Source organism: Paracoccus marcusii (assembly GCF_028621715.1).
Lineage (GTDB): Bacteria > Pseudomonadota > Alphaproteobacteria > Rhodobacterales > Rhodobacteraceae > Paracoccus > Paracoccus marcusii.
Genome location: NZ_CP117466.1, coordinates 1 through 225,748, shown reverse-complemented (window position 1 = coordinate 225,748; position 225,748 = coordinate 1). Strand labels below are relative to the sequence as shown.

The following is a 225,748-nucleotide window of genomic DNA, read 5'->3' as shown; positions in this document are numbered from 1 at the left end:
CAAGGCGCTGGCACGCACCCATCGCGTCATCATCGCCAGCTTTTCCGACGGCGCACGCGAACGCCTGTCCGGTCTTTTGACGGACGAGGGGCTGGCCGGGGCCAAGCCCATCGCGGACATCCGCGACCTGCCGGACCAGCCCGGCAGCATCGGCCTGACCGTCTGGCCCCTGGACGAGGGTTTCGTGGCCGACGGCAGCGCCTTGGGGCGGCTGGCGGTGATCTCGGAACAGGATGTGCTGGGCGACCGGCTGATCCGTGGCGCCAAGAAACGGCGCAAGGCCGACAACTTCCTGAAGGATACCCAGACCCTGTCGCCGGGCGATCTGGTCGTGCATGTCGAACACGGCATCGGTCGATATACCGGCATCGAGACGATCATGGCGATGAAGGTGCCGCATGACTGCGTGGCGCTGGAATATGCGGGCGGCGACCGCCTGTTCGTGCCGGTCGAGAACATCGAGCTGCTGTCGCGCTATGGCCACGAGGAAGGTCTGCTGGACCGTCTTGGCGGCGGTGCCTGGCAGGCCCGCAAGGCCAAGCTGAAGGAACGCATCAAGCTGATCGCCGACAAGCTGATGCGCGTCGCCGCCGAACGCCTGCTGCGTCCCGCCCCGGTGCTGGAGCCCGACGATCACGAGTGGCAGGCCTTTGCCGCGCGCTTCCCCTACAGCGAGACCGACGACCAGCTGTCCGCCATCGAGGACGTGGCCGGCGATCTGGCCATCGGCCGCCCGATGGACCGCCTGATCGTGGGCGACGTGGGGTTCGGCAAGACCGAGGTCGCCATGCGCGCTGCCTTCATCGCGGCCAGCCAGGGGATGCAGGTCGCCGTCGTGGCCCCCACGACCCTGCTGGCCCGCCAGCACTACCGCAGCTTCGTCGAACGGTTTCGCGGCACCGCCATCACCGTCCGCCCGCTGTCGCGCTTTGTCAGTGCCAAGGACGCGTCGGCCACCCGCACCGGCCTGTCGGACGGCAGCGTGGACATCGTCGTGGGCACTCATGCAGTGCTGGCCAAGGGCGTGCGGTTCAAGAACCTGGGCCTGCTCATCATCGACGAGGAGCAGCATTTCGGCGTCGGCCACAAGGAGCGGCTCAAGGAGCTGCGCAGCGACATCCACGTGCTGACCCTGACCGCGACGCCCATTCCGCGCACGCTGCAGCTGTCGCTGACGGGGGTGCGCGACCTGTCTGTGATCGGCACGCCGCCGGTCGACCGCCTGGCGATCCGCACCTATGTCAGCGAATTCGACACCGTCACCATCCGCGAGGCGCTGCTGCGCGAGAAGTATCGCGGCGGGCAGTCGTTCTTTGTCGTGCCCCGCCTGACCGACCTGCCCGAGATCGAGCACTGGCTGACCGAGAACATGCCCGAGCTGTGCTATATCGTGGCGCATGGCCAGCTGGCGGCGGGTGACCTGGACAGCCGCATGAACGCCTTCTACGACGGCAGCCACGATGTGCTGCTGGCCACGACCATCGTCGAATCGGGGCTGGATATCCCGACCGCGAACACGATGATCGTCTGGCGCGCCGACATGTTCGGCCTGTCGCAGCTGTACCAGATCCGCGGTCGCGTGGGTCGTTCCAAGGCGCGGGCCTATGCGTACCTGACCACCAAGCCGCGGGCGCCGCTGACGCCGCAGGCCATGCGGCGGCTGAAGTTCCTGGGCAACATCGACGGCCTGGGCGCGGGCTTCAACCTGGCGTCCCAGGACCTTGACCTGCGCGGTGCCGGCAACCTTCTGGGAGAGGAGCAGTCGGGCCACATCAAGGAGGTCGGGTTCGAGCTGTACCAGGCCATGCTGGAGGAGACGATCGCCAAGCTGAAATCCGGAGAGCTGGAGGGCACGCCCGAGGATGAATGGGCGCCGCAGCTGAACCTGGGCGTGCCGGTGACCATTCCCGACAGCTATATCCCCGATCTGGACGTGCGGTTGGGCCTGTATCGTCGCTTGGCCGACCTGACGACCAAGGTCGAGCTGGAGGGCTTTGCGGCCGAGCTGATCGACCGCTTCGGCCCGCTGCCGCGTGAGGTGAACACGCTGCTGCTGGTGATCCGCATCAAGGCGATGGCGAAACGCGCCAACATCGCCAAGCTGGACGTGGGCCCCAAGGGCATCACGGTGCAGTTCCATCAGGACAAGTTCCCCAACCCTGCCGGGCTGGTCGATTTCCTGTCCGACGAACGCGGCACCGCCAAGGTCACCGACAACAAGATCGTGCTGAAACGCGATTTTGCCACCGACGGCGAACGCATCAAGGGCGCCTTTGCCGTGGCCCGCGATCTGGCCGCCAAGATCAAGGAAGGCCGCGCCGCCGCGAAAAAGGCCGCCACGTGACGGGCGGGCAGATCCGGTTCGACACCGGGCCCCTGGGCGATGGTACGCTGTTCCGCGCCCCGCAGGCGATCATCCGGGCGGACAGCGCGGCGGGCGTGGGCCCGGCCCTGGCCGCGATGCAGGCGGCGACCGAGCGGGGTTGCTGGCTGGCGGGGTATCTGTCCTATGAACTGGGTCACGCGCTGATCCCGCGGCTGGCCGGGCTGATGCCTGCGGACCGGCGGATGCCGCTGATCCTGATGGGGGTCTTTGACGGCCCGCACCCGGCGGATCCCCTGCCGTCGCCTGACGGCGTCGCCATCGGCGCGGTGCGCCCCCTTTGGGATCGCGCGCGCTATGACGCGGCCATCGCGACCGTGCACGGGCTGATCGAATCAGGCGACACCTATCAGATCAACCTGACATTCCCGCTGCAGGCCGAGGTCGAGGGTGATCCCCTGGCGATCTATGCTGCGCTGGCCGCCAGACAGCCGGTGGGCGAGGGGGCCTTTGTCGATCTGGGAGGGCCGGTCGTCCTGTCGCGCTCGCCCGAGCTGTTCTTTGCCGTCGATGCTGACAGGCGCATCACCACCCGCCCGATGAAGGGCACGGCCGCCCGCGGCGACACCCCGGCAAATGACGCGCAGGCTGCGCAGGCGCTGCACGGATCGGCCAAGAACCGGGCCGAGAACCTGATGATTGTCGACTTGCTGCGCAACGACATCAGCCGCATCTGCCTGCCCGGCACCGTTCGCGTCCCGCAGCTGTTCCATGTCGAGACCTATGCCACCGTGCATCAGATGGTCTCGACGGTGCAGGGTCAGCTGGCGCCCGACGCGGGGCTGGCACAGATCCTGGCGGCGCTGTTTCCCTGCGGGTCGATCACCGGAGCGCCCAAGGTCCGGTCGATGCAGATCATTGCCGAACTGGAGGGCGCCGCGCGCGAGGTCTATTGCGGGGCCATCGGATGGGTCGATCCGGCGGGGCCTATGCGGTTCAGCGTGGCGATCCGGTCCCCTTGGGTGGAAACGCCGGGAATGTTGCGCCTGAATGTCGGCGGCGGCATCGTGCATGACAGCCAAGCCGGGTCCGAATGGGAGGAAGCATTGTGCAAGGCCGCATTCTTGGGCCGATCCCCGACGGCCTGACCGTCTTCGAGACCATGCGCGCCGAGGCGGACGGCCGTATCCCCCTGTGGCCGCGTCATCTGGCACGTCTGCGCCGCGGCTGCGCGGCGACCGGGATCTCGCTGGACGAAGACAGCGTCACGGCGGCGTTGGCGGGGCTGCCGGGTGGTGCGGTTCTTCGGGCGCGGCTGTCGGTCGATCAGGCAGGGCAGGTCGCCCTGACCCATGCGCCGCTGCCGCCGAACCCGGCGGTCTGGCGGGTGGTCCTGTCGGACATGCGCCTTGAGGCGGGCGACCCATGGTTGCGGATCAAGACATCGCACCGACCGATCTATGACGCCACCCGCGCGGCGCTGCCCCCCGGCATCGACGAAGGGTTGCTGAGGAACGCAGACGGGGAGCTGTGCGAGGGCACCATCTCCAACATCTTCCTGCGCCGCGATGGTCGCCTGCTGACGCCGCCGTCGCGCAGCGGGTTGCTGCCAGGCGTCCTGCGCGAGACGCTGCTGGCCGATGGTCGGGCACAGGAGGCCGTGCTGACGGTGGCGGATCTGCAGCACGGCCAGCTTTACTGCGGCAATGCCTTACGCGGCTTGATCCCGGCACGGCTGATTACACCTTGATCGGGAGCGGGGCGGACCCCCATCGAGGGGGCCCGCCCCGCGCGGGGGGCGTCGCCCCCGCATCCCTTGTCGTGATCGTCGGTTCTGGTTCATGGGCGGCGGCATTCAGGAACGTCGGCCCATGACGAAAAAGGCCCCGCCGTGGTGGCGGGGCCTTTCGCGCTTATTCAGCTGTCAGCAAGGGTGTCTTGGACTTGCCGATCCGTGGGGCATCGGGGCCGGTGATGTCGAAGGCCGGCTTGTCGTCCTCGATCTTGACGCGCACCACGCCACCCTTGGTCAGGCGTCCGAACAGCAATTCCTCGGCCAAGGGCTTCTTGATGCTTTCCTGGATCACGCGGCCCAGGGGGCGGGCGCCCATGCGGTCGTCGTACCCCTTTTCGGCCAGCCAGTTTGCAGCCTCGGGTGTCAGTTCGATATGGACGTTGCGGTCCATCAGCTGCGCTTCCAGTTGCAGGACGAACTTCTCGACGACGTGGACCACGACGTCGCGCGACAGCGGCGCAAAGGAGATGATCGCATCCAGACGGTTGCGGAACTCGGGCGTGAAGGTCCGCTCGATCGCGGCCGTGTCCTCGCCCTCGCGCCGGTCGCGGCCGAAGCCGATCGCGGCCTTGGCCTGATCCGCGGCGCCCGCATTCGAGGTCATGATCAGGATCACGTTGCGGAAATCGACGGTCCGCCCGTTATGGTCGGTCAGGCGACCCGCATCCATGATCTGCAGCAGGATGTTGAACACATCCGGATGCGCCTTCTCGATCTCGTCCAGCAGCAGCACGCAATGCGGGTGCTGATCCACGCCGTCGGTCAGCAGGCCGCCCTGGTCGAAGCCGACATAGCCCGGAGGCGCGCCGATCAGGCGGCTGACGGCATGCTTCTCCATGTACTCCGACATGTCGAAGCGGATCAGCTCGACCCCCAGGCTGGAGGCCAGCTGCTTGGCCACCTCGGTCTTGCCGACACCGGTCGGGCCCGCGAACAGGTAGTTGCCGATGGGCTTCTCGGGCTCGCGCAGGCCCGCACGGGCCAGCTTGATGGCGCTGGACAGCATCTCGATGGCGTTGTCCTGGCCAAACACGACACGCTTCAGACCGGCATCCAGATCGCGCAGGACCTCCGCGTCGTTCTTGCTGACGTTCTTGGGCGGGATGCGGGCGATCTTGGCCACGACGGCCTCGATCTCCTTGGGGCTGATCGTCTTGCGGCGCTTGCTCTCGCTGACCAGATGCTGGGCGGCACCGGCCTCGTCGATGACGTCGATCGCGCTGTCAGGCAGCTTGCGGTCGTTGATGTAGCGTGCCGCCAGTTCCACCGCCGACTTGATCGCGTCATTGGTATAGCGCAGGTCGTGATGCGCCTCGAAATGCGGCTTCAGGCCCATCAGGATCTTGATGGTGTCCGGCACCGAAGGCTCGTTCACGTCGATCTTCTGGAACCGGCGGCTCAGCGCGCGGTCCTTCTCGAAGTGCTGGCGATACTCCTTGTAGGTCGTCGAGCCCATGCAGCGCAGCTTGCCGCCCGCCAACGCGGGTTTCAGCAGGTTCGACGCATCCATCGCCCCGCCAGAGGTCGCGCCCGCTCCAATGACGGTGTGGATCTCGTCGATGAACAGGATGGCGTCGGGATGCGCCTCCAGTTCCTTGACGACGGCCTTCAGCCGCTCCTCGAAGTCGCCGCGATAGCGTGTGCCGGCCAGCAGCGCGCCCATGTCCAGCGAGAAGATCGTCGCCCCGGCCAGGACCTCGGGGGTCTCGCCGCGGGTGATCTTCAGCGCCAGGCCCTCGGCGATGGCGGTCTTGCCCACGCCCGGATCACCCACCAGCAGCGGGTTGTTCTTGCGCCGGCGGCACAGGACCTGAATGGCCCGCTCGACCTCGGATTCGCGTCCGATCAACGGGTCCACGTCGCCCTTCTTGGACTTGACGTTCAGATCGACGCAGTACTTGCCAAGCGCGGTCTCGTCCTTGGGGTCGGGGGCGGCCTCGGCCTTGCTCTGCTCGACCGGCTCCTCCGATCCGACCACCTTGCGGGGCTCGTTGAAGGACGGGTTCTTGGCCACGCCATGGGCGATGAAGTTGACCGCGTCGTAACGGGTCATGTCCATCTCCTGCAGGAAGAAGGCCGCATTCGATTCGCGCTCGGCGAAGATCGCGACCAGCACGTTCGCGCCGGTGACCTCCTGCCGGCCCGAGCTTTGCACGTGGATCGCCGCGCGCTGGATGACGCGCTGGAACGCGGCCGTGGGCACGGCCTCCGAACCTTCGACGTCGGTGATCAGGGTCGACAGGTCATCCTCGATGAAATCGACCAGCGTCTTGCGCAGATCCTCGAGGTCCACGTTGCAGGCGCGCATGACCTTGACCGCATCGGGTTCCTCGGTCAGCGCCAGCAACAGGTGTTCCAGCGTCGCAAGCTCGTGTCGATGTTCGTTCGCCAGCGCAAGCGCCTGGTGAATGGCCTGTTCCAGGGAGGTCGAGAAACTTGGCACGGTCGTCTCCTGTCAGTCGGCTGGCGGTATGGGCTGTTCGCGGCCCACCTGCCCAGACTGTCACGGTAGGGTTAAGATTTGGTGGATTTCGTTCGGCTTCAAGTGATTTTTCAGACAGGTGCCACGATTTTCCCACGCTTGAGGCAGATGTGATGTCGCAAAGCCCGCATTTCAAGCGCGGGGCCGGCACGCCCCCGCGCGCCGATGCCGCAGGCCTCAGAAATCGTCCTTCAGCCGGCGCAGGCGGGCAAAGACCTGCGCGTCGTCAGCCCCCGCCATCCCAATCGCAGGCGCCAGCGCGGCGGGGCGCAGGAAGGGGTTCGTTGCCCGCTCCACCTCCAGCGTGGCGGGGGCGCAAGGGATGCGCGCTTCGGCGATGGCTGACAAGCGGTCCTGCAGCGCCGCGTTGTCGGGATCGACCGACAGGGCAAAGGCGCCGTTGCCCGTGCAATAGTCGTGCCCCGAACAGATCAGCGTGTCGCCGGGCAGGGCGTTCAGCCGCGACAGGCTGTCCCACATCATCGCAGGGTCGCCCTCGAACAGGCGGCCGCAGCCCAGGGCCATCAGGCTGTCGGCCGTGAAGGCCATCGCACTGTCCGGAAAATGAAACGCCACGTGGCCCACGGTATGGCCCGACACGTCGATCACGTGGACGGGTTCGCCCAGAACCTCCAGCGGCTCTCCTGGCGCGACGCTGACGTCCAGCGGCGGCAGGCGATGCGCATCGGCGGCGGCCCCGATGACCCGGGCACCGGTGGCGGCGACGATCTCCGGCACGGCCTGGATGTGGTCGTCGTGGTGATGGGTCAGCAGGATCGCGTCCAGCCCCCAGCCCCGCGCCTCCAGCTCGGTCAGGACCGGCATGGCCTCGGGCGCGTCGATCAGCACGGTGCCCGCGTCGGAATGCAGCAGATAGGCATAGTTGTCCTTGAGACAGCGCAGCGTGACCAGTTCCAGCGGCATTGGCAAATCCTTGACCATGTGTTCACCTGAGCCTGTCAAAACCGGGACCTGCGCGCAATGCACCACGACATCGACCAGCTGCGACGGTTCTATTACCAGCGGGCGTTGGGGCGCGTGGTCCAGCGGATCCTGCGCGACCGGCTGACGGCGCGGTGGGACCCTGCGCGCAGCAGCGGCATGACCGTGGCGGGGTTCGGGTTCGCGGCGCCGATGCTGCGGCCCTATCTGCCGACCGCGCGGCGGGTGACCGCGCTGATGCCCGGCCCGCAGGGGGTGATGGGCTGGCCCGCGGGCATGCCCAACCATGCCGTCCTGTGCGACGAGACCGCATGGCCCATCCAGACCGGCAGCCTGGACCGGTTGGTCATGCTGCACGGCCTGGAGACCAGCGAGCATCCCCGCGAACTGCTGACCGAGGCATGGCGCTGCCTGGGTCCGGGCGGGCGGATGATGCTGATGGTGCCGAACCGGGCGGGCCTGTGGGCCGCATCGGACCGCACGCCCTTCGGCTTTGGCCGGTCCTACACCACCGGTCAGATCGAGGCGCAGATGCGCCGCGCGGGGTTCCAGCCCGATTGGCATGGCAGCGCCATCTACATCCCGCCCTCGGACCGGCGATTCTGGCTGCGCAGCGCCCAGTTCTGGGAACGCACCGGCGCGCGGATCAGCCGGGTGCTGATCGCCGGCGTCATCATGGTCGAACTGTCCAAGCATGCCCGCGCGCCGGTCGGCCCCGGGGTGCGAATCCATGTGCCCAGTCCGCTGGAGATCCTGGACGGGGTGGCCCGACCGCGTCCGCAAGCCGCCCCGACGGCCCGCGAAATCGACTGAAACCGGCCTCTGATGCGACATCCTGCCGCACGGTGCGCGGGCCCGGGATGCGGGGTGTTAGCGCTGTCCCCGTGGGGTTTCGCCGATCCTGCGCCGTTTGTCGCAAAGGCCCGCGTTTCAGGGCCCTGGACGGTTGCCGGGCGTCAAATCACCTGCTAGAGACGCCCCAGATTTGCGCGCGACCTTCCATCAGCCGCGCGACCGCGACCCGCACCCCGCGACAGACCAGGCAGCAGCCCGGCCCGCCAGCGGGGTTTGCGCAAACCGTAAAGGATGACCGTGGCCAACTCTGTTTCCATCTCCCAGAGCATCGCCGGACGCTATGCGCAGGCCGTCTTCGAGATCGCGAAGGAAAGCGGGGGCATGGACGCCCTGGCCACCCAGACCGACGATCTGAACGCCGCCCTGCACGACAGCGCCGAGCTGCGCGACCTGATCGCCAGCCCGATCTATTCCCGCGACCAGCAGGCGGCCGCGATCGGCGCGCTGTCGACCCGCATGGGCCTGTCGCCGGTGCTGGCCAACACGCTGCAGCTGATGGCGAAGAATCGCCGCCTGTTCGTGCTGCCGCAGCTGACCGCCCGCCTGGCGGAGCTGATCGCCACGGAGCGGGGCGAGGTCACCGCCGACGTCACCAGCGCCATCGCGCTGACCGATGCGCAAATGGACCGCCTGAAACAGACCCTGGCCGATAAATCCGGCAAGACGGTCAAGCTGAACACGCGCGTCGATGAGACCCTCATCGGCGGCATGATTGTCAAGTTGGGCTCGCAGATGATCGACAGTTCGGTCCGCTCGAAGCTCGCTTCCCTGCAGAATGTCATGAAAGAGGTCGGATAATGGGAATCCAGGCTGCCGAAATTTCGGCGATCCTCAAGGAGCAGATCAAGAACTTCGGCCAGGACGCCGAAGTTGCCGAAGTTGGTCAGGTCCTGTCCGTCGGTGACGGCATCGCGCGCGTCTATGGTCTGGACAAGGTCCAGGCCGGCGAGATGGTCGAGTTCCCCGGCGGAATCCGCGGCATGGTGCTGAACCTCGAGACCGACAACGTCGGTATCGTGATCTTCGGCGACGACCGCTCGATCAAGGAAGGCGACACCGTCAAGCGCACGCGCTCGATCGTGGACGTTCCGGTCGGCAAGGCCCTGCTGGGTCGCGTCGTGGACGGCCTTGGCAACCCGATCGACGGCAAGGGCCCGATCGAGACGACCGAGCGCCGCATCGCCGACATGAAGGCCCCCGGCATCATGCCGCGCAAGTCGGTGCACGAGCCGATGGCGACCGGCCTGAAATCCGTCGACGCCATGATCCCCGTCGGCCGCGGCCAGCGCGAGCTGATCATCGGCGACCGTCAGACCGGCAAGACCGCGATCGCGCTGGACACGATCCTGAACCAGATGAGCTACAACGGCCGCGAGGCCGAGGGCATGAAGACCCTGCACTGCATCTATGTCGCCGTCGGCCAGAAGCGCTCGACCGTGGCCCAGCTGGTCAAGAAGCTGGAAGAGACCGGCGCCATGGCCTACACCACCGTGGTGGCCGCGACCGCGTCCGACCCGGCGCCGATGCAGTTCCTGGCGCCCTATTCGGGCACCGCGATCGGTGAATACTTCCGCGACAACGGCATGGACGCGCTGATCATCTATGACGATCTGTCCAAGCAGGCCGTGGCCTATCGCCAGATGTCGCTGCTGCTGCGCCGTCCGCCCGGACGCGAAGCCTATCCGGGCGACGTCTTCTATCTGCACTCGCGTCTGCTGGAGCGTTCGGCCAAGCTGAACGAGGCCAACGGCTCGGGCTCGCTGACCGCGCTGCCGATCATCGAGACGCAGGCGGGCGACGTGTCGGCCTATATCCCGACCAACGTGATCTCGATCACCGACGGCCAGATCTTCCTGGAGACCGAACTGTTCTTCCAGGGCGTCCGCCCTGCCGTGAACACCGGTCTGTCGGTCAGCCGCGTGGGTTCGGCCGCCCAGACCAAGGCGATGAAATCCGTCGCGGGTCCGGTCAAGCTGGAACTGGCGCAGTACCGCGAGATGGCCGCCTTCGCCCAGTTCGGTTCGGATCTGGACGCCGCGACGCAGCGCCTGCTGAACCGCGGTTCGCGCCTGACCGAGCTGATGAAGCAGCCGCAGTACCGTCCCCTGACCAACGCCGAGATCGTCATCGTGATCTATGCCGGCACCAAGGGCTATATCGACAACGTGCCTGTGCGCGACGTCGTTGCCTGGGAAGACGGTCTGATCCACTTCCTGCGCGGCCAGAAGTCCGACCTGCTGGACGACATGACCCGCAACGACCGCAAGGTCAGCGGCGAGCTGGAAGCCTCGATCAAGGCGGCGCTGGACGAATACAACCGCACCCGCGCCTGAGGGGGGAATAGATGCCCAGTCTCAAGGATCTCAAGAACCGGATCGGAAGCGTCAAGAACACGCGGAAGATCACCAAGGCGATGCAGATGGTCGCCGCCGCAAAACTGCGCCGGGCGCAGGACGCGGCGGAAGCCGCGCGTCCCTATGCCGACCGCATGGCGGCCGTCATGGCCGGCCTGACCGCGAATGCGGCAGGCCAGTCCGGCGCGCCCCGCCTGCTGGCCGGAACGGGCGACGACAAGCGTCATCTGCTGGTCGTGATGACGGCGGAACGCGGCCTGGCCGGCGGCTTCAACAGCTCGATCGTGCGTCTGGCCCGCCAGCACGCCGACCGGCTGCGCGCCGAGGGCAAGGACGTCGCGATCCTGACCGTCGGCAAGAAGGGCCGCGAGCAGCTCAAGCGCGACTATGGCAGCCTGTTCGTGCACCATGTCGACCTCTCCGAGGTCAAACGCATGGGCTATGACACGGCCCGTGCCATCGCCGACGAGGTGCTGACCCGCTTCGACACCGGCGATTTCGACGTGGCGACGATCTTCTACAACCGGTTCGAATCGGTGATCAGCCAGGTTCCGACCGCGCGCCAGATCATCCCCGCCGAAGTCCCCGAGGGCGCGTCCGAGACGAACGCCCTCTACGACTACGAACCGGGCGAGGAAGAACTGCTGGCCGATCTGCTGCCCCGTTCGGTGGCCACGCAGATCTTTGCGGCGCTTCTGGAGAATGCGGCGTCCGAGCAGGGCGCGCGGATGAGTGCCATGGACAACGCCACGCGCAACGCGGGCGACATGATCGACAGGCTGACGACGCAGTACAACCGCTCGCGTCAGGCTGCGATCACCACGGAGCTGATCGAAATCATTGCGGGCGCCGAGGCGCTCTGACCGTAAAGCAAAGGTGACAACATGGCAGAGGCCACTGGTAAAATCACGCAGGTGATCGGCGCCGTCGTTGACGTGCAGTTCGAGGACCGGCTTCCCGCGATTCTGAACGCGCTGGTAACCCAAAACAACGGCAAGACGCTGGTGCTGGAAGTTGCCCAGCATCTGGGCGAGAACACCGTCCGCACCATCGCCATGGACGCGACCGAAGGTCTGGTCCGCGGCGAGGTCGTGACCGACACCGGCAACCCGATCATGGTGCCCGTGGGCGACGTGACCCTGGGCCGCATCCTGAACGTCGTGGGCGAGCCCGTGGACGAGGGCGAAGCCCTGGCCACCAGCGAGACCCGCGCCATCCACCAGGCCGCCCCCGACTTCGCCGCGCAGGCGACCAGCTCGGAGATCCTGGTGACCGGCATCAAGGTCATCGACCTGCTGGCCCCCTATTCCAAGGGCGGCAAGATCGGCCTGTTCGGCGGCGCCGGTGTGGGCAAGACGGTTCTGATCATGGAACTGATCAACAACATCGCCAAGGTGCACTCGGGCTATTCGGTGTTCGCCGGCGTGGGTGAGCGCACCCGCGAGGGCAACGACCTGTACCACGAGATGGTCGAATCGGGCGTCATCGTTCCCGACAACCTGGTCGATTCGAAAGTGGCCCTGGTCTATGGCCAGATGAACGAGCCGCCGGGCGCCCGTATGCGCGTCGCCCTGACCGGTCTGACCCTGGCGGAGCAGTTCCGCGACGCGTCGGGCACGGACGTGCTGTTCTTCGTGGACAACATCTTCCGCTTTACCCAGGCCGGGTCCGAAGTGTCGGCTCTGCTGGGCCGCATCCCGTCCGCCGTGGGCTATCAGCCGACGCTGGCCACCGACATGGGCGCGATGCAGGAACGCATCACCTCGACCAAGAACGGCTCGATCACCTCGATCCAGGCCGTGTACGTTCCGGCCGACGACCTTACCGACCCGGCGCCCGCCACGACCTTCGCCCACCTGGACGCCACGACGGTTCTGTCGCGCGCGATCTCGGAACTGGGCATCTACCCGGCCGTGGACCCGCTGGACTCCAACAGCCGCATCCTGGACCCCGCCGTCGTCGGCGAGGAGCACTACCAGGTGGCGCGCGATGTGCAGGGCATCCTGCAGAAGTACAAGTCGCTGCAGGACATCATCGCGATCCTGGGCATGGACGAACTGTCCGAAGAGGACAAGCTGACCGTGACCCGTGCGCGCAAGATCCAGCGCTTCCTGTCGCAGCCCTTCGACGTCGCCAAGGTCTTCACCGGTTCCGACGGCGTCCAGGTGCCGCTGGAGAAGACCATCGCCTCGTTCAAGGCGGTCGTCGCGGGTGAGTACGACCACCTGCCGGAATCGGCCTTCTACATGGTCGGCGACATCGACGACGTGAAGGCCAAGGCAGAGCGTCTGGCCGCAGAAGCGGCGTAAGGGGGCAGAATGGCCGATACCATGCAGTTCGACCTCGTGTCGCCGGAACGGAGCCTCGCCTCCGTTCCCGTGCGTGAGGTGCGCCTGCCGGGCAGCGATGGCGATCTGACCGCCATGCCCGGCCATGCGCCCACGATCGTGACCCTGCGTCCGGGCATGGTGATCCTGGTGGGTGCCGACGGCACCACCAGCGAATTCGCCGTCACCGGCGGCTTTGCCGAGATCAACCAGGACAGCGTCAGCCTGCTGGCCGAACGCGGACACCCGCGCGAGGAGATCACGCAGGACGTCTACAACGACATGATGAAGGACGCCCACCGCGCCCATCGCAGCGCCAAGGATCGGCGCGAACATGTCGGCGAAGAGGTCGTGACCGCCGCCGTCAAGCTTCTGGGCGACATGCAGGCGCTTGGCACCCATATCGGGCTGGACCCCAATCAGTCGACGGTTCCGGACTGATCCGTCCGACCATCGACATGTTGAAAGGCCCCGGCACTGCCGGGGCTTTTTTTTCACCCTGGCCGCCGCTAGCATCGCCGCGCGGGTGACGGGAAGGACCGGATGATACGATTTGCAACCCACGAGATCGGGATCGCACGCGGTGCGGTCACGATGGTCTCTGATTTCGACACGCAGGGGCCGATGTGGACCGAGACGGGCGACCGGTCGCACCGCCAGCGTGTCGAGTTCGGCGACCGCTTCGTGGCGCCGCCTGTCGTGCATCTTGGCGTCGGGATGTGGGACTTGGACAGCGATCGCAACCAGCGCGGCGACCTGCAGGTCGAGAACGTGACCCTGACCGGGTTCGACATCCTGTTCCGCACCTGGGGCGACACCCGCATCGCGCGGATGCGGGTGGAGTGGATGGCGATCGGGGCCGTGCCCGACGAACAGGACTTCATCCTCTAGGCGCGGTCCAGGTTGACCCCGATCAGTCCCGCGACCTGTTCCGGATGGGTCAGGGGCGCCATGTGGCCGGCTCCGGGGATCGTGGCGCGCCCGACATCGGGCAACCGGCCCGCCAGCGCGTCGATGATGCCACCGATCACCGCCGGGCTGTCGGCCCCCTGGACCAGCAGCACCGGTGCGTCGACCTGCTCCAACCCGCCCTCGCGCAGGATGCTGGCGCTGTCATGGCGAAGCGCGTCGCCGGTCCCGGCCACCAGCCGGATCTGACGCACCATCTGGGCGCGGGCCTCGGGGGGCAGGCGGTCGGGGTCCTGCGCGCCCCAGACCGACAGGAAGGCCGCCATGGCCTGGTCGTCCTGGCCCTGGTCCAGAAGGTCGGCCATGCGGGCATCCAGCGCGTCCTGGGCCGGGTCCGGGCAGGCGGCGAACAGCACCGGTTCGATCAGGGTCAGGCTGCGCACGGCATCGGGCGCCGCGACCGCGATCCGCAGCGCCACGGTCGCGCCGAAGCTGTGGCCGATCAGGTCCAACGGCCGGTCGATCATCGCCGCGGCCAGACGCGTGACCGCGGTGTGATAGTCGGGGCCGTCGGGCTGGGGCTGCCAGTCGTCACTGCGCCCGTGGCCGGGCATGTCGAAGCCTCGCAGATCGACGCGCCCCTCCAGCAGCCGCGCGATCGGACCCCAGGCCGACCCGCTGCCCATCATGCAATGAAGCGCCAGTGCCGGGCGATCCGGATCGCCCGGCCAGTGCCGCAGGTGCAGTCCGCTCATAGCGCGGCCAGATGGCGGTCCAGAAAGTCCAGCCGGTCCTGGCCCCAGAACCGCTGATCGGTCTCGCGCACGACATAGAAGGGGGCGCCGAAGGCCCCGGCGGCCACCGCCTGTTCCAGGTTGCGGCCATAGGTCTCGGCGCCCACGAACAGGCCCGTGTCGGCCAGTGACGGGTCGAACCCGTTGGCGCCCAGGATGTCGCGGATCACCGCGTCCTCGCTGATGTCGCGTTCCTCGGCCCAGACCGCGCGCAGAAAGCCCTGGACCAGCGCGCCGACATCGCCCCCCGCCGCCTGCGCGGCGATGATGGCATAGGACGACGGCGCCATGTTCACCGGCCAATGCGCGGGCTTGAGGTTCAGGGGCATGTCCAGATGGTGGGCCCACCGGGGCAGTTCCTGGTTGCGGTATTCCATCCGGCTGGCATGGCGCTGCGCCGGGCGCACCCCGCCGGTCCGGTCGAACAGTTGCAGCAGGTCCAGGGGCTTGTAGGTGATCTGCGCGCCGTGCCGGGCGGCGATCTGTTCCAGGCGGTCGCCGGCAAGATAGCACCAGGGGCTGATCGTCCCCAGATAATAGTCGATATGGGCCATGGCCTTGTCCTTTCCGGGTTTGCCCGCAGGCTAGCCCGGTGCTAAGGCAACCGCAATCTGACGCAACCGCCAAAGGCCCGCCCCATGCCCGTCATGACCGAACCCAAGCTGATTTCCGGAAACGCCAACCGACCGCTGGCCCAGTCCATCGCGCGGCGCATGTCCCTGCATCGCGGCATGAGCGTCAACCTGCTGGACGCCCGCGTCGAACGCTTCAACGACCAGGAGATCTTCGTCGAGGTCTACGAGAACGTCCGCGGCGAGGACATGTACATCATCCAGCCCACGTCGAACCCGGCCAACGACAACCTGATGGAGCTGCTGATCATGACCGACGCGCTGCGCCGGTCGTCGGCCGCGCGCATCACGGCGGTGATTCCCTATTTCGGCTATGCCCGCCAGGACCGCCGCGCCAAGGCCCGCACCCCGATCAGCGCCAAGCTGGTCGCGAACCTGCTGACCGAGGCGGGCGTGGACCGCGTCCTGACGCTGGACCTGCACGCGGCCCAGATCCAGGGCTTCTTCGACGTGCCGGTGGACAACCTCTATGCCGCGCCGGTCTTTGCGCTGGACGTGCAGCATCACTTCAAGGGGCGGATGAACGACCTGATGGTCGTGTCGCCCGACGTCGGCGGTGTGGCCCGGGCCCGCGAACTGGCCACCCGGATCGGTGCGCCCCTGTCCATCGTCGACAAGCGCCGCGAGAAGGCCGGAGAGATCGCCGAGATGACCGTGATCGGTGACGTGGCGGGCAAGGCCTGCATCATCGTGGACGACATCTGCGACACCGCCGGCACGCTGGTCAAGGCGGCGCAGGTGCTGACCGACAACGGCGCGACCGAGGTCCATGCCTACATCACCCACGGCGTCCTTTCTGGCCCGGCGGTCGAGCGGGTCACCAATTCGGTGATGAAATCGCTGGTCATCACCGATTCGATCCAGCCCACCGATGCGGTCAGGAACGCGCCCAACATCCGCATCGTGCCTACCGCACCGATGTTCACGCAGGCGATTTTGAATATCTGGAACGGCACCTCGGTCAGCAGCCTGTTCGAGACGGACACCCTTCTGCCGATCTACGAAGGGCTGTATTCGCCGATCTGACCGGATCGTCCCGACGGCGTCCAAGGGCCGGCCCCGTCGCGGGGCCGGCCCTTTGTCATGGGTTCACAGCGCGCGCCAGCCGATGTCGCGGCGGCAGAAGCCCTGCGGCCAGTCGATCGCGTCGACCAGCGCATAGGCGCGCTGATGCGCCTCGGCCAGGGTCGCGCCGCGCCCGGTGCAGGCCAGCACGCGCCCTCCGGTGGCGACAACCGCGCCATCGCGGTCGGCCGTGCCCGCGTGGAAGGTCATCTGAAAGCTGGTTTCGGGCAGGGCCTGCAGGCCGCCGATGACGGTCCCCTTGGCATAGCTGCCGGGATAGCCCTGGGCCGCCATGACCACCGTCAGGGCGTGATCGTCGGCCCAGGTCACGGGGGTTTGGGCCAGCCGCCCTTCGGCGCAGGCCAGCAGCAGGTCCAGCACCTGCCCGCCAAGCCGCATCATCAGCACCTGGCATTCCGGGTCGCCGAAGCGGACGTTGTATTCGACCAGGCGCGCCTGTCCGTCCGCGATCATCAGCCCGGCATAGAGCACCCCCTGAAAGGGCATGCCGCGCCGCGCCATTTCCGCGATGGTCGGGCGCACGATGCGCGCCATCACCTGGTCCTGGATCGCCGGCGTCAGCACCGGGGCGGGGCTGTAGGCGCCCATCCCGCCGGTGTTCGGGCCGGTGTCGCCATCGCCCACGCGCTTGTGGTCCTGGGCGGTGCCGATGGCCAGGCAGTCGGTGCCGTCGGACAGGATGAAGAAGCTGGCCTCCTCTCCGTCCATGAACTCCTCGATGACGACGGACATGTCGCCGAAGGCCCCGTCGAAGATGTCGTCGATGGCGGCATGGGCCTGGTCCACCGTCTCGGCCACGGTGACGCCCTTGCCGGCGGCCAGCCCGTCGGCCTTGACCACGATGGGCGCCCCCTGGGCAGTCACGTAATCGCGCGCCGCGGCGGCATCGGTGAACCGGGCCCAGGCCGCGGTGGGGGCGGCGCAGGCGTCGCAGATCTCCTTGGTGAAGGTCTTGGAGGCCTCCAACTGGGCCGCGGCCTGCGACGGGCCAAAGACCAGGAAGCCCGCATCGCGCAGCGCGTCGGATACGCCCGCGGCCAGGGGCGCCTCGGGGCCGACGATGACGAAGTCGACGGCGTTCTCCTGCGCGAATTCCAGCACTTCGGCCCGCGACAGCACGTCCAGGTCGGCGCATTCGGCCACGCCCGCGATGCCCGCATTGCCGGGTGCCACGATCAGGCGATCGCATTTCGGGTTCTGCCGGATCGCCCAGGCCAGCGCATGTTCGCGCCCGCCGCCGCCCAGGATCAGGATATTCATCTGCCGCCCTTTCGCTTGATCTTGCGGCGTTCTAGTCTGGCCCGGACAAGGGAACAAGACGCATGGACCTGCTGGACGACGACATGGACGATGCCCCGGAACCGGGCAGCAACGCGCATGAATTCACCGTGTCCGAACTGTCCGGCGCGGTCAAACGCAGCATCGAGGATCAGTTCGGCCGCGTCCGCGTGCGCGCCGAGGTCGGGCGCGTGTCCCGTCCCGGATCGGGGCATCTGTATTTCGACCTGAAGGACGACCGCGCCGTGCTGGCCGCCGTCACCTGGAAGGGGCAGGCCGCCCGCCTGATCCAGCGCCCCGAGGAGGGGATGGAGGTCATCGCCACCGGCCGCCTGACGACCTTTCCGGGCCAGTCGAAATACCAGATGATCGTCGATCAGATCGAGCCCGCCGGTGCGGGCGCGCTGATGGCGATGCTGGAGAAGCGCCGCAAGGCGCTGGCGGCCGAGGGTCTGTTCGATCAGGAGCGCAAGCGCGCGCTGCCGTTCCTGCCGCGGGTGATCGGGGTGGTGACATCCCCTTCGGGCGCGGTGATCCGCGACATCCTGCACCGGCTGCGCGACCGCTTTCCGACCCGCGTGATCATCTGGCCGGTGGCCGTGCAGGGGGAGGGTTGCGCGCCGCAGGTGACGGCCGCGATCCGGGGCTTCAACGCGCTGTCGCCGGGCGGGCCGATCCCCCGGCCGGACCTGATCATCGTGGCGCGGGGCGGCGGGTCGCTGGAGGATTTGTGGGGCTTCAACGAGGAATCGGTCGTCCGGGCGGCGGCGGACAGCGCCATCCCCCTGATCTCGGCCGTGGGGCATGAGACGGACACGACGCTGATCGACTTCGCCTCGGACCGGCGCGCGCCGACGCCGACGGCTGCGGCCGAGATGGCCGTCCCGGTCCGCGCCGACCTGGCCGCGCGCCTGGCCGAGACCGGGGCGCGGATGGCGCGCAGCAATGCGCAGGCGATCCAACGCCCGCGTCAGCGTCTGCGCGATCTGGCCCGCGCGCTTGGTCGTCCTGCGGCGCTGACGGAAGGCGCGCGGCAGCGGCTGGACCTGTGGGGCGGGCGGCTGGAGCCCGCGCTGCGGCAGCTGGCGCGGGCGCGACGGCAGCAGCTGGCCTCGCGGCCCATGCCCGCGGCGATGCTGCGCCAGTTCACCCAAGGCAAGCGCGCCGCGATGGACCGCGCGCTGATGCGGCTGGAGGGCGCGCGCGCCCGACGGCTGGAGCGTCCGCGCGACCGTCTGGCGCAGCTGCGCCAACGGCTGGACAATTCACTGGTGCGGGTACTCGCTGACACGCGGCGGGTGACAGCGCAGCAGGGCGCGCGTCTGGCCGATCTGGACCGCCGGCTGGTCGCGGCGATGGCCCGGATCCGCCGTCAGCGGCAGGATGCGCTGGTTCGGCTGGACCGGATGCGGCTGTCCCTGGGGCACGAACAGACGCTGCGGCGCGGCTTCGTGATCCTGCGCGACCCGGAGGGCGGGGTGATCACCACGCCCGAGGTCGCAGCCCGGACCCCACGGATGGAGCTGCAATTCGCGGGCGACCGCCGCGTGGCCGTGCGCCCCGACGCCACGCCCGAGAAGCCCAAGCGCCGCAAGCCCGCGCCGCCCGAGCAGAAGACCCTGATCTGACCTCAGGCGGGGCGGCGGCGCATGACCAGCCAGAGCAGCGCCCCGCCCGCCAGCGCCAGAAACGGCAGCATCGCCAGGTTCACCGCGTTCCAGCCGGCGACGATGGACCCGCCCGAACAGTTCATCAGCCCGCCCGACGACAGCGACGCCAGGAACACGCCGCCGAAGACGACGAAATCGTTCATGCCCTGAACGCGGCCGCGTTCCTCGGGGGCATGGGCGCGGGTCAGCATGGTGGTGGCGCCGATATAGCCGAAATTCCAGCCGATCCCCAGCAGGATCAGGGCGATGAAGAACTGCTCCAATTCCACCCCGGACAGGGCGACGGCGCCCGCGGCGGCCAGGATCGCCAGGCCCAACCCGACGATCCGCTCCGGTCCGAAGCGTGCGATCAGGTGACCGGTGACGAAGCTGGGCGCGAACATGGCCAGCACATGCGCGCTGACGATATTGGCGGCATCCGCCGTGTCATAGCCGCAGCCCACCACGGCCAGGGGCGTCGAGGTCATCACCAGGTTCATCAGCGCATAGGACACCATGCCGCAGACCATCGCCACCGCAATGGCGGGGGTCCGCAGGATCTGCCCCATCGGGCGCCCCGTGGATGCGCCCGCCGCCGGAGCGGGCGGTTTGGGGATGTCCAGGAAGGCGAACAGCAGCGGTCCTGTCAGGTTCAGGCCGATCACCGCCAGATAGGTCGCCAGGAACGGCACGGCGGTCAGGTCGCTGGTCATGCGCACCAGCGCCGGGCCGATGATGGCGGCGGCCAAGCCCCCGGCCATGACCAGGCTGATGGCCTTTGGGGCGTAATCCTCGGGCGCGGTGTCGGTCGCGGCAAAGCGGTAGAAGCCCTGCGCCGACATGTAGATGCCGGTCAGCCCCGACCCGACCATGAACAGCGCAAACGAGCCCAGCCACAGCCCCGCCGCCGCGATCGCCGCGCCCAAGGCCCCCGCCGCCACGGCCAGCAGGAACCCCGCCTGCCGCCCGCGCGCCTGCATGAAGCGCGCCAGCGGCCGTGCCGACAGGGTCGAGCCCAGGATGATCATCGACAGCGGCAGCGTCACCAGGCAGGGATGCGGCGACAGGATCTGTCCCGCAAGCCCCCCCACGATGAAGATGACCGACATCTGCGCGCCCAGGATCGCCTGTGCCAGCACAAGGACCGCGACGTTGCGCCGGGCGCGCGCCAGATCCATCGTGTCAGCCGCGCAGCGCCGCGGCGGTGCGGGCGCGATCCTCGATCGCCCGCCAGTTGCCGGCGGCCATGTCGGCATCGGTCACGATCCAGCTGCCGCCGACGCAGATCACGTTGGGCAGGGACAGATAGCTGCCTGCGTTCTGGGGTGTCACGCCGCCCGTGGGGCAGAAGCTGATGCGGGGCAGGGGGCCCGCCAGTGATTTCAGCGCGGGAGCTCCGCCCACGGCCTCGGCCGGGAAGAACTTGAGCATGTCGAAGCCCGCATCGGCGGCCCGCATCACTTCGGAGGCGGTGACGGCGCCCGGCAGCAGCGGCAGGGCCAGATCCTCGCAGGCGGCGATCAGCCGGTCGGTCAGGCCCGGAGAGACCGCGAAGCTGGCGCCCGCGTCCTTGGCGCGATTGGCGTCGTCCGGGGTCAGCACGGTGCCCGCGCCGACATGGCCGCCCGCGACGCCGCTCATGGCCCGGATCGCGTCCAGCGCGGCGTCCGAGCGCAACGTCACCTCCAGCACTGGCAACCCGCCCGCGACCAGCGCACGGGCCAGCCCCTCGGCATGGGCCACGTCCTTGATGACGATGACCGGGATCACCGGCGCCAGCTGGCACAGGGCTTTCGTCTGCCGGGACTGATCTTGGGGGGTCATGGCGGGCCTATCGCTTATGAATGGAACTGCTGCGAACCTGAACCCAAGCCCCGCCCGATGCAAGGGTGCCGCCATGCCGATGTTACCGCTATCTGCAGGAATGCCACAGCGAATCCGCTTGCCTTTCACCCGTACAGGGGCTATCGCGCGCCTACTTCACAGGCAGGGGAGGGCCTTGCGGGACATATCCGCAACGGTCCACCGGTTGGGGCATCCGCCCTGAGACCCCCTGCCAAGGCGCAAACCGGAAAGGAACTCCTCATGGCGCTTCCCGAATTCTCGCTGCGTCAGCTTCTTGAAGCTGGCGTCCACTACGGTCACCAGACCCAACGCTGGAACCCCCGCATGGGCGAGTTCATCTATGGCGACCGCAACGGCATCCACATCCTGGACCTGACGCAGACCGTGCCGATGCTGGACGCGGCCCTGCAGGTCGTGCGCGACACCGTCGCCAAGGGCGGCCGCGTGCTGTTCGTCGGCACCAAGCGCCAGGCACAGCGTTCCATCGCGGAAGCGGCTGAAAAGTCGGCACAGTTCTACATGAACCACCGTTGGCTGGGCGGTACGCTGACCAACTGGAAGACCGTCAGCCAGTCGATCAACCGCCTGAAGGCGATCGACGAGACGATGGCCGGCGGCGCCGAGGGCCTGACCAAGAAAGAGCGCCTGCAGCTGGAGCGCGAGCAGACCAAACTGCAAGCCTCGCTGGGCGGCATCCGCGACATGGGCGGCCTTCCCGACCTGCTGTTCGTCATCGACGTGAACAAGGAAGACCTGGCCATCCTGGAAGCCAAGAAGCTGGGCATCCCGGTCGTGGCCGTGGTCGACACCAACTGCTCGCCCGACGGCATCGACTACATCATCCCGGGCAACGACGACGCGGCCCGCGCCATCGCGCTGTACTGCGACCTGGTCAGCCGTGCGGCCCTGGACGGCATGACCGCGCACATGGGTGCGTCGGGCGTCGACCTGGGTTCGCTGGCCGAAGCGCCGGAAGAGCTGCTGGACGAGCCGGCGACCGAAGAGGCCGCAGCCGAGGCCTGATCCGCCCCGGAACCACCCATTCATCGGATTGTCGTCAGGCGGGGATATGCCCCGCCTGACGCGTTGAACAGATAGGAGACGGATATGGCAATCACCGCAGCGATGGTGAAGGAACTGCGCGAGACCACCGGCGCAGGCATGATGGACGCCAAGAAGGCCCTGACCGAGAACGACGGCAACATGGAAGCGGCCATCGACTGGCTGCGCACCAAGGGCCTGGCGAAAGCCGCCAAGAAGGCCGATCGCGTCGCCGCCGAAGGTCTGGTGGGCGTGCAGGTCTCGGGTGGCCGCGGCGTCGCCGTCGAGATCAACTCGGAGACCGACTTCGTCGCCAAGAACGCCGATTTCCAGCAGCTGGTCCGTGACATCACCGGCGTCGCGCTGAACGGCGCGGGCGAGATCGAGGCCCTGAAGGCCGCCGATCTGGACGGCAAGCCCGTCTCGGACGTCGTGACCGGCGCCATCGCCCGCATCGGCGAGAACCTGACCCTGCGCCGCGTGCAGGTCCTGGAAGGCGAGACCGTCGTGTCCTACGTGCACAACGCCGCCGCCGACGGCCTGGGCAAGATTGGCGTGCTGGTCGCGCTGTCGGGTCCGGCGGACAAGGCGCAGACCGTGGGCAAGCAGTTCGCGATGCACATCGCGGCGACGAACCCCGTTTCGCTGTCGGAAGCGACCATGGACCCCGCCGCGCTGGAGCGCGAGCTGCAGGTCCAGACCGCCAAGGCGCTTGAAGAGAACGCCTCTTCGGCCAAGCCGAAGCCCGAGGCCGTCATCCAGAACAACATCATCCCGGGCCGGATGAAGAAGTTCGTGGCCGAGAACACGCTGCTGGGGCAGGCCTTCGTGATGAACCCCGACCTGACGGTCGAGCAGGCAGCGGCCGAGGCCGGCGTCCAGATTACCGGCTATGCCCGCGTGATGGTCGGCGAAGGCATCGAGAAGAAGGAAGAGGATTTCGCAGCCGAGGTCGCCAAGACCCTCAGCGGCGCCTGATCCTTTCTTGATCGAACGACACGAATGCCGGCCCCCTGGGCCGGCATTTCGCGTTCCGGACCTTGGTGGCGGCGCCCGGCCAAGGCAACCTTGCCGCACGCCGCCTGTTCCTGACACTTGCGTGTCACCACTCACGGAACGCCGCGATGTGACGCGGTTTCGGGGGCGGGCGAAACGGTGGAAAACCCTACCCCTGGCCCCCCAGCCTCAGCGAGGCGGCGGCAGGCTGGAACAGCTGATGCGTTACATGGGCCTTGAGCACGGCCTGGGGCGTCGTCTCGACCCCCAGGGCCTCGCGGGCCAGGCGCATGTGCTTTTCCACGGTGGCGGCGGTGATGCCCAGGATCACCGCGATCTCTCCGACGGTCTTGCCGGCCGAGCGCCAGCCCAGGACCTCGCGTTGGCGCGGGGTCAGGGTGGCCTTGGGCAGGTTGCGCTGCATCGTCGCGATGCGCATGTGCATCACCCAGGACAGCACCCGGACCTCGCGGCCCGACCGCGCCCAGGACGCCTGCAGGTCCTGCGCATCGGCACCCTGCCGCGGCATTACCACCACCGCGCCCACGCTGTGGAGGACCTTGTCGCGCAGGCTGATGATGCGGGCATGGCCCAGCCCGTGTTCCGCCGCCAGCCCGAAGGACCGCGACGGGCCGAATTGGTCCTGCAACGCGTCGGATGCGATGTCGCCGTCATTGTCGCGCACCCATTCGACCCAGGGGTCCTGATCCAGATCGCGCAGCCGCTGGGCTTGTTCGATCAGATCGGGGGGTAGGTTGCTGAAGACCACGGGGTTGTCGCGCAACAGCGCCCTGGGCACCGTCAGCATGAAACGCGCGGCATAAAGGGCGTGATCGTAGCCAAGCTGGCCGACCGCTTCCAGAAATACGGCGCGGATGTCGGCAATGGTCGGGGCGTCCAGAAGACGTTCGATAAAACCTGATAACATCTATGTCTAAAACTCAATGCGTTCTTAAAGTCCCATAGGACGGCGCAGCGCAGAGATTGCCAAGGGGTAATGTCGTGAAAATATCGCGATGGCCGGTGATCTGAATATTGCGCGTGGCGGTCCGGGGGCGGGGGTGCTGGACGCGTGGCCCCGGGCATGCGAAGGGTGCGGGACAATCCGTTCTCAACGCCAACCGACAGATCGCCTGCCATGCCCTTCATCATCGCCATCGACGGACCGGCCGCATCGGGCAAGGGCACCATCGCCCGCGCGCTGGCCGACCGGTTCGGATTTCACCACCTGGACACGGGTCTGCTGTACCGGGCGACCGGCGCCAAGGGGGGCGATCCGGTCGCGGCGGCCCATTCGCTGAACGCGGAGGATCTGGCCCGCCCGGACCTGCGCAGCGCCGAGGCGGGTCAGGCCGCCAGCCGCATCGCGGCCATTCCCGACGTGCGCGCGGCCCTGGTCGCGTTCCAGCACCGCTTTGCCGCGCAGGACCCCGGCGCCGTGCTGGACGGGCGCGACATCGGCACGGTCATCTGTCCCGATGCGGCGGTCAAGCTGTACGTAGTCGCCTCGGACGAGGTGCGGGCGGCGCGCCGCGCGGCGGAACTGGGCGCCGATCCCCAGGAGATGCTGGCCCAGCTGCGCGAACGCGACCTGCGCGACAGCCAGCGGGCGACGGCGCCGCTGCGCCCGGCCGAGGATGCGGTCGTGCTGGACACCAGCACGCTGAGCATCGACGATGCCGTCGCGCGCGCCGTGGCCGAGGTGTTGCGCGTCCGGGGCGACTGACGGGCCTGGTGCCCGTCCCGCACCGATGCCGGCGGGGTCAGGGGGCGATGATCTCGAATTTCGCGACATCGACCATGCCGCGATCGGTGATCTTCAGCGCGGGAATGACCGGCAGGGCCAGGAAGGCCAGCTGCAGGAACGGCTCCTCCAGCGTCGTGCCCAGGGTCCGGGCCGCCTCCCGCAGGGCGATCAGCGTGTCGCGCACGGTCTCGAACGGCTCAAGGCTCATCAGCCCCGCGACCGGCAGGGGCAGTTCCGCCAGGATACGGCCGTCGCAGGCCACGACGAATCCCCCCTCCAGATCGGTCAGCCGGTTGGCCGCCAGCGCCATGTCGGCGTAATCGACGCCCACCACGGCGATGTTGTGATGATCATGGCACAGGGTCGAGGCGATGGCCCCGTGCGCCAGCCCGAAGCCCTGCACGAAGCCCGTGGCGATGTTGCCGTTCCGCCCATGCCGCTCGATCACCGCGATGCGGGACAGATCGCGCGACGGATCGGGGCGCTTGTCGCCGTCCTGCGGCGGGATGTCATGTGTCAGGTGTTCGGTGATGATCTTGCCTTCCAGGATGCCGATCACCGGCGTCTCCACGCGGTTGCCGGTGCAGCGGAAATCCTGCGGGGTCACCTTGGGCGCCTTGACCGAGCCGAGGCCCACCGGCGCCACCGTCCCGCGCGCGGCGAAGGCCGCGTCATCGACCACCCGCCCGCCGGTCAGGACCAGCTGCGCGTGGCACTCCTCCAGGCTGTCGATGGCCACGATATCGGCGCGCAGGCCCGGCGCGATCAGCCCGCGATCCTTCAGCCCGAAGGCCTCGGCCGCCGAGAGCGACGCCGCGCGATAGGCCGCCAGCGGCGATGTGCCAAGCGCGATCAGCCGGCGGATCATGTAGTCCAGATGCCCATGCTCTCCGATGTCCAGCGGGTTGCGGTCGTCGGTGCACAGGCACAGATAGGCGCTGGTCGTATCCGTCAGGATCGGCTGCAGCGCGTCCAGATCCTTGCTGACGGACCCTTCGCGGATCAGGACGCGCATCCCCTTGCGCAGCTTCTCCAGCGCTTCCTCGGCGGTCGTGGCCTCATGCTCGGTGCGGATGCCGGCGGCGACATAGGCGTTCAGGTCCAGACCCGTCAGCTGCGGGCAATGCCCGTCGATGTGACCACCCGCGAACAGGCGCAGCTTGGCCATGGCGGCCGGGTCGCGATGGATCACGCCGGGATAGTTCATGAACTCTGCCAGCCCGATGGCCGAAGGGTGGCCCATGACCTGCGCCAGATCCCCGGCCTCGATCCGCGCGCCCGATGTCTCCATCTCGGTCGACGGCACGCAGGAGGACAGCTGTACCCGCAGGTCCATCAGCAGATGCTCGGACGCGGCCTGAAAATACCGGATGCCGTCCAGGCCGATGACATTGGCGATCTCGTGCGGGTCGCAGATGGCCGTGGTGACGCCGCGCGGCGTCACGCAGCGGTCGAATTCGAAGGGCGTGACCAGGCTGCTTTCGACATGCAGATGCGTGTCGATGAAGCCCGGCACCAGGATCAGCCCGGTGACGTCGATCACGCGGGTGCCGTCGTATTCGCCGATGCCCGCGATGCGGTCGCCGCAGATCGCCACGTCGCCCGCCATCATCGTGCCGGTGATCAGATCGAAGACCCGGCCGCCGCGCAGGATCAGGTCGGCGGGCTGATCGCCCCTGGCCACGGCGATGCGGCGTTCCAGATCATCCATCACTGTCTCCTGTCCGTTTGCGGCACATGACCGCAAACGAGGCCCAAGGTCCAGTGACCCCTCAGGGGTTCCAGCGCAGGAAGTTGGCGATCAGGCGCAGGCCCACGGCCTGCGATTTCTCGGGGTGGAACTGGGTACCGACGATATTGTCGCGCCCGACCACCGCCGTCACCGGCCCGCCGTAATCGACATGGGCCAGCAGATGCGCGGGGTCGGCCACCTGGAACTGCCAGCTGTGGACGAAATAGGCGTGATCGCCGGTCGCGATCCCCTCCAGCACGGGGTGGGGGCGGTCGATGACCAGATCGTTCCAGCCCATATGCGGCACCTTGAGGCCGGGGGCGGCGATGGCGCGGATCTCCCCGCCGATCCAGTCAAGACCCGGCGTCTCGCGGTATTCATGCCCGGTGGTGGCCAGCATCTGCATGCCGACGCAGATGCCCATGAAGGGCACGCCGCGGGTCAGGACGGCGTCGCGGATGGCCTCGGCCATGCCGTCCACCTCGCCCAGGGCGGTGCGGCAGGCGGGAAAGGCCCCGTCGCCCGGCAGCACGACGCGGTCGGCGCGGGCGGCGACCTCGGGGTCCGAGGTAACAACGACCTCGGCGCCCGCATCGCGGCCCATCAGCTGGAACGCCTTTTCGGCCGAATGCAGGTTGCCGCTGTCGTAATCGACCAGCGCGACCCGCATCACAGCGCCCCCTTGGTCGAGGGCAGCACGCCCGCCATGCGCGGATCGGGCTCGACCGCCTCGCGTAGCGCGCGGGCGACGGCCTTGAAGGCGGCCTCGGCGATGTGGTGGCTGTTCAGCCCGTGCAGGCGGTCCACATGCAGCGTGATGCCGCCATGCGTGGACAGCGCCTGGAAAAATTCGCGCACCAGTTCGGTGTCGAACGTGCCGATCTTTTCCGACGGGAAATCGACGTTCCAGACCAGATAGGGCCGCGCCGACAGGTCCAACGCCGCGCGGACCAGCGAATCGTCCATGGCCAGCAGGAAGCTGCCGTAACGGCGGATGCCCTTCTTGTCGCCCAGTGCCGCGACCAGGGCCTGGCCGATGGCGATGCCCGTATCCTCGACCGTGTGGTGATCGTCGATATGCAGGTCGCCCTTGGCGCGGATGGTCATGTCGATCAGCGAATGGCGCGACAGCTGGTCCAGCATGTGATCGAAGAAGCCCACGCCGGTGCGGTTGTCATAGACCCCGGTGCCGTCGAGGTTCAGCGTCACCTCGATCGAGGTTTCCGAGGTCTTGCGGGTGATGGTCGCCTGGCGCATGGGATGTCCTTCCTGTCAGGGCGCCTTATAGGGGCGGCGGGCGCATCAGCCAAGGTGCACTTGGCCCGCGGGATATCGCACCCGCGGCACCATCCGCGTGGCCAGGAAGAACCCCAGGGTCAGCGGCCCGACCCGGCCCAGGAACATCACCACCATGATGACCGCGCGCCCGAATTCGGACAGTTCCGGCGTATAGGCCCGCGACAGGCCGACCGTGCCGAAGGCCGAAGACACCTCGAACGCGATGTCGACGAAATCGCCGCCCTCGCTGATCAGCAGCAGAAAGATCGCGGTGACGATGACGGCCGAGGCCATCGCCATCAGCGCCATCGCCTTGAGCACGTCGCCAAGGGGGATGGACCGGCCGAACCCCGTCACCTCGGTCCGGCGGCGCAGGAACGCCCAGGTCGCCAGTAGCATCACGAAGACGGTCGTCACCTTGAGCCCGCCGCCCGTCGAGGTGGGGCCGGCGCCGATGATCATCAGGATCATGTACATGAACGAGGTGGATTCCTCCAACCCCGCGATGTCGGTCGAATTGAACCCCGCGGTGCGGGTGGTCACGCCCTGGAACCACGCGACGGTCAGGCGGGCGGTGATGCTGTGATACTGTGCCAGCGTGTTGGGGTTGTCCCATTCCAGGATCGCGGTCATGGCGACGCCGCCCACGATCAGGATGGCGGTGCCGACCATCATCATCCGCGTGTGTAGTGACCAGCCGCGCCAGAACGCGCGCTGATACAGGTCGGCGATGACGACGTATCCGATGCCGCCCGCGATGAACAGGACCGGGATCACCACGTTGACCACCGGGTCCAGCGCGTATCCCGTCAGCCCCGGAGAGAAGGTCGAGAAGCCCGCGTTGTTGAACGCCGAGACGGAATGGAAGATCGCATGCCACAGCCCCGGGCCCAGCCCGTGATGGGGCATGAAGGACAGGCACAGCAGCATCGCGCCCGCGACCTCGGCCATGACGACGATACGCAGGATGGTCCAGACCAGCCGCGTCAGCTTGCCGTACGAGGTCTGGTTCAGATCCTCGCGCAGATAGGTGCCTTGGGTGATGCCCAGGGGGCGGCCCAGGGCCGACCAGATCAGCACCGCGAAGGTCATCAGGCCCAGCCCGCCCAGCTGGATCAGCACCGCGATGACCAGCTGTCCCCAGAACGCATAGACCAGTTCGGTGTCGACCACGTTCAGCCCGGTCACCGTCACCGCCGAGGTCGAGGTGAACAGCGCATCCGACAGCGTGATCGGCGTGTGCGTCATCGGCGGCAGCATCAGCAGCAGGCCGCCCACCGCGATCAGGGTCAGGTACCCCACCGCCAGCACGGCCGGCGGGGGCGTGCGCGCCAGCCAGCGCCGCAGCGCCGAGGGGCGGGGCCGCTTCACAGCCGGTCGCCGAAACCGGTCAGGTCGACCCGCTTGCCCAGCAGCAGCAGGCGATCGTTGGCCTGCAGGACCGGGTCCTCTCCGCGGATGTCGCGATATTCGGTTCCGCGCATCATGCCCAGGATCTCGATCCCCGGGCCGGGGTTCAGCTGCGACAGGGTACGGCCCGACAAGCGGTGCGGGATCATCAGGTTCACCACCGAATAGCCGTTGCCCAGGCTGACATAGTCTTGGACCGCCGGGTTGTTCAGCATCTGCGCGGTGTGGCGGCCCATCTCCAGCCCCGGCATGACCACTCGGTCGGCGCCGATCTTGGACAGGATGCGGTGATGGGTGCGGTTGTCGGCCTTGGCCCAGACCGTGCCCACGCCGACCAGCCGCAGGTTCATCGCGGCGATCACGTTGCTTTCCAGGTTGTTGCCGATGGACACCAGCCCCACGTCATAGCGGTCGACGCCCGCCTCGCGCAGCGCGCCTTCGTCGGTGGCGTCCAGGATCAGCGACGCGGGCAGCTGTTCTGCCAGCGCCGCCACCCGCCGCGGGTCCTTGTCGATGCCCATGACCTGGTTGCCGAAGCGCGCCAGTTCGGCGGCCACGACGCTGCCGAAGGCGCCAAGCCCGATCACGACAAAGCTGCGGTTCACTTTTCCCATCGGGTCCTCGCCACGGCGCAAAACGCGAATGCTTGGTCACGGTCGCCGGCAAAGTCAACGGTCGGGCCGGGCGGGCCGGTGGGAACCAAATGTCCGGCAGTGGCCTTTCTGACCGAAATGTGAGAAGGAGTGAGCCTCCGCGGCGGATTTCCGCCAAGGGTCCAAGGACCTGCCACCCGTTCGAGACCAAATCTGAAAGGGACAGATGTCACAAACACCACCGAAAGGTCCGGGAACGCCGGGCACCCCCCGCGACCGGACGCGCGAACAGGACGCCCTGAGCGGCCGTTACCCGCCCCATGCCCCCAAGGCCCCGCCGCCCAAGGCAGAGCCTGCACCCGCCCCCGATGACGGCATCGAGCCGCTGCCCGAGCCCGAAGGCCCGACAGAGATCATCGAGACCGACTATACCATCGGTCAGGACAACATCGAGCATCAGGGCAAGGTGCCCTTCGACATCCACAACCCGGTCTTCGGCATCTCTGCCGCGGCGGTGGTGCTGTTCACCGTTGCCACGCTGATGTTTCCCGGCCAGCTGGAACCCCTGTTCGGGGGCATCCGCGACGGGCTGACATCGAACCTGGACTGGTTCTTCATGCTGGCCGGCAACGTCTTCGTGCTGTTGTGCCTGGCGCTGATCGTGTCGCCGCTTGGCCGGATCCGTCTTGGCGGACCCGAAGCCACGCCCGATTTCAGCCTGACCGGCTGGTTCGCGATGCTGTTTGCGGCGGGCATGGGCATCGGCCTGATGTTCTATGGGGTCAGCGAACCGCTGGGCCATTTCGAGGCCGCGCTGGGCGGTCCGGTGACCGAGGGGGGCGTGCGCACCGACTGGGCCCCGCTGGGCGGCGCCGTCGACGACCCCGAGGCCGCGCGCCGCATCGGCATGGCCGCGACGATCTTCCACTGGGGTCTGCATCCCTGGGCGATCTATGCGGTGGTGGCGCTGGCACTGGGCCTGTTCGCCTATAACAAGGGGCTGCCGCTGACGCTGCGCTCGGTCTTCTATCCGATCTTCGGCGAACGGATCTGGGGCTGGCCGGGCCACGTCATCGACATCCTGGCGGTGCTGGCCACGATCTTCGGCCTTGCGACCTCGCTGGGTCTGGGCGCGGAACAGGCGATGGCCGGGCTGGCCTATCTGTTCGGGTTCCAGAACACCGGCCTGAACAAGATCCTGCTGATCGTCGGCATCACCTTCGTCGCCGGGGCCTCGGTCGTCCTGGGCGTGGAAAAGGGCGTCAAGCGCCTGTCTGAGCTGAACATGATCCTGGCCATCGTGCTGCTGATCTTTGTCATCGCGGTGGGGCCGACCATGGCCATCCTGGGCGGCTTCTTCAGCAACCTGGGCGCCTATGGTGCGGAGCTGATCCCGCTGTCGAATCCCTTCGGCCGCACGGACGACAACTTCCGCCACGGCTGGACCGCGTTCTATTGGGCATGGTGGATCAGCTGGTCGCCCTTTGTCGGCATGTTCATCGCCCGCGTCAGCCGCGGCCGCACCGTGCGGCAGTTCCTGATCGCGGTGCTGATCGTGCCGTCGCTGATCTCGATCCTGTGGATGACGGCGCTTGGCGGCACGGCCATCGATCTGACCGTCAGCGGTTTCTCGGGCATCCTGGATGCGCCGCTGGAACTGGAGCTGTTCACCATGCTGGGGCAGCTGCCCCTTGCCTCCATCACCTCGCTGGTGGGGATCGTGCTGGTGATCGTGTTCTTCGTGACCTCGTCGGACAGCGGATCGCTGGTCATCGACACGATCGCGGCGGGCGGCAAGATCAACGCCCCCGTCCCGCAGCGCATCTTCTGGGTCGCCATCGAGGGGGCGGTCGCCATCGCCCTGCTGGTGGGCGGCGGCTTGGTCGCGTTGCAGGCGATGGCGGTGTCGACGGGCTTTCCCTTCGCCATCGTGCTGCTGGGCGCGTGCTATGCCTTGGTCAAGGGCCTGATGGCCGAGCATCGAGAGCTGCGCTGACCCCTGGATAATCGAAAGGAACGGGCGGGTTTTCCCGCCCGTTCTTGTCTTACCGGGCCCGCAATGCGAAAACGTCTTTCAGACGCCACCAAAGGACCCGCGCCATGAGCGACATCACTGCCAGCGAACGCAGGCTGCGCGCCGCGCTTGACCGGATGGACAAGATGCTTGACGTGCCCCCACGTCCGGCCGAAGCGGCGGCACCAGCCCCGTCCGCCGCCGCCGATGACGGCGCCCTGGCCGAGCTGCAGGCCCGTCTGGACGCCGCGACGGAACAGGCCGCGGGCCTGTCCGCCGCCAACGAGGAACTGATCACCGCCAACCGCGACCTTCTGGAGGCGCAGGAGACCGGCGGCATCGGGGCCGACGAACAGATGGCCGCCCTGCAGGCCGAACTGTCCGCCCTGCGCGCCGCCCGCGCCGCCGAGATGGCGCAGATGAGCGAGATCATGGCAGAGCTGGAGCGCCTGCTGGCCGACGAACCGCCGATCCTGGACGGCGCCGTGCCGGACGAGGCCGGGGGCGATGCGGGCGGTCTGCCCGAGGATATGCCGCCCAACCACGAGGAGCGCTGACATGGCCGAGGTCGAATTCACCATCGGACACAAGGAATACCGCGTCGGCGCCGCCGATGGCGAGGAACGCCTGCTGCAACGCGCCGCCGCCATCCTGGACGGAGAGGCGCGCCAGATCCTGGAACAGGCTGGTCGCGTCCCCGAGCCGCGCCTGCTGCTGTTGGCCGGGCTGATGCTGGCCGACCGTTTCGCCACGCTGGAGGATCGCGCCGAAAAGGCCGAACGCCACATCAATCGGCTGCAGCAGAACCCGCCCCGCGTCGAGGTTCCGGTGATTCCCTCTGACCTGCGAGAGGCGATGGCCGAACTGGCCGCCCGCGCCGAATCGCTGGCCGACCGGCTGGAGGAGCAGCGGCAGGATTAACCTGCCGTTAACCTTGCCGGGCGATGATGGGGGCATGATGCGCATGACCGCCCGCCTTGTGCTGATGCTGGCCCTGTCGGGCTGCACCACCCCGTCGCCCGGTTTCCTGGTCGCCGCTCGTCAGGACGTGACGGTCGACGGCATGCGCTTTGCCGTCTATCCCCGCGGGACCGAGGCGCAGGTGATCAGGCTGGACCGCCTGCGCCGCGCCGATCGCGGCCGTATGCCCGACCTGATGATGCGCGCGGCCGCCCAAGCCACCGGATGCCGGCCCATCGACAACAGCCTGACGCCGCAGGGCGGCCCCCATTCGGCCGTCGCACTGGTTGATCTGCGCTGCTAGCGGCCGTCGCCCAGAAAACTGACCAGCGTTTCGGCCACGGCCTCGGGCGCGTCGGCATGCAGCCAGTGCCCGGCATCCTTCAGCGTGACGATGCGCACCTGCGGGAAATGGGCGCGCAGGGCGGCCTCTCCGGCATCGGCGACATAATCGGACCGGGCCCCCCGCAGGGCCATGACCTTGCCGGGAAAGCTGCCTTGCGGCAGGTCGCCGGGCCAGCCCACGATCTGCGGCATCGCCGCGCGCAGCGCGGGCAGGTTCAGCTTCCACGCGGGCGGCGTGGCCTTGAGGTCCAGGTTCTGCAGCAGGAACGCCCGCACGCCCGGTTCGGGCACGTCCGCGGCCATCGCCGCATCGGCCTGGCTGCGACGGGTGATCGCGGACAGATCCAGCGCCTCCATCGAGTCGATATAGCGGGTCTGGTCGTGGTCATAGGCGACGGGCGCGATGTCCATGATCACCAGCCGCCGCACCAGGTCGGGCTGCGTCAGCGCCAGCACCATCGCCGCCTTGCCGCCCATCGAATGGCCGACCAGATCGACCCGCCCGCCCAGATCGCCGATCAGTCGGGCCAGATCGCCCGCCAGCGCGGGATAGTCGGCATCCATGTCCTGGGGGCTGTCGCCGTGGTTGCGCAGGTCGACCGTGACCACGCGGCGCGTCTGCGCCAGCCTGCGGGCCTGCGCGCCCAGGTTGCGGCCCTGGCCGTACAGTCCGTGCACCAGCAGGACGGGAAGGGCACCTTCGGGGCCCGCGACGGTGTGATTCAGCTTCATTCGGGCAGCTTACGGCGTCTGGCGCGCGGCTGCCATCCCGTCTATCCTGACCCGATGATGCGCAAGGGTCACAGCTTCGAAGGCATTCCCGTCATGGCCGACGAGATCGCGGTCCTGATCGCGTCCCGGTTCGGCGGCGCCCGGCGCGGTGAACGGCCGCCGCTCTCGGTGATGCTGAACCGCCGCGGGGGGGCGCTGCCGGCGCGCCTGCGCCGTCGTGCGGCCCGCCTGGCCGAGGCCGACCGCCTGTCGGCCCAGCCCAAGGTCGCGCGGCAGCTGCCCGCCGAGCGTCTGGCGCGCGATCACGCGGCGCTGGCCGCGCATCTGCGCCCCTTGGGCGAGATCACCCGCTGGCAGGGCAGGGCGGTCAGCTTTGGCGCCTCGGTCGCGTTCGGGGTGCTGGTGGTGGCCGCGCTGGCGATCTGGGTCGCGGTTCAGCGCGGGCTGCTGTGATGCCTTGCACATGATGCAAGGCTGACCTGTCCGCGCAGGGCTTGCCAAACCCGGCCCAAGCTGGTGTGAGGGCTAACACCCCCGTCCCAGGAACTTCGCATGACCTCTACCCCTGATTTTCGCGCCGCGATCCTGGCGCTGGCGCTTGGCGCGTTCGCCATCGGCACGTCCGAATTCGCGGCCATGGGCCTGCTGCCCTATTTCGCCGCCGACCTGGCCCTGACCGAACCGCAGGCCGGTCACGTCATCAGCGCCTATGCCCTTGGCGTCGTGGTCGGTGCGCCGGTCACCGCGATGCTGGGCGCGCGGCTGCCGCGCAGGCGCTATCTGGCGGCGCTGATGGCCTTTTACGGTGTCGTGAACCTGCTGGCGGCCTTCATGCCGGGGCTGGCGACGCTGGTCGGGGTGCGGTTCCTGGCCGGCCTGCCGCATGGCGGCTTTCTGGGCGTCGCGATGCTTTACGCGGCGGACGCGCTGCCCGTGGGACAGCGGGCCCGGGGCGCGGCACGGGTGCTGCTGGGGCTGACCATCGCCAACATCGTCGGCGTGCCGCTGGCGGGCTGGATGGGGCAAAGCATCGGCTGGCGGTGGGGCTTTGCGCTTCCCGGCGTGATCGCTCTGCTGTCGGCGTGGCTGATCCTGCGCGTGGCGCCGCGCGTCGGCGGCAATCCCGACGCCCGCCCGTGGGACGAACTGGCGGCATTGCGCAACCCGCGCGTCCTGTGGGTGCTGGCCGTGGGGGCCATCGGGTTCGGTGGGCTGTTCGCGGTCTATGCCTTCCTGACGGCGGCGATCCTGGCCACCACCGACGCGCCGGGATACGTGATCCCGCTGACGCTGGCGGCCTTTGGCGTGGGCGGCACCCTGGGCACCTGGGGCGCCGGCCGCCTGACCGAGATCCTGGGCATCGACCGTGCGGCATTCGCCAGCCTGGCCGCGATGGCCGCGACCCAGGGGTTTGCAGCCCTGGTCGTGGGCAGCTGGCCGCTGATGGTGCTGTCGTCCTTCCTGATCGCCGCCGGTGCGGGGCTGGTCATTCCGCTGCAGACGCGGCTGATGGATGTGGCGGGGTCGGCCCAGAACATGGCGGCGGCGATGAATCACGCGGCCTTCAATGCGGCCAACGCGCTTGGACCCTTCCTGGCCGGGCTGGCGCTGGCGGCGGGATGGGGGTGGCGCGCGCCGGGGCTGGTGGGCGTGGCGCTTACGGCCGCGGGGGCGGTGGTGCTGACGATCGCTGTCCGACAGGACCGGAAAGCCCGGCGGACAGCATCGGGGGCGGCAGCGACCGCAGGATGACCTGGCGCGAGGTGGACGCGAATTCGCGCCGCCACGTGACCCACAGCACGATCGCCGTGCCCAGCATCAGCGTCCAGGCGCCGGTCAGCCAGCCAAGCGCGCCAAGCGCGAAATAGACGCTGCGCAGCCCGGCGTTGAAGCTGCGGGCGGCGGTGATGTTCAGGTCGGCCGCCTGCATGGCGCGGTCCATCGTCTCGGGGTGGTCGGCGCGGTTCGGGACCGCCGCCATCATCACCGCGCAATAGCCGAACAGCCGGTGCGCCCAGACGAACTTCAGGAACGCGTTCACCACGAAGAACATCGGCACCAGCAGGCGCAGTTCCCACCCCGTGCCGGCGGTGGGCGTCAGCTCCAGCCCGCTGGCGACGCTGCGCAGCCGCTCGCCGTTGCCGATCAGCGCCAGCAGGCCGCCCGTGGCGATCATGCAGGCGCTGGCAAAGAACGCCGTCCCCTCGCGCAGGCTGGCCAGGATGTTGCCGTCGAAGATGCGCGGGTCGCGCTCGACGAAATGGCGCATCCATTCCCGGCGATAGCGCGTCATCAGCACCGAAACCGACGGCCGCCCCGCCGGCGGGCGTTCGGTGAACCAGCCGATCCCCAGCCAGGCGACGAACAGGAACGCCAGCGCGGCCATGTCGCGCAGGGCCATCGGAGCGGCGGAAATCTGGTCCAGCAGGTTCATGCCGCGACATTAGGGCCGGACGTCGCGCCTTGAAACCCCCCGTGACGCGGCATACCGTCGGGACGACAGGCAGGGAGGAGAACCGGCCATGATGCAGATGCCCCCACCCGACGCGTCCATTCTGGCGCGCAGGCAGGCGATCACCGAAGCGCTGAAGGCGGCCTTGCCCGGCGCGGTCATCGACGATCCGGCGGAAACGCGGGCCTATGAATGCGATGCGCTGTCGGCCTATCGCTGCGCGCCTCTGGCGGTGGTCCTGCCCCGCAGCACCGAGGAGGTGTCGCGCCTGCTGCGCCTGTGCCACGACCTGCGCGTGCCGGTGGTGCCGCGCGGCGCGGGAACAAGCCTTGCGGGCGGGTCCATGCCCACCGCGGATGCCGTCGTCATCGGCCTGTCGCGCATGACCGACGTGCTGGAGATCGCCCCCGGCGACCGGCTGATCCGGGTCCAGGCGGGGCGCACCAACCTGTCGGTATCGGGTGCGGTGGACGGGCTGGGCTTCTTCTATGCGCCCGATCCGTCCAGCCAGCTGGCCTGCGCCATCGGCGGCAACATCGCCATGAATTCGGGCGGCGCGCATTGCCTGAAATACGGGGTCACCACCAACAACCTCCTGGGCGTCACGGTCGTGCTGATGGACGGCTCGGTCGTGCATCTGGGCGGCCCGATGGGCGAGGGGCCGGGGCTTGATCTTCTGGGCGTCGTCTGCGGGTCCGAGGGCCAGCTGGGCATCGTGACCGAGGCGACCCTGCGCATCCTGCCCAAGCCCGCAGGCGCGCGGCCCGCGCTGATCGGCTTTGCCGCAGCCGAGACCGCGGGCGCCTGCGTCGCCGCGATCATCCGCGCGGGCATCATCCCGGTCGCGATCGAGTTCATGGACGCCCCCTGCATCAAGGCGACCGAGGAGTTTTCGGGCGCGGGCTATCCCGACTGCGAGGCGTTGCTGATCGTCGAGGTTGAGGGCACGGGCCCCGAGATCGACGAACAGCTGACCCTGATCCGCGACATCGCCATGACCTTCGACCCGGTCGAGTTCCGCGAGAGCCGGTCCGACGACGAATCCGCCCGCATCTGGAAGGGCCGGAAATCGGCCTTTGGCGCGATGGGCAGCATGGGCGACTATATCTGCCTGGACGGGACGATCCCGGTAACGGCCCTGCCCACGGTCCTGGCCGGCATCGGCGATCTGTCGCGGCAATACGGGTTGGCCGTGTCGAACGTGTTTCACGCGGGCGACGGCAACATGCATCCCCTGATCATCTATGACGCGAACAAGCCGGGCGATCTGGACCTGGCCGAGGCGCTTGGCGCCGACATCCTGCGGCTGTGCATCAAGGTCGGCGGCTGCCTGACCGGCGAACATGGCGTGGGCATCGAAAAGAGAGACCTGATGAGCGAACAGTTCGCCCCCAACGACCTCGAGGCGCAGATGCTGGTCAAGGATGCGTTCGATCCGCACTGGCTGTTGAATGCGGCCAAGGTCTTTCCCTTGGACGTCAGCGCCCCGCGCCGAGACCGCCGCCTGAACCGGCCCGCCGATGCGGCCTGAGACCGAGGGCCAGCTGGCCCAGATGATCCGCGACGCCCGTGGCCCGATCGCCGTGACCGGTGGCGCCACGCGCCTGTGGCCCGGTGAGGGGCAGGGGGACCGGATCGACACGACCGCCCTGACCGGCGTGACGCTGTACGAACCCGAGGCGCTGACGCTGGTCGTCCGTGCAGGCACCCCGGTGGAGGAAGTGCGCCAGACCTTGGCCGCCGAAGGCCAGATGCTGGGGTTCGAACCCCCGGTCACGACCGGCTCGACCATCGGCGGCGTGGCCGCGACCAATGCCAGCGGCCCGCGCCGGGTTCAGGCCGGGGCCGCGCGCGACGCGATGATCGGCGTCCGCTTCGTGGACGGGCAGGGCCAGATCGTCAGCAATGGCGGGCGGGTGATGAAGAACGTCACCGGCTATGACCTGGTCAAGCTGATGGCCGGCAGCCGCGGCACCCTGGGCGCGCTGACCGAGATCAGCTTTCGCACGGCCCCCATTCCGCCCGTGACCGCGACCCTGGCTTTGCCGGACCTGGACGCCGCGGCCGCCATGCCGGCCCTGTCCAGCGCGCTTGGCGGCCCCTTCGACGTGTCCGGAGCGGCGTGGCTGCCCGGCCACGGCGCGCTGATCCGGGTCGAGGGGCTGGCGGCATCGGTCAAGGCACGCGCGGCGAACCTGACCGCGCGCCTGTCCGCCTTCGGTACCGTGCAGGAGGGCGACCCGGAGGCCTGGGATCTGCTGTGCCGGACCAGCCACCACCCCGACCTGGACACCTGGCGCATCACCTGTCGGCCAAGCGAGGCGCCGGCCCTGCTGGCGCGCCTGCCGGAACCCCGGTCGCTGGACTGGGGCGGGGCATTGATCCATGTCCGCCTGCCGCGCGGGCAGATGCCCGACCTGCCGACCTTTTCGGGCCATGCCCGCCGCATCAGCGGCGCGCCGGGCATCCTGCCCGCCCCCGACCCCCTGACCGACCGGCTGGAGCGTGACCTGCGGGCACGGTTCGACCCGCGCGGCCTGTTTGGAAATCTTGCCTGATGCAGACCCATTTCTCGCCCGAACAGCTGTCCGACCCGCTGACCGCGCGGTCGAACAAGATCCTGCGGACCTGCGTGCATTGTGGCTTTTGCACGGCGACCTGCCCGACCTATCAGGTGCTGGGGGACGAGTTGGACAGCCCCCGCGGCCGCATCTACCTGATCAAGGAGATGCTGGAATCCGGCCGGCCGGCGGACGAAAAGACGGTCAAGCACATCGACCGCTGCCTGGGCTGCCTGTCCTGCATGACGACCTGTCCGTCGGGCGTGCATTACGGTCACCTGCTGGAACATGCACGCGAACATATCGAGGAGACCTATCGCCGTCCCGTCGCCGACCGCTTCCTGCGGTGGGTGCTGAAATTCGTGCTGCCGCATCCGGGCCGGTTCCGGCTGGCGCTGATGGGGGCGCGGATCGCGCGGCCCTTCAAGGGGCTGATGCCGGACCGCCGCCTGCGCGCGATGCTGGACATGGCGCCCAGGTCGATCCCCCCGGTCAGCCGAAACGACGACGGCCAGACCTTCCCGGCGCAGGGCACCCGTCGCGCGCGTGTCGCGCTGATGGTCGGCTGCGCGCAGCGGGCGCTGAACACCGACATCAACGATGCCACCATCCGCCTGCTGCAGCGGGCGGGGGTCGAGGTGGTGATCCCGCAGGATTTCGGCTGCTGCGGCGCGCTGACCCTGCATATGGGGCAGGAGGCCGATGGCAAGGCCCGCGCCCGTGACAGCATCCGCCGCCTGCTTGCGGCCGAAGAGGGGGGTGCGCTGGACGCGGTGATCATCAACACCTCGGGCTGCGGGACGACGATCAAGGATTACGGCCACCTGTTCAAGGGCGACCCGATGGAGGCCGACGCGCGCCGTGTCGCGGGCCTGGCCCGTGACGTGACCGAGTTCCTGGTCGGGCTGGGCCTGCCCGCGCGGGCAGGCGATCAGGGGCAGGGAATGCGCGTTGCCTATCATTCGGCCTGTTCGCTGCAGCACGGCCAGCAGATCCGGTCGGCGCCCAAGGACCTGCTGTCGGGCATGGGCTTCACCGTGCTGGAGCCCGCGAACCCGCATCTGTGTTGCGGGTCGGCCGGGACATATAACCTTCTGCAGCCGGAACTGTCGTCGGAGCTGAAGGCGCGCAAGGTCGAGACGCTGGAGGCGGTCGCACCCGAGGTGATCGCGGCGGGTAATATCGGCTGCATGATGCAGATCGGCGGCGGGACGCAGGTACCGGTGGTGCACACGGTCGAGCTGCTGGATTGGGCCACGGGCGGGCCGAAACCTGCCGCATTGGGGTCTTGAAACACGGTTCGAGCGATCTAGATTCAGGAAACCGGCGGCCATGACGGCGTCGGTTTCCCTGCCCGCCCGGTTTCGGGGGGCAACTCTGACATCGCTTTGAACAGGATGTGACACATGCGTAATTTCGACCTGACCCCGCTGTACCGGGCTTCCGTCGGCTTCGACCGTCTGGCCGACGTCATGGACCGCGCCATGACCGCCGACGTGGCCAGCACCACCTATCCCCCCTACAACATCGAGAAGACCGGCGAGGACGCCTATCGCATCTCGATTGCGGTAGCCGGCTTTGCCGCCGACGACCTGAACGTCGAGGTCCGCGACGGCGCCGTGATCGTGTCGGCCCGTAAGGCGGACGAGGACGAGGGCCGGACCTTCCTGCATCGCGGCATCGCCACGCGTGCGTTCGAGCGCAAGTTCACGCTGGCCGACCATGTCCGCGTCGATGGCGCCAGCCATGTCGACGGGATGCTGCATATCGACCTGGTCCGCGAGATCCCCGAGGCGCTGAAGCCGCGCCGGATCGAGATCGCCAAGACCCCGGCGCGTGTCGGCAAGCTGGACGCCTGATCGCGTCCCGCGACGGCCGGGGGGCCAGCCCCCCGGACCCCCGTCCGCCCAAGATCCGATGGAAAGGCCGCGTCCCCCGACGCGGCCTTTTGTCGTTACAGCCTGCGGCGCGCGCGCAAGGCGGCGGTGATGGTGCCGTCGTCGAGGTAATCCAGCTCTCCGCCGATGGGCACGCCCTGGGCCAGGCCCGTCACCGTCACCAGTGACCCCTCCAGCGCATCGGCGATGTAATGCGCGGTGGTCTGACCGTCGACGGTGGCGTTCAGCGCCAGGATCACCTCGGTGATGCTTTCGTCGTCAATGCGCGCCAGAAGGGTGGGGATCCCCAGGTCCTCCGGTCCCACATCGTCCAGCGCCGACAGCGTGCCGCCCAGCACGTGATAGCGGCCGCGAAAGGCCCGGCCGCGTTCCAGTGCCCACAGGTCGGCCACGTCCTGAACCACGCAGATCTCTCCGGTCGCGCGGGCCGGATCGGTGCAGATCGCGCATTCGTCACGGTCGGTGATGTTGCCGCAGACCACGCATTCGCGCGAGTTCTGCGCCACCCGGTCCAGCAGTTGCGACAGCTGCACCATCTGCTGGCTGCGCCGGCGCACCAGCTGCAGCACGATGCGGCGGGCGGATCGCGGGCCCAGCCCAGGCAGCCGCGCCATCAGCGCGATCAGCGCCTGGATGTCGTCGCTGCCCTGCTCCATGCCGCTCAGAAGGGCAGCTTCATGCCGGGGGGCAGGCCCAGGCCTTCGGTCATGCGCGACATCTCGGCCTGCATCTTCTCCTCTGCGGCGCGTTGGGCGTCCTTGATGGCGGCCAGGATCAGGTCCTCGACCACCTCCTTTTCCGACGGCACGAAGATCGACGGGTCGATCTCCAGCGCGGTCAACTCGCCCTTGGCGGTGCAGGTCGCGCGCACCAGGCCCGCGCCGGATTCGCCGGTCACGGTGATGCGGGCCATGTCCTCCTGCATCTGGCCCATCTTGTCCTGCATGTCCTTGGCGGCCTTCATCATCTTGGCCATGTCGCCAAAGCCGCCCAATCCCTTGATCATCGTTCAGTCCTCATCCTCGAAGGGGTCCCATTCCTCAACCTCGGCCACCGGGCCTTCGGTTCCGTCATGGGGATTGGCCGCACCCTCGGGCAGGTCGGCGACCTGGGCCTCCGGGGCGACGCGGGTGATGCCGGTCAGGGTCGCGCCGGGAAAGGCGGCCAGCACCTGCTGCACGATGGGCAGGGCCAGGGCGCGGTCGCGGTCGGCACGGGCCTGCGCCTCGCGGGTTTCGGCGATGGTGGGGGCGCCGTCCTCGTTCGTGATGGTGACGGCCCATCGCTGTCCGGCGGTCCAGCCGCGCAGACGTTCGGCCAGCCGCTGCGCCAGATCGGCGGGCGGGTTGTCGCGGGGCTGATACTCGATCCGCCCGGGGCTGTAGCGCACCAGCGACACGTGGCGTTCTACCAAGACCAGCAGCGTCATGTCGCGCATCCGGGTGATCAGCTCGATGACGGACGCGAAATCGGGATAGCTCTCGACCAGTTCGGGCGTCACGGCGAGGGCCTGGGCCGCGGCGCCGTGCGCCTGGACCGCCGGCACCGGGCGGGCGCGGCGCATCGCCTGCGGGGCTTGGGTCGCGGGCGCGCCCGCCACCGAAGGTCCACGCGCGAACTCTCCTGCCGTCTGCGCCTGCTGGACGCGGCGGATCAGCGCCTCGGGGTCGGGCAGGTCGGCGACATGGGTCAGGCGGATGATCGCCATCTCGGCGGCCATCATCGCGTTGGGCGCGGCGGACACCTCCTCCAGCGCCTTCAGCAGCAGCTGCCACATCCGCGACATGACCCGCATCGGCAGCCGGTCGGCCAGGTCCTTGCCCCGCGACCGTTCGTCCGGAGAGATCGTTGGATCCTCCAGCGCGTCCGGTGTGATCTTGACGACGGAAATCCAGTGCACGATCTCGGCCATGTCGCGCAGCACCGCGACCGGATCGGCGCCATCGGCATATTGCGACTGCAGTTCGGTCAGCGCAGATGCGGCGTCGCCGCGCATCACCATCTCGAACAGGTCGATCACGCGGCCGCGGTCGGCCAGGCCCAGCATCGCACGCACCTGGTCTGCTGTGGTCTCGCCCGCGCCATGGCTGATCGACTGGTCCAGCAGGCTCGTTGCGTCGCGGGCCGATCCCTCTGCGGCGCGGGTGATCAGCGCCAGCGCGTCGTCGGTGATCGTCGCACCCTCGGTCGCGGCGATCCGGCGCAGCAGGGCGATCATCACCTCGGGCTCGATCCGGCGCAGGTCGAAGCGCTGGCAGCGCGACAGGACGGTCACCGGCACCTTGCGGATCTCGGTCGTGGCAAAGATGAACTTCACATGCGGGGGCGGCTCCTCCAGCGTCTTCAACAGCGCGTTGAACGCGCTGGTCGACAGCATGTGGACCTCGTCGATGATGTAGATCTTGTAGCGCGCGGACGCCGCCCGGTAATGCACCGATTCGATGATCTCGCGGATATCGCCCACGCCGGTGCGGGACGCGGCATCCATCTCCATCACGTCGACATGGCGGCCCTCGGCGATCGCCACGCAATGCTCGCACACGCCGCAGGGTTCGGTCGTGGGGCCGCCCTGGCCGTCGGGGCCGATGCAGTTCATGCCCTTGGCGATGATGCGCGCGGTGGTCGTCTTTCCGGTGCCGCGGATGCCCGTCATGATGAAGGCCTGCGCGATGCGGTCGGCGGCGAACGCGTTTTTCAGCGTGCGGACCATCGCGTCCTGTCCGACCAGGTCGGCGAACGTTTCGGGCCGGTATTTCCGGGCCAGAACCTGGTAGGCGGGCTTGGTGTCGGTCATCGATCCCTCGGGCACAGCGCCACCTTAGCGGGGCGCCGCGGGGGCCACAACCGGGTCAGGCAGCCAGCAGGCCGATGCCCCGGGCGCCCGCGATCAGGTCGGTCGCCAGAAAGTCGGCATTCTCTCCCGACAGGGGGACCATGTCGGGCACCTGCACGACCGTCATCCCGGCCGCGCGTGCGGCGATGGCGCCGACATCGCTGTCCTCGAAGGCCAGGCAGCGGGCAGGCTCGATCCCAAGCCGGCGGGCCGCCAGCAGATAGACGTCGGGGGCGGGCTTGGGGCTGGGCACGTCGCTGCGCGTCACCACGATGTCGAAGCTGTCGGTCAGCCCTGCCGCCGCCAGCTTTTCGCGCGCCTGATCGCCGGTGCTGGAGGTCGCGATGGCAAAGGGCAGACCCGCCGCCCGCAGCGCGTCCAGCAGCGTGTGGACATGCGGGCGCAGCGGGATGCCGTCGCGGTCGCGCCGTTCGATCATCGCCTCGGCCCACATCCGGTCTAGGTGCGGAAAGTCGAAATCCGCGCCCAGGTGGTCGCGCAGGATCCCGCGCGAGGTCGGCTCGTCGATGCCAACCAGCGATGCCAGCAGCCCATCGGGGGCCACGCGCCCCATGCGGGCCAGCGCCGCCTCTCCGGTCTCGATGGTCATCTGTTCGGTGGCCAGCAGGGTGCCATCCAGATCAAAGATCACGGCATCGAAACGGCGGGCGGTCATGGGTCATCCTTTCAGGTCTGTCAGGCGCTAACATGGCGATTTGCGCGGCGATCGGCAAGGCATGGCTGGGTTGCAGGCCGCGACGGGCCGCCTAGGGCTGGGTCCAGGCCGGTGAATGGCAGGGGTGGTCGATCAGGGCGGTCAGTTCCTCGTCCAGGTGCAGCGCCGTGATCGACACGCCCGCCATGTCCAGCGAGGTGTAGTAATGCCCGATCAGCGTGCGATGCACCTGCACGCCCCGCGCGCGCAGACGTTCACGCAGCCGGCGGTTCAGGATGTACAGCTCCATCTTGGGCGTGCCGCCAAGCGAATTCACCAACAGGGCGACCCGGTCGCCCTCGGCGGGGCGCATCTCGTCCAGGATGCGGTCCACGATCAGGTCGGCGGCGCCGTCCGCGCTGGCCAGGGGCGCCCGGGCGATGCCGCGTTCGCCATGCACGCCCACGCCGATCTCCATATCATCGGCGCCAAGGCGAAAGCTGGGCTTCTGGCTGTCGACCGAGGCGCCCGGTTCCAGCGCGATCCCCATCGTGTAGCAGCGCTGGTTGGCGCGCAGCGCCAGCCCCGCGCAGGTCTCCAGCGGCAGCATCCGGTCGCAGGCGGCCCCCGCGACCTTGAAGACGAAGACATTGCCCGCCACCCCGCGCCGCGCCGCCCGCGTGTCGACGGGGGCCGAGGCGATGTCGTCGGTAGTCACGATGGTGCGCACCGGCACGCCGCGGGCGGCGGCCATCTCGGCCGCCATCTCGAAGTTCATCAGATCGCCCGAGAAGTTGCCGAAGATGTGCAGCACGCCCGCCCCGCCATCCGCGGCCAGCGTCGCTGCCAGGATCGGGTCGGGCGGCGGTGCGGCAAAGACGTTGCCGATCGCCACCGCATCCGCCAGCCCGCGCCCGACATAGCCGAAGAACCCCGGCTCGTGCCCCGACCCGCCGCCGATGACCAGGCCGACCTTGCCGGCCCGGGGGGCGCCCGTGGCCCGCAGGGCGCGCGGCGCATCGGTGACGGGGGCCAGCATGTCCTCATGCGCCAGCAGCGCGCCCGCCACCGTCTCGTTCACGGCGTCCTGGGGGCGGTTGATGAACTTCTTGACCCGCAGGCGTTCGGGCAGGGGCTGGGGCGTCTGGTCGCGGCGCCGCGCGGGCGTGTCGTCATGCCCTTCGGAGGTCAGGATGGCGCGGGCGGTGTCGGCATCGGTCACCATCACGTTGATGTAGTTCCCGCGCAGCGCGGCCAGGATCGCCTGGACCTTGTCCATGCCGCCTGCAACCCCGATCCGGCAGGGCACGGACCGCAGGCCGCCCAGGTCGATGCCGATGGTCCGCCCCTCCAGCGGACCGTCGACGGGCTGGCCCTGGGCGTCGATCAGCCGCCCCGCGATGCTGCCCACCGCGGCGTGGTAATGGGCGTGCATGGCCACGTCGTCGAAAAAGCCGCTGCTGTGGATGGTGCTTTCCGGCCGCAGCGAGGAAATGCCCAGCACGATCCGGTTGGCCTGCGCAAGCACAGCCATCTGTTCGGCGACCACCGGCTCTCGCAGCAGCAGCGCGCGCATGTCGGGCGACGACACGATCGCCGGGGCCGAGATCGGAATGCACCGCGCGCCCATCGATTCCGCCAGCCGCGTCGCGCAGGCTTCGGGCGTCCAGGGGATCTTGGCGGTGGTGCCGCCCGTCGCCTGCACCACGCGCAGGTCCTGCAGCCCGGCGCGGTCGACGCGGCTGGCCATCGACAGGACGGTCCGTCCCCAGGTCACCGCGATGGTGTCGGCCGACCGCGCCAGACGCGACAGGACCTGCGCCGCGGCCGCGCCAAGCCGGTCGATCAGCGGGCTGTCGCCGCCCTCGGACGGGATCACCAGGCAGTCGGTCAGGCCGAAATGGTCCTGCATCGCCTGCGCCAGGCTCAGCGCGCGGAACCGTTCGGGGTCGATCTCGATCGAGACGATGCCGCGGGTGCGCGCATCCGCCAGATAGGCGTTCACCGAGGCGCGGGACACGCCCATCTGGGTTGCGATGTCGCCCTGGGTCAGGCCCTCCTGGTAATACAGCCAGGACGCCCACAGCAGCGGGTCCTCGCCAAAGCGCAGGGGCTGGCGGGGGGTGGTGGTCATGGGCGCGACCCCTCCGTACGGCGCCGGGCCCAGTGCGCGAGGCTGTCCAGCAGCGCCGCGGCAGATACCGCGCCGGGGTCCAGATGGCCCACGCTGCGCGGTCCAAGGCGGGCGGCGCGGCCGCGGCTGGCCATCATCGCGCGCGTCGCCTGTGCGCCGTCGGCTGCGGCGCGAGCCGCGGCGGCCAGCACCTCGGTCGCGGGCTGGCCCGCCTGCAGGCCCGCGCGGGCTGCATGGGCGGCGGGCGCCCAGGCATCGACCATGGTCTTGTCGCCGGGCTTGCCTTGGCCGCGGGCGGCGATCCCCTCGGCCATGGCGACGATGACCTCGGGCAGGCGGGACAGGGGCACCTGCGTCTCGGCGCCAAGCGCCGAGGCGGCGCGCAGCAGGGCACTGGCATAAAGCGGGCCGGTCGTGGCGCCGACCGCATTGTGCAGGGACGACGCGGCCAAGGTCAGCCCCTGCGCCAGCGTCTGGTCCGCCCCGCCCGCCTCGCCCAGGGCGCGCGCCGCGGCGGCAAAGCCCCCGGCCATCGCCACGCCGTGATCGGCATCGCCGATCTCTCCGTCCAGTTCGGCCAGATAGGATTGTTCCGCGGCCATGCGCTCGGCCAGGCTGCGGAACAGGTCGGTCAGATCATGGCGCGAGAAGGTCTGCATGTCGGACCTCATTGGCATGGCCCGCCGCAGGGTTGCAAGCGGTCCCGGAACGGCACGTCACGGCTGCGACAGGCGGCGTTCCACGCTGTCGGCCAGCGTCGTCAGGATCAGGCAGCAGGACGTCGCCCCGGCATCGGGCACCCCCCGCGACCGTTCGCCCAACCGCGCCGCGCGGCCCAGCTTGGCGACCATGTCGACGGTGCTGTCGCGCCCCTGCTGCGCCGCCCGCGCCATCGCCCGCAAGGCCGCAGCGAACCCGTCTGGTCGTGCCGCGTCGAAGGCCGCGATGGCCGGGTCCAGGCAGTCGATCAGGGTCTTGTCGCCGACCTTGGCGGCGCCGGTGGCGGTGACGGCGGACAGCCCCGCCTGCAGCATGGTCAGGAACCCGTCCGCGTCGATGGCGGCGCGGTCGCGGATGGTGCGGCCCATGTCGCGGAACATGAAGCCGTAAAGCGGCCCCATCGATCCGCCGATCTCGGACATCAGCACGTCCGACAGCACCAGGAAGGCCCCGTCCAGCGGCTGGCCCGACAGGCGTTCGGCCGCGCGGCCAAAGCCCTTGGCCATGTTGATCCCGTGATCGCCGTCGCCGATCCGGCCGTCCACCTCGGACAGGTGCGCCTTGTTGGCGACGATCACCGCGGCCAGTTCGGCCACGATGTCGCCCGATTGCGCGACGGACAGGCGGGGATGGCCCGCGGCCTCGGGCGCGCGGGGGGCGGTGTCGGCGGCCGCAGCGGCGGCGCGGTGGCGCGGACCGCCCGACAGGGCGCCCACCGGTGCCGGCCGTGTGCCAGCGACGGTCAGGCCGGGCGCCGCGCAGTCCATGTCCAGCAGGGGCTTCAGGTCGTCGTCCAGCGCCATGACCGTCAGCGTGGCCCCCACCATCTCCAGCGAGGTGAAATAGTTTCCGACGAAGGCCCGGTGCACCCGCAGGCCCGCGCGTTCCAGCCCGACCTCGATCCGGTCGTACAGCACATAGAGTTCGTTCACGGGCGTCGCGCCCAGGCCCGAGACCAGCACCGCGACCTCTGTTCCCTCGGGCAGGGCGTGATCGTCCAGCACGATCCGGACCATGTCGTCGGCGACCTGGTCGGCGGTCTTCAGCGCCTCGACCCGCGTGCCGGGTTCGCCGTGATGGCCGATGCCGACCTCCATCGTGCCGGGCGCGATCTGGAAGTTCGGATGGCCGACCGCGGGCAGGGTGCAGGGGCCAAGGCCCACGCCCACCGACCGGCAGGCGTCGATCGCCTGCTGGGCCGCGGCCCGAACCTCGGCCAGGGTGCCGCCAAGCGCGGCCTTGGCGCCGCCGATCTTCCACATGAAGATCTCTCCGGCCACGCCGCGGCGCTTGGCGCGTTCTGATGCAGGGGCGGAACAGACGTCGTCATTGGCCACCACGGTCGCGACCTCGATCCCGTCCTCGGCCACCATGCCCGCGGCCATGCGCACGTTCATGTTGTCGCCCGCATAGTTGCCGTAGAGGACTGCGACCCCGGCACCGCCATCGGCGGCCCGGATCGCATCGGCAAAGCTTTTCGCGGTGGGCGATGAGAACAGCTCTCCGACGGCCACGGCATCGACCAGGTTGCGGCCCGCATAGCCGATGAAGGCCGGTTCATGCCCCGACCCGCCGCCGGTCACGATGCCGACCTTGCCGTCCTGGGGCGCAAAGCGCGACAGGACCACGCGCGGGTTGGCCGGGTCCTTGCGCACCAGATCGCGATGCGCCTTGATGAAGCCCGCCACCGTCTCGTCGACGATGTCGTCGGGGTCGTTGACGAAACGCTGCATCGCCTTGGTCGCCATGTCGTCCCCCATCATCGCACCGTGTATCCGCCGTCGACCAGCAGGTCGGCGCCGTTGATCATCGCCGCCGCGTCCGATGCCAGGAACACCGCCGCAGCGGCGATCTCGTGGGGTTCGGCAAAGCGGCCGGCGGGGATCAGCGCCTTCATCGCCTCGCCCTTGGGGCCCTCCCAGGCCTTGCGGCCCAGATCGGTCATCACCACGGTCGGAGAGATGGAATTGACGGTGATCCCGTGCCCGCCCCATTCCAGCGCCAGCGTCTTGGTCACGCCGACGATGCCGAACTTTGACGCGCAATAGGCCACATGCCCCTCGATCGCGACCGAGCCTGCCTGGCTGGCAAGGTTGATGATGCGCCCGCCCTTGGCCCGCGCGATCATCCCGCGGCCCACGGCCTGCGCCATCAGGAAGCTGCCGGTCAGGTTGACCGCGATGGTGCGCGTCCAGGCGCCGTCGCTCAGATCCTCGGCCGGGGCCAGGTCCACGATGCCCGCGGAATTGACCAGAATGTCGATGCCGTCAAAGGCCTGCGTCACCGCATCGGCGGCCGCGCCGATGCTGGCCGCGTCGGTCACGTCGCAGGCAAAGGCCTGCGCGTCGGGCAGGGCGGCCGCGGCATTCGTCGCGGCGGCCAGGTTCATGTCCAGCAGCGCGACGCGCGCGCCCTGGGCGGCAAAGGCCTGCGCGATGGCGGCGCCGATGCCCGATCCGGCACCCGTCACCACGGCGGTCCGGCCGCCCAGGCTGAAATCAAGTGAAGCGGCCATCCGCAGTCCTTTCGTGGGTCAGGTGGCCCCTCCGGCAGGCGTGCCGCCGAAGGGGGTGGTCGTTACTGGCGCGTGGCCAGCAGTGCGTCGACGTTCTCGGCCGTCACCGGGGTCCAGGGCACGTTGTATTCCTTGTCCGCGCCGTTGTTCCACGGCATGTCGGGATACTGTTCCCAGATCGCCGACATGGGCTCATAGTCGGGCTTGACCGCCTTGATCGCCACGTCGATCGAGCCCAGGGCCTGGGCCTCGCCGTCCTGCAGGATCGAATCCATCTGGCCCGCCTTGACCGCGTTCAGCGCGTCGGTCACCCCGTCCACGCCCGCGATCGCGAAATCGGCCACGTCCATGCCGGCGGCCTTGATCGCCTCGATGGCACCCAGGGCCATCTCGTCGTTCTGGCCGATCACGCCCTTGATGTCGTTGCCATGCGCAGTCAGCCAGTTCTCCATCAGGGCCTGCGCCTCGGCGCGCGACCAGTTGCCGGTCTGGCGTTCCAGGATCTTGACGTCGGGGCATTCGGCCAGGGCCTTCTCGTTGCCCTCGCCGCGCTGGATTTCGCCGGACTGGCCGATCGGGCCCTCGATGATGACCACCGCACCCTGGCAGCCCATCTTGTCCAGGACGGCCTTGGCCTCCAGATAGCCGGCCTCGACGTCGTTCGATCCGACATAGGCGGTCAGCAGGTCGCTGTTGACCCGCGCGTTCGATCCGACGACGGGGATGCCCGCATCGACGGCCAGCTGGACGGCGGTGGCGCCGGCCTCGACGTCCATCGGCGCAAAGACGATCGCGTCGAAGCCTTGGGTGATCATCGTCTCGAACTGGTCCTGCTGCACCAGCGCGTCATAGCGGCCGTCAAAGATGGTCAGCTCGACCATGCCGGATTCGACCGCCGGGTGCTTTTCGCCCGCCGCCGACCACAGCTGCATGAACTCGGCATTCAGGCCATAGGCGGCCATGCCGATCTTGATCGGGTCGTCCTGCGCCTGCGCCGCGCCCAGACCCAGGCCAAGCGCCAATGCGCTGGCCGTCATCATCATCTTCGTCGTCATCTGGTTTCCTCCCTCGGTGACACCATGTCCCGGCACGCGCCGGATCTCAGTCTTCGGTCTTGCGGGACCGGTCCAGCATGACGGCGGCCACGATCAGCGCCCCCTTGATCACCTGCTGGTAATAGGATTCGACCCCAAGCAGATCGAGGCCGTTGTTCATCACCCCGATCAGCAGCGCGCCGATGACGGTCCCGGTGACCCGGCCCACGCCGCCCGCCAGGCTGGTGCCGCCGATCACGACCGCCGCGATGGCGTCCAGCTCATAGGCGACACCCGCCTGGGGCAGGGCCGAGCCGGTCCGCGCGGCCAGGATCATCCCCGCGATGCCCGCCAGCGCGCCCGATATGGCATAGACCGAAAACCGGATGGCGCGGACGGGCAGGCCCGACACCTTGGCCGCATGGGGGTTGCCGCCCACCGCATAGACGTGGCGGCCAAAGCGGGTCCGGGTCAGCACGAAATGCGACAACGCAAAGACCATGCCGAACAGGATGATCGGCACCGGGATGCCCGCGATGTCGCCCGTCCCGATCCAGCGATAGCCGTCGGTCAGCGCCGGGACCGGCCGCCCGCCCGAATAGATCAGCGTCAGCCCGCGCGCCGCCGACAGCATGCCAAGCGTCGCGACGAAGGCCGGGACCGCAAAGCGCGCGACCGCGATCCCCGACAGCGCGCCCATCGCGGTGCCGGTGATCAGGCCCACCGCGATCGGGATCAGCGGCATGTAGGGCGCGCCGGGAATGAACCCCGCCGCCGAGGTCGTGGCGAAGCTGGCCGAGACCACGCCCACCAGCGCGACCACCGATCCGACCGACAGGTCGATGCCGCGCGTCAGGATGACGAAGGTCATCCCGATCGCCAGGATCCCGTTGATCGAGGTCTGGCGCAGCACGTTGATGATGTTGCGCGAGGTCAGGAAATTCTCGCTGACGATCGACAGCACGATGCACAGCAGCGCCAGCGCGATCAGGATGCCGTATCGCTGCGCGTCACGTCCGATCCGCGCCGGGATCATGCGGCGCGGCTGCGCTGCGGTCTTGATCTGGTCTTCCACCCTGTCTCTCTCCCGTTCATGCATCCGTCGACGGCGTCCGTCCCGGCGCGTCAGGCCGCCAGATGCAGCAGTTTCTCGGCCGACATCGCGGCGCGATCCAACTCGCCCGCCACGCGCCCGTCCCGCATGACGACCGCGCGGTCGGCCATGCCCAGCACCTCGTCCGTCTCGGACGAGACCATGATGACCGCCCCGCCCGCGCGGGCGAAATCGGACATCACGCGATAGATCTCGCGCTTCGCGCCCACGTCGACGCCGCGCGTGGGTTCGTCCAGCAGCAGGATGCGCGGCTCGGTCAGGAACCACTTGCCCAGCACGACCTTCTGCTGGTTGCCGCCCGACAGATGCGCCACGTTCAGCCGGTCCGACGCGGTGCGGATGTTCAGCATGTCGATCATCCGGGTGGCGGCACGACCCTCGGCGCGGGCGTTCATCACCGGGCCCGCGGACATGCGGTCCAGCGTGGCCAGGCACAGGTTCTCGCGCACGTCGCCGGTCAGGACCAGGCCAGACCGCTTGCGGTCCTCGGTCACATAGGCCAGCCCGGCCTCGATCGCCTCGCGCGGGGTGGTGATGCGGGCGGGGCGCCCGTCGATGGTCACGGTGCCGGCGGTCTCGGCCGACAGGCCGAACAGGCGGTCGAAGATCTCGGTCCGGCCAGACCCCATCAGGCCGTACAGCGCCAGGATCTCGCCCTCGTGCAGATCGAAGCTGACGTCCCGGACGCCGCGATCGGCGGCAAGACCCGCGACCGACAGCAGGCGGCCCGCCTGCGGGGTGTTCTCCTTGACGAACTCCTCGGTCAGGGGGCGGCCCACGACCAGCTGGATCAGGTGGTCCTTGTCGATGTCGGCCAGGCTGCCCGTCTCGACGAAGCTGCCGTCGCGGAACACGGTATAGCTGTCGCAGACGCCGAAGATCTCGGACAGGCGGTGGCTGACATAGATCACCCCCTTGCCGCGCGCCTTCAGCGTGTCGATGGCGGCGAACAGCTGGTCGGCCTCGGCCTCGCCCAAGGCAGAGGTCGGCTCGTCCATGATGATGACCTCGGCATCATAGCTCAGCGCCTTGGCGATCTCGACCAGCTGGGTCTGGGCCACGGTCAGGTCCATCATCAGGCTGTCCGCGCGGATGCCGAACTGGAACCCGTCCAGCAGCGCCTGGGCGCGGCTGTTCATCTCGCGGAACGCGATGCGCCCGAACATCCCCACCGGTTCTCGGCCCAGATAGATGTTCTCGGCCACGGTCATGGCCGGGACGGGGCTCAGCTCCTGCTCGATGATCGAGATGCCGTGCGCCAGGGCCTGGGACGGGTTGTCGAACACCACCGGCTGGCCGTTGCGCAGCAGGGTGCCCGCATCGCGGTGATGGATGCCCATCAGGATCTTGAGGAAGGTCGACTTGCCCGCGCCGTTGCCGCCGCACAGCGCGTGCACCGATCCCGGCTCCAGCCGGAACTGGCCCAGCTTCAGCGCGGGAACGCCGTCGAAAGATTTGCGAAAGCCCGAGGCCTCCAACAGCGGCGTGGTCATGTCGTCCCCCCATGCCGGACGCCCACCGGGCGTGCCGATACATATGTCAGTCTCCCTCTGACATTTGCACGCTAAGCGGCGCGGGTGACTTCTGTCAACAAGGATGTGACATAGTTCAAATGCGATCTGGCAGTTGTCCGCGCGGCCCGCCTGCTGCTAAGCCTTGCAAAACAACAAGGCTGCAGGGGCAGGGACAGGCATGGGTTTTTCGAAGGGGATGCTGCGCGGCGCCGCGCTGCTGGCGGTGCTGTCGTCGTTGGCCGCCTGCGGCGGTTTCAAGCGTCAGAGCGAGCTGGAATGCATGGAACGCGCCATGTATTTCGAATCGAACCGGTCCAGCCGGGACGGGATGATCGCGGTGGGCAGCGTGGTGATGAACCGCGTCCAGTCGGGGAACTATCCGCGGTCGGTCTGCGGCGTGGTGGGGCAGAAGAACCAGTTCGCGCCCGGCGTCCTGACCAAGCGGATGGACCGCGCGTCGGCCCCGCGCCTGCGCGAGGCGGCCGTGTCCGTGCTGCGCGGCGAACGCCATCCGATGATCCAGAACGCCCAGTTCTTTCACGCGGCCAGCTATCGCGCGTCCTACAACAACATGCATTACGTCGTGACGGCGGGCGGCAACGCCTTCTATGAACGCCGCCGCCCGGAACTGGTGACCCAGCCCCGCGTGCTGCCGCAGATCGAGGGCATCACGGGGCGCTGAGGCGGATCTAGCGGGCCTTCATCCGCGACAGGATGTTGGCCACCAGCGCGCCCGAGATGTTGTGCCACACGCTGAAGATCGCCGCCGGCACCGCCGTCAGCGGCGAGAAATAGGCGGTGGCCAGTGCCGCGGCCAGGCCCGAATTCTGCATGCCGGTCTCGATCGCGATGGCCTTGCGCGCGGCCAGGTCCAGCCCGGCCAGCCGCGCCGCGATGAACCCGATCAGATAGCCCAGCATGTTGTGCAGCACGACGACGGCAAAGATCATCATTCCCGACTGGACGATCGCGCCCTTGGAGGCGCCCACGACGGCGGCCACGATCAGCACGATGCCCGTCACGCTGACCAAGGGCAGGGCGGGCACCGCCGCGCGCACGAAGGCCGGCAGCAGCTTTTGCGCCGCAAAGCCCAGGGCCAGCGGGAACAGCACGACCTTGACGATCGACTGGAACATCGCCCAGGCATCCACGGGCAGGTATTCGCTTGCCAGCATCAGCATCAGGAAGGGTGTCATGATCGGCGCCATCAGCGTGGTCACGCTGGTGCAGGCGACCGACAGCGCCACGTCGCCCTTGGCCAGATAGGTCATCACGTTCGACGACGTGCCGCCGGGGCAGCAGCCGACCAGGATCACGCCCGCCGCGACCTCGGGGGACATCGGGATGATCATCGTCAGTGCCACCGCCAGCAGGGGCATGATCAGGAACTGCGACGCAACGCCCACGCCGACATTGACCGGACGGCGCAGTACCTCGGCAAAGTCGCGCCCCGAGATGGTCAGCCCCATCCCGAACATGATGATCCCCAGCAGGGTGACGATCCAGGGTGTCAGCTGGCGGAACAGGTCGGGCAGCAGAAAGCCCAGGACCGCGAACAGGACGACCCAGGCCGCAAAAGTATTGCCGACGAACCGCGAAAGTGATGCCAATGATTTCACCGATGCCTCCTCTGGCACAGCTTTCCTGCGCCCTGACGTTTCGGCATGGGCCATAGTGCCGCCCGTGGCGGGCTTCAACCCGTGGTGGCGGAAAAACCGGCCCGGCGCCGTGAGTGGTCGGGTCCGCGCCGCTGCATCATCCCGGCCCGGAGGCACTCCGGTTGCGTCCCGGCCCGGCTGCGCGTGCGCGCCGACTGCGTCCCTGCCGCGCCCCCGGGCCGGCTGCCCCCCTGTGCGGCCCGGTCTGTGCCGGGCCGTCGGCGGGTCAGGACCCGGCGCGGACCACGACAGACATGCCGGGGCGCAGGGCGGCGCGGTCCTGGTCGGGATCGATGGTGATGCGCACCGGCAGGCGCTGGGCGATCTTGGTGAAGTTGCCGGCGCTTGCGGTGCCCGCCATCAGGCTGAATTCCGATGCGGTCGCGGGCGACAGCGATTCGACCTGACCGGTGAACCGGCGGTCCTGCAGCGCGTCCACGGTAAAGCTGACCGACGAACCCGGCGCCAGGCCACGCATCGCGGTTTCACGAAAGTTGGCGATGACCCACAAGTCGGTGCCGACATGGGGGACCAGCGCGGTGCCGGGGGTCACGTACTGGCCGACATGGACGGCGATCTGGCCCAGGCTGCCGTCGGCGGGGGCATGGATGACGGTGTTGTCGACCTCGATCCGGGCCAGCTGGACGGCGGCCTCGGCGCTGGCGATGTCGGCGCGGCGGGCGTCCAGCGCGACATTGGCCGAACGGATCGCCTCGGTCTGGACGTCCAGGCGGGCGCCGGCCTGGATACGGGCGGCCTGGGCCTGCTGCAGGGCCAGGCGGACCTGGTCGGACGACGACTGCGACGTCACGCCCCGGTCCAGCAGCTGCCCCGCGCGGTCGGCCTGCGATCGGGCATTCTCCAGCGCGCCGTCGGCGGCCTCGACGCCCGCCTGTTCGGCGCGGGCCACGGCCTCGGCCGACACGACGTCCTGTTCGGCGACCTTCAGCGCGGCCTGGGCGCCCTGCAGCAGGGCCTCGGCCTGGGCCAGCTTCTGGCGGGGGATGCGGTCGTCGATGCGGGCGATCACGTCGCCCTTCGCGACGGTCTGATAGTCCTCGACCTCGACCGCGGTGACATAGCCCGACAGCTGCGGGGCGATCATCGTGACCTCGGCGCGCAGATAGGCGTTCTCGGTCTGGGGGGCAGCGGTCGAGAAGGGCGGCAGGCCCCATGCGAACAGCAGCAGCAGCGTGCCCGCCAGGCCCAGGATCAGGGCAATGACAGTCGGGACAAGGTTCTCTTTCTTCATGGCGTGGTTCCGGTGTTCTGGACGGCGGCCCGGCGGGCCATCACGTCGCGCAAAAGGTGAAGCAGCAGCACGGCCGCCGCCAGCAGGGCGGCCAGCGCGGTCAGCGCATAGGCATCGGCATAGGCGCTGACCCAGGCCTGGGCCGCGACCTGCTGGCCCAGATCGGTCGCCGCCTGCGCGCGGCGCGCGGCGGCATCGGGGATCTGGGCGGCCAGCATCGCGGCCCGGCCCGCCAGGGTCGCGACCGTGGCCGGATCGGTGGCGGTCAGCTGGACCGACAGGTCCTGCAGGTGCAGCGCCTCGCGCCGGGTGGTGAAGGTGTTGAACAGGCCCGACCCCAGCACGCCGCCCAGGCTTTGAGTCGAGATGAAGACGATGACGAAGGACAGGATATATTGCGGCCCCTTGGCCAGGGCCGACAGCAGGCCCGCCATCATCGCGGGCGGCATGAACAGCATCGCGGCAAAGCCGATCAGCGCCTGGCTGACCACCATCTGCGCGGGCCGGGTCAGCACGCCGGCACCGCTGTCCAGCCAGGCTCCGGCGGCGATCAGCAGCAGGGCGGCCAGGTGGAACTGGGCCACGCGGGTGGGCCGCATCCAGGCGATGCAGGCCAGCGCGCCCATCAGGCTGGCCAGGGCGATCACGGCGAACAGCACGGTCATCTGCTGGGGCGCGACACCCAGCACCTGGAACATGCGCGGCGCGCCCGCCGACTGTTCCGACAGGATCAGCCGGAACAGGAACAGCGTGCCGGTCAGGTGCAGGATGGCCGGGCTGGCCAGCCAGCGGATGTCCAGCAGGGGGTCGGTGCGGTTCAGCTCCACGACCACCGCCAGGGTCAGCGACAGCGCCGCGCCGGCCAGCAGCCAGCCGATCCACGCGACATCCGTCCAGTTGTAGATCGGCCCCATGACAAAGGCCACGATCAGCCCGCCGAAGCCTGCGCCGATCAGCACGAAGCTGGCAAAGTCCAGCGGCTCGATCACCTTCTGGCGGGGGATGGGGCGCAGGGGCAGGCAAAAGACCAGCATCAGCGACACCAGCGCCATGCCCAGGCCCGTCACGTGGACCGCCGTCATGCCGCCGTCGCCGATCAGGTACGGCCCCACGACGCGGGCCAGCGTCGGTCCGGTCATCAGCACCGTCATCGCCAAGGGCAGGCCCAAGGTCATCTTGGCCTGCGGGGACAGGGGTTCCAGCATGTAGAGGAAGGCCAGCGTCGACAGGGGCGCCGCGGCGGCACCCGCCAGGAACTGCAGCACCAGCGCCGAGCGGAAATCGACCGCCCACAGCGACGCCAGCGCCACCAGCGCATAGAGGATGATCCCCAGCTCCGCGAACCGCCGCAGCCCGTACTGGGTGCGGATCTTGATCAGCAGCACCGGCAGCGCCGCGCGCGGGATCATGTAGACCGCCAGCAGCCAGGCCGCGCTGGTCGTGGTGATGCCCAGATCGCCCGCAAGCTGGGGCAGGCTGGTGGACACGAAGCCCTGCTGCAGGCCCTGCGACAGGCCGATCACGGTGGCGGCCAGCATATAGGCCACGGCCTGCAATCCGGGCAGCGGCGGATGCGGCGGCGGGGGTGCGGCAGGGGCGCTCATGTCCGGTCCATCCGTTCGATGTTGCGGGCGATCCGGTCCAGCACCTGGGCCGCGCGGTCCAGGTCCTGCGGATCGATTCCCTCTAGCACTTCGCCGCGCAGGCGGTGCGTGAATTCGACGATGGCGCTGTCGCGACCGCGTTCGGTCACGACCAGCCCGTTCTTGCGGCCGTCGCCATCCAGAGGACGCCGTTCGACGAAACCGCCGGCGACCAGGGCGTCGATCTGGCGTTTCAGGGTCGGCGCCTCGATCGCCAGTTCGGCGGCCAGTTCGGTCTGGGTGATGCCGTCGTGATGCGCCAGCGTCGTCAGCGCGCGCGCCCGCGACAGGGTCAGACCCACGTCCCGCGCCCTGCGATCATAGCTGCGCCGCAGGGTCCGCATGACCCGCAGCAGGGTGTCAAGGATCGGGCTTTCGCGGGGCATGACGCGTCCTTTCGGCTGGTTCGTTAGCTAGCTAAGGATATCGTCGGCCAGCATCAATGCCCCGACCGAAAGAAATTTGCAGGATGTGCAATTTCGAGGCGCAGACGCATCACGGTTGCCAGTCGCGGATCGTGAACCTTAGTATACACTAATGATCCGGTCCCATTTCGGGCTGGCCGCACAGGGCGTCGCCAAGCGCCGGAACCGATCGGGAGACATCGATGAAGCTGACCACCTTTCTGGCCACGGCCCTGGGCACCGCCGCCATCGGCGGCATGGCCGTCGCCGCCGACCTGCGCATCGGCCTGAACGAGGACCCGGATTCGCTGGATCCCGCACAGTCGCGGACCTTCGTGTCCTCGCTGGTCTATGAATCGCTGTGCGACCGGTTGCTGAACACCAATGCCGACATGGAGATCATCCCCGAACTGGCCACCGACTGGGCCTGGTCCGATGACGGCAGGACCCTGACCCTGACGCTGCGCGAGGGGGTGACGCATCACGACGGCACGCCTTTTGACGCGCAATCCGCCCGCCGCGTGCTGGAGCGGAACATGACGATGCAGGAAAGCCGCCGCAAGGCGGAGCTGGGATCGATCGACCGGGTCGAGGCGACGGGCGATCATGAACTGACCATCACGCTGACCGCGCCCGACGTGACGCTGCTGGCGCAGCTGGCCCATCACGCGGGGCGGATGTATTCGCCCGATGCCGCCGATGCGGCGGGCGCCGCCTTTGGCCGGGTCCCGGTCTGTTCGGGCCCCTATGCCTTTGTCGACCGGGTCGAGGGCGACCGGATCGTGCTGGAACGCTTTGCCGATCACTGGGACGCCGACCAGTTCCATTACGACCGGGTGATCTATCTGCCGATCCCCGACACGACGGTGCGGCTGGCCAACGTGCGGTCGGGCGATCTGGACATCATCGAGCGCACCGCCCCCGCCGACGTGCCGGGCGTGCGGGCCGACGACCGCCTGCAGCTGTTCGAGGTGCCCAACATCGGCTATCAGGGCATCACCATCAACGTCGGCAACGGACCCCGCGCGGAGGCGCCGCTGGGCGCCGATGCCCGCGTCCGCCAGGCGCTGTCGCTGTCCATCGACCGCCAGGCGCTGAACCAGGTCGTGTTCGAAGGGGAATACGTGGTCGGCAACCAATGGGCCGCGCCGGGCACCCCCTATTACGACGACCGCGATCCGATCCCCGCGCGCGATCCCGATGCCGCCCGCGCCCTGCTGGCCGAGGCGGGTGTGCAGACCCCCATCCGCGTCGAGATGCAGATCGGAAACAACCCCATCGCCCAGCAGGTCGGCCAGGTGATCCAGGCCATGGCGGCCGAGACGGGGTTCGACATCTCTCTGCGCGCGACGGAGTTCGCGACGCTGCTGTCCGAGAACGTCGCCGGCAATTTCGACATGTCGCTGCAGGGCTGGTCAGGCCGGATCGACCCGGATGCCAACATCCACCCCTTTGTCGGGTCAGACGGGGCCAACAACGACCAGCATTACCGCAATGCGGAGATCGACGCCCTGCTGGCACAGGCCCGGTCTGAACCCGACACCGCGGCCCGCAAGGCGCTGTACGACCAGACGCGCGACATCCTGAAACAGGATCTGCCGCTGATCTATCTGTACCACATCAAGTACTTCTACACGATGCGCCAGGGGATCCAGGGGTTCGAACCCTATGCCGACGGCATCATCCGGCTGCGCGGCGTGTCGGGCTGACCGCGGCCGCGCGCCCCCCGGCAAGGCGTGCGGCTCAGGCGGCGGTCCGCGTCCACAGGCCCCGCACGGCCGCGCCGCCGCCGATCTGCGCCACGCGGATGACGTCGGCCCGCGCGCCCGGTGCCAGCCTGCCGCGATCGTGCAGGCCCACGGCCTGGGCGGGCGCCTGCGTCACGGTCGCGATGCCGCGCGCCAGATCGCCCCACAGATCGCCCAGCATCATCGCCCCCGACAGCAGCGACGACGGCACGTAATCCGATGACAGGATGTCCAGCAGGTCGGCCCGCGCCAGGTCGCTGGCCGCGACATTGCCGCTGTGCGATCCGCCGCGGATCAGGTTGGGCGCGCCCATCATCACGCGGATGTCGTGGTCGCGGCAGGCCTGTGCGGCATCCGCCGTGGTGGGGAATTCCGCGAAATGACAGCCATGCGCCGCGCTGACCGCGACCTGAGGGGCGGTGGTGTCGTCATGGCTGGCCAGCACCGCGCCATAGCGGCGCGCCTCGGCCACGGCGGTCGCCTCGTGCAATTCGCCCACGCGGGCGCGCAGGGCCTGCTGGTCGGCGACATGGTCCAGGAACTGGGCATCCGACAGGCCCTTCTTGCCGCAGACATAGTCGCGCAGCTTGCCGATGTCGCGGAACTGGCGTTCGCCGGGGGTGTGGTCCATCAGGCTGACGATGCCGATGCGGTCCCGGGGGCCGAACTTGGCCATCTCCTCGGGCAGGGTTTGGGAACAGATCTCGGCGCGCAGGTGCAGGAAATGGCTGATCCGCAGCGCCCCCTGGGCGCGCAGGCCCAGGATCTCGTCGGCCAGGGCGCGGGCATATTCGCCGTAGCCTGCATTGTTCGACGTCACGACCGACCCCACGCGCAGCGCGTCGAAGACGGTGGTGATGCCCACGCTGGCCAGTTCGGCGTCATGGGCGATGATCGCATGGGCATGGGGCCAGTCGACGCCAGGGCGCGGCTCGATATGGCGTTCCAGGTTGTCGGTGTGCAATTCGATCAGGCCCGGCATCAGCAGGTCGCCCTGACAATCCAGCGCGCCCGCGGGGAGGGCGCAGCCCTGGCCGATCTCGGCGATCAGCCCGTCGCGCAGGACCAGGTGGCCGTGGATCACCTCGGTCGGCAGGACCAGGCGGGCGTTGGCAAGGATGATGTCGGTCATGCGGTCGGGTTCCGTCTTGAAGGATCATGTCGAAGGGCGTCATCTGGCAGACGGCTGTCACAGCCGTGTGACACAACGGGCTTAGGGTGCCGCGCATGCAGGATTTCACACGATATGCCGTCTATTACGCGCCGCAACCCGGCATCTTCGCGGACCGTGCGGCGGCGTGGCTGGGCTGGGACCTGGCGGGCGGCCATGCGGTCGATGATCCGTCCCTGCCGGTGCGCCCGGTGGGCCAGCCGCGCCGATACGGGTTCCACGGCACCATCCGTGCGCCCTTCCGCCCCGTCGTCCCCGAAGCGGACCTGATCGCGGCCGTCGACGCGCTGGCCAGCAACCGTCCGGCGGTGACCTGCGGCACGCTGGCGCTGCGCGATCTGGGCGGGTTCCTGGCGCTGATGCCCACCGGGGGCCAGCCCGACCTGATCGCGCTGGCCGATGCGGTGGTGCGGGCCACCGATCCGCTGCGCGCGCCGCTGACGGCCGAAGAGGTCGCCCGGCGGCGCCCCGACAGCCTGACCCCGCGCCAGCGCGCCCTGCTGGACCGGTGGGGCTATCCCTTCGTGATGGAGGAGTTCCGGTTTCACCTGACCCTGACCGACCGGCTGTCCGCCGCGGAACGACCCGCGGTGCAGGCCGCGGCTCAGGCCTGGCTGGGCCCTGTCCTGCCGCGGCCTTTCGTGATCGCCGACCTGTGCCTGGTGGCCCAGGATGCGCAGGGCCGGTTCCACCTGCGTCATCGCGCGCCCCTGTCGGGCTGAAGCGCGGCCAGAAGGCGCGCGGTTCCCTGCGCAAGGCAGGCATCGTTGCACACGGTCAGGTGGGCGATGCCCGGCGGCATGGCGAAAGCGGCGCGGCGCAGGCGGGCGGCGATGTCGGCCGACCCCTCGCGGCCGCGGTCGGCCAGGCGGCGCGCCAGCACCTCCGCCGGGGCGGTGATCAGGATCACCCGCAGGTCGGGCAGCCGGGCCAGCGCCTGCGGCAGGGCCGCGCGGCTGCCGTTGAAGATCACCGACGGCCCCGTCAGCTGATCGTGGGGGATGCCGTAGCACAGGCCATGCGCCCGCCAGTCCAGCGCGAAATGCCCGCCGTCGCGCAGGGCCGCGAAGCGTGCCGGGGTGACGCCGTCGAAATCCTCTCCTCCGGCGTCGGAGGGGCGGGTGATCACCCGCCGCGCCAGGCGCAGATCGGGCCGCGCGGCGCAGGCCGCGGCGATCAGCGTGTCCTTGCCCGCGCCGGATGGTCCGACGACCGCCGCGATCATGCCGCGCGTCCCGGCGTGAACCCGGTCACGTCCACCAACCGGTCGCAGACCGCGTCGCGCGCCTCGGCGTCGTGAAAGATGCCCAGAATCGCGGCGCCGCGGGCCTTGGCCTCGGCGATCAGGGACAGGACGACCTGCCGGTTCGCGGCGTCCAGGCTGGCCGTGGGTTCGTCCAGCAGCAGCACGGGATAGGGATGGACGAAGCCGCGGGCGATGTTGATGCGCTGCTGTTCGCCGCCGGAAAACGTGGTGGGCGACAGGCCCCACAGCCGGCGCGGAATGTTCAGCCGCCACAGCAGGCCTTCGGCCTGCGCACGCGCTGTCGCGGCGGGCACCCCAAGCGCGCGCAGCGGTTCGGCCACCACGTCCACCGCAGGCACCCGCGGCAGCACGCGCAGAAACTGGCTGACATGGCCCAAGGTGCCCCGCCGCAGTGCGGTCACGGTGCGGGGCGCGGCGCCTACCAGTTCCGTGCCGGCGATGCGGATGCTGCCGCCGCCCGGCAGATAGTTTCCCTGGATCATCCGCATCAGCGTGGATTTGCCCGCCCCGGACTGGCCCACCAGCCCCACGCATTCGCCGGGATCCACGTGCAGCGCGGCCCCGGCCATGACCGGGATGACCGTGCCGCCCTGATTGTGCAGGGTGAAGGACTTGGAAAGGTTTTCGACCTGGATCATCGTCACACCTGCAGGACGGAGGAGACAAGAAGCTGGGTATAGCCGTGCTGCGGATCGTCCAGCACCTGGTCCGTCAGGCCCTGTTCGACCACGCGGCCCGATTTCATCACCATCAGGCGGTCGGCCAGCAGGCGCACCACCGCCAGGTCATGCGTGACGATCACGACCGACAGGCCCATGTCGCGCACCAGCCCGCGCAGCAGGTCCAGAAGCCGTGCCTGGACGCTGACATCCAGCCCGCCCGTGGGTTCGTCCATGAACACCAGCCGCGGCCCGGTCACCAGGTTGCGCGCGATCTGCAGCCGCTGCTGCATCCCACCGGAAAAGGCCTGCGGCCGGTCGTCGACGCGGTCCTGGGCGATCTCGACCCGGTCCAGCCAGTCGATGGCGGCGGCGCGGATGTCGCCGTAATGGCGCTGGCCCACGGCCATCAGCCGTTCGCCGACATTGGCCCCGGCGCTGACGCCCATCCGCAGCCCGTCGCGTGCATGCTGGTGGACATAGGCCCATTCGGTGCGCGCCAGCCGGCGGCGTTCGGTTTCGGCCATCGCCAGCACGTCGCGCCCGTCATAGGTGACGGTGCCCGCATCGGGGCGCTGATGCCCGGCCAGACAGGACAGCAGCGTCGATTTCCCCGACCCGCTTTCCCCGACGATGCCCAGGACCTCTCCGGGCCACAGATCAAAGCCGACGCCGGTGCAGCCGATCCGCGCGCCATAGCGGCGTTCCAGGTTCCGGACGGACAGGATGGGGGCGCTCATGCGGCCTCCGCGGCCAGGCGGCCCCTGTGCCCGGCGGCGACCCGCGCGGTGCAGAAATCGGTGTCGGAACAGACGAACATCCGCCCGCCCGCGTCATCGGTCACCACCTCGTCCAGATAGCTGGCCTCAGCGCCGCACAGGTCGCAGGCGTGATCGGCCTTCGAGGGGCTGAACGGGTGGTCGTCGAAATCCAGGCTGACGACATGGGTATGCGGGGGCAGGGCATAGATGCGCTGTTCGCGCCCCGCCCCGAACAGCTGGATCGCCGGGCTGTCCGACAGTTTCGGGTTGTCGAATTTCGGGATCGGCGACGGGTCCATGACATAGCGCCCCTCGACCTTGACCGGATAGGCATAGGAGGTCGCGATGCGGCCGTGCCGGGCGATGTCCTCGTACAGCTTGACGTGCATCAGGCCGTATTCCTCCAGCTCGTGCATCTTGCGGGTCTCGGTCTCGCGCGGCTCCAGAAAGCGCAGCGGTTCGGGGATGGGCACCTGATAGACCAGGATCTGGCCCTGGGTCAGGGGCGTCTCGGGGATGCGGTGGCGGGTCTGGATCAGCGTCGCGTCGGCGGTGGCGGTGGTGACGGCGACCCCCGACGTGCGCTGAAAGAACGTGCGGATGCTGACCGCGTTGGTGGTGTCGTCGGCGCCCTGGTCGATGACCTTCAGGCGGTCGTCGGGGGTCAGGCAGGCGGCGGTCAGCTGCACCCCTCCGGTGCCCCAGCCATAGGGCATGGGCATCTCGCGGCTGGCGAAGGGCACCTGGTATCCGGGGATCGCCAGCGCCTTGAGGATGGCGCGGCGGATCATCCGCTTGGTCTGTTCGTCCAGATAGGCGAAGTTGTAACCGCTCATAGCAGCCCCCGTCGGATCAGGTCGTCCTCCAGCGCGGCGGGATCGGTGAAATGATGCGCGGCCATGCCTGCGTCGCGCGCGCCGGCGACGTTGCGGGGGCTGTCGTCGATGAACAGGCACTGGTCAGGCGCCACGCCCGCCCGGTCGCACAGCGTGGCAAAGATGCGCGGGTCAGGCTTCAGCACGCCCTCGATCCCTGACACGATGGTCACGCCAAAGGCTGTGGCCAGCCGCGGGTGGGTGGCAAGGCCGATGGGCCATGTCTGCGCGGACCAGTTGGTGATCGCGTGGACCGCGTGGCCCCGCGCCCGCAGGCGGTCCAGAAGCACCCATGTCCCCTCGATCGGCTCGCGGATCGAGGCCGCGTGTCCGGCCCGATAGGCCAGAAAGGCCGCACGGTCGCGGGGATCGGCGATCGCCTCGGCCAGATCGTCGAAGCACGCGCCCCCGTCCGCGCGCTGGTTCAGGGTGGCGAAATCCACGCGATCCAGGAAGGCGAGGACCGACGCGCGGTCGCCCAGCAGGGGCAGGAAGGCGGCCACCGGGTCCCACCGGACCAGCACGTTGCCGATGTCGAAGACGATCGCCTTGATCATTGCGCATCCTTTGCGTTGTCGTCCCGCAGCCGGCGCACGAGCTCCAGTTCGGCCTGGAAATCGACGTAATGGGGCAGCTTGATGTGCTCCAGGAACCCCGTCGCCTGGATGTTATCGCAATGCGACAGCACGAATTCCTGGTCCTGCGCGGGGGCGCCGGTGAAATCCTCGCCCAGCTCCTGCCAGCGCAGGGCGCGATCGACCAGGCTGACGGCAATGGCCTTGCGTTCCGACTGTCCCATGACCAGGCCGTATCCGCGCGTGAACTGCGCGGGTTCGGTGCGCGAGCCCTTGAACTGGTTCACGGTCTCGCATTCGGTCAGCGCGATCTCTCCGATGTCGATGGTCAGGTCCAGCTCGGGGATGTGCATCTGCACGGGGGCGCGGCCGATGCGCAGTTCGCCGACAAAGGCATGGGTGCGCCCGTAGCCACGCTGGGTGGAATAGGCCAGGCCCAGCACGAACCCCTCGTCCGCGCGGGCCAGCGCCTGCAGGCGCAGCGAGCGGTTCGCGGGCAGTTCCAGCGGCTCGCGGGTCAGGTCGGGGGCGGGGGTGTCGTCGCGCGGGCTGGGTTCGATCAGCCCGTCGCGGTCCAGGATCGCCATGACGTGGGGCATGGCGCCGGCGTCGGGCGCGGCCAGCGGCGCGGGGTCCACCGCCGCCTGATCGGCAAAGTCCAGCAGGCGGTGCGTGTAATCGAAGGTCGGTCCCAGCACCTGACCGCCCGGCACATCCTTGAACGTGGCCGAGACGCGCCGGTCCACCGCCATCGCGCCCGTGTCCACCGGCACGGACGCACCGAACCGCGGCAGCGTGGTGCGATAGGCGCGGATCAGGAACACCGCCTCGATCAGGTCGCCCCGTGCCTGGCGGATCGCCAGCGCGGCCAGGTCGGGGTCGTAGAGCGAGCCCTCGGCCATGACGCGGTTCACGGCAAGGGCCATCTGCGCCTTGATCTGGTCGACCGACATCAGCGGCAGGTCGGGGTCGCCGCGGCGCTCCTCGGCCAGCCAGGCATGGGCGTTCTCGATGGCGCGTTCGCCACCCTTGACGGCGACATACATCAGGCGGCCTCCACGCGGGTGCTGCGCGGCAGGCAGGCCAGCCGGTCGCCGCAGGTCAGGATGAAGTCCAGCCCCATCGGGAACAGGGCGCGGTTGGCGCGGAACGGCGCGGTCGCGGGCAGGGACAGCGTTGCGCGGTCGCGGATGCCCGGCCCGCGCAGGACGGGACCGTCCGCGTCCAGCCGGTCCAGCTCGACGATCAGCGTGGCCGAACGGTCGGGATAATCGGGCAGGCCCACCGCAAAGCGGTCCAGCGGCAGCAGGTCGGGCCAGCGCCCCATCGCCAACGCGGCCGACGGGGCATCCGCCATCGGGCAGCCCGCGTGAAACCGCAACCACGGGGCCAGGTCGGGCAGCGCGCCCGGCAGATGCACCGGCGTCGTCGGATCGGCCAGCAACAGCAGCACCGTCGCGGCGGCGGGGCCGACCCCGGGGGCATGGGCCTGATCCAGGCGGTGGATCGTGCCGGGCCGGGCCATGGCCTCCATCAGCACGCGGAACCCCTGGGCCGATTGGCGGGCGGGATCGGTGAATCCGTGGCCGGTCATGCGTCCTCTCCGCGTTGCAGGGTGAAGAACTCGACCCGGGTGGCGGCGGCCTTGGCGGCGCGGGTGTCGCGGGCGGCCTGCGCGTCGTCGCGCAGCGCGGCGATCAGGGGGGCGTGGGCGTCGGGGTCGGTCTGCATCAGCGCGTCCATCGCCGCGGCCCGCCGCGCATGGGCGTGCGACCGCCCCTGCACATGGCCGTGGCCTTGCGTGCCGCAGGGCAGGCGCAGGGCGCAGCGGGTCACGGTCATCTCTCCGACGTTGAAGGGCGCGCCGGTGGCGCCGATGCGGCCCTGGACCATCACGGTGCCGGTCTCGGGCGCGCGCAGCAGGGCGTGATCGGGCAGGTCGGGCAGCAGCTGTGCCAGCCTGTCAGGCACGCTGCGGGCCAGGATCGACAGCCAGTCGCGGCGATCGGGAATGGGGGAAGCTGACATCTTGCCGGGGTGTCCCGTTATCTATACAACTAGACATGTGATAGCGCGCCTGCGCCATGTTCTCAACCGGAACCGTGTGAATTTTTGATGACGGACAAGACCCCCCTGTGGCAGGCCATCGCCGACACCCTGCGGGCCGAGATCACCTCGGGCCACTATCCCCCCGGCGACCGCCTGCCGTCCGAGGCGGCGCTGGCCACCCGTTTCGGGGTCAACCGCCACACGGTGCGCCACGCGGTGGCGCAGCTGGCCGACGCGGGGCTGGTCCATGCGCGGCGCGGGGCGGGGGTCTTCGTGACCGCGCGACCGACCGACTATGCCCTGGGCCGCCGGGTGCGGTTTTCGCAGAACCTGGCTGCGGCGGGGCGCACGGGGTCGCACCGCTTCACCCGGCTGGAAACCCGCCCCTGCGACGCGGTCGAGGCGCAGATGCTGGACCTGTCCCCCGGCGATCCGGTCCACGTGGTCGAGGGGCTGTCGCTGGCCGACGGCCAGCCGCTGGCGCTGTTCCGGTCGGTGCTGCCGGGATGGCTGGCGGGGTTCTGCGACCATGCCCGCGACCATCAGTCGATCACCGCGGCGCTGGCCGCCTGCGGGGTGGCCGACTATACGCGGGCCAGCACCCGCATCACGGCCAAGCTGGCCAATGCCACACAGGCGGTGGCCCTGCGGATCCCGCAAGGCGCGCCGGTGCTCCGCTCGGTCGCGGTGAACCTCGATGACGGGGGTCGGCCCGTGGAATACGGGCGGACGTGGTTCGCGGGCGACCGGGTGTCGCTGGTGCTGGCGGATTAGGACCCGCGGATCAGGCGGCGGCGCAGCCAGCCCGACAGGCCGTCCATCGCGATGACCAGCAGCACGATCAGCAGGATGTAATAGGCGACCTTTTCCCAATCCTGCGTGGTCTGGATCGCCTGCGTCAGCATCAGTCCGATGCCGCCCCCGGTGATCGCGCCGATGATCGTCGCGCTGCGGGTGTTGCTTTCCAGAAAGTACAGCATTTGCGACAGCAGGACCGGCATCACCTGGGGGATGACGCCGAAGCGGTAGCGCTGCAGCGCGCCCGCGCCGGTGGAGCGGATGCCCTCGATGGGCTTGCCGTCCACGTTCTCCAGCGCCTCGGAGAACAGCTTGCCGAAGCTGCCGGTGTCGGTCAGCAGGATCGCCAGCGCCCCGGTCAGCGGGCCGGGGCCAAAGGCGCGCGACAGGATGATCGTAAAGATCAGCGCGTCCACGCCGCGCACGAAATCGAACACGCGCCGCACCGCGAACCGCAGCGCCCGCGACGGGGCAAAGTTCTGCGCCGCCAGGAACGCCAGCGGCAGCGCCACGAAGGCCGCGCCGAAGGTGCCCAGGAACGCCATCAGGATCGTCTCGAACAGGGCCCAGGCCACGGCGCCGTGCTGCCAGATGTCGTTCGTCCAGAATTCCGACAGGGCCAGCGACAGGTTGGACCGCGCCGGATCGATCCGGTCGCCCCACAGGACCGCCGCCGCGACCTGTCCCGCGGACAGGCCGGCCAGCGGGCTGGACAGGTCGAAGAAGAACATCTCCCACCCCCAGAAATAGCGCAGGGTTTCCGTGCGGGCGCGGGTGGCGGTGACGCGGCCCTGATCGGTGGTGATGGTTACGCGGGCGGGGCTGGCGTTGATGAACGCGGGCACCTGCCCGTCGGGCGTGTCCAGCGTCACGCCGTCGCCCACGGTCAGCATGACGGGGCCGTAATCGGGAATGTCATAGGTGGTGCGCGGCCCGTCATAGGTGACGACATGGCCCGCGCCCAGGTCGATCACTGTCCGCGACCCCTCTGGCGCGACCCAGTCCGGCAGGCGGTCGGGGGCAAAGGTGGCGCGGGCGCTGCCTTCGACGCTGACGGACAGGGCGTCGCGGCGGTTGTCGCGGGTCACGTGGATCTTGTGGCTGACGGTGTCGGCCATCAGCACGGCGGCGTTGTCCAGCCGCGCCCGCTGCGCCAGCCCTGCCAGATCGAAGCTAATCGCGGCATAGACCAGATAGGCCAGGATCAGCGCCGGCACCGCCAGCGCCATGCACCGCCTGCGGTCCATGATGCGGATGGTGCGGTCCTGCAGCGTCATCGTGGTCATGCCGTGGCCCCATGCGTCAGGCGGTTGCGGGCCAGGCCCGAGATCTGGTCCACCACCACGATGGTCATGAACAGCAGCAGGAAGATCGCCGCCGCCTGATCGAACTTGCCCTGACCGAAGGTCATCGCGTTGCGCAGCTCGTATCCGATGCCGCCCGCGCCGACGAAGCCCAGGATGGCCGATGCGCGGATGTTCACCTCCAGCCGCAGCAGGCCATAGGACAGATAGTTCGGCGCGACCTGCGGGAACACGCCCAGCCAGATGCGCTGCGACCAGGTGGCGCCGACGGATGCCAGACCCTCGACCGGCTTCAGGTCGACGTTCTCGTTCACTTCGGAGAACAGCTTGCCCATCGCGCCCGCGGTGTGGATGGCGATGGCGATGACGGCGGGGACCGGGCCGCCGCCCAGGATGAAGATCAGCACCAGCGCGATGACGATTTCCGGGATGGCGCGGCAGACGTCCGACACCCGCCGCGCCACCGGCACCAGGCGCGGCCACCGGGCCAGGCCACGCGTGGCCGCCAGCGACAGGGCGGTGCCCGCGATGCAACCCAGAAGCGTGGCGACCAGCGCGATGTTCAGCGTCTCGACCAAGGCGGGCAGGGCGCGGATCATGTGGCCGGGCAGGTTGGCCGATTTCTGCACCGCCTCGGACACAAGGGCTGCGGGGAAATCGCCCACCTGGTGCAGCCCCTGCCAGAACCCGCCGGCGTTGCGGGCGTCGGCCACGCGGAACCCCGACACCATCATCGCCACGAAGATGACGACCAGCAGCCCGCCATAGAGGCGTCGCCGCCGCGTCAGCGCCAGATAGTCGTGCTGGATTTCGGCCAGTGCCATGCTGCCTCCTGCATATGCGAAGGCCGGGCCCTGTGCGGGGCCCGGCCCGGACGGGGTGGCGATCAGTTCATCTCGGCGCGGCGGATGGCGATGATCGTCTCGTATTCCGCGTGGGTGACGGGGCTGAAGCCCGCGGTCTCTCCGGCGGCGACGCCATAGGCGCATTCGGGGTCCGATGCGTGCAGCCCGGCGACCAGGTCGATCATCGTCTGGCGCACGTCCTGGGGCAGATCCTTGCGGACGACCACCGGGCCTTCCGGGATGGGCGAGGATTTCCAGATCTCGACGATGTCGTTCATGTCGACGATGCCCGCATCGGCCGCCTTGCGCAGCGCGCCGGAGTTGTAGCCGTCCTCCCACGCGCCCTGGCCGTCGGCCCAGGTCACGCCGGCGTCGAAATCGCCGTTGACGACGCCGATGATCGACTGTTCATGACCGCCCGAAAACGCGATGCGGCTGAAATACTCTCCCTCGGTCATCGAATAGCCCGCCTCGGGCAGTTCCACATTCGGGATCAGGAACCCCGAGGTCGAGTTCGGGTCGGCAAAGGCAAAGCTCTTGCCCTCCATGTCGTCCAGCGAGGTGATGCCGCTGTCGGCGCGCGCGAAGCCGATCGAATGATAGGTATAGCTGCCGTCCAGGTTGGTCTTGACCAGCACCGGCTCGACCGCCTCGGGGTCGGCGACGTACACGGCGGCATAGGCCGACGCGCCCAGCCACGCCATGTCCAGCGACCCGCCCAGCAGCCCCTGGATGACGCCGTTGTAATCGGCGGGGGTGAACAGGCGGACGGGGACGCCCAGGGCCTGTTCGGCATAGTCGCGCAGGCATTCGTTCGACGCCATGCGGTCCTGGGCGTTCTCTCCGCCCAAAAGGCCGATGCGGAATTCGGTGATCTCCTGCGCGTGCAGGGGGTTGGTCAGGGCGGCGGTGGCGGCCAGCAGGCTCAGCAGTCGGGTCATGGTGCTCTCCGGTTCGGGATCAGGCCAGCATGCGGGCGGCGTATTCGACATCCGCGCTGGTATCGGTGGGCATGGCGGTCGAGGTCGCGCTTTCGTTGAAATCCGCGTCGGCGCCATAGATGTCGCGGGCCACGCCCGTGGTCAGCTGCGACGGCAGCCCGTCGAACACCACGCGCCCGTCGCGCATGCCGATCACCCGGTCGCAATAGCGCCGCGCGGTGTCCAGCGTGTGCAGGTTGGCGATGACCATGCGGCCATCCTCGACGTTGATGCGGCGCAGGGTGTCCATCACGATCTGCGCGTTCATCGGGTCCAGGCTGGCGATGGGTTCGTCCGCCAGAATGATGCGGGGGTCCTGCATCAGCGCGCGGGCGATGGCCACGCGCTGCTGCTGGCCGCCGGACAGGGCCTCGGCGCGCTTGGGCGCCTGTTCGGCGATGCCGAGGCGGTCCAGGATCTCCAGCGCGCGGAGGATGTCGCCGCGCGGCCACAGGTTCAGCACCGTCTGCAACGTGCCGCGCCGGTTCAGGATGCCGTGCAGCACGTTCGACACCACGTCCATGCGCGGCACCAGGTTGAACTGCTGAAAGATCATCGCGCATTGGCTTTGCCACTGGCGGGCGGCGGCGCCGGTCAGGGCGGCGACGTCGCGCCCTTCGACCAGGATCCGGCCGCTGGTGGCGGGGGTCAGCCCGTTCATCATGCGCAGCAGCGTCGATTTTCCCGCGCCGGACCGGCCGATGATGCCGACGAAGGCCGGGCCGTCGATGCGGAAGGAAACATGGTCGACCGCCGCCTTGCGGCCGAAGATGCGGGTGGCGTCGCGAATGTCCAGCATGGGGCCTCTCGATGTCATGGGGGCCGTCTAGCGGCGGGGCGTGACACCCATCCGACGATGCGGTGACGATCGGGTGACAGGGGTGGCGGGCCCGCGCGCGATCCGGGCTTAACAGGCGGCGGCTTTGCCCCTATGAGGGTGGCGTTGCCAGCCCGGCCCCGCGCCATCGCCAGCCATTGACCCGATGGATGGAGAACCCGATGACGCGACACCCCTTGGCCGCCCTGATGCTGGGCACCGCGCTTGCCCCCTTGCCCGCCCTGTCCCAGCCGATCCTGCTGGACGAGATCACCCTGACGGCCGAAGGCGAGGCCCCGGCCCGCATCGCCCCCAGCGCGGAGCAGATCGAGGATGCCCGCACCGGCACCATCGAGGACGTGTTCCGCGCCGAACCCAGCGTGACCGTCAGCAGCGGCATCGCCATCGCGGAACGCGTCTTTGTCAACGGCATCGACGAACAGCAGCTGTCGGTCAGCGTCGACGGGGCCGCGCAGAACAACCGCATGTTCCACCATACCGGCACCAACATGATCGATCCGGGCCTGTTGAAGGCCGCGCGCGTCGATCCGGGCGTGGCGCCGGCGGATGCGGGCTTTGCCGCGCTGGGCGGCAGCATCGCGTATGAGACGAAATCGGCCATCGACATGCTGGAGGACGGGCGCGACCGCGGCGGGCGCGTCACCATCGGCTATGGCGACAACGGCGGCACGGCGACGGGGGCGGTGACGCTGTACGGGCGCCAGGGGCCGGTCGACGCGCTGATCTATGCCAAGCGGGCGACGGGCGACGCCTATCAGGACGGGAACGGCCGCACCGTGGCCCGCACCGGCGCCGACCTGAACAGCGAGGCGCTGAAGCTGGGGGCCGAGTTCGGCGACTGGCGGGCGGAGCTGGGTGCCATCTGGTTCCGGGACGACGCGCTGCGCCCCTATCGCGCGAACTTCACCGGCACGATCGGGGGCCGCCCGGTCCCCGAGACGCGCCGCTATGCGCTGGAACAGTCGACCCAGACGTTGACCCTGCGCCGCACGGTCGCGGACGGCCTGCTGGACCCCGAGATCCGCATCGCGCGCAGCCGCAACCAGCTGGACACCGTCGACCTGCCCACGCCCGACGCCCCCGTTCCCGATTTCAACAATGGCGATGCGGATACCGTCAGCGTCGTCCTCCAGAACCGGATGACCGTGCACGGGGTCGAACTGACCGCGGGCCTGGACAACTATCGCACGCGCGCGACCTATGACGGGGTATTCCGCGGCACGGCCGCCGCGTTCCGCGAGGACCGAACCACGACCGGACTGTTCCTGCAGGGGCGGGGCACGGCGGGGGACATCGACTACAGCGCGGGGCTGCGCCATGATTTCAGCCGGTTCACCGGTGCTGGGGGGCAGCGCCTGGATACCGACGGGACCAGCGCGAACGCCGCGGCCACCTGGCACGCGACCGATACGCTGCGTCTGAACGCGGGCTGGTCGACGGTGTTCGGCGGCACGCAGCTGGCCTCGGTCTATGAGCTGGACGCGCCCTATGTCGCGCCCAGGGCCTATGACGCGCTGGAGCCCACGCGGGCGCGCAACGTGGTGATGGGCGTCGAATGGCAGCCGGGTGCGACGACCCTGGGGGCCGAGCTGTTCCAGACCCGCATCGACGGGGTCCGCAAGGGGCTGGTGTCGCGCGAACTGGAAAGCCGGGGGTTCCGTCTGTCCGCCCGCCGCGACTGGCAGGGCGGCTTTGCCGTGCTGCGCTACAGCGACACATCGGTCGAGCTGGACGGCCAGCCGGCCTCCAGCTTTGACCTGCGCGAACTGGGCACCGTGCCGGGCGGCATGCTGTCGCTGGAGGCGCGCCATGCCGTCATGGCCGGGCTGACCCTGGGCGGCGTCGTCCAGCACGCGATCGAGGAGGACGGGCAGGGCGTGGATGTCGACGGCGACTGGCCCGGCTATACCGTCGTGGACGTCTTTGCCGAATACGGACCGGCCGCGTTCCGCAACGTGACCCTGCGCGCCGAGGTCAACAACCTGTTCGACCGCGCCTATGCCGACCGGGCGACCTATGGGGCGGATTTCAGCACCGTCGTGAAGCAGCTGGAACCCGGACGCAGCATCGCGCTGACGGCCGATCTGCGGTTCTGATGGCCCCCCGCGGTCCGGGAAACCGGGCCGCACCCCTCGAAATGTCCCGAGGAAGTGGCGTTTTCCGTCTGGAATCCCTCGTCTTTCGTTCAGGTTGCGGTTATGTTCCCCTTCCGCCCCCCTGGGGTCGGACGCGCAACGAGAAGACCTGGACCGATGACCCAATCCCAGCCCGCCGCCCTGACCCGCACCCTGGATGCCGCCCGCCGCAAGCTGCTGGAGACGGGGACGCGCAACCGCCTGATCCATGTGAACCGCGACAATCAGCGCGCCAGCTGCCTGAACATCATCCACGAACGCAGCGACGAGGTCTGGCGCCTGCTGCGCATCCAGGGCAAACGCATGCGCTTTCGCGCCATGGGCAGCGACACGGCCACGCCCGAGGGCGTGCTGCTGCTGGCCGCGCCCGGTGCACAGACCCAGTCCGACAGCCAGCTGGAGACCCCCCTGGGCCCCGAGGCGCTGGCCCGCCGCCTGCTGCGCCTGTCGCACGACGCCCGCACCGCGGAGGAGGAGCAGGGCCTGAACGTGCTGTACCTGGCGATGGGGTTCCTGCGCTGGCGCGAGGCGCCCGGATCGCAGGTCCTGCGTGAGGCGCCGCTGATCCTGCTGCCGGTGCAGCTGGTGCGCAACGACCGCAGCTCGACCTTCGACCTGATGGCCCGCGAGGATGACCTGACCGCCAACCTGCCGTTGCAGGAGCGTTTGCGCCAGGATTTCGGCATCCAGCTGCCCGAGATCGAGGAGGACGACAACTGGACGCCCGGCGACTATCTGAGCCTGGTCCAGGACGCCGTGTCCGGCCAGCAGGACTGGCAGGTGGACCGCGACGGGATGCAGCTGGGGTTCTTTTCCTTCGCGAAGCTGCTGATGCACCGCGACCTGGACCCCGCCAACTGGCCCGAGGGGGCGTTCGACGGCAACCCGCTGCTGGACGGGCTGCTGGCGCAGGGATTCGCGGGCGACGCGCCGCTGTTCGGCGATCGCGACCGTCTGGACGACCGTCTGGACCCGGCGCGCATCATCCAGGTGATCGACGCCGACGCATCCCAGACCAAGGTCATCGAGGAGGTCCGCGCGGGCGCCAGCCTGGTCGTGCAGGGCCCGCCGGGCACGGGCAAGTCGCAGACCATCACGAACATCATCGCCGCCGCCGCCCATGACGGCAAGACGGTGCTGTTCGTGGCCGAGAAGATGGCCGCCCTGTCGGTCGTCCACGACCGCCTGGCCCGCGCGGGCCTGCGCGACATCTGCCTTGAGCTGCATTCGCGCAGCGCCAACAAGAAGGCCCTGGCGCAGGAGCTGGGCCGGACCCTGATGGCCGGGGCGCATCCGTTGCCCGCCACGGCGGACCCCGCGCGCCTGCGCCAGACGCGCGACATGCTGAACGCGGTCACGGGCCTGCTGCACGACCCGTTGCCGCCCTGGGACGAGGCGCCCTATGCGGCGCTGTCGCGGATCATCGGGTTCATCGGGCAGGGCGCCCGCCCGCCGGCCATCCCGCTGGACGGCCTGGAGGCGCTGGACGCGGCCGCACGCGAACAGGCGGCGCAGGCCATCGCCCGGTTCGTGGCGGCGCGCGACCGGGCCGGTCCGCCCCAGGCCCATCCGTTCCGCGGCGCGCGGGCGCTGGACCTGCAGCCGACCGATCTGGCGCGGCTTGGCGACGACCTGCGCGCCGCGCTGGCGGCGCTGCAGGCGGTCGCGGCACAGGGCCAGCCGACGCTGGACCGGGCCGAGGCGCGGGTGCGGATGCTGCGTCTGCTGGCGCGCGCCCCCCAGGGGGCGGCGGATCACGCCGCGACCCTGTTCGCGGCCGCCCGCGATCCCCGCCTGGTGCAAGCGCTGCAGGCGGGCGCCGAATGCGCGGCGGCCCAGGAACAGGTGTTGACCCGTTTCACCCCCGCCGCGCCGGATCTGGACCCCGCGCCCCTGCGGGCCGGGCTGGCGCGCGGGGTAGGGTCATTCCTGGGTCGGTTGTTCGGCCCCTATCGCGGGGCGTCGGCGCAGCTGCAGACGCTGCTGGTCGGACCGATGCCGTCTGCGGCCGCCGACCGGCTGGCGCTGGCGGATGAGCTGGTGGCGCTGCGTCGCCTTCGCCGCATCTTGGCCGACGACGAAGCCTATCTGGCGGCGACCCTTGGGGCCGACTGGCGGGGCGAGCGGACGCCCTTTGCGCGGCTGGCCGCGGTGGCGGGCTGGCTGGGAGAGTTGGACGGCTGCCTGCCGGACGGGTCTGCTGTGGTGCAGGCGCTGACCGACATTCCCGACCCCGCGGCACAGGGCGATGCGCTTGCGGCGGCCGTGCAGGATGCGCGGGCGGCGCTGGCGCGGGTTCGCGACAGGCTGGACCTTGACGCGGAGGCTGCGGGCCTTGCGGGCGATGCGTCGATCGCGGATTGGCAGGCGGCGCTGTCGGGCATGTCCGACGCGCCCGCCCGCTATGCCGAATGGGCCGATCTGGCGCGCGACGCGCAGGTGGCCGGCCGCCACGGCGCGGCCGCGGTGGTCGAGGCCGTGCGCGCCGGGCATCTGGCCCCGCAGGACGCCGCGACCGAGTTCGCCTATGCCTGCGCCGAGGCGCGCTGGAACGCCGCCCGCCAGGCGCGTCCCGCGCTGAACGATCTGCCGATGCTGGATCGCCACGACCTGGTCGGCCTGTTCCGCCAGCTGGAGGCCGAGCGGATCGAGGCCACCAAGACGCTGATCCTGTCGCGACATTTCGACCAGCTGCCCCGCGGCACGCAGGGAGAGATGGGCCTGATCCGCGGAGAGATCGCCCGCCGCCGCGCGCACAAGCCGGTGCGCTGGCTGATGCGCAACGCGGGCGCGATGGTCCAGCGCATCAAGCCGGTGATGTTGATGAGCCCGATCTCGGTCGCCCAGTTCCTGCCGCCCGATGCGGTCAGCTTTGATCTGCTGGTCATCGACGAGGCGTCGCAGATCCGCCCCGAGGATGCCTTGGGCGTCATCGCGCGTGCGCGCCAGATCGTGGTGGTGGGCGACCAGAAGCAGCTGCCGCCGACATCGTTCTTCGACCGGCTGGTCGACGATGCCGAAGACCAGGACGAACCCGAGGACGGCCCCCAGGGCGCGAACGTGGCTGACATGGAGAGCATCCTGTCGCTGTGCGAGGCGCGCGGGCTGCGGTCGCGGATGCTGGAATGGCATTACCGGTCGCGCGACCCGTCGCTGATCCGGGTGTCGAACGCGGAATTCTATGACGACCGGCTGGTTTTGCCGCCGTCGCCCCTGCAGCTGGACCCCGATTACGGGCTGAAGTTCCGTCGCGTGTCCGGCGCCTATGCCGCGCGCGGCAGCGGGCGGGGGCGCGCGGGCACGAACCGGATCGAGGCCGAGGCCGTCGTCGCCGCCATGGCCGATCACGCCCGCAACTGGCCGGGCCTGTCCCTGGGCGTGGTCGCCTTCTCCAAGGCACAGGCCGACATGCTGACCGAGTTGGCGGATGCCGCCCGCCGCCGCGACCCGGCGCTGGACGCGCTGCTGCGCGAGGGCGGGGCCGAGGACGTGTTCGTCAAGAACATCGAGAACGTGCAGGGCGACGAACGTGACGTGATCCTGATCTCGGTCGGCTACGGCCCGTCCGAACCCGACGGGCCGCTGACGCGGATGCAGTTCGGCCCCGTGAACGGCGAGGGGGGCGAACGTCGTCTGAACGTGCTGTTTTCCCGCGCGCGCATCCGCTGCGAGGTGTTCGCGTCCTTTGACCCGGGCCAGATCGATCCGTCGCGGACCACCCGCGAGGGGCCGCGCGTCCTGAAGCGGTTCCTGGATTTCGCGCAGTCGGGCATCATCGAGGAACGCCGCCCCACCGGTCTGGCCCCCGACAGCCCGTTCGAGGAGGATGTCGCGCGCGTGATCCGCGATCTGGGCTATCTGGCCGATCCGCAGGTCGGCAGTGCCGGGTTCCGCATCGATCTGGGCGTGCGCCATCCTGACCGTCCGGGCCAGTACCTGGCGGCGGTCGAATGCGACGGCGCCGCCTATCACGGTGCGTTGTGGGCGCGCGAACGCGACCGTTTGCGCCAGGACATCCTGGAGAATCTGGGCTGGCGGTTCCACCGCATCTGGAGCACCGACTGGTTCCACCGTCGCGAGGCGGAGATCGCGCGGCTGCGCGACGCCCTGTCGCAGGCCCGCGATGCGGCGCAGGACGGCATCCGCCCGCGCGGCGCAAACCATGGGGCAGGGCCCGTCGTCCAAGACGACCCCGAACCGGTCCTGGAGCTGGCGCCGCCCTCGCTGTCGGCGCCGCCCTATCGCCGCGCGGACCTGCAGGCCCCGCCCGAGGGAGAGCCCCATGACCAGCCCGACGCCGTCCTGGCCGACCTGGCCGCGGCCGTCATCCGCACGGAGGGACCGGTCCATGCCGACGAGGTGGCGCGGCGCATCGCCGCGGCCTTTGGAAAGGCGCGCACCGGCAGCCGGATCGGCGAGGCCGTGGCCCGGGCCACCGCACTGGCCCTGCGCCGCGATGCCGACCTGATGCGGCAGGGCGATTTCCTGATGACCCGGGCGCAGGCCGACAGCCCGCCCGTCCGCGATCGCAGCGCGGAGACGGGCAGCCTGCTGAAGGCCGCCTGCCTGCCCCCGCAGGAGATCGCCGCCGCCGCGCGGATGATCCGGACCGAGAACGGCGGCATGTCGCCCGACCAGCTGACCCGCGCCGTGGCGCGCCTTCTGGGCTTTCAGCGCGTGGGGCCGGACCTGTCCGAGGCGATATCGGGGGTGCTGCTGGGCATGGCCGCGGCCTGAGGCCTATTCCCCGCCGGGCGGAATGCGATTATGGCTGCCGCACAAGGCAAGGGAGCCGGACCGATGCGCGTGGACCTGATCATCTTCGACTGCGACGGCGTCATCGCCGACAGCGAGGTGCTGTCCGCGCAGGTGCTGATCGACCAGCTGGCGCGTCTGGACATCGTCGTGACGCCCGACGACGTGCGCTGTGATTTCCTGGGGCGCAGCTTTCCCACGGTCGCGGCGTCGATCCGCGACCGCTTTGCCCTGACCCTGCCCGCCGATTTCGAGGCAACCTATCGGGCCCGCCTGCTGGCGCGGTTCGACACCGATCTGCGCACGACGCCGGGCTTTGCCGATGCGCTGGCGCAGATCCGGCTGCCGGTCTGCGTCGCGACCTCGTCCAGCCCGCCGCGGGTGGCGCGGACGCTGGCGGTGCTGGACCTGGCGCAGCGGTTCGGCGCGGACGTCTTCACGGCCAGCCAGGTGGCGCGCGGCAAGCCCGCGCCCGACCTGTTCCTGTTCGCGGCCGAACGGATGGGCGTCGATCCTGCCCACGCCCTGGTGATCGAGGACAGCCAGCCCGGCCTGCAGGCGGCCCGCGCGGCGGGGATGCGGGTCCTGCAGTACCGCGGCGGCGCCCATCTGGCGGGACAGCCCGCAACGGACGAGGGCTTTGACTGCTGGTCGCAGTTCCCCGACCTGCTGGCGCGCATCCAGGTGCCCGCATGAGCCAGAACCACTTCACCCCCGAAACGACCCGCCTGGACGATGCCGCCCGCGCCGGCTGGCTGTACTACGTCGCCGGAAACACCCAGGACGAGATCGCGCGCAAGCTGGGCGTCAGCCGCCAGACCGCGCAGCGTTTGGTCGCGATGGCGCTGGCCGAACGGCTGGTCAAGGTCCGCCTGGATCACCCGATCGGACGCTGCATGGACCTGGCGCGCGCGCTGCAGGACCGGTTCGGCCTGCTGACCGCCGAGGTCGCGCCCTCGGACCCCGAGGCGCCGGACCTGTTGGCGGGCATCGCCATCGCCGCCGCCGCGCATCTGGAGCGCGTGCTGAAATCGCCCGAACGGCGGATCGTCAGCCTGGGCACCGGGCGCAACCTGCGCGCCACGGTGGAACAGCTGCCCCGCATGACCTGTCCCCAGCATGTCGTCGTGTCCCGCCTCGGCAACATGATGGAGGACGGATCGGCCACCCCCTACAACGCCACCATCCGGCTGGCCGAGCGCATCGGCGCGCCGCACTTTCCCTATCCGCTGCCGGTGCTGGCGCGCGACGCGGCGGAACTGGCGGCGATGCAGGGACAGCAGGCCGCCCGCAACACCATCGACCTGTGCGCCCGCGCCGACCTGTCGCTGGTGGGCATCGGACAGATGGACATGACCGCGCCGCTGCATGTCGACGGCTTCCTGAGCGAGGCCGAAATGGCGCAGCTGGCCCGCGCCGGTGCCGTGGGCGAGATCACCAGCTGGGTCTATGACGCCCGGGGCCAGGTGATCGATTGCGACTTCAACCGCCGCGTGGCGTCGGCGCCGCTGCCCTGCGGGAGCGACCGTCCGGTGATCGCCGTCGCCTCGGGACAGGCCAAGCTGCCGGCCATCCGCGCGGCGATGGTGGGGGGGCTGATCAACGGCCTGATCACCTCGGAGGCGACGGCGGAACGCCTGCTGGCCTGAAGAACTGCACTGTCGTCAAGCCTTTACACCCTCGCTGCACTGCGGCGGGGAATCTGCGTTGACAGATTCGCAATACGGCGCGAGTATATGCCCATCGGAAGGGCAAATGCCCAACCGCCAAGGGAGGACTACATGACCACGACATTCCGCGCCCTTCTGGGCGCTACGGCCCTGTGCGCCGTCGGCAGCATGGCCGCCGCGCAGGACAACGTGACCCTGACGATCGCGACCGTGAACAACGGCGACATGATCCGCATGCAGCAGATGACCGCGCCCTTCACCGAGGCGAACCCGAATATCCAGCTGGAATGGGTCACGCTGGAGGAGAACATCCTGCGCGAGCGCGTCACCACCGACATCGCCACCAGCGGCGGGCAGTATGACGTGCTGACCATCGGCACCTACGAGGTTCCGATCTGGGCGGCGCAGGACTGGCTGACGCCCCTGGACGACCTTCCCGAAAGCTACAACGTGGACGACCTGGTCCCCGCCGTGCGCGCCGCCCTGTCGGTGAACGACACGCTGTACGCCGCGCCGTTCTATGCCGAATCGGCAATGGTGATGTACCGCACCGACTTGGCCGAGGCTGCGGGCGTGACCATTCCCGACAACCCGACCTGGACCGACATCACCGCCGCCGCCAAGGCGATGACGGACAAGGAGAACGAGGTCTATGGCATCTGCCTGCGCGGCAAGCCGGGCTGGGGCGAGAACATGGCCTTCCTGACCGCCATGGCCAACAGCTATGGCGCGCGCTGGTTCGACATGGAATGGGCGCCCCAGTTCGACAGCCCCGAATGGCAGGCGACGCTGACCGACTATCTGACGCTGATGAACGAATACGGACCTCCGGGTGCGTCGTCGAACGGCTTCAACGAGAACCTGTCGCTGTTCCAGCAGGGCAAGTGCGGCATGTGGATCGACGCGACCGTCGCCGCAAGCTTCGTGACCGACCCCGAGGATTCGACCGTCGCGGACAGCGTGGGCTTTGCGCAGTTCCCCAACAAGGAAGGCGTCGACAACCACGGCAACTGGCTGTGGGCGTGGAACCTGGCCATCCCGGCCTCCAGCCAGAAGCAGGACGCGGCCAAGACCTTCGTGGCCTGGGCGACCAGCCAGGAATACACCAACATGGTGGCCGAGGCCGAGGGCTGGCGCGCCGCACCTCCGGGCACGCGCACGTCGCTGTACGAGAACCCCGAGTATCAGGCCGAGGCTCCGTTCGCGGCGATGACGCTGGAATCGATCAACGCCGCCGACACGCAGAAATCGTCGGTCCAGGACATTCCCTATACCGGCGGCCAGTTCGTCGCGATCCCGGAATTCCAGGGCATCGGCACGGCGGTCGGACAGACCTTCTCGGCGGCGCTGGCAGGCCAGATGTCGGCCGAGGACGCCCTTGCGGCGGCACAGTCCAGCACCGCCCGTGAAATGGCGCGCGCGGGCTATCCCAAATAAGCCGCGACCCGCGCCGCCCCCGACATGCGGGGCGGCGCACCCCCGCTTTCCCCCAAAAGGACGCAAGCCATGGCCACCCGCCAGACCGCAAGTCTTGCGCGCCTGATGCGCGCACCTGCCATCATCCTGCTGCTGATCTGGATGATCGTCCCGTTGGGGATGACGCTGTACTACTCGTTCCTGAACTACAACCTGCTGAACCCGGCCTCCGTCAGCTGGGCAGGGTGGTTCAACTATCAGTATTTCTACACCGATCCCGCCTTCTTCGACGCGATCTGGAACACGCTGGCCCTGGTGCTGGGCGTGCTGGCGATCACCGTCATCGGGGGCATCGCGATCGCCCTGCTGATCGACAAGCCGATTTTCGGGCAGGGGATCGTGCGGATCCTGATCATCTCTCCGTTCTTCGTGATGCCGCCGGTGGCCGCGCTGATCTGGAAGAACATGATCATGCACCCGTCCTACGGGGTCTTTGCCGACATCGCGCGTGCCATCGGCGTGCAGCCGGTGGACTGGTTCGCGCAATATCCGCTGACCTCGATCATCATCATCGTGGCTTGGCAATGGCTGCCCTTCGCGACGCTGATCCTGCTGACCGCCCTGCAATCGCTGGACGGCGAACAGATGGAGGCGGCCGAGATGGACGGCGCGGGCGCCGTCAGCCGGTTCATCCACCTGACCCTGCCGCACATGGCACGCGCCATCACCGTCGTGGTGCTGATCCAGACCATCTTCCTTCTGGGCATCTATGCCGAGATCCTGGTGACCACCAATGGCGGTCCGGGCAATGCCAGCACGAACCTGACCTATCTGATCTATCGCGCGGCCCGTCTGAACTTCGACATCGGCGGTGCGGCCGCGGGCGGCATCATCGCGGTCATCCTGGCCAACATCGTCGCGTTCTTCCTGATGCGCGCCGTCGGCAAGAACCTGGATTGAGGAGCATCCCATGGCACGCGCAGTAAGCACCCGCACCAAGGTCGGCTATACCATTGCCGCCTGGATCGTGGCCTTGGTGATCTTCTTCCCGATCCTCTACACGATCATCACCAGCCTGAAGACGGAACAAGAGGCCATTTCGGGCTTCAACCTGATCCCGTCCTTCACCCTGTCCAGCTTCGAGGCGGTGCAGACCCAGAACAACTACTGGAAGCCCTTCACCAATTCGGTGATCCTGGCGGTGGGTTCGACCATCCTGGCGCTGATCGTCGCGATCCCGGCGGCCTGGGCGATGGCGTTCTCTCCCACCAAGCACACCAAGGACATCCTGATGTGGATGCTGTCCACCAAGATGATGCCTGCGGTCGCGGTGCTCGTGCCGATCTATCTGATCTTCCTGCGCACCGGGCTGATGGACACGCGGATCGGCCTGACGGTCATGCTGATGCTGATCAACCTGCCGATCGTGGTCTGGATGCTGTACACCTATTTCCGCGAGATCCCCGGAGAGATCCTGGAGGCCGCGCGCATGGACGGTGCCACGCTCAAAGACGAGATCCTGTACGTGCTGACGCCCATGGCGGTTCCGGGCATCGCGTCGACCATGCTGCTGAACGTCATCCTGGCCTGGAACGAGGCGTTCTGGACGATCCAGCTGACCACCACCAACGCCGCGCCCTTGTCGGCCTTCATCGCCAGCTTCTCCAGCCCGCAGGGGCTGTTCTGGGCAAAACTCTCGGCGGCCTCCGTCATGGCCATCGCGCCGATCCTGATCATGGGCTGGTTCAGCCAGAAACAACTTGTCCGCGGCCTGACCTTCGGCGCGGTGAAATAAGGGGACCATCATGGGACGCATTACCCTTGAAGCAGTGACCAAGCGGTTCGGAGACGTCGAGGTCATCCCGCCCCTGAACCTGGACATCAACGACGGAGAGTTCGTGGTCTTCGTCGGCCCCTCGGGCTGCGGGAAATCCACCCTTCTGCGCCTGATCGCGGGGCTGGAGGACACGTCGGGCGGGCGCATCCTGATCGACGGCAAGGATGCCACCGACACGCCCCCGGCCAAGCGCGGCCTGGCGATGGTGTTTCAGTCCTATGCGCTGTACCCGCACATGTCGGTCAGAAAGAACATCGCCTTTCCGATGCGCATGGCGGGTGTGCCGCAGGACGAACAGGACCGCCGCATCACGGCGGCCGCCAAGGCGCTGAACCTGACCGATTACCTGGACCGCAAGCCGGGCCAGCTGTCGGGCGGCCAGCGCCAGCGCGTGGCCATCGGGCGGGCCATCGTGCGCGAACCGGCCGCGTTCCTGTTCGACGAGCCGCTGTCGAACCTGGACGCCGCCCTGCGCGTCGGCATGCGCCTTGAGATCAGCGAGCTGCACAACCGCCTGAAGACCACGATGATCTATGTCACCCATGACCAGGTCGAGGCTATGACCATGGCCGACAAGATCGTGGTCCTGCGCGCCGGCAACATCGAACAGGTCGGCAGCCCGATGGAGCTGTACCGCGCGCCCAGGAACCTGTTCGTCGCGGGCTTCATCGGCAGCCCCAAGATGAACCTGATCGACGGGGCGGCGGCCGCAGAATACGGTGCCCACACCATCGGCATCCGGCCCGAACACATCGCGGTGTCGCCCGATCACGGCAAGTGGCGCGGGCGCGTCGGCGTCAGCGAGCATCTGGGATCGGACACGTTCTTCTATGTCGAGGACACGGGTCTGGCCGACACTATCACGGTGCGTGCGGGCGGCAACATCGACCTGCATCACGGCGACACCGTCTGGCTGACCCCGGACGACGCGCAGATGCACCGCTTTGACGCCACGGGGGCGCGGGTGGCATGATGCTGTCGGGAAAGACCGCCCTGATCACCGGGGCCGGGCGCGGCATCGGGCTGGCATTCGCCCGCGCCTATCTGGATCAGGGCGCGCGCGTCGCCATCTGCGACATCAACCTGGAGGCCGCCCGCGCGGCGGCCGCGGGTCTGGGCGAGGGCGCCATCGCCGTGGCGCTGGACGTGACCGATCAGGCCAGCATCGACGCCTGCGTGGCCTTCGTGGAACAGCAGTTCGGCGGCATCGACATCCTGATCAACAACGCGGCCCTGTTCACCGCCGCCCCCATCGCCGAGATCACCCGCGCCGATTACGACCGCATCATGGCGGTCAACGTGTCGGGCAAGCTGTTCATGATGCAGGCCGTCGCGCGGTCCATGATCGCGCGCGGTCAGGGCGGGCGGATCATCAACATGGCGTCCCAGGCCGGCCGCCGGGGAGAGGCGCTGGTCGCGGTCTATTGCGCCAGCAAGGCCGCGGTGATCAGCCTGACGCAATCGGCGGGCCTGAACCTGATCGCCCACGGCATCAACGTGAATGCCATCGCGCCCGGCGTGGTCGACGGCGAACATTGGGACGGCGTGGACGCCTTCTTCGCGAAATACGAAGGCAAGGCCCCCGGCCAGAAGAAGGCCGAGGTCGGCGCCGCCGTCCCCCATGGCCGCATGGGCACCGCCGCCGACCTGACCGGCATGGCGGTGTTCCTGGCATCCGACGGGGCCGACTACATCGTGGCCCAGACCTACAATGTCGACGGCGGCAACTGGCTCAGCTGACCGCCGCACCCCCTGCAATTCCCGGCCCCCCGCGCGCATCCTGCGCCGCGGCCACGGGGCGATTTGACGAAAGGTCCGATCATGGCCATCCAACTGACCCAATCCGCGCTGGCCGGGCTGCCCGACACCGTGGCACGCCCCGCCTATGACCGCAGCGCCCTGACGGCGGGCATCCTGCATGTCGGCGTCGGCAATTTCCACCGCGCGCACATGGCGTGGTACCTGGACCGGCTGTTCGCCCAGGGGCGCGACCACAGCTGGGCGCTGATCGGCGCGGGCGTCCGTCCGGGCGACGCCGCGATGCGCGAACGGCTGGCCGCCCAGGACTGGCTGACCACGCTGGTCGAGCTGGACCCCGCGGGCCTGTCCGCACAGGTGCTGGGGTCGATGATCGATTTCGTGGCCGTGGACCCCGCAGCCACCATCGCCGCGATGGCCGATCCGGCGATCCGCATCGTCTCGCTGACCATCACCGAGGGCGGTTATTACGTCGACGCCAAGACCGACGGCTTCGATGCGGGCCATCCGGACATGGTGCATGACGCGGGCGCGCCGGATGCGCCGCGCACCGTGTTCGGCATGATCCTGGCCGCGCTGCGGGCGCGGCACGCGGCGGGGCATGCGCCCTTCACCGTCCTGTCCTGCGACAACCTGCCGGAAAACGGCCATGTCTGCGCGCGCACACTGACGGGGCTGGCCCGCGCGCAGGACCCGGCGCTGGCCGATTGGGTGCAGGCCAACGTGGCCTTTCCGAACAGCATGGTCGATTGCATCACCCCGGCGACCAGCGACCGCGAGCGCGCCCTGGTCCGCGACCGCTTCGGCATCCAGGACGCCGCCCCCGTCGTCTGCGAGCCCTTCCGCCAATGGGTGCTGGAGGACAATTTCCCCCAAGGCCGCCCGGCGCTGGAGGCCGTGGGCGCCGAATTCGTCGCCGATGTCAGCCGCCACGAGCTGATGAAGCTGCGCATCCTGAACGGCGGGCATGCGGCCATCGCCTATGCCTCGGCGCTGTTGGGGCATCATTTCGTGCATGACGCGATGGCGGACGGGGACATCGCAGGCTGGCTGCGCGCGCTGGAGACGCGCGAGATCATCCCAACCCTGCAGCCCATTCCGGGCGTCAGCTATGACGAATACCTGGCGCTGATCGTCAGCCGCTTCTCGAACCCGGAAATCGGCGACACCATTCCGCGCCTGTGCCTGGACGGATCGAATCGCCAACCGAAATTCATCCTGCCGACGCTGCGAGACCGGCTGACCGCGGGCGCGCCCATCGACGGGCTGGCGCTGGAGCTGGCCCTGTGGTGCCGCTATTGCGAAGGCACGACCGAGGCGGGCGCGCCGATCGCACCCAATGACGACGCCCATGCGACGCTGCGCGACCATGCGCTGGCGGCAAAGGACGATCCGCAGGCGTTCCTGTCCCAGCACGCGATCTTTGGCGATCTGGCGGGGTCCGCGCCCCTGGTTGCGGCCTTTGGCGATGCGCTGGCCGCGCTGCGCCGGGATGGGGTGCGGGCGACGCTGGCGGCCTATGTCGCGGGCATGCCCCACCGCTGAAAGCTGGCGGCCAGGTCAGGGCAATCGGCTGCGGCCTGGGCGGGCGTCAGGCCCGCGCCGGCCGCGGCCCAGGCATGGCGAATGGCGCGCACCCCCGCGGCCGGTCCGTTCGGATGACCGTGGATGCCGCCGCCGCCCAGATACATCAGGTCCAGCGTGCCGCCCGTGCGCGCCCAGGTCTGGAACGCCTGGCCGCCCCATTGCCCCGAACAGACCACCGGCAGCGCCCGGTCCGCCTCCGAGAAGATCGGCGTCGTGACGTCCGCAAAGGACCGCACGAAGCTGTCGTCGCCCTCCCAGTATTTCGCGCCGATGCCGTTGATCTGGAACTGATCGACGCCCAGAAGACGCCAGATCTTCTGCCAGGCGCGAAAGTCGAAGCCCAGGCCCGGATGGCGCGTCAGCAGGTCCCACCCGTTGCGATGCGCGTGCAGGCACAGCGCCGACCGCTTTCGCAGGAAGGCCATCGCCCCCGGTCCGATCGAATTGATGTTCACCACCGCCGCATTGCCGCCTTGCGCCACGACGTGATCGTGGCGGCGCATCATCACGTCCGGGTCCGCCGATGACAGGCCAAAGGCATACATGACCTGCTTGCCCGTCTGCTGCGCATGGTCGCGGATCACCGCCATGACGGCATCGACCCGCGCCTCGAAGGGGGAATAGGCGGGCGACATCATCTTTTCGTCGTCCTTGATGAAATCGACCCCGGCCGCGCACAGCGTGCACACGACCTCGGCCGTCTGATCGGGGGTCAGGCCAAGCGAGGGCTTGATGATCGAGGCGATAATCGGCCCCTCTGCGACCCCGGTCAGGCGGCGCGAGCCTTCGATTCCGAACTGCGGGCCCGGATGGGCGGCGAAATCGGGCGTCAGGTGGAAATCCAGCACCCGCATGCCGGTCAGGCCGCGCGCCGCGAACAGGCCGCCCGTGGTGACCGTCAGCAGCGCCGCGATGTCGCCGCCGATGCTGTCGGGCGAAAAGGCGATGGTCGCGCGGGCGCGCCGCACCGGCCCCGCGCCCTCGGGCAGCGAAGGGTGGGGCAGGGGCTCCAGCAGGGTAACGTCCTCGACCCGGGCGGCGTGGCGGGCGCGCAGGGCGTCGGTCTCTCCGGGCAGGTCGGTGAAGGTGCCGGTGGACTGGTCGGCTGCGATCTTCTCGGCCATGGCGCGCGGGTCGCCCGGGGTCTCCAGCAGATAGGTGACGCGGATCATGGCTGCTCCTGATGTCGGGGGCCGCCGCCGTCGCGGATCCAGCCGAAATAATCGGTCGAGCCCATCTGCCCGCCCTTCAACGCGATCTCCAGCCCGTCATGCGGGCCGTCGCCATAGGCCCGGCACAGCGCGGCGCCGGGGATGGTGGGGGCCAGCGCGGTCAGGGCCGTCAGGCCCAGCTGCCGCATCGCATGGCCCGAGGTGTCGCCCCCCGAGATCACCGCGCGGCGGATGCCTGACCCGCGCAGCACCCCGTCCAGGATGCCGCCCAGCCCCTCTCCGACGCGCCGGGCGGCGGTCTCGGGCGCCAGGCCGGAGGCCGACAGCGCGCTGCGGAACGCGCCAACTTGCGCGCCGTCATGGCCCGCCGCCGAATGGATCAGCGGGCTGGCGCCGTCACTTGCGGCGCGCAAGGCGGCGGCGGTCAGCCGCGCGACCTCCGCCGCCAGATCGGCCTCGGACCCGCAGGCGGCGCGCGCGTCGAAGGGCAGCAGCGCAAAGCCGTGCCGCCCGGCCCAGTCCAGCTGCGCCCCCGTCACCGGCGAGACCGAGCCCGACACCGCCGCGATGCGCGCCACGCGCCCGGCCGAGGCGGGCGGCGGCGGCGCGGGCAGGTCGCCCGTCTGCCGCCAGTGCCGCACCAGCGCATATTCGACCCCCTGACTGCCCGCGACGAAGCCCATGCGCGCGCGGTTCCGCCAGATCAGCGCGCCCGCCGTGGCCTCGGATGCCGGGTCGATGCTGTCGATGGAGAGGATGCGCGCGCCCTGGGCCAGCGCCTCCTCCAGCCGGGCCTGGGGGTCGGCTGCCAGCGCCTCCAGGTCGATCAGCGCGCCGGGCAGGTCGGTTTGCGCCGACAAATGGGCCAGCAGGTCCGCTTCGGCCATGGGCGTCGCGGGGTGATGGGCCATGACCGGGTGCCGGTCCAGCCGGAACACCCCCTGCGGGCTGCCCGCGAAGAGATGCCCGAAGGCCTGATAGCGGCGCATGGCAGGGGCGGCGGTCAGCAGGGGCACGGCCCCGGACGGGCGCACCGACAGCCCCGCCGCGATGGCCGCGCCGATCGAGCCCAGATGCGCGGCCGAGTCGAAGGTCGAGCAGATCTTGTAATGCAGGATCTGCGGCTGCAGCGCGTCCAGCGCGGCGAACAGCGGCGGCAGGTGTTCGGCCATCCAGGCCGGTCCCTGCGCGCGGGCGGTCGTAGCCAGCCCCACCGCCGCGCAATCCGCGAACCGCGCCATGAGCGCACTGGAGGGCGGTTCGGTGAACAGGACCGATGGCAGGCCGGCGAAGGTCAGCACCTCCATCACCGCGGCGGCGCCGGTGAAGTCGTCGCCCAGCCAGGCCAGCCGCAGGTCGGTCATTCGCATCCCCTCTTGACGTAACGGAATAATTATCACCTCATCATACCAGTTAGGCAAGTGATTCCCGAAGGCCGGAGGAGACCGAGATGACCAAGGTGGCGCTGCTGGGGGCGGGCGGTAAGATGGGGGTGCGTCTGGCGACGAACCTGGCCCGGACCGATTTCGAGGTGGCCCATGTCGAGGTCAGCCCCGCCGGGCAGGCCCGGCTGAAGGCCGAGACGGGGCTGGACTGCGTCCCGCAGGAGGCGGCGCTGGCGGGCGCCGAGGTGGTGATCCTGGCGGTGCCGGACACGGTGATCGGCACGGTCGCGGGCGCGGTCGTGCCGCAGCTGGCGCCCGGCACGATGGTCGTGGTGCTGGACGCGGCCGCGCCCTTTGCGGGCCATCTGCCCGAGCGGGCCGACATCACCTATTTCGTGACCCATCCCTGCCACCCGCCGATCTGGAACGACGAGGACACGCCCGAGGGCCGGGCCGACCATTTCGGCGGCGTCGCCGCCAAGCAGGGCGTGGTCAATGCGCTGATGCAGGGCCCGCGCGAACATTACGCCCTGGGCGACAGCATCGCACGGGCGATCTATGCCCCCGTCGCCCGCAGCCATGAGGTGACCGTCAAGCAGATGGCCATGCTGGAGCCGGGCCTGTCCGAGACGGTCTGCGCCTCGCTGCTGGCGGTGATGCGCGAGGCGCTGGACGAATGCGTGGCGCGCAGCGGCGTCAGCCATGACTGCGCCCGTGACTTTCTGCTGGGCCATATGAACATCCTGGGCGCGGTGCTGTTCAACGAGCGCGAGGGCGCGTTCTCGGACGCCTGCAACAAGGCGATCGAGTTCGGCAAGCCGATGCTGATGCGCGACGACTGGAAGCGCGTCTTCGACTGGGACGAGGTCGAGGCCAGCATCCACCGCATCACCTGACATCGCGCGGCGGGCGGGGGAGCGTCCGCCGCGATCACCAACACAAGGGAGGAGACCTTCGATGACCAAGATGATGACCGCCGCGTCGATGCTGGCCATGCTGCTGGGCGCGGGACCGGCGCTGGCCCAGGCAAAGGTGATGAACCTGGCCTTCACCCCGCCCGCCGACAGCCATTACGGCGACGCGGCCCGCGCCTTTGCCGAGACCATCGCGGAACGGTCCGACGGTGCCTTCGAGATCGCACTGCGCCCGGCTGGCGCCCTGGGCGGCGAACGCGACGTGATCGAGGGGCTGCAGATCGGTACCGTCGAGCTGACGATCTCCTCGACCGGACCCATCGGCAACTTCGTCCCCGAGGTCTATGCACTGGATTTCCCGTTCCTGTTCGACGACTACGCCAGCGCGCACGCGGTCCTGGACGGAGAGATCGGACAGGAGCTGCTGGCCAGCTTCCAGCCGCACGGCATCGTGGGCCTGGCCTGGGCCGAGAACGGGTTCCGCCACATCACCAACTCGGTCCGTCCGATCCGCGAGCCGGCCGATCTGGCCGGGCTGAAGCTGCGCACGATGGAGAACGAGGTCCATATCGCGGCCTTCCGCGCTGCCGGGGCCGCCCCCACGCCGATGAGTTGGACCGAGGTGCTGACCTCGCTGCAGCAGGGCACCATTGACGGGCAGGAGAACCCCATCCCCATCGTCACCGCCAATAACATGTGGGAGATCCAGGACAACATCACCCTGACGGGCCATGTCTATTCGCCCGCCGTGGTGGCCATGTCCGCGATCCACTGGGACGGCCTGACCGAGGAACAGCAGGGCTGGTTCGTGGAGGCCGCCCAGGCCGCCGCCGCCGCATCGCGCCAGACCGTCGCCGCGAACGAGGAATCGGGCATCGCCCTGATGCGCGAGAATGGGATGGAGGTGATCGACGGCATCGACAAGGCCGCCTTCGCCGCCGCGGTCCAGCCAGCCTATGACGAGTTCGCCGACCGCTATGCGCCCGAGCTGATCGCGCGCATCCGCGCGGCGCAGGACTAGGGCGTCGGGCGGGGCCGCCTGTGGCCCCGCCCCATATCGGGGTCATCACCATGAGACATGTCGAAGCCTGGGCCGAGGGCGTCGTCCGGCTGGCCCACAACCTGGCCGCGCTGCTGCTGGCGGTGGCGACGGGGCTGGTCTTCTTCCAGGTCGTCACGCGCTTCGGCCTGGGCCATGCCGCCGGCTGGTCCGAGATCCTGGCCCGTGGGCTGATCATCTGGTCCACGCTGCTGGTCGCGGCGGCGGGCTTCCGACTTGGCGCGATGATCCCCATCGACTTTCTCCGCGGGCTGCTGCCCGGCCCTGCGCAGATCTGGGTGATCCGGCTGGTCACGCTGCTGACGCTGGCCTTTCTGGCGGTGCTGGTCTGGCAGGGCTGGTCCATGACGCTGCGGGTGCAGGCGCAGCGGGTCGCGATGCTGGGCACCTCGATGAGCTGGTTCTATGCGGCGATCCCCTTGGGCGCGCTGATGGCCATTCCGGGCGTGCTGCTGCGCCATGTCGAACAGGAAAGGGAACGTCCGTGAACGCCGCTCTTGCCGCAGGCCTGGTGGGCCTTTTCGCGCTGTCCGTGCCGGTGGCGGTGTCCATCGCGCTGGCCTCGATCATCGCGATCCACTTCTTCTCGAACCTGCCGCTGGTGGTCGTCCCGCAGAAGATGTTCACCGGGCTGGACAGCTTTCCGCTGATGGCGGTGCCGTTCTTCATCCTGGCGGGCGCGATCATGACCCAGGGCGGCATCTCGGCCCGGCTGGTCGATCTGGTGAAGTCCATGGTCGGCAACATCCAGGGCGGGCTGGCCAGCAGCTGCGTGCTGACCTGCATGCTGTTCGCGGCCATCTCGGGCTCGTCGGTGGCCACGACCTTTGCGGTCGGCTCCATCCTGATCCCGGCGATGCTGCGCCACGGCTATCCGGTGGGCATGGCGGGCGCGATCCAGGCGTCCTCCGCGGAACTGGGCGTGATCATCCCGCCCTCGGTGCCGATGATCCTCTATGCGGTCTCGACCGAGACCTCGATCACCCGGCTGTTCCTCGCGGGCATGGTGCCGGGGCTGATGATCGCCGCCGCGCTGGTCGTGATGGTCCAGATCTGGTGCCGCGTGAAGGGCCACGGCAAGCGGGACGGCGACGGCCGCCAGGCCATCCTGCCCGCCGCGCGCCGCGCCTTCGGGGCGCTGATGATGCCGATCATCATCGTGGGCGGCATCTATGGCGGCGTTTTCACCCCGACCGAGGCCGCCGCCGTGTCGGTCATCTATGCGCTGATCCTGTCCATCTTCGTCTATCGCGAACTGTCCTGGTCCGACCTGCCGGGCATCTTCCGCGCGGCGGCGGTGTCGTCCGGGGCGGTCATGCTGATCATCTCGGCGGCGGCGCTGTTCAGCTTCCTGATCAGCCTGTCGGGCCTGCCCGGCGCCGTCGGCACCTGGGCCCAGGAGAATTTCGGCAGCGCGCTGACCTTCCTTCTGGGCGTCAACCTGCTCCTGCTGGTCGTGGGCATGTTCATCGAGACCAGCGCCGCGATCCTGGTGCTGGCCCCGATCCTGACGCCGGTGGCGATCAGCTTCGGCATCGACCCGGTGCATTTCGGTATCGTCATCGTGGTGAACCTGGCGCTGGGCATGATCACGCCGCCCCTGGGGGTGAACCTGTTCGCGGCGGCCGCTGTGGCAAAGGTTCCGGTGCAGGCCCTGTTCCGGTCGCTGGTCTGGCCGATCCTGACGGTTCTGGTGATGCTGGCGGCGATCACCTATGTTCCCGCCATCTCCCTGGGGCTGGGCTGGTGGATGATGCCATGATCAAGGTCGGACTGATCGGCTGCGGCTTCTTCGCGGTGAACCAGATGCAGGGCTGGGCCGATGCGGAAGGGGCCTGCGTCACTGCGATCTGCGACCGCGACCCGGACCGGCTGGCCGCGATGGGCGCGCGGTTTGGCATCGCGCAGCGCTATGACGACGCGGCGCGGATGATGCGCGAGGCGGATCTGGACGTGGTCGACATCGCCACGACCGTGCCCTCGCACCGCCCACTGGTGATGGCGGCGGCCGAGGCCGGGCTGCACGCCATCTGCCAGAAGCCCTTTGCCGAGACGCTGGAGGATGCCCGCGCCATGGTCGACGCGATGGATCGCGCGGGCCGCATCCTGATGGTGCATGAGAACTTCCGCTGGCAGTCGCCGGTCCGCGCCGTGCTGGCCGCGCTGCGCGAGGGGGCGGTGGGGCGGCCCTTCTTCGGGCGGGTCAGCTTCCGGTCGGGCTATGACGTCTTCTCGGGGCAGCCCTATCTGGCGACCGATCCGCGCTTCATCATCCAGGATCTGGGCATCCACATCCTGGACATCGCCCGCGCCCTCTTCGGAGAGGTGGACCGCCTGTCGGCCAGCACCGCGCGCATCAACCCCGCGATCCGCGGCGAGGACGTGGCGACGATCCTGATGGATCACGCAAGCGGGGTCACCTCGGTCGTGGATTGCTCCTATGCGACGCGGCGGGACGAGACCTTTCCCCAGACCCTGATCGAGATCGACGGCACCGAGGGCACGCTGCGGCTGGAGGCCGGATACCGGCTGGTCATCGACCGCGGCGGCGACCGGCAGGTGCGCGACGTCGCGCCCCCGCTGCTGCCCTGGGCCGAACGGCCCTGGCACAACATCCAGGAAAGCGTCGCGCTGATCCAGCAGGACTTCACCGCCTGCCTGCGCGAGGGCAGGGTGCCCGAGACCTCGGGGCGCGACAACCTGGCCACGCTGGCTTTGGTCGAAGCCGCCTATGCCTCGGCCCGCGACAGCAGCCGGGTCCGGCCGTGACGCGGACGCTCTCCTGCGGGCCGGCGCGGCTGGTGCTGGAGGGTGACCGGCTGCGCCACCTGCACCTGGACGAGGTCGAGGCTATCCGCGGCCTGTCCTTCCTGGTCCGCGACCGCGACTGGGGCACCGTCGCGCCCCGCATCGACGATCTGCGCCTGTCCGACGGGCCAGACGGCCCGCGCATCGCTTGGACGGCGCGGTATGACATGGGCACGGGCAGCGTGCGCGCCGTGCTGACGGTCGACCTGACGCCCGACGGGCTGACCGCGCGGGCGGTGATCGGGGCTGAGGGGCAGGTCTGGACGAACCGCACCGGCTTCACCCTGCTGCATCCGATCGCCGGGGTCGCGGGGGCGCCGGTCACGGTCGACCATGCGGACGGCCCGCCGGAGCAGGCGCGGTTTCCGGCGCTGATCGCGCCGTGGCAGCCCTTCATGGACATTACCGGCCTGACCCATCAGGCAGGCGGCTGGCGCGTCCATTGCCGCTTCGACGGCGACATCTTCGAGATGGAGGATCAGCGCCAATGGGGCGATGCGTCCTTCAAGACCTACAACCGCCCCCTGGCGCAGCCCTGGCCCTATCGTCTGGAGGGTGAGACCACTCAGACGGTCACCATCCGCTGGTCCCCGGCCGCGCCCATGGCCCCGGTCCCCGGCCCGCAGACCCGGGTGGCAAAGACGAGCTTTCCGCAGACGGCCCTGGCCCTGACTGGGGCGGATGCGGCGCATCTGGCCCGCGCGCCGCAGGATCTGGCCGCGATCGGGGCGCAGCGCCTGCTGTGCCATCTGGATGCGGCGGGTAACATCGCGCGCGACCTGGCCGGTTTTGCCGCGCTGCAGGCGGCGCTTCCCGGCCCGGACTATGATCTGGCGCTGCTGGCGCTGTGCGACCCTCAGGTCGATCCGCAGGAGGAGTTCGCCCGCCATGCCGCGGCGCTGGCGGCATCGGGCCTGGGCGCGGCCACGGTGCTGGTCCATGCCCGACCCGACCGGCAATCGACGCCGCCGGGGTCGGACTGGCCGCCCTGCGCGCCCCTGGTGCACGTCCATGCGGCGGCGCGCGCGGCCTTCGCGGGGCATCCGGTGGGCGGGGGCGTGGCCGGCTTCTTTCCCGAATTGAACCGCAAGCCACCGCCGCCGGGGCTGGCGGTCGTGACGCATGGGCTCTGCCCCATCGTGCATGCCGCCGACGACCCGTCGGTGGTCGAGGTGCTGGAGGCGGTGCCGCATATCCTGGCATCTGGTCGCGCCCTTGCGGGGGATGCAGAGTATTGGCTGGGACCGTCGACCATCGCCATGCGCCACAACCCCTATGGCAGCCGCACGATCCCCAATCCGGGGCGCGGGCGCGTCTGCATGACCGATGACGATCCGCGCCAAGAGACTGGCTTTGCGGCGGCCTGGGCCTGCGGGCTGGCTGCGGCCATCGCGTCTGCGGGCCTGTCGGTGTGGACCCCGGCCGAGGTCCTTGGCCCGCGCGGCCTCTTCGCGGCGGACGGCCGTCCGCGCCCGGTGGCGGGGGTCGTGGCCGCGCTGGCGGTGCTGGCCGGTGCGCGCGTGCATGACGCGCAGGGGGGCGATCTGGTGCGGCTGCATCTGGGCGGGCGCGTCCTGCGCGCCAACCTGACGCCCGATGCGCGGGCGGGGCTTGCGCCCTGGGGCTGGGATCAGGATGACGCGGCGGATTTGCAGGCGGGCGCGGGGCGTCCTAAACCATGAGCATGATGCAACCGACCGACCCCTCCGACCGAATCGTCCGGCGCAAGCTGTCCGACCAGGTGTTCGACCGCCTGCGCGACATGATCGCCAGCGGAGAGCTGCCGCCCGGCGCGCCGCTGCCGTCAGAACGCGACCTGATGGAGCGGTTCGGCACCGGCCGCCCCGCCGTGCGCGAGGCGCTGCAGCACCTGCACACCATGGGCCTGATCACCATCAGTCACGGCGAGCGAAGCCGCGTCAACGCGCTGAGCGCGGACAGCGTCCTCAGCCGCGTGGACGACGTGGCGCGGATGCTGCTGTCGTCGGAACCCGACCAGCTGGACCACCTGAAGCAGGCGCGGCGGATGTTCGAATGCGGGCTGGTGCGCATGGCCGCCCAGACCGCGACAGAAGACGACGTGGCCGAGCTGCGCGCCCTGATCGCGGCACAGCGCGACTGTCTGGGCGATGCCGCGCGCTTCGTCACCCAGGACATGGCGTTCCACGCCCGCATCGCGGCGATCTCGGGCAATCCGATCCTGATTGCCACCAGCCAATCGATGCTGCGCTGGCTGTTTCAGTATCACGGCGTGCTGCTGCACTGGTCGGGCAACGAGCAGGTCACCCTGCGCGAGCACGAGGCCATCACCGACCTGATCGCCGCGCATGATCCGGACGGCGCGGTGGCGGCGATGCAGGCGCATCTGGACCGCTCGGTGGGTCTTTACGCACATCAGAACGCCCAGGGGTGAGCGGGGCGCCCATCCTGCTGCTGGGTGCGGGCCATGCCAATCTGCTGGCGCTGCCGCCGCTGCGGGCGGCGCTGCCGGACGCGGCCGTTCTGCTGGTCGACATGGCCGAACACGCGACCTATTCGGGCATGTATCCCGGCCTGATCGCGGGCCATTACCACGCCGACCAGCTGAGCGTCGGGCTGGCGGATTTCGCTGCGCGGCACGGGGCGGGTTTTCTGCGCGCGCGTATCACCGGGATCGACCCGGTCGCGCGCCAGGTCACGGCCGTGCAGCCTTGCGGCACGGCGCAGCGTCTGAATTATTCCCAGGCCGCGCTGGATGTGGGCAGCCACGGCGTCATGCCCGAAATCGCGGGGTTTCGTGACCACGCGCGCGCCGTCAAGCCGCTGCGCGCAGATCTGCCGTTGCCCGACCGGGGCCTGCCGTCGGTCGTGATCGGCGGCGGCGTGGCGGGGGCCGAGATCGCGCTTGCCCTGTCCCATCGCCAGCGCGCGCCCGTCACTTTGGTCGAGACCGGGCCCCGCATCGCCGCAGCTTTGACGCCACGCGCCCGGACCCTGCTGCGCCGCGCCCTGGACAGGGCAGGGGTCGCGATCCTCACGGCGGCGCGCGTGCATCGGGTCGCGGCCCATCACGTGGTGCTGGCCGATGGACGGCGGATCGACAGCGCCCTGACCCTGGGCATCGCCGGCGCGCGTGCGCCGGACTGGCTGGCGCGCGATCTGCCGGTGGACGAGGCGGGCTTTGTTTGCGTGGGGCCGTGCCTGCAGGTGCCGGGCCATCCCGACCTGTTCGCGGCCGGCGACTGTGCCTGCATGACCCACGCCCCGCGCCCAAAGGCCGGTGTCTTTGCCGTGCGTCAGGCGCCCGTGCTGGCGGCGAACCTTGCCGCGCGGCATCTGGGCCGCCCCTGCCGGGCGTTCCGGCCGCAGCGCGACTATCTGAAGATCATCTCGCTTGGCGAACAGGAGGCGCTGGCCCAGTGGCACGGCATCGTCCTGCAGGGCCGCTGGCTGTGGCGGATCAAGGACCGGATCGACCGGGGGTTCATGGCGCGCCTGAAGGGCTAGCCCGTCGACGGCCGTCGTGATCGATCGATTTGGTCACGTTCGACGGCGGCGCGGTAACGGATCGGAAACCTGTGGCTGCTATCCCGGCGGGACAGACCTCTTTCCCGACCAACCCCCAAGAGAGGGGCAAGCATGCCGTTCCGTTCCATCTCCATCCGCGCCAAGCTGGCCCTGTCCGCCGCCGCGCTGACCGCCTTTGCCATCGTCGCCGTGATCGCGCTGACGACAAGCCTGATGACGCGCGATTCGGCTCGCGAATCCGAGGCGCATGCCAGCGCGCTGATGACCGGCTATGCCGCGACCATCGCGCAGGAGGTCGCCAGCGTCATCGACACTGTCCGCACCGGCGTCGCCGGGATCGAGGGGGCGATCGCCGACGATCCCGCAAATCGCGACGCACTGGCGTCCATCGTCACGACGATCCTGCGCACGCGTCCCGATCTGGTCGGCATGACGCTGGCGCTGGAACCCGACGCGCTTGGGCCGGATGGCGCCCATCTGGGCAGCCCCTATGCGGATGCCGCCGGGCGGTTCGTGCCGTATTTCTTCTACGCCCCTGACGGAAGCATCGGCATCGAACAGTTGGACATGCGCCCCGAGGCCGGGACCGACAGCTGGTACGACCGGCCGCTGCGCGAGGATCGCAGCCTGATCACGCCGCCCTATCTGTACCCGGTGAACGGCGCCGAGGTCCTGATGACCACCGTCAGCGGCGTGGTCCGCGACGGCACGCGGCCGGTGGGCGTGCTGACCGGTGACGTATCGCTGGACCGGCTGTCGGCGCGGATCGAGGAGCTGCGTCCCTTCGGCGACGGTCGCGTGCGGCTGGTCAGCTCTGGGGGGCTGTGGATCGCGCATGAGGACCGCGCGCTGCTGGGCCAGCCGGTGCAGGCTGCGGACCAGGCGTTGATGGCGGCGGGACCGATGCACTACGCCGAGGTGGACGGGCAACAGTCAATGGTCCTGACAGGGTCTGTCGCCTTTCCCGGCATGGACGAAAGCTGGACCCTGATGATGCATGTGCCGCGCGCGACCGTGATGGCGCATGTCATCCAGACGCGCGACCGGGCGGTTCTGACCGCGGCGCTGATGCTGCTGGGAACGCTGGTCGTCGTCTGGTTCGGCGCGCAGATCATCTCTCGTCCGATCGAGGGGATGACGGCGGCGATGACCCGTCTGGCGGATGGCGACCTGGAGACGCCGGTTCCCCATGCCGGGCGCGGCGACGAGATCGGGGCGATGGCCGGTGCGATGCAGGTATTCCGCGACCGGGCGCTGACTGCCCGGCGTCTGGAGGCCGAGGCCGAGGCCGCGCGCGACGCCCGCGACCGCGACGCCCGCGCCGAGGCCGAGCGTCAGGCCCGCGTCGTGCGCGAGATCGGCACCGGGCTGGGCCGGCTGGCCGCTGGCGATATGACGCATCAGATCGCCAGCCCCGCGCATGATCCCTTTCCGGAGGGCTATGATTCGCTGCGGCTGGCCTTCAACGGCGTGGTGAGCGGGCTGTCCGACACGATCCGGCGCATCACCGACGTCGCCAACCAGGTCCGCGGCGGCGCGGACGAGATCAACATGGCCGCTGGCGAGTTGTCCAGCCGGGCCGAAACGCAGGCCGCGACGCTGGAGCAGTCCGCCGCGGCCCTGAACCAGATGAACGAAAGCCTGCGCCAGACCGCGGAACGCGCCCGCGAGGCCGAACGGGCTAGTGGCCAGAACCGCGACATCGCCCGCAGCAGCGCGGCCGTCGTGGCCGATGCCGTCACCGCCATGCAGGGCATCCAGCGGTCGTCGGAACAGATCACCCGGATCATCGGCGTCATCGACGACATCGCGTTCCAAACCAACCTGTTGGCGCTGAACGCGGGTGTCGAGGCTGCCCGTGCGGGAGAGGCGGGGCGCGGCTTTGCGGTCGTCGCTTCCGAGGTGCGGGGCCTGGCGCAGCGCGCGGCGGAATCCGCGCGCGAGGTGCGTGGCCTGATCTCGCAAAGCGCGGCGCAGGTCAGGACCGGGTCCGATCTTGTGGGCCGGACGGGCGACAGCCTTGGGGTCATCCTGCAGAAGGCGTCGGACGTGTCCGAACAGATCGCGGCCATCGCCCTGGCCACCGCCGAACAGTCCATCGGCCTGTCCGAGATCAACAGCGGCGTGAACCAGCTGGACCAGGTGACCCAGCAGAATGCCGCGGTGGCAGAACAGGCGACGGCGGCGTCCATGTCGCTGCGCCAGCAGGCCCAGGTCCTGTCGACCGAGATGGCGGCGTTCACCGTGACCGATCAGGCGCCGCCCGCCCAACGCCCGTCGCTTGCACCGGACTTTGCGGTCGAGGCGCGCCCGATCCGGGTCGCGGCCCCGGCCGGTCGAGGGCAGATGCTGGAGTTCTAATGCCGCGCGATGCCGCCCGCATAAGCGCATGCTTGTGCGGGCGGGCGATTGATGGTATGTGCCGCCCTGCGGACCGGGCCCCTCTGGCAGCATGATCGTCACGATCGGCTGCGATGTCGGACCGCATCGAGCGTGCTCGGTGCATCGGTGGCCCTTCCGTCGTCCCTTGCCCCGCACATTTTCAGTCTTGCGAGGGCATCGTGGAACTTCTTCTAAGCGAATTCTTGGGCAAGCCCATCTGGATGTGGCTGCTTTTCATGGGGCTGGTCATCGCCCTGCTGGTCTTCGACCTGGGGGTCCTGAACAAGGACGACCATGAGATCGGGATCGCCGAAAGCCTCAAGCTGTCGGCCATGTACATCACCCTGGGCATCGCCTTTTCGGGCTTCATCTACTGGACGATGGGCGGGGAGGCCACGGCGCAGTACCTGACCGCCTTCATCGTCGAGAAGACATTGGCGATGGACAACATCTTCGTCATCGCGCTGATCTTCAGCTTTTTCGCGATCCCGCGCGAATACCAGCACCGCGTGCTGTTCTGGGGCATCCTGGGCGTGATCCTGCTGCGCGGCATCATGATCGGCCTGGGCGCGACCATCGTCGAGAACTATCACTGGGTTCTGTACCTTTTCGCGGCCTTCCTGATCTTCACCGGCATCAAGATGCTGTTCGCCAGCGACGATCACGCGGACATGGCCGACAACAAGGCGCTGAACTGGCTGCGCCGCCGCATGCGCGTCACGGACGAGCTTCACGGCCATGCCTTCACGGTCAAGATCCCCGATCCCAAGACCGGCAAGCTGGTCCGCTGGGCCACGCCCCTGCTGCTGGCGCTGATCGTGATCGAGATCGCGGACCTCGTCTTCGCCGTAGACTCGGTTCCCGCGGTGTTCACCATCACCACGGACCCGTATCTGGTCTACACCTCGAACATCTTCGCGATCCTGGGCCTGCGGGCGCTCTACTTCGCGTTGGCCGCGATCCTGCACCGCTTCGCCTATCTGAAATACGCGCTGTCGATCCTGCTGATCTTCATCGGTTCCAAGATCTTCATCGCGGACCTGATGGGCTGGGAAAAGTTCCCGCCGTCCTGGTCGCTTGGGATCACGTTCTTCATCCTGACGGTGGGCGTGGTCGTGTCGCTGGCCAAGACCCGCGGCCAGTCTCCCGAACCGCTGCCCTTCGGCGAGAACCGGCACTGACCCCGACCATCTGCTTTCCGCGTCGGCGTCCGAAAGGCCGCCGGCGCAAGTTCCGCTGTTCCCATAGCGTGATGACGAAACATTCCGAACGCGCACAGTGACCTGTCTTGGACGCAGAGAAAGCACTCACGGGTGATCGAAATCATGTAATCTAATCGTCAAGATTACCGAGCCGGGAGAAAATTTTCATCCCGCCGTCATTGGGAAATAACTTTAGATCGCATTTAATCGGTCGCATCGGTTCCGAGCATGATGATCGGCTTCGTCCCTAGTCCAGGCTTCATTCTCGGCGTCAAAATAAGTCGTATTCGTGACGCTATCAGGCGATATCCGCGTTCCGAAAAGTCAGTGTCCTCTCTCGCGTCCGTAGCTGGACGCCAGCAAGACCGCGGGGTGAATATGGATGCTGCGGCACAATTTGATGATAACCAGTGACGGCATCATGGGATAAGAAACGTTTCCAGCGGCGCTTTTTCCTGTTCCGCTTTTTATAGATTCAGCCCTTCTGTCGGTTTTGCGATGGAAGGGAGGAACGCGCGGACCATGCAGAGATTTGCTGGTTAGGCTTACAGAGCATGCCATCCTAAAAAACGATATGCATGCGTGTCGCGTCGTTAGAACTGCTGCACTGCCAAGGTCTTCGTGCGAGTGACTAGTCTCGCCTCGACAAGGACGTGAATGCTTTCTCCGCCGAGAGGCGTAGGAATGAAGGCCTCTGTTGATCGTTCACCACCGTGCTTTTACACAGGTCAATTCAACGAAAGCGGCTGACTGGCTGCATACTGTCGGCCCGAATGACGGCAAGGCCCTCTGGCAGGTTTGTCACGACGTGCGACGACGCCGGACGTCGTATTCCGTCGTTTCACCAAAAGCATAATTACAACTGCCATAACGTCCGTTTGTCAGGGCAGTATACTTTCCCAACATTATCGACGTACGACCGGAGCAATCTTGTTGTGATCATCACGTTGGTCAATAATCCTCCTGTAAAACCAAGGTTAGGCCGTAGTGCCGTGGCTGGACGGAACTGGCTATCCGTCGATGGGTCACCTCAGCGAACCAAGGCGTGAGATTAGCATCAGCAACAATCCAGACCCGTAATTCAGATGATGACTTGCTTTTCTGCAGCGCCACAATCCGCGCAGGGCGTCCAGGAATCACCGCTATAGTGTTTTGCAAAAGCATCCGCAGAACGGCGTGTTGCATAGATATGCGACTGCTGGCACGGGCGGCACCACTCATCATCGTTCAACCATGGACGGTTCGATAACCGCGACTGTGCCCAAGGAATGCCCGGCGCGAGGTTAGGATCTTCTGTGGCGCTGGTATCGGCACCGACCCACGCATCTGTCAGCGCTCGCCGGAGCGCCGGGCTTGGGTCGGTAGAGACCGACGGGGAGCGCGGGTCGGTGCGGTCATTACAGCTGCGCCAGAACGGCCGTGGTGACGGCGTCGGTGGTGTCGCGGCCCGGGTGGGTGCCGATGCCGCGGGCGGTGGCGGCCTCCAGTGCGGCCATGATGCGGGCGGCGGGGGCGGTCTGGCCCAGGTGGTCCAGCATCATCGCCGCCGACCAGAACGCCGCCATCGGGTTGGCGATGCCCTGATCCGCGATGTCGGGGGCCGAGCCGTGGACGGGCTCGAACATCGACGGGTTGCGGCGCGTCGGGTCGATGTTGGCCGAGGCCGCAAAGCCCAGGCCCCCTTGGATGGCCGCGCCCAGATCCGTCAGGATGTCGCCGAAGAGGTTCGAGGCGACCACAACGTCCAAGCTCTCGGGCGCCATGACCATCCGTGCGCACATCGCGTCGATGTGGTAGCGGGTGACAGCGACGTCCGGATAGTCGGCGGCCAGTTCGTCGGTGACCTCGTCCCAGAAGACCATGCTGTGGCGCTGTGCGTTCGACTTGGTGACCGAGGCCAGCTTGCCCCGCCGCGCCTGCGCCTGTTCAAAGCCGAAGCGCAGGATGCGTTCGACGCCCGCGCGGGTGAAGATCGAGGTCTCGACCGCGACCTCGTCCGGGGTGCCCTGATGGACGCGGCCGCCAGCGCCGGAATACTCGCCTTCGGTGTTCTCGCGGATGCAGAGAATGTCGAAATCGCGGGTTTTCAGCGGACCCTCGACGCCGGGCAGCAGGCGGTGCGGGCGGATGTTGGCGTATTGGACGAAGGCCTTGCGGATGGGCAGCAGCAGCCCGTGCAGCGACACGGCATCTGGCACGCGGGCGGGCCAGCCGACCGCGCCCAGGAAGATGGCGTCGAAGCCGCGCAAGGTCTCGATGCCGTCCTCGGGCATCATGCGGCCGTGCTGCAGGTAATGATCGCAGGACCAGGGAAAGCTCTTGGTCGTGATGTCGGCGCCGCTGGCCTCCATGACGCGCAGGGCGGCCTCGGTCACGGGAATGCCGATGCCGTCTCCTGGGATCAGGGCGATGCGATGGGTCATGGAAGGCTCCTCAGATTTCATTCGGCACGGTCTTGTGTTGGCCACGTTCGCGACAGGCGGTGCAGCCCGGATCGCTGCCGATGCCACGTTACCCGCAGTCCCGGCCGGCAGGGCATGATCGCACCAGCGATCATGGCGGTTGATCCGGACCGTGCCTGTCCGGAGCCGCCGCATGGCCGGTGACGGGACGCGTGTAACGTGCCGGCGCAGGGACCCTAGGTCGGATAGGCCGACAGGTCCATGGCCTGACCCCCGTTGTCAAAGCTGCACGGCGTCAAGAATGCGCTGAAAGCCCTCGTCCGGATGAAGTGCCAGTCAGGTGCCGCATTCGACCGGAATGCCCGGGACACGGAGATGTCCGGGGCGGTACATCCTGGATTCCCCGACCACCGCCTGAGCGGAGCGCCGCGCGTGGATTCCGCAGTCATCGTCACGGAAAGCGATGGGCGGGGCGGCACTGTCATTTATGGCATCTGTCGGAGGGAATATCGAGCGCGAGCAGCACGCAGGAAGCAAGGGCCGGTCGATCACACGACCCCGCGGGTGGGCGATGCTGTTGAGATCACAGAATGCAGCGACGATCGGCTGATCTGCCGCCACTGCCCCATTTCAGAATTGGGCATTCTTCACGAAAAACAGTCGTGCCGGGCGACTGATCCGGTTTGTCCCATGATTTTTAGGCAGCCATGGCAGCGCCGGGCGGGGACGGGGTTCGGCGGCCCGTCTGCGAGGGCCGTTGCACGCGGATTGCGTCCCGCGGTGGCCGGGGGCTGCGCGCCTCCGGACCCCCCGTGGGTGCACGGTGACGCCAGTGGTTCCGTATGAACCGCATCGTTTTGGACATTCTTGCATTCGACCGGTCTGCGGACGGACGACGCGATGCAAGATATTGTGCAGTCCAAGGATAGGGCAGGAGCACATCGTGACATCTGGAACCGGTGCCGACATGACGGCGCGCGAAAGCGAGGGGGGTGCGGTGAGCGCGCTTTTGCCGGCGCTGGCGCTGGCGCTGGCGGGGCTGATTGCGCTGGCGGGCCATGCATTGACCCGCCCGGGCGCGCCGGGACAGTTCCTTGTCATGACCAGTCCCGGCCTGCATCGGGCGCAGGTTCTGGACCTGGTCCATGCCGCCGGGGGCGGGGTGATCGCCTTTGGCGCGCTGCCCGGCCTGTCGGTCGTGCTGTCGGGCGACGACGGGTTCGAGGACCGCGTCCGCCAGCGGGGCGCATGGCTGGTGCTGCCCGCGCCGGGATCTTTGGGATGCGTCGCGTCGGACGCGGAGGGGGCACGATGAACGTCGAACTGAACGCGCTGCGGGCGCGCTATGGCCGGATGCTGGTCACGCTGTTCTGGGCGCATGTCCCGGTGATCGGCCTGGCCGCGGCGTGGGTGGGCAGCATGTCACCGCTTACGGCGATGGCGCTGGCCGGGGGGCTTGCCGCGCTTTATCACCTGCTGTGGAGGCTGCGCCGCACTCGGCCGGTGACGCGCAACATCGCCGCCGTGGCCCTGGTGGGCGAGCCTGCGCTGTTCCTGCTGGCGTTCGAGGGGCACGCCTGGCAGATGGACATGCACATGTATTTCTATGCCGTGCTGGCGCTGAACCTGGCATGGTTCGACCGGTCGGCCCTGATCATGTCGGCAGCGGCGATCACCGTGCATCATCTGGTGCTGTTCTATCTGCTGCCGAATGCCGTGTTCTCGACCGACGGCGACGTGGCGCGGGTGCTGTTGCACGGGGCCATCGTGGCATTTCAGACCGCGGTTCTGGTCTGGGTCAGCGACAAGGTCGTCCAGTCCTTCGACCGCATCGGCAAAATGAGCGACGAGATCGTGGCAAAAAGCGCCGCGCTGGAGGAACGCACCCGCGAGGCCGAGGAGGCGAACCGCACCAAGAGCATGTTCCTGGCCAACATGAGCCACGAGATCCGCACCCCCATCAACGCCATCCTGGGCTTTTGCCACCTGGTCCAGCGAACCACGCTGGAACCGCGCCAGCGCGAGCATGTCAGCCGGATCAGCACCGCGGGGGGCGTCCTATTGCGTCTGATCAACGACCTGCTGGACTTTTCCAAGAACGAGGCGGGGGCGCTGACCCTGGAGGCGCGGCCCTTCGACCTGCGTTCGGCGATGTCATGCCAGGTCCAGATGGTGGCCGACACCATGGCCGCCCGCCGCCTGACCTTGCGCCAGGAGATCGACGAACGCCTGCCCGAGATGCTGGTCGGGGACGAGCTGCGCCTGAACCAGGTGCTGCTCAACCTGTTGAGCAACGCCACCAAGTTCAGCGAGGATGGAGAGATCGTGCTGACCGCCCGCCTGGTCGAACGGCAGGACGACCAGGCCCGGGTCGAGATCTCGGTCAGCGATTGCGGCATCGGCATGACGCCCGACCAGGTGGGCCGGCTGTTCACGCCGTTCACGCAGGCCGACAGCTCGACCACGCGGCGGTTCGGGGGGACGGGGCTGGGGCTGGCGATCTGCAAGCAGATCGTCCAGCAGATGGACGGCTGGATCCGCGCGGAGAGCGTGCCGGGGCAGGGCAGCCGGTTCACCTTCTCGCTGTGCCTGGGGATCGGACAGGTGGACGCCGCCGAGGCGATCCTGCCCTGCAGCGCGATCCGCGCCCTGCGCATCCTGATCGCGGATGACAGCCCCATCGCGCTGAAGATGCTGGAGGCGATCTTTGCCCGCTGGCAGATCCGGGTGATCCTGGCGCCCTCGGGCCGCGCGGCGCTGGACATGGTGCAGGCGGCGGATCAGCGGGGTCATCCCTATGACCTGGTGATCCTGGACTGGAAGATGCCCGATCTGGACGGGCTGCAGACGCTGCGCGCGCTGCGGCGGGTGGGTCTGCGGCGGATGCCCGCCACGATGGTGATGACCGCGCACGGCGTCGACGCCGTCATGGCCGAGGCCGGCGGAGAGACGATCGACCTGTTCCTGGCCAAGCCCATCAACGCGCGCAACCTACTGGATGCGCTCAAGCAGCTGCCCGGGCTGGCCGAACGCCATGTCCCCGAGGTCGCGCCCGACCTGCCCGCCGCCCCCCTTCTGCCCGAGGCGATGCGCGGTCAACGCGTGCTGCTGGTCGAGGACAATCCGATCAACCAGGAGATCGCGGTCGCGCTTTTGGGCGACGCGGGCCTGCTGGTCGATTGCGCCGAGAACGGGCTTGTCGCCTGCCGGATGGTCGAGGCCGGTGCGGCGGGCTATGCCGCCGTGCTGATGGACATGCAGATGCCGGAGATGGACGGGCTGACCGCCACGCGGCAGATCCGCCTGACGCACACGGCCGAGGCCCTGCCCATCATCGCGCTGACCGCGCATGCCTATGACGACGAACGCCGCGCCTGCATGCAGGCGGGGATGTGCGATCACGTGACCAAGCCCGTCGATCCCGCGCGCCTGATCGCGGTGCTGGCACGGCACATGCGGATCGTGCCCACCGCCGCGGCCCCGACCCTGCGGGCCGAGGGGGTGGGTGCCGCGGACCTGCCCGACCACCTGCCGCCCTTCGACATCCCCGCCGCGCTGTCGCGGGTGAACGGCAAGCGGCCGCTGCTGCGCCGCCTGATCCTGTCCTTTGCCGAGGGGAACCGCGATGCTGTCGCGCAGATCGCGCAGCTGATCGCCGACGGACGACGCCAGGACGCGCATCGCGCCGCCCATACCCTGAAGGGGGTCACGGCCTCGCTGGAGCTGCCCCGGATCGCGACCCTTGCCGGGCAGATCGAGGCGTTTCTGCAGGCCGATGACACGACCGGCATCGACGCGCTTTTGGCGCAGCTGTCCGGCCCGCTGGCTGCGGCGATCGCCGCAGCCGACAGCCTGACGGCGGCGGCGGGCACGCCCCATGCGGCCGCATCGCCGCCCACCCCGGCCGGCGACAGCGTCCGGATCGCCCAGCTGCGCGGCCATCTGCGCGACCAGGTCCGCCGTCGCAGCATGGCCGCCCGTGCCAGCTTTGACGCGCTGGCCGAGGCGCTGCAGCTGGACCGCATGGCGATGGACGACCACCCCGTGCGCAGCGCGCTGCTGCGGCTGGATTATGCCGCGGCGGATGCGCTGCTGAACGGCCCCCACCCCGACACCGGTCAACCAGGGATATGAACATGGACAACCGCCCCGTCATCCTTGTGATCGACGACGAACCCGCCAACATCGAGATCGTCACCGCCGTGCTGGAGGACGAATACGAGATCTGCTTTGCCCTGTCCGGCGAACAGGCCGTGCAGGTGGCCCGCGAAAGCAGGCCGGACCTGATCCTTTTGGACGTGGTGATGCCCGGTATGGACGGCTATCAGCTGTGCCGCATCTTCAAGGCCGACCCGCTGCTCAGCGACATTCCGGTGATCTTCGCCACCGCCCTGGGCGATGACGAGGCCGAGTTGCGCGGGTTGGCAGTCGGTGCGATCGACTATGTCACCAAGCCGATCCGCCCAGCCGCCCTGCAGCGGCGCGTGCGCAACCACGTCCAGATGAAGCGGATGCGCGACCAGTTGACCGAACAGGCGCTGCGCGATCCGCTGACGGGGCTGGCCAACCGGCGCATGCTGGAACGCCGCCTGCAGGCGGAACTGCACCGGCAGGCGCGCGACGGCGGTCTGATCGCGGTGCTGATGCTGGATATCGATCACTTCAAGGGCTTCAACGACAGCTATGGCCACCCCGAGGGCGACATCTGCCTCAAGGCCGTGTCGCAGGCGCTGGCGCAGGCGATCCGCCGGTCGGGCGACCTGTGCGCGCGCTACGGCGGCGAGGAGTTCGCCTGCATCTTGCCCGGCACCGACCTGGACGGCGCCCTTCACCTGGCCGAGACGATGCGCGCCGGTGTCGAGGCGCTGGCCATCCCGCACCGCGCGTCGCAGGTGGGGCAGGTGGTGACGATCAGCATCGGCGTGGCGTCGGGGCGTTGCGACATGGGCAGCGACAACGCCTTCTGGCTGACCGGGGCCGACCGGATGCTGTATCGCAGCAAGCTGGCCGGGCGGAACCGCGTCAGCGGGCAGGTGATGAGCGCCGATCACCCGCTGCGCGACGCGTCCGCGCTGGACGGGCCGGTCGTCGGGGATGTCAGGGCGGGCTAGGCCCTTCCCGTCGGGCAGGCCGTCAGATTGGCATTGAATGCCGGACGGGCCTGCGGCAGGCTGCATGACATGCAACCCCGCGACACAGCGGGGGCCGATCACCGACAGGAACCTCACATGACATATCCCCTGACCATGCGCGCCATGCTTCTGGCCTCGGCGCTGGCGCTTGCACCTGCAGCCTGGGCCGAGACGCCGGCCGACACTCTGGTCGTGGCCCACACGATCGACGATATCATCAGCCTGGACCCGGCGGTAAGCTTCGAGTTCGCGGGCAACGACGTCAACAACAACACCTATGACCGGCTGGTCGATTTCAACCCGCTGGACCCGGACGCGGGCTTCCAGCCCAGCCTTGCGACCGAATGGGCGGTGTCCGAGGACGGCCTGTCCATCACCTTCACGCTGCGCGAGGATGCGACCTTCCATTCCGGCAACCCCGTGCGCGCCGCGGACGCCGCCTGGTCGCTGCAGCGCGCGGTCAAGCTGGACAAGACCCCGGCCTTCATCCTGACCCAGTTCGGCTTTACCGCCGACAACGTCGATCAGATGATCACCGCCGACGGCAACACGCTGACGCTGACGATGGACAAGCCCTATGCGCCGACCTTCGTGCTGAACTGCCTGACCGCCAACATCGCCAGCGTGGTCGACATGGAGACCGTCATGGCCAACGAGGTCGACGGCGACATGGGCAATGCCTGGCTTAACACGAACGAGGCCGGGTCGGGCGCCTATGTGCTGTCGGCCTGGCGTCCGAACGAGGCGGTGCAGCTGACCGCCTATGAGGAATACTGGCAGGGCGCCCCCGAAATGAAGCGCGTGATCGTGCGCAACGTCGCCGAATCCAGCGCGCAACGGCTGCTGCTGGAGCAGGGTGATATCGACGTGGCGCGCAACCTTACGCCGACGGACGTGGAATCCATCGCCGCGGTCGAGGGCGTGACCATCCAGGACGAGCCGCGCGGCCGCATCCTCTACATGGGCCTGAACCAGAAGGACGAACTGCTGTCGAACCCTGCCGTGGTCGAGGCGATGAAGCACCTTGTCGATTACGAGGGCATCACCGGCAGCTTCCTGAAGGGTCAGTTCGTCACCCACCAGACCTTCCTGCCGCAGGGCTATCTGGGCGTGCTGGAGGAGCAGCCCTGGACCTATGACGTGGAGAAGGCCCGCCAGATCCTGACCGATGCGGGGATCGAGGGCGGCACCATCACCACCCGCGTGCGCGATCTGCGCGAATACGTGGACGTGGCCCAGACCCTGCAGGCGTCGATGGCCCAGGTCGGCCTGACCCTGGAGATCGAGCAGATGACCGGCGCGCAGGTGCTGGACGCCTATCGCGCCCGCGAGGTTCCGATCTTCCTGGGCGAATGGGGCCCGGATTATTCGGACCCGAACACCAATGCCGCGACCTTCGCCTATAACCCCGACAACAGCGACGAGGCCGCGGCCGTGGGCCTGCTGGCCTGGCGCAACGCCTATGAGGTACCGGCCGAGATGAACGAGGCCACTGTCGCCGCCACCCTGGAGCAGGACGCCGACGCCCGCGCCGCGATGTATCAGGACATCCAGCGCCAGTACCAGGCCGAGGCCCCGATCGTTCCGCTGTTCCAGCGCATCGAACAGGTCGGCCTGCGCGACGGCGTCCAGAACTGGTGGAGCGGCGGCGCCATTTCGTCGGTCATGTATCGTCAGGTGACGAAGGGCGAATAAATGGCCCCGACCGATCCGACCGGCGCCGCGACCGCATCGTCGCGGCGCCGCGCCCTGACCCGCAGGCGCGTGCGCAGCGTGGCGGGGACCGTCCTGTCGCTGGCGCTGACTCTCCTGGGGCTGCTGCTGGTCACCTTCATCATCGGGCGGGTCATGCCGATCGACCCGGTGCTGAAGGTGGTAGGCGACCGCGCCACCCAGGCCCAGTACGACGCCGCCTATGTGGCGATGGGTCTGGACCAGCCGCTGATCGTGCAGTTCCTGTCCTATGTGGGCGACGTGCTGCGCGGCGATTTCGGACGGTCCATCTCCACCGGGCAGCCGGTGGCACAGGACATCGCCCGCGTCTTTCCCGCGACCTTCGAGCTGGCGGCCCTGGGGACCTTCATCGGCGTCGTGATCGGTGTGCCCCTGGGCGTGATCGCGGCGGCGCGGCGCGGCGGCGTCATCGACCAGGTCGCCCGCGTCGTGGCGCTGGTCGGCTATTCGATGCCGATCTTCTGGCTGGGGCTGATGGGCCTGCTGATCTTCTATGGCATGCTGGGCTGGGTCGGGGGGCCGGGGCGGCAGGGGATCATCTATGACGGGATGGTGCCGAACGTGACCGGCATGATCCTGGTCGACAGCCTGATCGCCGGGGACTGGGGCGCGTTCCGCGACGCGTTCTCTCACATCATCCTGCCGGCCAGCCTGCTGGGCTATTATTCGCTGGCCTATATCAGCCGCATGACGCGCAGCTTCATGCTGGAGCAGTTGTCGGCGGAATACATCACCACCGCCCGCGTCAAGGGCCTGTCCGAACGCGCCGTCATCTGGGGCCACGCCTTCCGCAACATCGCGATCCCGCTGGTGACGGTCATCGCACTGTCCTTCGGCTCTCTGCTGGAGGGGTCGGTCCTGACCGAGATCATCTTCAGCTGGCCGGGCCTGGGCAGCTACATCACCCGCGGCCTTCTGTCGGGCGACATGAACGCGGTCCTGGGCGGAACGGTGGTCGTGGGCGTGTGCTTCGTCGTGCTGAACCTGTTCAGCGACATCCTGTACCGTTTCCTGGATCCGAGGTCGACATGAGCGCCATGACACGCCGCGATTGGTTGCTGTCCGACGCGCCCCAGACCCGCCGCCAGGCGCGGCTTGGCGCGATCTATCAGGGCTGGCTGACCTTCCGCGCCAACAGGCTGGCGATGGTCGGGCTGATCATCCTGGCGCTGCTGATCGGCATGGCGATCCTGGCGCCCTGGATCGCGCCGCAGGACCCCTATGCCCAGAACCTGGCCGACCGGTTGCAGCCGCCGTCGGCGGCGCATTGGCTGGGCACCGACGCCCTGGGGCGCGACATCCTCTCGCGGCTGATCCACGGCTCGCGCATCACGCTGTTCATCGTGGGCACGGTCGCGCTGATCGCGCCGGTCATCGGGCTGCTGATCGGCACGGTGGCGGGTTTTGCCGGGGGCTGGGTGGACCAGGTGCTGATGCGGGTGACCGACATCTTCCTGGCCTTCCCCAAGCTGATCCTGGCGCTGGCCTTCGTCGCGGCCCTGGGGCCCAGCATCGGCAACGCGGTGCTGGCGCTGGCGCTGACCGCCTGGCCGCCCTATGCGCGCCTGGCGCGGGCCGAGACGCTGACCATCCGCAACGCCGACTTCATCGCCGCCGCGCGGCTGCAGGGGGCGGGGCGGCTGCGCCTGCTGATCCGCCACATCTGGCCGCTGTGCCTGTCGTCGCTGATCGTGCGGGTGGCGCTGGACATGGCGGGGATCATCCTGTCGGCGGCGGGCCTGGGCTTTCTGGGCCTCGGCGCGCAGCCGCCGCTGCCCGAATGGGGGGCGATGATCTCGGACGGGCGGGGCTACATCCTCGACTTCTGGTGGGTCGCCGCCATGCCGGGCATCGCCATCTTCCTGGTGTCGATGGCCTTCAACCTGCTGGGCGACGGGCTGCGCGACGTGCTGGACCCCAAGGGAGACAAGTCGTGACCGAACCCCTTCTGTCCGTGCGCGACCTGCGCGTCACCTTCCCGACCCGGCAGGGCGAGTTTCAGGCCGTGCGCGGCATCGATTTCGACCTGGGCCGCGAACGCCTTGGCGTCGTGGGCGAGAGCGGGTCGGGCAAGTCCATGACCGGCCGCGCGATCCTGGGCCTAGTGCGTCCGCCCGGCCGGGTCGAGGCCGCCCGGATGGAGCTGGAGGGCCAGTCCATCCTGAACCTGCCCGACCGGCAGATGCGCGCCATCCGCGGCGGGCGCATCAGCATGGTCATGCAGGACCCCAAGTTCAGCCTGAACCCGGTGATGACCGTGGGCCAGCAGATCATCGAGGCCTATCGCCTGCACGCCCGCGCGCCCCGCGCCGCCGCCCGCGCCAAGGCCCTGGAGATGCTGGAGGCCGTGCAGATCCGTGACCCCGAACGCGTCATGGACAGCTATCCCCACGAGGTGTCGGGCGGCATGGGTCAGCGCATCATGATCGCCATGATGCTGGCCCCCGATCCGCAGATCCTGATCGCGGACGAACCGACCAGCGCGCTGGACGTGTCGGTCCGGACCGAGGTGCTGCACATCATGGACCGGCTGGTCCGCGACCGCGGCATGGGGCTGATCTTCATCAGCCACGACCTGAACCTGGTGGCGCAGTTCTGCGACCGCGTGCTGATCATGTATGCCGGCCGCGTGGTCGAGACGCTGCCCGCCCGCGACCTGCACGGGGCGCAGCACCCCTATACCCGCGGGCTTCTGGACAGCCTGCCGCGGCTGGACGCGCCGGTGTCGCGCCTGTCCGTCCTCCAGCGCCAGGACAGCTGGCGCGACCCCGTCGTGAAAGGCCCCTGAGATGCTGAGCGTTGCCGATCTGACCGTCTGGTTCGGGCAGGAGCCCGACCGCGTCACCGCTGTCCACAACGCGGCCTTCGATGTGGCGCAGGGCGAAAGCTTTGGCCTGGTCGGCGAAAGCGGTTCGGGCAAGTCGACCATCCTGCGCGCCATCGCAGGCCTGATCCCCGGCTGGTCCGGCCGGATCGCGGTCGACGGTCAGGCTCAGAAGGGAGAGCGGCGCGACCGGGCGTTCTTTCGCACCGTTCAGATGGTGTTCCAGGACCCCTATGCCAGCCTGCATCCACGCCATTCCGTCGATGCCGTCCTGGCGGAAACCCTGCGCCTGCAGGGCATGGACCGGATCGACCAGCGCATCGTCAAGCTGCTGGACGACGTGGGTCTGGGCCGGGGGTTCCGCTTCCGCTATCCGCACCAGCTGTCCGGGGGACAGCGTCAGCGCGTGGCGATCGCCCGCGCCTTGGCGGCGGAGCCGCGCCTGCTGCTGCTGGACGAGCCGACCAGCGCGCTGGACGTCAGCGTCCAGGCCGAGATCCTGAACCTGCTGGCCGATCTGCGCGACGAACACGGGCTGACCTATCTGATGGTCAGCCACGACTTGTCGGTGATCGCCCATATGTGCGACCGGCTGGCCGTGATGCAGCGCGGCCGCATCGTCGAGATCCTGCCGGCGTCCCATCTGCGGGCGGGGCAGGGCGCCCAGCCTTATACCACCCACCTGATCGAGGCGTCCGCCGGATACCGCCCGGAGGCCCGCCCATGACCGATGCGCGACAGGATGCGATCGCCCGCGCCGAAGGCTATTTCGACGAGGGCGGATTCCAGGCCGATCTGGCGGCCTTGGTGGCGCATCCGACCGAAAGCCAGGACCCGGCGCAGCGGCCCCATCTGGACCGCTATCTGACCGAGGCGATGATACCGCGCCTGTCCGGTCTGGGTTTCGCCCCGCGGGTGCTGGACAATCCCGACCCGCGGGGCGGCCCCCTGCTGATCGCGGAACGGATCGAGGATCCGGCCCTGACCACGGTCCTGACCTATGGTCATGGCGACGTGGTCCGCGCCCAGACCGACCAGTGGCGCGACGGGCTGTCGCCCTTTGTCCTGACCGCCGAGGGCGACCGCCTGTATGGCCGTGGCGCGGCCGACAACAAGGGGCAGCACCTGATCAACCTGGCCGCGCTGCAGGCTGTCATCGACACGCGCGGGCATCTGGGCTTCAACATGCGGATCATCTTCGAGATGTCCGAGGAGACCGGATCGCCCGGCCTGGCCCAGGTCTGCCGGGATCATGCCGATGCGCTGGCGGCCGATGTGCTGATCGCGTCCGACGGCCCGCGCCTGCAGGCCGACGTGCCGACGCTGTTCATGGGATCGCGCGCGGCGCTGGCCTTTGATCTGGTGCTGGAGCTGCGGTCGGGGGCGCATCATTCGGGAAACTGGGGCGGTCTTCTGGCCGATCCGGCGATGATCCTGGCCCATGCGCTGGCCACGATCTGCGATCGGCGCGGCCAGATCCAGGTCCCGGAATGGCGCCCCGACAGCCTGACGCCCGCGCTGCGCGACGCCTTGCGCGACCTGCCGGTGATCGAGGCGGGCGGCCCCCAGGTCGATGTCGATTGGGGAGAGGTCGGGCTGACACCCACCGAACGCGCCTTTGGGTGGAACAGCTTTGCGGTGCTGGCGATGACCGCCGGTGTGCCCGACGCACCCGTGAACGCCATCGCGGGCCGCGCGCGGGCGACCTGCCAGCTGCGCTATGTCGTGGGGACCGATCCGGATGACATCCTGCCGGCGCTGCGTCGCCACCTGGATCGCCACGGCCATCACGCGGTGCGCATCGTGCCGCGGGACGGCGATCCCGCCCATGCCACGCGGCTGATGCCCGACCATGACTGGGTGCGCCGGGTCGCGGGGTCGGTCCGGCGGACGACCGGGCAGGATCCGCATCTGCTGCCGAACCTGGCCGGATCGCTGCCCAACGAATGCTTTGCGGAAATCCTGGGCCTGCCGACGATCTGGGTGCCCCATTCCTATCGTGGCTGCTGTCAGCACGCACCCGACGAACATGCATTGCAAAGCCTGTCGCGACAGGCGCTGGCGATCATGGCGGGGCTGTGGTGGGATCTGGGGACGCCCGCTGATAGCACTTGACCGCAGGGGTGACAGATCGGCCGGGCGTCTGAACTCTTTAAACCAACCACCAAGGACGCCCGGCCGATAAGCCTCTTTTGTCTGAAGTCGACGGCGGCGTCATCCTGTCCTTATGGACAGGAAAAGATGCACCGATTGGTGCGGTAAGGGTCTGAGCTGAAACGGAAAATGGCGACCCCGGCAGGATTCGAACCTGCAACCTATTGATTAGAAGTCAATTGCTCTATCCAGTTGAGCTACGGGGCCCGCGGGCTGGCCTTTCTTAGCGGCAGGCGCATCGGCAATCCAGACGCTAATCGCCCCGGCAAGCACGAACTTGTGCGCAGGGCCATCCCATGACGATGGAACGGCACCCGCTGGGCCAGTGTTGATGTGCCACACCACCTGAAGGAGGTCGACATGGACCACGCAAATCACACGCGACTGACCCACGACGAACTGACCGAGGCCGTTCTGGACGGCGCCACCGTCTATGGCCCGGGCGACGAAACCGTCGGCAGCGTGTCGCACACGCACGGCATGGGTGCTTCGGCCAAGGTCGTTCTTGACGTCGGCGGGTTCCTGGGCATCGGCGCCAAGCCGGTCATGGTTCCGGCGACCGACCTGGACTTCATGCGCGACGAAAGCGGCACCGTGCATGCCCGGACCAACTGGACCAAGGATGATCTGAAGGCTCTGCCCACGCACGAGCACTGATTGTTCGACAGGAAGACGACGGCGCGCATCGCAGGATGCGCGCCGTTTGAATTACAGCATCAGCGTCATGAAGACCGAATGCGGGTCGGCGCGATAGCTGCCGAAGGGCGGGCATTCCGTGAACCCCTCGCGGGCATAGAGGCCACGCGCCGCGACAAATCCCGGCTGCACGCCGGTTTCCAGCGATAGCTTGGCATAGCCCGCATTCCGCGCGTGACCCAGCATGTGCCGTAGCAACATCCGCGACACGCCCCGCCCGCGCTGTTCGGACAGCACGTGCATGGATTTAAGCTCTCCCTCGGATGCGCCCAGATCCTTGATGGCACCCATGGCCACAGGTTGGCCCGCGTCGCGCACGACGAAAAAAGCGATGGCGGGGTTCTCCAGCGCCTCCTTGGGCATCATGTGGATCGATCCCGGCGGGGTATCGGCATGCATCTCGGCAGTGTGGCGTTGGAACAGCAGGTCCAGGTCGGGCCCAAGCGGGCTTTCCAGGTCGATCGTCAGCGTCATGTCGGGGTCCTGTCGCCACATGGTCACGGCGGGGCACTATCCCGACGTGACGCGCGCGTCAAAGGCTTAGCCGCGCGGGGCGGTCGCCTGGTCCAGCACCGGCACAAGCCGGGCCATCGTGCCGTCGACATCGCGCAGCTTGTCCAGACCGAACAGCCCGATGCGGAAGGTCGAGAAGTCGGCCCCCTCATCCACGGCCAACGGCACGCCCGCCGCGATCTGGGTGCCGAGGGCGGCAAAGGCCTTGCCAGACTTGACCTCGGGGTCGTCGGTATAGCTGACCACGACGCCCGGCGCCTGGAACCCCTCGGCCGCGACCGAGCGGATGCCGCGCGCGGACAGTTCGTCGCGGACCGCCCGGCCAAGGCGCCATTGCGCGTCGCGCGCGGCGGCGAACCCCATCGCGCGGGTCTCCTCCATCGCGTCGCGCAGGCCCAGCAGCGCGTCGGTGGGCATGGTCGCGTGATAGGCATGGCCGCCATCCAGATAGGCCTGCATGATCGTGCGCCATTTCTTAAGGTCCAGCGCAAAGCTGTCGCTGTCGGTGGTGGCCAGTCGTTCGGCGGCGCGATCGGACAACATGACAAGGCCTGCGGCGGGCGAGGCCGACCAGCCCTTTTGCGGGGCCGAGATCAGCACGTCGACGCCCGTGGCCCGCATGTCGACCCAGATCGCACCCGACGCGATGCAGTCCAGCACCATCAGGGCACCCACCTCATGCGCGGCATCGGCCAGCGCGGTGATATAGTCGTCGGGCAGGATCAGCCCGGCCGAGGTCTCCACATGCGGGGCAAAGACCGCGTCGGGGCGCGTCTCGCGGATGCGGGCCACGACCTCGTCGATGGGCGGGGGCGCATAGGCGGGCTGGGGCGCGTTCCCCTGCGGGCGGGCCTTGACCACGGTCACCTCGCGCGCGAATGCGCCCGCGTCGAATATCTGGCTCCAGCGATAGCTGAACCAGCCGTTCCTGACGATCAGCGCATGCGCGTCGCGCCCGAACTGGCGCGCGACCGATTCCATCGCATAGCTGCCGCCGCCCGGTACGATCGCCACCTGGGCCGCGCCATAGACCTCGCACAGACCCGCCGACAGGTCGCGCATGACCTGCTGAAAGCGTTTCGACATGTGGTTCAGTGACCGGTCGGTGAACACGACCGAGAATTCGTCAAGGCCGTCCGGGTCGACCTCGGGGCGCTGATGGGGCATGGGTGCATCCTTTCAGTTGCGCGCAGCCTAGCGCCTGTGCGTCCGCGCGGCCAGACCGCCAAAAGGCGCAAACGCCCCCCTTGCGGCCCCCCCTGCGGGGCGACTAGGCTTCGGACACAAGCAACATCAAGGTTTTTCATGCGGATCGGCATCCTTCAATGCGGCCAGTCGCCGGCGCAGCTGAAGCGGGATTTGGGCGACTATCCGGACATGTTCGTGCGCCTGCTGGCCGGGCGCGGATTCGACTTCACCACCTGGCATGTCGAGGGGATGGAGTTTCCACAGGACATCCACGATGCCGACGGCTGGCTGCTGACCGGCTCGCGCCACGGGGCCTATGAGGATCACGCCTTCATCCCGCCGCTGGAGGATTTCATCCGCCGCGTCCATGACGCAGGCGTGCCGATGGTCGGCATCTGCTTTGGTCATCAGATCATCGCGCAGGCCCTGGGCGGCACCGTGGTCAAGCATCCCGGCGGTTGGGCCGTGGGCGCGCAGGATTACGATTTCGGCGGCCAGCCCGTCACGCTGAACGCCTGGCACCAGGATCAGGTCGTGGCCCTGCCGCCCGGCGCGCAGGTCGCGGGCCGCAACGCGTTCTGCGAGAATGCCGCGCTGATCTATGGCGACCGGGCCTTTACCGTTCAGGCGCATCCGGAATTCGGCGACGACTTCATCCAAGGGCTGATGGACACCCGCGCCAAGGGCGTCGTGCCGGACGACCTGCTGGCCGGGGCTGCGGCCCGCATGGGGCAGGCCGATGGCGCGTCCCTGCTGGCCGACCGGATCGAGGCCTTCTTCAAGCAACCCCGCGCCCTGGCGCGAGCCGACAAAGGTGCCGCATGAGCGACTGGACCGAGAAACTGCCCCAGGCCGCGCGCGACTTCATGTCGGGGCGCCGCCTGGACGAGGTCGAATGCATCGTGGCCGACATGGCGGGCGTCGCCCGTGGCAAGGCCATGCCCGCGTCGAAATTCGCGCGGCAGAACCAGTTCTACCTGCCCAATTCGATCTTCCTGCAGACGATCACCGGGGAATGGGCCGACAACCCGTCGGGCGCCTTCACCGAACCGGACATGGTGATGGTCCCCGACTATTCCACCGCCACCGCCGCACCCTGGACCGCGGACTGGACCATCCAGGTCATCCATGACGCGACCGACCAGCAGGGCAACCCCATGCCCATCGCACCGCGCAACGTGCTGAAACGCGTGGTGCAGCTGTACCGTGACAAGGGCTGGAACCCGGTCGTGGCGCCCGAGATGGAGTTCTTCCTGGTCGCCCGGAACATCGACCCGAACCAGCCGATCATCCCGCCCATGGGCCGCACGGGCAGGCGCGCGGCGGCAAAACAGGCCTATTCCATGTCGGCGGTGGACGAATACGGCAAGGTCATCGACGACATCTACGACTTTGCCGAGGCGCAGGGCTTCGAGATCGACGGCATCCTGCAGGAGGGCGGCGCGGGCCAGGTCGAGATCAACCTGAACCATGGCGATCCGGTGGCCCTGGCCGACGAGATCTTCTACTTCAAGCGGCTGATCCGCGAGGCCGCGCTGCGCCACGACTGCTTTGCCACCTTCATGGCCAAGCCCATCGAGGGCGAGCCGGGCAGCGCCATGCACATCCATCATTCGATCACGGATATCGAGACGGGCCGGAACATCTTTTCCGACGAAAAGGGCCGCGAGACGCCGGCCTTCCTGCATTTCATCGCCGGCATGCAGAAGCACCTGCCCGCCGCCATCGCGCTGCTGGCACCCTATGTGAACAGCTATCGCCGCTATGTCCCGGACTTCGCGGCGCCGATCAACCTGGAATGGGGGCGCGACAACCGTACCACGGGCCTGCGCGTGCCGATCTCGGGGCCCGAGGCGCGGCGGCTGGAGAACCGGCTGGCGGGCATGGACTGCAACCCCTATCTGGGGATCGCGGCCAGCCTGGCCTGTGGCTATCTGGGCCTTCTGGAGGCCGAGAACCCGCGCGCCGAATGCCTGGGCGACGCCTACATGTCCGAGGACGAGCTGCCCTACAACCTGGGCGACGCGCTGGACCTGATGTCGGAGAGCGCGCCCATGCGCGGCGTCTTGGGCGAGGATTTCTGCGCCGTCTACGAATCGGTCAAGCGCAATGAATACAAGGAGTTTCTGCAGGTCATCAGCCCGTGGGAACGCGAACATCTGCTGCTGAACGTATGAACCTGCTGCACCTGAACGACCGGCTAGGGGCCTATCCGCCCAGCCTCTATGCCGATCAGTGCGGGCCGCAGCCCGACCTGCCGCCCCTGCGGGGCGAGGCGCGGGCGGATGTGGCGGTGATCGGGGCGGGCTATACCGGCCTGTCGGCCGCGCTGCATCTGGCGCGCCGGGGCCTGTCGGTCCGGGTGCTGGAGGCGCAGCGTGTGGGGTTCGGCGCCTCGGGCCGCAACGGCGGCCAGATCGGGTCCGGCCAGCGGCAGGAGGTCGACTGGCTGGAGGCGCAGCTGGGCCGCGACATGGCCCGCCGCCTGTGGGACCTGGCTGAGGAGGCCAAGGCCGCCGTCCGCACCATCGCCGCCGAAGCGGGCGTGCGGGTCCGCGACGGCATCGCACATGCCTGCCGTACCGCGTCCGAGGTCGATCACGCCCGCCACATGGCCGACCATCTGGCACGGCATTACGGCTACGACCGGGTCACGCCCCTGGATCGCGACGGGCTGGCGGCGGCCTTGGGCAGCACTGCCTATGTCGGCGGCGATCTGGACCGCGGGGCGGGGCATGTGCAGCCGCTGGCGCTGGCCCTTGGGATGGCGCGGCTGGCGCGGGATGCGGGCGTCGTGATCCATGAGCGCGCGCAGGTCACCGACCTGACCCATGGTGCGCCCAGCATCATCCGCACCGATCAGGGCGTGCTGCGGGCCGATCACGTCATCCTGGCCTGCAACGGCTATCTGGGCGATCTGGACCGGGGCGTCGCCGCGCGGGTCATGCCCATCAACAACTATATCGTCGCGACCCCGCCGCTGGATGATCACCCCGAGATCCTGCCGGACCGCATCGCTGTGGCAGACACGAAGTTCGTGGTGAACTACTGGCGCGTCGACGACGACCGTCGGCTGGTCTTCGGCGGTGGAGAGACGGTCACCTACCGCTTTCCGCGCGACATTGCGGCGGTGGTCCGCCCGCATCTGCTGTCGGTCTATCCGCAGCTGCAGGACGTGCCCCTGACCCATGCCTGGGGCGGGACGCTGGCCATCACCATGAACCGCATGCCCTGCTTCACCCGGCCCGCGCCGAACTGCCTGTCGGCCAGCGGCTATTCCGGGCATGGCGTGGCGATGGCCACGCTGGCGGGGCAGTTGATGGCCGAGGCCGTGGCGGGCCAGGCCGAACGGTTCGACGCCATGGCCGCCGTTCCCACCCGGCCCTTTCCGGGCGGTGCGGCCCTGCGCAAGCCGCTGCTGGTGGCGGGGATGGCGTGGTTCGGGCTGCGCGACCGGTTAGGGTTTTAGGCCCGTCCGGGCCAGCACCTGCTGACGGATCTCGGCCGATTCGCGGTCGGTCATGCCCAGAAGGCTGGAGACCAGGCGGATCAGGCTGTCCTCATCCGCGCCGCGGCTGTTGTCGGCATAGGCGACCTCCCACAGCGCGGCCAGAACGGCACGACGATCCTCCAGCGCGATGCGGTCCTTGATCTGGCGGGTAAAGCGGACGGTGTCGCTGGCCTCCGCCTCCAGCGCCTCGGCCTGGGCGCGGCGGGCGGCGGCCTCGGCGGCAGTCAGACCGCGGCGGGACAGGACCTGTTCGATGCGGTCACGTTCAGGCTGATCGTAATGATCGTCGGCCCGCGCCACGCGCACCAGCAGCGCGGCGATGGCCAGTTCGGCATCGTCGCGGTCGATCGGCGCGGCGGTATCGCCCATCAGGCGTGTCAGTAGGTCCATGAACATGGCCGAAGGATGCCCCCGCAGGTGCCCGCGGTCTAGCCGGGCCAGCCCTCGACGATGATCACATCTGCGGCAGAGACCGGCTCGCGCAGCGCCTTGGCCGCCTGATAGCCGGGACTGTCGTAACAGGCTTGCGCCGCCTCCAGCGACGGGAACTCGATCACGACGCTGCGGGGGCGGGCATGGCCCTCGACCACCTGCTGCGCGCCACCGCGCACCAGGAAGCGCGCGCCGTATTCGGCAAAGGGCGCGGCATTGGCCCGGCGATAGGCGTCATAGGCGTCGGGGTCGTCGATCGTCACATGGGCGATCCAATAGGCCTTGGTCATGTGTCCTCCGGAATGCGGATGCGGCCTTGGGCCACGGGAACGGCACGGCCGGACACGCAGACCTGCGCCAGCGCGCCGCCCTTGACGGCGATGCGCAGGCCCAGCTGCGACGGGCGCCCCATCTCGACCCCCTGGCGCAGGGACAGGCGCGTCTCTCCCTCGGGCAGGACGCCTGCGGCCAGCAGGGGGGCGGCCAGGGTCGCGGTGGCCGATCCGGTGGCGGGGTCCTCGGGGACGCCGCTGCCGGGGGCGAACATGCGCGCGCGAAACCCTGCGCCGTCGGGGGCATAGGCATAGACCTTGCCGACCCGTGCCGTCAGCGCCTCGAATGCGGCCCCGGCCGGGCGGGCATCCGCCAGGGCCTGCGCGTCGCGCAGCGGCAAGAAGATGAAGGCCGGACCCGCATGGGCCACGACCGGGCGGTGCGTGTCGAAACCCACCTGATCCGCGCCGAGGCCCAGGCCCGCCGCCGCCAGGTCAGCGGCAACCGCATCGCCCAGCTGCGGCAGCACGGGGGCCGCGAATTCGGCCAGGCCGTCGCGGATGGTCACCGGGACCGGCCCGGCCTCCTCCTCCAGCACCAGATCGCCGTCGCCCGCCGACAGGTGCAGCGCGCAGCCGATGGTAGGGTGACCCGCGAAGGGGATCTCTGCCAGCGGCAGGAAGATGCGGACGCGGGCGCGGTGCGCGGGATCGCGCGGGGCCATGACGAAGATCGTCTCGGACAGGTTGAACTGGCGGGCGATGGTCTGCATCTGCCGCGTGCTCAGCGCATCGGCCCCCATGACCACGGCCAGCGGATTGCCCGCAAAGGGCCGGTCGGTGAAGACGTCATAGACATGATATTCCAGCATCATCGCCCCGGTTCAGTATTTTTGCGGAACATACAGCTCGCGGGGGACCGCGTCGCGCTCATAATCGGGGTTGAAGACGCGGTCGGGCAGGGTGATCTGTTCGTGGTCCACGTCGCCATAGGGGATCAGGCCCAGCAGGTGGTCGATGCAGTTCAGACGCGCGCGCTTCTTGTCATTGCCGGGCACGATGTACCAAGGCGCCTCGGGGATGTTCGTGCGTTCGAACATGTCCTCCTTGGCCTTGGTATAGGCCTCCCACCGGACGCGGGACTGCAGGTCCATGGGCGACAGCTTCCACTGCTTGAGGGGGTCGTGGATGCGCATCTGGAACCGCATCTGCTGCTCCTCGTCCGTGATCGAGAACCAGTACTTCACCAGCCTGATGCCCGACCGGACCAGCATGCGTTCGAATTCGGGCACGTCCTGGAAGAACTGTTCGACCTGATCCTCGGTGGCAAAGCCCATGACGCGTTCCACGCCCGCACGGTTGTACCAGCTGCGGTCGAACAGCACGAACTCTCCTCCCGCCGGCAGATGAGGCACATAGCGCTGGAAGTACCACTGCGTCTTTTCCCGGTCGGACGGGGCGGGCAGGGCGACGACGCGGGCCACGCGCGGGTTCAGCCGCTGCGTGATGCGCTTGATGGCGCCGCCCTTGCCGGCGCTGTCGCGCCCCTCGAACAGCACGACGACGCGTTCGTTGTTGTGGCTGACCCAGTCCTGAAGGCGGATCAGTTCAGATTGAAGGCGCAGCAGTTCGCGGAAATACAGCTTGCGGTCCATCTGGTCGGGATGGTGGCTGCGATAGATGCGCCGGATTTCGGCCGACAGGGCGGCGTCCTCCATCTCCAGTTCGATATCCTCGTCCAGGGTCTCCTGCAGTTCTGCCTGCAGCCAGTCCTTGTAGTCGTTCATCTGCGTCTCCGGTGGCTTTGCTGCGGTCTAGGGACGGAATGTGACGATAGGGTGTCAGCGCATGAACTGGCGCGCGCAATCGGGCGTGACCGCCAGCACCAGACTGCCGTCGCGCAGCCCGTCGACCGTGCCGCACCAGGCGCCCTGCACGGTGAACAGGCTTTTCGTGCCCCGCGCCGGGCGATAGGCGATGCGCCGGCCTTGGGTGTCGAACAGGTTCAGCACCCCGACCGCGTTCGGCGCGTAATAGCCCACGACCGACCCGTCCGAGGTGAAGATCACCCGCCCCTCGTTCACGCGGTCGGTGGGGCGGTTGCCCGGTGCGGTCGGCGCGTTCGCGGTGTTTCCGGCCGAGTTCCAGGCCGCATGGGGTGCATTGCCCGGCCGCGCGGGGCTGTTGGCGGGGTTCCCGGGCCCCAGGTCGAACGGCAGCTGCGTGCGGTCCAGCACCATCAGCGGTGCGTCGGCCAAGGCCGCGGGGGCGGCCAGCATCGTCAGGAACAGGGCAAGTCGCATCATCGGGGGCATCCTTTTCGCAGGCCCATCATGGCCAAACCCCGCGCCCTGCGCCAGAGGTTGCGCGGCCCGCCCCTGCGGCCTAAGGCGTGACGGGCGGCACCCTGCGCCGCCAGCCGCGAAAGGGCAGACCATGGCCGATGACGACTATGTCTATGACGAGGCCACGGGAGAATGGCGCCCCGCCGCCGAGGTCGCGGCCGAGGCCGCCGCCGCCGGCATCGTGCGCGACAGCGCGGGCACGCCGCTGGCCGACGGCGACCAGGTGGTCGTCATCAAGGACCTGAAGGTCAAGGGCAGCAGCACCGTGATCAAGCAGGGCACCGTGATCCGCGGCATCCGCCTGACCGACGACCCGGCAGAGGTCGACTGTCGCCACGACGGCATCAGGGGCCTGGTCCTGCGCACGGAATTCCTGCGCAAGCGCTAGCCGGTCAGGGCCTGCCCGACGCGGGCGAACTCGTCCCGGCTGCCGGGAATGCCAAGCCGCAGCCAGCGGTCCGAATAGGGAAAGCGCCGGGTCCAGACATGTGCGCGGGCCAGCGTGTCCTGGGCCGCCTGCGCGTCCGGCGTGTCGTACAGACGGAACAGATGCGTCCCGCCCAGGGGCCGCCAGCCCGCGCGCGCGGCCAGCCGGTCCAGGTTCAGCGCGGCTTCGGCGTGATAGGTGACGGTGTGGTCGGCCCAGGTCCGGTCGGCCATGGCGGCGGTCGCGATCTCCAGTGCGGGGCCGCTGACGGACCAGGGGCCCGCGGCCTCGCGCAGCGGCGACAGCAGGGCCGGGTCCGCCAGCGCAAAGCCAAGCCGCAGCCCGGCCAGACCCCAGAACTTGCCAAAGCTGCGCAGCACCACCGCATTGGCGGGCAGGGACCGGGCCAGCGACAGGTCGGGGCGCGCATCCGCGAAACTTTCGTCGACGATCAGCAGGCCGACCCGCCGTGCCAGCGCGGCCAGGACCAGGGGCGACCATTCCCGCCCGTCGGGGTTGTTGGGGTTCACGACGACGGCCAGGTCGGCGCCATCCATCCTGTCCAGGTCGGGGGCGGGGGTGACACGCCAGCCCGCGGCGGTCAGGCTGGCCGCATATTCGTTGTAGCTGGGCGTCAGCACCGCCGCGTGGCCCGCGGGCCGCAGGCGCGGCACCAACTGGATCGCCGCCGTGGCCCCCGCCATCGGCAGGACATGGTCGTCCGCGCAGCCGAACCATTCTGCGGCGACGCGGATCAGCGCCCGTTCCGCCCTGGCCATCGGCAGCGCGCGAAAGGCCGTGTCCGACAGGGGCTGGACCGGCCAGGGCCTGCGGTTGATGCCGGTCGACAGGTCGATCCAGTGGCCCGTGCCGAAACGTGCCTGCGCCGCATCCAGATTGCCGCCGTGATCGCGTGCCATGCCGCCCCCTTGGTCCTGTCCGCCCCTGCTAGGACACCACCGCCGCGGGGGCAATTCGGACTTTACACCAGTGGTAAAGCCGACCACGATATGTTGTAAGCGCCATGGCCGCCGACCCCCGGTGTTGTGTGGCCACCCAAGGACCACCGCGGCGCAAGACCGCAGCCACAGGCAGACCATGACGCAGATCGATTCCTCCATGCGCATCGACGACATCCACCCCATCGACATCGTCGAGGCCGTGGCCACCCACCATGCCTGGGAGTTCGACCGCCTGGCCGAGGATCAGATCGTCATGGATGTGGACGGCCAGTGGCGCCGCTATGCGCTGACCCTGGCATGGTCGCCCCGCGACGCGGTCCTGCGGCTGATCTGCAGCTTCGACATGGACCCGCCGGCGGACCGCATGCCGGCGATTTATCAGACGATCAACCTGGCCAACGACCGAGTCTGGGACGGGGCCTTCACTTTCTGCGCGCCGCAGCGACAGATGGTCTGGCGGTACGGGCTGGTGCTGGCGGGGGACGCGATCGCGTCGCCCGAACAGGTGGACCGGATGATCGGCACCGCCCTGGCCGCGTGCGAGCGGTTCTATCCTTCGTTCCAGTTGGCCGGGTGGGGCGGCACCTCGCCCGCCGCGGCGCTGGAGATTGCCTTGGGCGAAACCTACGGACGGGCCTGATATGAACGATTTCGACGACATCAACGCGCGCGGACTGGTCCTGGTCGGATGCGGCCGCATGGGCGGGGCGATGCTGCAGGGGTGGCTGGCGCGCGGGCTGGACGCGGGCGCGGTCACGGTCATCGACCCGAACCTGGCACCCGAATGGCAGGACCGCGGGTTGCGCGTGAATGCGGACCTGCCGGCTGATCCGGCCGTGGTCGTGCTGGCGGTCAAGCCGCAGATGATGGGCGGCGCGCTGGCCGCGATGCCGGACCTGTCGGGCAGCCTGGTGATATCGGTCGCGGCGGGCACCACCATCGCGACCTTCGAGGCGGCCTTTCCCGGCGCCCCCGTGATCCGGGTGATGCCCAACACGCCCGCGGCCATCGGTCAGGGCATTTCCGCGATGATCGGCAACGGTGCCGCAACGCCCGCGCATCTAGACCTGGCCGAGGCGCTGATGCGCGCCGTGGGCCGCGTCGTCCGGCTGGAGCATGAGGGCCAGATGGACGCCGTCACCGGCCTGTCGGGCAGCGGCCCGGCCTATGTGTTCCACCTGATCGAGGCGATGGCCGCCGCGGGCGCGGCGCAGGGCCTGTCGCCCGCGCTGTCGCTGGAACTGGCGCGCATGACCGTGGCCGGCGCCGGTGCGCTGGCCGTCCATGCGGACGAGGACCCGGCCGTGCTGCGCCGCAACGTGACCTCTCCCAACGGGACGACCGCGGCGGGGCTGGCGGTGCTGATGGACGACGATGCGGGCCTGACGCCGCTGATGGTCCGCACCGTGGCGGCCGCGACCGAACGCGGGCGGGAACTGGGTCGCGGATGATCACCTTTGACGATTTCCTGAAGGTCGACATCCGCGTCGGCACCATCACCCGCGCCGAACCCTTCCCCGAGGCGCGCAAGCCCGCGATCAAGCTGTGGCTGGATCTGGGCGATCTGGGAGAGCGCAAGTCTTCGGCCCAGATCACCCGTCATTATGATCCTCAGACGCTGGTCGGCACGCAGGTGCTGTGCGTCGTGAACTTTCCGCCCCGCCAGATCGGCCCCGTCATGTCCGAGGTGCTGGTCCTGGGCGTGCCCGACCCCGACGGAGAGGTCGTGCTGATCCGCCCGGACCTGACCGTCCCCAACGGAGGCCGTCTCTATTGAAGGTTCTTGTCACCCGCCCGATGACCGACCGCGCCACCGCCGCCATCCGCGCGGCCTGCGACGCGATATTCCGCGACAACACGCCCCTGACCGTCGATCAGGCAGGCCAGGCGATGCGCGATTATGACGCGATCATCCCGACGCTTGGCGATGCGTTCGGGGCCGAGGCCTTCCAGGGCGATCTGCGCTGCAGGCTGCTGGCCAATTTCGGTGCGGGGTTCAACCATATCGACATCGCCGCTGCCCGCGCCGCCGGTGTGGCGGTCACGAACACGCCCGACGTGGTGACGGACGCCACCGCCGACATCGCGCTGACGCTGATGCTGATGGTGCTGCGCCGCGCGTCCGAGGGCGAACGCCTGCTGCGGGCGGGCGGCTGGACCGGGTGGAACCCCACGCAACTGCTGGGCGCGGAGATGTCGGGCCGCACCCTGGGCATCGTCGGCATGGGCCGGATCGGTCAGGCCATCGCGCGGCGCGCGCATCTGGGCTTCGGGATGGAAGTGGTGTTCTTCAACCGCTCGACCGTCGCGGGGCTGGACTTTCCGGCCCGGCAGATCGGTGATCTGCGCGCCATGCTGGCGGCCTGCGACGTGGCGGTGATCGCCGTGCCGGGGGGTGCGGCCACGCGCGGCCTGATCGGCGCGGCCGAACTGGAGGCCCTGGGTCCCCAAGGCGTGCTGGTCAACATCGCCCGCGGCGACGTGGTGGACGAGGACGCCTTGATCGCAGCCCTGGTGGACGGCCGCATCGCGGGCGCGGGCCTGGATGTCTATGCGCAAGAGCCTCATGTGCCCCACGCCCTGCGGGATGCCCCCAATGCCACGCTGCTGCCGCATCTGGGAACGGCCACCGACGACACGCGCACCCGCATGGGCCTGCGCGCGCTGGCGAACCTGCAGGCCCATATGGACGGCGGCGTGCCGCCCGACCTTGTCCGCTAGGAACCTGCCACGGCTGCGGGCGTTATTCCGGCATATGAACGTCTGAAAAGGAGGCGGAAATGAACTGGGATATCATCGAAGGCAAATGGAAGCAGCTGAAAGGCGCGACCAAGGTCAAATGGGGCGAACTGACCGACGACGAGCTGGATCAGATCGACGGCAACAAGGACAAGCTGGCCGGCAAGCTGCAGGAAAAATACGGCTGGACCAAGGACGAGGCCGACCGCGAAATCGACGATTACTATCGCGACAAGTGATCGCCCTGCCGCAACCGCCAGTAAGGGGCGTCCCATCCGGGGCGCCCCTTTCCACATCCGCTTGATCGTTTGTCCGCGGTAGGGCACCACGGGGGCGAACCGACCGGAGCGTCGCATGTATTACGCCTATTCCATCGAGAACGGTCGCCTGGTGCGCCTTGCCGCAGAACGCGATGTCGCGGACGCGGCATGGATCGACCTGATCCAGCCGAACGACGCCGAGATCGCGCAGCTGCGCGTGCTTGGCGTGCCTGTTCCCAGCCTGGCCGAGATGGAGGAGATCGAGCTGTCCAACCGCCTCTATCGCGAGGACGGGCTGGACTACATGACCGCGATGCTGCCGGGAGAGCGCGCCGGGGGTGACCGGATCTCGATGCCGGTGACGTTCATCCTGTCGACGGACCGGCTGGTGACAGTGCGCCACCATTCGCCGCGGCCGTTCCTGACCTATCCCGAACGCGCCGAACGCTCGACCCTGGGCTGCGGCACGCCCGACCGCCTGTTCCTGGGCCTTGTCGAGGAGATCATCGCCCGGCTGGCCGACATCCTGGAAGGGGCCGGCCGCACGCTGGACCAGACCACCGCCGCGGTGTTCGAACGCCGCGCGGTCGCCGCGGCCTCGGACCGGTTGCAGGCCGCGCTGCAGGATGTCGGACGCGAGGCCGAGACGATGGCGCGCGTCCGCCTGGCCCTGCTGACGGTCGAGCGGATGCAAGCGTTCTATACCGCCACGCTGGAGGACCGCCCCGAGGAGGGCCGCCTGCGTGCCGCCACCCGTGCCCAGATGCGCGACATCCAGGCGCTGGAGGTGCATGCCGATTTCCTGGGCGGGCGGGTCAGCCTGGCGGTGGACACCACGCTTGGCCTGATCAACCTGCAACAGAACAACACGGTCCGCATCCTGTCGGTCGTCGCGGCGCTGTTCCTGCCGCCGACGCTGATCGCCAGCGTCTATGGGATGAACTTCACAAACATGCCGGAGTTGGACGAACCCTGGGGCTATGCCTTTGCCCTGATCCTGATGGGCGGGACGACCCTGGGGACATGGCTGTTCCTGCGTTGGAAGGGCTGGATCTAAAGATCGTCCAGCAGGTCCAGCATCTCGGGGGGCATCTGACCCTCAGAAAGAGTGATGGCGTGCGGGCCGGTCGCGTCCGTCACGGTGATCGCATAGCGCATCCGGTCCGGGCAGCCGGGACAGGGGGTGGCCGCCATGTCGGCCAATGCCTTGGGGTGGAAGGCCGCGCACAGTTCCTGCGCCCGGGGTTCGGGTTGGGCGTCGGTGTCGATGCGGCGCGAGGTGGCGGCAGTGATGCCGCCAAAGCCGCCATGGCTGCGGATCTCTATGATCATGCGGTCCTCCGGTCCGCGGATCATAGGATCAGACCGCGATTCCCACAAGTTTCCACGCGCGCCGTAGCAGCAGCGCCTGTTGGCTGCCCGCGCCCGCCAGTGCCGCCGCGCTGCGCAGGGTCTGGTCGGCGAAATCGGAAAAGCTGGCCATCGGATTGTTCAGGTCCTGCAGCGTCCGGTACCAGATGCGGCCCGGCAGCTCCCACGCGTTGCCGCCCAGATAGCTGCAGAACAGGTAGAAGGCATGGTTCGGAATGCCCGAATTGATGTGCACGCCGCCATTGTCGTCGGTCGTGGTGTTGAACTGATCCATGTGCCAGGGCTGGGGATCGGTGCCCAGCAGATCGTCGGCATAGGCCGTGCCCGGTGCCTTCATGCTGCGCAGCGCCACGCCGTTGATGCCCGCGCCCAGGATGCCGCGCCCGATCAACCAGTCGGCCTGATGCGCGGTCTGGCCCAGCACGCGCTGTTCGGCCAGCGCGCCGAAGACGTCGGCCACATGTTCGTTCAGCGCGCCGGACTGGTTCTCGTAGATCAGCCCGCCGGAATGCTGGATGACACCATGGGTCATCTCATGCGCGATGACCGACAGCTGCAGGAAGGTCCGGAAGATCTTGCCGTCGCCCGTGCCATAGGCCATCTGCTGCCCGTCCCAGAAGGCGTTGTTGTAGTTGCGGCGGTGCTGGACCGTCGCCACCAGCGGCATGCCGCGTCCGTCCAGCGAATTGCGGCCGTATTCCTCGGCGAACATCGCGAAGACCTGGCCGGCGCTGTCATAGGCCAGGTCGGCATCCGCGATGCCGGACGGCGCGTCGCCCTCGGCCCGGACCAGGCGGCCGGGAAGGGCGGCGCGGAATTCACCGTCATGGATGCGGCGGTCGGGGCAGCACAGGTCGGGATCGGGGGCGATGCCCTGCGGCGCGGGCGGCAGGCTGGCCCAGGCCGCGCGCTCCTCGCGCAGCTGTTCGTCATGGCGCAGCAGCGTGCGGGCCATGTCGGCGGTGGCGGGATCGCCGCGCAGCGCCAGCACCCGCAGCATATAGGGCGGCACAATGCAGGCGATGGGATTGTGGTGAGAGCAGCCGAACGACAGGCACATGGGGCGACCTTTCCGCGTTGGTTCACCCCAAGGTAGCACGGAACGCCCGACCCGCAAGTGTCGGATGTTCACGTTTCATTCACGTCAGTCCATGCGCTTGCCGCTGACCTTGTCGAACAGGTGCAGCCCGCCGGGGCGATAGGACAGGCGCATGTGATCGGACAGGGGGGCATCGGACGGCAGGGTGATGGTGATGCGGGCATCGCCGGTCTTGCCGTGGACCAGCCGCTGCGCGCCCAGTTCCTCGACCGCCAGCACCGACATCTCGATCGGGCCGTCGGCGGTGACGCTCAGATCCTCGGGGCGGATGCCCACATGGCCCGCATGCCCGGTTCCGGGCAGGTGCGGGACGGCGCTGGCCTCGATCAGGTTCATGGCCGGACTGCCGATGAAGCTGGCGACGAAGGCCGATGCCGGGCGGCGATAGACCTCCAGCGGCGTGCCGATCTGTTCGATTTGCCCGCCGTTCAGCACCACCAGCCGGTCGGCCAGCGTCATCGCCTCCAGCTGGTCATGGGTCACATAGATCGAGGTCGTGCGCAGGCGCTTCTGCAGCTCCTTGATCTCAAGGCGCATGGCGACGCGCAGTTTCGCGTCCAGGTTCGACAGCGGCTCGTCGAAGAGAAACGCGGCCGGTTCGCGCACGATGGCGCGGCCCATGGCGACGCGCTGACGCTGGCCGCCCGAAAGGGCGCGCGGCTTGCGGTCCAGGAACGGGCCGATCTGCAGGATGTCCGAGGCGATTCCCACGCGCCGCTCGATCTCGGCCTTGGGGGTGCCGCGGTTCTTCAGGCCGTATGCCAGGTTCTGGCGCACCGACATGTGCGGGTACAGGGCATAGTTCTGGAACACCATGGCGATGTCGCGATCGGCGGGCTCGATCTCGTTGACCACGCGGTCGCCGATCCGGACCTCGCCCTCGGTGATGCTCTCCAGCCCCGCGACCATGCGCAGCAGCGTGGATTTTCCGCAGCCCGACGGGCCGACCAGGACCAGGAATTCGCCATCCGCGATGTCGATATTGACGCCGCCCACGGCGCGGGCGCCGCCGGCATAGACCTTGCCGACATTGTTGAGGGTGATGGATGCCATCTTATTTCTCCGTCTCGACAAGACCTTTGACGAACAGGCGCTGCATGGCGACCACCACGATCACGGGTGGGATCATCGCCAGCATCGCGGTCGCCATGACCAGGTGCCATTGCGGCAGACCGTCCACGGCATCCGCCATGCGCTTGATCCCCGCAACGATGGTGTAATAATCCGAACTGGTCGTGATCAGCAGCGGCCAGAGATACTGGTTCCAGCCATAGATGAACAGGATCACGAACAGGGCTGCGATATTGGTGCGCGACAAAGGCAGCAGGATGTCGCGAAAGAACTTCATGGGCCCGGCGCCGTCGATGCGGGCGGCCTCGGTCAGCTCGTCCGGGATGGTCAGGAAGACCTGGCGGAACAGGAACGTGGCCGTGGCCGACGCGATCAGCGGGATCGACAGGCCGGCATAGCTGTTCAGCATGCCCAAGTCGGCGACCACCTGGAAGGTGGGCACGATGCGCACCTCGACCGGCAGCATCAGGGTGATGAAGATGCACCAGAAGGCCAGACCGCGCAGCGGAAAGCGGAAATAGACCACCGCGAAGGCCGACAGGACCGAGATGACGATCTTGCCGATGGCGATGGCCAGCGCCATGACCAGGCTGTTGAACATCATCACGCCGACCGGGGGCGTGCCGCTGGTGGACACGCCCGCGCCCAGCATCTGGCTGTAGTTCTGGATCATCTGGTCGCCCGGCCACATCGGGATGGTGCCCGACATGAAGGCGGTCGCGCTGTGGGTCGAGGCCACGAAGGCCACCCAGACCGGCAGCGCCACGACGCAGACGCCCAGGATCAGCGTCAGGTGGGCGGCCAGGTTCAGGAAGGGACGGTTCTCGATCATCAGTAGGCCACCTTCTTCTCAACGAACCGGAACTGGATCACCGTCAGCACTAGGACCAGCGCCATCAGGACCACCGACTGCGCGGCGGACGAGCCCAGGTTCTGCCCGACGAAGCCGTCGAAATAGACCTTGTAGACCATGATGTTGGTGGCCTGTGCCGGGCCGCCCTCGGTCGTAGCGTCGATCACGCCGAACGTGTCGAACATCGCATAGACGATGTTGACCACCAGCAGGAAGAACGTCGTCGGCGACAGCAGCGGAAAGGTGATGTCGAAGAACCGCCGCACCGGACCCGCCCCGTCGATGGCCGCGGCCTCGCGCAGGCTGGCCGGGATCGCCTGCAGCCCTGCCAGGAAGAACAGGAAGTTGTAGCTGATCTGTTTCCACGCGCTGGCGATGACGACCAGCGTCATGGCGTCGCCCTTGTCCTGGATGTGGTTCCAGTCATAGCCCAAGCCCCCCAGCAGATAGGGCATGATGCCGATGGTCGGGTTGAAGATGAACCACCACAGGATGCCCGCGACCGCAGGCGCCACCGCATAGGGCCAGACCAGCAGCGTCGTATAGACACGCGTGCTGCGGATCATCCGGTCCACCGCGATCGCCAGCAGCAGCGACAGCCCCATCGACAGCACCGTGACCGAGATGGCGAAGACCGCCGTCACCTGCAGGCTGTTGAGATATTCGGGGCTGCCCCACAGGCGGGCGAAATTCTCCAGCCCGACAAAGGTCGTCCGGGTGCCGAAGGCATCCTCGCGCAGAAAGCTTTGACGGATGGCCTGACCGGCGGGCCACAGGAAAAAGATGAAGGTGATGATCAGCTGGGGGGCCAGCAGCAGCCATGGCAACAGCTGGTTTCGGAAAATGGTGCGCTTCATCGCGGGACCTTGGGGCGAAAACGGGAAAAGACCGGGGCCGCGCGTGATGCGCGGCCCCGGCCGAAGGGGGTGGGGCGGTTACTGGTTCTGCGCCTGGAACTCTTCCAGCAGCGCGTCGCCGCGGCTGACGACCGCGTCCAGCGCGCCCTGCGCGTCCTTGTCGCCCGACAGAAGCTGTTCGAACTCTTCGTCGATGATGCCGCGGATCTGGACATAGCTGCCAAAGCGCAGACCCTTGGAGTTCTCGGTCGGCTCGTTCAGGGTGATCTGGTTGATGCCGGTGTCGGCGCCGGGGTTCTCGGCATAATAGCCGGCCATCTGCTCACGCGCGGCGGCGGTGATGGGCAGGTAGCCGGTGAAGGACGCCCAATCGGCCTGCACCTCGGGCTGGGTCAGGTATTCGAAGAACGCCGCGGTCGCCGCGTATTCCTCGTCCGTCTTGCCCGACAGCACCCACAGCGAGGCGCCCCCGATGATCGAGTTCTGCGGTGCGCCCTCGACGTCGTCGTAATAGGGCAGCATGCCATAGCCGACCTCGTACGCGGTCGAGTTGGCGATGACGCCTGCACGGCTGGCCGAGCTGCCCATCATCATCGCGCATTCCTGCGAGTACAGCATCGGGGCCGCGTTGTCGGCGCCCACCGGGCCGCCGTACTTGAAGATGCCTTCGTCGGACCAGCGCTTGAGGTTGTCCCAGTGCTTCACCTGCACGGGACCGTTCAGCGACAGGCGCGCGTCCAGACCGCCAAAGCCGTTCTCCAGCGTGCCGATCGGCTGGTTGTGCCAGGCCGACAGGTTCTCGGTCTGGGCCCAGCTGATCCACTGGGTGGTGAAGCCGCAGGTCGCGGCGCCCGATTCCATGATCTGCTTGCTGAACTGCTCCAGCTCGGCCCAGGTCTTGGGAGGGGTGTTCGGGTCCAGGCCCGCCTTCTCGAACACGGTCTTGTTGTAGTACAGGATCGGCGTCGAGCTGTTGAAGGGCATCGACAGCATGTTGCCGTCGGCATCGGTGTAATAGCCGACGACGGCCGGCAGGAACGCCGCCTGGTCGAAGGCCTGGCCGTGCTGCTCCATCAGTTCGTGGACCGGGACGATGGCGCCCTGGGCGGCCATCATGGTGCCGGTGCCGACCTCGAACACCTGGACGATGGCGGGCTGCTGGTTCGCGCGGAACGCGGCAATCGCGGCGGTCATCGTCTCGGGGTAGGTGCCCTTGTAGGCGGGGGTGACGGTGTATTCGTCCTGGCTGTCGTTGAAGCCCTGGGCGATCTCCTCCAGCTTCGCGCCCAGCTCGCCGCCCATGGCGTGCCACCATTCGATGTTCGTTTCTGCCTGCGCGGCAGTTAGCGACGCCACCAGCGCCACCGCGGATGCGGTTCCGTATCGGATCATGTTGTCTTCCCTCCCTTACAGAGTTGCGATGCTGACCCCGCCTATCGGCAGTTCACGACAGCATCGCAACGCTCATGTGACAGTCTTGTGACGTCGGGAGGTTTGGGTCAACGGGTTTCGTTGGCGTTCGGTTTTTTACGAAGTTGCGCGAATGCCCCCATCACCGCGCCGATGATCGGGTTGATGACCTTGGTCGCCACCGGCAGCAGGGCCAGTCCCAGAATCAGGCCGATGACGCCGTCGCAGAAGGCAGTGACGACCCATGCGACCACGCCGGGGGCGGCGGGCACGGCGGCGGCGGCGGCATCGGCCCAGTCATGGATCAGGTGATAGGGCGCGCCCCATCCCAGCTGCTCCAGGCCGTGCACGATGATCTGCCCGCCGACCCAGATCATCGCGGCGGTGCCGACCACGGTCAGTGTCTTCATGAAGCCGGGCATGACCTTGACGATGCCGCGACCCAGGGCGGCGACGGCGCCGGTGCGGCGCTGTGCCAGGTGCACCCCGACATCGTCGGCCTTCACCACCAGCGCCACGAACCCATAGACCGCAACGGTGATCGCCACGGCGACCAGCGCCAGGATGACGGCCTTCATCAGCAGGCTGTCGTCGGTCGGAATGGTGGACAGGGCGATGGTCATGATCTCGGCCGACAGGATGAAGTCGGTCTTGATGGCGCCGGCGACGCGGGCCTCCTCCAGCGCGGCACCGTCGGTATCGGGATGGGTGTGCTTTTCGCTGTCATGGGTGTCGGTCTTGTGGAACAGGTGCGCGACCTTGTGCGCGCCCTCGTAGCACAGATAGGCGCCGCCCAGCATCAGCAGGGGCGGAATGGCCCAAGGCGCAAAGGCCGACAGCAGCAGCGCGACCGGCAGCAGGATCACCAGCTTGTTGAACAGCGATCCGCGGGCGATCTTCCAGACGATGGGGATCTCGCGGCTGGCGTCGAAGCCGTGGACGTATTTCGGCGTCACCGCCGCGTCGTCGATGACCGCGCCCGCGGCCTTGGCGCCCGCCTTGGCCGCCTGGCCCGCCACGTCGTCGATCGATGCCGCCGCCACCTTTGAAATTGCCGCTACGTCGTCAAGAAGCGCGATCAACCCGCTCATGCAGTGTCCCTTCGGAAATTGGCCCGATGCGGCGCCGTGCCGCAGCCCATCAGCACCCGGCAACGCGCGTCGAGGCAAGCGGTTTCACCATCACTCACGGATCGGCATGCAAAAAGGCCCGCGCAGAGGGGACTGCGCGGGCCATGACCTGCCTGTCGGGGGACGGCAGGTCCTGCGGGGCGTCTTAGGACGCCGGCAGCAGCACGGTGTCGATCGAGTGGATCACGCCGTTCGACTGGTCCACGTCGGGGATCAGCACGGTGGCGACGTTGCCGTTCTCGTCGGTGATCTGCAGGGCGTTGTCGCTGGCGCGGATGCTGGCGGTCAGCGTGCAGCCGCCCACGGTCTCCAGCGCGGCCGAACCGCCGCCCTGCTGGATCATGCGACCCACGGCGGACGACATCGCCTCGGTCGGGACGACGTGGCAGGTCAGGATGGTCTGCAGGGTCTGCAGGCTCTCGGGCTTCAGCAGGTCCTCGACAGTGCCGTCGGGCAGCTTTTCGAAGGCCGCATTGGTGGGGGCGAAGACGGTGAAGGGGCCGGGGCCCGACAGCGTCTCGACCAGGCCTGCGGCCTGCACGGCGGCGACCAGCGTGGTGTGGTCGGCCGAGTTCACGGCGTTTTCGACGATGTTGCGGTTCGGGAACATCTCGGCGCCGCCCACCATGGTGTTCTGGGCAAAGGCCGGTGCGCCAAGCGCGATGGTGGCAGCGATGATCGAAGCGCCGACTTTGGTAAAGCGGGTGGTCATGGACTTCCTCCGGTTTTGGTTCTGGGCGGCATTTCTGCGCCCGACAGTCCCAAACACGCGGCGGGCGCGGGTTAGTTGCGCAACCCCCCGGTCAATCCGCGATCACAAGGACGTGAGCGGCGCGATGGCCACGACCGGCCCGGTCGCCTGGCCGGTCGGCGATCCGCCCGCCGGTTCGTCCGACAGCGCGATCTGGATGTCGGCCGAGGGGTCCAGTCCATCCGGCAGCGTCATGCGCAAGGTGCCGTCGCGCGGGACCAGCCCGATCGATACCGGGGCCGAGCCGTCGGGTTTCACCCACCAGATCTCCCAGTCGCGGTCATCGGGGGCGGCGCCGCTTTCCAGCGCGATCTCCATGTCGCGCCCGTCGATGCGGGCAGCGACGCGCAGGACCTGATCCTGGGTCGCAAGCTGTGCCTGATAGGCGGGGGCGGCGGGCTGCTGCAGCCCGGGCAGCCACAGGAACGCGGCTGTCGCGGCGACGGCCAGCAACCCGGCCAGCGCGCCCATCGGACCGCGCCACCAGGCCCGCCGTTCGGTCGGGTCGTTGGCCAGGGGCGGGGTGACGTGGCCCAACCGTTCGCGGATCGCTTGGCGCGCGCGGGCAGGGGCCATGACCGGGGTCAGCGCCTCGGCGATGCCGGCCATGCGTTCGTACCAGTCGTGGACGATGCGGGCGAAATCCGGGTCGGTGGACATGCGGGCCGTCGCGGCGGCGGCCTCGGGTCCGTCCAAAAGGCCAAGCGCCAGCTCGGCCGCCAGCGCCTGGTCTTCCTGGGACGGGGTCAGCGGGGCGTCGTCGGTCATTGGCTTACGCAATCCTTCAGTCGCAGCAGGCTGCGGCGCAGCCAGCTGCGCACGGTGTTGATGGGAAGCCCCTCACGCGCGGCCAGGTCGGCATAGCTGACCCCCTCGAGGTAGACGGCGCGCACGGCGCCCGCCTGCGCCTCGGCCAGCCTGGCCAGGCAGTCGTCCAGCATGCGGCGTTCCTGGGCCATGATCGTGGCCGATTCGGGACCCGGCGCGCTGCAGGCGACGAAGGCCGCGGCATCTTCGGGCGCGGTCACCGGGCGTGATCCGCGGGCGCGCAGCCTGTCGATGGATCGGTTGCGGGCGATGGTGATCAGCCAGGTCATCGGCGACAGCCCGTTCGAGGCATAGCGCGCGGCGCTTTGCCACACGCGGATATAGACCTCCTGCAGGGTCTCCTCGGCCTCGGGGCGGTCCTTGAGAACGGACAGGCACACGGCGTGCAGCTTGGCCGATGTCGCGTCGTACAGGCGGTCAAAGGCGTCGCGATCACCCATGGCGGTACGGGCGATCAGGGTTTCCAGTTCGGAACGGCGTGCGTCTGTCAAAACCGGGGCATCCTTCCAAGGGTTGTGGGCACCTTATGAAGCACACCCTCGCGCGTCAACGCGCGCACGGGGTGGCGGCCGCCCGCGCCGTGCCTTGCACCCGTTGCTCGAATGCGCGATCAATGCGCCGATGTGATGGAAAGGGCTAGGGCCGATGCTGGACATGAACGCGAAACCCACCGAAGAGATCGACCTGCGCGAGGTGTTCGGTCTGGACAGCGACATGAAGGTCAAGGGCTTTGCCGACCGCACGGATCGCGTCCCCGAGATCGACAGCACCTACAAGTTCGATCCCGACACGACGATGGCGATCCTGGCAGGCTTTGCCTACAACCGCCGCGTCATGGTCCAGGGCTATCACGGGACGGGCAAGTCCACCCATATCGAACAGATCGCGGCGCGCCTGAACTGGCCCTGCGTGCGCGTGAACCTGGACAGCCACGTCAGCCGGATCGACCTGATCGGCAAGGACGCGATCAAGCTGGTCGACGGCAAGCAGGTCACCGTGTTCCACGAGGGCATCCTGCCCTGGGCGTTGAGGAACCCGACCGCGATCGTCTTTGACGAATACGACGCGGGCCGCGCGGACGTGATGTTCGTGATCCAGCGCGTGCTGGAGGCCGACGGCAAGCTGACGCTTCTGGACCAGAACGAGGTCATCACGCCGAACCCCTATTTCCGCCTGTTCGCCACCGCCAACACGGTGGGCCTGGGCGACACGACCGGCCTCTATCACGGCACCCAGCAGATCAACCAGGGCCAGATGGACCGCTGGTCGCTGGTCGCGACGCTGAACTATCTGCGTCACGACGCCGAAGCCGCGATCGTGCTGGCCAAGGTGCCGCATTACAACACCGAGAAGGGCCGCAAGACCATCAACCAGATGGTGACGCTGGCCGACCTGACGCGGACCGCCTTCATGCAGGGCGACCTGTCCACCGTCATGAGCCCGCGCACGGTCATTTCCTGGGCGCAGAACGCGCGCATCTTCGACAACGTGGGATACGCGTTCCGCCTGACCTTCCTGAACAAATGCGACGAGCTGGAGCGCCAGACCGTGGCAGAGTTCTATCAGCGCCTGTTCGACGAGGAATTGCCGGAAAGCGCAGCCGCCAAGGCGGGCTGAGGCCCGCGCGGCCAAGGGGGCCATCCGCAGATGAAGAAATCCGACAACCCCGCCGACCCGTTCAAGAAGGCCCTGACCGAGGCGACGCGCGCGCTGGCGGGCGAACACGAACTGAACGTGACCTTCAGCGCGGACCCGGCCGGGGTTGCGGGCGACACGATGCGCCTGCCGCAGATCAGCCGCCGCATGGGCCGCGACGAGGTGCTGTTGGCGCGCGGCACGGCCGACGCGCTGGCCATGCGGATGCGCCACCACGATGCGGGCACCCATGCCCGCTATTCCCCCGCGGGCCCGATGGCCCGCGAGCTGTACGAGGCGCTGGAGACCGCGCGCTGCGAGGCGCTTGGCGCGCGGGACATGCCGGGGGCGCTGTCCAACATCGACGCCAAGATCGGCGCCGAGGCCGACAAGAAGGGCTATGCCCAGATCAAGGCCCCGGCCGATGCGCCGCTGTCGGTGGCGGCGGGTTACATCCTGCGCCAGGCTGCGACCGGGCGGGCGCTGCCTGCGGGCGCGCAGCATGTCGCCGACCTGTGGCGGCCCTTTGTCGAGAGCCAGGCCTCGGGGGCGCTGGCGGACGTGAACGATGCGCTGGCGGATCAGGCCGCGTTCTCTCGGCTGTCGCGGCGGATCATCACCGACCTGGGCTATGGCGACCAGCTGGGCGAGGATCCGGACCAGCCCGAGGATGACGACAGCGACGAGAACGCCGAGCAGGACGAGGAATCCGGCGACAGCGAATCGCAGGATCAGGACGACAGCGAGGAGAGCGACGCCAGCCCCGAGCGCAGCCAGGAGCAGACCCAGGACGAGCGCCAGGCCCAGGTCGGCATGGACGACACCGCCGAGGACGAGATGGCGGACGAGGCGGAGATGCCCGATCAGGACAGCCCGCCCGACCTGCCGCCCCCGGTCAGCGAGGCCAGCCCCGATTACCGCGTCTTTGCCCAGACCTGGGACGAGGAGATCCGCGCGGAGGATCTGGCCGACATCGCCGAGCTGGAGCGCCTGCGGGCCTATCTGGACAAGCAGCTGGAGCCCCTGCGCGGGGCCGTCAGCCGTCTTGCCAACAAGTTGCAGCGCCGCCTGCAGGCCCAGCAGAACCGCAGCTGGGAGTTCGACAAGGAGGAGGGCGTCCTGGACGCCGGCCGCCTGGCCCGCGTGGTGGCGAACCCGACCATGCCGCTGTCCTTCAAGATCGAGAAGGACACCGAGTTCCGCGACACGGTCGTGACGCTGCTGATCGACAATTCCGGGTCGATGCGCGGTCGTCCGATCAGCATCGCGGCGATCTGCGCCGACGTGCTGGCCCGCACGCTGGAGCGGTGCAACGTCAAGGTCGAGATCCTGGGCTTTACCACGCGCGCCTGGAAGGGCGGGCAGTCGCGCGAGGCGTGGCTGGCCGCGGGCCGTCCGGCCCAGCCCGGGCGCCTGAACGACCTGCGCCACATCGTCTACAAGTCCGCCGATGCGCCCTGGCGCCGCGTCCGTCCCAATCTGGGGCTGATGATGAAGGAGGGGCTGCTGAAGGAGAACATCGACGGCGAGGCGCTGGAATGGGCGCACAAGCGCCTGACCCGCCGCCCCGAGGCACGCAAGATCCTGATGGTGATCTCGGACGGCGCGCCGGTCGATGACAGCACCCTGTCGGTCAACCCTGCCAACTTCCTGGAACGCCACCTGCGCGACGTGATCGCGATGGTCGAGAAGCGCCGCGCCGTCGAGTTGCTGGCGATCGGCATAGGCCATGACGTCACCCGCTATTACCAGCGGGCCGTGACGATCACCGATGCGGAGCAGTTGGCCGGGGCGATCACCGAGCAGCTGGCGGCGCTGTTCGACAGCGATCCGCGCAAGCGGGCGCGGGTGCTGGGCATGGCGTCGATCCGGCGAGGCTGATTGCGTCCCGCGACGCCGGGGGGCGCTGCCCCCCGGACCCCCCGAAGGCATCGCTGATCCGTGACCTAGTCCCGCAGCAATCGACGGATCGTGTGGCGCAGCAGGCGATCACCCCCGGGTTGCCATCCGGCGCCGATCAGTGCCGTGCAGTCCGGGACGCGCAGGCGTGACGCATCGGCACGCGTTGGCAACGGGTGACGGCTGCCGGTGGCGTCGCGGACGATCGCCAGCAGGTCGTGATGATCCAACACAAGATCACTGCAATTGACGGTGGATGGCAGCACCCCCGTCGACAGAAGCAGGACCAGCGCCCGGGCGAGGTCGGCGGCGTGGACCTCGGTCGCGATGCGCGAGGCGATGGGGCGACCGGACAGGTAGTTGGCGAACAACGTCCGCCATTTATGCGCGGGGCCGGGACCATAGACGCCGGTCGCGCGGATCGCGCAGCCGGCCAGCGGCAGCGATGCCAGATACGCCTCTGCCCCGGCCTTGACCTGGCCGTAGAGCGTGGTCGGCGCGGCGGGCAGGTCGTCGGGCAGGCGCATCCCCGGCGGATGACCGTCATGCACCGCGCGCGAGGACAGGAACAGCACCCGCCCCACCCCCTGCCGCACGGCTTGATCGAACAGGGCACGCGTGCCGTCCAGGTTGGCAGCGATGAAGGCCGCGGGGTCGTCGCCTTCTCCGCCGCGATAGCGGCCCGGCGCGTGGGCGAAGGCACAGTGGATCAGCGCGTCATGGCCCTGCAGCGGCGCAGGGTCGCCCAACGCCCAGCCATGGGCCCGGTCCAGGGGCGTGACGTCGTGGCCCGCCCGGCCAAGGGCGCGCGCGGCATAGCGACCGACGATCCCGGACGCGCCGGTCAGGGCCACGCGCATCAGGCGGGCGGGCCGGGCAGGGCGTTCAGGTCGGGCAGGGGTCCGCCTGCCGCGATCTGGCGCCAGAGGTCGATCAGCGGGCGCAGACTGTCGGCCTTGGGGTGATCCTGCCAAGGCTTTTCGTACTGGAAATGCAGGATGCGGATCTGGGTCCAGTCCCAAAGCTGCGGCATGTGCGTCCAGACGTATTGCAGCAGGTTATGGTGGATCGACAGCCCCTGCCAGTCGGGAAAGTACTCCTGCAGGAAGGTCTGGTCCGTGCGCCGCCAGAAGGCGCCCGGCCGGTCCAGACGGGCCATCATCGCGGCGAAGGTCGCGGGATCGGGGCGTGCGGTGAAGACGCCCGAATTCATCCGGCCGAACCCGTCCAGCCCGTCATAGACGTTGGGCGCGGCGCAGAATTCCGGAAAATCGAACAGCTTGTCGACCGGGCGCAGCACGATCGCGTCGGCGTCGATGAAGACGCAGGCGTCGTAGTCCAGCTGCCACAGCCGCAGCTTGATGAAATTGTCCAAGGGGGTATGGAAATCCGGCTTTCCGCCCTTGAGGAATGCGGCCCGTGCATGCAGCGCGTCGCGGGCGTGGGCCTGGTCGAAGGCGTCCGACGTGGGCAGCAGGTCGGCGCGGATCAGCCTGGCCCCAAGCGCCGACAGGCGGGCCTGCGCATCCGCATCGAGGCCGCGGTGCATCACCGCCAGATCGGCGGAGGTCCCGGTCAGCCTGAGGGAACGCAGGAGCGCCTCGGCGCCCGGCAGGTAGGCGGCATTGCTGACCAGGGTGACGAAGGCGCGGCGTGCTGTCGCAGGTCCGTCCGCGACTAGTCCGGGGGGTAGCGTGGGATCGGTCATCTGCGCGGGTCCTGATCGGGGCGGGTGTCGGGCCTTCATGGCAGACGGACGCGGGGTTTGCCAAGCTGTTGCGGAACCGCCCACCCCCGGCCACGTTTCCTTGCGAGTCCAACAGGAAAGTGATCCCATGTCCCACAACCACGAGCCGGAAAAAGCCGCGCGCAACCACAAGCCCGCGATCATCGCCATCATCGTCGCGCTGGTCGTGGCGGCACTGGTGTTCTTCGTCTTCACGCCTGGCGTGGACGAACAGGAAGACGGCATCGCCACGACCGCCCCGCCCGCCGACACGCCGATCAGCGATGCCGAGGGTCTGGGCGAAGATGTCGGCGAACCCACCACGCCCGGCGCGGATACCCCGGCCGACGCCACGACCGCCCCCACCGGCACCGCCGACCGGCCCGCAGGCGACGACGCCCCTGCCCCCGCGAACTGAGCCGCGCCCACATTCCGCATTCCCCGCGCCCGGACCCGAAATGGTCCGGGCGTTCTTCTGACGCAACCGTGACCGGCTTGGGCCGATGACATTGCCTCACGGGTTTGAGATAACGGCCACAGAATGGCGCGCAAAGCGCCGCGGGCGGTATCTTCGGACAGAAGAAGGGGCAGGCATGAAATTTCTGACAAAGCTGTTGCTGGGGTTGGCGGTGGTGACATTCGCCGTCTCCTGCGGACGGACGCCGCCGCGGGGGCAGGCGCCTGGCGGCTACCAGGTCGCGCCCGGACCCGGGGCGAACCCGCAGCTGGGCGACCGCGCGCCGCACCAGTGGCGCAACGGCGCGCCCTATGGGCATGCGGTGCACGGCATCGACATCTCGCGCTGGCAGGGGGACATCGACTGGAACCGGGTGCGCGGCGCGGGCATCAGCTTCGCCTTCATCAAGGCGACCGAGGGGGGCGATCACGCCGACCCGAACTTCCGCCGCTACTGGTACGAGGCCGCGCAGGCCCGGATCCCGCGGGGCGCCTATCATTTCTACTATTTCTGCCGCTCGGGCGCCGAGAACGCCTATTGGTACATCCAAAACGTCCCGCGCGAGGCCGGATCGCTGCCGCCCGTCCTGGACATGGAATGGACCAATTCGCGCAACTGTCCCCGCCGCCCCCCGGCTGCCGAGGTTCTGCGCGAGGCCGAGGTGTTCATGCAGATCGTCGGCCGCCATTACGGCCAGCGCCCGATCATCTACACCACCGTCGATTTCTATCGCGAGAACCAGATGGGCCGCATGAACGCCGAGTTCTGGCTGCGCTCGGTCGCGGATCATCCCAGTGTCACCTATCCGGGCCAGCGCTGGACGTTCTGGCAGTATACCGGCACGGGCATCGTTCCGGGCATCCGCGGTGACACGGACATCAACGCCTTTGCGGGCTCGGCTGCGGATTGGGCGCGATGGTTGCAGGCGCGTCTGGTTCGCTAGCCCCGCGGCGCTGGCTGCAGGTCGAGTTCGCGGCGCTCTATGTCGGGGCGCCGCTGGCCATCGCACTGTTCCTGCCGCCCGATCAGCTGTTCACCGCGCTGGCGGTGTTCAGCTTGGCCGGGATGGCGCTGCTGTGGATCACCGGCGGGTTCCGCTGGCGCGTTCTGGTGCGGGGCTGGCGGCGGATGCCCTGGCAGGAGCTGGCGGGCATCGCGCTGGCGACGCTGGCGGCGGGCTGGCTGATCCTGGCCTGGATGCGCCCCGAGGCGCTGTTCTCGATCCCCCGCAACCGGCCCGAATTCCTGCTGGTCATCTGGACCTTCTATCCGATCCTGTCGGCGCTGCCGCAGGAGCTGATCTTCCGCCCGCTGTTCTTTCACCGCTACGGCGCGATCCTGCCCCAGGGGCGGGCGGCCATCGCGCTGAACGCGGCCATCTTTTCGTTCGCGCATCTGATGTACTGGTCCTGGATCGTGGCGATCATGACCTTCGTGGGCGGCTGGTTCTTTGCCCGCGCCTATCTGCGGCACGGCTTTCCGGCGGCCTGGGCGCTGCACGCGGTGGCCGGGAACGTGCTGTTCGCCGTCGGCATGGGCGTCTATTTCTACAGCGGCAACGTGGTGCGGCCGTTCTGAAGGCCCGCTCTAAGAGGTTGACTTCCCGCCCGGCCCGCGCTTTGTGCGGGGGCTGAAAAACTGGGGAAAACGCTCATGCACGCCTATCGCAGCCATACCTGCGGCGACCTGAAGGCCGCCGATGCCGGAACCACCGTCCGCCTGTCGGGCTGGGTCCACCGGGTCCGCGACCACGGGGGCGTGCTGTTCGTCGACCTGCGCGACCATTACGGCATGACGCAGGTTCTGGCCGACAGCGACAGCCCGGCCTTTGCCGCGATGGACAAGCTGCGGGCAGAGACGGTCATCCGCATCGACGGCCGGGTCAAGATGCGTGACGCGTCGCTGGTCAACGCCAAGCTGCCCACCGGCGAGATCGAGGTCTATGCCACCGAAATCGAGGTGCTGGGACCCGCGGACGAACTGCCCCTGCCGGTCTTCGGCGACCAGGACTATCCCGAGGAGACGCGACTGGCCTATCGCTTTCTGGACCTGCGCCGCGACAGCCTGCACAACAACATCATGCTGCGGTCCAAGGTCATCCGGTCGATCCGCAACCGCATGTGGGACCAGAACTTCACCGAATTCCAGACGCCGATCATCACGGCCAGCAGCCCCGAGGGCGCGCGCGACTTCCTGGTGCCATCGCGGCTGCATCCGGGCAAGTTCTATGCCCTGCCGCAGGCGCCCCAGCAGTTCAAGCAGCTGATCATGGTCGCGGGTTTCGACAAGTATTTCCAGATCGCCCCCTGCTTCCGCGACGAGGACCCGCGCGCCGACCGCAGCCCGACCGATTTCTATCAGCTGGACATGGAGATGTCCTTTGTCCGTCAGGAGGACGTCTTTGCCACCGTCCAGCCGGTGATCCAGGGCCTGTTCGAGGAGTTCGGTGGCGGCCGCCGCGTGGACGCCGACTGGCCGCTGATCCCCTATGCCGACAGCCTGCTGAAATACGGCACCGACAAGCCGGACCTCCGGAACCCGATCGAGATGCAGGTGGTCAGCGATCACTTCCGCGGGTCGGGCTTCGGCATCTTCGCCAAGCTGCTGGAACAGGAGGGCACCCAGGTCCGCGCCATTCCCGCGCCCACCGGCGGCAGCCGCAAGTTCGCAGACCGCATGAACGCTTTTGCGCAAGGGCAGGGGCTGCCCGGCATGGGCTACATCATCTGGCGCCGCGCCGAGGACGGTTCGACCGAGGCCGCCGGTCCCATCGCCAAGGCGCTTGGCGTCGAGAAGACCGAGGCGATCCGCACGCAGCTGGGCTTGGCCGAGGGTGACGCGGCCTTCTTCCTGGGCGGCCGTCCCGACCAGTTCGAGGCCGTCGCGGGCCGCGCCCGCACCGAGATCGGGCGCGAGCTGGGCCTGATCGACGAGAACCAGTTCAAGTTCGCCTGGATCGTCGATTTCCCGATGTACGAGAAGACCGACGACGGCAAGATCGACTTCAGCCACAACCCCTTCTCGATGCCGCAGGGCGGGATGGAGGCGCTGAACGGCGACCCGCTGGAGGTTCTGGGATACCAGTACGACCTGGCCTGCAACGGCTATGAGCTGATCAGCGGCGCGATCCGCAACCACAAGCCCGAGATCATGTTTAAGGCATTCGAGCTGGCCGGCTATCCGGCAAGTGAGGTCGAAAAGCGGTTCGGCGGCATGGTCAAGGCGTTCCGCTATGGTGCGCCGCCGCACGGGGGTTGTGCCGCGGGCATCGACCGCATCGTGATGCTGCTGGCGGACGAGCAGAACATCCGCGAGGTCATCATGTTCCCGATGAACCAGCGCGCCGAGGACCTGATGATGGGCGCCCCGTCAGAGCCCACCAACGAACAGATGCGCGACCTGCGTCTGCGCGCGTTGCCGAAAGAGTGACCTGACCCCGGGCGGCGGGCATGGCATGATGCTGCACAGCAGCACCAGCCGGAGCCTGTCGCCCGATGCCGTCCTATGCTGAAATCGCCGCGATCCGCCTTGGCTTCGGCCTGTCGCCGCGCCTGACACCGCCCGCCGACCCGGCGGGAATGGCGGCATCGGTTGCGGCGGCCACGCGGATCGGGCCGCAGGCCGTGACGCTGGACAAGGTCCGCGCCTGGCAGGACAAGGGCCTTGACCTTGGCGCCGCCGCCCGCGCCGGCGATCCTGCCGCCCGCGATCGCGATGTCGCCTATCGGCGCAGGCTGGGCGGCATCTATCGTGCGGCGATCCAGAACCGTTTCGCGCGCGCAGTCGATGACCATTCCGGCTTCGGGGAACGTCTGGTCTGGTTCTGGGCCGATCATTTCACCGTCACCGGTGGCACGGTCTATTGGAACCTGATGACCGACGCCTTTGTCCAGGATGCGATCCGTCCGCATCTGACCGGTCGGTTCGCCGACATGATGCTGGCGGCCGAAATCCATCCGGCGATGGTGCGCTATCTGGATCAGGACCGGTCGGTCGGCCCCAACTCGGCCCGCGCGCGCAGAAATCCCGACAAGCCGTTGGGATTGAACGAGAACCTGGCGCGCGAGATGATCGAACTGCACAGCCTTGGCGTGGGGGCCGATTACTCCCAGCAGGACGTGACGCAGCTGGCCGAACTGCTGACCGGACTGGCCTATCACCCCCGGCAGACGGGCATCTTCCGTCCCGGCCAGGCCGAACCGGGGGCCGAGACGGTTCTGGGCGCCCGCTATGGTGGGGGGCGCGCCAGTCTGGACGACATTCGCGGGGTCATCGCCGATCTGGCCCGCCATCCGGCGACCGCCCGGCATATCGCCCGCAAGATGGCCGTGCATTTCGTCGCGGACGATCCGCCGCAGCCGCTGGTCGATCGGTTGGCGGCCGTGTTCGCCGATACCGGCGGCGATCTGGGCGCGATGAACCTGGCGCTGGCAGAGGCGCCGGAACTGCGGCAGCAGTTCCGCCAGAAGATGCGGCAGCCCTTCGACTTTCTGGTGGCCGCCCTGCGCGGCCTTGGCGTCGACGGGCGGCAGGTCCGCGACATGAAGCCGGGCCAGCTGCAGCGTTTGTTGCTGCAGCCGATGACCGCGATGGGGCAGGCCTGGGGCAGCCCCTTGGGGCCCGACGGCTGGCCCGAGGATCAGGCGGCCTGGGCCAGCCCGCAGGGCTTGGCAATGCGCATCACCTGGGCGCTGAGCGCGCCGTCGCGGCTGACCGACCCGCTGCCCGACGCACGCCAGCTGCTGCGTGCGGCCTTGGGCGACACCGCGTCCGAGGCGCTGTCCTGGGCGGTCCCGCGCGCCGAAAGCCAGGCCGAGGGCGTGGCCTTGATCCTGGCCTCGGCCGATTTCAACCGGAGGTGACGCGATGCTGTCTCGGCGGCTGTTCCTGAAATCGACGGCGCTGATCGGCTGCTCGGCCGCCGCGCATCCGCTGCTGTCGTCGGCGACCTTCGCGGCGGCGCCGGGCGACAATCGCCTGGTCGTCATCATCCTGCGCGGCGCGATGGACGGGCTGGACGCGTTTCAGCCCTATGGCGACCCCGCACTTCGGGGGCTGCGCCAGACCCTGTCGCTTGGACCCGATCACGGCGCCACCGATCTGGACGGGTTCTTTGCGCTGCATCGGGGCCTGTCGGAGCTGATGCCGCTGTGGCAGGCAGGGCAACTGGCCTTCGCGCCCGCCGTCTCGACGCCCTATCGCGACAAGCGCAGCCATTTCGACGGCCAGACCATGCTGGAGGCCGGCACGGGCACCGACCTGAACCTGGATGCCCAGCAGGACGGCTGGCTGAACCGGCTGCTGCAGGCGATGCCGGGGCAGGCGTCGGAGACCGCCTATTCTGTAGGGGTCTCGCAGATGCGCATCCTGCAGGGGCAGGCCCCGGCCAAAAGCTGGACCCCCAAGGCGCAGATGGACCTCAGCCCGCAGGCCGAGCAGCTGCTGACGCGCATCTATCACGATGACCCGCTGTTCCGCGACGCCAGTGCGCAGGCGATGGAGATCGTGGCCAGCCTGTCGCCGGACCTTGCCACAGGCAAGCCGGGACAGGACCACCTGGAGATCGCGCGTTTTGCCGCGGACCGCCTGAACGGCCAGACGCGGATCGCCAGCTTTTCCATCGGCGGGTGGGACACCCATGCGGGGCAGGCGGGGTCGCTGCCGCGGATGCTGGGGCGGCTGGCCGACACGATTCTGACGCTGAAGGCGGATCTGGGCGCGAACTGGGCCCGCACCACCGTCATGGCGATGACCGAGTTCGGACGCACCGTCCGCGAGAACGGATCGGCGGGGACCGATCACGGCACCGGGGGCACGCTGCTGGCGGCGGGGGGCGCCGTGCGCGGCGGGCGGATGATGGGCGATTGGCCGGGTCTGGCAGAGGACGACCTGTACGACGGGCGCGACCTGATGCCCCTTCGCGACATTCGCGCCTATGCGGCCTGGGCGATGCACGCCAAGTTCGGCATCGATCGTGCCACCCTGGAGGGGTCGGTCTTTCCCGGACTGGACATGGGGTCCGATCCGCGGATGACCGCCTGATCCTACATCTCGGCCACGCGGGACAGGCGGTCCTGGACCATGCCGCTGATGCGGGCCAGATCCGTCGCAAGCGCGTGGCCCGCGTTATAGTCGCGCGCAAGTGCTGTGGCCGCAGCCTCCAGCGCGGGGTCGTGCGCCGAGCGGGCGACGCCGGCCAGGAAGCGGGCGATATAGTCGATCTCGGTCGTGTCATGGGCGCTGGACAGCACCTCGGCCACGTGGGCCAGATCGTCGCGCAGGCCCGAGGGGTCGGGCTGGATCACGTCGTCGGGCAGCGCCCGCAGCGTCATCGCCCCGGTATCGGCGGGCAGCACCCGCAGGATCGCCTGCTGGAACACCGCCAGGCTCTCGACCGGCTTGGGCAGGAACCCGTCCGCACCCGCCGCCAGCGCCTCGGACGCGCGGTCGGGATCGCCGGACATCGCCAGGATCACCGGCACCCGCAGTTCGGCGGCGTGCAGTTCCGCGATCAGCGCGACCCCGTCGCCATCGGGCAGGCCCAGGTCGATCACCACCACCGCCGGACGATAGCTGCGCAGATGTCGCGCCGCGGACCGCAGGCAATCCGCGCGGCGAATCCGCGCACCGGACTTGAGACATAGCAGCCGCACGGCCTCGCTGGCAAAGCGCGAATCCTCGATCACCAGCACCGTCAGGCCTGTCAGCGGTCTGTTGGGCAGCGACAAACGCCATTGCGGCAAGGGCTTGGGCGTGTCGGCCGTGATATCCGTCAGCATGTCTGTGTCCCCATCCACGTCTTCACGCCCAGTTAAGCCCCGATTCGCTAAGAACCGGTTAACGGCGATGCTTTTCCTTTCCCGCGGCGCGCCCAGGGCTTAGAACCGCCTGAAACGGAGGATGTGACGATGATCGGTCGCCTGAACCATGTCGCTATTGCCGTCCCCGACCTGCAGGCGGCGGCGGCACAGTACCAGACCACCCTGGGGGCCACGGTCGGCCCGCCCCAGGACGAACCCGACCACGGCGTGACCGTGGTGTTCATCGAACTGCCGAACACCAAGATCGAGCTTTTGTACCCCCTGGGCGACGACAGCCCGATCCGCGGGTTCCTGGACAAGAACCCGTCGGGCGGCATCCATCACATGTGCTTCGAGGTGGATGACATCATCGCCGCGCGCGACCACATGAAGACACAAGGCGCCCGCGTGCTGGGCACCGGAGAGCCGAAGATCGGCGCCCATGGCAAGCCCGTGCTGTTCCTGCACCCCAAGGATTTCAACGGCTGCCTGATCGAACTGGAGCAAATCTGATGAACCTGACCGGCGGTATTGTTCTGTTCGCCTCGCTGTGGTTCCTGACCCTGTTCTGCGTCATGCCCATCGGGCAGCGCAGTCAGGCCGATGCCGGAGAGGTCATTCCCGGCACCCATGCGGGCGCACCGTCGGGCGTGAACTGGCGGCGCAAGCTGATCTGGACCACGGCCATCACCAGCGCCATCTGGGCCGTGCTGGCGTGGATCATCCTGGGCGGCGTGATCACGCGCGCGGATATCTCGAATCTGGACCAGTGGATCCGCTGATCATCTGGAACAGGTGGGTGAAGGCCGCCGCCGCCAGCAGCGGCACGGCGATGTTGACCACGGGGATGACCAGGCCCACCGCGACCAGCACGCCCGTCAGGGTCACGCGCGCCGAATGGGCGCGGCGCAGGTCGTTGGCCGGGCCTTCGTCCAGGTGGCGGCGGGCGGCCATCTGAAAGAACTCGCGCCCCAGCAGCCAGCCGTTCGCGCTCAGGAACAGCAGGGGCGCAAAGGGGCCGATGAAGGGCGTCAGGATCAGGCTGATCACCAGCACCCCCAGGACCGCCAGCACGACCGCCACGGATTCCAGCAGCCCGTCGAAGAAGTCCAGCGACGTGCCGCGGCGGTCCGGGTAATGGATCGCCTCGACCTTTTCGGCAACGGTTTCCGCGAAGAGGCCCGCAAAACCGGCGGCGACCGGGGCCATCAGGAAGATCCCCATCACCGGAAACAGCGCCAGCGATCCCCAGGACAGCACCTGACCGAACTCGATCTGGCCCAGCCAGGGCAGCGTGACCCCGCCCGGCAGCCACAGCCGCAGCGCCCAGAAGATCGCCGCCTGCAGGGCCACGAACAGCACCAGCGTCAGCCCGATGCCCAGCAGCACCAGCCGCAGCACCGATGGGCGCAGCAGGTCGGCCCAACCCCGCAGCAGCGCGCGAATGGGCATCATGGCCGCCACTCGGTCTTGGCGGCGATGTCGGGGCGCGGGCGTTCCGGGGGCTGCGCGCCGCGGGTGCCGATATGGATCAGCCCCGCGACGCGCTCATGCGCCGCGATGCCCAGATGCGCCTGCGCGAAGGATTGGTCCAGCGCCGCAAAGCCCGTCAGCCAGGCGGCGCCCCAACCGGATGCCAGCGCCGCGTTGACCAGCCCCAGGCACAGCGCGCCCGTCGACAGGACCTGCTCCCATTCGGGAACCTTGGGACTGTCGACCGGGGAGAAGACAACCGCCACGATCACCGGCGACGCCATGGCCGAGGCCGCCTTGTCCGCCGCCGCCTGATCCTGCCCCGCGGCCAGGACCGCATCGCGCAGCCGCGGCGCCATCGCATCCAGGGTTTGGCGGCCCAGCACGACAAAGCGCCACGGCTCCAGCTTGCCATGATCGGGAACGCGGGCCGCCAGGGTCAGCAGATCGGCCAGCTGGTCAGGGTCCGGGCCCGGGCCGGTCATCATCTTGGGCGGGTGGGACCGGCGGGTGGCCAGAAACTGCAGGGCGGCGTCGTTGCGGTGGTCCATGCGGATCTCCTGTAAGATCAGGGGCGGTAGCCGAGAAGCTGGCCGCGGGCGGGCGTTTAGTCTTCCTTTTCGATGCGGTAATTGCCCTCGGGCAGGTTCAGCGCAAGGCGCAGTTCGGTCAGCTGATGCATGGACAGGGTGATGCGTACGACCTCTTCGCCGTCATCGCTCATCTGTTCCAGAATCACCCGGTCGTCAAAGCCCAGGATGACGACGTCCTCGTTCAGCGGGCGTGTCTGGGCCTCGGCCTCGTCGATCAGGGTGATCACGGTCGCGTCGAAGTCGTGTTCGATGGTGAACATCCGAATCTCCTTGGGAAAGGCCCGACAATCGCGTGAAAGGGGGGCTGCGGCAAGCGGTCGGGGTTTACGCCGGACGGGCAGGGGGTATTCTGCGCCGACAGGATCGCGCCGACGCCGGGGCGGCGCAACAGGGCAGGGACGATGGGACAGATGATGGCGCGCAGCTGGCTGGCAGGGTTGATCGCGGCAGTGGCCGTCGCGGGCTGTGCGCCGCTGCCCGCACCCGGCACCGCCCGCATGCCCGCGCCCGTCCCGCAGGTCCCGGTCCTGCCGGCCCCGTCGGCCCCGCACGCGGCAACGCCGGACGGCGCTGCGCGCAGCTTTGTCCAGGTGATGCGCCGGATGGAGCCCGCCGTCCGCCAAGACTGCCTTAACCGCCGCACCGCGCCGATCAGCTGCGATTTCCTGTTCGTCGTCGACGACCGCCCGGGGCTGGAGCCGAACGCGTTCCAGACCGTCGACCGCAACGGGCGCCCGGTCGTGGGCTTTACCCTGTCACTGATCGCGCAGACCCAGAACCCGGACGAGATCGCCTTCGTCGTGGGGCACGAGGCCGCGCACCACATCCTGAACCACCTGGATCGCAAGTCCGGGGCGGCTACCGCCGCGGCCGTCGTCCTTGGCAGCCTGGCCTCCGCCTATGGCGGCGACACCGGCGCCATCGCCCGCGCGCAAGAGATCGGTGCATCGGTCGGCGCACGCTACTATTCCAAGGAATGGGAGCTGGAGGCGGACTATCTTGGCGCGATCATCACGCTGAACGCAGGCTATGATCCGATCTCTGGTTCGGGCCTGTTCCAGCGAATCCCCGACCCCGGAAACCACGTCCTGGGCACACACCCGGCACGCGGGCAACGCCTGGCGCAGGTCCGCCGCGCGGTGGCCGACGTGCAGGCGGGGCGCATCCGCTAGGGCTGGTGGTGGGGTTGTGCCTGCGCCGCAACGCGACAACCTCCGGCTGCAATAAAATTCACGTGGTGAAAGGAAAAAGCTGGCATACCGGCGGTTTTCTGCTTTAGTCGGCAAAGGTTTGCACAAGACAGATCCTTGAATCGATACCATCCGGCGCTTCGGCGCCTTTTCTATGAAGGGGCGCCCATGATCGGGGTTGTCGTATGGAGCAGCGGGTCGCGTGAAAAGGCGATCATCTGGTGCGAAGATCAAGCAACGCTGGCCTATCTGCAGGGAACCGCGAATTTCGCCGGGCCCGGCGAATGGCCCCAGCCCGGTGATCTGGTCGAACTGGAAACCCGGACCGTCGGCAACCTGCGCCATGCCCTGAACGTGACCATGCTGTCGGAGAAAAGCTGTTTGCAGCTGCCGCGAATCCTGGCCGATTCGCAGCAACAGCAGGCGTCACGGCCAGCCCTGCGCGTCGTGGCGCATCAGGATGCCGTGCCAAGCGGATCCGTGGCGTCGTCCACCCGGCGCCCGGCGACGACCTATGCGCGACCCCGCAGCGGGGCCGCACGCTAAGGGGGCGATCAGGCGCCGCGTGACAGTGCGGCGACCCCTGTGCGCGCCAGGTCGGTCAGACCTAGGGGACGCATCAGATCGGCAAAGGCCTCCAGCTTGGACGGCGTGCCGACCAATTCGAAGACAAAGCTTTCCAACGTTGAATCGACCACGTTCGCGCGAAAGATCTCGGCGATGCGCAACGCCTCGACGCGCTTGTCGCCGGTGCCACGCACCTTGAACAGGCCCAGTTCGCGTTCCACCACCGGCCCCTCGACCGTCAGGTCATGGACCTCGTGGACGACCACGATGCGGCCCAGCTGCGCCTTGATCTGCTCGATCACCTCGGGGGTGCCGCGCGTGACCACCGTGATACGCGAGCGGTGGCCGCTGTGGTCGACCTCGGCCACGGTCAGGCTGTCGATATTGTAGCCGCGCCCTGCGAACAGGCCGATCACGCGCGCCAGGACGCCCGGCTCGTTCTCGACTAGGACGGCCAGGGTGTGGCTCTCCTCGCGCGGGGCGTGCGGATCGCGCAGGTCATAGGCCGAATGGCTGGACATGCCCTTCTGGATGTTCAAAGCGTTCATGGTTCTGCTCTCTTTCCGGCCGGTCTCAGACCAGCACCGCGCCTTCGGATTCGATTACGCCCTGCGTCTCGGCCTCGCCCAGCAGCATCTCGTTATGCGGCTTGCCGGAAGGGATCATCGGGAAGCAGTTCTCGTGCTTCTCGACCAGCACGTCCAGGATGAAGGGGCCGTCGTAATCGATCATCTGCTGGATCGCGGCGTCCAGATCCTTAGGGTCGCGCACCTGCGCGCCGGCGCAGCCGAAGGCCTCGGCCAGCTTGACGAAATCGGGCAGGCTGTCGGACCAGGACTGGCTGTAACGCTCGCCGTGCAGCAGCTGCTGCCACTGGCGGACCATGCCAAGGCGTTCGTTGTTCAGGATGAACTGCTTGACCGGCAGGCGGAACTGTACGGCCGTGCCCATCTCCTGCATGTTCATCAGCCAGCTGGCATCACCCGCGACGTTGATCACCAGTGCCTCGGGATGGGCCATCTGCACACCGATGGATGCGGGCAGGCCATAGCCCATCGTGCCCAGACCGCCCGAGGTCATCCAACGGTTCGGCCCTTCAAAGCCCAGGTACTGCGCCGCCCACATCTGGTGCTGGCCGACCTCGGTGGTGATGTAGCGGTCGTGGCCCTTGGTCAGCGCCTCCAGCCGTTCCAGCGCGTGCTGCGGCTTGATGATCGTGTCGCTAGGGCGATAGGCCAGGCATTTCCGGGCCCGCCATTGCTCGATCTGGCCCCACCATTGCTGGACCGCGGCGCTGTTCGTCTTGCGGCCGCGCGATTTCCAGACCTTCAGCAGATCCTCCAGCACATGGCCCACGTCCCCGACGATCGGCACGTCGACGCGCACGACCTTGTTGATGGACGACGGGTCGATGTCGATATGCGCCTTGACCGATCCGGGGCTGAAATCCGCGATCCGCCCGGTGATCCGGTCGTCGAAGCGCGCGCCGATATTGATCATCAGGTCGCAGCCGTGCATGGCCAGGTTCGCCTCGTAGGTGCCGTGCATCCCCAGCATGCCCAGCCACTTGTCGCCCGATGCCGGATAGCAGCCCAGCCCCATCAGCGTCGAGGTGACCGGAAAGCCCGTCGCTTCGGCCAGTTCGCGCAGCAGTTGGCTGGCGCCGGGACCCGAATTGATGACGCCGCCGCCGGTATAGAGGATCGGACGCTCGGCCTGCTCGATCAGTTCGACCAGGCGGGTGATCGCGCCCAGATCGCCCTTCTTCGTCGGCTGATAGCGGCCCGTGTCGACCTGCTTTGGCCCGACATAGGTGCCGGTCGCGAACTGCACGTCCTTGGGGATGTCGATCAGCACCGGACCGGGACGGCCCGAGGTGGCGACGTGGAAACCCTTGTGGATCGTCGCGGCCAGCTTGTCCGTGTCCTTCACCAGCCAGTTGTGCTTGGTGCAGGGGCGGGTGATGCCGACCGTGTCGGCCTCCTGGAAGCCGTCGGTGCCGATCATGAAGGTCGGGACCTGGCCCGACAGCACGACCAGCGGGATCGAATCCAGCAGCGCGTCGGTCAGGCCGGTGACCGCGTTCGTGGCGCCGGGGCCCGACGTGACCAACACGACGCCCGGTTTCCCGGTCGCGCGGGCATAGCCCTCGGCCATGTGGACGGCGCCCTGTTCGTGGCGGACCAGGACATGGGTGATGTCGTTCTGCTGAAAGATCTCGTCATAGATGGGTAGGACGGCCCCGCCCGGATAGCCGAATACGGTATCGACGCCCTGATCGCGCAGCGCCTCGACCACCATTCTCGCACCCGTCATTGTTCGGGACATCGTCTTGCTCCATCCATCAAAAACACCCGCAAAGCGCACTCGTCTCGGCCCCGCGTCGGCGCAACCTAGGGTCACGTTCGGACAGGGTCAATGGCATTTGGCGGAGAAAGTGACGCAGGCACGCCGGAAATTGAAACTTTATTTCGCGGTTTGACGAACGCTATCGGTCGAATTGCGGCAGCGCGATACGGGCGACCTGTTCGACGATCGGATCGACGGACAGGGGATGCGCTTCGTTCGAATGATCCTCGGGGTTGCCGATATCCTGCCAGACGCCACCCTTGTAGATCTCTAGCGCGCTGAAGCGGGCCTTGTAGTCCATCTTGCGGCTGCCCGGCACCCAATAGCCCAGATAGACATAGGGCAGGCCCGCGGCCCGCGCGATCTCGATATGGTCCAGGATGATGTAGGTGCCCATGCTGGCCGGCCGCAGCAGCGGATCGTAGAAGCTGTAGACAAGGCTCAGCCCGTCATCCAGCACGTCGGTCAGGCACACACCGGCCAGGTGATCGTCGCCCTGCGCCAGCGCCGGCATCGCATCGTCGCTGCACCGATATTCGATGACGCGGGTCTTGACCGGCGTCTCTTCGATCATCGCGGCGAATTCAAAGATGTCCATGTCCGCCATGCCACCATCCGCATGGCGGCTGTCCAGATAACGGCGGAACAGTTCGAACTGATCCTCGGTCGCCCAGGCACTGGTGGCCAAGCGGCGCAGGGCGGCGTTGCGGGTCGTGATGCGGCGTTGCGTCTTGGAGGGGCGGAAATCGGCCACCCGGATGCGCGCCGACATGCAGGCCACGCAGCTTTCGCAGCTGGGTCGGTAAAGCACGTTCTGCGACCGGCGGAATCCCTGCCGCGACAGCGCGTTGTTCAGTTCCGCCGCATTGTCGCCCTGCAGCGCGGTGAACAGCTTGCGTTCGGCCCGCCCGTGCAGGTACGGACAGGGCTGTGGCGCGGTCACATAGAACTGCGGCGCATGGGGCAGCGTATGGCGCATCAGGTGCGCCCCTTGCAGCATCTGGTCAGGTCGCAACTGATCATGCGGGCGCAGAAGGTTCCGTATCGCGGGTTGGTGTGCGCGAAAGCCTAGCAACGATTTCCCGGCAGGCCAAGCGTGGAAAGCAGCGGGCCCGCCGGTTCCGCGCAACATGGTTTACCGCGCGTTGCGTTGACGGGCCGGGGCGACCCCGGCAAGGTGGCGCGCATGAGCTTTCAGTCCCGCATCACCCGCCTTCCGCTGCCCGTCGATGCCGCCCGCGGTGCGGATGCGGCGGCACTGTTCCCGACCCTGTCCGACCGGATGCGCGACCTGATCGCGGGCGCCGCGGGCAGCAGCCCCTATCTGGCCGGTCTGCTGCGGTCCGAGGTCGACTGGCTGCCCGATGCGCTGGACCATGACGACGTCGTCGCGCGCGAGACTGCGGGCCTGCAATCGCTGGACGCGGATGCCCTGGGCGTGGCGCTGCGCCGCGCCAAGCGGCGGGTGGCGCTGCTGGCGGCGTTGGCCGATCTGGGCGGCGTCTGGACGCTGGAGCAGGTGACCGGCGCGCTGTCCGACCTGGCCGACCGCGCCGTCGACCTGGCCCTGCGCGCCCATGTCGCGACCGAGATCCGTCGCGGCATGCTGCCCGCCACGGACGCCGATGCGGGCGGCATCTTCGCGCTGGCGATGGGCAAGGGCGGCGCGCGCGAACTGAACTACAGCTCGGACATCGACCTGATCGTCCTGTTCGACGAGACCGCCTATGCCGAGGCCGACCAGATGGAGGCGCGCGCCGCCCTGATCCGAGCCACGCGGCGGATGGCCGCGACCCTGTCCGACGTGACCGATCACGGCTATGTCTTTCGCACCGACCTGCGGCTGCGGCCCGATGCGGCGGTGACGCCGGTCTGCATCTCGACCGCCGCGGCGCTGGCCTATTACGAGGCCGAGGGGCGGACCTGGGAACGCGCCGCCTTCATCAAGGCGCGCGCGGCGGCGGGCGACATCGCCGCGGGCGAACGACTGCTGCGCGAATTGCGGCCCTTCGTCTGGCGCAAGCACCTGGATTTCGCGGCCATCCAGGACGCCCATGACATGCGGCTGCGCATCCGCGACCACAAGGGTCTGGGCGGGCGGCTGGAGGTGGCGGGCCACAACCTGAAACTGGGCCGCGGCGGCATCCGCGAAATCGAGTTCTTCACCCAGACCCGCCAGCTGATCGCGGGCGGGCGCGACCGCGACCTGCAATGCCGCGACACGGTCGGCGGGCTGGCGGCGCTGGCGGCCAAGAACTGGATCCCCCGGGACGTCGCAGAGGAACTGACGGCGCATTACCGCGACCATCGCGACATCGAACACCGCATCCAGATGGTGAACGACGCCCAGACCCACAGCCTGCCCAAGGACGATCAGGGATTGGCCACGATCGCCGCCCTGATGGGCGAGGCTGATGTCCAAGCCTGGTGCGCCCGGCTGAAATCGCGGCTGGAACGTGTGCATGCGCTGACCGAACGGTTCTTCGCCCCAACCGAACCGACCGAAAGCCTGCCCGACCTGTCGGACGAATCGCGGGCGGTGATCCAGCGCTGGCAGACCTATCCCGCGCTGCGGTCCGACCGGGCGCGCCAGATCTTTCGCCGGATCGAGGCGCCGCTCTTGTCGCGCATGGCCCGCGCGGGCCACCCCGCCGAGGCGCTGGCCCGCTTCGACAGTTTCCTGTCCGGCCTGCCTGCGGGGGTCCAGCTGTTCTCGCTGTTCGAGGCCAATCCTCAGCTGATCGACCTGATCGTCGACATCTGCGGAACGGCGCCCGCGCTGGCCGCCTATCTGGCGCGCCATCCGTCCGTTCTGGACGGCGTGCTGGCAGGCAGCTTCTTCGCCCCCTGGCCGCGGGAGGCCGGGTTGGTCCAGGAACTTGACGCGGTCCTGCAACGGGCCCTGAGCCAGCCTGGCGGTGGCTATGAACGGGCGCTGGATGCAGCGCGGCGGTGGGCGCATGAATGGCAGTTCCGCATCGGCGTCCATCACCTGCGCGGCCTGATCGGCGCGGACGAGGCGGCGGTGCAATACGCGGACCTTGCGGGGGCCTGCGTGGCGGCGCTGCTGCCGGTGACCGCCGCCGATTTCGCGCGCCGCCATGGCCCGCCGCCGGGCCGCGGCGCGGTCGTGGTGGGCATGGGTTCCCTGGGCGCGCGGGTGCTGAACGCCGGGTCGGACCTGGATCTGATCGTGATCTATGACGCGGACGGGGTCGATGCCTCGGACGGGCCGCGCCCGCTGGCCGCGCGCCCCTATTACGCCCGGTTGACGCAGGCGATGGTCACCGCCCTGTCTGCGCCCACCGCCGAAGGCCGGCTGTACGAGGTCGACATGCGGCTGCGCCCGTCGGGGCGGCAAGGGCCGGTGGCGACCTCGATCGACAGCTTCGGCACCTACCAGATGACCGAGGCCTGGACATGGGAGCATCTGGCCCTGACCCGCGCGCGCTGCGTCGCGCAGATCGGGCCCGATGCGGATATGCTGTGCCAGCAGATCGAGACCCTACGGCTGAAGGTGCTGGCCGAACGCGGCATCGATCCGCGTGTTTTGCCCGACACAGGCCAGATGCGTGACCGCCTGTTCGCCGCAAAGCCGCCGGGCGGGGCCTTCGACGTGCGACAGGGGGCCGGGCGGCTGCAGGACATCGACCTGCTGGCGCAGAGCTGCGCCTTGCGGGCGGGCGATCCAGCGCGGTCGACGCTGGCGCAGTTGCGGGCGGGTCGCCGGGCGGGGCTGCTGACGGCGGAACAGGCGGACCGCCTGTCGTCGATCTGGCGGGGATTGTGGCGCGTGCATGCCGCCGCCCGCCTGTTGACGGACAGGCCGCTGGACATGGACGTGATCGGGCGCGGTGGCCAGGATTTCCTGCTGCGCGAGGTCGAGGCCGACAGCCCCGATACTCTGCGTGATCGGCTGTCCGACGATTTCGCCACGGTGCAGGCCATCGTCGAGGGACATCTGTCGGACGAAAGTCCGCCCGACTAGCCGCTGGCGGCGCGGTCCTGAGGATAGCGCATGGCATCCGGTTCGACTGCCGGCGCATCGATCTGGACCAGGTTGGGCTGTCCCGCGGTGGCCTGTCCGGCGCTGCTCTGCAGGTCCGCCGCCACCTCTGCCAGGGACCGGCCGCCGATCTGGCCCAGGACCGGGATCGAGACCATGCCCGGTGCCAGGGGGATGACGGGGGCATCCGCCGCCTCGACGAACAGGCCGTGGGCGGTCTTGTCCCAGTAGAAGGGCTTGGCCACGACCTCGTAGATGGCCTTCCACCCGGCCAGGCATCCAAGCGGAAAATAGAGATGGAGCGTCGGCACCCAAGGCATCAGATGGCGGTGCTTTGCCCCACTGACCGCACGCATGCCGACGAAGATGCTCAGCGCCTCGGACGCGACGAACAATCCGAACAGGCCGACGATCGCCCAAGAGCCTACCCCGGATTCCAGCGGTGCGCGCAGCGGATGCGGCAGGCCGAAGGTCAGCAGCCAGAAGCTCCACAGGATCGGTGCCAGAAGGTATTGCGACAGCGCCCCCAGGAACTGGACCTGAAAGCCCCAGAAGCGCCACGCCCCCAGATCGCGGTAGAGCGCCGCAGGATCGCGCATGTGCACCGCCCAGGTCATCGCGTATCCCTTGAGCCAGCGCGACCGCTGCTTGACCCATGGCAGGGCGCGGCAGTTCGCCTCCTCATCGGTCGTGGTCTCGATGATCTCTGTCCGGTATCCGCGCCGGGCCAGGCGGACGCCCAGATCGGCGTCCTCGGTCACGTTCCATGCATCCCATGCGCCGACCTCTTCCAGCAGGTGGCGGCGAAAGAACAGGGTGGTGCCGCCCAGGGGCACGATCAGCCCTAGACGCGCGACCCCCGGCAGCAGGATGCGGAACCAGCTTGCGTATTCGATGGTAAAGCACCGCGCCAGCCAGTTGGTGCGCGGGTTATAGTAATCCAGCGCTCCCTGCAGGCATGCGACGTCCGCAGGCGCGACATGAAAGCGGCGCGCAACCTTGTGCAGCTGATCGGGATCGGGTCGGTCCTCGGCGTCCCAGATGCCCACGATCTGGCCGCGGCAGAAGTTCAGCGCATAATTCAGCGCCCGGGGCTTGGTCTTGATCGGCCCGTCGGGCACCCGCACGACGCGGATCCAATGCGGCAGGCGCACGCCGTCCAGCGCGCCCTCGGTGATCTCGTCGCTGGCCTCGATCACCAGCAGGATGTCGGTCAGTTCCCGCGGATAGTCCAGCCGCGCCAGCCGTGCGACCAGCTTGCCCGCGACGTCCTTTTCGTGAAACAGCGGCACCATGACCGAGATCAGCGGCAGCGCGGCCTCCATCAGCGGGGGGATGGGATGACCCTGTCGGATGGCCAGCGCATGGGCATCCTGCTCGCGCAGCGCCCGCCGCGCCGCCAGGAACGACGCCAGCTTCAGCCCGCTCTGCGTCAGCAGGGTCAGCACCGCCCAGGAGGTCAGCAGCCCCACGATCAGCGTCGGGACCAGGATCAGGCCGGCCGCGGTTAGGGCCAGCGCCGCGATCGCCAGGCGTGCCGTCCGGGCCTGGTCCTGCGTGCGACAGCTTTCGATGGCGGGGACGCGCGTCTCCGCCTCGCGGATCAGGCGGGTCCGGCGGGAGTTCAGCACACCGCCCTGGGCCTGGTCCGCACTGCACAGCAACATGCGGACCTGGCCGAACTGGCGCGGTAGCAGGGGCAGCACGGCCGCGAAATCATCGGGCCGCGCCGTCGCGATCCAGGTGACCCCGCCGATTCGCCGCCAGGGTAGCAGCCCGTGCGTCAGGCAGAACCCGGCCCCCGCGTCGTCGATCAGCCGCGGGTCGGCGGGCGTCACGTCGGGGTCGATGGCGGTGGTGCGCCACTGCCGCGACAGCGCGCGGGCCAAGGCGGCGGGCTGAACCATCCCCTGGGCCAGCAATACCTGGTCCAGCCGCAGGCGCAGCTTTTGCTGGATCACCGTCGCCTTGAGCAGGTCCCCCGCATCGACCGCCCCGTCTTCCAGCAGGATCTGCCCAAGCGACCGGCGGTCGCGCGGTGCCAGCGTCGGCCCGCACAGGACCGCGCTGCCGGCGGTGGCCGGATCGGGCAGGTTGGCAGGCCGGGGCAGGGGGGCAGGCTGCGCCATGGTCGTTTCCCATCAGGATCGACCCGTCTTGGCACATGATGCGTTAACAGAAGATTAAGCGATCCCGCGCGACCGGCAAAATCCGGTCGCACGGGACGAATTCGTCATCACGCGCGGCGCGCGCGCATCGAATCGGTGAACCGCTTGAACAGGTACAGGCTGTCCTGGGGACCGGGCGAGGCCTCCGGGTGGTGCTGAACGGAAAAGACCGGCTTGTCCTGCATGCGGATGCCGCAGTTGCTGCCGTCGAACAGGCTGACATGGGTCTCGATCACGCCGACCGGCAGGCTTTGCGAATCGACGGCGAAACCGTGGTTCATCGAGGTGATCTCGACCTTGCCGGTCTCGACGTCGCGCACGGGGTGGTTTGCGCCGTGATGGCCATGGCCCATCTTGACCGTCTTGGCCCCGAGCGCCAGCGCCAGCATCTGGTGACCCAGGCAGATGCCGAAGATCGGCATGTCGCGGCCCAGCAGGTCCTTGATCATCGGGACGGCATATTCCCCCGTGGCCGCCGGATCGCCGGGGCCGTTCGACAGGAAGACGCCCTCGGGCTCGTGCGCCATCACCTCCTCGGCGGTGGCGGTGGCGGGCAGGACGGTGACATCGGCGCCATGGGCCACCAGAGAGCGCAGGATGTTGCGTTTCGCACCGTAATCCAGCGCCACGACCTTGAACGGCTTGTCGCCGGGTGCGGTGCCGAAGCCTGTGCCCCATTCCCACGACCCCTGATCCCACCGATAGCTTTGGGCGCAGCTGACGCCGCGGGCCAGATCCAGGCCGACCAGGCCCTGCCAGTCGCGGGCGCGGGCGATCATCGCCTCGATGTCGAAATTGCCGTCGGGATCATGCGCCAGGACGACGTGGGGTGCACCCTGCTGACGGATCGCGCGGGTCAGGCGACGGGTGTCCACGCCGCCGATGCCGATGCGGCCACGGCGGGCCATCCAGTCGGTCAGTTCGGACGTGCTGCGCCAGTTCGACGGCTCGGTCGGGTCCCACCGCACGACGATACCGCTGGCGACAGGATCGGGCGCCTCGTCATCCTCCGGCGTGACGCCGGTATTGCCGATATGGGGAAAGGTGAAGGTCACGACCTGGCTGGCATAGGACGGATCGGTCATGATCTCCTGATAGCCGGTCATCGCGGTGTTGAAGACCAGCTCGGCGACGACCTCGCCGGGGGCGCCAAAGCCCATGCCATAGAAGACGGTCCCGTCGGCAAGCGCCAGGCAGGCGGTCGGTTTAGCAGCCATGTCGGCACCTCTGGAATGAAATCAGCCGGTGAATAGGGGGCGGACGCCCCAAGGTCAACCCGCAGCGGCCGGGGAGCCGCGCTTGAAACGCAGGCGCCGGGGGGCTAGATGCGGTTCTTTCGGGCGCATCCCGCGCCTTGGGTTGGAGACGAAGATGGATCTGCGCGCCAAGCTGCAAGCCGCCACCAAAGAGGCGATGAAGGCCCGCGACAGCGCCCGGCTGTCGACGCTGCGCCTGATCGCCGCCGCCGTCAAGGACCGCGAGATCGCCGCGCGCAGCGGGGACACCGACGGCACCCTGACCGAGGGCGACCTGGTCATGATCCTGTCGCGCATGGTCAAGCAGCGCCAGGAATCGGCCAAGGCCTATGAGGAGGGCGGCCGTCTGGAGCTGGCCGCCAAGGAGGAAGACGAGATCGGCGTGATCCAGGAGTTCCTGCCGCGCCAGATGAACAGCGTCGAGACGACCGCCGCGATCGACGCGGCCATCGTCGATCTGGGTGCCGAGGGCATCCGCGACATGGGTCGCGTGATGGCCGCGCTGAAGGAGCGCCATGCCGGCCAGATGGATTTCGGTGCGGTGGGTCCGGCCGTCAAGGCGCGCCTGCTGGCCTGAAACCCGCGCGTCGCGTCACGCGTTGTGCGGGCAGGAGGTGACCCCATGCCCGCACGATCCAAAGCCCAGCAACGCGCCGCAGGCGCCGCCCTGTCCGCCAAGCGCGGCGAGACGAAGGTCGGCGACCTACAGGGCGCGTCCAAGGACATGTATCACAGCATGACCGAGGCAGAGTTGGAAGACTTTGCCAAGACCGACCACGACGACCTGCCGGACCGCGCCGACGACGACTAGCGCAGCCGCGCCAGCCGCCGCATCAGCTCGTCGCACAGGTCGCGGCGTTCATCGGGGGTCAGGAACGCGCCCAGCTCGATCTCGCGCTGGCCGTCGGACAGGGTCAGATAGGCCTCGACCGGGCCATTGCGCAGGCCCGGGCGCACCCAATAGCTGTTGGTCTGCCACAGGCGCTCTGGACGTCCCGGATCGTTGCGCCGGATCTGCAGGCGGCTGCGGTCCATGACCAGCTCCTCGCGCGTCTGTCCGGTGCGATAGGTCTGGTGCAGGGCGATCCACACGCCCCCCACCGTCAGCATCATGAAGGGCAGCAGCCCCCACAGCACCTGCGTCCCCAGAACCGCCAGAATCGGTAGCAGCAGCAGCGTGGCCGTCGTTCCGATGAACCACACGAAGCCCCGTTTGGGCAGCGATCGGTGCGGCCACAGGGTCACGGTTTGCAAAAAGGCCCCGGACGTGTCCGGGGCCGTTTCTGTCCAACGATAGGGCATCGAGGGATGTGCCTCAGTGGGCCGGGCTGCGGTCCCAGTCCTCGCGCTTGGGCAGCTGCTCGAACGTGTGCTCGGGCGGGGGCGAGGGCAGGGTCCATTCCAGCGTGTCGGCGTACTCGTTCCAGTAGTTGTTCTGGGTGACGCGCTTGCCGGCGAACAGGGTGTAGAACATCACGCCGATGAAGAAGATGAACGACGCGAAGGACAGATAGGCGCCCCACGAGCTGATCGCGTTCCAGAAGGCGTATTCCACCGGATAGTCGATATAGCGGCGGGGCATGCCCTGACGGCCCAGGAAGTGCTGGGGGAAGAAGGTCAGGTTCGCACCGATGAACATCGCCCAGAAGTGCAGCTTGCCGGCCCATTCCGGGTACTGGCGACCCGACATCTTGCCGATCCAGTAGTAGATGCCCGCAAAGATCGCGAAGACCGCGCCGAGCGACATCACATAGTGGAAGTGCGCCACGACATAGTAGGTGTCGTGATACACGCGGTCCAGCGGCGCTTGGCTCAGCACCACGCCGGTCACGCCGCCGACGGTGAACAGGAACAGGAAGCCGAAGGCCCAGAGCATCGGCGTCTTGAACTCGACCGAGCCGCCCCACATCGTCGCGATCCACGAGAAGACCTTGATGCCCGTAGGCACGGCGATCGTCATCGTGGCCAGCATGAAGTAGCTCTGCTGGGTCAGCGACATGCCGACGGTGTACATGTGGTGCGCCCAGACGACGAAGCCCAGGATCCCGATCGCGGCCATCGCCAGTACCATCGGCAGGTAGCCGAAGATCGGCTTGCGCGAGAAGGTCGCGATGACGTGGCTGATGATGCCGAAGCCGGGCAGGATGATGATGTACACTTCCGGGTGGCCGAAGAACCACAGGATGTGCTGGTACAGCACCGGGTCACCGCCGCCGGCCGGGTTGAAGAAGTTCGTGCCGAAGTTGCGGTCCATCAGCAGCATGGTGATGGCGCCGGCCAGGACGGGCAGGGCCAGCAGGATCAGCCAGGCGGTGATGAACACCGACCAGGCGAACAGCGGCACCTTGAACAGCGTCATGCCGGGGGCGCGCATGTTCAGGAAGGTGGTGATGATGTTGATGGCACCGACGATCGACGAGGCGCCCGAGACGTGAACCGCGAAGATCGCGAGGTCGGTCGAATAGCCGCCCTCGGTCGTCGACAGCGGCGGGTACAGCACCCAGCCGATGCCCGAACCGGGCTGCTGGTTGCCGCCCGGTGCCAGCAGCGAGGCGATGCCCAGCAGCAGGCCCGCGACATAGAGCCAGTAGCTGAGGTTGTTCATCCGCGGGAAGCTCATGTCCGGTGCACCGATCTGCAGCGGCATGAAGTAGTTGCCGAAACCGCCGAACAGCGCCGGAATGACGACGAAGAACATCATCAGCACGCCATGATACGTGATCATGACGTTCCACAGGTGACCGTTGGGGGTGCATTCGGCCGCGGCATTCGCAAAGAATCGCGCGCCTTCCATGCACATGTACTGCACACCCGGCTCGTGCAGTTCCATCCGCATGTAGACGGTGAAGCTGACCGAGATCAGGCCGGCCAGGCCGGCGGTGAAAAGGTAAAGAATACCAATGTCTTTGTGATTGGTGGACATGAACCAGCGGGTGAAGAACCCGCGTGTGTCATGATGGTCGTCGTGGCCGTGTGCGGCTGCGTCTGCCATACCCGAACTCCCTCAAGATGTCGTCGATCCGGCCTGTCGACCGTCATTATCACGCATTCTTTAGACCACCTGCGGGCACCGGGCAATGCGTCACAGTGGCCCCGGAGGCAAACGCCCCGGCCGGGTCCGAAAAACCCGGCCGGGGCGCCAAGGCGGCACGGTGCCGCGTCAGAGGATCATTCGGCGGGCGCGTCCGGCGAAACCGAGGCCAGATAGGCCGCGACGTCCGCCTGGTTGCGGTTCAGCTTGAAGGTCATCTTGCTGCGGGCCGAATCGTCGCCCGACTTTTCCTTCACCCAGGCCGTCGGATCGGTCACGTAGGCGACCAGCTCCTCCTCGGTCCAGACCATGTCCGGGTTGGCTTCCTTGGCGGCCAGCAGGCCGTCGCCATAGTTGAAGCCTTCCATGTGGGCGATGGGCGCGCCGACGATGTTCCACAGGTTGGGACCGGTGGCCCCGCCCTTGACGATGTCGGTCCCGCTGTCGTCCTGGATCATGTGGCAGGCGCGGCATTTGCGGAATTCGCCCTCGCCCGCGGCGGCGTCGCCCGCTTCCTGCGCGACGGCGGGGATGGCTAGGGTCGCGCCCAACAGGGCGCCGACAATGGCTGATTTCATGCGTAGTTCCTCGCTGGGCCCTGGAGGGGCCGTGGTCTCCCGAAGAGCACCGTAGGACCAACGCGCCCCGGAAATCCAGCCATCGAAAGGTCGCATTGAAAGAATTGATCGCCGGCCTAGCCGAATGTGCGCGCAAAACCCTGGCGCAGCGCCACGTCCAGATCGGCCATCCCCACCGGCAGCCCCAGATCGACCAGCGAGGTCACGCCGTGCCCGCTGATCCCGCAGGGCACGATTCCGCCGTAATGCGACAGGTCGGGGTCCACGTTGACGGCGATGCCGTGAAAGCTGACCCATCGGCGCAGCTTGACGCCGATGGCGGCGATCTTGTCCTCGCGCATCTGGCCATCGGGCAGGGGGGGCTTGTCGGGACGCGGCACCCAGACGCCCACGCGCCCCTCGCGGATCTGGCCTGACACGCCGAAGCTGGCAAGCGCGTCGATCACCCACCCCTCCAGCTGTCCGACAAAGGCGCGCACGTCGCGGCCGCGCCGGTTCAGGTCCAGCATGACATAGGCCACGCGCTGGCCCGGCCCGTGATAGGTGTACTGACCGCCCCGCCCGGTCTGGTGCACCGGAAAGCGCGCGTCCAGCAGGTCCTGGGGGCGGGCGCTGGTCCCGGCCGTGTACAGGGGCGGGTGTTCGACCAGCCAGACGGCCTCGGGGGCCTGGCCTGCATGGATCTGCGCCACGCGATCCTCCATCAGGGCCACGGCGTCGGCATGCGCGGTCAGGCCGCTGCTGATGATCCATTCAACCATGGTTGCGATGTGGCCTCTTCGTCCGTCCCCGTCAACATCCGTCGGCATCCGCAGAAACCGCTTTTCTTTGCAATCTGCCTCGGCTATCAGGCGCGCACTGCCCGGATGCGGCCGTGGCGGAATTGGTAGACGCGCAGCGTTGAGGTCGCTGTTCCTTAACCGGAGTGGAAGTTCGAGTCTTCTCGGCCGCACCAACCCCCCCCCCCTTTCATCGATGCCTTGACCCCGATGCCGATCGGGTCATTCTGTCCCCCGACAACCGGGGATGGTCATGGCCACGTATGCCGCCACAGCGCGCGACCACAGATTTCGCTTTGACAGCCTGGCTGCGGTGATGGCCGCGGCCTCGCCGGAACGGTCGGGCGATCAGCTGGCCGGGATCGCGGCGGGCAGCGCGCTGGAACGCGTGGCGGCGCGGCGCGTGCTGATGGACCTGCCACTGTCCACGTTCCTCTCCGATGCGCTGGTTGCCTATGAGGATGACGAGGTCACACGCCTGATCATCGATGGCCACGACCGCGCGGCCTTTGCGCCGGTCGCGTCGATGACCGTGGGCGATCTGCGCGACTGGCTGCTGTCACCCGCCACGGACGGTGCGGCCCTGGCCGCCGTCGCCCCCGGCCTGACGCCGGAGATGGTGGCCGCGGTCAGCAAGCTGATGCGCAACCAAGACCTGATCCGCGTGGCGCGCAAGGTGCGGGTCGTCACGGCATTCCGGAACACCATTGGCGGGGCGGGGGTGCTGGCCTCGCGGCTGCAGCCCAATCATCCGGCGGATGACCCGCGCGGCATCGCGGTCGCGGTGCTGGACGGGCTGCTGCAGGGGGCGGGCGACGCAGTGATCGGGATCAACCCGGCGTCGGACAACCTGGCCAACTGCCACGCCCTGCTGACCGCCCTGGACGAGATGCGCCAGGCGCTGGACATCCCCACGCAGACCTGCGTGCTGACCCATGTGACCAACGCCCTGACCCTGCTGGAGCGGGGCGCGCCCGTGGACCTGATCTTCCAGTCGGTCGCGGGCAGCCAGGCTGCCAACGAAGGTTTCGGCATCACCCTGTCGATGCTGGAGGAGGCCCATCAGGCGGGACTGGCGGCGGGGCGGGGCACGGTCGGCCAGAACGTGATGTATTTCGAGACGGGGCAGGGGTCCGCCCTGTCGGCCGACGCCCATCACGGTGTCGATCAGCAGACGATGGAGGCCCGCGCCCAGGGCGTCGCCCGCGCCTATGCGCCGCTGCTGGTCAATACTGTCGTGGGCTTCATCGGGCCGGAATACCTGTTCGACGGCAAGCAGATCATCCGTGCGGGGCTGGAGGATCATTTCTGCGGCAAGCTGCTGGGCCTGCCGATGGGGGTCGATGTCTGCTATACCAACCATGTCGAGGCCGACCAGGACGACATGGACACGCTGTCGACGCTGCTGGCGCAGGCGGGGGTCAATTTCGTGATCGCCGTGCCGGGCGCCGACGACGTGATGCTGGGCTATCAAAGCCTGGCATTCGAGGACATCGCCTATCTGCGCGAAACCACCGGCCTGACCCCGGCACCCGAATTCGCGGCCTGGCTGGATGCGTTCGGCCTTGCGGGTGGGGCATTGCCCGATACCGGCGCGATGGCCCGCCGCCTGGGGCTGTCCGCATGAGCGCGCCGGACCTGCGCCGCCTGTCCGCCCTGACTCCGGCGCGGGTGCGGCTGCAGGCGGGGGCCGGGCCGACCGCCCTGCCGGACCTGCTGCGGTTTCAGCAGGACCACGCGGCGGCGCGCGATGCGATCCACGGGCAGGTGGATTGGGACGCGCTGACGCGGGACCTTGACCCGCTGCCGGTGCTGCGGGTGGACAGCATGGCGACCGACCGCGCCACCTATCTGCGCCGCCCAGACCTGGGGCGGCAGCTGGCGCCCCATGACCTGGCCCGGCTGGACGCGCCGCTGCAGGTGGTGATCGGGGACGGGCTGTCCGCGCCCGCGGTCATGGCGCAGGCCGCGGGCGTGGTGCGGGCGCTGCTCGCCTGCCTGCCGGAACTGGCGGGGCGTCCGGTGATTCTGGCGCAGGGCGCGCGGGTGGCCTTGGGCGATGCGATCGGGGCGGCCACGGGGGCGGGCATGGTGCTGATGCTGATCGGCGAACGGCCCGGACTGTCGGTGGCCGACAGCCTTGGCGCCTATCTGACCCATGCGCCCCGGATCGGGCTGCGCGACAACGCGCGCAACTGCGTGTCAAACATTCATCCGAACGGGGGGCTGTCCCATCAGGCCGCCGCCGAACGGCTGGCCTGGCTGGTGATGCAGGGGCGTCGGATCGGCGCGACGGGCATCGCGCTGAAGGACGAAAGCGGCGGCAGCGACCTGCTGCCGCCCCAGGATTAGTCGGCGATCCGCGCCACGGCGGCCCCCGCACCGGTCGCGATCTGCAGTGCGGCCCATTCCTTGGCGGCGTCGTTGCGGGCCGATGCGGCCTGCAGGCGTGCCGCCGCACGCTGGCGGTCGGCGTCCAGCAGATCGACCAGCGGCAGGGCGCCCGCCTCGAAGTTCGTGCGCGCCAAGGCATAGGCCCGGTCATAGCTCGCCGCCGCGCGGTCCAGCGCATCGACGCGCTGGCGCAGGCGGCGCAGGTTCGACTGGCTGGTCTGCACATCCTCGACCGAGGCCGCGACTTGGCTGCGCCATGCCAGATCGGCTTGGCGCGCCTCGGACACGCGGCGGGTGCGGGTTGCGCCCAGGATGCCCTGGTTGGCCACCGGCAGGCTGATGCGCGGGCCAAAGCCCCAGCCCGTCGCACCGCCCGTGTCGCTGACCGTCCCCGTCAGTGACAGCGAGGGCAGCATGTCCGCCGTCGCGACCCCCACCGCCGCCAGCGCCTGCACCAGATCCTGCTGGGCCGCGCGCACGTCTGGACGGTTACGCAGCAGTTCGGCCGGTACCCCGGTGCCGGGGCCGGGCGGGATGCGCAGCGCGCCCGATCCGCCCTGCATCTGCGACATCAGCGGCCCGGCCTGCTGGTTCAGCAGCGTCGACAGGCGATAGACCTGCGCGTTGAATTGCGCCTCGAAGGCGGGAAGGTCGGCCTGCGCGGTCTGCAGCAGAGCCTCGGTCTGGGCGATGTCGAAATCGGTGGCAAGACCCAGGGCCTGGCTGTCGCGGGTGACGCGCAGGGTGGCCTGGCGCGCCTCGATCGTGTCGCGGGTCAGAGCCAGCGCCTGCTGGTTGTAGCGCGCGTCGGAATAGGCGCTGATGACCTCGGCCAGCCATGCCAGCCGGGTGACCTGCGCCTGCGCCTCGGCCGATGCGACGCCCGCAGCGGCCCCTTCGCGGGCACGGCGCGCGCCCCCGAACAGGTCGAACACGAAGCCCGCCGACAGGTTGGCACTGCTGGTATAGCCGGTCGCCTGACCGTCGCCGCCCGACCGCACGCGGCTGGCCGATGCGGGCTCTCCGCTGATCTGGGCCGCCAGGGGCTGGGTCGCCTGAAGGTCGGCCGCTGCGGCACGGATGCGTTCGTTGGCGGTGATGATGTCCAGGCTGGTGTCCAGCCCGCCCGCGATCAGCCGCGACAGGGTGCGGTCCTGATAGCCCGACCAGAAGGCCGTGGTGCCGACCTGGCCCACGGGGCCGCCGCCGCCTTCGGCGAAGGCGCCCTGGACGCGGGTGTCGGGCAGGGCGGTGGGGTCTGGCCCCACCGCCGCGCAGGCGGAGATCATCAACAGCGCCGTCAGCGACAGCGTCGCGCGGGTCATACGGGGAAACGTCACGAGGTCTTTTCCTTCTTGCGCGACAGCAGCGACCGGATCTTGAGCACGGCCACATAGAAGACCGGCACCAGGAAGATCCCGATGACGGCAGAGGAAGCCATGCCGCCCAGAACGCCGATGCCGATCGAGTTCTGCGCCCCCGCACCGGCGCCCGACGCGATGGCCAGCGGCAGCACGCCCAGCATGAACGCGAACGTGGTCATCAGGATCGGACGCAGACGCTGGCGCGATGCGATCAGGGCGGCCTCGACCACGGTCTTGCCCTCCTTGACCTGCGCCTCGGCGAATTCGACGATCAGGATGGCGTTTCGGGCGGCAAGCCCGATGGTCGTCAGCAGACCCACCTTGAAGTACACGTCGTTCGACTGTCCGAAGAACAGCGCGGCCGCCAGGGCGCCCAGGATGCCCACCGGGACGGTCAGCATGACCGCCAGCGGCACCGACCAGCTTTCGTACAGCGCGGCCAGCGACAGGAACACGACCAGCGCCGACAGCGCGAACAGAAGCGGCGCCTGGTTGCCCGACAGCCGTTCCTGGAACGACAGCCCAGTCCATGCGGTGCCATAGCCGCCGTCCATGTCCGCCACCATCTGTTCCATCACGTCCATCGCCTCGCCCGAGGACAGGCCGGGAACGGCCGCCCCGCTGAGCTCCAGCGCCCGTGTGCCGCCGAAACGCGCCAGCGATTGCGGTTCCTGCTGCCAGCTTTGATCGGCGAAGGCGCCAAAGGACACCATTTCCCCCTGGCTGTTGCGGGCATACCAGCGTTCGATGTCCTCGGGCTGACTGCGGCTTGCGGCCTCGCCCTGGACCACCACGGGCCGCAGGTCGTTGCCAAGCGCAAAGTCGTTCACGTCGCGCCCTGCAAAGATCACCGACAGCATCGCGTTCACGTCACCGATGTTCAGCCCAAAGGCCGCGGCCTTCTGCTGATCGATGTCCAGGCGGAGGGCGGTCTGGGTGTTCGCGGTCTCGTTGCCGCGCAGGTTGGTGACCTGGCCACCCGCCTGCGCATCCGCGACAAGCTGGTTGGCGGCGGCGGCCAGCGCGTCCTGGCCCTGACCCGTCTGGTCCACCAGGTACATGGTAAAGCCGGAGGACGTGCCCAGGCCCTGGATCGCGGGCGGCTGCAGGGCAAAGATCTGGCCCTGGCGGTTGGTGGTGAAGAAATAGCCGTTCGCCCGGTTCACCAGCGACGCGATGTCGAACCCGTCGCGTTCGGCATAGTCGCGCAGCTTGATGAAGACCAGCGCGTTGCTTTGCCCGGTCCCGCCGAAGCTGAAGCCAAGCGCGGCAAAGACCGATTCCACCGTGTCGGTTTCCTGGGTCAGCAGGTACTGTTCAACCTTCTCGACCAGGGCCTGCGTCTGCTGGGTGGTCGATCCGTCCGGGCCCTGGATGATGGCCAGGGCGACGCCCTGATCCTCGTCGGGCAGGAACGACCCGGGCAGGCGGTCGAACAGCGTCATCACGCCGAATCCGATCGCGACCAGGACGATCAGCATCCGCAGCGGGCGCTTCACCAGCCGCGTGACGATGCCGACATAGCCGGTCGTGGTCCGGTCCAGGTTGCGGTTGAACCAGCGGGCGGGGGCGATGCCGCCCTGGCCATGCTTGCGCGCCTTGAGCAGGCTTGCGCACATGGCGGGGGTCAGGATCACGGCCACGCCCAGCGACAGGATCATCGCGGTGATGATGGTGATCGAGAACTGGCGATAGATGACCCCGGTGGCGCCGGTCTGGAACGCCATCGGCAGGAATACCGCCGACAGGACCAGCACGATGCCGACCAGCGCCGAGGTGATCTCGTCCATGCTCTTTTCGGTGGCCTCGACGGGGCCCAGGCCCTCTTCCTCCATCACCCGCTCGACGTTCTCCACGACCACGATGGCGTCGTCGACCAGAAGGCCGATGGCCAGCACCAGCGCGAACATCGTCAACGTGTTGATCGAGAAGCCCGCCACCGCCAGCACGGCGAAGGTGCCCAGCAGCACGACGGGGATCGCCACCACCGGGATGATCGTCGCCCGCCAGCTTTGCAGGAAGACCAGGATCACCAGGAACACCAGCAGCACGGCCTCGGCCAGAGTCTTGTAGACCTGGCTGATCGACTTTTCCACAAACGGAGAGGTGTCATAGGGATAGGTGATCTCGACCCCCGCGGGCAGGGCGTCGGCAAGGCCGTCGATGGTGTCGCGCACGGCGGCGGCGGTCGACACGGCGTTCGCGCCGGTCGCCAGGTTCACGGCGACGGCCGCGGCCGGGTTACCGTTATAGCGCGAGCTGCCGCCATAGCTTTCCTGACCGATCTCGATCCGGGCGACGTCGCCCAGAAAGACCGTCGATCCGTCGGGATCGACGCGCAGCAGGATGCTCTCGAACTCCTCGACCGTCGACAGCTGCGACTGCGCGGTGACCGACACGGTCAGCCGCTGGCCCTCGGCGGCGGGCTGCGCGCCCAGGTCGCCCACGGTGACGTTGGTGTTCTGCGCGGCCACGGCCGCGGTGACGTCGGCGGGCGTGACGCTGTACTGGACCATCTTCATCGGGTCCATCCAGACCCGCATCGCATAGCCCGAGCCGAAGGTGTTGATCGACCCGACGCCCGGCGTGCGCTTGACCGGATCCTCGATGAACTGCGAGATCAGGTCGCCCAGCTGGACGGTGGTATAGGTGCCCTCTTCCGCCGTCAGCGCCGCCACCAGCAGGATCGAGCTGGTCGAGCGTTCGACCTGCACGCCCTGCTGCTGCACCACGTCGGGCAGCTGCGACGTGACCAGCTGCAGCTTGTTCTGCACCTGGACCTGGGCGATCTCGGGGTCGACGGTGTCGTCGAAGGTCAGCGCGACCGATGCCGACCCCGGCGTCGAATTCGACGTCATGTAGGTCAGGCCGTCGATGCCGGTCATCGCGTCCTCGATCACCGTGGTGACCGAGGATTCGACGATCTCGGCCGAGGCGCCGTTATAGGTGGCCCGGACCTGCACCGTCGTGGGTGCGATCTGGGGATACTGTTCGATGGCCAGGCTGTTCAGGCCAAGCGCGCCGACCAGCATGGTGATCAGGGCGATCACCCATGCAAAGACGGGCCGGTGAATGAAGAAACGTGCCATGCGCGATTACTCCGTCGCGCCGGCGGGGGCGGCATCCGCCTCCGCGGGGGCTGCGTCGGCGGGGCCGGTGTCGGTTCCCGCGTCGGCCGCGGCTGCGTCGGGGGCCGTGTCGGCGGAGGCCGCATCCGTGGGGGCTGCATCGGCAGAGGCTGCATCGGCGGGGGCGCCTTGGGCGGGGGCCTGTTCGCGCACGACGCCGGTCTCGTCGATGGTCACGGGGACGGTGACGACCTCCATGCCCTCGGCCAGCCCGGTCAGGCCGTCGACGACCAGTGTCTCGCCATCCTCGATGCCGTCTGTGACGATCCACTGGTGCTTGTAGGTGCCGTCCTCGGTCAGCTGGCGCTGGCTGACCTTGCCATCCTCGACGACCCAGGCCGTCAGGGTGCCGACCTTGTCACGCGTGGCCGACGACTGCGACACCAGGATCGCCGAGGTCACGCCCAGATCGACCTGCCCGCGCAGGAACATGCCCGGCAGCAGCAGGTTGTCGGGATTGTCGAACCGGAACCGCGTGTCGATCGACCCGGTCGAGGTCGACACGGTCACGCCGGGCGCGACCAGCTGGCCAACCGCCTGGTATTCACGGCCGTTCTCCAGCGTCAGGGTCGCGGCCAGTTCGTCGTTCAGGCGCAGGTTGCCGTCGTTGATGTCGTCCAGCACGCTGAGGAAGCGCGACGAAGGTTCGTACATGTCGACCTCGATCGGGTCCAGCTGGGTGACGGTAGCCATGGCGTCGGCCTGTCCGGCGGTCACCAGATCGCCCACCGATGCCGCCGACACGCTGGCGATGCCCGACAGGGGGCTGGTGACCGTGGTCCAGCCCAGTTCGGCCTGTGCCAGCGTCAGGTCGGCCTCGGCCGATTGCAGCGCGGCGGTCGCCTGGTCCAGCGTGGCCTGGGCCTGTTCGACCTGGGCCTGGGTCGTCCCAGACCCTAGTAGCTGTTGGGTACGGTCAAAGGACGACTGCGACTGCGTCACCTGGGCGCGGGCAGAGGCGACCTGCGCCTCGGCACTGGCCAGGTTCGCCTGATAGGTGGTGTCCTCGATGCGGAACATCGGGGTGCCCGCCTCGATCGCAGCGCCGGGATCGTAAAGGATCTCGGTCACGATGCCGCCGACGCGGGGGCGGATGGCGGTCTCCGACACCGCGACCGCGCGACCGGGCAGGGTCACGATTCGCGGAACGTCCTGAACCGCCACCTGCATGACGCCCACTTGCTTGGGCGGCATCCCTTCGGGCGCCTGCGCCCAGGCCGCGGAGGTGGACAGAATCGCGGCGACCATGGCGGCGCCGGTCGCAAGGCTGTGTTTCGGCATCATCTTTGTCCTGGATAAGCACCCGACGGGGCGTCACTGTTGCGCGCTGATTGCATGTTTTTGCGGACTATGCAATGTTTGCTTCGACTGCACGAGGAGACTGCCCCGAAAATGACCAGCAACCTGCGCGACCGCCGCCGCCAGCAGACCGCCCGAGAGATCCAGCTGGCCGCGCTGCGGTTGAGCATCCGGTCGGGCTATGCGGCGGTCACCACCGATTCCATCGCCGCCGAGGCAGGGATTAGTCCGCGCACCTTCTTCAACTATTACGCCAACAAGCAGGCTGCGGTCCTGGGCATGCCGCCGCAGCTGGAACCCTGCACGGCCGATTGGATCGTGACGTCCAAGGGGGCACTGATCGACGATCTGGCGCTGTTGCTGGGACGGATGCTGGAACTGAAGGACCTGGACCGCCAGGTCGTCCGCATGATCGAACAGGTCTGGGACACCACCCCCGAGCTGATGGCCGTGTTCCGCAATTCGATGGACAACATCGCCCTGACGATCGGCGGGCTGCTGCACGCCCGCCTGGGCCCCGACCGCCAGGCCGAGGCGATGCTGATCGCCGAACTGGCGACCCACGCGCTGTCGCATGCCGTGCGCACCTGGGCGGGGGACGAGACGATGACCGAATCCGACATTCCCGACATGCTGCGCCAGCAGATGCGGCAGGTCGGCGCGCTGCTGACCTAGAAGGTCAGGCGGGTGCGGCGGCTGTCCGCGTCCAGCGTCACCTGCAACGTGCCGTCGATCTGCGATGTCGCCCCCTCCAGCAGGATCGAGCCGAAGCCCGCATCGGGTTCGTCCTGCGCCCGCGGCGCGTCATAGCGTTCGGTCCAGTCCAGCACCGCCCCGTCGCCATCGCGTCGCCACGTGATCTGCAACGCACCGTCGACCGGCCCCAGGACGCCGTACTTGAACGCGTTCGTGGCCAGTTCGTGCAGGATCAGCGACATCGGGACCACCAGGCGGGCCGGGATGGTCAGGTCGTCACCGCCGCTGTCGATCCGCGCACCGTCATAGGGCGCCAGCGTGGTCGCGATCAGGTCGGCCAGGGGCAGCTGCGATTTGGTGCCCCGCGCCGTGGTCAGTCCATGAGAGCTGGCCAGCGCATTGATCCGGGCGGAGACCTCCTCGACCACGGTCTGGGCGTCGTCGGTCTCGCGGGCTGCCATCCGCAGCATCGCCGAGATCTGGGTGAACAGGTTCTTGACCCGGTGGTCCATCTCGGAAATCACCGCTTCACGCAGCGTGGCGGCCGATTGCGCGGCGGTCACGTCCAGCATGACCCCCAGCACGCGGCAATCGCCGTCGTCGCTCCCGAACCGCGCGGCCGCCGTCTCCAACCGCACGGCGGAGCGTGCGTCGGACGAAGGCGACACGACACGCCGAAAGGCCGTGCCCGCGGCGCAGGCCTGCAGGTCGGCCAGCAGCCCGTCACGGTCGGCGGGCGCGATCAGGGCCGCAAAGGCCGACAGCGGCAGCTGCGCCGTCTGGCCCAGGCCCAGCAGGTCCGAGCTGTCGTCGATAGTCAGCATCCGCGATGCGGCGTCGTAATGCCAGACCGCGATCCGCGCCATGGACCGCACCGCGTTCAGCCGCTCCTCCTGCCGCTCGACCTCGACGCGCAGGTCGCGCAGCGCGGTGACGTCCTCGAAGACCAGCATGGCGCCGTCCAGATGCCCCTCGGGGCCGCGATAGGGCTTGGCGTCGACGCGCCAGACGCGGGTGCCGCCGGCCTCGACCAGCTCGGTTCCCTGCGCCTCGCCCTGGCGGGCCACCTCTGCCGCCATCGACAGCAGGACGTCGCTGGCGAAGACGTTGGACACGTCGGCCAGGGGGCGGCCGTGATCGGACCGGCGCAGCGGAAAGATCTGCAGCGCCGCGGCGGTGAAGTTGCGCACCCGCACGTCGCGGTCGACCACCAGCAGGGGGATCTTGGTCGCGGAAAAGAAGTTCTGCAGGTCGCTGTTGGCGGCCGTCAGATCGTCGATCTTGGACTTCAGCTCGTCGTTGACGGTGCTCAGCTCCTCGTTCGTGGACTGAAGCTCCTCGTTCATCGACATCATTTCTTCGTTCGAGCTCTTCAGCTCCTCGTTCGCGGTCTCAAGCTCTTGGACGGCGCCGTGCAGCTCGATCCGCGTCAGGCGCAGCTGCTCCTCCAGCAGGTCCGACCGGGATTCCGTGACGCTCAGCTCGTCCGTCTCGTCCAGCGTGTCGGGCAGGGCCTGTGCGCCCGCGTCGTGAAACACCAGCAGGACGCTGCGGTCGGGCAGAGGCTCCGCGAACAGGGTCACCGGCTGCGCCCCCAGGTCGGACCGCGCCAGCAGGTTGCGCAGGATGGCCGCGCGGCCCGTTCCGGCCACCTGGTCCAGCGCGGCGGTCACCGCCTCCTTGAGGCCCGGATGCACGATCTGCGGTGCCAGGATCGGCTTTCTGGCGGTCGGATCGACGGCCAGGAAACGGCCCAGCCTGCCCGCCGTCCACAGGACCTCTCCCGCAGGGGACACCTGCAGCGAGGCGGGCGCGAACCGGTCCAGCACCCTGCGCTGTGCGGCAAGGGCCCCGTCGCGGGCCGCGCCGTCCTCGGCCTTGCGGCTGCGGGGGCCGGGGGAGGGGCGGTCGCCCTCGGACCGCAGGAACGGCATGTCCAGCGGCAGGCGCGCGGGCGTCGCGTCACGCTGGAACAGCCGCGCGGGGCGGTCCAGCTCGGTGAAGTGCATGGATTCGCGACGCACCCCTTCGGACGGGCCCAGGAACAGGTAGCCGCCGGGGCGCAGGGCATAGTGGAACAGCGGCAGCACCTGAGACTGCAGATCTTCGTCCAGATAGATCAGCAGGTTGCGGCAGGAGATCAGGTCGACCCGCGCAAAGGGCGGATCGCGCAGCACCGAATGCAGCGAGAAACGCACCCGGTCGCGCAGCTGCGGCGTGATCTGCATCAGCGCGTCGCGATGTGTGGTATAGGCCGCGCGCATCTCCTCGGGGATGTCGGCCAGGGCGCTGATCGGATAGGTGCCGGCGCGGGCGATCTCGATCATCTTCTTGTCGATGTCGCTGGCGAACACGGTGAAGCGGGGCCGCAACCCGGCGGCGCGCATTTCCGTATCGATCAGCATCGCGACGGAGTAGGCCTCCTCGCCGGATGAGCAGCCGGCGACCCAGACGCGCAGCTCCTCTCCGTCGGCGGCCGCGACCATCGGGCGGATCGCCTGTTCGCGCAGGGCCTGGAACATCTCGGGGTCGCGGAAGAACCGCGTCACGTTGATCAGGAACTCGTTCAGCAGCGCCTCGCATTCGTCGGGATGGCGCTGCAGATGGCGCAGATAGTCGCGCGTGCCGGCAATGTTGAGGACCTGCAGCCGCCGGCGGATGCGCCGCACCAGCGTCGTCATCTTGTAGCCCGAGAAATCGTGCCCGCACCGGTCCAGCAGGTGTTGGCAGATCAGCCGCGCATCGGCCAGCATCGCGTCGTCGGCCTGCTGCGTTTCGCTGGAGTCGAAGAACTGCAGGATGGCGGGCACGATCCGTTCCGGCGGCAGAACATAGTCCACCAGCCCGGTCGACTGCGCCGAGAGGGGCATTCCGTCATACCGGGCGGTACGCGGTTCCTGGATGACGCAGATGCCGCCATGTTCCTTGACCGCGCGCAGCCCCAACGTGCCGTCCGCCCCCGTGCCCGACAGGATCACGCAGGCAGCGGCCGGGCCGCGGTCATGCGCCAGGCTTTCGAAGAAGTCGTCGATCGGGCGGCGCAGCCCGCGCGGCTGGTCGAAATCGGTCAGGTGCAGGCGTCCGTCGCTGATCAGCATCCGCGCGCCGGGGGGGATGGTATAGACATGACCCGGCTGCAGCACCGTGCCGTCGGTCGCCTGCTGCACGCTGAGCGCGGTGCGCCGGTCCAGCAGTTCGGCCAGAACGCTGTCATGCGTCGGGTCCAGGTGCTGGATGACGACATAGGCAGCCGGATCCTCGCGCCGGACGTCACGCAGCAGGTCGTGCAGCGCCTCGAGTCCCCCGGCAGAGGCGCCGATGCCGACGACGGCGAAGGGCGGACGCGTGGTGGCGCGTGCGGGCGAGGCGTCATTCATCGCGCAACGTGATCCTTGCAAGCGTGCTGATCGAACGGGCGATCAGCCCCGTGGAATCCGACATGATCAGTCCGAACTGTCCCGCGGCCCGGCGCAAGTCCGCCATGTTGCGGCTAAGTGCCACATCATCGCGCGCGATCGTTCCTGCCGCATCGGATGCGGTCACGTCGAACTGCGACCCGATCACGAAACGCAGCGTGCCGTCGCCGCCGCGCAGCTTGGACATGAACACCAAGTTCATGAACGACCGCCCATCGCGGGTGCGGTTCATAACCGGGAACCGCCCGTCGTCCTGTGCATCGTCGGCCAGGAACCGCGACATCGCGCCGATCTGGTCCCGCGGCGTTGCGGAGGATTGCAGAAAGCGGCAGTTGCGGCCCAAGCTGTCATCGGCGTCAAAGCCGGTCAGCCGGCAGAAGGCGTCGTTGACCATGCACAGCGGCATGTCGGGCATCGCCGCCGCCAGGGAAATGGCGATCCGCGACCGCGCGATCTGGGCGCGCAGGGCTTCGGGCAGCGTGGGGTCGGGCATCGTCATCCTGTTGCGGCGGGCCATGTCCCCGACGTTCAACCCTACAATATTAATCCCCGCCCCCTGGAACAAGTCACGTTTTTGCCGCCTGTCCGGTGCTGGCACGGACCACCAGATCGACGCCGAGGGTGATGCTGTCGGTGACCTGCTGGCCCTGCATGCGGGCCAGCAGGACTTCGGCGGCGCGCCGGCCAAGGCGGGCGCGGTGCTGGCGGATCGTGGTCAGGCCGGGGCTGCTGTAGGCCGCCATCTCGATGTTGTCGAACCCCATGACCGAGATGTCCTGCGGCACCCGCAGCCCGGCCACGATCAGCCCGTGCATCAGGCCGATCGCCATTTCGTCGTTGTCGCAGAAGACCGCGGTGGGACGGTCGGGCATGGCCAGCACCTGCGCGGCCATCTGCTGGCCGAACCGGGCGGTGAAATCACCGGTGATGCTGTCCCCGGGGTCGGGATCGGGCAGCCCCGCCTGCGCCAGACCCTGCAGGAAGCCCTGGCGGCGCGACAGGGTCAGCGAACTGCCCTGCGGCCCGGTCAGGTGCAGGATGCGGCGGTGCCCCAGGTCGGTCAGATGCCGGGCGGCCAGGCGGCCCCCTTCGACATTGTCGGCCAGCACGCGGGGGGCGGACAGGCCGTCGATCCATTCGCAGGCCTGCACCAGGGGCGGACAGCCGGGACTGGCGAACAGGCCCGGCTCCATCTGCCCGTCCAGCACGATCACCCCGTCCGAGCGCGACCGCGTCAGATAGGGGCCCAGCACCTTCATCGCCGGCTGGTCAGGCACCGCGGTCGTGTCCATCACCAAAAGGCTGAGGTTGTGGCGGCGCAGCACCTCGGAGATGCCCGACAGGATCTGCGAGAAGAACGGATTGGCCAGGTTCGGCACCAGCGCCAGCACGCCGCCCACCTGCTGCTGACGCAGGTTCCGGGCGGTGAAGTTCAGCGTATAGCCGGTCTGCGCGATCGCCGCCTCGACTGCCTTGCGCGTGGTTTCCGACACGATCGACGGGTTCGAGATGGCCCGGCTGACCGTCGCCACGGACACCCCCGCCAGCTTGGCGACATCATGGATTCGGGGTGGACGCGATTGATCTGACACAAGAAACCTTTGTTCGGGACAGCATCAGGCTTAGCGGAAAAATTGATGTTGTAAACCTTTTCATCCTGTGAGAACGTCAGATGAAACCGATTACATGACGCGGAATCGGGCAAGGGGAACTTCGGAGGGGAAGTTCCGGGAGGATGTATGAAGACGATCAAGGGCCCCGGCCTTTTCCTGGCCCAATTCGTGGGCCCGCAGGCACCGTTCGACAGCTTTGGCGCGATCACGGCATGGGCTGCCGATTGCGGCTATCTGGGCGTGCAGGTGCCGTCGGGGGCGGAGGCACTGATCGACCTGGATCTGGCCGCGATCTCGACCACGTATTGCGACGATCTGAAGGGGCAGGCCAACGGTTTGGCCGTCACCGAACTGTCGGCCCATATCCAGGGTCAGCTGGTCGCCGTCCATCCGGCCTTTGACGAGGCGTTCGACGGGTTCGCGCCGGCCACGCTGCGGGGCAATCCGACGGCCCGTCAGGCGTGGGCGGTGGACCAGATGCGCAAGACCATCGATGCGTCGGCCAACCTTGGCCTTGACCGGATGGCGGCGTTCTCGGGCGCGCTGGCCTGGCCGTACTTCTATCCTTGGCCGCAGCGCCCCGCGGGCCTGGTCGAGGCGGCATTCGACGAACTGGCCGCCCGCTGGCGTCCGATCCTGGACCATGCCGACAGCCGCGGTGTCGACATCTGCTTCGAGATCCATCCCGGAGAAGACCTGCACGACGGCGTCACCTTCGAGATGTTCCTGGACCGTCTGGACCAGCATCCGCGGGCCAAGATGCTGTATGATCCGTCGCACTACCTGCTGCAGCAGCTTGATTACCTTGAGAACCTGGACATCTATGCCGACCGGATCGGCATGGTCCATGTCAAGGACGCCGAATTCAACCCGACTGGTCGGCAGGGCGTTTATGGTGGATTTCAGCCCTGGGCGCAGCGCGCCGGCCGTTTCCGCAGCCTGGGCGACGGTCAGGTCGATTTCGGCGCGATCTTTTCCAAGCTGGCGGTGATGGGGTTCGACGGCTGGGCCGTGGTCGAATGGGAATGCGCCATCAAGCACCCCGAGGACGGCGCCCGCGAAGGGGCGGCCTTCGTGCGCGACCACATCATCCGCGTGACCGACCGCGCTTTTGACGATTTCGCCGATGGGGGTGCCGACATGGAAGCCAACCGCCGCATGCTGGGGCTGTCCCGATGAACCGCCCGATCCGTCTGGGCATGGTCGGGGGCGGCGAGGGGGCGATGATCGGCAACGTCCATCGCATCGCCGCGCGGCTGGATGGCCGGTTCGACCTGATCGCCGGCGCGCTGTCCTCGGACGAGACGCGCGCGGCCGAGAGTGCGCGTGCCTTGGGCATCACCCGCAGCTATGGCGATTTCCGCCAGATGGCACGTGACGAGGCTGCCCGTCCCGACGGGATCGAGGCCGTGTCGGTCTGCACCCCGAACCACCTGCATGAACCCGTGTCGCGCGCCTTTCTGGAACAGGGCATCCATGTCATCTGCGACAAGCCGATGACCGCGACGCTGGATCAGGCGCAGGCCTTGGCCGACGTGGCCGGGCGGTCCGATGCGCTGTTCATCCTGACGCACAACTATTCCGCCTATCCCCAGATCCGGCAGGCCCGGGCAATGATCGCGCGCGGCGATCTGGGCACGCTGCGGCTGGTCCAGGTCGAATACGCCCAGGATTGGCTGACCCAGGACACGGACAGCAAGCAGGCCGCATGGCGCGGCGACCCGGAACGCGCGGGCGCCGGCGGCGCGATCGGCGACATCGGCACGCATGCGTTCCAGTTGGCGCGGTTCGTTACTGGCGAATTGCCCGACCGGCTGGCCGCGGACCTGACCAGCTTCGTCCCCGGCCGCAGGCTGGACGACAACGCGCACATCCTGCTGCGCTATGCGTCGGGGGCCAAGGGGATGCTGTGGGCCTCGCAGGTGGCGCCGGGAACGGAGAACGGCCTGCGGCTGCGGGTCTATGGCGACAAGGGCGGCCTGGAATGGCAGCACGACACGCCCGAGACGCTGAGATACACCCCCTTCGGCAAGCCGGCGCAGATCCTGCGCCGCGCCGGGCCGGGCAGCACCCAGGACGGCAGCCGCGTGCCCCCCGGCCATCCGGAAGGATACTTGGAGGGGTTCGCGAACCTTTATGCCGAGGCCGCGCAGGCGATCCGCAGCGGCACCATGCCCGACACCCTTCCCGGCATCCGCGACGGGCTGGAGGGGTTGCAGTTCATCGACGCCTGCATCCGGTCGAACGCGGCGGATGTGGCCTGGGTCCAGGTGACGCCATGACCGATCCCATCCTGGCGCTGAACGGCGTCACCAAGTCCTTTGGTCCCATCGAGATCCTGCACGGTGTCGATTTCGCCCTGCATCCCGGAGAGGTCCACGCCCTGATCGGCGAGAACGGCGCAGGCAAGTCCACGACGATGAAGATCCTGGCCGGATACCTGGACCCCACGGGCGGGCAGGTGACGTGGCAGGGCAAGCCCATCACCTTTGCCGGGTCGGACGAGGCCGAGGATCTGGGCATCATCATGATCCATCAGGAGTTCAACCTGGCCGAACACCTGTCGGTCGATCAGAACGTCTTTCTGGGCCGCGAACTGCGGCGCGGGCTGCTGCTGGATCACAAGGCGATGCGGGCGCAGACGGCCGATCTGTTGGGCCAGCTGCAGTGCCGGGTCGATCCGGGCACGCCGGTCAACCGCATCTCGGTCCCCGACAAGCAGATGGTCGAGATCGCCAAGGCCCTGTCGCGCAAGGCGCGCGTCTTGATCATGGACGAACCGACCGCCGTGCTGACCGAACGCGAGACCGAGGTGCTGTTCGCCCAGATCGACCGCCTGCGGGCGGAAGGGGTGGCGATCCTGTACACCTCGCACAAGCTGGGCGAGGTCAAGCGCATCGCCGACCGCGTGACCGTCCTGCGCGACGGCACGATGGTGCGGTCGGACCTGACCGCCGACGTCACCGAAGACGACATGGCCACCGCGATGGTCGGGCGCGAGCTGTCGGACCTGTTCCCGCCCAAGGCCGCCCACGGGGCCGAGCCGATCCTGGAGGCGCAGGGCGTCAGCGTCCCCGGTGTGGTCCATGACGCGTCCCTGGTGCTGCACCGGGGCGAGGTGCTGGGCATCGGCGGCCTGGTCGGATCGGGGCGCACCGAACTGGCCGAGGCCATCGCGGGCCTGCGCCCGCGCAGCGGCACCGTGCGCCTGAAGGGGCAGGACCTGCCCGCCAACCACGTCTCGCAGGCGATGCGGGCCGGGCTGGTCTATCTGACCGAGGACCGCAAGGGCGCGGGTCTGTTGCTGGACAAGACGCTTCGTGAGAACCTGACCCTGGGCCAGCTGGACCAGTTCGGCAGCCCCCTGATCGACCGCAAGCGCGAGGAGGCCGCGCTGGACACAGCCATCGGCGACTTCGCCATCCGTGCGCCCGAACGCGGCATGGCGGTGGGCGATCTGTCGGGCGGCAACCAGCAGAAGCTGCTGTTGGCCAAGACCCTGCTGTCGGACCCCCAGGTGGTCATCATCGACGAACCCACCCGCGGCATCGACATCGGCACCAAGCAGCAGATCTATACCCTGATCGCACGGTTGGCCGCCGAAGGCCGCAGCATCATCGTCATCTCCTCGGAAATGCCCGAACTGATCGGTCTGGCCAGCCGCGTGGTCGTCATGCACGCTGGTCGCATCGTGGGCGAACTGGCCGACGCGGCCGTGACCGAGGGCAATATCGTGCGTCTGGCCATGGGGATGGACCATTCCCAGGGCGGACATGAAAAGGACAGCGCCGCATGAGTATGGCAACCACCGCCCCGACCCGGCGTCCCAGGGTCAATCTGGCCGTCGTCGCGCCCATCGTGGCGCTGATCGTGCTGGTCCTGATCGGCATGGCGCTGAACCCGAACTTCCTCAGCTTTGCCAACATCACGAACGTCCTGGCGCGGTCGGCCTTCATCGGCATCATCGCCATCGGCATGACCTTCGTCATCACCGCGGGCGGGCTGGACCTGTCCGTCGGGTCGATGGCGGCCTTTGTCGCCGGGCTGATGATCCTGGTGATGAACATGCTGACCGAAAGCATGGGCGGCGGGCTGCCCGTCATCCTGATCGGCATTGCGCTGGCGCTGTTCACGGGACTGGCCGCGGGCTTCATCAACGGCATCCTGATCACCCGCGCCGGCATCGAGGCGTTCATTCTGACCTTGGGCACGATGGGCATCTATCGCAGCCTCGTGACCTGGCTGGCCGACGGCGGCACGCTGTCCTTGGGCTATGAGATGCGCGAGCTGTACCGCCCCGTCTACTACGAGGGCATCTTGGGGATCAGCTGGCCCATCATCGTCTTTGCCGTGCTGGCGATCCTGGGAGAGATCACCATGCGCCACACCGCCTTCGGTCGCCACTGCGCCGCCATCGGTTCGAACGAGAAGGTCGCGCGCTATTCCTCGGTCGCGGTGCTGCGGGTGCGGTTGATGACCTATGTCCTGCTGGGCACGCTGGTCGGCATCGCGGTCGTGATGTACGTGCCGCGCCTTGGATCGGCATCCGCCACCACGGGCCTGCTGTGGGAACTGGAGGCGATCGCCGCAGTGATCATCGGCGGCACCCTGCTGAAGGGCGGCTTCGGCCGGGTATGGGGCACGGTCGTGGGGGTCCTGATCCTGTCGCTGATCGGCAACCTGCTGAACCTGACTGACTTCGTCAGCCCCTATCTGAACGGTGCCATCCAGGGCGTCGTCATCATCCTTGCCGTCGTGCTGCAGCGAAACACCGGCGCCGCACGCTGATTTTCACCTGTGGGAGGAGTAAACACCATGAGAAAGACCCTGATTGCCACGACCGCCCTGATGGGCCTGACCGCTGTCCCGGCGCTGTCGGAAACCATCGGCATCTCGATCCCGGCGGCGACGCATGGCTGGGCGGGGGCGCTGAACTTTCACGCCGAACGCACCGTCGCGCGGCTGTCCGAGGCGAACCCCGATCTGGAATTCGTGCTGACCACGACCTCCGATCCCGGGCAGCAGGTGTCGGACCTTGAGGACATGGTGGCCACCCGCGGCATCGACGCACTGGTCGTCCTGCCCTTCGAATCCGAGCCCCTGACCGGCCCGATCCAGCGCATCGCCGACAGCGGCGTCTGGGTCACCGTCGTCGACCGCGGCCTGGCCCAGGAGGGCATCGAGAACCTGTATGTCGCAGGCGACAACGACAGCTTCGGCCGCACCGCAGGCCAGTATTTCGCCGATACCCTGGACGAGGGCGCCAAGGTCGTCGTGATGCGCGGCATCGCCTCCACCGTCGACAACGAGCGAGTGGCGGGTTTCGAGGCTGCGCTGGAAGGGTCGGGCATCGAGGTGCTGGCCATGGATCACGGCAATTGGAACCGCGACACGGCCTTCAACCTAATGCAGGATTGGCTGTCGCGCTTCCCCGAGATCGATGCGGTCTGGGCGGCGGATGACGACATGGCCGTGGGCGCGCTGGCGGCCATCGACCAAGCCGGCCGCACCGAGGAGATGTTCGTCGTCGGCGGCGCCGGGATGAAGGAGATGGTCCAGCGCATCCAGGACGGCGATCCGACGGTTCCGGTGAACGTGACCTATCCGCCGGCGATGATCTCGACCGCGATCGAGATGACCGCTTTGGGTCTGACCTCCGGTGCGCCCATGTCGGGCGAATTCATCATCGCCTCCGAGCTGATCACCCCGGAGAACGCCGAGAGCTTCTATTTCGAAGACAGCCCGTACTGACGACGACGCGGCGCGGGATGTGACCCGCGCCGCATTCCGACCCCGGAGGAGGGGGTCGTTCCGCCCCGAAATGTAAACGGTTTCATATTTCGCCCGAGGGCGTGACCGGGGCCTGCATCAAAGGGAGGATAACCATGACCGATCTGTCGGAACGCGCGACCATGACCCGGCGCGGACTGTTTCACGGCGCCAGCGGCCTTGCGGCGCTTGGGGCGGGGCTGGGGGCGGTGCCCCTGATGGCCCAGGATGCGCAGCCTGCGGGGCTGCAGGGCAACATCAACCATTCCGTGGCGCGCTGGACCTTTGGCGACCTGCCGCTGGCCGACCTGTGCCAGCTGGCCCGCCAGACCGGCCTGGGCGCGATCGACCTGTGCGGTCCGGACGACTGGCCGGTGCTGGCCGAACACGGGCTGGCCAGTTCGATGTGCAACGGCGCCGAGATCAGCTTGGAGGATGGCTGGGCGGACCCCGCCAACCACGACGAACTGACCGAACGTTATCTGCGTCACATCCCGCTGGTCGCGGAGGCGGGGCATGTGAACCTGATCTGCTTCAGCGGCAACCGCAGGGGCATGTCCGACGAAGACGGCCTGCGCCATTGCGCCGAGGGCCTGTCGCGCATCCTGCCTGCCGCCCGCGACGCCGGGGTCGTGCTGCAGATGGAGCTGCTGAACAGCCGCGTCAATCATCCCGATTACATGTGCGACCGCAGCGCATGGGGCGTGGCGCTGTGCGAACGGCTGCAAAGCCCGCAGTTCAAGTTGCTCTATGACATCTACCACATGCAGATCATGGAGGGCGACGTGATCCGCACCATCATGCGCGACCATCGCTGGTTCGGGCATTACCACACCGCCGGCAATCCCGGCCGCAACGACCCTGACGACAGTCAGGAACTGAACTATCCCGCGATCTGCAGGGCGATCCGGGACACGGGCTATCAGGGTTGGGTGGCGCAGGAATTCATCCCGCGCGACCCCGCCCCGCAGGCCGCCGCCGCATCGCTGCGCGACGCGGTGCTGACCTGCGACGTCTGAACGCCTCAAGCAATTTCTAGAAAGGAACGCCAGATGGCAGACAACATGCATTACGACGCAATCGTCGTCGGATCGGGCATCAGCGGCGGGTGGGCCGCCAAGGAGCTGACGGAGAAGGGCCTGAAGGTCCTGATGCTGGAGCGCGGCCGCAACATCGAGCATCTGACCGACTATGTGAACGCCGACAAGGAGGCCTGGGACTATCCCCACCGCGGCACCGCGACCATGGAGATGAAGGACAACTATCCCGTCCTGTCGCGCGACTATCCCCTGAACGAGCAGACCTTCGGCATGTGGGCCAACGAGCAGGAGAATCCCTATGTCGAGGCCAAGCGCTTTGACTGGTTCCGGGGCTATCACGTCGGTGGGCGCAGCCTGATGTGGGGTCGCCAGTCCTATCGCTTCTCGGACACCGACTTCACCGCCAACGAACGCGAGGGGATCGCGACCGACTGGCCGATCCGCTATGCCGACATCGCGCCGTGGTACGATCATGCCGAACGCTTTGCCGGCATCTCGGGGACGAACGAGGGGCTGGACATCCTGCCCGACGGGCAGTTCCTGCCGCCCATCCCGCTGAACATCGTCGAAAAGGACGTGGCCGCACGCCTGCGCAACGCCTTTGGCGGCAAGCGGTACCTGATCAACAGCCGCGTGGCCAACATCACCGAGGCACTGCCCGACCAGAACCGCGTCGCCTGTCAGTATCGCAACAAGTGCTGGCTGGGCTGCCCCTATGGCGCCTATTTCAGCACCCAGTCCGCGACGCTGCCCGCCGCGATGGCCACGGGCAACCTGACGCTGCGACCGTTCTCGATCGTCAAGGAGGTTCTGTATGATAAGGACCGCAAGCGCGCGACCGGGGTCGAGATCATCGATGCCGAGACGAACATGACCTATGAGTACACCGCCGACGTGGTGTTCCTGAACGCCTCCAGCTTCAATTCGACCTGGGTGCTGATGAACTCGGCCACCGATGTCTGGGAAGGCGGTCTGGGGTCGTCGTCGGGCGAGCTGGGCCACAACGTCATGGACCACCATTTCCGCGTCGGCGCCGAGGGCCGGGTCGAGGGGTTCGACGACAAGTACTACTTCGGGCGCCGTCCGGCGGGCTTCTACATCCCGCGTTTCCGCAATATCGACGGCGAGGAGCGGCCCTATACCCGCGGTTTCGGCTATCAGGGATCGGCCAGCCGCCAGGGATGGCAGCGCGACATCGCCGAACTGAACATCGGTGCGGACCTGAAGCAGGCCCTGTCGACGCCGGGCAACTGGACCATCGGCATGACCGGCTTTGGCGAGATGCTGCCCTATCACGACAACGCCATCTCGCTTGACCGGGGCACGACGGACAAGTGGGGCCTGCCGGTCCTGTCCGTCAGCGTCGACCTGCGCGAGAACGAGATGCGCATGCGCGAGGACATGAAGCAGGACGCCGTCGACATCCTGGAGGCCGCCGGCGTCAAGGACGTCAAGCCAGTCGACCGCGACTATGCCCCCGGCATGGGCATCCACGAGATGGGCACGGCACGCATGGGCCGCGATCCGAAGACCTCGGTCCTGAACGGCGACAACCAGGTCTGGGATGCGCCGAACGTCTATGTGACGGACGGGGCCTGCATGACCTCGGCCAGCTGCGTGAACCCGTCGCTGACCTACATGGCGCTGACCGCGCGTGCGGCGGATCACGCCGTCAAAGCCCTCAAGAACGGAGATCTGTGATGAACCGTCGCGACCTTTTGACGATGATCGCCGCCGTCACCGGGACGGCCATGCTGGGTGCGGGCCGGGTGATGGCCTATGTCCCGACCGAGACCGGAGAGAACCTCTTCACCCCCGAGGATGCGGCCTTTCTGGACGAGGTGGCCGAGACGATCATTCCCGCCACTGACACGCCGGGCGCCAAGGACGCGGGCGTCGGCGCCTTCATGACCCAGTTCGTCAGCGACTGCTATGACGCCGAGGAGCAGGCGGCGTTCCGCGACAGCATCGACACGCTGAAATCCGAGGCCCAGGCACAATTCGGCAAGCCGTTCGAGGACCTGACCGCCGAGGAGCGCCAGCAGATGCTGCAGGAGGCCATGGTCGCCGCCAGCGCCCAGGCTGCCGTCGTGGCCCAAGCCAAGGAGGAGATGCGCATCCAGGCCCGCGACCAGCAGCAGTCGGCCGACACCGCGGCCACCGCGCAGGCCCAGACCGAGGCGGACCTGCCGGCGCTGCACTGGTTCACGCCGATCCAGCAGCTGACGCTGTTCGGATTCTTCACCTCCGAAGTCGGTGCGACGCAGGTGCTGCGCTATGAGCCGGTGCCGGGCGAGTACATCGGCGATCTGGAATACGACGGCGGCCCGGCCTGGGCCACGTGATCCCGCCAACGGCCCCGGCATGTCCGGGGCCGCATTCTTTCGCAAAGGACATTGCCATGAAACTGATGACATCGATGGCCGCGCTGCTGGCGTTGGCCGCCCCCACCTTGGCCCAGGACGCCCCCGAGCCGACCCGCGAGGAACGCCAGGCCCAGTCCCGCGTGACCGAGATCGCGGGCCCCGAGCCGCGGCTGGTCCAGACCCCCGCTGGCGAGCCGCCGTCGGACGCGGTCGTGCTGTTCGACGGGACGAACCTGGACGGGTGGGAATCCGTGAACGGCGGCGCCGCCGAGTGGGTCGTCGAGGACGGCGCGATGCGCGTCGCGCGCGGATCGGGCGACATCCGCACCACGGAAAGCTTCTGCGACGTGCAGCTGCATGTCGAATGGCGCTCTCCGCCGAACAACGAAGGGCATGACAGCCAGGACCGCGGCAACAGCGGCATCTTCCTGCAGAGCCGCTATGAGGTGCAGGTTCTGGACAGCTTCGAGAACCCGACCTATGCGAACGGGCAGGCGGGGTCGATCTACAAGCAGCACCTGCCGCTGGTGAACGCCTCGCGCGCACCGGAAGAATGGCAGACCTACGACATCATCTTCCAGGCGCCGATCTTTTCGGACGAAGGCGCGCTGCGCCGTCCGGCCCATATCACCGTCCTGCACAACGGCGTTGTGGTGCAGAACCACGCCCAGATCCAGGGTGTGACCGAATGGATCGGCTATCCGGCCTACGAGGCGCATGACTGCGCGCCGATCCAGCTGCAGGACCATGACGCGGATGTCAGCTTCCGCAACATCTGGGTCCGCCCGATGTGATCCGGCCGGGTCCGCCCCCCGCGGCGGGCCCCGGCATCGCCACCCGGCATCGCGACACGGAAAAAGGGGCCGCGACGATGTCGCGGCCCCAGTCAACCTGTCCGGCAGGGAGGGTTCAGCGCGTGGCGCTGTCCGGCAGGTTTTCCGTCAGGAAGGTGGCACCGGTCATCACGACCTCGGCGGCGTCCAAGGGCTGGTCATGCTCGATGATGTACCACTGCGCGCCGGCCTCCTCGGCGGCTGGCAGGATCGCAGCCCAGTCCAGCGTGCCTTCGCCAAGCGCCTTGAAGCCCCGCTCGTCCTCGGCCTCGCCCTCGGGGGCGTTGTCCTTGGCGTGGATCGCAAAGACGCGGTCGTCGAAACGGCCCAGATACTCGACCGGGTCCAACCCGCCGCGCGCGACCCATGCCAGGTCCAGCTCGGCCATGACGTCCTCGCCCGCGGCCTCCATCATGATCTCCAGCGCGGTGCGGCCGTCGAACTCGACCATCTCGAAATCGTGGTTGTGATAGGCCAGCGTCATGTCCGCCGCCTGCAGCGTCTCGCTGAGCGCGGCCAGCTCCTCGCCCAGGGCGGTCCAGCCGGCGGCATCTGCAGGGCGGTCCTCCTCGACCAGATAGGGGACGGTGATGACGTCGTTGCCGATCGCCTTGTTGAAATCGATCACCGCCTGCGCGTCGGCGCGCAGATCGGCCAGCTGGGCATGGGTCGAGATCGCCTCGATCCCGTATTCCTGCAGTTTGGCCGACAGGTCCTCGGCGGTGCTGTCCTGCATGCCGACGGTCTCCACCGCGGTCACGCCCGCCGCCTGGACGGCGGCCAGCTGTTCATCCAGCGTGCCGTGGTCGCGCAGCGTATACATCTGGACCGCGATGGGCAGGTCGGACGTGGCCGCATCCTGGGCCATCGCCATCGGTGCCACCAGCGTGGCCAGTCCACCGATCAGGGCGGTTCTTGCAAATGTCATGATCTTCTCCTCTGGTCCCCGCTCCTCCGGGGGTTGTCCACAGATGTAATGGATTTCATTCCGTCTGAAAAGGATTACATTCACACAGGCCCGGCTTTTTGCTGCTCGGATCGGCACCCTACCGCCGCAATGCTTGCGCTGAGCGCCGTTTCGCCCTAGGCCCCCGCTGCGCCAACCAGAGGACATCATGGCCCAAAACGACCTGGAAGCCCGACATCTCGATACGCTGGACCGCGACCTGGGGCGGTTCTCGGCGCTGGAAAACGCTACCGCCTATGTCGCGCGCCCGCTGGTCGCGCCGGGCGTCGCGCTGGCCTTCGTGCTGCTGGCCGGGCTGGGGGCGATGGTCGCCTTCGGACAGACCGACAACACGCTGATCGTCGTGGTCGCGGCGATCTTCGGCGCCTACATGGCGCTGAACATCGGCGCCAACGACGTCGCGAACAACATGGGCCCGGCGGTCGGCGCGAATGCGCTGACCATGGGGGGCGCCATCGCCATCGCCGCCGTGTTCGAGACCGCGGGCGCCCTGATCGCGGGCGGCGACGTGGTCAGCACCATCTCTCGCGGGATCATCGATCCGCAGACGATCGGGACCGACGGCATCTTCGTCTGGGCGATGATGGCGGCGCTGCTGTCATCTGCGCTGTGGGTGAACCTGGCGACCTGGATCGGCGCGCCGGTCTCCACCACCCATTCCATCGTCGGCGGCGTGATGGGCGCGGGCATCGCCGCGGCCGGGTTCGGCGCGGTCAACTGGCCCACGATGGCGACCATCGCGGCCAGCTGGGTGATCTCTCCGGTGCTGGGCGGGCTGATCGCCGCGGCCTTCCTGTGGTTCATCAAGGCGCGCATCATCTATCGCGACGACAAGATCGCGGCCGCGCGCGTCTGGGTGCCGGTCCTGATCGGCATCATGGCGGGCGCGTTCGCGGCCTACCTGGCGCTGAAGGGTCTCAGCCGGATCGTCGACGTGACCTTTTCCGGGGCGCTGATGATCGGCGCGGTGCTGGGCCTGGTCTGCTGGGTCGTCATGATCCCGGTTATCCGCCGCCAGTCGCGCGGGCTGGAGAACCGCAACAAGTCGCTCAAGGTGCTGTTCGGCATCCCGCTGGTCGTGTCGGCCGCGCTGCTGTCCTTTGCGCATGGTGCCAATGACGTGGCCAATGCCGTCGGGCCGCTGGCCGCCATCGTGCAGGCCCTGGGATCGGGCGGCACGGCCGAGGCCGTGGCGATCCCGCTTTGGGTGATGCTGATCGGGGCGTTCGGCCTGTCCTTTGGCCTGTTCCTGTTCGGACCCAAGCTGATCCGCATGGTCGGCAGCCAGATCACCAAGCTGAACCCCATGCGTGCCTATTGCGTGTCGCTGTCGGCGGCGCTGACGGTGATCCTGGCCAGCTGGCTGGGTCTGCCGGTCAGTTCGACCCACATCGCGGTCGGTGCGATCTTCGGGGTGGGCTTCTTTCGCGAATGGGACGCGGCCCGCCGCGCCCGCGCCGTGCAGGGGCAGGCCCCCGAACGCCCCCGCACCGCCCCCGAGGAGCGTCGCCGCCGCAAGCTAGTGCGCCGGTCGCATGTGCTGACCATCGGCGCGGCCTGGGTCGTCACGGTTCCGGCGGCGGCGGCCCTGTCGGGGGCGCTGTTCTGGGCGCTGCGGGCGATCGGCGGCTAGGCGCCGCATGCCGCCAGCCAGCGCCGGATCGCGTCCAGGGCAGGGGCCTCGTCCAGCCAGGGGATATGGGCGCGGCCGGGCACCTCGGCCAGGATCAGGTCCGGGCGCATGTCCTTCATGCGCGCAGCCACCGCAGGCGACAGAAGGTCCGAATTCGCCCCCCGGATCAGTGCGACCGGCAAGCCGGCCGTCGCCCGCCACAACGGCCAGAGATCGACCGGATCGCCCTGGAACGCGGCCAGGAACGCCTCTCGCAGGGCGGGGTCATAGGTGATGCGCAACCCCTCCGGCGTTTCGCGGTAATGGCGGCGCACTTCCTCCAGCCAGCGTCCCGGCGGCACGTCGGCAAAGCCCGGCATCAGCCCGGGCAGGCGCGCCGCCAGTTCGGAATGGCTGGCAGCCGCCGGATTGCGTCCGACATAGTCGAAGATCCGGTCCAGCCCGGCACGCGCGATCTCGGGGCCGACATCGTTCAGGCACAGGCCTGACAGGCGGTCATGCGCGGTCGCGGCCAGCACCATGCCGACCAGCCCGCCGCGCGACGTGCCCAGCACCGCGGCACGGTCGATCCCCAAATGATCCAGCAGGTCGATCGCATCGCGCGCCTCGCGCGGGACGGTATAGGTTTCGGCCCCGGTCCATTCCGACGCGCCGCGGCCGCGGTAATCCATGCGGATCAGGCGCACTCCGGTCAGGTGCGGCGCGACATAGTCGAAATCGGACATGCTGCGGGTCAGGCCCGCCAGGCACAGGACGGGCAGGCCGGTCCCCTGGTCGGAAAAAGCGATGCGCGCCCCGTCACCCGCCGCGAAAACCGCCATGCCGCCGCCCCCCTGTCGTGATTGCCGCTACAGGTTCTCGCTCTGCGGCATGCCCAGCACGTGATAGCCGCCATCGACCATCACGATCTCTCCGGTGGTGCAGGCACCCCAGTCGGACAGCAGCCAGACCGCGGTGCCGCCGATGGATTCCAGCGTGGCGTTGGCGCGCAAGGGCGCATTGGCCTCGGTATGCCGGAAGGTCTTGCGCGCGCCGCCGATGGCCGCGCCTGCCAGCGTCTTCATCGGGCCGGGGCTGATCGCGTTGACGCGGATGCCGTCCGGGCCAAGGTCGTTGGCCAGGTACCGCACGCTGCTTTCCAGCGCGGCCTTGGCGACGCCCATGACGTTGTAGAACGGCGTCACGCGGTTCGACCCGCCATAGGTCAGGGTGATGATCGACCCGCCCTCGGACATCAGCGGATGGGCGCGGCGCGCGACCTCGATCAGCGAGTAGCAGCTGATCTCCAGGCTGTGCTTGAAGTTGGCGCGGCTGGTGTTCATGAACCGGCCGGTCAGCTCGTCCTTGTTGGAGAAGGCGACGGCGTGGATCACGAAGTCGATCGACCCCCACCGGTCGGCCAGCGTGGCGAAGGCCGCGTCCAGCGACGCGTCGTTCGTCACGTCCACATCGACCAGCAGGTCCGACCCGACGGAGGCCGCCAGCGGTTCGACCCGCTTGCCGAACGCCTCGCCCTGATAGCTGAACGCCAGCTCTGCCCCCTGGTCGGCCAGCGCGCGCGCGATGCCCCAGGCAATGGACCGCTCGTTGGCGACCCCCATCACAAGCCCGCGCTTGCCCTTCAGAAGATCGCCCATGCGTTGGTCCTTTGCCTCAGTCCTGATAGCGCGACATCAGCAGGGTGGCATTCGTGCCGCCAAAGCCGAAGCTGTTCGACAGGACCGAATCCAACCCGGCGTTGTCCACGCGGCTGGTCGCAATCTCGCCCGATTGAATCTCGGGGTCCAGCGTCGTGACGTTCGCCGAGGCCGCGATGAAGTCATTCTGCAACATCAGCAGGCTATAGATTGCCTCGTGAACGCCGGTCGCGCCCAGGGAATGCCCGGTCAGCGACTTGGTCGAGCTGACCGGCGGGGTCGACCCCTCGCCGAAGATGCGGCGGATGGCCTTGATCTCGCCCAGATCGCCCACGGGCGTCGAGGTGCCGTGCGCATTGATGTAGCTGACCTTGCGGTCCTCGGGCAGGGTGGACATGGCCACGCGCATCGCACGCTCGCCGCCCTCGCCGGAGGGGGCGACCATGTCGTATCCGTCGCTGGTCGCGCCGTAACCCGTGACCTCGGCATAGATCTTGGCGCCGCGCGCCAGGGCGTGGGACAGCTCCTCCAGCACGACGACGCCGCCGCCGCCCGCGATCACGAACCCGTCGCGCGTCGCGTCATAGGGGCGCGACGCGGTCTCGGGCGTGTCGTTGTATTTCGACGACATCGCGCCCATCGCGTCGAACAGGCACGACAGCGTCCAGTCCAGCTCCTCGCCGCCGCCGGCGAAGACGATGTCCTGCTTGCCCATCTGGATCTGCTCGACCCCGTTGCCGATGCAATGCGCCGACGTCGCGCAGGCCGAGGTGATGGAGTAGTTCACGCCCTTGATCTTGAAGGGCGTGGCAAGGCAGGCCGAATTGGTGGAGGACATGCAGCGCGTGACCATGAAGGGGCCCATGCGCTTGGGGCTGCCCTTCTCGATCACCGTCTGATGCGCCAGAAAGAAGTTCGACGTGGACGGCCCGCCCGATCCCATGATCAGGCCGGTGCGCTCGTTCGAGACGTCGCCTTCCTCCAGGCCGCTGTCCTTGATGGCCTGTTCCATGGCCAGGAAGTTGTAGGCGGCACCCGGACCCATGAAGCGCAGGTTGCGCTTGTCGATATGGTCGTCCAGCACGATCTGCGGCATGCCGTGGACCTGGCTGCGAAAGCCGTGCTCGGCATATTCGGGGGCGAAGACGATGCCTGACTTGCCCGCGCGCAGGCTGTCAGTGACCTCGTCGGCATTGTTGCCGATGGGGGATACGATACCAAGCCCGGTGATGACGACACGACGCATGGGGGCCTCCTTGAATGGGTGGGGTCAGCTGGCCGACAGGGCCACTTTCATGTCCTTGACCTGATAGATCAGCTCTCCGTCCGCCTCGACCCGGCCATCGGCCACGCCCATGGTCAGGCGACGGGTCTGGACGGCCTTGGTGAAATCGACGGTATAGCGCAGCATCTTGCGGTCGGGCCGCACCATGCCGGTCAGCTTGACCTCTCCGACGCCCAGGGCGTAACCGCGCCCCTGCCAGCCGCGCCAGCCCAGGTTGAAGCCGGTCAGCTGCCACAGCCCGTCCAGGCCCAGGCAGCCGGGCATGATCGGGTTGCCGGGAAAGTGGCAGCCGAAGAACCACAGGTCGGGCGTGATGTCGAATTCGGCGACGATATGGCCCTTGCCATGCGCGCCGCCGTCCTCGGACACGTCGGTGATGCGGTCCATCATCAGCATGGGCGGTTCGGGCAGCTGGGCATTTCCGGGGCCGAACAGTTCTCCGCGCGCGCAGGCAAGCAGGTCGTCGCGGTCGAAGCTGGTCTGGGTCAATGCCATCCGGGTCATGCCTTCATCTGTGCAGCCCCTGCGGGCCGGTCGGTTTTTCAGGTTGCCGCAGGGTCTATCATCCGGGGCAAGACCCGCGCAAGGGCAAGCCGCAGCCGTCTAGAACCACTGTCCCGGCTCCATCAGGCCCAGGTCCATCAGCTGCTGGCTGGTCCAGTCAAAGCGCTGCGAATTGCGCCAGGTCATGTCGCGGACCTGTTCGCGCGATCCGGGATTGCGTACCAGCGCCTTGGCGACCCGAAAGGATGCCACAGCGGCCGTCAGGTTGTGGTGCCAGGGACAGGAATAGGTGTTGTACTCCTCGATCGAGAAGCGGTGGTCGGCGGTCACCGTCAGGCCGGGGGCGGCGCGGAACAGCGCGATGCGGTCGATGCGGCGACGGTCTGCCGGCAGGAACTCCTCATAGCGCCAGCGCAGGCCGCCGTGAAAGTCCAGCTGGCGTTCGCGGATCTGGCCGTCCGCGCCGCGACGGCCCAGGGCATAGTATCCCGTCCGGTCGAAGAGCGCCCCGTCAAGATCGACCGCATCGGGGCAGGCCCGCAGATCGCCCGCATAAAGATCGATCACATAGGACAGCATCGCGGCGCGCCGTTCCTCGGTGTGAAAGGCCAGCATCTCTCCGACGCTTCGGGTCTCGCAGAAGGGATAGAACAGGAACTCGGCGTTGAAGCCGTAGTAAAGCCAGGTGCCGGTCGGCACGGCGCGGATCACCGCGTTCACCGCCTGGACATGGGCCGCGGGCCTGCGCGGGTCGTAGCGAAGCTGCGTCACCTGCGCGGCCATCGCGTCGGGCAGATCCTGCGGCTGGTCCGACATCAGCAGGATGTGGCGAAAGCCCCGGTCCAGATGATGGCGCAGCGTCGCCGCGACGGCGGTGTCGTCCTCGACCAGGATCACGGCAAGCGGTCCGCGGGCCAGGACGGCGGGCCGCCCGGCCAGGAACGGCGCCATGTCCCGGATCGGCAGGACCGTCATCAGCGCATGACCGCCTTGACCTGCTCCAGCGCGGCGGCCAGCAGGGCGGGGTCGCCCTCTGCCTGCGACACCAGCTGCTTGAGCGTCTGCTTCTGCGTGTCGGGGATGGCCGCGCCGTCGATGATGCTGTCGACCTGGGCGCGGTCGAAGCCCTCGGGGGTCAGCAGCGCCTCGATCCGGGCGGCGACGGTGGCGGCATCGGCCGTCTCGGCGGCGGCCTCTGCCGCGTCCTGCGCAGCGCTGGCGGCCTCCTGCGCGGCCGCGTCGGCGGTCAGGTCGGTGACGCCCGCGGTGGCGCCCGCGGCGGCGGCCGCGGCCCGGTCGGCGGCGTCCAGCGCGGCCTCGGCCGCGGCTTCGGCGGCGTCCGCCGCGTCGCTGGCGGGGGCGCCGCCGGTGTCGTTCGATGCGGCGACGGCCTCGGCCGCGGCATCGGCGGCGATGGCGGCGGCGTCTGCGGCCGCATCGGCTGCGGCATTGGCCGCATCCTGGCTGTCCGTCGCCTCTGTCGCGGGGGCCTCGTCCGCGGTTTCCGCGGCGGTCTGTGCGGCGTCGGCGGCATCGTCGGCCAGGCGCGCGGCGTCGCCTGCGACGGTGTCGGGGGCCGCGGTCTGAACCTCGGGGGCCTGGGCCATTTCAACGGGTTCGTCGGTGCGGCCTTGCATCAGGTATGACGCGCCCCCCGCGGCCAGAACCAGAATCACGACGATGGGCAACAGTTTCGGCATCATGGACCCCTGATGTTCACGGCATTTGCACACTCTATGACACAGCCCCCCGCGCCGGAAAAGCGCCGCACCCCCCGATTGCCCCCGGATCGGGTCGCCGCAGGGCCGAATTGCGCCCCGTCCTGATCAATTCCGGTTGAATAATGACGCGGTTGCCCTTATTTTCCTGTCACTTCGCATTGGCCATAAAAGGAGCAACGCCATAGCCCGCCGCCCGCATAACGCACCGCCCCAACGTGACACCGGTCCCCGCACCAACGAACGCATCCGCGTGTCCGAAATCCGCCTGATCGGTCCCGAAGGGGAAAACATCGGCGTCGTGCCGCCGTCGGTCGGCATGCAGATGGCACAGGATGCCGGGCTGGATCTGGTCGAGATTTCGCCGAACGCGGCCCCCCCGGTCTGCAAGGTCATGGACCTCGGCAAGTACAAGTACGAGATGCAGAAACGCGAGGCCGAGGCCCGCAAGAAGCAGAAGGTCATCGAGGTCAAGGAGATCAAGTTCCGTCCGGGAACCGATACCCACGATTATGATGTCAAGATGCGCAGCGTGCTGAAGTTCCTGGAAGGCGGCGACAAGGTCAAGGTGACCCTGCGCTTCCGCGGCCGCGAGATGGCCCACCAGGACCTTGGCCTGGAACTGCTGCACCGCGTCCGCGACGACGTCGGAGAGGCTGGCAAGGTCGAGACCATGCCCAAGCTGGAAGGTCGCCAGATGGTGATGATGATCGCTCCGCGCTGATCCATCCCGACTGCGACATGCTGAGAGGCCGTGCGGCATTGCCGCGCGGCCTTTTGCGTTGCATGGATAGGGGCATGACCCACCAGCCCGTCCTGCGCGTGATGCGCCTTCCCGATGCCGACCCCGCCCTTCCGCTGCCGTCCTATCAGACGGCGGGGGCGGCGGGGGCCGACCTGTGCGCCAACCTGGCCCCCGCGGACCGGGTGCAGGGGGTGACCCTGCCGCCGATGGGCCGCGCGCTGATCCCCACCGGGCTGGCCTTGGCCATCCCGCAGGGGTGGGAGGTCCAGGTCCGCCCCCGGTCCGGGCTGGCGCTCAAGCACGGCCTGACCCTGCCCAACAGCCCCGGCACCATCGACTGCGACTATCGCGGCCCCCTGGGGGTGATCGTGCTGAACCTGGGCGATGCGCCGTTCACCATCCGCCACGGCGACCGGATCGCCCAGATGGTCGTGGCCCCCGCGCCGCAGGCCCGGTTCGAACTGGTCGACGCGCTGGACGACACCGTGCGCGGGCAGGGTGGGTTCGGTTCCACCGGGGGGGCGGGGCTGTGACCGGCGTCTTCCTGATCGTGATGCTGCTGATTTTGGGCCGGGTGCTGCATCTGCCACGCCAGGTGGTGCTGCTGATGGTGGGGATCCTGTGGGTCTGCATGCTGTCGCTGCAGGTGATCGCGCCGGGCAGCGGTGCCGCCGCCGCCCTTGGCGGCAGTGCGGCGGGCTGGCTGGTTCTGGGCGCGGTGGTGATGCTGGTCATCGGCTATCGCCGGCTGCTGGCGCGACTGCGCGTTCAGGCCACGCCCGCGCCCGCCCCCGTGACCCGCGATGCCGGGCTGTCGGACGCAGAGCTGGACCGCTATGCCCGCCATCTGGTCCTGCACCAGATCGGCGGTGCGGGTCAGATGCGGCTGAAGGGCGCACGGGTGCTGGTCGTCGGGGCAGGGGGGCTGGGCTCGCCCGTCTGCCTGTACCTGGCTGCAGCCGGGGTGGGGCGGATCACGCTGGCGGATGACGACACGGTCAGCCTGTCCAACCTGCAGCGCCAGGTGATCTTTCGCGACGATCTGCGCGGCGAACCCAAGGCTTATGCCGCGGCCGAGGCGATGCTGCGGCTGAACCCGCATCTGGACGTGACGCCGCTGATCCGCCGCATCACCGAAGGCGACAGCGACCTGATCGCGGGACATGATCTGGTCATCGACGGCACCGACAGTTTCGCGGGCCGCGCCGCGATCAACCGGGCCTGCGGGGCGGCGGGCGTGCCCCTGCTGTCGGGCGCCATCGGCCAGTGGGAGGGGCAGGTGACCTTGTTCGACCCGGCCCGCGGCGGGCCCTGCATGGCCTGCCTGTTCCCCGTGGCCCCCGAACGCGACGCCCCCTGCGCCGAGGCGGGCGTGGTCGGCGCGCTGCCCGGCGTGATCGGCAGCCTGATGGCGCTGGAGGCGATCAAGCACCTGACCGGCGCGGGCCAGGGCCTGCGCGGTAGGATGATGCTGTTCGATGGGCTCTATGGCGAAACCCGGACGATCGCCTGCGCGCAGGACCCGGCCTGTCCGGTCTGCGGGGCGCAATCGGCGCTGGAACCCGGCGCGGCGCAACCCTAGGCTGCCTGTCGACGACAGGAGGTCTTGATGAACCCGCAACTGACCCGCTGGACCGGCCCCGAAGGCCTGCCGCGTTTCGACCTGATCCACGACACGGATTTCGCCCCCGCCTTCGATCAGGCGCTGGCCGCGGCCGAAGCCGCGAACGAGGCGATCGCCGCCAACCCCGACGCGCCCGATTTTGCCAACACCATCGCGGCGATGGAGACCGCGGATGAGGATCTGAACCGTGTCCTTTCGGTGTTCTACACCTTGGCCGGGGTCGATTCGAACGACGCGCGCCAGGCGCTGCAGCGTGATTTCGCCCCCAGGCTTGCCGAATACGGTAGCCGGATCAGCATGGATTCGCGTCTGTACGCCCGCGTGCGCGCCGTGGCGGCCGCCGCCGACGGCCTGTCGCCCGAGGATCGGCGCATCACAGAACTGGCGCTGCGCGACCTGACGCGGGCCGGGGCGGGCCTGGACGAGGCGGGCCGCGCCCGCATGGCCCAGATCCGCGCCCGGCTGGCCGTGCTGACCACCGAGTTCACCCAGAACGTGCTGACGGACGAACGCGACTTTGTGCTGTCCGTGGCCGACGATGCCCTTGCGGGTCTGCCCGACTGGCTGGTCCGTGCCATGCGGGCGGCGGCGCGCGAACGCGGCATGACGGGGCAGGTGGTGACGCTGAATCGATCGTTGATCGTGCCCTTCCTGGAACATGCCCAGGACCGCGCGCTGCGCGAGACGGCGTTCCGGGCCTGGACCGCACGGGGGTCGGGTTCGGGGGCAGGCGGCGCGGCGACCGACAACATGCCGCTGGTCTCCGAGATCCTGGCCCTGCGCCATGAGCGCGCGCAGCTGTTGGGCTATGCCGATTTCGCCGGCTACAAGCTGGAGACGCAGATGGCGGCGACGCCCGAGCGGGTGCGCGACCTGCTGTCCCAGGTCTGGACCGCGGCGCGCGCCCGCGCACTGTCCGATCAGCAGGTGCTGGCCCAAATGCTGCACGAGGACGGGGTCAACGGTCCGCTGGAGGCTTGGGACTGGCGCCTCTATGCCGAACGGCATCGCGCCCGCGCGCATGATTTTGACGCCGATGACGTGGCCCCCTATCTGACGTTGGACGCGATGCTGGGTGCTGTCTTCGACGTGGCGCATCGCCTGTTCGGCCTGGAGTTCCAGCCGCTGGAGGCGCCGCTCTGGGCGCCCGACGTGCGCGCCTGGCGGATCACCCGCGACGGCCAGCTGATGGCCGTCTTTGTAGGCGACTATTTCGCGCGGCCGTCCAAGCGGTCGGGGGCGTGGTGTTCGGCCCTGCAGATGCAGCACAAGATCGGTGACGGTCAGAGGCCGATCGTGGTCAACGTCTGCAACTTCACCCCGCCGGACCAGCCGGGTGGGCCGGCCTCCCTGTCCTGGGACGATGCGCGCACGCTGTTCCACGAATTCGGCCACGCGACGCATCACATCCTGTCGGACGTGACTTGGCCCTCGATCTCGGGGACCTCGGTTGCGCAGGATTTCGTGGAACTGCCCAGCCAGCTTTATGAACACTGGCTGGAGCAGCCCGCGGTGCTGGACGCCCATGCGCGCCACCATGAGACCGGTGATGTCCTGCCCGCCGATCTGCGCGACCGGATGCTGGCGGCGGGCAGGGCCGGGGCAGGGTTCTCGACCGTGGAATATCTGGAGAGCGCGCTGGTGGACTTGGCCTTTCACGAAGGTGCGCCGGCATCCGACCCGATGGCACGGCAGGCCGAGGTGCTGACGGGGCTGGAGGCGCCGGACGCCATCCCCATGCGTCATGCGACGCCGCATTTCGCGCATGTCTTTGCGGGCGACAGCTATGCGGCGGGCTATTACAGCTACATGTGGTCCGAGGTGATGGACGCGGATGCCTTTGCGGCCTTCGCCGAGACGGGCGACATCTTCGACCCCGCAACGGCGCGGCGGCTGGAAGAGACGATCCTGTCCAAGGGCGGGTCTGCCCCGGCGGATCAGCTGTGGATGGCCTTTCGGGGCCGCATGCCGGGCGTCGATGCCCTGCTGAAAGGGCGCGGGCTGGACTGAGGCCCGCGCGACAGGAAGAAGGAGAAGACCCATGACCCCCATCCTGCCCGCCGCCCTGATGGCGGCGCTGGCCCTCGCGGCCTGCAAGACCGAGACCGGCGGCGGCGCCGTGCCGCCCCCCGCGCAAGGCGGCGCGGCGCTGGTCGACGGGACCTATGATCTGCGGGCCGAGGCCTGCGGGGATCCGGCCTCGGAGACGCGGCTGACGCTGGCGGGGGAAAGCTGGCGGTTCTATGAGGCACGCTGCACGCGCGGCGCGGTGGGGACGGAAGGGGCGGTGACGCTGAGCTGTTCCAGCGAGGGCATGACGGACACGCGTGCCGTCAGCGCCACGATGGAGGGGGTGGCGCTGCGCCTGACGGATGCGGGCGGCACGCGCCTTTACCAGCGCTGCGACGGTTGAGGGTGTGACGGGCCGGGGCGGGGGTGCCGACCGATGGTCGGCGTGCTGCCGCCCGGGCCTGAGGCGCCGCTGACGCGGCGCGGTCGTGCGGGGCCGGGGCGGCGTCCCCCGGCCCTGCGGCTCATTCGATCTCGACCAGGAGGTCCTTGGCGTCGATCTGCTGGCCGGGGCCGACATGCAGCGCCTTGATGGTGCCGTCGCGGTCGGCGTGCAGGCCGGTCTCCATCTTCATCGCCTCGATCGTCAGCAGCAGATCGCCCTGCTTGACCTGAGCGCCCTGGGCGACGCCGACGGACGCCACGACGCCCGGCATCGGCGCGCCGACATGGCCGGGGTTCGCGGCATCGGCCTTGGGGCGCGCCGCCTGCGCGCCGGTGGCGGAGCGGTTCGGAACGCGGACCTGACGCGGTTGGCCGTTCAGTTCGAAGAAGACCTTCATCTGGCCGGTCTCGTCGGTCTCTCCCAGGGTCAGCAGGCGGACCTCCAGCGTCTTGCCGGGGTCGATCTCGACGCTGATCTCATCGCCCGGCTCCATGCCGTAGAAGAAGGTGCGGGTCGGCAGGGTGCGCACCGGGCCATAGGTCTCATGGCGCTGCATGTAGTCGGTGAAGACCTTGGGATACATCAGGTATCCGTTCAGATCCTCATCATCGATGGTCTTGCCGTCCAGCATCTCTGACAGCTTGGCACGCTCTGCCTCCAGGTCGACGGGTTCCAGATGGGCACCGGGGCGGTCTGTGATCGGGGTCTCTCCCTTGAGCACCTTGGCCTGGATCGCCCGCGGCCAGCCACCGGGGGGCTGGCCCAGATTGCCGCGCATCATGTCCACCACCGAATCGGGGAAGGACATGTCGCGGTCGGGGTTCATGACGTCCTCGGGGGTCAGGTTCTGGGACACCATCATCAACGCCATGTCGCCCACGACCTTGGACGACGGTGTGACCTTGACGATGTCGCCGAACATCCGGTTCACGTCGGCATAGGCCTGCGCCACCTCGTGCCAGCGATCCTCCAGGCCCATCGACCGCGCCTGCGATTTCAGGTTGGTGAACTGCCCGCCGGGCATCTCATGCAGATAGACCTCGGAGGCCGGGGACTGCAGGCCCGATTCGAACGCGGCATAGCTTTCGCGCACGCATTCCCAATAGTTGCTGATGGCGCGGACGGCGCCGATGTCTAGGCCGGTGTCGCGGTCGGTCTGGGCCAACGCCTCGACCACGGACCCCAGGGTCGGCTGGCTGGTGTTGCCCGACAGCGCGTCCATCGCGCAATCGACGGCATCGACGCCCGCATCCGCCGCGGCCAGGATCGTGGCGCCACCCATGCCGCTGGTGTCATGGGTGTGGAAATGGATCGGCAGGCCGACCTCCTCCTTCAGGGCCTTGATCAGGATGCGGGCGGCGGGCGGCTTCAGCAGGCCCGCCATGTCCTTCAGGCCCAGCACATGCGCGCCCGCGGCCTTCAACTCCTGCGCGGTTTTCACGTAATACTGCAGGTCGTATTTGGACCGGTCGGGGTCTAGCATGTTGCCGGTATAGCAGACCGTGCCTTCGCAGACCTTGCCGCTGTCGATCACCGCGTCCATCGCGACGCGCATGTTCTCGACCCAGTTCAGGCTGTCGAAGACGCGAAACACATCGACCCCGGTCTCGGCGGCCTGTTTCACGAAGAACTGCACCACGTTGTCGGGATAGTTGGTGTAACCCACGCCGTTCGACGCGCGCAGCAGCATCTGCGTCATCAGGTTGGGCATTTGCGCGCGGATGTCGCGCAGGCGCTGCCAGGGGCATTCCTGCAGGAAGCGATAGGCCACGTCGAAGGTCGCGCCCCCCCAGCATTCCACGCTGAACAGCTGCGGCAGGTTCGCGGCATAGCTGGGCGCCACGCGGATCATGTCGATCGACCGCATCCGGGTCGCCAGCAGCGACTGGTGCCCGTCGCGCATCGTGGTGTCGGTGATCAGCAGCTGGGTCTGGGCGGCCATCCAGTCGGCCACGGCCTGGGCGCCCTTGGTCTCCAGCAGCTGGCGGGTGCCGGGCGCAGGAGCGGCCTTGGGGGCAGGCGGGACCGGCGCACGGGCCTGGGCCGGGGGCAGGGCGCGGCCCGCGGTCTCGGGATGCCCGTTCACGCTGATGTCGGCCAGATAGGTCAGGATCTTGGTCGCGCGGTCCTGACGCTTCTTGAAGTCGAAAAGATCGTCGGTCGTGTCGATAAACTTGGTTGTATAGGTGTCGTCCAGGAAGGTCGGATGTTTCAGCAGGTTGATGACGAAGTCGATGTTGGTGCTGACGCCGCGCACCCGGAACTCGCGCAGCGCGCGGTCCATGCGGCGGATCGCCTGGTCGGGCGTCTGCGCCCAGGCCGTGACCTTGACCAGCAGCGAATCGTAATAGCGCGTGATGACGCCCCCCGAATAGGCCGTGCCGCCGTCCAGGCGGATGCCCATGCCGGTGGCCGACCGATAGGCGGTGATGCGGCCGTAATCGGGGATGAAGTTGTTCTGCGGGTCTTCCGTGGTCACCCGGCATTGCAGGGCATGGCCCGACAGGGTGATGTCGGACTGGCTGGCATGGCCGGTGGCATCGGCCAGCGTCTCGCCCTCGGCGATACGGATCTGGCTCTGCACGATGTCGATGCCGGTGACCTCCTCGGTCACGGTATGCTCGACCTGCACGCGGGGGTTCACCTCGATGAAGTAGAACTGCTGGCTGTCCATATCCATCAGGAACTCGACCGTGCCGGCGTTCTGATAGCCGACCGCCTGCCCGATCTTCAGCGCCAGGCCACAGACCTCAGCGCGCTGCGCCTCGGTCAGGTAGGGGGCGGGGGCGCGTTCGACGACCTTCTGGTTGCGGCGCTGCACGGTGCAATCGCGTTCATACAGGTGATAGAGGCCGCCATGCGTGTCGCCCAACAGCTGCACCTCGACATGGCGGGCGCGCAGGATCATCTTCTCCAGATAACCCTCGCCGTTGCCGAAGGCGGCCTCGGCCTCGCGGCGACCCTCGCGGACCTTCTCGACCAGCTCGGCCTCGCTGTTGATCGGGCGCATGCCGCGCCCGCCACCGCCCCAGGACGCCTTCAGCATCAGCGGATAGCCGACCTCCGCCGCCTCACGCTTGATGGCGTCGAAATCATCGCCCAGCACCTCGGTCGCGGGGATCACCGGCACGCCCGCCTCGATCGCCACGCGCCGCGCGCTGGCCTTGTCGCCAAGCGCGCGCATCGTGTCGGCGCGCGGACCGATGAAGGTGATGCCGGCCGCCGTGCAGGCATCGACGAAGTCGGGGTTCTCGGACAGCAGACCGTATCCCGGATGGATCGCGTCGGCGCCCGACAGCTTGGCCACGCGGATGATCTCGGGGATGGACAGATAGGCCGCGACCGGTCCCAGCCCCTCGCCGATGCGATAGGCCTCGTCCGCCTTGAAACGGTGCAGGCCCAGCTTGTCCTCCTCGGCATAGACGGCGACCGTCTTCTTGCCCAGCTCGTTGGCCGCGCGCATCACGCGAATGGCAATCTCGCCCCGGTTCGCCACCAAAATCTTCTTGAACATGCCAAGCCCCCTTCCTCGTTGCCAAGCATCCTATCCGTGCTGCGATGCAGCGCAAGTGTTAGCGATAACCAGAAGCCTCCGTCCCGCGATCTGCGACCAAAAGCTGATAGGCCACGCAGCAGATGTTACGGTGCCGCAGCGATGTTCCGCCTTCGTTCGCTGATGGAACTTGCTTTTCGCCCAAGCGTCCCTATCTGATGCGACTGGTCAGAGGGGCACGTATGGAACAGAAGTTCATCGAGGTTCGCGGCGCGCGCGAACACAATCTGAAAAACGTCGACATGGATATCCCCCGCGATCAGCTGGTGGTGATCACCGGTCTGTCGGGGTCCGGCAAGTCGTCCCTGGCCTTCGACACGGTCTATGCCGAGGGGCAGCGCCGCTATGTCGAAAGCCTGTCGGCCTATGCGCGCCAGTTCCTGGACATGATGGGCAAGCCCGATGTCGACCATATCAGCGGCCTGTCCCCCGCGATCAGCATCGAGCAGAAGACGACCTCCAAGAACCCGCGTTCCACCGTGGGCACGGTCACCGAGATCTACGATTATCTGCGTCTGCTGTTCGCGCGCGCCGGGACGCCCTATTCCCCCGTGACCGGCCTGCCGATCGAGGCGCAGCAGGTCCAGGACATGGTCGACCGCACCATGGCCCTGCCCGAAGGCACGCGCGCCTATCTGCTGGCCCCCATCGTCCGCGACCGCAAAGGCGAGTACAAGAAGGAGCTGGCCGAACTGCGCCGCCAGGGCTTTCAGCGGGTTAAGATCAACGGCACCTTCCACGACCTGGACGACGCGCCGACCCTGGACAAGAAGTTCCGCCACAACATCGATATCGTGGTCGACCGCATCGTCGTGCGCGAGGGGCTGGAGACGCGGCTGGCAGACAGTCTGCGCACCGCGCTGAACCTGGCCGACGGCATCGCCCATCTGGAGCTGGCGCAGGAGGAGGGGGCCGAGGGCGAACCCGAGCGCCTGACCTTTTCCGAGAAGTTCGCATGCCCCGTCAGCGGCTTCACCATCCCCGAGATCGAGCCGCGGCTGTTTTCGTTCAACGCGCCGTTCGGCGCCTGCCCGGTCTGTGACGGTCTGGGGGTCGAGCTGTTCTTCGACGACCGCCTGGTCGTGCCCGACGCGGCCCTGTCGGTGGACAAGGGCGCGATCGTGCCTTGGGCCAAGACCAAGTCGGCCTACCTGACCCAGACCATCAACGCGCTGGCGAAGCATTACGGTTTTGACAAGAAGACCCCGTGGAAGGATCTGCCCGACAGCGTCCAGCAGATGTTCCTGCGCGGGTCGGGCAAGGACGAGATCAAGTTCCGCTTTGACGACGCCGGCCGTGTCTATGAGATCAGCCGCGTCTTCGAGGGCGTGATTCCCAACATGGAACGCCGCCTGCGCGAGACCGACAGCGCCTGGGTGCGCGAGGAGTTCGAGCGTTATCAGAACAACCGCCCCTGCGGCGCCTGCGGAGGCTATCGCCTGAAGCCCGAGGCGCTGGCGGTCAAGATCGCCGGCAACCACGTGGGCGAGGTCGTGCAGCTGTCGATCCAGGAGGCGCTGGACTGGATAACCGACGCGCCGAACCACCTGTCCAAGCAGAAGGCCGAGATCGCCGCCGCAATCCTCAAGGAGATCCGCGAGCGGCTGGGATTCCTGGTCAATGTGGGCCTGAACTATCTGACCCTGTCGCGCGCGGCAGGCACGCTGTCGGGCGGCGAAAGCCAGCGCATTCGCTTGGCCAGCCAGATCGGGTCGGGCCTGACGGGCGTGCTGTACGTTCTGGACGAGCCGTCCATCGGCCTGCACCAGCGCGACAACGACCGGTTGCTGACCACGCTGATGAACCTGCGCGACCAGGGCAACTCGGTGTTGGTGGTCGAGCATGACGAGGATGCGATCCGCCATGCCGACTATGTCTTTGACATGGGGCCGGGGGCGGGGGTGCATGGCGGCAGCGTGGTCAGCAAGGGCACGCCTGCCGAGATTGCCGCCGATCCCGACAGCCTGACTGGCCAGTATCTGTCCGGCAAGCGCGCGATCGAGGTCCCCGAGACCCGCCGCAAGGGCAACGGCAAGAAGGTCACCGTGGTCAAGGCGACCGGCAACAACCTCAAGGATGTCACCGCCGAATTCCCGCTGGGCCGCTTCGTCTGCGTGTCGGGCGTGTCGGGGGGCGGCAAGTCCACCCTGACCATCGAGACGCTGTTCAAGACCGCATCCCTGCGCCTGAACGGCGCCCGCCAGACCCCCGCGCCCTGCGAGACGATCCGTGGGCTGGAGCATCTGGACAAAGTCATCGACATCGACCAGCGCCCCATCGGGCGCACGCCGCGGTCCAACCCGGCGACCTATACCGGCGCCTTTACGCCCATCCGCGACTGGTTCGCGGGCCTGCCTGAGGCCAAGGCGCGTGGCTACAAGCCGGGCCGGTTCAGCTTCAACGTCAAGGGCGGGCGCTGCGAGGCCTGCCAGGGCGACGGTGTCATCAAGATCGAGATGCACTTCTTGCCCGACGTCTATGTCGAGTGCGAGACCTGCAAGGGCAAGCGCTATAACCGCGAGACGCTGGAGGTGCAGTTCAAGGGCAAGTCCATCGCCGATGTGCTGGACATGACTGTGGAGGACGCGCAGGAATTCTTCAGCGCCGTCCCCTCGATCCGCGAGAAGATGGACGCGCTGATGCAGGTGGGCCTCGGCTACATCAAGGTGGGCCAGCAGGCGACGACCCTGTCGGGTGGCGAGGCGCAGCGCGTCAAGCTGTCCAAGGAGCTGTCTCGTCGGTCCACTGGCCGCACGCTGTATATCCTGGACGAGCCGACGACGGGTCTGCATTTCGAGGATGTCCGCAAGCTGCTGGAGGTGCTGCACGAACTGGTCGATCAGGGCAATTCGGTCATCGTGATCGAGCATAACCTGGACGTCATCAAGACGGCGGACTGGATCATCGACATCGGCCCCGAGGGCGGCGATGGCGGCGGCGTGATCGTGGCGGCAGGCACGCCGGAGGACGTCGCGCAGGTCGAGGCCAGCCATACCGGGCGCTATCTTGGACCCATGCTGAACCCGGCCCGTAGCCGCGCTGCGGAGTAGGGCAGGGGGTGCAAAAGAAAATCGCCGATGGTGCGTTTTTTCCTCTTGCACCCCCCGGCGGGCTTTCGTAAATACCCGCTCACCGAAGGCGAGACGGTGAAACGGATCGCAAGAGGAACTGGAGTGCGGGCGTAGCTCAGGGGTAGAGCATAACCTTGCCAAGGTTAGGGTCGGGCGTTCGAATCGCCTCGCCCGCTCCAAAAACAAAAGGCCAGACCCTCGGGTCTGGCCTTTGTCATTTGTGGCCTGCGGCTTGGCGTCAGGCGGCAATAGCCCGAATTCCATCGTGATTGCCTGCGACGATGGTCTGGGTGATTCCGGGTGCACAAACAGCTTTTGTTGGCACGCGGAGGATGATCCGCCGGATGCGGCGACCATGGTCAGTCCCGCTGCCCCGTACGCCGGTCAATCGGTGACGACATAGGCCGATCCAACCATCGGTACCCTTGGCGTCCGTGCGCAGGCGATCGCGGGGGGACCGCCTGCGCAACCTTGTCAGCCGTCGACGCGAATGCGGGCGTTCTGCGGGTCGTGCGGGCTGTCCTCGGTCACCACCGCGTCATACAGCTCGCGGAACATCCGCACCTGAAGCTTGGTGCCGGGCGTCGCCAGGTCGGGGCGGACATAGCCCATGCCGATCTGCTTGCCGAAGGCCGCCGAATAGCCACCCGAGGTCAGGCGCCCGATCTTTTCCCCGTCCAGGAACAGCGCCTCGCGGCCCCAGGGGTCCGCATCCGCCGGCCCGTCGATCAGCAGCGTGACACAGGTGGACCGGATCCCCTTGGCCTGCATCGCGGCCTTGCCGCGGAACTCCTTGCCCAGGTCCACGAACCGGTCCAACCCCGCCTCCAGCGGCGTCGCATCCCGGCCCAGTTCGGTGCCGAAGGCGCGGTACGACTTCTCCTGGCGCAGCCAGTTCTGAGCCCGAGCGCCGACCAGCTTCATGCCAGACGGCTCTCCGGCGGCGATCAGCTTGTCGAACAGGTGGTTCTGCATCTCGATCGGGTGGTGCAGCTCCCATCCCAGCTCGCCGGTATAGGCGACGCGGATGGCCATGACCGGGACCATGCCCAGCTCGATGTTGCGCATCGACAGCCAGGGAAAGCGCTTGTTCGACAGGGCGGTCGCAGGTTCCGCGTCACGGATCATCCGGGCCAGGATGTTCCGGCTCTCAGGCCCTGCCAGGGCAAAGACGCCCCATTGCGTGGTCACGTCCTGCACATGGACGTATTCGCCCCCAGCGGCCATGAAATCCTGCGCCAATTTCAGCAGGTTGTCGCGGTCGTAATCCGTCCAGGCCCCGGCGCTGACCAGGTAGTAATCCTGCTCTCCGCGCCGCACGATCGTGTATTCGGTCCGCACCGTCCCGGCATCGGTCAGCGCATAGGTCAGGTTGATCCGCCCCACCTTGGGAAGCTTGTTGGTGGTCAACCAGTCCAGGAAGGCGGTCGCCCCGGGCCCGGTGACGGTGTGCTTGGCAAACGCCGTCGCATCGACCAGGCCCGCCGTCTGGCGCACGGCCTCGGCCTCGGCCTTGGCGTATTGCCACCATCCGCCGCGACGGAAGCTGCGGCTGTCATGGTCGTCAAAGCCCTCGGGCGCGTAGTAGTTCGGGCGTTCCCACCCGTTCACATGCCCGAACTGCGCGCCATGCGCCGCCTGCCGGTCATAGGCAGGCGAGGTACGCAGCGGGCGGCAGGCGGGCCGCTCCTCGTCGGGATGGTGCAGGATGAAGACGTGGTCATAGGCCTCCTCGTTCTTGCGGGCGGCGTATTCCGTGGTCATCCAGGACCCGAACCGGCGGGGGTCCAGCGAGGCCATGTCGATCTCGGCCTCGCCCTCGGTCATCATCTGCGCCAGGTAATGGCCCACGCCCCCGGCTGCGGTGATGCCAAAGCTGAACCCCTCGGCCAGCCACATGTTGCGCAGGCCCGGCGCGGGTCCGACCAGCGGGTTGCCGTCGGGGGTATAGCAGATCGGGCCGTTGAAGTCGTCCTTCAGACCCACCGTCTCCGAGGTCGGAATGCGATGGATCATCGCCATGTACTCCTCCTCGATCCGCTCCAGGTCCAGGGGGAACAGGTCGGCGCGGAAGCTGTCCGGCACGCCGTATTCGAACCGCGCGGGTGCGCCTTTTTCATAGGGACCCAGGATCCAGCCGCCGCGCTCCTCGCGGACATACCACTTGGCATCGGCATCGCGCAGGACCGGATGCTCGGGGTTGCCTTCGGCGCGCCAGCGCATCAGCGCGGGGTCTGGCTCGGTTACGATGAACTGGTGTTCGACCGGGATGGCGGGGATCTTGATGCCCAGCAGCTTGGCCGTGCGCTGTGCGTGGTTGCCGGTCGCGGTCACCACATGTTCGGCGTGGATGTCATAGACCTCTCCGGACGGGATCAGGTTGCCGCCGCGATCGACCATCTTTTCCACCGTCACGACCCATTCGCTGCCGGTCCAGCGATAGGCGTTCACCTGGATCTTGCGCTCGATCCGGCAGCCCGCCATCCGCGCGCCCTTGGCCATGGCCTGGGTCACGTCGGCGGGGTTGATGTATCCGTCGGTCGGGTGGAACAGCGCGCCCTTCAGGTCCTCGGTGCGGACCAGCGGCCAGCGCTCCTTGATCTGGGCGGGGGTCAGGAACTGATGCTCGATCCCGATCGTCTCGGCGGTGGCGGAATACAGCATGTATTCGTCCATCCGCCCATCCGTCTGCGCCATGCGCAGGTTGCCGCAGCGGGTGAAGCCCGCGTTCAGCCCCGTCTCGGCCTCCAGCCCGGCATAGAGCTTGACCGAGTAATCGTGGATATGGCTGGTCGCATAGCCCATGTTGAACAGGGGCAGCAGCCCCGCCGCGTGCCAGGTCGATCCGGCGGTCAGCTCGTCGCGTTCGACCAGCAGCGTGTCCCAGCCCGCGCGCGCCAGATGCAGCGCGATGCCGCATCCGACCGCGCCCCCGCCCACGACCAGAACCTTCACATGCGACGTCATCGCGCTCTCCTGTTGGAACCGTTTCGCCTGTGATGCCCCATCGGTGAAACGCCGCGTCAAAGGCGCCCGACATCTGCGGGCGAAAAACGACATGGCCTTGCCCAGACCCGCCCCCGTCGCTAGGTTGCGGCCCACGCCAACAAGGGGGCACCATGGACATCTGCCGCAGCACCGACGCCATGCGCGCCTGGCGCCGGGACGCGGGCCGCACAGCCCTGGTGCCGACGATGGGCGCGCTGCATCAGGGCCACTTGACCCTGGTCGCGCGGGCCCGCGACTGGCTGGATCGGCAGGGCGGCGGCCGGGTGGTGACCTCGATCTTCGTGAACCCCGCGCAGTTCGGCCCGAACGAGGATCTGGACAAGTATCCTCGGCAGGAGGCGCAGGACCTGGACCTGCTGCGCAAGGCCGGTTGCGACGCGGTGTTCCTGCCGCAGGTGTCCGACATCTGGCGCCCCGGTGCGCAGACCCATGTGCAGGTGACGCAGTTGGGCGGCATCCTGATGGGCCGCCTGCGCCCTGGCCATTTCCGCGGCGTGGCGACTGTGGTCACCAAGCTGTTCAACATCGTCCAGCCCCAGGCCGCGGCCTTCGGCGAAAAGGACTATCAGCAGCTGACCCTGATCACCCGCATGGTCGAGGACCTGGACATTCCCGTGACCATCCTGCCCGTGCCGACCGTGCGCGAACCCGACGGGCTGGCCATGTCCTCGCGCAACCAGCGCCTGACGGCCGAGGATCGCGCCGCCGCCCCGGTGCTGGCCCGTGCGCTGGACCATGCGGCGGAATCGGTCGCGATGGGCACGCCCGTCAGCCTGTTGCGCCGCCAGATCCGCGCCATCCTGTCCACGGAACCGCGGGCCGACATCCGCTCGATCGACATCCGCGACGCGCGCGACCTGTCACGCATCGCCGTCGTGGGCGGTCCGGTGGCGATCCTGCTGGCGATCCGTTTCGGCGACGTGCTGCTGATCGACCAGCGCACCGCCCATCCCTGACCCGCGCGGCCCCGCGCATCCCCTTGAAAGGCCGACCCATGTCCGCGCAAGCCCCCGTCCGCCGCGTCACCGCGCCCCAGATCGCCGACTGCAAGGGTTCGACCCCCATCGTTGCGCTGACCGCCTATACCGCGCCGATGGCGGCAATGGTCGATGCCCATGCCGACGTGATTTTGGTGGGCGACAGCCTGGGCATGGTGGTCCACGGCCTGCCTTCGACGATCGGGGTCACGCTGGAGATGATGATCCTGCACGGCCAAGCCGTCATGCGCGGGTCCGACCGCGCCATGGTCGTCATCGACATGCCCTTCGGAAGTTATGAGGAATCGCCGGAACAGGCGTTCCGCAACGCCGCCCGCGTGATGGCCCAGACCGGCGCCGGCGCCGTCAAGCTGGAGGGGGGCGCCCGCATGGCCCCCACCATCCGCTTTCTGGTCGACCGCGGCATCCCGGTCATGGCCCATGTCGGCCTGACGCCGCAGGCCACGAACACGATGGGCGGCTTCAAGACGCAGGGCCGCGATCCAGCCACTTGGCCCGCCTTCGTCGCGGATGCCCGCGCGGTCGCCGATGCGGGCGCGTTCAGCGTCGTGGTCGAGGGGGTGATGGAGGCCTTGGCCGATCAGATCACCGATGCCATCGCCGTGCCGACCATCGGCATCGGCGCCAGCGCGCGCTGCGACGGGCAGATCCTGGTGCTGGACGACATGCTGGGCCTGTCGGGTCGCGTGCCGCGCTTTGTCCGCCGTTTCGGGGAATTGGGCAAAGAGGCCGACCAGGCCATCGCCGCCTATGCGGCCGCGGTCCGTGACCGCAGCTTTCCTGCCGCGGCCGAACTGTACCGCTAAGGCGGCGCTCAGTCGTCGCGCGGTTCGAAATCGGCGGTGGCGGCCAGGCGGGACAGCAGCAGCGGGATCAGCAGCAGGGCGGCAAGTCCCAGATAGATGGTGCCAAGGCTGAGGTGTTCGGCCAGGAAACCGATGCTGCCCGGCGCCAGCAGGATGCCGGAATAGCCCATCATCGTGACCACCGACAGGCCCATGCCTGCGGCAAGCCCCGGCACGTTCCCGGCCGCGGAAAAGGCGATGGGCACCATGTTCGCGATGCCGATGCCCGCCAACGCGAACCCCGCGATCGCCGGGGCGGGGCTGCTGGACAGCCCGGCCAGGACCAGGCCCGCCATCGCCACGGCCGAACTGGCGCGCAGGGTGGTGACCGCGCCAAAGCGCCGGCGCAGTCCGTCGCCCGCAAAGCGCATCGCCGCCATCGTGCCCGCGCAGGCGGCAAAGCCCAGGCCCGCGACGGACAGCGACGCGCCCATCTCGCGCTGCAGATAGACGGCGGCCCAATCCAGGATCGCGCCCTCGGGAATCATCGCGGCCAGGGCCATCAGCCCGATCAGCCAGGGCAGGGGGCTGCGCGGCAGGCGCAGCGGCGCCTTGGGCGCGCCCGCATCGGGGGCGTCCTGCAGCAGCCGCGGCAGCGCCCACAGCAGCACCAGCGCAAAGACTGCGGTGATGACGGCGGCATGGGCCAGTTCCCCGAATCGCTGGATCAGCCAGCCGCCCGCGGCGGCGCCGGCAAAGGCGCCCAGGCTCCAGAATCCGTGGCAGGACGACATGATCGCCCGGCCACGCGCGCGTTCCACCGCAACCGCGTTGGCATTCATCGCCACGTCCATGCCGCCGACCATGCCGCCGAACAGCACCACGGTCGCCGCCACCGTCCAATAGGTCGGCGCCAGAGAGATCCAGATCATCGACGGCGCGGCCAGCCACGCGGCCAGCCTCACGGCGCTGGCCGATCCGGCCCGTGCGACCATCGCCCCGAACAGCGGCATCACGCAGATCGAGCCCAGGCCCAGCCCCAGCACGATCACCCCGGCGCTGGCCTCGGTGATGCCAAGCCTTTCCATCAGGACGGGAATTTTCGGCGCCCAGCTGCCCACCAGCAGGCCGTTCACGAAAAACAGGACCGACACGGCCCAACGCATCGTCATCACAGCATCGACGGCACGACCAGGTCGGGCGGGCGGTGCCCGTCGGAAAAGGTCTTGATGTTGATGATCACCTTCTCGCCCATCTCGGCGCGGCCCTCGACGGTCGCGCTGCCCATATGCGGCAGCAGGACGACGTTGGGCAGCTCGCGCAGGCGGGGGTTGATCTCGTGGCCATGCTCGAAGACGTCCAGGCCCGCGCCCGCGATCTCTCCGGCGCGCAGCATGCGGGTCAGGGCGTTCTCGTCGATGACCTCGCCGCGCGAGGTGTTCACGATCACGGCGGTCGGCTTCATCAGCTTCAGCCGACGCGCGTTCAGAAGGTGGAAGGTCGAGGGCGTGTGCGGCGCGTTCACGCTGACGATGTCCATGCGCGCCAGCATCTGGTCCAGGCTCTCCCACCAGGTCGCGCCCAGGGCCTCCTCGATCTCGGGGCGCAGGCGGCGGCGGTTGTGATAGTGGACCTGCATGCCGAAGGCGGCGGCGCGGCGCGCGACCGCCTGGCCGATGCGGCCCATGCCCAGGATGCCAAGACGCCGCCCGCCGACGCGCCCGCCCAGATGGGCGGTGGGCGACCAGCCCTGCCAGCGTCCGGCCTGCATCTCGGCCAGGCCCTCGGGGATCTTGCGGGTCACGGCCAAGATCAGCGCCAGCGTCATGTCGGCGGTGTCCTCGGTCACGACGCCGGGGGTGTTGCTGACCAGAACGCCGCGCTGGCGGGCGGACATCACGTCGATATGGTCGATGCCCGCGCCGAAATTCGCGATCAGCTTCAGCCGCTCGCCCGCGCGGGCCAGCATGGCGGCGGTGATCTGGTCGGTCACGGTCGGCACCAGGACGTCCGCGTCCTGCATCAGCGATACCAGCTGATCGGACGACATCTTGCGGTCGTCGTCGCGCAGGGCCACGTCGAACAGTTCGGACATGCGGGTCTCGACCGCCTCGGGCAGGCGGCGCGTCACGGCGACGCGCAGTCTGCTGCGGGGGGCTGCGGGGGTGGCGGGCATGGTCACCTCACTGTGTCAGAGCCTTGATCGGTCGCCTGCAGGCACGCCCTTCCCATCGGCGGACGCTTTTGGCAAACTGCCCGCGTTGAGGGGCAGGCACAAGACCCCAGAAGGGGCGTCCGCGCCCCGCACAGGACAGGAACGGACAACGCATGACGGCACGGCCAGGCAGGACGGGCGCAAGGGTGGCACTTGCGCTTGTGGCGATGATGGGGGCTGCCGCCCCGCAGGCGATGGCCCAAAGCGAACCGCAACAAAGCCAGGGTGCGACCGAACAGCGGGGTCCGGTGACCAACCTGCCGCTGCCCCGCTATGTCAGCCTGAAGGGCAACGAAGGCAACGCCCGGCGCGGGCCCAGCCTGTCTCACCGCATCGACTGGGTGTTCCGCCATGCGGGGATGCCGCTGCGGGTGGTGGCCGAATTCGGTCATTGGCGCCGGGTCGAGGACAAGGATGGGGCAGGGGGCTGGATCCACTATGCGCTACTGTCGGGGGTCCGCACAGCACTGGTCACCCAGGACATGCTGGAACTGCGCGCCCGACCGCATCGCGATTCCGACATCGTGGCGCGGGCCGAGGCCGGGGCCATCCTGCGGCTGAACGAATGCGAGCCCGAATGGTGCCGCGTGTCGGGCGGCGGCCAGCGGGGCTGGGTGCCCAAGACGGCGATCTGGGGCGTGGACGCGGGCGAAATCCGCGACTGATCCGCGCCGCATTGCAACAATTCGCCGCGCTTTCGATCCCCTGCGCCCGTTGACCCCGGACGGTCACGGGTCTAAACCGCACTCAGCCAACCCGTCGCGGGGTCAGCCGTGATCCCCGCGACCGACAAGGGGATCGTCACCCGTGCAAAACATTACGCAGGACTATCTGCCCATCCTCGTCTTCGCGGCGATGGCCTCGGCGCTTGCGCTGATCTTGCTGCTGTCCGCGTTCGTCATCGCCGTGCGCAATCCCGACCCCGAAAAGGTCAGTGCCTATGAGTCGGGCTTCAACCCGTTCGACGACGCGCGGATGAAGTTCGACGTGCGATTCTATCTGGTGTCGATCCTGTTCATCATCTTCGACCTCGAGGTCGCGTTCCTGTTCCCCTGGGCGGTCAGCTTCCAGGCGATCAGCGAGACCGCGTTCTGGTCGATGATGGCGTTCCTGGGCGTGCTGACCGTGGGCTTTGCCTACGAGTGGAAGAAAGGAGCCTTGGAATGGGCGTGATGGCAGGGGCGAATACCGCCGGACCCGATCGCGAATACGCGACCAAGGCCTTGAACGCGGAGCTGCAGGACAAGGGTTTCCTGCTGACCACGACCGAGGACATCATCAACTGGGCGCGCAACGGCTCGCTGCACTGGATGACGTTCGGCCTGGCCTGCTGCGCGGTCGAGATGATGCAGACCTCGATGCCGCGCTATGACCTGGAACGCTTCGGGACCGCGCCGCGCGCCTCCCCGCGCCAGTCGGACCTGATGATCGTGGCGGGCACGCTGACCAACAAGATGGCCCCGGCGCTGCGCAAGGTCTATGACCAGATGCCGGAGCCGCGCTATGTCATCAGCATGGGCAGCTGCGCCAATGGCGGCGGCTATTACCATTACAGCTATTCCGTGGTGCGCGGATGCGACCGGATCGTGCCCGTGGACATCTATGTCCCCGGTTGCCCGCCGACCGCCGAGGCGCTGCTTTACGGCATCCTGCAACTTCAGCGCCGCATCCGGCGCACCGGCACGCTGGTGAGGTGATCATGGCGACCTATACCGATCCCGACGCGCTGGACCAGCTGGCCGAGCACATCAAGCTGCGCCGCCCGAACGAGGTCATCGGCACCGACGTGGCCTTTGGCGAGCTGACCGTGACGGCCACGGCCAGCGGCATCCTGGATCTGCTGGATTTCCTGCGCAGCGACAGCAGCTGCCGGTTCTCCACGCTGGTCGACATCACCGCCGTCGATTACCCGTCGCGCCAGCAGCGGTTCGACGTCGTCTGGCACTTCCTGTCGATGTACCAGAACCACCGCGTCCGCGTGAAGGTCGCCATCCGCGAGGATGAGATGCTGCCGACGCTGACCGCGATCTATCCCGCCGCAAACTGGTTCGAGCGCGAGATCTTCGACATGTTCGGGATCCTGTTCACCGGTCATCCGGACCTGCGCCGCATCCTGACCGACTATGGCTTTTCCGGCCATCCGCTGCGCAAGGACTTTCCGACCACCGGTTATGTCGAGGTTCGATATGACGACGCCGAAAAGCGCGTGATCTATGAGCCCGTGTCGCTGGTGCAGGAATACCGGCAGTTCGATTTCCTGTCGCCCTGGGAAGGCGTGCAATACGCCCTGCCCGGCGACGAAAAGGGGGCCGCGAAATGATGGACGGCGACATCCGCGCGAACAGCTATGACGACGGCAGCCACGACCTGGTGACCGGCGAACAGCGCATTCGCAACTTCAACATCAACTTCGGTCCGCAACACCCTGCCGCGCATGGTGTGCTGCGCATGGTGCTGGAGCTGGACGGCGAGGTCGTGGAACGCGCCGACCCGCATATCGGCCTGCTGCACCGCGGCACCGAGAAGCTGATGGAAAGCCGGACCTATCTTCAGAACCTGCCGTATTTCGACCGGCTGGATTACGTGTCGCCGATGAACCAGGAACACGCCTGGTGCCTGGCGATCGAACGTCTGACCGGGACGGTCGTGCCGCGCCGCGCCAGCCTGATCCGGGTGCTGTTCTGCGAGGTGGGGCGTATCCTGAACCACCTTCTGGGCCTGACGACCGGCGCGCTGGACGTCGGCGCCCTGACCCCGCCGCTATGGGGTTTCGAGGCGCGCGAGGATCTGATGATCTTCTATGAACGCGCATCGGGCGCGCGTCTGCATGCAGCCTATTTCCGGCCGGGCGGCGTCCATCAGGACCTGACCCCCGACCTGCTGGACGACATGGAGGCGTGGTGCGAGCGTTTCCCCAAGGTTCTGGACGATCTGGACACGCTGCTGACCGAAAACCGCATCTTCAAGCAGCGGCTGGTCGACATCGGCATCGTGTCCGAACAGGATGCGCTGGATTGGGGTTTCTCGGGCGTGATGGTGCGCGGATCGGGCATGGCCTGGGACCTGCGTCGCAGCCAGCCTTACGAATGCTATGACGAGTTCGACTTCAAGATCCCGGTCGGTACGAACGGCGACTGCTATGACCGTTTCCTGTGCCGGATGCAGGAAATGCGTGAATCGACGCTGATCATGAAGCAGGCGATCGCCAAGCTGCGGGCCGAAGGGCCGGGCGAGGTTCTGGCCCGCGGCAAGCTGACCCCGCCCAAGCGGGGCGACATGAAGCGGGACATGGAAAGCCTGATCCATCACTTCAAGCTGTACACCGAGGGCTTCCGCGTTCCCGCCGGAGAGGTCTATGCCGCCGTCGAGGCCCCCAAGGGCGAGTTCGGCGTCTATCTGGTCAGCGACGGCACCAACCGTCCCTATCGTGCGAAACTTCGCGCGCCGGGGTTCCTGCACCTTCAATCCATGGACTGGATGTCCAAGGGCCATCTGCTGGCCGACGTCCCGGCCCTGATCGCCACCCAGGATATCGTCTTCGGAGAGGTTGACCGCTGATGCTGCGCCGCCTGCACCCCGTCCAGCCGGACAGTTTCGAATTCACGCCTGCGAACCTGGAATGGGCGCAGGCACAGATCACCAAATACCCCGAAGGTCGTCAGCAATCGGCGATCATTCCTGTCCTGTGGCGTGCCCAGGAACAGGAAGGCTGGCTGTCGCGTCCCGCCATCGAATATTGCGCCGAACTGTTGGGCATGGCCTATATCCGGGCGCTGGAAGTGGCGACGTTCTACTTCATGTTCCAGCTGCAACCCGTTGGGACTGTTGCGAACATTCAGATCTGCGGCACCACGACCTGCATGATCTGCGGAGCCGAGGACCTGGTCGCGGTCTGCAAGCGCAAGATCGCGCCCACGCCGCATACCCTGTCGGCCGACGGCAAGTTCAGCTGGGAGGAGGTCGAGTGCCTTGGCGCCTGCGCCAACGCCCCGATGGCCCAGATCGGCAAGGACTACTATGAGGATCTGACGCCCGAGAGCCTCGAGGCGCTGATCGACCGCATGTCGGCCGGAGAGGTTCCGGTGCCCGGATCGCAGACCGGTCGCTTTGCGTCCGAACCCGTCAGCGGGCTGACCAGCTTGGCCGATCTGAAGGGGCAGGAGGGTCACAACGCCAGCGTGCAACTGGCCTCTGACCTGGGCGAGACGCTGAAGCGGATCGACGGGACCGAGGTTCCGATCCTGACGAAATGGCGCCGCAAGCCCGATGCCGCGGCGGACGACCAGACCGGCGTGGACACCGCGCCGGAACGCGAACCGCGCCCGTCGGACGGGGCACCGGTCGATTCGACCGGCGTGACCGAGCAGGAGGCGCAGGCCAGTTCGGCCGCGCGCCCGGTTTCGGCGCGCGAACCGGCCGATGTGCGCAAGGATGACAAGGACCGCGACTGACCGCAGCCCGACGACCCGCAGAAAGGACGCCAGCCATGACACCCGCCAGCAGAACCACCGGAGCCGTCACGGCGCTGCTGGTCTTTCTGGGCATCGGCCTGTTCGGGCAGATGGGCTGGCTGGCGGCCTTGGTGCTGGCGCTGATCGCGGGTGGCCTGCTGGCCCTGATGGTGGCTTGGCTCGGCGATCCCCGCGGGGTCCGAATGGACGAGCCGGACTGGGACGCGATGCCGCTGCCGCCGCAGGCGGCCGCGCCCGTCCGGCAGGCACCGGCGCCTGCGGCTGCGCCCGAGATTGCGCCGTCGGGTGATGCCATTCCTCCGGCCGCCCCGCGCGAGACGCCGGACGCCGCGCGCAGCATCTATGCCGGCGGGCCGGACGACCTGCGGGCCATAAAGGGCATCGGGCCGAAGGTCCAGCAGGCGCTGGAACAGGCGGGCGTGACGCGGTTCTCGCAGATCGCGGCCTGGGACGACGCCGACGTGGATCGCATGGCGGCCGGGATCGGCCGCGCCGCGTCGCGCATCCGCAATGACGACTGGGTGGGGCAGGCGCGCGCGCTGGCCGCACGCAGGCAGGAGGCGGGGTGATGGCGGACCCCGCGCAGGACGCCCGCCAGATGCGGCTGGTCGCGATCGTGATCGCGACGACCATGCTGATCTGGCTCGCCATCCAGGCGATCGGGCAGCACTATGACTGGGCGGCGCGGTGGGCCTTTCTGGCCGACCTTGCCGCCATCGGCGCTTTTGTCTGGTCGCTGATCGTGACCTGGCGTATCTGGCGGCGCAGGAATGCGTGACGCCGGGAATAAAGGACGTATCGGATGCTGAAAGACCAGGATCGCATTTTCACCAACCTGTATGGCATGGGCGACCGCAGCCTGGCGGGCGCGCAGAAGCGCGGCCATTGGGACGGGACCGGCGACATCATCGGCCGCGGGCGCGACAAGATCATCGAGCAGGTCAAGGCTTCGGGGCTGCGTGGACGTGGCGGCGCAGGCTTTCCGACCGGTCTGAAATGGTCCTTCATGCCCAAGGAATCGGACGGCCGGCCCAGCTATCTGGTGATCAACGCCGACGAATCCGAGCCTGCGACCTGCAAGGACCGCGAGATCATGCGCCATGATCCGCACACCCTGATCGAGGGTGCGCTGATCGCAAGCTTCGCGATGAACGCGCATGTCTGCTACATCTACCTGCGCGGCGAATACATCCGCGAAAAGGAGGCCCTGCAGGCCGCCATCGACGAATGCTATGATGCGGGGCTTCTGGGCGCGAATGCGGCCGGGTCGGGATGGGATTTCGACCTGTACCTGCACCACGGCGCCGGCGCCTATATCTGTGGCGAGGAGACCGCGCTGCTGGAAAGCCTGGAGGGCAAGAAGGGCATGCCGCGCATGAAGCCGCCGTTTCCGGCGGGTGCGGGCCTTTATGGCTGTCCGACCACGGTGAACAACGTCGAATCCATCGCCGTCGTGCCGACGATCCTGCGCCGCGGGGCGGAGTGGTTCGCGGGCTTTGGCCGTCCGAACAACGCGGGCGTTAAGCTGTTCGGCCTGACCGGCCACCTGAATGCCCCCTGCGTGGTCGAGGAGGCCATGTCGATCAGCATGAAGGAGCTGATCGAGAAGCATGGCGGCGGCGTGCGCGGCGGCTGGAAGAACCTCAAGGCGGTGATTCCCGGCGGCGCCTCCTGCCCGGTCCTGACGGCCGAGCGGCGTGCGAGAACGCCATCATGGATTACGACGG

The 225,748-nt window shown here is 68.3% G+C and carries 209 protein-coding genes, 3 tRNA genes and 1 pseudogene (1 of these 213 cut by a window edge); 116 read left to right on the top strand and 97 right to left on the bottom strand.

Features of this window, described 5'->3' with window-relative positions:
• The 3 genes in view from mfd to PRL19_RS01055 are tightly spaced (each overlapping or abutting the next) and all read left to right on the top strand, a layout consistent with a single transcriptional unit that may run on beyond the window.
• Positions 1 to 2,344, top strand: the 3' portion of a protein-coding gene (mfd, locus tag PRL19_RS01065; RefSeq protein WP_273743630.1) for a transcription-repair coupling factor. The gene continues 1,139 nt to the left of window position 1, outside the view; 2,344 of the gene's 3,483 nt are visible here — the last part of the coding sequence; the start codon falls outside the window, past its left edge; it ends in the stop codon at positions 2,342 to 2,344.
• Positions 2,341 to 3,471, top strand: coding sequence for an aminodeoxychorismate synthase component I (locus PRL19_RS01060; RefSeq protein WP_273743629.1), 1,131 nt, complete (start codon positions 2,341 to 2,343; stop codon positions 3,469 to 3,471). Before mfd ends, PRL19_RS01060 begins: the two co-directional genes overlap by 4 nt.
• Positions 3,432 to 4,073 (top strand): aminotransferase class IV family protein, encoded by a 642-nt coding sequence (locus PRL19_RS01055; protein WP_273743628.1) that lies wholly within the window; start codon positions 3,432 to 3,434, stop codon positions 4,071 to 4,073. Before PRL19_RS01060 ends, PRL19_RS01055 begins: the two co-directional genes overlap by 40 nt.
• Before the next feature lie 163 nt (positions 4,074 to 4,236).
• On the opposite strand, the gene clpA is transcribed toward PRL19_RS01055, so the two are convergent.
• Positions 4,237 to 6,561: an ATP-dependent Clp protease ATP-binding subunit ClpA gene (gene clpA / locus PRL19_RS01050; RefSeq protein ID WP_127899013.1), complete on the bottom strand. Its 2,325-nt coding sequence runs from the start codon at positions 6,559 to 6,561 to the stop codon at positions 4,237 to 4,239.
• Positions 6,562 to 6,777: 216 nt separating this feature from the next.
• Positions 6,778 to 7,524, bottom strand: coding sequence for a hydroxyacylglutathione hydrolase (gloB, locus tag PRL19_RS01045; RefSeq protein WP_273743627.1), 747 nt, complete (start codon positions 7,522 to 7,524; stop codon positions 6,778 to 6,780).
• Between the two features lie 57 nt (positions 7,525 to 7,581).
• On the opposite strand from gloB, the gene PRL19_RS01040 reads away from it, so the two are divergent.
• From PRL19_RS01040 to PRL19_RS01010, 7 genes are all read left to right on the top strand, one after another.
• The gene (locus tag PRL19_RS01040) at positions 7,582 to 8,355 is read left to right on the top strand and encodes a methyltransferase domain-containing protein (protein WP_046001073.1); all 774 of its coding nucleotides are present in this window, start codon (positions 7,582 to 7,584) and stop codon (positions 8,353 to 8,355) included.
• Positions 8,356 to 8,628: 273 nt separating this feature from the next.
• A complete protein-coding gene (locus tag PRL19_RS01035; protein ID WP_273743626.1) occupies positions 8,629 to 9,195 on the top strand; it encodes a F0F1 ATP synthase subunit delta in 567 nt (188 codons plus the stop codon).
• Positions 9,195 to 10,730: a F0F1 ATP synthase subunit alpha gene (gene atpA, locus PRL19_RS01030; RefSeq protein WP_045982958.1), complete on the top strand. Its 1,536-nt coding sequence runs from the start codon at positions 9,195 to 9,197 to the stop codon at positions 10,728 to 10,730. Before PRL19_RS01035 ends, atpA begins: the two co-directional genes overlap by 1 nt.
• Positions 10,731 to 10,741: 11 nt before the next feature.
• Positions 10,742 to 11,614, top strand: coding sequence for a F0F1 ATP synthase subunit gamma (locus PRL19_RS01025; RefSeq protein WP_045982957.1), 873 nt, complete (start codon positions 10,742 to 10,744; stop codon positions 11,612 to 11,614).
• A 21-nt stretch (positions 11,615 to 11,635) separates the two neighbouring features.
• Positions 11,636 to 13,060 carry a F0F1 ATP synthase subunit beta gene (gene atpD, locus PRL19_RS01020; protein ID WP_045982956.1) on the top strand — a complete coding sequence of 475 codons (1,425 nt, stop codon included), beginning with the start codon at positions 11,636 to 11,638 and terminating at the stop codon, positions 13,058 to 13,060.
• 9 nt (positions 13,061 to 13,069) lie between these two features.
• Positions 13,070 to 13,519, top strand: coding sequence for a F0F1 ATP synthase subunit epsilon (locus tag PRL19_RS01015; RefSeq protein WP_045982955.1), 450 nt, complete (start codon positions 13,070 to 13,072; stop codon positions 13,517 to 13,519).
• Between the two features lie 102 nt (positions 13,520 to 13,621).
• The gene (locus PRL19_RS01010; RefSeq protein WP_045982954.1) at positions 13,622 to 13,969 is read left to right on the top strand and encodes an H-type lectin domain-containing protein; all 348 of its coding nucleotides are present in this window, start codon (positions 13,622 to 13,624) and stop codon (positions 13,967 to 13,969) included.
• Here PRL19_RS01010 and PRL19_RS01005 read toward each other — a convergent pair.
• Together PRL19_RS01005 and PRL19_RS01000 are read right to left on the bottom strand one after the other, a co-directional pair.
• Complete coding sequence (locus PRL19_RS01005; RefSeq protein ID WP_273743625.1) at positions 13,966 to 14,742, bottom strand: alpha/beta fold hydrolase; 777 nt, start codon at positions 14,740 to 14,742, stop codon at positions 13,966 to 13,968. The genes PRL19_RS01010 and PRL19_RS01005 overlap by 4 nt on opposite strands.
• A complete protein-coding gene (locus PRL19_RS01000) occupies positions 14,739 to 15,335 on the bottom strand; it encodes a 2-hydroxychromene-2-carboxylate isomerase (protein ID WP_273743624.1) in 597 nt (198 codons plus the stop codon). The genes PRL19_RS01005 and PRL19_RS01000 overlap by 4 nt, the downstream gene beginning before the upstream one ends.
• Before the next feature lie 84 nt (positions 15,336 to 15,419).
• Between PRL19_RS01000 and PRL19_RS00995 the strand changes: the two genes are divergently transcribed.
• A complete protein-coding gene (locus PRL19_RS00995) occupies positions 15,420 to 16,439 on the top strand; it encodes a ribose-phosphate pyrophosphokinase (RefSeq protein WP_045982951.1) in 1,020 nt (339 codons plus the stop codon).
• Positions 16,440 to 16,502: 63 nt separating this feature from the next.
• Here the strand turns inward: PRL19_RS00995 and purD are convergent, their stop codons facing one another.
• A complete protein-coding gene (purD, locus tag PRL19_RS00990; RefSeq protein WP_273743623.1) occupies positions 16,503 to 17,759 on the bottom strand; it encodes a phosphoribosylamine--glycine ligase in 1,257 nt (418 codons plus the stop codon).
• A 62-nt stretch (positions 17,760 to 17,821) separates the two neighbouring features.
• Here purD and xseA point away from each other — a divergent pair, with 62 nt between their 5' ends.
• Positions 17,822 to 19,405 carry an exodeoxyribonuclease VII large subunit gene (xseA, locus tag PRL19_RS00985; protein ID WP_273743622.1) on the top strand — a complete coding sequence of 528 codons (1,584 nt, stop codon included), beginning with the start codon at positions 17,822 to 17,824 and terminating at the stop codon, positions 19,403 to 19,405.
• 2 nt (positions 19,406 to 19,407) lie between these two features.
• Here the strand turns inward: xseA and PRL19_RS00980 are convergent, their stop codons facing one another.
• Together PRL19_RS00980 and eda are read right to left on the bottom strand one after the other, a co-directional pair.
• Positions 19,408 to 20,604: an MFS transporter gene (locus tag PRL19_RS00980; RefSeq protein ID WP_273743621.1), complete on the bottom strand. Its 1,197-nt coding sequence runs from the start codon at positions 20,602 to 20,604 to the stop codon at positions 19,408 to 19,410.
• 4 nt (positions 20,605 to 20,608) lie between these two features.
• A complete protein-coding gene (gene eda, locus PRL19_RS00975) occupies positions 20,609 to 21,250 on the bottom strand; it encodes a bifunctional 4-hydroxy-2-oxoglutarate aldolase/2-dehydro-3-deoxy-phosphogluconate aldolase (protein WP_273743620.1) in 642 nt (213 codons plus the stop codon).
• 261 nt (positions 21,251 to 21,511) lie between these two features.
• On the opposite strand from eda, the gene rpsB reads away from it, so the two are divergent.
• Together rpsB and tsf are read left to right on the top strand one after the other, a co-directional pair.
• Positions 21,512 to 22,294 carry a 30S ribosomal protein S2 gene (rpsB, locus tag PRL19_RS00970; protein ID WP_045982920.1) on the top strand — a complete coding sequence of 261 codons (783 nt, stop codon included), beginning with the start codon at positions 21,512 to 21,514 and terminating at the stop codon, positions 22,292 to 22,294.
• Positions 22,295 to 22,378: 84 nt separating this feature from the next.
• Positions 22,379 to 23,290 carry a translation elongation factor Ts gene (gene tsf, locus PRL19_RS00965; protein WP_127899006.1) on the top strand — a complete coding sequence of 304 codons (912 nt, stop codon included), beginning with the start codon at positions 22,379 to 22,381 and terminating at the stop codon, positions 23,288 to 23,290.
• 187 nt (positions 23,291 to 23,477) lie between these two features.
• Here the strand turns inward: tsf and PRL19_RS00960 are convergent, their stop codons facing one another.
• Positions 23,478 to 24,236: a helix-turn-helix transcriptional regulator gene (locus tag PRL19_RS00960; protein ID WP_273743619.1), complete on the bottom strand. Its 759-nt coding sequence runs from the start codon at positions 24,234 to 24,236 to the stop codon at positions 23,478 to 23,480.
• Between the two features lie 210 nt (positions 24,237 to 24,446).
• Between PRL19_RS00960 and PRL19_RS00955 the strand changes: the two genes are divergently transcribed.
• Positions 24,447 to 25,034: a (d)CMP kinase gene (locus PRL19_RS00955; protein WP_217845543.1), complete on the top strand. Its 588-nt coding sequence runs from the start codon at positions 24,447 to 24,449 to the stop codon at positions 25,032 to 25,034.
• 37 nt (positions 25,035 to 25,071) lie between these two features.
• Here the strand turns inward: PRL19_RS00955 and ade are convergent, their stop codons facing one another.
• From ade to PRL19_RS00930, 5 genes are all read right to left on the bottom strand, one after another.
• Positions 25,072 to 26,766, bottom strand: a complete 1,695-nt coding sequence (gene ade / locus PRL19_RS00950) for an adenine deaminase (RefSeq protein WP_273743618.1) — start codon at positions 26,764 to 26,766, stop codon at positions 25,072 to 25,074.
• Positions 26,767 to 26,827: 61 nt separating this feature from the next.
• Complete coding sequence (gene hisH, locus PRL19_RS00945; RefSeq protein WP_273743617.1) at positions 26,828 to 27,457, bottom strand: imidazole glycerol phosphate synthase subunit HisH; 630 nt, start codon at positions 27,455 to 27,457, stop codon at positions 26,828 to 26,830.
• Positions 27,457 to 28,044, bottom strand: a complete 588-nt coding sequence (gene hisB, locus PRL19_RS00940) for an imidazoleglycerol-phosphate dehydratase HisB (RefSeq protein ID WP_273743616.1) — start codon at positions 28,042 to 28,044, stop codon at positions 27,457 to 27,459. Before hisB ends, hisH begins: the two co-directional genes overlap by 1 nt.
• Before the next feature lie 45 nt (positions 28,045 to 28,089).
• The gene (locus PRL19_RS00935) at positions 28,090 to 29,436 is read right to left on the bottom strand and encodes a TrkH family potassium uptake protein (RefSeq protein WP_273743615.1); all 1,347 of its coding nucleotides are present in this window, start codon (positions 29,434 to 29,436) and stop codon (positions 28,090 to 28,092) included.
• A complete protein-coding gene (locus PRL19_RS00930) occupies positions 29,433 to 30,089 on the bottom strand; it encodes a potassium channel family protein (RefSeq protein ID WP_045982927.1) in 657 nt (218 codons plus the stop codon). Before PRL19_RS00930 ends, PRL19_RS00935 begins: the two co-directional genes overlap by 4 nt.
• A gap of 205 nt (positions 30,090 to 30,294) precedes the next feature.
• Here PRL19_RS00930 and PRL19_RS00925 point away from each other — a divergent pair, with 205 nt between their 5' ends.
• The 4 genes from PRL19_RS00925 (at position 30,295) to PRL19_RS00910 (ending at position 33,346) form a co-directional block, all read left to right on the top strand.
• On the top strand, positions 30,295 to 32,064 hold the full coding sequence (locus PRL19_RS00925; protein WP_084697415.1) for a BCCT family transporter: 1,770 nt from the start codon (positions 30,295 to 30,297) through the stop codon (positions 32,062 to 32,064).
• Positions 32,065 to 32,168: 104 nt separating this feature from the next.
• Entirely contained in the window at positions 32,169 to 32,639 is a 471-nt protein-coding gene (locus PRL19_RS00920; RefSeq protein ID WP_273743614.1) for a hypothetical protein, read from the top strand.
• A gap of 1 nt (position 32,640) precedes the next feature.
• Entirely contained in the window at positions 32,641 to 33,003 is a 363-nt protein-coding gene (locus PRL19_RS00915) for a cell division protein ZapA (protein WP_045982928.1), read from the top strand.
• A 34-nt stretch (positions 33,004 to 33,037) separates the two neighbouring features.
• Positions 33,038 to 33,346, top strand: a complete 309-nt coding sequence (locus PRL19_RS00910) for a hypothetical protein (protein WP_273743613.1) — start codon at positions 33,038 to 33,040, stop codon at positions 33,344 to 33,346.
• Here the strand turns inward: PRL19_RS00910 and PRL19_RS00905 are convergent.
• Positions 33,343 to 34,119 (bottom strand): alpha/beta fold hydrolase, encoded by a 777-nt coding sequence (locus PRL19_RS00905; RefSeq protein ID WP_273743612.1) that lies wholly within the window; start codon positions 34,117 to 34,119, stop codon positions 33,343 to 33,345. The genes PRL19_RS00910 and PRL19_RS00905 overlap by 4 nt on opposite strands.
• A gap of 93 nt (positions 34,120 to 34,212) precedes the next feature.
• On the opposite strand from PRL19_RS00905, the gene PRL19_RS00900 reads away from it, so the two are divergent.
• Together PRL19_RS00900 and PRL19_RS00895 are read left to right on the top strand one after the other, a co-directional pair.
• Positions 34,213 to 34,572, top strand: a complete 360-nt coding sequence (locus PRL19_RS00900) for a hypothetical protein (RefSeq protein WP_273743611.1) — start codon at positions 34,213 to 34,215, stop codon at positions 34,570 to 34,572.
• Positions 34,573 to 34,671: 99 nt separating this feature from the next.
• Positions 34,672 to 35,871: an MFS transporter gene (locus PRL19_RS00895; RefSeq protein WP_045982930.1), complete on the top strand. Its 1,200-nt coding sequence runs from the start codon at positions 34,672 to 34,674 to the stop codon at positions 35,869 to 35,871.
• Here the strand turns inward: PRL19_RS00895 and PRL19_RS00890 are convergent.
• The gene (locus tag PRL19_RS00890; protein ID WP_046001060.1) at positions 35,777 to 36,553 is read right to left on the bottom strand and encodes a DUF599 domain-containing protein; all 777 of its coding nucleotides are present in this window, start codon (positions 36,551 to 36,553) and stop codon (positions 35,777 to 35,779) included. The two genes, PRL19_RS00895 and PRL19_RS00890, sit on opposite strands and share 95 nt — an antisense overlap.
• 91 nt (positions 36,554 to 36,644) lie before the next feature.
• Between PRL19_RS00890 and PRL19_RS00885 the strand changes: the two genes are divergently transcribed.
• From PRL19_RS00885 to PRL19_RS00870, 4 genes are all read left to right on the top strand, one after another.
• Positions 36,645 to 38,102 carry an FAD-linked oxidase C-terminal domain-containing protein gene (locus PRL19_RS00885; protein ID WP_273744528.1) on the top strand — a complete coding sequence of 486 codons (1,458 nt, stop codon included), beginning with the start codon at positions 36,645 to 36,647 and terminating at the stop codon, positions 38,100 to 38,102.
• Positions 38,092 to 39,129, top strand: coding sequence for an FAD-binding protein (locus tag PRL19_RS00880; RefSeq protein WP_273743610.1), 1,038 nt, complete (start codon positions 38,092 to 38,094; stop codon positions 39,127 to 39,129). The genes PRL19_RS00885 and PRL19_RS00880 overlap by 11 nt, the downstream gene beginning before the upstream one ends.
• Complete coding sequence (glcF, locus tag PRL19_RS00875) at positions 39,129 to 40,424, top strand: glycolate oxidase subunit GlcF (protein ID WP_046001058.1); 1,296 nt, start codon at positions 39,129 to 39,131, stop codon at positions 40,422 to 40,424. Before PRL19_RS00880 ends, glcF begins: the two co-directional genes overlap by 1 nt.
• Positions 40,425 to 40,538: 114 nt before the next feature.
• On the top strand, positions 40,539 to 40,991 hold the full coding sequence (locus PRL19_RS00870; RefSeq protein ID WP_045982934.1) for an Hsp20 family protein: 453 nt from the start codon (positions 40,539 to 40,541) through the stop codon (positions 40,989 to 40,991).
• Positions 40,992 to 41,086: 95 nt separating this feature from the next.
• On the opposite strand, the gene recR is transcribed toward PRL19_RS00870, so the two are convergent.
• The 11 genes from recR to PRL19_RS00815 all read right to left on the bottom strand — a co-directional run bounded on the left by recR (position 41,087) and on the right by PRL19_RS00815 (position 53,528).
• Entirely contained in the window at positions 41,087 to 41,686 is a 600-nt protein-coding gene (recR, locus tag PRL19_RS00865) for a recombination mediator RecR (RefSeq protein ID WP_273743609.1), read from the bottom strand.
• Positions 41,687 to 41,691: 5 nt separating this feature from the next.
• Positions 41,692 to 42,036: a YbaB/EbfC family nucleoid-associated protein gene (locus PRL19_RS00860; protein WP_045982936.1), complete on the bottom strand. Its 345-nt coding sequence runs from the start codon at positions 42,034 to 42,036 to the stop codon at positions 41,692 to 41,694.
• A 3-nt stretch (positions 42,037 to 42,039) separates the two neighbouring features.
• On the bottom strand, positions 42,040 to 43,824 hold the full coding sequence (locus PRL19_RS00855; RefSeq protein ID WP_273743608.1) for a DNA polymerase III subunit gamma/tau: 1,785 nt from the start codon (positions 43,822 to 43,824) through the stop codon (positions 42,040 to 42,042).
• Between the two features lie 55 nt (positions 43,825 to 43,879).
• Positions 43,880 to 44,539 carry an HAD family hydrolase gene (locus PRL19_RS00850; protein ID WP_046001056.1) on the bottom strand — a complete coding sequence of 220 codons (660 nt, stop codon included), beginning with the start codon at positions 44,537 to 44,539 and terminating at the stop codon, positions 43,880 to 43,882.
• A 91-nt stretch (positions 44,540 to 44,630) separates the two neighbouring features.
• Positions 44,631 to 46,652, bottom strand: coding sequence for a bifunctional sugar-binding transcriptional regulator/dihydroxyacetone kinase subunit DhaK (locus PRL19_RS00845; RefSeq protein ID WP_273743607.1), 2,022 nt, complete (start codon positions 46,650 to 46,652; stop codon positions 44,631 to 44,633).
• A complete protein-coding gene (gene dhaL / locus PRL19_RS00840) occupies positions 46,649 to 47,311 on the bottom strand; it encodes a dihydroxyacetone kinase subunit DhaL (protein ID WP_273743606.1) in 663 nt (220 codons plus the stop codon). Before dhaL (PRL19_RS00840) ends, PRL19_RS00845 begins: the two co-directional genes overlap by 4 nt.
• A gap of 57 nt (positions 47,312 to 47,368) precedes the next feature.
• Positions 47,369 to 49,135, bottom strand: coding sequence for a dihydroxyacetone kinase subunit DhaL (gene dhaL / locus PRL19_RS00835; RefSeq protein WP_273743605.1), 1,767 nt, complete (start codon positions 49,133 to 49,135; stop codon positions 47,369 to 47,371).
• On the bottom strand, positions 49,132 to 49,887 hold the full coding sequence (locus tag PRL19_RS00830; RefSeq protein ID WP_273743604.1) for a GolD/DthD family dehydrogenase: 756 nt from the start codon (positions 49,885 to 49,887) through the stop codon (positions 49,132 to 49,134). Before PRL19_RS00830 ends, dhaL (PRL19_RS00835) begins: the two co-directional genes overlap by 4 nt.
• A 62-nt stretch (positions 49,888 to 49,949) precedes the next feature.
• On the bottom strand, positions 49,950 to 50,942 hold the full coding sequence (locus PRL19_RS00825; protein ID WP_127898990.1) for a substrate-binding domain-containing protein: 993 nt from the start codon (positions 50,940 to 50,942) through the stop codon (positions 49,950 to 49,952).
• A gap of 46 nt (positions 50,943 to 50,988) precedes the next feature.
• Positions 50,989 to 51,996: an ABC transporter permease gene (locus PRL19_RS00820; protein WP_337960264.1), complete on the bottom strand. Its 1,008-nt coding sequence runs from the start codon at positions 51,994 to 51,996 to the stop codon at positions 50,989 to 50,991.
• 50 nt (positions 51,997 to 52,046) lie between these two features.
• Positions 52,047 to 53,528 carry a sugar ABC transporter ATP-binding protein gene (locus PRL19_RS00815; protein ID WP_273743603.1) on the bottom strand — a complete coding sequence of 494 codons (1,482 nt, stop codon included), beginning with the start codon at positions 53,526 to 53,528 and terminating at the stop codon, positions 52,047 to 52,049.
• Positions 53,529 to 53,727: 199 nt separating this feature from the next.
• Between PRL19_RS00815 and PRL19_RS00810 the strand changes: the two genes are divergently transcribed.
• Complete coding sequence (locus PRL19_RS00810) at positions 53,728 to 54,231, top strand: cell wall hydrolase (RefSeq protein ID WP_139598400.1); 504 nt, start codon at positions 53,728 to 53,730, stop codon at positions 54,229 to 54,231.
• 7 nt (positions 54,232 to 54,238) lie between these two features.
• Here the strand turns inward: PRL19_RS00810 and PRL19_RS00805 are convergent, their stop codons facing one another.
• The 4 genes from PRL19_RS00805 to PRL19_RS00790 all read right to left on the bottom strand — a co-directional run bounded on the left by PRL19_RS00805 (position 54,239) and on the right by PRL19_RS00790 (position 58,488).
• A complete protein-coding gene (locus PRL19_RS00805) occupies positions 54,239 to 55,168 on the bottom strand; it encodes a bile acid:sodium symporter family protein (RefSeq protein ID WP_273743602.1) in 930 nt (309 codons plus the stop codon).
• A 265-nt stretch (positions 55,169 to 55,433) separates the two neighbouring features.
• Positions 55,434 to 56,459, bottom strand: coding sequence for an HlyD family secretion protein (locus PRL19_RS00800; protein ID WP_273743601.1), 1,026 nt, complete (start codon positions 56,457 to 56,459; stop codon positions 55,434 to 55,436).
• Complete coding sequence (locus PRL19_RS00795; protein ID WP_273743600.1) at positions 56,456 to 58,063, bottom strand: efflux MFS transporter permease; 1,608 nt, start codon at positions 58,061 to 58,063, stop codon at positions 56,456 to 56,458. Before PRL19_RS00795 ends, PRL19_RS00800 begins: the two co-directional genes overlap by 4 nt.
• Entirely contained in the window at positions 58,060 to 58,488 is a 429-nt protein-coding gene (locus PRL19_RS00790; protein ID WP_045983896.1) for a MarR family winged helix-turn-helix transcriptional regulator, read from the bottom strand. Before PRL19_RS00790 ends, PRL19_RS00795 begins: the two co-directional genes overlap by 4 nt.
• A 221-nt stretch (positions 58,489 to 58,709) precedes the next feature.
• Between PRL19_RS00790 and PRL19_RS00785 the strand changes: the two genes are divergently transcribed.
• Complete coding sequence (locus PRL19_RS00785) at positions 58,710 to 60,215, top strand: ABC transporter substrate-binding protein (RefSeq protein ID WP_273743599.1); 1,506 nt, start codon at positions 58,710 to 58,712, stop codon at positions 60,213 to 60,215.
• Positions 60,216 to 60,249: 34 nt separating this feature from the next.
• Here PRL19_RS00785 and PRL19_RS00780 read toward each other — a convergent pair whose 3' ends face one another.
• Positions 60,250 to 61,386 carry an alpha-D-ribose 1-methylphosphonate 5-triphosphate diphosphatase gene (locus PRL19_RS00780; protein ID WP_273743598.1) on the bottom strand — a complete coding sequence of 379 codons (1,137 nt, stop codon included), beginning with the start codon at positions 61,384 to 61,386 and terminating at the stop codon, positions 60,250 to 60,252.
• 95 nt (positions 61,387 to 61,481) lie between these two features.
• Between PRL19_RS00780 and PRL19_RS00775 the strand changes: the two genes are divergently transcribed.
• Entirely contained in the window at positions 61,482 to 62,147 is a 666-nt protein-coding gene (locus PRL19_RS00775) for a DUF1045 domain-containing protein (protein WP_273743597.1), read from the top strand.
• Here PRL19_RS00775 and phnN read toward each other — a convergent pair.
• The 8 genes from phnN to phnG are packed head-to-tail and all read right to left on the bottom strand — an operon-like array spanning position 62,123 to position 67,590.
• A complete protein-coding gene (gene phnN, locus PRL19_RS00770) occupies positions 62,123 to 62,650 on the bottom strand; it encodes a phosphonate metabolism protein/1,5-bisphosphokinase (PRPP-forming) PhnN (RefSeq protein ID WP_139598404.1) in 528 nt (175 codons plus the stop codon). The genes PRL19_RS00775 and phnN overlap by 25 nt on opposite strands.
• Positions 62,647 to 63,330: a phosphonate C-P lyase system protein PhnL gene (gene phnL, locus PRL19_RS00765; RefSeq protein ID WP_127898981.1), complete on the bottom strand. Its 684-nt coding sequence runs from the start codon at positions 63,328 to 63,330 to the stop codon at positions 62,647 to 62,649. The genes phnN and phnL overlap by 4 nt, the downstream gene beginning before the upstream one ends.
• A 2-nt stretch (positions 63,331 to 63,332) precedes the next feature.
• Positions 63,333 to 64,091 (bottom strand): phosphonate C-P lyase system protein PhnK, encoded by a 759-nt coding sequence (gene phnK / locus PRL19_RS00760; protein ID WP_127898980.1) that lies wholly within the window; start codon positions 64,089 to 64,091, stop codon positions 63,333 to 63,335.
• A complete protein-coding gene (locus PRL19_RS00755) occupies positions 64,088 to 64,948 on the bottom strand; it encodes an alpha-D-ribose 1-methylphosphonate 5-phosphate C-P-lyase PhnJ (protein WP_273743596.1) in 861 nt (286 codons plus the stop codon). Before PRL19_RS00755 ends, phnK begins: the two co-directional genes overlap by 4 nt.
• Positions 64,945 to 65,544, bottom strand: a complete 600-nt coding sequence (locus PRL19_RS00750; protein ID WP_139598406.1) for an HAD family hydrolase — start codon at positions 65,542 to 65,544, stop codon at positions 64,945 to 64,947. Before PRL19_RS00750 ends, PRL19_RS00755 begins: the two co-directional genes overlap by 4 nt.
• Positions 65,541 to 66,608, bottom strand: coding sequence for a carbon-phosphorus lyase complex subunit (locus tag PRL19_RS00745; RefSeq protein ID WP_273743595.1), 1,068 nt, complete (start codon positions 66,606 to 66,608; stop codon positions 65,541 to 65,543). The genes PRL19_RS00750 and PRL19_RS00745 overlap by 4 nt, the downstream gene beginning before the upstream one ends.
• Positions 66,608 to 67,156 (bottom strand): phosphonate C-P lyase system protein PhnH, encoded by a 549-nt coding sequence (gene phnH / locus PRL19_RS00740; protein WP_273743594.1) that lies wholly within the window; start codon positions 67,154 to 67,156, stop codon positions 66,608 to 66,610. Before phnH ends, PRL19_RS00745 begins: the two co-directional genes overlap by 1 nt.
• Positions 67,153 to 67,590 (bottom strand): phosphonate C-P lyase system protein PhnG, encoded by a 438-nt coding sequence (gene phnG, locus PRL19_RS00735; RefSeq protein ID WP_273743593.1) that lies wholly within the window; start codon positions 67,588 to 67,590, stop codon positions 67,153 to 67,155. The genes phnH and phnG overlap by 4 nt, the downstream gene beginning before the upstream one ends.
• Positions 67,591 to 67,677: 87 nt before the next feature.
• Between phnG and phnF the strand changes: the two genes are divergently transcribed.
• Positions 67,678 to 68,385 carry a phosphonate metabolism transcriptional regulator PhnF gene (gene phnF, locus PRL19_RS00730; RefSeq protein ID WP_273743592.1) on the top strand — a complete coding sequence of 236 codons (708 nt, stop codon included), beginning with the start codon at positions 67,678 to 67,680 and terminating at the stop codon, positions 68,383 to 68,385.
• Here phnF and phnE (PRL19_RS00725) read toward each other — a convergent pair.
• The 4 genes from phnE (PRL19_RS00725) to phnC all read right to left on the bottom strand — a co-directional run bounded on the left by phnE (PRL19_RS00725) (position 68,382) and on the right by phnC (position 72,337).
• The gene (gene phnE, locus PRL19_RS00725) at positions 68,382 to 69,695 is read right to left on the bottom strand and encodes a phosphonate ABC transporter, permease protein PhnE (protein WP_273743591.1); all 1,314 of its coding nucleotides are present in this window, start codon (positions 69,693 to 69,695) and stop codon (positions 68,382 to 68,384) included. The two genes, phnF and phnE (PRL19_RS00725), sit on opposite strands and share 4 nt — an antisense overlap.
• Positions 69,692 to 70,537, bottom strand: a complete 846-nt coding sequence (gene phnE, locus PRL19_RS00720; protein ID WP_273743590.1) for a phosphonate ABC transporter, permease protein PhnE — start codon at positions 70,535 to 70,537, stop codon at positions 69,692 to 69,694. The genes phnE (PRL19_RS00725) and phnE (PRL19_RS00720) overlap by 4 nt, the downstream gene beginning before the upstream one ends.
• Positions 70,538 to 70,599: 62 nt before the next feature.
• Positions 70,600 to 71,499 carry a phosphonate ABC transporter substrate-binding protein gene (phnD, locus tag PRL19_RS00715; RefSeq protein ID WP_273743589.1) on the bottom strand — a complete coding sequence of 300 codons (900 nt, stop codon included), beginning with the start codon at positions 71,497 to 71,499 and terminating at the stop codon, positions 70,600 to 70,602.
• A gap of 19 nt (positions 71,500 to 71,518) precedes the next feature.
• On the bottom strand, positions 71,519 to 72,337 hold the full coding sequence (gene phnC, locus PRL19_RS00710; RefSeq protein ID WP_046001033.1) for a phosphonate ABC transporter ATP-binding protein: 819 nt from the start codon (positions 72,335 to 72,337) through the stop codon (positions 71,519 to 71,521).
• A 200-nt stretch (positions 72,338 to 72,537) separates the two neighbouring features.
• Between phnC and PRL19_RS00705 the strand changes: the two genes are divergently transcribed.
• The 10 genes from PRL19_RS00705 to PRL19_RS00660 all read left to right on the top strand — a co-directional run bounded on the left by PRL19_RS00705 (position 72,538) and on the right by PRL19_RS00660 (position 87,492).
• Positions 72,538 to 74,472, top strand: coding sequence for a TonB-dependent receptor domain-containing protein (locus PRL19_RS00705; protein ID WP_273743588.1), 1,935 nt, complete (start codon positions 72,538 to 72,540; stop codon positions 74,470 to 74,472).
• Positions 74,473 to 74,628: 156 nt separating this feature from the next.
• The gene (locus tag PRL19_RS00700; RefSeq protein WP_273743587.1) at positions 74,629 to 79,248 is read left to right on the top strand and encodes a DUF3320 domain-containing protein; all 4,620 of its coding nucleotides are present in this window, start codon (positions 74,629 to 74,631) and stop codon (positions 79,246 to 79,248) included.
• Between the two features lie 63 nt (positions 79,249 to 79,311).
• Positions 79,312 to 79,962, top strand: coding sequence for an HAD family hydrolase (locus PRL19_RS00695; RefSeq protein WP_273743586.1), 651 nt, complete (start codon positions 79,312 to 79,314; stop codon positions 79,960 to 79,962).
• Positions 79,959 to 80,915, top strand: a complete 957-nt coding sequence (locus PRL19_RS00690) for a sugar-binding transcriptional regulator (protein ID WP_046001030.1) — start codon at positions 79,959 to 79,961, stop codon at positions 80,913 to 80,915. The genes PRL19_RS00695 and PRL19_RS00690 overlap by 4 nt, the downstream gene beginning before the upstream one ends.
• Positions 80,916 to 81,047: 132 nt before the next feature.
• Positions 81,048 to 82,373 (top strand): ABC transporter substrate-binding protein, encoded by a 1,326-nt coding sequence (locus PRL19_RS00685; protein ID WP_045982115.1) that lies wholly within the window; start codon positions 81,048 to 81,050, stop codon positions 82,371 to 82,373.
• A 69-nt stretch (positions 82,374 to 82,442) separates the two neighbouring features.
• Complete coding sequence (locus PRL19_RS00680; protein ID WP_046001028.1) at positions 82,443 to 83,312, top strand: carbohydrate ABC transporter permease; 870 nt, start codon at positions 82,443 to 82,445, stop codon at positions 83,310 to 83,312.
• 10 nt (positions 83,313 to 83,322) lie between these two features.
• Positions 83,323 to 84,147: a carbohydrate ABC transporter permease gene (locus PRL19_RS00675; RefSeq protein ID WP_252929118.1), complete on the top strand. Its 825-nt coding sequence runs from the start codon at positions 83,323 to 83,325 to the stop codon at positions 84,145 to 84,147.
• A gap of 10 nt (positions 84,148 to 84,157) precedes the next feature.
• Positions 84,158 to 85,162, top strand: a complete 1,005-nt coding sequence (locus PRL19_RS00670; RefSeq protein ID WP_045982118.1) for an ABC transporter ATP-binding protein — start codon at positions 84,158 to 84,160, stop codon at positions 85,160 to 85,162.
• Positions 85,159 to 85,929 (top strand): L-iditol 2-dehydrogenase, encoded by a 771-nt coding sequence (locus PRL19_RS00665; protein WP_273743585.1) that lies wholly within the window; start codon positions 85,159 to 85,161, stop codon positions 85,927 to 85,929. The genes PRL19_RS00670 and PRL19_RS00665 overlap by 4 nt, the downstream gene beginning before the upstream one ends.
• A gap of 81 nt (positions 85,930 to 86,010) precedes the next feature.
• Entirely contained in the window at positions 86,011 to 87,492 is a 1,482-nt protein-coding gene (locus PRL19_RS00660; protein ID WP_273743584.1) for a mannitol dehydrogenase family protein, read from the top strand.
• Here the strand turns inward: PRL19_RS00660 and oiaX are convergent.
• Both oiaX and PRL19_RS00650 read right to left on the bottom strand, forming a co-directional pair.
• A complete protein-coding gene (gene oiaX / locus PRL19_RS00655; protein WP_273743583.1) occupies positions 87,465 to 88,706 on the bottom strand; it encodes a 3-oxo-isoapionate-4-phosphate decarboxylase OiaX in 1,242 nt (413 codons plus the stop codon). The genes PRL19_RS00660 and oiaX overlap by 28 nt on opposite strands.
• The gene (locus PRL19_RS00650; protein ID WP_273743582.1) at positions 88,703 to 90,070 is read right to left on the bottom strand and encodes a four-carbon acid sugar kinase family protein; all 1,368 of its coding nucleotides are present in this window, start codon (positions 90,068 to 90,070) and stop codon (positions 88,703 to 88,705) included. The genes oiaX and PRL19_RS00650 overlap by 4 nt, the downstream gene beginning before the upstream one ends.
• A gap of 86 nt (positions 90,071 to 90,156) precedes the next feature.
• Between PRL19_RS00650 and PRL19_RS00645 the strand changes: the two genes are divergently transcribed.
• From PRL19_RS00645 to PRL19_RS00600, 10 genes are all read left to right on the top strand, one after another.
• Positions 90,157 to 90,987, top strand: coding sequence for a phosphogluconate dehydrogenase C-terminal domain-containing protein (locus PRL19_RS00645; RefSeq protein WP_273743581.1), 831 nt, complete (start codon positions 90,157 to 90,159; stop codon positions 90,985 to 90,987).
• A 61-nt stretch (positions 90,988 to 91,048) separates the two neighbouring features.
• The gene (locus PRL19_RS00640) at positions 91,049 to 92,026 is read left to right on the top strand and encodes a TRAP transporter substrate-binding protein (protein ID WP_273743580.1); all 978 of its coding nucleotides are present in this window, start codon (positions 91,049 to 91,051) and stop codon (positions 92,024 to 92,026) included.
• 50 nt (positions 92,027 to 92,076) lie between these two features.
• Positions 92,077 to 92,553 carry a TRAP transporter small permease gene (locus PRL19_RS00635; RefSeq protein WP_045983574.1) on the top strand — a complete coding sequence of 159 codons (477 nt, stop codon included), beginning with the start codon at positions 92,077 to 92,079 and terminating at the stop codon, positions 92,551 to 92,553.
• The gene (locus PRL19_RS00630; RefSeq protein WP_273743579.1) at positions 92,550 to 93,827 is read left to right on the top strand and encodes a TRAP transporter large permease; all 1,278 of its coding nucleotides are present in this window, start codon (positions 92,550 to 92,552) and stop codon (positions 93,825 to 93,827) included. Before PRL19_RS00635 ends, PRL19_RS00630 begins: the two co-directional genes overlap by 4 nt.
• Positions 93,824 to 94,834 (top strand): Gfo/Idh/MocA family protein, encoded by a 1,011-nt coding sequence (locus tag PRL19_RS00625; RefSeq protein ID WP_273743578.1) that lies wholly within the window; start codon positions 93,824 to 93,826, stop codon positions 94,832 to 94,834. The genes PRL19_RS00630 and PRL19_RS00625 overlap by 4 nt, the downstream gene beginning before the upstream one ends.
• Complete coding sequence (locus PRL19_RS00620) at positions 94,831 to 96,555, top strand: D-apionate lactonase family protein (RefSeq protein ID WP_273743577.1); 1,725 nt, start codon at positions 94,831 to 94,833, stop codon at positions 96,553 to 96,555. Before PRL19_RS00625 ends, PRL19_RS00620 begins: the two co-directional genes overlap by 4 nt.
• On the top strand, positions 96,552 to 97,286 hold the full coding sequence (locus tag PRL19_RS00615; RefSeq protein WP_273743576.1) for a transcriptional regulator NanR: 735 nt from the start codon (positions 96,552 to 96,554) through the stop codon (positions 97,284 to 97,286). The genes PRL19_RS00620 and PRL19_RS00615 overlap by 4 nt, the downstream gene beginning before the upstream one ends.
• Entirely contained in the window at positions 97,283 to 98,359 is a 1,077-nt protein-coding gene (locus PRL19_RS00610) for an FAD-dependent oxidoreductase (protein ID WP_273743575.1), read from the top strand. The genes PRL19_RS00615 and PRL19_RS00610 overlap by 4 nt, the downstream gene beginning before the upstream one ends.
• Positions 98,360 to 98,491: 132 nt before the next feature.
• Positions 98,492 to 100,741, top strand: a complete 2,250-nt coding sequence (locus tag PRL19_RS00605; protein WP_273743574.1) for a methyl-accepting chemotaxis protein — start codon at positions 98,492 to 98,494, stop codon at positions 100,739 to 100,741.
• Positions 100,742 to 100,941: 200 nt separating this feature from the next.
• On the top strand, positions 100,942 to 101,943 hold the full coding sequence (locus PRL19_RS00600) for a TerC family protein (protein WP_273743573.1): 1,002 nt from the start codon (positions 100,942 to 100,944) through the stop codon (positions 101,941 to 101,943).
• Positions 101,944 to 103,361: 1,418 nt separating this feature from the next.
• Here PRL19_RS00600 and PRL19_RS00595 read toward each other — a convergent pair.
• Positions 103,362 to 104,387: a tartrate dehydrogenase gene (locus tag PRL19_RS00595; RefSeq protein WP_273743571.1), complete on the bottom strand. Its 1,026-nt coding sequence runs from the start codon at positions 104,385 to 104,387 to the stop codon at positions 103,362 to 103,364.
• 922 nt (positions 104,388 to 105,309) lie between these two features.
• On the opposite strand from PRL19_RS00595, the gene PRL19_RS00590 reads away from it, so the two are divergent.
• From PRL19_RS00590 to PRL19_RS00550, 9 genes are all read left to right on the top strand, one after another.
• The gene (locus PRL19_RS00590) at positions 105,310 to 105,681 is read left to right on the top strand and encodes a hypothetical protein (RefSeq protein ID WP_273743569.1); all 372 of its coding nucleotides are present in this window, start codon (positions 105,310 to 105,312) and stop codon (positions 105,679 to 105,681) included.
• Positions 105,678 to 108,500, top strand: coding sequence for a response regulator (locus tag PRL19_RS00585; RefSeq protein WP_273743568.1), 2,823 nt, complete (start codon positions 105,678 to 105,680; stop codon positions 108,498 to 108,500). The genes PRL19_RS00590 and PRL19_RS00585 overlap by 4 nt, the downstream gene beginning before the upstream one ends.
• A gap of 2 nt (positions 108,501 to 108,502) precedes the next feature.
• Positions 108,503 to 109,477: a diguanylate cyclase gene (locus PRL19_RS00580; RefSeq protein WP_218062288.1), complete on the top strand. Its 975-nt coding sequence runs from the start codon at positions 108,503 to 108,505 to the stop codon at positions 109,475 to 109,477.
• Positions 109,478 to 109,594: 117 nt separating this feature from the next.
• Positions 109,595 to 111,193 (top strand): ABC transporter substrate-binding protein, encoded by a 1,599-nt coding sequence (locus tag PRL19_RS00575; RefSeq protein WP_273743567.1) that lies wholly within the window; start codon positions 109,595 to 109,597, stop codon positions 111,191 to 111,193.
• Positions 111,194 to 112,264 carry an ABC transporter permease gene (locus PRL19_RS00570; RefSeq protein ID WP_420704403.1) on the top strand — a complete coding sequence of 357 codons (1,071 nt, stop codon included), beginning with the start codon at positions 111,194 to 111,196 and terminating at the stop codon, positions 112,262 to 112,264. It abuts the gene before it with no gap.
• Positions 112,261 to 113,169 (top strand): nickel transporter permease, encoded by a 909-nt coding sequence (gene nikC / locus PRL19_RS00565; protein ID WP_252927503.1) that lies wholly within the window; start codon positions 112,261 to 112,263, stop codon positions 113,167 to 113,169. The genes PRL19_RS00570 and nikC overlap by 4 nt, the downstream gene beginning before the upstream one ends.
• Positions 113,166 to 114,020, top strand: coding sequence for an ABC transporter ATP-binding protein (locus PRL19_RS00560; protein WP_273743566.1), 855 nt, complete (start codon positions 113,166 to 113,168; stop codon positions 114,018 to 114,020). The genes nikC and PRL19_RS00560 overlap by 4 nt, the downstream gene beginning before the upstream one ends.
• 1 nt (position 114,021) lies before the next feature.
• The gene (locus PRL19_RS00555) at positions 114,022 to 114,783 is read left to right on the top strand and encodes an ABC transporter ATP-binding protein (RefSeq protein ID WP_252927506.1); all 762 of its coding nucleotides are present in this window, start codon (positions 114,022 to 114,024) and stop codon (positions 114,781 to 114,783) included.
• A complete protein-coding gene (locus PRL19_RS00550; RefSeq protein ID WP_273743565.1) occupies positions 114,780 to 116,171 on the top strand; it encodes a M20 family metallopeptidase in 1,392 nt (463 codons plus the stop codon). The genes PRL19_RS00555 and PRL19_RS00550 overlap by 4 nt, the downstream gene beginning before the upstream one ends.
• Before the next feature lie 169 nt (positions 116,172 to 116,340).
• Here the strand turns inward: PRL19_RS00550 and PRL19_RS00545 are convergent.
• A tRNA-Arg gene (locus tag PRL19_RS00545) sits at positions 116,341 to 116,417 on the bottom strand.
• A 153-nt stretch (positions 116,418 to 116,570) separates the two neighbouring features.
• Between PRL19_RS00545 and PRL19_RS00540 the strand changes: the two genes are divergently transcribed.
• Entirely contained in the window at positions 116,571 to 116,867 is a 297-nt protein-coding gene (locus PRL19_RS00540; RefSeq protein ID WP_045981641.1) for a hypothetical protein, read from the top strand.
• 51 nt (positions 116,868 to 116,918) lie between these two features.
• On the opposite strand, the gene PRL19_RS00535 is transcribed toward PRL19_RS00540, so the two are convergent.
• Both PRL19_RS00535 and PRL19_RS00530 read right to left on the bottom strand, forming a co-directional pair.
• Complete coding sequence (locus tag PRL19_RS00535; protein ID WP_046001007.1) at positions 116,919 to 117,380, bottom strand: GNAT family N-acetyltransferase; 462 nt, start codon at positions 117,378 to 117,380, stop codon at positions 116,919 to 116,921.
• A 66-nt stretch (positions 117,381 to 117,446) separates the two neighbouring features.
• Positions 117,447 to 118,586: an aminotransferase class V-fold PLP-dependent enzyme gene (locus tag PRL19_RS00530; protein ID WP_273743563.1), complete on the bottom strand. Its 1,140-nt coding sequence runs from the start codon at positions 118,584 to 118,586 to the stop codon at positions 117,447 to 117,449.
• Between the two features lie 138 nt (positions 118,587 to 118,724).
• Between PRL19_RS00530 and PRL19_RS00525 the strand changes: the two genes are divergently transcribed.
• Genes PRL19_RS00525 through PRL19_RS00515 form a run of 3 tightly spaced genes read left to right on the top strand, consistent with a single transcriptional unit; the run spans position 118,725 to position 122,076 of the window.
• Complete coding sequence (locus PRL19_RS00525) at positions 118,725 to 119,432, top strand: type 1 glutamine amidotransferase (RefSeq protein WP_273743562.1); 708 nt, start codon at positions 118,725 to 118,727, stop codon at positions 119,430 to 119,432.
• Entirely contained in the window at positions 119,429 to 120,784 is a 1,356-nt protein-coding gene (locus tag PRL19_RS00520) for a glutamine synthetase family protein (RefSeq protein ID WP_046001004.1), read from the top strand. The genes PRL19_RS00525 and PRL19_RS00520 overlap by 4 nt, the downstream gene beginning before the upstream one ends.
• A complete protein-coding gene (locus PRL19_RS00515) occupies positions 120,781 to 122,076 on the top strand; it encodes an NAD(P)/FAD-dependent oxidoreductase (protein ID WP_273743561.1) in 1,296 nt (431 codons plus the stop codon). The genes PRL19_RS00520 and PRL19_RS00515 overlap by 4 nt, the downstream gene beginning before the upstream one ends.
• Here the strand turns inward: PRL19_RS00515 and PRL19_RS00510 are convergent.
• The 5 genes from PRL19_RS00510 to PRL19_RS00490 are packed head-to-tail and all read right to left on the bottom strand — an operon-like array spanning position 122,065 to position 125,128.
• Positions 122,065 to 122,514 (bottom strand): tellurite resistance TerB family protein, encoded by a 450-nt coding sequence (locus PRL19_RS00510; protein WP_273743560.1) that lies wholly within the window; start codon positions 122,512 to 122,514, stop codon positions 122,065 to 122,067. The two genes, PRL19_RS00515 and PRL19_RS00510, sit on opposite strands and share 12 nt — an antisense overlap.
• 32 nt (positions 122,515 to 122,546) lie before the next feature.
• Positions 122,547 to 122,840, bottom strand: a complete 294-nt coding sequence (locus tag PRL19_RS00505) for a DUF1330 domain-containing protein (protein WP_046001001.1) — start codon at positions 122,838 to 122,840, stop codon at positions 122,547 to 122,549.
• Positions 122,837 to 123,697: a PhzF family phenazine biosynthesis protein gene (locus PRL19_RS00500; RefSeq protein WP_273743559.1), complete on the bottom strand. Its 861-nt coding sequence runs from the start codon at positions 123,695 to 123,697 to the stop codon at positions 122,837 to 122,839. The genes PRL19_RS00505 and PRL19_RS00500 overlap by 4 nt, the downstream gene beginning before the upstream one ends.
• Before the next feature lie 9 nt (positions 123,698 to 123,706).
• Positions 123,707 to 124,609 (bottom strand): polyphosphate kinase 2, encoded by a 903-nt coding sequence (ppk2, locus tag PRL19_RS00495; protein WP_273743558.1) that lies wholly within the window; start codon positions 124,607 to 124,609, stop codon positions 123,707 to 123,709.
• 54 nt (positions 124,610 to 124,663) lie between these two features.
• Complete coding sequence (locus PRL19_RS00490) at positions 124,664 to 125,128, bottom strand: hypothetical protein (RefSeq protein ID WP_064503567.1); 465 nt, start codon at positions 125,126 to 125,128, stop codon at positions 124,664 to 124,666.
• Positions 125,129 to 125,258: 130 nt separating this feature from the next.
• Between PRL19_RS00490 and PRL19_RS00485 the strand changes: the two genes are divergently transcribed.
• Positions 125,259 to 125,555 carry an alkylphosphonate utilization protein gene (locus PRL19_RS00485; RefSeq protein WP_045981632.1) on the top strand — a complete coding sequence of 99 codons (297 nt, stop codon included), beginning with the start codon at positions 125,259 to 125,261 and terminating at the stop codon, positions 125,553 to 125,555.
• Here PRL19_RS00485 and cobD read toward each other — a convergent pair.
• The gene (gene cobD / locus PRL19_RS00480; RefSeq protein WP_273743557.1) at positions 125,552 to 126,514 is read right to left on the bottom strand and encodes a threonine-phosphate decarboxylase CobD; all 963 of its coding nucleotides are present in this window, start codon (positions 126,512 to 126,514) and stop codon (positions 125,552 to 125,554) included. The two genes, PRL19_RS00485 and cobD, sit on opposite strands and share 4 nt — an antisense overlap.
• Positions 126,515 to 126,692: 178 nt before the next feature.
• Between cobD and PRL19_RS00475 the strand changes: the two genes are divergently transcribed.
• The 6 genes from PRL19_RS00475 to PRL19_RS00450 all read left to right on the top strand — a co-directional run bounded on the left by PRL19_RS00475 (position 126,693) and on the right by PRL19_RS00450 (position 130,612).
• Positions 126,693 to 127,196 (top strand): type III secretion system chaperone family protein, encoded by a 504-nt coding sequence (locus PRL19_RS00475; protein ID WP_273743556.1) that lies wholly within the window; start codon positions 126,693 to 126,695, stop codon positions 127,194 to 127,196.
• Position 127,197: 1 nt separating this feature from the next.
• Entirely contained in the window at positions 127,198 to 128,007 is an 810-nt protein-coding gene (gene proC, locus PRL19_RS00470; protein ID WP_273743555.1) for a pyrroline-5-carboxylate reductase, read from the top strand.
• Positions 128,004 to 128,333 (top strand): tRNA-binding protein, encoded by a 330-nt coding sequence (locus tag PRL19_RS00465; RefSeq protein ID WP_194885810.1) that lies wholly within the window; start codon positions 128,004 to 128,006, stop codon positions 128,331 to 128,333. The genes proC and PRL19_RS00465 overlap by 4 nt, the downstream gene beginning before the upstream one ends.
• A complete protein-coding gene (locus PRL19_RS00460; RefSeq protein ID WP_273743554.1) occupies positions 128,330 to 129,277 on the top strand; it encodes a 2-hydroxyacid dehydrogenase in 948 nt (315 codons plus the stop codon). The genes PRL19_RS00465 and PRL19_RS00460 overlap by 4 nt, the downstream gene beginning before the upstream one ends.
• A gap of 59 nt (positions 129,278 to 129,336) precedes the next feature.
• Positions 129,337 to 129,534 carry a CsbD family protein gene (locus PRL19_RS00455; RefSeq protein ID WP_046000993.1) on the top strand — a complete coding sequence of 66 codons (198 nt, stop codon included), beginning with the start codon at positions 129,337 to 129,339 and terminating at the stop codon, positions 129,532 to 129,534.
• 115 nt (positions 129,535 to 129,649) lie between these two features.
• Entirely contained in the window at positions 129,650 to 130,612 is a 963-nt protein-coding gene (locus PRL19_RS00450) for a magnesium transporter CorA family protein (protein ID WP_045981625.1), read from the top strand.
• Here the strand turns inward: PRL19_RS00450 and PRL19_RS00445 are convergent.
• The 10 genes from PRL19_RS00445 to PRL19_RS00400 all read right to left on the bottom strand — a co-directional run bounded on the left by PRL19_RS00445 (position 130,609) and on the right by PRL19_RS00400 (position 139,416).
• The gene (locus PRL19_RS00445; protein ID WP_045981624.1) at positions 130,609 to 130,887 is read right to left on the bottom strand and encodes a protealysin inhibitor emfourin; all 279 of its coding nucleotides are present in this window, start codon (positions 130,885 to 130,887) and stop codon (positions 130,609 to 130,611) included. The genes PRL19_RS00450 and PRL19_RS00445 overlap by 4 nt on opposite strands.
• 28 nt (positions 130,888 to 130,915) lie before the next feature.
• Positions 130,916 to 131,986, bottom strand: a complete 1,071-nt coding sequence (locus PRL19_RS00440) for a M4 family metallopeptidase (RefSeq protein WP_046000990.1) — start codon at positions 131,984 to 131,986, stop codon at positions 130,916 to 130,918.
• A gap of 84 nt (positions 131,987 to 132,070) precedes the next feature.
• Positions 132,071 to 133,078 carry a sn-glycerol-3-phosphate import ATP-binding protein UgpC gene (locus PRL19_RS00435; RefSeq protein ID WP_045981622.1) on the bottom strand — a complete coding sequence of 336 codons (1,008 nt, stop codon included), beginning with the start codon at positions 133,076 to 133,078 and terminating at the stop codon, positions 132,071 to 132,073.
• A gap of 1 nt (position 133,079) precedes the next feature.
• The gene (gene ugpE / locus PRL19_RS00430; protein WP_046000989.1) at positions 133,080 to 133,928 is read right to left on the bottom strand and encodes a sn-glycerol-3-phosphate ABC transporter permease UgpE; all 849 of its coding nucleotides are present in this window, start codon (positions 133,926 to 133,928) and stop codon (positions 133,080 to 133,082) included.
• A complete protein-coding gene (ugpA, locus tag PRL19_RS00425) occupies positions 133,928 to 134,806 on the bottom strand; it encodes a sn-glycerol-3-phosphate ABC transporter permease UgpA (protein ID WP_045981620.1) in 879 nt (292 codons plus the stop codon). Before ugpA ends, ugpE begins: the two co-directional genes overlap by 1 nt.
• Before the next feature lie 78 nt (positions 134,807 to 134,884).
• The gene (gene ugpB / locus PRL19_RS00420; protein ID WP_273743553.1) at positions 134,885 to 136,198 is read right to left on the bottom strand and encodes a sn-glycerol-3-phosphate ABC transporter substrate-binding protein UgpB; all 1,314 of its coding nucleotides are present in this window, start codon (positions 136,196 to 136,198) and stop codon (positions 134,885 to 134,887) included.
• A 107-nt stretch (positions 136,199 to 136,305) separates the two neighbouring features.
• On the bottom strand, positions 136,306 to 137,307 hold the full coding sequence (locus PRL19_RS00415; RefSeq protein ID WP_273743552.1) for a DUF808 domain-containing protein: 1,002 nt from the start codon (positions 137,305 to 137,307) through the stop codon (positions 136,306 to 136,308).
• 184 nt (positions 137,308 to 137,491) lie between these two features.
• Complete coding sequence (locus tag PRL19_RS00410; RefSeq protein WP_046000986.1) at positions 137,492 to 138,058, bottom strand: fasciclin domain-containing protein; 567 nt, start codon at positions 138,056 to 138,058, stop codon at positions 137,492 to 137,494.
• Positions 138,059 to 138,160: 102 nt separating this feature from the next.
• Positions 138,161 to 138,865: an anti-sigma factor gene (locus PRL19_RS00405; protein WP_273743551.1), complete on the bottom strand. Its 705-nt coding sequence runs from the start codon at positions 138,863 to 138,865 to the stop codon at positions 138,161 to 138,163.
• Complete coding sequence (locus PRL19_RS00400; protein ID WP_045981615.1) at positions 138,862 to 139,416, bottom strand: sigma-70 family RNA polymerase sigma factor; 555 nt, start codon at positions 139,414 to 139,416, stop codon at positions 138,862 to 138,864. Before PRL19_RS00400 ends, PRL19_RS00405 begins: the two co-directional genes overlap by 4 nt.
• Before the next feature lie 154 nt (positions 139,417 to 139,570).
• Between PRL19_RS00400 and cobS the strand changes: the two genes are divergently transcribed.
• Together cobS and cobT are read left to right on the top strand one after the other, a co-directional pair.
• Positions 139,571 to 140,542, top strand: coding sequence for a cobaltochelatase subunit CobS (gene cobS, locus PRL19_RS00395; RefSeq protein ID WP_045981614.1), 972 nt, complete (start codon positions 139,571 to 139,573; stop codon positions 140,540 to 140,542).
• Between the two features lie 30 nt (positions 140,543 to 140,572).
• Positions 140,573 to 142,441 (top strand): cobaltochelatase subunit CobT, encoded by a 1,869-nt coding sequence (gene cobT, locus PRL19_RS00390; protein WP_148912034.1) that lies wholly within the window; start codon positions 140,573 to 140,575, stop codon positions 142,439 to 142,441.
• 65 nt (positions 142,442 to 142,506) lie between these two features.
• Here the strand turns inward: cobT and PRL19_RS00385 are convergent, their stop codons facing one another.
• Together PRL19_RS00385 and PRL19_RS00380 are read right to left on the bottom strand one after the other, a co-directional pair.
• A complete protein-coding gene (locus PRL19_RS00385; RefSeq protein ID WP_273743550.1) occupies positions 142,507 to 143,319 on the bottom strand; it encodes an NAD-dependent epimerase/dehydratase family protein in 813 nt (270 codons plus the stop codon).
• Positions 143,319 to 144,167, bottom strand: coding sequence for a glycosyl transferase (locus tag PRL19_RS00380; RefSeq protein ID WP_273743549.1), 849 nt, complete (start codon positions 144,165 to 144,167; stop codon positions 143,319 to 143,321). The genes PRL19_RS00385 and PRL19_RS00380 overlap by 1 nt, the downstream gene beginning before the upstream one ends.
• 127 nt (positions 144,168 to 144,294) lie before the next feature.
• On the opposite strand from PRL19_RS00380, the gene PRL19_RS00375 reads away from it, so the two are divergent.
• The 6 genes from PRL19_RS00375 to PRL19_RS00350 all read left to right on the top strand — a co-directional run bounded on the left by PRL19_RS00375 (position 144,295) and on the right by PRL19_RS00350 (position 150,684).
• The gene (locus PRL19_RS00375) at positions 144,295 to 144,603 is read left to right on the top strand and encodes a tripartite tricarboxylate transporter TctB family protein (protein WP_045981610.1); all 309 of its coding nucleotides are present in this window, start codon (positions 144,295 to 144,297) and stop codon (positions 144,601 to 144,603) included.
• Positions 144,604 to 144,778: 175 nt separating this feature from the next.
• On the top strand, positions 144,779 to 145,585 hold the full coding sequence (locus PRL19_RS00370; RefSeq protein WP_139598450.1) for a glycoside hydrolase family 25 protein: 807 nt from the start codon (positions 144,779 to 144,781) through the stop codon (positions 145,583 to 145,585).
• Positions 145,558 to 146,220 (top strand): CPBP family intramembrane glutamic endopeptidase, encoded by a 663-nt coding sequence (locus PRL19_RS00365; RefSeq protein WP_046000981.1) that lies wholly within the window; start codon positions 145,558 to 145,560, stop codon positions 146,218 to 146,220. The genes PRL19_RS00370 and PRL19_RS00365 overlap by 28 nt, the downstream gene beginning before the upstream one ends.
• Positions 146,221 to 146,295: 75 nt before the next feature.
• Complete coding sequence (aspS, locus tag PRL19_RS00360; protein ID WP_252927535.1) at positions 146,296 to 148,071, top strand: aspartate--tRNA ligase; 1,776 nt, start codon at positions 146,296 to 146,298, stop codon at positions 148,069 to 148,071.
• A gap of 65 nt (positions 148,072 to 148,136) precedes the next feature.
• Entirely contained in the window at positions 148,137 to 149,504 is a 1,368-nt protein-coding gene (locus tag PRL19_RS00355) for a DUF1800 domain-containing protein (RefSeq protein ID WP_273743548.1), read from the top strand.
• A 4-nt stretch (positions 149,505 to 149,508) separates the two neighbouring features.
• On the top strand, positions 149,509 to 150,684 hold the full coding sequence (locus PRL19_RS00350; RefSeq protein WP_273743547.1) for a DUF1501 domain-containing protein: 1,176 nt from the start codon (positions 149,509 to 149,511) through the stop codon (positions 150,682 to 150,684).
• A 2-nt stretch (positions 150,685 to 150,686) separates the two neighbouring features.
• Here PRL19_RS00350 and PRL19_RS00345 read toward each other — a convergent pair whose 3' ends face one another.
• Positions 150,687 to 151,421 (bottom strand): response regulator, encoded by a 735-nt coding sequence (locus PRL19_RS00345; RefSeq protein WP_081994695.1) that lies wholly within the window; start codon positions 151,419 to 151,421, stop codon positions 150,687 to 150,689.
• 129 nt (positions 151,422 to 151,550) lie between these two features.
• Between PRL19_RS00345 and mce the strand changes: the two genes are divergently transcribed.
• A complete protein-coding gene (gene mce / locus PRL19_RS00340; protein ID WP_042246072.1) occupies positions 151,551 to 151,955 on the top strand; it encodes a methylmalonyl-CoA epimerase in 405 nt (134 codons plus the stop codon).
• Positions 151,955 to 152,224, top strand: coding sequence for a DUF1467 family protein (locus tag PRL19_RS00335; protein WP_045981605.1), 270 nt, complete (start codon positions 151,955 to 151,957; stop codon positions 152,222 to 152,224). The genes mce and PRL19_RS00335 overlap by 1 nt, the downstream gene beginning before the upstream one ends.
• On the opposite strand, the gene PRL19_RS00330 is transcribed toward PRL19_RS00335, so the two are convergent.
• Genes PRL19_RS00330 through PRL19_RS00320 form a run of 3 tightly spaced genes read right to left on the bottom strand, consistent with a single transcriptional unit; the run spans position 152,181 to position 153,768 of the window.
• A complete protein-coding gene (locus tag PRL19_RS00330; RefSeq protein WP_273743546.1) occupies positions 152,181 to 152,897 on the bottom strand; it encodes an EI24 domain-containing protein in 717 nt (238 codons plus the stop codon). The genes PRL19_RS00335 and PRL19_RS00330 overlap by 44 nt on opposite strands.
• Entirely contained in the window at positions 152,894 to 153,466 is a 573-nt protein-coding gene (locus PRL19_RS00325) for a nitroreductase family protein (protein WP_273743545.1), read from the bottom strand. The genes PRL19_RS00330 and PRL19_RS00325 overlap by 4 nt, the downstream gene beginning before the upstream one ends.
• 56 nt (positions 153,467 to 153,522) lie before the next feature.
• A complete protein-coding gene (locus tag PRL19_RS00320) occupies positions 153,523 to 153,768 on the bottom strand; it encodes a hypothetical protein (RefSeq protein WP_273743544.1) in 246 nt (81 codons plus the stop codon).
• Between the two features lie 141 nt (positions 153,769 to 153,909).
• Here PRL19_RS00320 and PRL19_RS00315 point away from each other — a divergent pair, with 141 nt between their 5' ends.
• Together PRL19_RS00315 and PRL19_RS00310 are read left to right on the top strand one after the other, a co-directional pair.
• Positions 153,910 to 154,680 (top strand): M48 family metalloprotease, encoded by a 771-nt coding sequence (locus PRL19_RS00315; RefSeq protein ID WP_273743543.1) that lies wholly within the window; start codon positions 153,910 to 153,912, stop codon positions 154,678 to 154,680.
• A 186-nt stretch (positions 154,681 to 154,866) separates the two neighbouring features.
• Positions 154,867 to 155,244, top strand: coding sequence for a hypothetical protein (locus tag PRL19_RS00310; protein ID WP_273743542.1), 378 nt, complete (start codon positions 154,867 to 154,869; stop codon positions 155,242 to 155,244).
• Between the two features lie 8 nt (positions 155,245 to 155,252).
• On the opposite strand, the gene ilvN is transcribed toward PRL19_RS00310, so the two are convergent.
• From ilvN to PRL19_RS00295, 3 genes are all read right to left on the bottom strand, one after another.
• Complete coding sequence (gene ilvN / locus PRL19_RS00305; protein ID WP_045981603.1) at positions 155,253 to 155,813, bottom strand: acetolactate synthase small subunit; 561 nt, start codon at positions 155,811 to 155,813, stop codon at positions 155,253 to 155,255.
• A gap of 25 nt (positions 155,814 to 155,838) precedes the next feature.
• The gene (locus PRL19_RS00300; RefSeq protein WP_045981602.1) at positions 155,839 to 157,593 is read right to left on the bottom strand and encodes an acetolactate synthase 3 large subunit; all 1,755 of its coding nucleotides are present in this window, start codon (positions 157,591 to 157,593) and stop codon (positions 155,839 to 155,841) included.
• 160 nt (positions 157,594 to 157,753) lie between these two features.
• On the bottom strand, positions 157,754 to 158,593 hold the full coding sequence (locus PRL19_RS00295) for an arginyltransferase (RefSeq protein WP_046001162.1): 840 nt from the start codon (positions 158,591 to 158,593) through the stop codon (positions 157,754 to 157,756).
• A 207-nt stretch (positions 158,594 to 158,800) separates the two neighbouring features.
• Between PRL19_RS00295 and PRL19_RS00290 the strand changes: the two genes are divergently transcribed.
• A complete protein-coding gene (locus tag PRL19_RS00290; RefSeq protein WP_273743538.1) occupies positions 158,801 to 161,602 on the top strand; it encodes a [protein-PII] uridylyltransferase family protein in 2,802 nt (933 codons plus the stop codon).
• On the opposite strand, the gene PRL19_RS00285 is transcribed toward PRL19_RS00290, so the two are convergent.
• A complete protein-coding gene (locus PRL19_RS00285; protein ID WP_273743537.1) occupies positions 161,599 to 163,749 on the bottom strand; it encodes a glycosyltransferase in 2,151 nt (716 codons plus the stop codon). The genes PRL19_RS00290 and PRL19_RS00285 overlap by 4 nt on opposite strands.
• A gap of 107 nt (positions 163,750 to 163,856) precedes the next feature.
• Positions 163,857 to 165,005, bottom strand: coding sequence for a glutamine-hydrolyzing carbamoyl-phosphate synthase small subunit (carA, locus tag PRL19_RS00280; protein WP_273743536.1), 1,149 nt, complete (start codon positions 165,003 to 165,005; stop codon positions 163,857 to 163,859).
• Between the two features lie 154 nt (positions 165,006 to 165,159).
• Here carA and PRL19_RS00275 point away from each other — a divergent pair, with 154 nt between their 5' ends.
• Both PRL19_RS00275 and PRL19_RS00270 read left to right on the top strand, forming a co-directional pair.
• Complete coding sequence (locus PRL19_RS00275) at positions 165,160 to 165,621, top strand: GatB/YqeY domain-containing protein (RefSeq protein WP_273743535.1); 462 nt, start codon at positions 165,160 to 165,162, stop codon at positions 165,619 to 165,621.
• A 45-nt stretch (positions 165,622 to 165,666) separates the two neighbouring features.
• A complete protein-coding gene (locus tag PRL19_RS00270) occupies positions 165,667 to 165,855 on the top strand; it encodes a DUF3008 family protein (protein WP_127898917.1) in 189 nt (62 codons plus the stop codon).
• Here the strand turns inward: PRL19_RS00270 and PRL19_RS00265 are convergent.
• The 4 genes from PRL19_RS00265 to lipB all read right to left on the bottom strand — a co-directional run bounded on the left by PRL19_RS00265 (position 165,852) and on the right by lipB (position 169,414).
• On the bottom strand, positions 165,852 to 166,247 hold the full coding sequence (locus PRL19_RS00265; RefSeq protein ID WP_337960263.1) for a DUF2244 domain-containing protein: 396 nt from the start codon (positions 166,245 to 166,247) through the stop codon (positions 165,852 to 165,854). The genes PRL19_RS00270 and PRL19_RS00265 overlap by 4 nt on opposite strands.
• A gap of 112 nt (positions 166,248 to 166,359) precedes the next feature.
• Entirely contained in the window at positions 166,360 to 168,036 is a 1,677-nt protein-coding gene (locus PRL19_RS00260) for a cytochrome c oxidase subunit I (RefSeq protein ID WP_045981596.1), read from the bottom strand.
• A gap of 176 nt (positions 168,037 to 168,212) precedes the next feature.
• The gene (locus tag PRL19_RS00255) at positions 168,213 to 168,653 is read right to left on the bottom strand and encodes a c-type cytochrome (protein WP_045981595.1); all 441 of its coding nucleotides are present in this window, start codon (positions 168,651 to 168,653) and stop codon (positions 168,213 to 168,215) included.
• A gap of 116 nt (positions 168,654 to 168,769) precedes the next feature.
• The gene (lipB, locus tag PRL19_RS00250) at positions 168,770 to 169,414 is read right to left on the bottom strand and encodes a lipoyl(octanoyl) transferase LipB (protein WP_046000972.1); all 645 of its coding nucleotides are present in this window, start codon (positions 169,412 to 169,414) and stop codon (positions 168,770 to 168,772) included.
• A gap of 107 nt (positions 169,415 to 169,521) precedes the next feature.
• Here lipB and PRL19_RS00245 point away from each other — a divergent pair.
• The 3 genes from PRL19_RS00245 (at position 169,522) to eutC (ending at position 171,784) form a co-directional block, all read left to right on the top strand.
• Positions 169,522 to 169,608, top strand: a tRNA-Leu gene (locus PRL19_RS00245).
• Positions 169,609 to 169,685: 77 nt separating this feature from the next.
• Positions 169,686 to 171,059, top strand: coding sequence for an ethanolamine ammonia-lyase subunit EutB (locus PRL19_RS00240; RefSeq protein ID WP_273743533.1), 1,374 nt, complete (start codon positions 169,686 to 169,688; stop codon positions 171,057 to 171,059).
• Positions 171,056 to 171,784: an ethanolamine ammonia-lyase subunit EutC gene (gene eutC / locus PRL19_RS00235; protein ID WP_273743532.1), complete on the top strand. Its 729-nt coding sequence runs from the start codon at positions 171,056 to 171,058 to the stop codon at positions 171,782 to 171,784. The genes PRL19_RS00240 and eutC overlap by 4 nt, the downstream gene beginning before the upstream one ends.
• Here eutC and PRL19_RS00230 read toward each other — a convergent pair.
• From PRL19_RS00230 to PRL19_RS00220, 3 genes are read right to left on the bottom strand one after another with little or no spacing between them, the layout of a single operon-like run.
• On the bottom strand, positions 171,781 to 173,166 hold the full coding sequence (locus PRL19_RS00230) for an efflux transporter outer membrane subunit (RefSeq protein ID WP_273743531.1): 1,386 nt from the start codon (positions 173,164 to 173,166) through the stop codon (positions 171,781 to 171,783). The two genes, eutC and PRL19_RS00230, sit on opposite strands and share 4 nt — an antisense overlap.
• Positions 173,163 to 176,279 (bottom strand): efflux RND transporter permease subunit, encoded by a 3,117-nt coding sequence (locus tag PRL19_RS00225; protein WP_127898913.1) that lies wholly within the window; start codon positions 176,277 to 176,279, stop codon positions 173,163 to 173,165. Before PRL19_RS00225 ends, PRL19_RS00230 begins: the two co-directional genes overlap by 4 nt.
• 6 nt (positions 176,280 to 176,285) lie before the next feature.
• Positions 176,286 to 177,602 carry an efflux RND transporter periplasmic adaptor subunit gene (locus PRL19_RS00220; RefSeq protein WP_273743529.1) on the bottom strand — a complete coding sequence of 439 codons (1,317 nt, stop codon included), beginning with the start codon at positions 177,600 to 177,602 and terminating at the stop codon, positions 176,286 to 176,288.
• A 108-nt stretch (positions 177,603 to 177,710) separates the two neighbouring features.
• On the opposite strand from PRL19_RS00220, the gene PRL19_RS00215 reads away from it, so the two are divergent.
• Complete coding sequence (locus tag PRL19_RS00215) at positions 177,711 to 178,292, top strand: TetR/AcrR family transcriptional regulator (RefSeq protein ID WP_052714870.1); 582 nt, start codon at positions 177,711 to 177,713, stop codon at positions 178,290 to 178,292.
• On the opposite strand, the gene PRL19_RS00210 is transcribed toward PRL19_RS00215, so the two are convergent.
• The 3 genes from PRL19_RS00210 to PRL19_RS00200 form a co-directional block, all read right to left on the bottom strand.
• On the bottom strand, positions 178,289 to 181,690 hold the full coding sequence (locus tag PRL19_RS00210; protein ID WP_273743528.1) for a chemotaxis protein CheB: 3,402 nt from the start codon (positions 181,688 to 181,690) through the stop codon (positions 178,289 to 178,291). The two genes, PRL19_RS00215 and PRL19_RS00210, sit on opposite strands and share 4 nt — an antisense overlap.
• Positions 181,683 to 182,222: a PAS domain-containing protein gene (locus PRL19_RS00205; RefSeq protein ID WP_273743527.1), complete on the bottom strand. Its 540-nt coding sequence runs from the start codon at positions 182,220 to 182,222 to the stop codon at positions 181,683 to 181,685. The genes PRL19_RS00210 and PRL19_RS00205 overlap by 8 nt, the downstream gene beginning before the upstream one ends.
• A 73-nt stretch (positions 182,223 to 182,295) precedes the next feature.
• Positions 182,296 to 183,321: a LacI family DNA-binding transcriptional regulator gene (locus tag PRL19_RS00200; RefSeq protein ID WP_273743526.1), complete on the bottom strand. Its 1,026-nt coding sequence runs from the start codon at positions 183,319 to 183,321 to the stop codon at positions 182,296 to 182,298.
• A 147-nt stretch (positions 183,322 to 183,468) separates the two neighbouring features.
• On the opposite strand from PRL19_RS00200, the gene PRL19_RS00195 reads away from it, so the two are divergent.
• The 9 genes from PRL19_RS00195 to PRL19_RS00155 all read left to right on the top strand — a co-directional run bounded on the left by PRL19_RS00195 (position 183,469) and on the right by PRL19_RS00155 (position 193,311).
• Entirely contained in the window at positions 183,469 to 184,521 is a 1,053-nt protein-coding gene (locus tag PRL19_RS00195; RefSeq protein ID WP_273743525.1) for a sugar phosphate isomerase/epimerase family protein, read from the top strand.
• On the top strand, positions 184,518 to 185,624 hold the full coding sequence (locus PRL19_RS00190) for a Gfo/Idh/MocA family protein (protein WP_273743524.1): 1,107 nt from the start codon (positions 184,518 to 184,520) through the stop codon (positions 185,622 to 185,624). Before PRL19_RS00195 ends, PRL19_RS00190 begins: the two co-directional genes overlap by 4 nt.
• Positions 185,621 to 187,138 carry a sugar ABC transporter ATP-binding protein gene (locus PRL19_RS00185; RefSeq protein WP_273743523.1) on the top strand — a complete coding sequence of 506 codons (1,518 nt, stop codon included), beginning with the start codon at positions 185,621 to 185,623 and terminating at the stop codon, positions 187,136 to 187,138. Before PRL19_RS00190 ends, PRL19_RS00185 begins: the two co-directional genes overlap by 4 nt.
• Complete coding sequence (locus tag PRL19_RS00180; protein ID WP_148912060.1) at positions 187,135 to 188,130, top strand: ABC transporter permease; 996 nt, start codon at positions 187,135 to 187,137, stop codon at positions 188,128 to 188,130. Before PRL19_RS00185 ends, PRL19_RS00180 begins: the two co-directional genes overlap by 4 nt.
• Positions 188,131 to 188,157: 27 nt before the next feature.
• The gene (locus tag PRL19_RS00175; RefSeq protein ID WP_194885783.1) at positions 188,158 to 189,093 is read left to right on the top strand and encodes an ABC transporter substrate-binding protein; all 936 of its coding nucleotides are present in this window, start codon (positions 188,158 to 188,160) and stop codon (positions 189,091 to 189,093) included.
• A 134-nt stretch (positions 189,094 to 189,227) separates the two neighbouring features.
• Positions 189,228 to 190,130 carry a hydroxypyruvate isomerase family protein gene (locus PRL19_RS00170; RefSeq protein WP_273743522.1) on the top strand — a complete coding sequence of 301 codons (903 nt, stop codon included), beginning with the start codon at positions 189,228 to 189,230 and terminating at the stop codon, positions 190,128 to 190,130.
• Positions 190,131 to 190,163: 33 nt separating this feature from the next.
• On the top strand, positions 190,164 to 191,852 hold the full coding sequence (locus PRL19_RS00165) for a GMC oxidoreductase (RefSeq protein ID WP_273743521.1): 1,689 nt from the start codon (positions 190,164 to 190,166) through the stop codon (positions 191,850 to 191,852).
• Positions 191,852 to 192,496, top strand: coding sequence for a gluconate 2-dehydrogenase subunit 3 family protein (locus tag PRL19_RS00160; protein WP_045998789.1), 645 nt, complete (start codon positions 191,852 to 191,854; stop codon positions 192,494 to 192,496). The genes PRL19_RS00165 and PRL19_RS00160 overlap by 1 nt, the downstream gene beginning before the upstream one ends.
• A 56-nt stretch (positions 192,497 to 192,552) precedes the next feature.
• Positions 192,553 to 193,311: a 3-keto-disaccharide hydrolase gene (locus PRL19_RS00155; protein WP_273743520.1), complete on the top strand. Its 759-nt coding sequence runs from the start codon at positions 192,553 to 192,555 to the stop codon at positions 193,309 to 193,311.
• 115 nt (positions 193,312 to 193,426) lie between these two features.
• On the opposite strand, the gene PRL19_RS00150 is transcribed toward PRL19_RS00155, so the two are convergent.
• Positions 193,427 to 194,278 carry a sugar phosphate isomerase/epimerase family protein gene (locus PRL19_RS00150; protein ID WP_273743519.1) on the bottom strand — a complete coding sequence of 284 codons (852 nt, stop codon included), beginning with the start codon at positions 194,276 to 194,278 and terminating at the stop codon, positions 193,427 to 193,429.
• Positions 194,279 to 194,465: 187 nt separating this feature from the next.
• Here PRL19_RS00150 and PRL19_RS00145 point away from each other — a divergent pair, with 187 nt between their 5' ends.
• Positions 194,466 to 195,950, top strand: coding sequence for an inorganic phosphate transporter (locus PRL19_RS00145; protein WP_127898899.1), 1,485 nt, complete (start codon positions 194,466 to 194,468; stop codon positions 195,948 to 195,950).
• Here PRL19_RS00145 and PRL19_RS00140 read toward each other — a convergent pair.
• From PRL19_RS00140 to PRL19_RS00115, 6 genes are all read right to left on the bottom strand, one after another.
• The gene (locus PRL19_RS00140) at positions 195,947 to 196,771 is read right to left on the bottom strand and encodes an alpha/beta fold hydrolase (RefSeq protein ID WP_273743518.1); all 825 of its coding nucleotides are present in this window, start codon (positions 196,769 to 196,771) and stop codon (positions 195,947 to 195,949) included. The genes PRL19_RS00145 and PRL19_RS00140 overlap by 4 nt on opposite strands.
• A 27-nt stretch (positions 196,772 to 196,798) precedes the next feature.
• Entirely contained in the window at positions 196,799 to 197,587 is a 789-nt protein-coding gene (locus PRL19_RS00135) for an enoyl-ACP reductase FabI (protein WP_273743517.1), read from the bottom strand.
• A 16-nt stretch (positions 197,588 to 197,603) separates the two neighbouring features.
• A complete protein-coding gene (gene fabB, locus PRL19_RS00130; RefSeq protein ID WP_273743516.1) occupies positions 197,604 to 198,833 on the bottom strand; it encodes a beta-ketoacyl-ACP synthase I in 1,230 nt (409 codons plus the stop codon).
• Positions 198,834 to 198,857: 24 nt separating this feature from the next.
• Complete coding sequence (gene fabA, locus PRL19_RS00125; RefSeq protein ID WP_045983185.1) at positions 198,858 to 199,367, bottom strand: bifunctional 3-hydroxydecanoyl-ACP dehydratase/trans-2-decenoyl-ACP isomerase; 510 nt, start codon at positions 199,365 to 199,367, stop codon at positions 198,858 to 198,860.
• Between the two features lie 108 nt (positions 199,368 to 199,475).
• The gene (locus PRL19_RS00120) at positions 199,476 to 200,342 is read right to left on the bottom strand and encodes a glycosyltransferase family 2 protein (RefSeq protein ID WP_420704431.1); all 867 of its coding nucleotides are present in this window, start codon (positions 200,340 to 200,342) and stop codon (positions 199,476 to 199,478) included.
• Between the two features lie 8 nt (positions 200,343 to 200,350).
• Positions 200,351 to 201,079: a hypothetical protein gene (locus PRL19_RS00115; protein WP_273743514.1), complete on the bottom strand. Its 729-nt coding sequence runs from the start codon at positions 201,077 to 201,079 to the stop codon at positions 200,351 to 200,353.
• A 157-nt stretch (positions 201,080 to 201,236) separates the two neighbouring features.
• Between PRL19_RS00115 and infC the strand changes: the two genes are divergently transcribed.
• From infC to PRL19_RS00090, 5 genes are all read left to right on the top strand, one after another.
• Positions 201,237 to 201,818: a translation initiation factor IF-3 gene (gene infC, locus PRL19_RS00110; RefSeq protein ID WP_425277555.1), complete on the top strand. Its 582-nt coding sequence runs from the start codon at positions 201,237 to 201,239 to the stop codon at positions 201,816 to 201,818.
• Between the two features lie 74 nt (positions 201,819 to 201,892).
• Positions 201,893 to 202,372, top strand: a complete 480-nt coding sequence (gene dut, locus PRL19_RS00105; protein ID WP_246071262.1) for a dUTP diphosphatase — start codon at positions 201,893 to 201,895, stop codon at positions 202,370 to 202,372.
• Between the two features lie 20 nt (positions 202,373 to 202,392).
• Positions 202,393 to 203,421: a HesA/MoeB/ThiF family protein gene (locus PRL19_RS00100; RefSeq protein ID WP_273744527.1), complete on the top strand. Its 1,029-nt coding sequence runs from the start codon at positions 202,393 to 202,395 to the stop codon at positions 203,419 to 203,421.
• A gap of 27 nt (positions 203,422 to 203,448) precedes the next feature.
• A complete protein-coding gene (locus PRL19_RS00095; protein WP_273743513.1) occupies positions 203,449 to 205,473 on the top strand; it encodes a M3 family metallopeptidase in 2,025 nt (674 codons plus the stop codon).
• 31 nt (positions 205,474 to 205,504) lie between these two features.
• Positions 205,505 to 205,876 (top strand): hypothetical protein, encoded by a 372-nt coding sequence (locus PRL19_RS00090; RefSeq protein ID WP_273743512.1) that lies wholly within the window; start codon positions 205,505 to 205,507, stop codon positions 205,874 to 205,876.
• 121 nt (positions 205,877 to 205,997) lie between these two features.
• Here the strand turns inward: PRL19_RS00090 and PRL19_RS00085 are convergent, their stop codons facing one another.
• A complete protein-coding gene (locus PRL19_RS00085; protein WP_273743511.1) occupies positions 205,998 to 209,432 on the bottom strand; it encodes a pyruvate carboxylase in 3,435 nt (1,144 codons plus the stop codon).
• Between the two features lie 221 nt (positions 209,433 to 209,653).
• Here PRL19_RS00085 and uvrA point away from each other — a divergent pair, with 221 nt between their 5' ends.
• Both uvrA and PRL19_RS00075 read left to right on the top strand, forming a co-directional pair.
• A complete protein-coding gene (uvrA, locus tag PRL19_RS00080; RefSeq protein WP_273743510.1) occupies positions 209,654 to 212,521 on the top strand; it encodes an excinuclease ABC subunit UvrA in 2,868 nt (955 codons plus the stop codon).
• Between the two features lie 125 nt (positions 212,522 to 212,646).
• Positions 212,647 to 212,721 (top strand) — tRNA-Gly (locus PRL19_RS00075).
• A 295-nt stretch (positions 212,722 to 213,016) separates the two neighbouring features.
• Here PRL19_RS00075 and PRL19_RS00070 read toward each other — a convergent pair.
• A complete protein-coding gene (locus tag PRL19_RS00070; protein WP_273743509.1) occupies positions 213,017 to 215,509 on the bottom strand; it encodes a GcvT family protein in 2,493 nt (830 codons plus the stop codon).
• 152 nt (positions 215,510 to 215,661) lie between these two features.
• Between PRL19_RS00070 and panC the strand changes: the two genes are divergently transcribed.
• Both panC and panB read left to right on the top strand, forming a co-directional pair.
• On the top strand, positions 215,662 to 216,507 hold the full coding sequence (gene panC, locus PRL19_RS00065) for a pantoate--beta-alanine ligase (RefSeq protein WP_273743508.1): 846 nt from the start codon (positions 215,662 to 215,664) through the stop codon (positions 216,505 to 216,507).
• Positions 216,508 to 216,545: 38 nt separating this feature from the next.
• Positions 216,546 to 217,355, top strand: a complete 810-nt coding sequence (gene panB / locus PRL19_RS00060) for a 3-methyl-2-oxobutanoate hydroxymethyltransferase (RefSeq protein WP_273743507.1) — start codon at positions 216,546 to 216,548, stop codon at positions 217,353 to 217,355.
• An 8-nt stretch (positions 217,356 to 217,363) separates the two neighbouring features.
• Here the strand turns inward: panB and PRL19_RS00055 are convergent, their stop codons facing one another.
• Both PRL19_RS00055 and PRL19_RS00050 read right to left on the bottom strand, forming a co-directional pair.
• Entirely contained in the window at positions 217,364 to 218,506 is a 1,143-nt protein-coding gene (locus tag PRL19_RS00055; RefSeq protein WP_273743506.1) for an MFS transporter, read from the bottom strand.
• Positions 218,506 to 219,510: a 2-hydroxyacid dehydrogenase gene (locus PRL19_RS00050; RefSeq protein ID WP_273743505.1), complete on the bottom strand. Its 1,005-nt coding sequence runs from the start codon at positions 219,508 to 219,510 to the stop codon at positions 218,506 to 218,508. Before PRL19_RS00050 ends, PRL19_RS00055 begins: the two co-directional genes overlap by 1 nt.
• 152 nt (positions 219,511 to 219,662) lie before the next feature.
• Between PRL19_RS00050 and PRL19_RS00045 the strand changes: the two genes are divergently transcribed.
• The 9 genes and pseudogenes from PRL19_RS00045 to nuoF all read left to right on the top strand — a co-directional run.
• Complete coding sequence (locus PRL19_RS00045; protein ID WP_148912076.1) at positions 219,663 to 220,214, top strand: SH3 domain-containing protein; 552 nt, start codon at positions 219,663 to 219,665, stop codon at positions 220,212 to 220,214.
• Between the two features lie 190 nt (positions 220,215 to 220,404).
• A complete protein-coding gene (ndhC, locus tag PRL19_RS00040) occupies positions 220,405 to 220,722 on the top strand; it encodes an NADH-quinone oxidoreductase subunit A (protein ID WP_206692694.1) in 318 nt (105 codons plus the stop codon).
• On the top strand, positions 220,722 to 221,246 hold the full coding sequence (locus tag PRL19_RS00035; protein ID WP_176695081.1) for a NuoB/complex I 20 kDa subunit family protein: 525 nt from the start codon (positions 220,722 to 220,724) through the stop codon (positions 221,244 to 221,246). Before ndhC ends, PRL19_RS00035 begins: the two co-directional genes overlap by 1 nt.
• 2 nt (positions 221,247 to 221,248) lie before the next feature.
• Positions 221,249 to 221,869: an NADH-quinone oxidoreductase subunit C gene (locus PRL19_RS00030; RefSeq protein WP_273743504.1), complete on the top strand. Its 621-nt coding sequence runs from the start codon at positions 221,249 to 221,251 to the stop codon at positions 221,867 to 221,869.
• On the top strand, positions 221,866 to 223,107 hold the full coding sequence (locus tag PRL19_RS00025; RefSeq protein ID WP_045998809.1) for an NADH-quinone oxidoreductase subunit D: 1,242 nt from the start codon (positions 221,866 to 221,868) through the stop codon (positions 223,105 to 223,107). The genes PRL19_RS00030 and PRL19_RS00025 overlap by 4 nt, the downstream gene beginning before the upstream one ends.
• Positions 223,107 to 224,000: an NADH-quinone oxidoreductase subunit NuoE gene (gene nuoE, locus PRL19_RS00020; protein ID WP_045998810.1), complete on the top strand. Its 894-nt coding sequence runs from the start codon at positions 223,107 to 223,109 to the stop codon at positions 223,998 to 224,000. The genes PRL19_RS00025 and nuoE overlap by 1 nt, the downstream gene beginning before the upstream one ends.
• 35 nt (positions 224,001 to 224,035) lie before the next feature.
• Positions 224,036 to 224,590 carry a hypothetical protein gene (locus tag PRL19_RS00015; RefSeq protein WP_273743503.1) on the top strand — a complete coding sequence of 185 codons (555 nt, stop codon included), beginning with the start codon at positions 224,036 to 224,038 and terminating at the stop codon, positions 224,588 to 224,590.
• Entirely contained in the window at positions 224,590 to 224,799 is a 210-nt protein-coding gene (locus PRL19_RS00010; RefSeq protein ID WP_045998811.1) for a DUF5337 domain-containing protein, read from the top strand. Before PRL19_RS00015 ends, PRL19_RS00010 begins: the two co-directional genes overlap by 1 nt.
• Positions 224,800 to 224,823: 24 nt before the next feature.
• Positions 224,824 to 225,746 (top strand): annotated as a pseudogene (gene nuoF, locus PRL19_RS00005) (NADH-quinone oxidoreductase subunit NuoF); the annotation flags it as partial.
• Positions 225,747 to 225,748: the final 2 nt, after the last annotated feature.

Bases quoted from the DNA above. Each gene is read 5' to 3' on its own strand.
- PRL19_RS00290 (WP_273743538.1), top strand. From the start codon at position 158,801: ATGAGCTTTCAGTCCCGCATCACCCGCCTTCCGCTGCCCGTCGATGCC.
- PRL19_RS00830 (WP_273743604.1), bottom strand. From the start codon at position 49,887: ATGGCCGCTTCACTTGATTTCAGCCTGGGCGGCCGGACCGCCGTGGTG.
- phnG (WP_273743593.1), bottom strand. From the start codon at position 67,590: ATGTCAGCTTCCCCCATTCCCGATCGCCGCGACTGGCTGTCGATCCTG.
- PRL19_RS00665 (WP_273743585.1), top strand. From the start codon at position 85,159: ATGATGCTGTCGGGAAAGACCGCCCTGATCACCGGGGCCGGGCGCGGC.
- PRL19_RS00415 (WP_273743552.1), bottom strand. From the start codon at position 137,307: ATGAGCGGGTTGATCGCGCTTCTTGACGACGTAGCGGCAATTTCAAAG.
- PRL19_RS00115 (WP_273743514.1), bottom strand. From the start codon at position 201,079: ATGATGCCGAAACTGTTGCCCATCGTCGTGATTCTGGTTCTGGCCGCG.
- PRL19_RS00695 (WP_273743586.1), top strand. From the start codon at position 79,312: ATGCGCGTGGACCTGATCATCTTCGACTGCGACGGCGTCATCGCCGAC.
- aspS (WP_252927535.1), top strand. From the start codon at position 146,296: ATGCACGCCTATCGCAGCCATACCTGCGGCGACCTGAAGGCCGCCGAT.
- PRL19_RS00925 (WP_084697415.1), top strand. From the start codon at position 30,295: ATGTCACAAACACCACCGAAAGGTCCGGGAACGCCGGGCACCCCCCGC.
- PRL19_RS00095 (WP_273743513.1), top strand. From the start codon at position 203,449: ATGAACCCGCAACTGACCCGCTGGACCGGCCCCGAAGGCCTGCCGCGT.
- PRL19_RS00705 (WP_273743588.1), top strand. From the start codon at position 72,538: ATGACGCGACACCCCTTGGCCGCCCTGATGCTGGGCACCGCGCTTGCC.
- purD (WP_273743623.1), bottom strand. From the start codon at position 17,759: ATGAATATCCTGATCCTGGGCGGCGGCGGGCGCGAACATGCGCTGGCC.
- PRL19_RS00815 (WP_273743603.1), bottom strand. From the start codon at position 53,528: ATGACCACGCCGCTGTTGGAGGCCTCGGGCTTTCGCAAATCTTTCGAC.
- PRL19_RS00535 (WP_046001007.1), bottom strand. From the start codon at position 117,380: ATGACGCTGACGATCGACCTGGAAAGCCCGCTTGGGCCCGACCTGGAC.
- PRL19_RS00010 (WP_045998811.1), top strand. From the start codon at position 224,590: ATGGCGGACCCCGCGCAGGACGCCCGCCAGATGCGGCTGGTCGCGATC.
- PRL19_RS00320 (WP_273743544.1), bottom strand. From the start codon at position 153,768: ATGTTCACCATCGAACACGACTTCGACGCGACCGTGATCACCCTGATC.
- PRL19_RS00350 (WP_273743547.1), top strand. From the start codon at position 149,509: ATGCTGTCTCGGCGGCTGTTCCTGAAATCGACGGCGCTGATCGGCTGC.
- PRL19_RS00140 (WP_273743518.1), bottom strand. From the start codon at position 196,771: ATGGCGGTTTTCGCGGCGGGTGACGGGGCGCGCATCGCTTTTTCCGAC.
- ndhC (WP_206692694.1), top strand. From the start codon at position 220,405: ATGGCCTCGGCGCTTGCGCTGATCTTGCTGCTGTCCGCGTTCGTCATC.
- PRL19_RS00300 (WP_045981602.1), bottom strand. From the start codon at position 157,593: ATGTCCCGAACAATGACGGGTGCGAGAATGGTGGTCGAGGCGCTGCGC.
- PRL19_RS00445 (WP_045981624.1), bottom strand. From the start codon at position 130,887: ATGATCATAGAGATCCGCAGCCATGGCGGCTTTGGCGGCATCACTGCC.
- PRL19_RS00880 (WP_273743610.1), top strand. From the start codon at position 38,092: ATGCGGCCTGAGACCGAGGGCCAGCTGGCCCAGATGATCCGCGACGCC.
- phnF (WP_273743592.1), top strand. From the start codon at position 67,678: ATGACGGACAAGACCCCCCTGTGGCAGGCCATCGCCGACACCCTGCGG.
- PRL19_RS00920 (WP_273743614.1), top strand. From the start codon at position 32,169: ATGAGCGACATCACTGCCAGCGAACGCAGGCTGCGCGCCGCGCTTGAC.
- PRL19_RS00895 (WP_045982930.1), top strand. From the start codon at position 34,672: ATGACCTCTACCCCTGATTTTCGCGCCGCGATCCTGGCGCTGGCGCTT.
- PRL19_RS00030 (WP_273743504.1), top strand. From the start codon at position 221,249: ATGGCGACCTATACCGATCCCGACGCGCTGGACCAGCTGGCCGAGCAC.
- PRL19_RS01035 (WP_273743626.1), top strand. From the start codon at position 8,629: ATGACCGTGGCCAACTCTGTTTCCATCTCCCAGAGCATCGCCGGACGC.
- PRL19_RS00175 (WP_194885783.1), top strand. From the start codon at position 188,158: ATGAGAAAGACCCTGATTGCCACGACCGCCCTGATGGGCCTGACCGCT.
- PRL19_RS00890 (WP_046001060.1), bottom strand. From the start codon at position 36,553: ATGAACCTGCTGGACCAGATTTCCGCCGCTCCGATGGCCCTGCGCGAC.
- PRL19_RS00505 (WP_046001001.1), bottom strand. From the start codon at position 122,840: ATGACCAAGGCCTATTGGATCGCCCATGTGACGATCGACGACCCCGAC.
- panB (WP_273743507.1), top strand. From the start codon at position 216,546: ATGTCCGCGCAAGCCCCCGTCCGCCGCGTCACCGCGCCCCAGATCGCC.
- PRL19_RS00295 (WP_046001162.1), bottom strand. From the start codon at position 158,593: ATGCGCCATACGCTGCCCCATGCGCCGCAGTTCTATGTGACCGCGCCA.
- PRL19_RS00540 (WP_045981641.1), top strand. From the start codon at position 116,571: ATGGACCACGCAAATCACACGCGACTGACCCACGACGAACTGACCGAG.
- phnK (WP_127898980.1), bottom strand. From the start codon at position 64,091: ATGAGCGCCCCCATCCTGTCCGTCCGGAACCTGGAACGCCGCTATGGC.
- PRL19_RS00345 (WP_081994695.1), bottom strand. From the start codon at position 151,421: ATGCTGACGGATATCACGGCCGACACGCCCAAGCCCTTGCCGCAATGG.
- PRL19_RS00085 (WP_273743511.1), bottom strand. From the start codon at position 209,432: ATGTTCAAGAAGATTTTGGTGGCGAACCGGGGCGAGATTGCCATTCGC.
- recR (WP_273743609.1), bottom strand. From the start codon at position 41,686: ATGGAGCAGGGCAGCGACGACATCCAGGCGCTGATCGCGCTGATGGCG.
- PRL19_RS00370 (WP_139598450.1), top strand. From the start codon at position 144,779: ATGAAATTTCTGACAAAGCTGTTGCTGGGGTTGGCGGTGGTGACATTC.
- PRL19_RS00845 (WP_273743607.1), bottom strand. From the start codon at position 46,652: ATGACCACCACCCCCCGCCAGCCCCTGCGCTTTGGCGAGGACCCGCTG.
- PRL19_RS00315 (WP_273743543.1), top strand. From the start codon at position 153,910: ATGGGACAGATGATGGCGCGCAGCTGGCTGGCAGGGTTGATCGCGGCA.
- PRL19_RS00700 (WP_273743587.1), top strand. From the start codon at position 74,629: ATGACCCAATCCCAGCCCGCCGCCCTGACCCGCACCCTGGATGCCGCC.
- PRL19_RS00605 (WP_273743574.1), top strand. From the start codon at position 98,492: ATGCCGTTCCGTTCCATCTCCATCCGCGCCAAGCTGGCCCTGTCCGCC.
- PRL19_RS00580 (WP_218062288.1), top strand. From the start codon at position 108,503: ATGGACAACCGCCCCGTCATCCTTGTGATCGACGACGAACCCGCCAAC.
- PRL19_RS00640 (WP_273743580.1), top strand. From the start codon at position 91,049: ATGACCAAGATGATGACCGCCGCGTCGATGCTGGCCATGCTGCTGGGC.
- PRL19_RS00780 (WP_273743598.1), bottom strand. From the start codon at position 61,386: ATGACCGACATCATCCTTGCCAACGCCCGCCTGGTCCTGCCGACCGAG.
- PRL19_RS00090 (WP_273743512.1), top strand. From the start codon at position 205,505: ATGACCCCCATCCTGCCCGCCGCCCTGATGGCGGCGCTGGCCCTCGCG.
- PRL19_RS00525 (WP_273743562.1), top strand. From the start codon at position 118,725: ATGCGGATCGGCATCCTTCAATGCGGCCAGTCGCCGGCGCAGCTGAAG.
- eda (WP_273743620.1), bottom strand. From the start codon at position 21,250: ATGACCCCCCAAGATCAGTCCCGGCAGACGAAAGCCCTGTGCCAGCTG.
- PRL19_RS00160 (WP_045998789.1), top strand. From the start codon at position 191,852: ATGAACCGTCGCGACCTTTTGACGATGATCGCCGCCGTCACCGGGACG.
- PRL19_RS00145 (WP_127898899.1), top strand. From the start codon at position 194,466: ATGGCCCAAAACGACCTGGAAGCCCGACATCTCGATACGCTGGACCGC.
- PRL19_RS00225 (WP_127898913.1), bottom strand. From the start codon at position 176,279: ATGGCACGTTTCTTCATTCACCGGCCCGTCTTTGCATGGGTGATCGCC.
- PRL19_RS00860 (WP_045982936.1), bottom strand. From the start codon at position 42,036: ATGATCAAGGGATTGGGCGGCTTTGGCGACATGGCCAAGATGATGAAG.
- PRL19_RS00680 (WP_046001028.1), top strand. From the start codon at position 82,443: ATGGCCACCCGCCAGACCGCAAGTCTTGCGCGCCTGATGCGCGCACCT.
- rpsB (WP_045982920.1), top strand. From the start codon at position 21,512: ATGGCGCTTCCCGAATTCTCGCTGCGTCAGCTTCTTGAAGCTGGCGTC.
- PRL19_RS00515 (WP_273743561.1), top strand. From the start codon at position 120,781: ATGAACCTGCTGCACCTGAACGACCGGCTAGGGGCCTATCCGCCCAGC.
- PRL19_RS00335 (WP_045981605.1), top strand. From the start codon at position 151,955: ATGAACCTGACCGGCGGTATTGTTCTGTTCGCCTCGCTGTGGTTCCTG.
- phnE (WP_273743591.1), bottom strand. From the start codon at position 69,695: ATGACCACGATGACGCTGCAGGACCGCACCATCCGCATCATGGACCGC.
- PRL19_RS00355 (WP_273743548.1), top strand. From the start codon at position 148,137: ATGCCGTCCTATGCTGAAATCGCCGCGATCCGCCTTGGCTTCGGCCTG.
- PRL19_RS00070 (WP_273743509.1), bottom strand. From the start codon at position 215,509: ATGACGTCGCATGTGAAGGTTCTGGTCGTGGGCGGGGGCGCGGTCGGA.
- eutC (WP_273743532.1), top strand. From the start codon at position 171,056: ATGAGCGCGCCGGACCTGCGCCGCCTGTCCGCCCTGACTCCGGCGCGG.
- PRL19_RS00870 (WP_045982934.1), top strand. From the start codon at position 40,539: ATGCGTAATTTCGACCTGACCCCGCTGTACCGGGCTTCCGTCGGCTTC.
- PRL19_RS00325 (WP_273743545.1), bottom strand. From the start codon at position 153,466: ATGGACCACCGCAACGACGCCGCCCTGCAGTTTCTGGCCACCCGCCGG.
- PRL19_RS00685 (WP_045982115.1), top strand. From the start codon at position 81,048: ATGACCACGACATTCCGCGCCCTTCTGGGCGCTACGGCCCTGTGCGCC.
- ade (WP_273743618.1), bottom strand. From the start codon at position 26,766: ATGGATGATCTGGAACGCCGCATCGCCGTGGCCAGGGGCGATCAGCCC.
- PRL19_RS00795 (WP_273743600.1), bottom strand. From the start codon at position 58,063: ATGAGCGCCCCTGCCGCACCCCCGCCGCCGCATCCGCCGCTGCCCGGA.
- PRL19_RS00800 (WP_273743601.1), bottom strand. From the start codon at position 56,459: ATGAAGAAAGAGAACCTTGTCCCGACTGTCATTGCCCTGATCCTGGGC.
- PRL19_RS00365 (WP_046000981.1), top strand. From the start codon at position 145,558: ATGGTTGCAGGCGCGTCTGGTTCGCTAGCCCCGCGGCGCTGGCTGCAG.
- PRL19_RS00615 (WP_273743576.1), top strand. From the start codon at position 96,552: ATGAGCATGATGCAACCGACCGACCCCTCCGACCGAATCGTCCGGCGC.
- PRL19_RS01040 (WP_046001073.1), top strand. From the start codon at position 7,582: ATGCACCACGACATCGACCAGCTGCGACGGTTCTATTACCAGCGGGCG.
- PRL19_RS00135 (WP_273743517.1), bottom strand. From the start codon at position 197,587: ATGGGCGATCTTCTGAAGGGCAAGCGCGGGCTTGTGATGGGGGTCGCC.
- ugpE (WP_046000989.1), bottom strand. From the start codon at position 133,928: ATGATCGAGAACCGTCCCTTCCTGAACCTGGCCGCCCACCTGACGCTG.
- PRL19_RS00670 (WP_045982118.1), top strand. From the start codon at position 84,158: ATGGGACGCATTACCCTTGAAGCAGTGACCAAGCGGTTCGGAGACGTC.
- atpA (WP_045982958.1), top strand. From the start codon at position 9,195: ATGGGAATCCAGGCTGCCGAAATTTCGGCGATCCTCAAGGAGCAGATC.
- gloB (WP_273743627.1), bottom strand. From the start codon at position 7,524: ATGCCGCTGGAACTGGTCACGCTGCGCTGTCTCAAGGACAACTATGCC.
- PRL19_RS00275 (WP_273743535.1), top strand. From the start codon at position 165,160: ATGGATCTGCGCGCCAAGCTGCAAGCCGCCACCAAAGAGGCGATGAAG.
- PRL19_RS00270 (WP_127898917.1), top strand. From the start codon at position 165,667: ATGCCCGCACGATCCAAAGCCCAGCAACGCGCCGCAGGCGCCGCCCTG.
- PRL19_RS00575 (WP_273743567.1), top strand. From the start codon at position 109,595: ATGACATATCCCCTGACCATGCGCGCCATGCTTCTGGCCTCGGCGCTG.
- PRL19_RS00310 (WP_273743542.1), top strand. From the start codon at position 154,867: ATGATCGGGGTTGTCGTATGGAGCAGCGGGTCGCGTGAAAAGGCGATC.
- PRL19_RS00180 (WP_148912060.1), top strand. From the start codon at position 187,135: ATGAGTATGGCAACCACCGCCCCGACCCGGCGTCCCAGGGTCAATCTG.
- PRL19_RS00785 (WP_273743599.1), top strand. From the start codon at position 58,710: ATGAAGCTGACCACCTTTCTGGCCACGGCCCTGGGCACCGCCGCCATC.
- ugpA (WP_045981620.1), bottom strand. From the start codon at position 134,806: ATGAAGCGCACCATTTTCCGAAACCAGCTGTTGCCATGGCTGCTGCTG.
- PRL19_RS00675 (WP_252929118.1), top strand. From the start codon at position 83,323: ATGGCACGCGCAGTAAGCACCCGCACCAAGGTCGGCTATACCATTGCC.
- PRL19_RS00100 (WP_273744527.1), top strand. From the start codon at position 202,393: ATGCTGCTGATTTTGGGCCGGGTGCTGCATCTGCCACGCCAGGTGGTG.
- ugpB (WP_273743553.1), bottom strand. From the start codon at position 136,198: ATGATCCGATACGGAACCGCATCCGCGGTGGCGCTGGTGGCGTCGCTA.
- panC (WP_273743508.1), top strand. From the start codon at position 215,662: ATGGACATCTGCCGCAGCACCGACGCCATGCGCGCCTGGCGCCGGGAC.
- PRL19_RS00825 (WP_127898990.1), bottom strand. From the start codon at position 50,942: ATGACGACGAAGATGATGATGACGGCCAGCGCATTGGCGCTTGGCCTG.
- PRL19_RS00210 (WP_273743528.1), bottom strand. From the start codon at position 181,690: ATGAATGACGCCTCGCCCGCACGCGCCACCACGCGTCCGCCCTTCGCC.
- PRL19_RS00045 (WP_148912076.1), top strand. From the start codon at position 219,663: ATGACGGCACGGCCAGGCAGGACGGGCGCAAGGGTGGCACTTGCGCTT.
- PRL19_RS00450 (WP_045981625.1), top strand. From the start codon at position 129,650: ATGTATTACGCCTATTCCATCGAGAACGGTCGCCTGGTGCGCCTTGCC.
- PRL19_RS00195 (WP_273743525.1), top strand. From the start codon at position 183,469: ATGAAGACGATCAAGGGCCCCGGCCTTTTCCTGGCCCAATTCGTGGGC.
- PRL19_RS00855 (WP_273743608.1), bottom strand. From the start codon at position 43,824: ATGACCGACACCAAGCCCGCCTACCAGGTTCTGGCCCGGAAATACCGG.
- PRL19_RS00900 (WP_273743611.1), top strand. From the start codon at position 34,213: ATGGCCGACGAGATCGCGGTCCTGATCGCGTCCCGGTTCGGCGGCGCC.
- dut (WP_246071262.1), top strand. From the start codon at position 201,893: ATGACCCACCAGCCCGTCCTGCGCGTGATGCGCCTTCCCGATGCCGAC.
- PRL19_RS00220 (WP_273743529.1), bottom strand. From the start codon at position 177,602: ATGATGCCGAAACACAGCCTTGCGACCGGCGCCGCCATGGTCGCCGCG.
- mce (WP_042246072.1), top strand. From the start codon at position 151,551: ATGATCGGTCGCCTGAACCATGTCGCTATTGCCGTCCCCGACCTGCAG.
- PRL19_RS00650 (WP_273743582.1), bottom strand. From the start codon at position 90,070: ATGACCGACCTGCGGCTGGCCTGGCTGGGCGACGACTTCACCGGCGCC.
- dhaL (WP_273743605.1), bottom strand. From the start codon at position 49,135: ATGATGGGGGACGACATGGCGACCAAGGCGATGCAGCGTTTCGTCAAC.
- PRL19_RS00595 (WP_273743571.1), bottom strand. From the start codon at position 104,387: ATGACCCATCGCATCGCCCTGATCCCAGGAGACGGCATCGGCATTCCC.
- PRL19_RS00240 (WP_273743533.1), top strand. From the start codon at position 169,686: ATGGCCACGTATGCCGCCACAGCGCGCGACCACAGATTTCGCTTTGAC.
- fabA (WP_045983185.1), bottom strand. From the start codon at position 199,367: ATGGCATTGACCCAGACCAGCTTCGACCGCGACGACCTGCTTGCCTGC.
- PRL19_RS00190 (WP_273743524.1), top strand. From the start codon at position 184,518: ATGAACCGCCCGATCCGTCTGGGCATGGTCGGGGGCGGCGAGGGGGCG.
- PRL19_RS00930 (WP_045982927.1), bottom strand. From the start codon at position 30,089: ATGGGAAAAGTGAACCGCAGCTTTGTCGTGATCGGGCTTGGCGCCTTC.
- PRL19_RS00660 (WP_273743584.1), top strand. From the start codon at position 86,011: ATGGCCATCCAACTGACCCAATCCGCGCTGGCCGGGCTGCCCGACACC.
- cobD (WP_273743557.1), bottom strand. From the start codon at position 126,514: ATGGCACGCGATCACGGCGGCAATCTGGATGCGGCGCAGGCACGTTTC.
- PRL19_RS00755 (WP_273743596.1), bottom strand. From the start codon at position 64,948: ATGAGCGGTTACAACTTCGCCTATCTGGACGAACAGACCAAGCGGATG.
- hisH (WP_273743617.1), bottom strand. From the start codon at position 27,457: ATGCGGGTCGCGCTGGTCGATTACGACAGCGGCAACCTGCATTCGGCC.
- PRL19_RS00790 (WP_045983896.1), bottom strand. From the start codon at position 58,488: ATGCCCCGCGAAAGCCCGATCCTTGACACCCTGCTGCGGGTCATGCGG.
- PRL19_RS00910 (WP_273743613.1), top strand. From the start codon at position 33,038: ATGATGCGCATGACCGCCCGCCTTGTGCTGATGCTGGCCCTGTCGGGC.
- PRL19_RS00905 (WP_273743612.1), bottom strand. From the start codon at position 34,119: ATGAAGCTGAATCACACCGTCGCGGGCCCCGAAGGTGCCCTTCCCGTC.
- PRL19_RS00960 (WP_273743619.1), bottom strand. From the start codon at position 24,236: ATGTTATCAGGTTTTATCGAACGTCTTCTGGACGCCCCGACCATTGCC.
- PRL19_RS00440 (WP_046000990.1), bottom strand. From the start codon at position 131,986: ATGTGCCTGTCGTTCGGCTGCTCTCACCACAATCCCATCGCCTGCATT.
- PRL19_RS00165 (WP_273743521.1), top strand. From the start codon at position 190,164: ATGGCAGACAACATGCATTACGACGCAATCGTCGTCGGATCGGGCATC.
- PRL19_RS00260 (WP_045981596.1), bottom strand. From the start codon at position 168,036: ATGGCAGACGCAGCCGCACACGGCCACGACGACCATCATGACACACGC.
- PRL19_RS00375 (WP_045981610.1), top strand. From the start codon at position 144,295: ATGTCCCACAACCACGAGCCGGAAAAAGCCGCGCGCAACCACAAGCCC.
- phnL (WP_127898981.1), bottom strand. From the start codon at position 63,330: ATGATCCAGGTCGAAAACCTTTCCAAGTCCTTCACCCTGCACAATCAG.
- PRL19_RS00435 (WP_045981622.1), bottom strand. From the start codon at position 133,078: ATGGCATCCATCACCCTCAACAATGTCGGCAAGGTCTATGCCGGCGGC.
- PRL19_RS00520 (WP_046001004.1), top strand. From the start codon at position 119,429: ATGAGCGACTGGACCGAGAAACTGCCCCAGGCCGCGCGCGACTTCATG.
- ppk2 (WP_273743558.1), bottom strand. From the start codon at position 124,609: ATGAACGACTACAAGGACTGGCTGCAGGCAGAACTGCAGGAGACCCTG.
- PRL19_RS00585 (WP_273743568.1), top strand. From the start codon at position 105,678: ATGAACGTCGAACTGAACGCGCTGCGGGCGCGCTATGGCCGGATGCTG.
- PRL19_RS00455 (WP_046000993.1), top strand. From the start codon at position 129,337: ATGAACTGGGATATCATCGAAGGCAAATGGAAGCAGCTGAAAGGCGCG.
- PRL19_RS01000 (WP_273743624.1), bottom strand. From the start codon at position 15,335: ATGGCCCATATCGACTATTATCTGGGGACGATCAGCCCCTGGTGCTAT.
- phnN (WP_139598404.1), bottom strand. From the start codon at position 62,650: ATGATCGCGGCGGTCGTCGGACCATCCGGCGCGGGCAAGGACACGCTG.
- PRL19_RS00035 (WP_176695081.1), top strand. From the start codon at position 220,722: ATGGCAGGGGCGAATACCGCCGGACCCGATCGCGAATACGCGACCAAG.
- PRL19_RS00330 (WP_273743546.1), bottom strand. From the start codon at position 152,897: ATGATGCCCATTCGCGCGCTGCTGCGGGGTTGGGCCGACCTGCTGCGC.
- nuoE (WP_045998810.1), top strand. From the start codon at position 223,107: ATGCTGCGCCGCCTGCACCCCGTCCAGCCGGACAGTTTCGAATTCACG.
- PRL19_RS00850 (WP_046001056.1), bottom strand. From the start codon at position 44,539: ATGACCGCCCGCCGTTTCGATGCCGTGATCTTTGATCTGGATGGCACC.
- cobS (WP_045981614.1), top strand. From the start codon at position 139,571: ATGCTGGACATGAACGCGAAACCCACCGAAGAGATCGACCTGCGCGAG.
- PRL19_RS00530 (WP_273743563.1), bottom strand. From the start codon at position 118,586: ATGCCCCATCAGCGCCCCGAGGTCGACCCGGACGGCCTTGACGAATTC.
- PRL19_RS00215 (WP_052714870.1), top strand. From the start codon at position 177,711: ATGACCAGCAACCTGCGCGACCGCCGCCGCCAGCAGACCGCCCGAGAG.
- PRL19_RS00980 (WP_273743621.1), bottom strand. From the start codon at position 20,604: ATGGATCTGGCGCGCGCCCGGCGCAACGTCGCGGTCCTTGTGCTGGCA.
- PRL19_RS00810 (WP_139598400.1), top strand. From the start codon at position 53,728: ATGGGTTTTTCGAAGGGGATGCTGCGCGGCGCCGCGCTGCTGGCGGTG.
- PRL19_RS00750 (WP_139598406.1), bottom strand. From the start codon at position 65,544: ATGATCAAGGCGATCGTCTTCGACATCGGCAACGTGCTGGTCCGGTGG.
- PRL19_RS00055 (WP_273743506.1), bottom strand. From the start codon at position 218,506: ATGACGATGCGTTGGGCCGTGTCGGTCCTGTTTTTCGTGAACGGCCTG.
- lipB (WP_046000972.1), bottom strand. From the start codon at position 169,414: ATGGTTGAATGGATCATCAGCAGCGGCCTGACCGCGCATGCCGACGCC.
- PRL19_RS00255 (WP_045981595.1), bottom strand. From the start codon at position 168,653: ATGAAATCAGCCATTGTCGGCGCCCTGTTGGGCGCGACCCTAGCCATC.
- PRL19_RS00745 (WP_273743595.1), bottom strand. From the start codon at position 66,608: ATGTATGTCGCCGTCAAGGGTGGCGAACGCGCCATCGAGAACGCCCAT.
- PRL19_RS00775 (WP_273743597.1), top strand. From the start codon at position 61,482: ATGCAGGATTTCACACGATATGCCGTCTATTACGCGCCGCAACCCGGC.
- PRL19_RS01005 (WP_273743625.1), bottom strand. From the start codon at position 14,742: ATGAGCGGACTGCACCTGCGGCACTGGCCGGGCGATCCGGATCGCCCG.
- ilvN (WP_045981603.1), bottom strand. From the start codon at position 155,813: ATGAACGCTTTGAACATCCAGAAGGGCATGTCCAGCCATTCGGCCTAT.
- PRL19_RS00015 (WP_273743503.1), top strand. From the start codon at position 224,036: ATGACACCCGCCAGCAGAACCACCGGAGCCGTCACGGCGCTGCTGGTC.
- PRL19_RS00405 (WP_273743551.1), bottom strand. From the start codon at position 138,865: ATGACCGACGACGCCCCGCTGACCCCGTCCCAGGAAGACCAGGCGCTG.
- PRL19_RS00285 (WP_273743537.1), bottom strand. From the start codon at position 163,749: ATGGCGCAGCCTGCCCCCCTGCCCCGGCCTGCCAACCTGCCCGATCCG.
- xseA (WP_273743622.1), top strand. From the start codon at position 17,822: ATGGACCTGCTGGACGACGACATGGACGATGCCCCGGAACCGGGCAGC.
- PRL19_RS00915 (WP_045982928.1), top strand. From the start codon at position 32,641: ATGGCCGAGGTCGAATTCACCATCGGACACAAGGAATACCGCGTCGGC.
- phnE (WP_273743590.1), bottom strand. From the start codon at position 70,537: ATGGCACTGGCCGAAATCCAGCACGACTATCTGGCGCTGACGCGGCGG.
- PRL19_RS00170 (WP_273743522.1), top strand. From the start codon at position 189,228: ATGACCGATCTGTCGGAACGCGCGACCATGACCCGGCGCGGACTGTTT.
- PRL19_RS00625 (WP_273743578.1), top strand. From the start codon at position 93,824: ATGATCAAGGTCGGACTGATCGGCTGCGGCTTCTTCGCGGTGAACCAG.
- oiaX (WP_273743583.1), bottom strand. From the start codon at position 88,706: ATGATCCGCGTCACCTATCTGCTGGAGACCCCGGGCGACCCGCGCGCC.
- tsf (WP_127899006.1), top strand. From the start codon at position 22,379: ATGGCAATCACCGCAGCGATGGTGAAGGAACTGCGCGAGACCACCGGC.
- PRL19_RS00555 (WP_252927506.1), top strand. From the start codon at position 114,022: ATGCTGAGCGTTGCCGATCTGACCGTCTGGTTCGGGCAGGAGCCCGAC.
- phnD (WP_273743589.1), bottom strand. From the start codon at position 71,499: ATGACCCGACTGCTGAGCCTGCTGGCCGCCACCGCCGCCCTGACCAAC.
- atpD (WP_045982956.1), top strand. From the start codon at position 11,636: ATGGCAGAGGCCACTGGTAAAATCACGCAGGTGATCGGCGCCGTCGTT.
- PRL19_RS00185 (WP_273743523.1), top strand. From the start codon at position 185,621: ATGACCGATCCCATCCTGGCGCTGAACGGCGTCACCAAGTCCTTTGGT.
- uvrA (WP_273743510.1), top strand. From the start codon at position 209,654: ATGGAACAGAAGTTCATCGAGGTTCGCGGCGCGCGCGAACACAATCTG.
- cobT (WP_148912034.1), top strand. From the start codon at position 140,573: ATGAAGAAATCCGACAACCCCGCCGACCCGTTCAAGAAGGCCCTGACC.
- PRL19_RS00150 (WP_273743519.1), bottom strand. From the start codon at position 194,278: ATGACATTTGCAAGAACCGCCCTGATCGGTGGACTGGCCACGCTGGTG.
- PRL19_RS00550 (WP_273743565.1), top strand. From the start codon at position 114,780: ATGACCGATGCGCGACAGGATGCGATCGCCCGCGCCGAAGGCTATTTC.
- PRL19_RS00635 (WP_045983574.1), top strand. From the start codon at position 92,077: ATGAGACATGTCGAAGCCTGGGCCGAGGGCGTCGTCCGGCTGGCCCAC.
- PRL19_RS00465 (WP_194885810.1), top strand. From the start codon at position 128,004: ATGATCACCTTTGACGATTTCCTGAAGGTCGACATCCGCGTCGGCACC.
- PRL19_RS00485 (WP_045981632.1), top strand. From the start codon at position 125,259: ATGGCCGATGACGACTATGTCTATGACGAGGCCACGGGAGAATGGCGC.
- PRL19_RS00995 (WP_045982951.1), top strand. From the start codon at position 15,420: ATGCCCGTCATGACCGAACCCAAGCTGATTTCCGGAAACGCCAACCGA.
- PRL19_RS00380 (WP_273743549.1), bottom strand. From the start codon at position 144,167: ATGACCGATCCCACGCTACCCCCCGGACTAGTCGCGGACGGACCTGCG.
- PRL19_RS01025 (WP_045982957.1), top strand. From the start codon at position 10,742: ATGCCCAGTCTCAAGGATCTCAAGAACCGGATCGGAAGCGTCAAGAAC.
- PRL19_RS00490 (WP_064503567.1), bottom strand. From the start codon at position 125,128: ATGATGCGACTTGCCCTGTTCCTGACGATGCTGGCCGCCCCCGCGGCC.
- PRL19_RS00205 (WP_273743527.1), bottom strand. From the start codon at position 182,222: ATGCCCGACCCCACGCTGCCCGAAGCCCTGCGCGCCCAGATCGCGCGG.
- carA (WP_273743536.1), bottom strand. From the start codon at position 165,005: ATGGCTGCTAAACCGACCGCCTGCCTGGCGCTTGCCGACGGGACCGTC.
- PRL19_RS00050 (WP_273743505.1), bottom strand. From the start codon at position 219,510: ATGCCCGCCACCCCCGCAGCCCCCCGCAGCAGACTGCGCGTCGCCGTG.
- PRL19_RS01010 (WP_045982954.1), top strand. From the start codon at position 13,622: ATGATACGATTTGCAACCCACGAGATCGGGATCGCACGCGGTGCGGTC.
- PRL19_RS00410 (WP_046000986.1), bottom strand. From the start codon at position 138,058: ATGACCACCCGCTTTACCAAAGTCGGCGCTTCGATCATCGCTGCCACC.
- dhaL (WP_273743606.1), bottom strand. From the start codon at position 47,311: ATGCAGACCTTCTCGCGCCATGATCTGACCGACCTGTTCCGCAGCCTG.
- phnC (WP_046001033.1), bottom strand. From the start codon at position 72,337: ATGCTGGACATTCGCGACGCCACCCGCATCTTCGGCCGCAAGGCGGCG.
- PRL19_RS00500 (WP_273743559.1), bottom strand. From the start codon at position 123,697: ATGATGCTGGAATATCATGTCTATGACGTCTTCACCGACCGGCCCTTT.
- PRL19_RS00510 (WP_273743560.1), bottom strand. From the start codon at position 122,514: ATGTTCATGGACCTACTGACACGCCTGATGGGCGATACCGCCGCGCCG.
- PRL19_RS00025 (WP_045998809.1), top strand. From the start codon at position 221,866: ATGATGGACGGCGACATCCGCGCGAACAGCTATGACGACGGCAGCCAC.
- PRL19_RS00385 (WP_273743550.1), bottom strand. From the start codon at position 143,319: ATGCGCGTGGCCCTGACCGGCGCGTCCGGGATCGTCGGTCGCTATGCC.
- PRL19_RS00155 (WP_273743520.1), top strand. From the start codon at position 192,553: ATGAAACTGATGACATCGATGGCCGCGCTGCTGGCGTTGGCCGCCCCC.
- PRL19_RS00645 (WP_273743581.1), top strand. From the start codon at position 90,157: ATGACCAAGGTGGCGCTGCTGGGGGCGGGCGGTAAGATGGGGGTGCGT.
- hisB (WP_273743616.1), bottom strand. From the start codon at position 28,044: ATGCGCCAGGCGACCATCACCCGCAAGACCTCGGAAACCTCGATCGAG.
- fabB (WP_273743516.1), bottom strand. From the start codon at position 198,833: ATGCGTCGTGTCGTCATCACCGGGCTTGGTATCGTATCCCCCATCGGC.
- PRL19_RS01015 (WP_045982955.1), top strand. From the start codon at position 13,070: ATGGCCGATACCATGCAGTTCGACCTCGTGTCGCCGGAACGGAGCCTC.
- glcF (WP_046001058.1), top strand. From the start codon at position 39,129: ATGCAGACCCATTTCTCGCCCGAACAGCTGTCCGACCCGCTGACCGCG.
- proC (WP_273743555.1), top strand. From the start codon at position 127,198: ATGAACGATTTCGACGACATCAACGCGCGCGGACTGGTCCTGGTCGGA.
- phnH (WP_273743594.1), bottom strand. From the start codon at position 67,156: ATGACCGGCCACGGATTCACCGATCCCGCCCGCCAATCGGCCCAGGGG.
- PRL19_RS00955 (WP_217845543.1), top strand. From the start codon at position 24,447: ATGCCCTTCATCATCGCCATCGACGGACCGGCCGCATCGGGCAAGGGC.
- PRL19_RS00885 (WP_273744528.1), top strand. From the start codon at position 36,645: ATGCAGATGCCCCCACCCGACGCGTCCATTCTGGCGCGCAGGCAGGCG.
- PRL19_RS00690 (WP_046001030.1), top strand. From the start codon at position 79,959: ATGAGCCAGAACCACTTCACCCCCGAAACGACCCGCCTGGACGATGCC.
- PRL19_RS00570 (WP_420704403.1), top strand. From the start codon at position 111,194: ATGGCCCCGACCGATCCGACCGGCGCCGCGACCGCATCGTCGCGGCGC.
- nikC (WP_252927503.1), top strand. From the start codon at position 112,261: ATGAGCGCCATGACACGCCGCGATTGGTTGCTGTCCGACGCGCCCCAG.
- PRL19_RS00475 (WP_273743556.1), top strand. From the start codon at position 126,693: ATGACGCAGATCGATTCCTCCATGCGCATCGACGACATCCACCCCATC.